This window comes from Mycetocola sp. Y791, from assembly GCF_059445325.1.
In genome coordinates, this window is record NZ_JCAIUC010000004.1 from 341,605 (window position 1) to 534,818 (window position 193,214).

The following is a 193,214-nucleotide window of genomic DNA, read 5'->3' on the forward strand; positions in this document are numbered from 1 at the left end:
TCGACGTTTTCGCAGATCTTCGGCATCGACGTACAGCCGAGTACCGAGACCGCTGATGCTATTTACGACGAGATCCAGGCGGCACTCGACACCGACGACTTCCGGCCACGGGCGCTCTTCTCCCGGTTCAACATCGAGGTGCTCGCGACGACGGACGACCCGATGGATTCGCTCGCACCGCACAGGGCGCTCGCCGCGGACCCGGGCTTCACCGGCAGGGTGCTGCCGACGTTCCGCCCTGACGCGTACCTCAACCCGGCGACGCCAGGCTGGACGGACCGTGTCGCTGCGCTCGCCGAGTGGAACGGATCCGCCGTCGGTAGCTTCGCCGGCTACCTCGACGCGCTCGCTGGCTGCAGGCGATACTTCGTCGAGAACGGCGCGGTGTCTGCTGACCATGGTGTACTCGAACCGCTCACCGTCGACCTCGATACCGCCGAGGCCGGTGCTCTGTTCGAGAAGGGACTCGCCGGAAAATTGACGCCAGCTGAATCCCGGGTGTTCGCGGGCCACATGCTGCTCCAGAGTGCGCGCATGAGCTGTGACGACGGCCTCGTGATGACCGTGCACCCCGGTGTCTACCGCAACCACTCAAGTGAGACGTTCGCGGCGTTCGGCCCCGACACGGGCCACGACATCCCCGTGACGACAACCTACGTCGAGAACCTGCGTCCCCTGCTCGAAAAGTACGGCAACAACGCCGACTTCCACCTGGTTCTGTTCAGCGTCGATGAGACCGTCTACTCCCGCGAGGTCGCCCCACTCGCCGGTTTCTATCCGAGCGTCTACATCGGTGCACCGTGGTGGTTCCTCGACGCCCCGGACTCCGTGCTCCGCTTCCGTTCGGCGGTGACCGAGACCGCCGGCTTCTATCGCAGCTCAGGGTTCATTGACGACACCCGCGCCTTCCTCTCCATCCCCGCCCGGCACGACATGGCACGCAGACTCGACTCGGCATTCCTCGCCCGCCTCGTGCGCGAGGGCCGGATCGACGAAGCGACAGCGGGTCGGATTATCGTCGACCTCGTCGACTCACTGCCTCGAAAGGTCTTCAAACTGTGACGAACGCTCAAGCTCCACGCCTCACGCGCGCCTCCCTCGGCCTTGAAACCGGACGAGCGGATGCCGCACCCCGCGTTCGCATCGTTCACATGGGCCTCGGCGCATTCTCCCGCGCACACCAGGCCTGGTACACCGACGTCTCCGATCCGGCAGGGGAATGGGGGATCGCCGCCTTCACCGGCCGAAGCCGAACGGCGGCCGACGAGCTCGCGCCGCAGGACGGGCTATACACACTCATCGAACGCTCCGCCGAAAAGGACACCGCGATGACGGTCTCGAGCATCGTCGAGGCTCATGATGGTGCAGACCTGGATCGATTCGTCGAACTGGTTGCCGCGCCGGAGACCGCACTGGTCACGCTCACGGTGACCGAGGCCGGTTACCGCCTCACCTCCGACGGTCGGCCGAACCGTGACGACGCTGCGGTTCAGGATGACATCGACTGGCTGACAGCGGCGCTGTCTGGCGCGTTGCCGTCCTCATATGACGACGGCCCTGTCACAACCCTGGGCCGGCTCCTGCTCGGCCTGCATGCGCGGCGCGTCGCCGGGGGAGGGCCGATCGCCATCGTCCCCTGCGACAACATGCCAGACAACGGATCGTTCGTGAGACAGGGCGTGCTCGCTCTCGCCGAACTCGTCGACACGGCGACCGCCGAGTGGATCGCGAAGGACGTGTCGTTCGTCTCGACCTCGGTCGATCGGATCACCCCGAAAACCACCCCGCGAGATCTCGAGACAGCGACGACCCTGACCGGCTTCCGTGACAACGCTCCTGTTGTCACCGAACCGTTCAGGGACTGGGTCCTCTCCGGCGGATTTCCGGCCGGCCGCCCCGACTGGGAAAAGGCGGGCGCGCGTTTTGTCGAGAACATCGAGCCGTTCGAGAGACGTAAACTCTGGCTGCTCAACGGGGCGCACAGCCTGCTTGCGTACGCGGGCAGGTTGCGTGGCCATGAGACCGTCGCATCGGCCGTCGCCGACCCCGAGTGTCGTGCCTGGGTGATCGAGTTCTGGGACGAGGCGACCGAGCACCTCGGCGACGGTCTCGATCTCGACGCCTACCGTTCCGCGCTCCTTGACCGCTTCGAGAACGCCCGCATTGAACACCGGCTGGCTCAGATCGGCACGGACGGCGTCACGAAACTCCGGGTGCGAGCCGCCCCGATCATCCTTGCGGAGAGGGCAGCGGGTCGGAGTGGTCATGCGGCTATCCGTGCTGTGGGAACCTGGGTGGCGCTTGTGCTCTCAGGCGCGGATCTCCCGGACGCGTCGTCGGCCGATGTCACCGCGGCGCTCGGCTCAGACGGTGACGCGCTCGCCGAGCTGGTGCGCGTCATCGACCAGCGGCTTGTGGACGATGCTGCGGTGCTCGACGGCATCCGTTCCGTCGCCGAACAGGCAGTTCCGACGCGCTCCTGACCCGACAAATCCGCCGATATGCACACTTGCGCCACGATGCTTGGCAACCGCTTGCCAATTGGCGGTAATCGTGCTTGACTTGTCGTCATCACGGTTTCAGGAACCATCACCTGCAGCACACATTTCTCGCAAGGATGCGGTCCGCAACGGCGCGCAAAGGAGGGCATCATGTCGGCATCGTTCGCTCGTGAACCCGGCCGCCGTGTCCGTCTTCCGTGCTGTGACCCGGCGCGTATCTCGCGCCCCAATTCTCGGCAACCTCACCACCATGGCGAGCACCAGAAACGGTGAGGTTGCCGATACTCACGAACGGGCACTGAAGGCACGTGCCCCCCTCGCAGTCGGATCATTGGACGCGCAGTAACAACTGCCCGTCGGGTAAAGGAGCCCCATGACATCCACGACCACCCCGCCACCCACACCGGTCTCACACGCTTCGCCGGCAACGGGCGCGCTGTCGAAGATCAGCATCATCGGCTATGGCGCTGGAGACGCCGCGAACAACCTGGCGTTCACGACAGCCACGATGTTCCTCCTGATCTACTACACGGATGTCGCGGGGATCTCCGCCGCCGCTGCAGGAACGCTGCTGCTCGTTGTGCGCATCTTCGATGCATTTGCCGACCTTTTCGCCGGCCGAATCGTCGACCGCACCTACAGCAAGCGGTTCGGCAAGTTCCGTCCGTTTCTCATGTTCGGGTCGGTTCCGCTCCTCCTGCTCAGTGTCGCGACCTTCTCTATTCCACAAATTGGTGAGACCGGCGTTCTCGTCTACGCGTACCTCACATACGCGGCTCTGGGACTGGCGTACAGCCTCGTCAACATCCCATACGGCTCGCTTGCCGGTGCGATGACTCAGGACCCCGGGGAGAGGACCAAGCTGGCGAGCGCTCGAACCGTCGGAGCCATGATCGTCGGCGCAGCGCTCGGTATCTTCGTCGCACCGTTGATCACCCCTGAAAACGACCTGCAGTCGATTTTCACCTTCATGACGCTCGGCTTCGTTGTCGTCGGCACCGCCCTCTACTTCTTCACGGCGTTTACGGCAAGGGAGCGTGTGAAGCGCGATGTGCCCCACGTCACGATGAAGCAGAGCTTCGCGATTCTTCGCAACAACAAGCCGCTCGTGCTCCTCTGCATCAGTTCATTCGTCTTCCTCACCGGCATGCTCGCTCTCAGCACCGTGCAGCTGTACTACCTGCGCGACGTGCTCAACGCCCTGCCCCTCTACGCACTCTTCTCGGTCATCCAGCTCGTCATGGTCTTCGGCCTCGCCGGATTCGTGCCGAAGATCGTCCGCGTCTTCGGCAAGCGCACCGCGTACATGACCGGCGGCGCTGTCATGGGCGTCGGCGGAGTGATCGTCTTCCTCGCGCCGCCGAGCATGGTCTGGCTCGGTTTCTCCGGACTCGTCGTCTGCCAGCTCGGAATCGTCCTCGTCAACATGCTGGTGTGGGCACTCGAGGCCGACACTGTCGAGTACGGCGAGTGGAAGACCGGCGTTCGCGCGGAGGGCATCGTCTACGCACTGTTTTCATTCACCAGGAAGGCGGGCCAGGCGGTCGGCGGGGCACTCGCCGCATACGCCCTGGCCTGGGGTGGGTACGTCGCAAACGCGGCCGCCCAGTCAGAACAGGCTGTGTGGGGCATCCGCGCCGGAGCCGGACTCATCCCGGTTGTCGCGAGCATCATCGCCATCGCCATTATGTACTTCTACCCGCTGACCGACGCGAAGCATAAAGAAATCGTTGCCGAGATCGCCGAGCGCCGTGACCGGCACGGTGCGGCAACTCCGATCGACCCCTCGCTGTCAACAGCCGCGTTCACAGTGAACCGCGGCCAGCACACGACGCCACCCACCGACTGACCACCACCGATACGCTCGGCGTAGATCCGTTCGCCGTCGCAACGCAGAAGGAAATCAATGAAGATCGAAAAAGCCGACGTCATCGTCACAAGTCCTGACCGCAACTTCGTCACGCTCAAGCTCACGACAGAGGACGGGGTCACCGGCCTGGGTGACGCGACACTCAACGGTCGCGAACTCGCCGTTGTCTCGTACCTGACCGAGCATGTCGTGCCTCTCCTCATCGGCCGCGAAGCCCACAACATCGAGGACACCTGGCAGTTCCTCTACCGCAGTGCGTACTGGCGCCGCGGGCCGGTCACCATGGCGGCCATCGCCGCTGTCGACGTCGCGCTGTGGGACATCAAGGCGAAGGTCGCCGGGATGCCGCTGTACCAGCTGCTCGGCGGCGCATCGCGCACGGGGCTGATGGCATACGGCCACGCCTCGGGCAAGACCCTCCCCGAACTCTTCGACAGCGTGCGCGAGCACCAGGAGCAGGGCTACAAATCGATCCGGATCCAGACAGGGGTCCCCGGGCTGAAGTCGATCTACGGCATCGCGTCAAACGCGACATTCGAGGCGAACAAGGGCGTCCGCTACGACCACGAGCCGGCCCAGCGCGGCGCGCTGCCCAACGAGGAGGACTGGGACACCCGCAGCTACCTGCGGCACGTTCCGACAGTGTTCGAGGCCGTGCGCAACGAGTTCGGCCCGGAGATCCCGCTGCTCCACGACGGCCACCACCGGATGACGCCCATCCAGGCCGCGACGCTGGGGAAGTCGCTCGAGCCGTACGACCTGTTCTGGCTCGAGGACTGCACGCCGGCCGAGAACCCCGAGGCCCTGCGCCTCGTGCGCCAGCACACCACGACACCGCTTGCGATCGGTGAGATCTTCAACACTGTCTGGGACTACCAGCAGATCATCCGGGAACAGCTCATCGACTACGTGCGCAGCGCTGTCACCCACACCGGTGGAATTTCGCACCTCAAGAAGGTCCTCGATTATGCGGCGCAGTACCAGATCAAGTCGGGCATGCACGGGCCGACGGACATCTCGCCCGTCGGGATGGCCGCGGCCATGCACCTCGGCATGTCGATTCACAACTTCGGTATCCAGGAGTACATGCAGCACGGTGAGAAGACCAACAGTGTCTTTGAGCAGTCATTCACCTGGAACGACGGAATGCTGCACCCGGGCAATAAGCCGGGCATCGGGGTGGAACTCAACGTCGACGAGGCAGGCAAGTACCCCTACGAAACCGCATACCTGCCGTACAACCGTCTCGCCGACGGTACAGTTCACGACTGGTAGACGGTAGATTCGGCAAATGTCAGAGCAGACCACGCCCCACTTGCAGATCATTGTGATGGGGGTGTCCGGATCGGGAAAGAGCACGATCGGCGCCCTCATCGCCGGTGCCCTCGGGGTGCCGTTCGTCGACGGAGATGCCCTGCACCCGCAGTCGAACATCGAGAAGATGGCTGCCGGGCATCCTCTCGACGATTCCGATCGCTGGCCGTGGCTCGCCCTGGTTGGTCGGACGCTGGCCGATGCCGGCGGCGCCGGCGGGATGGTCATCGCCTGCTCCGCGCTGCGGCGCGCGTACCGCGAGGCGATTCTCGAGAGCGCGCCACAGGCGAGGTTCGTCCACCTGGACGGCAGCCGTGACGTGCTCGCCTCCCGGATCGAGGGCAGGAGCGGACACTTCATGCCGCCGAGCCTGCTCGACTCGCAGTTCGCGATCCTGGAACCGCTCGCCGACGACGAGCCGGGCATCGTCGTCGACATCGACAGGCCGGTCGCGGCCATCGTCGATGATGCCGTCACGAGGATCCGGGCGGGAGAGGGCGTCCGGGAGGGCGAGGAGGCGCGAGCGGACGAGGGCGCGGCTGGCGCCTGACGCAGCGGGGCGCCCGACGGATGCTGTAGACTGGGCGACTGAACTTCGGCGAGGGATGCTGTGCGCTTACGGGCACTGCGGCATCCGTTATCGACGCGGTGGGCAAGGCACTTACTTTTCTTACCCAAGAACTGGCTTTTCCTCACGCTGACATGCGTTCGAGTTGAACCGAGGCCGGTCCGCCGCCCTCGCACCAGACCCACGGAGCATAGCTCCGGTAAGCGAAGAGCTGTAAGGCTCACCAAAGGAGAATCACCATGGCTGACGACAACAAAGTAGTCGCAGAAACCCGCACCAAGTTCGGCAAGGGTGCTGCCCGCAAGCTCCGCGCTTCAGGCAAGATCCCCGCCGTCATGTTCGGCCGCGGCACCGAGCCGAAGCACCTGGCCCTCCCGGCGCACCAGATCGGCCTCATCATCCGCAAGTCGAACGCGCTCCTCGAGCTCGACATCGACGGCGTCGAGAGCCTGGCCCTCGTCAAGGACGTCCAGAAGGACCCCGTGCTCCGCATCATCGAGCACCTCGACCTCATCGTCGTCATCAAGGGCGAGAAGGTTGTCGTCGACATCCCCGTCCACATCGAAGGCGAGCCTGCACCGGGCTCGGCTATCAACCGCGACGCGACCACCCTGTCGATCGAGGCTGAGGCGACACACATCCCCGAGCACCTCGTCGTGTCGATCGAGGGCCTCGAGGTCGGCGCTCAGATCCTCGCGAAGGACGTCACGCTGCCGAGCGGTTCCAGCCTGCTCAGCGACCCCGACCTGCTCGTCGTTGCCATCGCAGAGCCTGAAGAGACCGAAGAAGAGGCCGAGGCTGCAGCAGAAGCCGAAGCCGAAGGCGAGTCCGCCGCCGAGTAACCTCGGTCGATAGCCTGACGAGCCTGCCGGTGCGCGATTTTCGAATTGTGGACCGGCAGGTTCGTCGCCTTAACGAGGGCACAGACTCGCTGTCGAAGGAAGGATTCACCGATGTGGTGGAACAGGAAGAGGGAGCCGATCGTGGCTGAGAACACCTGGCTGGTCGTCGGACTCGGCAACCCGGGCCCGGCCTACGCAGGCAACCGCCACAACGTCGGTCAGATGGTCGTCGATGAACTGGCCACGAGAATCGGCACCAAATTCACCAGGCACAAGACGCCGGCGGTCGTCGCCGAAGGGTTCCTCGCCCCTGGCGGACCGAAGCTCATCCTCGCCAAACCCAACAGCTACATGAACCTCTCCGGCGGCCCCGTTGCCGCGCTCCTCAAGTTCTACTCCCTCGACCCGTCGCAGCTCATCGTCGTGCACGACGAACTCGACATTCCGTTCGACACCCTCAAGCTCAAGTCCGGCGGTGGACACGGCGGCCACAACGGCCTCCGCGACATCGCCAAAGCCGCAGGCACCCCCGACTTCATTCGTGTTCGCGTGGGCATCGGCAGGCCACCCGGCCGTCAGGACCCGGCGGACTTCGTGCTCAAGGACTTCGGCGCGTCCGAGCGTGCCGCCCTTGGGACACTCCTGTCCGATGCCGCAGACGCCGTCGAACTCATTGCCACAGACGGCCTCGCCGCTGCCCAGCTGAAGGTGCACTCGCCGGCGTGAGGCACCCGGCGGCTCGGCGTGCTGTCAGTGAGCGCGCGTAGACTGATCCGGTGATCCTTTCGGGCTTAATCGCAGCACTTTCGCGCGCCTCCACCTTTGACAACGCACTTTCCTACGCGACCCGTGACGCCGATTTCTCGGTCACCGACGGGTTACGCGCGCCCCTGCTCGCCGGTCTCATCGATGCCAGGAGAAAGTCCGAACGACCGGCATCCCTGTTTGTCGTCACCCCGACCGGTCGTGACTCCGAGTTGCTTCGGGCGGCCATCGGCGATGTTGTTCCGGATGCCACGATCGTCGACTTCCCGGCGTGGGAGACACTCCCGCACGAGCGGCTGAGCCCGAGCGCCGAGATCGTCGGCAAACGGCTCGCTGCCTTGCGCACCATGAAGCTGTGGCAGGGCGACACCCCGCTCGTCGTCGTCGCGTCGGTACGCGCGGCTCTCCAGCCCGTCGCCGACAACCTCACCGACATCGCACCAATCGAGCTGATCGCGGGTTCCCGGGGCCACGACCTCGCAGCGCTCGCTGTGCAACTGGTCGATCTCGCTTACGTTCGGGTCGACATGGTGTCCCGCCGGGGTGAGTTCGCGGTGCGCGGCGGCATCCTCGACGTGTTCCCCGCGACAGCGCAGCACCCCTATCGAGTGGAGTTCTTCGGCGACGAGGTGGAGCAGATCCGGGAATTCTCGGTCGCGGACCAGCGGTCGACTCCCGAGGTCATCGAGCGCATCGAGCTGCCGCCGAGCCGCGAACTGCTTCTCTCCGACTCGGTGCGCCAACGCGCCAGGGAAATGCAGCACGAGTTCCCGAGCATGTCCGGAATGCTCGAGAAGATCGCCAACGGCATCCCCGTCGAAGGGATGGAGTCCCTGGCGCCCGCCCTCCTCGACCGGCTCGTCCCGGTCAGCCACTATTTCCCCGCGGGCACCGCGGTCGCCGTGATCTCACCCGAACGCGTCGCGTCTCGTGCGATCAGCCTGGCCGAGACCAACCGGGAGTTCCTCGCCGCCGCGTGGAGCGCAGCAACGGCGGGAGCGCAGGCGCCCATCGACCTCGCGAGCGGCGAGTTCATCACCCTCGGCGACCTGAGGGACGCCACGAAGTTCACGAGGCCGGGCGAGCCAGCATCTGACCATCCCTGGTGGACGTTCAGCACCTTCCAGCAGGGCCCTGGCGACGTGCTGCCCGAAGAGCGTGAGCTGGACGAACTGCTCACCGTGCGGGTCGAGGCCGAGACCGTCCCCAGTTTCTCCGGCAACGTGGACGGAGCGATCGCCCACGTGGCCGAGCGGCTGCGCGAAGGTTGGACGGTCGCCATCACGGCGCGGGGTGTCGGGCTGGTCGAGCGCGCCGTCGACGTGCTCGCCGAGCACGAGGTCGCCGCCCGCCGGGTGGACGAGTTCCCCGAGTCCCCTGAGCCCGGAGTCGCGTATCTGCTGCAGGCGACGACCGAGTCCGGCTTCGAGCTTCCCGAGATCAAACTCGCGCTGCTCGGTGAGAACGAGTTCTATGGGCGCACCATCGGCTACGACTCGCGGCAGGTCAAGAAGCTCGCATCGAGGCGCAAGAACGTCGTCGACCCGCTGCAACTCAAAGCGGGGGACTACGTCGTCCACCAGACACACGGCATCGGCAAGTTCGTCGAACTCACCCAGCGTGAGGTGTCAAGCGGCGGACGCAACGCGACCAAGACCCGCCGCGAATACCTGACGATCGAGTACGCGCCGTCCAAGCGCGGGTACCCGGGCGACAAGCTGCTCGTGCCAACCGACCAGCTCGACCTGCTCAGCCGCTACGTCGGCGGTGAAGCACCGCAACTGTCGAAGATGGGCGGGAGCGACTGGTCCCAGGCCAAGGGCCGTGCCCGCAAGGCGGTCCGCGACATTGCCGTCGACCTCGTCAAGCTGTACTCGGCGCGCATGGCGTCGAAGGGATTCGCGTTCAGCCCGGACACCCCGTGGCAGCGCGAACTCGAGGAGGCCTTCCCGTTCGCGGAGACGCCAGACCAGCTGACCACCATCGACGAGGTCAAGGCCGACATGGAGCGGCCCATCCCGATGGACCGGTTGCTGTCGGGCGACGTCGGCTTCGGAAAGACCGAGGTCGCAATTCGCGCGGCATTCAAAGCGGTCCAGGACGGCAAACAGGTCGCGATGCTCGTGCCGACGACCCTGCTCGTCAAGCAGCACTTCGAGACATTCTCCGAGCGATTCGCCGGGTTCCCCGTGCATCTCCGGGCACTCAGCCGGTTCCAGACCGCCAAGGAAGCCAAGGAAACGCGTGATGGTCTTGAGCGTGGAACCGTCGACGTCGTCATCGGGACCCACCGGTTGCTCAGCGAGGGCATGAAGTTCAAGGACCTTGGCCTCGTCATCATCGACGAGGAGCAGCGGTTCGGCGTCGAGCACAAAGACGCACTCAAGAAGCTCAAGAAGAACGTCGACATTCTCGCCATGAGCGCGACCCCGATTCCGCGCACCCTCGAAATGGCGGTCACCGGCATCCGCGAAATGTCGACGCTCGCCACGCCGCCGGAGGAACGGCATCCGATTCTCAGCTTTGTCGGTCCGTACAGCGACAAGCAGGTCGGAGCCGCCATCCGCCGGGAGCTGCTGCGGGAAGGCCAGGTCTTCTTCGTGCACAACCGGGTATCGAGCATCAACAGGATCGCTGCTCAACTCGCCGAGATCGTGCCGGAAGCCCGCATCGCCGTCGCTCACGGCCAGTTGTCTGAGGCGACACTCGAGCGCGTCGTGGTCGACTTCTGGGAGCGCAAGTTCGATGTGCTCGTCTGCACGACCATCATCGAGACCGGTCTCGACATCCAGAACGCCAACACCATCATCATCGACCGTGCCGACAAGTACGGGCTCAGCCAGCTGCACCAGCTCCGTGGCCGGGTCGGCCGCGGACGCGAGCGTGCGTATGCCTACTTCCTTTACGACGAGAACAAGCCGCTGTCGGAGACCGCTCTCGACCGGCTCTCGACCATCGCGGCGAACAACGAACTCGGCAGCGGAATCCAGGTCGCCATGAAAGACCTCGAGATCCGCGGAGCGGGTAACCTGCTCGGAGGCGAGCAGGCGGGGCACATCGCCGGCGTCGGATTCGATCTGTATCTCCGGATGATCGGGGAGGCCGTAAGCGAGTTCCGCGGCGACGTGGCCGAGGGGCAGACCGAGCTTCGGCTTGAGCTGCCCGTCGACGCCCACATTCCCGAGGACTACGTCGACAGCGAGCGGCTGCGGCTCGAGGCGTATCAAAAGCTGTCGGCCGCGAGCGCGCCCGCCGCGGCGGACGACCAGATCGCCCTCGTCATCGACGAGCTGACCGACAGGTACGGCGAGCCTCCGGCGCAGGTACAAAACCTCATCGCCGTGTCGCGCCTGCGCCAGCGTGCCCAGCGCGCCGGACTCAGCGAGCTCGTTGCGATGGGATCGAACCTTCGGGCAGCGCCGGCGAACCTGCCCGATTCGCTGCAGGCACGTCTCAGGCGGATGTATCCGGGTGGCAAGTACCTCGCCCAGGCCAACGCCCTGATCGTGCCGATGCCAGACAAGCACGGCGAGAAGCTCGGCGACGCTGAGCTGATCGCCTGGGTCACGCAGTTCCTCGACGCACTCTTCCCCGTCGCCGATGCGTCGAAGAACGGCGTTGCGACACAGGATGCCGCGGCGACAGCCTGATCGATCACGGTCAGCGAACCAGCAATTTCAGGCACGGATCAGTAGTCTGGCTTTGAGTAGCCAACGGAGGTTCTACATGGCATTTTCAGTCGCGAACGCGAGGGTCCTGGTCACCGGCGGTGCGTCGGGAATGGGCAGGCTGTACGCGGAAAGAGCCATCCGCGAGGGCGCCGGATCGGTCACCCTCTGGGACATCGATGCGCTCGCCCTCGACACAACCGCGAGCGAGCTTTCCGGCTACGGCACGCTGGTGCACACCAGGGTGGTCGACGTCTCAAAGCTCGACGATGTCCGGGATGCCGCACGTCACGAACTTGGGGCGGGCCGGGTACCCGACGTGCTCATCAACAACGCAGGAATCGTGCGGGGAAACGACTATTTCTGGAACACCGACCCGGAGCGCGACACCGAAGCGACGATGCGCATCAACGCGCTCGCCCCGATGCACGTCACGAGGGAGTTCCTGCCGGCGATGATCACCGAGGCCGCGCGTGAGAAGCGCATTCTCAACGTCGCATCCGCAGCGGGAACACTGTCCAACCCGCGAATGAGCGTGTACGCGGCCTCGAAGTGGGCGCTGATCGGCTGGAGCGACTCCGTGCGCCTCGAGCTCGAGCGCTCCGGAAACCGCCACGTCAAAATCACGACCTTCTGCCCGTCCTACGTTGCCACCGGCATGTTCGCGGGGGCTCGTGGCCCCCTGATGACGCCTGTCCTGCTGCCGGACGTCGCGGTCTCCCGGGCCTGGCAGGCAATGCTCTCCGGCAAGCCGTTCCGGCTGACGCCGTGGACGGTGTCGCTCGCGCGCGGCCTCAAGGGCGTCCTTCCGACCGCGGTCTGGGACCAGGTCGCAGACCGGGTGTTCCACGTGTACTCGAGCATGGACGCATTCACCGGTCACGCCGCGACCCCGGCTACCGCCACCACAACAGCGAAGGAGTCGAGGGCGTGACGCTGACCGAGGCCACCGCATCCGTTTACCGCACAGAGATCCAGACGACCGTCGGGGATCTCCGCCGAACCTTCGACAGCGGGACAACGAAGCCGCTGGCCTGGCGCGTACAGCAACTCCGCGCACTGCGGCGCATGCTCGTCGAGCGGGGGACAGAGCTCGAGGACGCACTCGGTGCCGACCTGGCAAAGAACCCGACCGAGGCCCAGCTGGCCGAACTCGGACTCGTGATCGGTGAGATCGATTACACCCTCCGTCACCTGCGGTCATGGCTTCGGCCCTCACGGGTGACGGTTCCGGTGAGCGTCGCCCCGGCGTTCGCGAAGGTGATCCGGGAACCCCTCGGAGTCGTTCTCGTCATCGGACCGTGGAACTATCCGGTACAGCTCACACTCGTCCCGCTGATCGGCGCACTCGCCGCGGGCAACGCCGTACTCGTGAAGCCGAGTGAACTCGCTCCGGCGACATCGGCGCTGCTGGCCGAACTTCTTCCGCGGTACGTCGATCCGTCCGCTGTCAGGGTCGTCGAGGGCGGGGTGGACGAGACCACCGAACTGCTCAGGGAGAAGTTCGACCACATCTTCTACACCGGAAACGGGCAGGTGGGGCGTATCGTGGCGCGCGCCGCCGCGGAGCACCTCACCCCGGTCACCCTCGAGCTCGGCGGTAAATCGCCGGTGTTCGTCGACGACGACGCCGACCTGGCCGGAGCGGCACGACGGATCGTCTACGGCAAGATGCTCAACGCCGGTCAGACCTGCGTTGCCCCCGACTATCTGCTGGCGACGAAGGCAACGGCCGCCGCGCTTCTGCCCCACCTGAAGAACGCGATCACCGAGTTCTATGGAACCCGGCCCGAGGAGAGTGTCGATCTCGGCCGAATCGTCAACGGCCGCCACTTCGAGCGCCTCGCCGCTCTGATCGCCGACCGTCCGATCGCCATTGGCGGTGACGTCGACACTCAGTCGCGGTACATAGCGCCAACCGTGGTCGACGGTGTCACGGCGGATGACGCGCTGATGACCGACGAGATCTTCGGCCCCATCCTTCCGATCGTGCACGTCTCCGGTGTCAGCGAGGCAATCGCCTTCATCACCGGGCGCGACAAGCCGCTCGCGCTGTACGTCTTCACCGGGCGCAAGTCGGTCGAACGCCGGTTCCTCAGGGAGACCTCGTCTGGTGCTGTCGGCCTGAACATCCCCGCCGCGCACCTCCTCGTCCCGCGGCTCCCGTTCGGTGGCGTCGGCCCGAGCGGCAGCGGGCGCTACCACGGCAAGTATTCCATCGACACGTTCAGCCACCAGAAGGCCGTGCTCTCGAAGCCGTTGAAGCCGGACACCCTCAGGCTCATCTACCCGCCGTTCACAGACCTGCGCGATCTGCTTGTCCGCACAGTGGTCGCGCGAACCGGACGCTCCCGCCGGTGACCGTCGACAGGGACGCAGCGGGGGGTCACACGCCGGAGGCGCCCGACGGTGACGGATCTGTTGCGCAGATGGCCGCGCTCGCCGCGTCGATGAGCACCGTGCTCGACCGGTGTGTGTGGAGCCAGTCGATGACCCACGAGTCGCTCGTGACCTACCTCGTCGAGGAGAGTTACGAGCTCATCGACGCCGTCGAAGCCGGTGGCAGGGACGATCTGCTCGAAGAGCTCGGCGATGTCCTCCTGCAAGTGGTCTTCCACGCCGAGATCGCGCGTCGCACGCCCGGGGAGGAATTCAGCCTCGACGACGTTGCCCGTGTCGCGAACGAGAAAATGGTTCGCAGGCATCCGCATGTCTTCGGCGACGAAGTCGCCCTCACCGTTGACGACGTCTACCGGGTCTGGCGTGCCGCGAAAGCGCGCGAGAAAGCGAAGCGGACGAGCATCCTCGAGGGCATACCCCAGTCGATGCCGGCGCTCGCGCTCGCGGACAAGGTGCTCGGACGCGCGAAGCAGGCCGGGCTGCGCCCGCGGCAAACGGATGCCGTCGAATCGCCTGTTTTTGACGACGAACGAGAACTCGGTGAGCTGCTGTTGTCGATAGCGTCGCGTGCGCAGGAGCAGGGCCTCGACCCTGAGCGCGCCCTGCGCGCGACCTTGCGTGACGTGCAGGATGACCTTCAGCGGGCTGGAGCTGGGAAACCCGCCACGATGGACTCGCCCGACAGCAGGATGCCCGACGCCGACTGACGCCCCGGCTGACTCTGGGACAGCGCTCAGCTGTGCGGCGGGCCACGGCTTCGGTGCATGCCAGAATTGATGCATGGCTCCTGGCGTAACTCCTCCCCGCGGCATGAGGGATTTCCTCCCGGCAGAGAAGGCGCGGCGAGAACACGCACTCGGCGTCATCCGCCGGGTGTATTCGAACTTCGGTTTCGACGAGATCGAGACGCCGGTTGTCGAGGACTATGCGCGGCTGCACTCCGGCCTCGGCGGCGACAACGAGAAACTGGCCTTCAACGTACAGAAGCGCGGCCTCACGCCGGACGACCTGGCCCAGGCCGTGGACACAGGGGACCTGTCGTCGTTGACCGACCTCGGACTTCGCTTCGACCTCACCGTGCCGCTGGCCCGCTTCTACGCGACGCACCGCGCGGAGCTGCCCCCGGTGTTCCGGTCGATCCAGATCGCTCCGGTGTGGCGGGCGGAACGCCCGCAGAAGGGCCGCTACCGCCAGTTCGTGCAGTGCGACATCGACATCATCGGAGAGGCCGGTCCGCTCGCCGAGATCGAGCTGCTCACCGCAACCGCAGCTGCGCTCCGCGAGCTCGGGCTGACGGGCTGCCGCGTGCGCATCAACGACAGGCGACTGCTCACCGGCATGCTCGACGTGTTCGGTTTTGAGTCCGACGAGCGGTCACAGGTGCTCATCACCATCGACAAGCTCGACAAGGTCGGCGTCGGGGGAGTGCTCGAGGAACTGCGAAGCCGCGGCGCGACATCCGCCGCCGTTGACGCACTCGAGCTCTTCCTCACCCGGGTCGCCCCCGAGAACCCCGGGCCATTCGGCGAAGCGCAGATCCGTGCCCAGCTGCCCGACGCCATCGACGACGCGGTCATCGCTGAACTGGCGTCCATCGGCGTCGCAGCCGAGCAGGCCGACGCGGCCGCGACCGGCCGCGAGGTTGGGGACGCACCGTTCGTCGTCTTCGACCCGTTCCTGGTGCGCGGCATGGGGTACTACACCGGCCCGATTTTCGAGATCGAGCACCCGGAACTGGGCTACTCACTCGGTGGCGGAGGGCGTTACGACGGCATGATCGGCCGCTTCCTCGGCTCCGACGTTCCGGCTACCGGGTTTTCCATTGGTTTCGAGCGAATTGTGGACCTCATCGAGCTGCCAGAGGCATCCGCCGCTGATTCGCTCGTCCTCGTCTACGAGAAGTCGGTTCCGCCGGTGCGGCTCGTCTCGTTGAAGGCCGAACTGGTGGGCGAGGGGCGCCGGGTACGGCTTGAGCCGCGCGTCAAGAATCTCAAGGCATTGCTCGCCCGGGTCGAGACCGCGGGATTCAGCTCGTTCGCCTTCGTCACCGAGCAAACGGCGTCCGTCAGCGATCTGGAGATCAAGCCGCTGGGCTGACACCGAGGAAACGAAGAGGCCGCCGGCCCGGGTGTATCCGGTCCGGCGGCCTCTCTTCGTGTGGCTTACGCCTCCTGCTGGTTGGCAGCGATCATCCGGCGGATGATGAGCGCCGCAGCACCGAGGGCGAGGATCGAGAGGAGCACGATCCAGATCAGCGGTGAACCCACGAGGTTGGCGAGGCTGAATGTCGCGGCCCCGCTGTGCAGCTCGGCGCTGCCATCGTCGATCTGCGTGTTGCCTGCGGCGAGGGATGCTGCTCCGTCGGCGAGGGTTCCCGTGCCGTCGTTGAGCGTCACTGCCCCGTCCGCCAGCTTCGACGTGCCGTCGGCGAGGCTGGTGGACCCCGCCGACAGTGCCGCCAGGCCCGTGTTGAGCGTGGCGGACCCGGTGGCGAGTGCGTCTGTGCCCGTCGACAGGGTCGCAGCGCCCGTTGCCAGCTTGTCGTTGCCCGCGGAGAGCGTGGATGCACCGGTCTGCAGGGCCGCGAGTCCCACATTGAGGGTTGTTGCGCCGGTGAAGAGCTTGTTCACGCCGGCGGAGAGCGATGCCGCCCCCGCAGAGAGCGTGACGCTTCCGTCGCGGAGCTTGACCATTCCGGGGAGGACTTCGTTGTTGATGCCCGCGTTGAGCACATCAGCGCCCGCGGTCAGAGCCGGGAGGTTGGTCGCGTAGAGCAGCCCGCCGGACTCGAGGCCCGCCGTTGGAGCTGTTGTTCCGAGACCGGCTGCGACCTGCGCAGAGCCGGCAGCGAGCGTGGGGAGGTTTCCCTTCGAGAGCAGTCCGCCGGGGAAGCCCTTCGGGTCCGGATTCCCGTTGGGGAGGAGGTCAGGTCCCTTATCGCTGAGCCCGTCCCGAATCTGTGCGGCACCGGCGCTGAGCGCGGGAAGGTTCTTCTCGTAGAGAAGCCCGCCGTCAGGCAGGGTCTCCTCGATCGGCGCTGTTGCTCCAAGGCCGCCCGCGATCTGCGTGATGCCCGCGGTCAGAGCTGGAATGTTCGCCTGGTAGAGCAGGCCGCCGTCGGGGAGAGCGCCGGGGATCGGTGCTGTAGTCCCCAGACCGGTAGCGATATTGGAGGCTCCCGTCACGAGAGCGGGGAACTTGTCTGCCTCGAGTACCGTGTTCAAGCCTGACTTGACTTGTCCGGCACCGGTCTCGATCTTTCGAGCGGACTCGGCGTAGGCGTTCAGAGTCGCCTTGAGGTCAGGGTCAGTTTGACCGAGCGCGAGCGTTTCCAGGGAAGACGCCAAAGTCCCGAGATTGGTGTGGACGTTTGTTGCGCCAAGCGACAGCGAATCGAGGTTCGTTTTCACGTCGCCGAGGCCCGTGGCGACGTCCGTGGCGCCGGCGCTCAGCTTGGTAACGCCCGCCTGGACCTTCGTTGCCCCTTGCGCAGCCTGCGCGGCACCCGGCGCGAGGCGGCCTTCAATTGCGAGCTTGATCTTGTCGACCCCGGCGGAAACCTGCGCCGCGCCCGGTGACAATCTCGTTTCGATGGCGGTCTTCACGCTTGACACGCCGCCGGCGACCTGGGTCGCACCCGGGTGGAGCTTCGCCTCGATAGCGTCCTTGATCTTCGCGGCGCCCGCGGAGAGCTGGGTCGCGCCAGGGGCCACCTTGGTGGACAGCCCGTTGTAGAGGGCCTGCGCGCCGGCGTTCAGTGACGTGGAGCCATCGGCGACCTGGCTGGCACCGCCGGATGCGGTTGCGGTTCCTGCGGCGAGTGTCTTACCACCGTCTGCGGCCTTGGTTGCTCCGGTCGAGAGCTTCGCGGCACCGTCAGCCGCCGTCGTCGCGCCATTCGACAGGGTCACGGCGCCATCGGCGGCACTCTGCGCCCCCGTCGCCAGCTTCGCGGCTCCGTCGGCAGCGGTCTGGGCCCCGGTTTCCAGCGTGACAGCGCCGTCAGCAGCGCTCTGCGCGCCCGTTGCGAGCGTCGTCGCTCCGTCATCGAGGTCGCCAGCGCCGTCGGAAAGCTGCGTCGCGCCATCCGCTGCCTTGGACGCTCCTGCTGTCAGCTGCGCGGCCCCGTCGGTGATCTTCTGCGTGAAGTAAAAGAAGAACACGAGGGCGGCAAGCATCAGCGCGGCAAGGACCGCTGTCGAAATCTTCCAGGCAAGCACTGGTGCTTCACCTGACGGGGTTGTTCTGCTCACGAAGGAAACTCCTGTCTGCGGGCGCGCCTCGAAGGCATCGGACAGGGTTCCCGTGTGTAGGGCGGAACTCGAGCTGTCTTCGTTGACGTACCGTCAGTTCGGGTGCCGGAAGAACCGGCGGGGCTGGGCAAGGGCTGTGCAAGGGTCACGCACTGCCAGGCATGGTTTGTGACCGGCTCTCGGGTGGCTCGCATCGACAATGATGCGCGCCCGAGGACGTGGCCCTGGCAGCAGGGCCGAAGCTAACAGTGTTATCGAGGCACGTACATGATGGCGCGTATTTGTTGAGGAACTCTACAAAGCATGCGACAGAGCGCGGTCGTATGTTGTGCACGGCCTGCAATTATGACGCCTATGCATGGGCTGGTCGGCAGCAACAGCCCCCGCCGCGGACGAACGCGCATGGCTAGACTGGCAGCGGGTCAACGTCGCTCCACACAATCCACTGGCACCACCTTGAACAGGAGAAATACTGTGGCACTCATTGAGGCTGTAGGCGCTCGCGAAATTCTTGACTCCCGGGGCAACCCGACCGTCGAGGTCGAAGTTCTGCTTGACGACGGAACCGTCCAGAGGGCGGCTGTCCCGTCCGGCGCGTCCACCGGAGCATTCGAAGCGTACGAATTGCGTGACGGCGACGCAGACCGTTACCAGGGCAAGGGCGTCCTCAAGGCCGTGGACGCTGTCCTCGACGAGATCAGCCCGGCGGTGGAAGGTCTCGAAGCAGATGACCAGCGCCTCCTCGACAAGATCCTGATCGAACTTGACGGCACCGATAACAAGGAGCGCATCGGCGCGAACGCCATCCTCGGTGTCAGCCTCGCCGTGGCGAAGGCTGCAGCGGATGCCGCTGACCTTCCGCTCTACCGTTACCTCGGTGGACCCAACGCGCACGTTCTTCCCGTGCCGCTGCTCAACATCATCAACGGTGGCTCGCACGCCGACAACGACGTTGACATCCAGGAATTCATGATTGTCCCGCTGGGCGCCGAGAGCTTCTCCGAGGGCCTCCGCTGGGGCGTCGAGACCTACCACGCGCTCAAGGCGCTGCTCAAGTCAAAGGGACTCGCAACCGGCCTCGGCGACGAGGGCGGTTTCGCTCCCAACCTGCCGAGCAACCGGGCAGCGCTCGACCTCATCGTCGAAGCGATCACCAACGCCGGCTACACCCCGGGTAAAGACATCGCGCTGGCGCTCGACGTCGCAGCGACCGAGTTCTTCAAGGACGGCTCATACACGTTCGAGGGCAAGCAGCTTTCCGCCCAGGAACTGAGCGCGTACTACTCAGAGCTCGTTGCCGCGTACCCGCTGGTCTCCATCGAAGACCCGCTGGAGGAAGAGGACTGGGAGGGCTACCAGCACCTGACCGCCGAGCTCGGCGACAAGGTCCAGATCGTCGGAGACGACCTCTTCGTCACCAACCCCACGCGCCTCGGCAAGGGCATCGACCTCAAGGTCGGGAACTCCATCCTGGTCAAGGTCAACCAGATCGGTACCCTCACCGAGACGCTCGACGCCGTTGCCCTCGCGCAGCGCTCGAGCTACACGGCGATCCTGTCGCACCGCTCAGGTGAGACCGAGGACACGACGATCGCCGACCTCGCGGTCGCGACGAACGCGGGTCAGATCAAGACCGGTGCGCCTGCTCGTTCGGAGCGCGTTGCTAAGTACAATCAGTTGCTGAGGATCGAAGAAGAGCTGGGTGAGTCGGCGGTCTACGCAGGCCGCAGCGCTTTCCCGCGCTTCACGGCGTAATTTCCGGCACTCCCGGTGGCGCAGTGCGCCGCCGGGAGTGCTCGTTTTTTCAACAGGAACAGTACGACAACGCACACGAAAGGCACCGGAACAGTGGCAAAGCGTCCCAACCCGAGCGGCACTCGTGCCGGTCGTACGGCCCGCGCGCCACAGCCCGGTGTGCCTGTACCCCAGAGCGAAACGGGGAACTGGCTTCGCGGCATCCGTTTTTCAGGGTTCTCCCTCTTGATGATGGGGGTTGTCGTCCTCGGCGTCATCGTCGTCGGGCCCAACCTCAAGGCGTACATCGAACAACGCCAGCAGATTGCGGCTCTCCAGGAATCCGTCGACCAGAACGAGGCCGAGATCGCCGAGATCCGCGACGAGCGCGAGCGCTGGAACGACAGCACCTACGTGATGACCCAGGCGAGGGACCGCCTGTACTACGTCAACCCGGGCGAGATCAGTTTCATTGTGATCAACGACGTCGATGCCGGACTGTTCGGCGACGACGAACCGCAAGTGACCGACAGCCTCACCGAGACCAAGGTGGACTGGGCCCAGTCCATGTTGAGCTCGCTCGTGAGCGCCGGGTACGCGGACGTTGTCTCCGGTTCCGGACAGGGATAATGGAGAGATGACTACTCCGCCTTTCGGGCCCGTTTCGGACGAAGACATCCGGATCGTTTCCGCACAGCTTGGGCGCCAGGCGCGAAACGTCGTCGGAATCGCCGCGCGGTGCGTGTGCGGTGCTCCTACAGTCGTTTCGACCGCGCCGCGACTCGACGACGGCACGCCGTTCCCCACTTTCTACTACCTCAGCCACCCGGCAGCGACCGCTGCAGTGTCGACCCTCGAGGCGACCCAGGTGATGGGCGAGTACAACGAACTGCTCGCGTCGGACGAGGGCGTCCGCGAAGAGTACGCCGCTGCCCATGATGCCTACATCGCCGATCGGGAGAGCATCGCTGTTGTCCCTGAAATCGCCGGGATCTCCGCGGGCGGAATGCCGGTCAGGGTGAAGTGTCTCCACGCGCTCGTCGGGCATGCGCTCGCTGCGGGGCCCGGGGTGAACCCGATCGGAGATCGTGCTCTCGACCGTGCCGAGTGGAGCCCTGACGTCTGCCAGTGCGTCGACTACTCCGTCGAGGTCGCAACCGGAAGGTAATGCTGTGCCGTCGAAGAACCGTGTTCTGCCCGCCGCGCTCGCGGCGCTGTTCGTGTTCGGCTCAGTCACGGCGGGAGTGACGCCCGCTCATGCGGATCCGGTCAGGGACGCCGAATACTGGCTCGCGAACTACGGCGTCACCGAGGCGTGGAATACCACGCGTGGTGCTGGTACCACGATCGCGGTGATCGACACAGGGATCGCGAACGGACCGGCCGAGTTCAACGGTGCGGTTGTCGCCGGGCATGACGCTTCGGGAGTCGGCAGCCCTGACGGTCGTACCCCCGTCGGTGGCGCTGACGAGAACCCACACGGCAGCTGGGTCGCATCACTCGCCGCCGGCCGCGGCAACGGAGAGGGTAACGGTGTCATCGGCACTGCGCCGGAGGCCAACCTCATTTCGATCTCGGTCGGCTTCCAGTCGAGTGGCTCGACAGTCCCGTTCGCGGACCAGATTGCGGATGCCGTTCGATTCGCTGTCGACAATGGCGCTGATGTCATCAACATGTCGTTGACAACGAACACCCTGGACTGGCCAGAAAGCTGGGACGAAGCGTTCAGCTACGCCAATGAGAACAATGTTGTGGTCGTCGCGGCCGCTGGCAACCGGGGGAGCGGTACCGAGCAGATCGGCGCGCCAGCCACCATCCCGGGTGTCCTCGTGGTCGCTGGCGTCGATCCGTCCGGCGCTGCCAGCTGGAACGCGTCAAGCCAGGGAATCACCCTCGCTGTCGCGGCGCCCAGTGAGGAACTCGTCGGGGTCTCGCCCGATGGATCGTACGTGTCCTGGGCGGGAACCAGCGGGGCGTCGCCCATCGTCGCCGGCATCGCCGCTCTCGTGCGTTCCAAGTACCCGGATATGGATGCCGCCAACGTCATCCAGCGGCTGATCGCCACAGCGACGCCGGCGACAGACCAGGGCGACGTGCCCAGCCCGATCTACGGATACGGATACGTCAACGCGGCGCGGGCTGTGACGGCGGAGGTGCAACCGGTGGATGCGAATCCGATGGGCGACCTCGCGGCCTGGATCACGCAGCACCGAAAGGCCGAGGCTGAGCCGCCCGAAATCCCCACCGATAAGGGAAGCGTGCCTGCGCTGCCCCCGATCGAAAAGGTGGCGGACGCACACAATCCGTTCCTGCCCACCACCGAATCCCTGCTGTACGTGAGCATTCCGCTCGCCGTCTTCCTCGGAACTGCTACCCTAGTAGTGCTCGGTGCCATAGGCGCCACCCGGCAATTCAAGCGGGTGGCTCGCAGGTAGTAGCCTGTTTGAGTCCTTGCGACCCTCAGTAGGAGAATTCTCACCGTGCCAAAAATCCTTATCGTCGGCGGCGGCTACGCCGGTTTCTATACAGCGTGGAAGCTCGAGAAGTGGCTTCGCCGCGGCGAAGCAGAGGTCACGGTCGTTGACCCGCTTCCGTACATGACCTACCAGCCGTTCCTTCCCGAGGTCGCCGCTGGTTCCATCGAAGCTCGGCACGCGGTTGTTGCCCAGCGTCGTCACCTCAAGAAGACCACGGTTGTCACCGCGAAGGTGACGAACATCAACCACGCCGAGAAGAAGGCGACCATCACGCCGGCCGTCGGCGAGCCGTGGGAATTCGACTACGACGTCGTTGTCGTGACCGGTGGCGCTGTGTCCCGCACCTTCCCCATCCCCGGAGTGGCCGACCAGGCCATCGGGCTCAAGACCATCGAGGAAGCCGTTGCCATCCGCGACCGCGTTCTCGCCAACTTTGACAAGGCCGCGAGCCTCCCGGCCGGGCCGGAGCGGGCGCGACTGCTCAACTTCGTTGTCGTCGGCGGCGGTTTCGCCGGTATCGAGGTCTTCGCCGAACTGCGTTCGTTCGCCAGCTCGCTGCTGAAGTTCTACCCGCAGCTGTCGTTCGACGATGTCGAGTTCCACCTCATCGAGGCGATGGGCCGCATCATGCCCGAGGTCAGCCTCAAGACCAGCCACTGGGTCCTGAAGAACCTCGCGGAGCGGGGCGCACTCGTCCACCTCGACACCCAGCTTCAGTCCGCTGTCGACGGCAAGATCCAGCTCTCCACCGGCGAGACCTTCGAGTCAGACCTCATCGTCTGGACCGCCGGTGTCATGGCGAACCCGCAGATCGTTCGCAACACCGACCTTCCGATTGAAGAGCGCGGTCGTCTCGTCGTCCGTCCCGACCTCCGCGTCGGTACCGCAGACGACATCATCCCCGATGCATGGGGTGCTGGCGACATCAGCGCCGTTCCTGACCTTTCCGGTGGCGGAGTCGGCGGCTTCTGCGTACCGAACGCTCAGCACGCTGTGCGCCAGGGCAAGCTCATGGCTAAGAACATCGTCGCGGTTCTCCGCGGAGAAGAGCCCAAGGAATACCTGCACAAGAACCTCGGAGCGGTTGCCGGTCTCGGCATCGGAATCGGTGTCTTCCAGTCGGGCAAGATCGCGATCAAGGGCCTGCCTGCCTGGGTTGCCCACCGTGGCTATCACGGACTGGCCATGCCGAGCTGGGAGCGCAAGCTCCGGGTTGTCGGCGGCTGGGTCGCCAACGTCTTCCTCGGCCGCGACATCGTTGGTATCTCCGCTGTGGAGCGGCCACGGGCGGCGTTCGAGGAGTTCGCTTCCCGTCCGAAGCCTGCGGCCAAGCCCGCAGACGAGGCTCCCGTTGTCGCTCCCGCGGCACCTGCGGCCGCAAAGCCTGAGCAGGAAGCCGTAGCGGCGTCCAAGTAAGTTCTCTGTCGAAGAGCCCGATCCGTGTCTGGATCGGGCTCTTCGTGGTTTACCCCTGTTCTCGGCGCACCTGCGCTCCCCATAAGCTGGATGGGTACGCCCCCGTAGTCCAATGGCAGAGACAGGCGACTTAAAATCGCTCCAGTGTGGGTTCGAGTCCCACCGGGGGTACTTATTCACGGCTCTTCGGATCCGCGTGATTCTGTGCTTCTTCGACCGGTGTCTAGGACAGACTCGACTCGTCTGCCCACCTCGTGCCCACATTCGCTTTAGCTCGTGCGTGATTCAAGGCGGTTGCAACAGCGTCCAGGTCGTCGTCGAAGAGGTCTGCGTACGTATCAAGAGTCATGGCCGCAGATGCATAGCCAAGCATGCGTTGGACCGCCTTCACGCTCGCTCCGGAATGGACCTTGATCCGCAGGCGCGTGAGACGTACGCTGACAATCATGACCGTCCGGGTTAGTGACAATCAAGAACGTCCGGGTTAGTAGGGTGTTGCAGCACAGCGTCTGGGCGAGCCTCGTCAGCGATGACGTCCAGGCCCTTCGCGGTTGGCTGCTCCAACTCGGGTTCGCCGAAGACCTTCTGATTCCCGGTGAGCGTGCGGATGCCATTCACCACTGCCAGCTCGACTGGCCCGAGGGCGGGCGGATCCTGCTCTCAAGCACCGGTGAGCGGCCCACACCGTGTCGGCCGGGGACTGCCTCGCTGCACGTTGTGACCGCAGATCCAGACGCGGTGTTGGCTCGCGCAATTTCACTGGACGCGAGAGTCGTGCGCGAGATGGTCGACCAGACCGACTATCCGTCGCGCGACTTCACAGTGGCTGACCCCGACGGCAACCATTGGCCCTTCGCAACGTTCGCAGGCTAGGCCAACACGGCAGGGGCGTCCCCCTTGCGGGCGACAGCGACTATGTCGCGACGAAACGGGAACGGGCCGGCAGACCGAGCTACTCAGACAGGGCATCGACTGCGATACGGGGCCGCCGGTGTGCCCGACGTGCCCACATTCTGCCCACAAACATCGGTGAAGCGAGTGATTGCAGGCTGTCTTCGGAGAGCGAAACGCTGAAAAGTCGGGGTCTGGAGGTGAAGAGGCCGATACTCTTCGCGGTTCCCGGCGGGCTTGAGTCCCACCGGGGGTACTTCTTCAACGCCGTTCACATCCGGGCATCCTCGGCTTTCGGCTCGTCGGTCCATGGCAGACTGCTGGAAATGACGATTACAAGTTCCCCTTGGGTGCACCCCGAGCCCAGCCAATCGCAACTCCACCTCGACGCCGTACCCGAGGACGTCCTGCACGCGTTGGCAGCAGGCGAATCCGCCCCGTTCGATTCCCGCTTCGTGTCGCCGTATCTGGCGGGTCCTGAGTGCCGGAGCCTGTGGCGCATGCGGAGCAAACAGATCGCGGATACTCCGACGGATGCCCCGTGGATTAGCCGATTGATGGTCGACCCTCGTGTCACATCGCCGGTAGGTGTAGCGGGCTTCCACGGCGCACCCGACGAGGCGGGCATGGTGGAGGTCGGCTATCGAGTCGACCCTCTACTGCGTCGACGAGGCTATGCGAGGCGTTCGCTGGAGACGCTGCTTGCTGTTGCGCAGGGTCATCCTGAGGTGCGTACGGTCCGTGCCAGCATCAGTCCGGAGAACACTGCCTCGCGAGCCCTTGTCAGCAGCTACGGGTTCGTTGAGACGGGGGAGCAGTGGGACGAGGAAGACGGACTGGAGATCGTCTTCGAGCTCTCTGCGTCAGCCGCGCGGCCGTCGTAAGAACCGTCCGGTGCGTGTCTACATGGCACGTTCTTGCACGTGGTAGCTGTGCTGGGTTATGTTTGCGGGCTGCCCTCTTCGACCGAAAGGGGTACAGCCGAAGGCTCGGAGAACACCTGATGAAAATCGAGAACAAATCGATCCGGGAGGATGTCAGGTCCCTGGAACTCGTCGGCGGCCCTGAACCACTCCACGTCGAGCTGCGCGACTACGACCCGCTGTGGGCTTCGGACTATCTCACGCATCGTGCAAACATCCTTCAAGCGCTGGCAGGGGAAGACATTGACGTCGAGCACATCGGGTCAACGTCGGTCCCTGGCCTCGCAGCGAAGCCGATCATCGACATCGTCGTCGCGGTCACCGACATCACCGCCGAAGAGAACTATCTCGACCAACTGGTGGCGGCGGGCTACGAGTTGCGCACCCGAGAGCCGGGCCATCGCCTCGTCCGCACCCCCGGTCGTGACGTGCACGTGCACATCTACGAACGGGGCGCCGTCGCGGTATCTGAATATCTACTTCTGCGCGATCACCTCCGGTCTGACGCTGAGGATCGAGCCCTGTACGCCGACGTCAAGCAAAGCCTGATGACCCGGCGGTGGAACGATTCGAATGACTACGCCGCGGCGAAATCCGACGTCATCGCGGCGATCAAGGATCGTGCGAGGGCTGCGCGAGCGTGAGCCCGGAGACCCCAACGGCCCCTCTGTGGGACGGCCACAGCGTCAGCGACGTCCTCGACCGATTGCGCGCGCATCTCGAGATTTCAAGCGACGTCTCCACTTAATCCGGCGGCCCGTGGCCACGTGGGATCCGTGCGCTGACACTGCCGTTAAACGGCGGGCTCGATTATCCTCGGCGATGAGCAGTTCAAGCAAAAACTGGTCTGGCTGAGCGTCGGTCCGGCGAAGCATGCAGCGCATCAATGGAGAGCAACGAGATGAGACCGCTTCGATACTCGATCAACGTCACACTCGATGGCTGCTGCCATCACGAGGCAGGGCTCCCGCCGGATGAGGAGTCGATGCGCTACTGGACCACCGAGATGGAGCGAGCCGATGCCCTGCTGTTCGGCCGGGTGACCTACGAAATGATGGAGTCGGCGTGGCGGAGACCGGCCACGGGCACGTGGCCTGACTGGATGGATTACTGGGAGAAGCCATTCGCCGAGACCATGGACCGGGCGAAGAAGTACGTCGTGTCGAGCACGCTGAGCAGGGTCGATTGGAATGCCGAGCGCGTGCAAGGCGACCTGGCGCAAGCGGTTCAACGGCTCAAGCAGGAGCCAGGCGAGGGCTTGTGGGTCGGTGGCGTGACACTTCCCTTGGCGTTGGCGGATCTGGGGTTGATCGATGAGTACGAGTTCCTGGTGCAGCCGGTCCTTGCCGGCCGCGGCCCGACCCTGCTCGCCGGTCTGCGCGAGCAGATCGAGCTTGAGCTTGTGGATCGCCATGAGTTCCGCTCGGGGGCGGTCGCCCTGCGATATCGACCCCGCGAGTAACCGACCACGCGAGTAATTCGCCCGTCGGGCCGAGACATCCGGCCGCTCAGGGCAGGGTGACAACGACCTTGCCCGTGCCGCTCTCGGCCAGCGTGTGCGCCTCGACGACGTCAGCGAGGGAAAATTCGTGGTCGACGCGGGGCATGTACAACCCGTCTTGCCCGAGCGCGGCTGCGTATCGCAGGAGGGCCGAGTCGTTGCGGGCGTCGATTTTCCTGAGGCCGAGTTGCGCGGCCCCCTGGTCGTCGATGACGGTCACGACCTGCGAGGTGTCGCCGACGATGCTCAGCAGATCCGACAGTGAGTCGGACGGGGCTGAATGCAGGGCTGCGTCCACGCCGTCTGGCGCGAGGGCGGCGACGCGCTCAGCGAGACCCGGGCCATACGTCGTCGGGGTAACACCGAGCGACTCCAGGAACGGATGGTTGCTCTCGCTCCCCGTGCCGATGACGGTGGCGCCGGCGGCGAGGGCGAATGCTGCGGCTGCGCTGCCCACGGCGCCTGAAGCGCCCTCGATGAGGAACGTCTTACCGTTCAGGTCGCCCAAAGCGTCCATAACGCCCGCGGCGGTGGCGGACGCGAGCCCCGCGGCGGCGGCCTGCGCCGTCGACCAACTGTCAGGGACGGCGCTCCAGGCAGTCAGGACCGCAAACTCGGCGGTGGTGTCGCTGACTCCGCCAAGGCCGAACACGACGTCACCGACCTGTGTGCCCGTGACACCCGGACCGATTTCGTCGACGACACCTGCGGCGTCCCTGCCAGGGATCGCGGGCAGGGACAGGGGCAGGAACGGCGCGAGATGACCGGCCCGCAGGAGAACGTCGATGGGATTAACGCTCGTGGCGTGCACTCTGATTCGAACCGAGCCCTCGGCGGCATGAGGTTCCGGCGCGTCCTCGACGGCGAGAACGCTGGGGGCTCCGTGCGAGTGGAAACGGGCAGCGCGCATAGGAGTTCTGCTTTCTGGTGGGAACGATGCAGCAGATACTTGCTGCGGAAAGGAACTCTATACCGGAATTACTTTCCGTGGCAAGCAAAGGTAGTATGTGATCATGTCTGAAGCAGATCACCTCTCTCCCCAGCAGGACCGAACGTGGTCGCTTTTGGTGGGCGTCATGATGTGGTTGCCGGCGGAGCTGGATACCTATCTGGAGCGGTCCGCGCAACTCAGCCACGCTGAGTACGGGGTGCTGCGCTGCTTGTCAGTCAGCGAGGACCGCGAAGTCCACATGAGCCGCCTGGCTGCCACCGCCAGCGTGACACCGTCGCACCTGTCCCGGATCGTCGGCCGGTTGGAGAAACGCAACCTCCTCACCCGCAGCGCGGACCCGGTGGACGCGCGCAAGACCCGTGCACGGTTGACGCAGTCAGGGGCGCGCCTTGTCACCGAGGTGGAGCCCGGATACGCCGCGGAAGTCCGTGCCCGGGTGTTCGAGCTTCTCGAGAACCGGCAGATCGAGCAACTGGAGGACCTCGCCGAAGCGATCCTCACGCCGCTCCGACCGGAGTGCGTGGATTTCCTGCCGCCTCGATCAGCGCGCTCAGAGTCCCGCTAGCTATCCCGCCGGATTCTTGTGAGCCAGTCCGCGACGAGGGCTGAACACAGGTCGCGCTGTTCCAGAAGGATGTTGTGACCTGCGGCATCGAGCGTGGCGAACGACGCACGCGGGTAGTGATCAAGCCGGTTCCAGGCATCCGTATAACCGACCACGTCGTCCTGCCGGCCGGTGATGTGCAACGTGGGCTGGGCGAAGGGTTCGGGGTGGGCGTCTTCGGGTTCGCGGTCGAAAGAGTAGTGTTCCGCAATGCGATCGAGGGCACGATGATCGGCGCCGTCGAGGCCGGGCAAAATGTGCTGCAGGAACGCTCGTGCGTCATCCGTCGATTCGACGACAGCGTCCTCCCGGTACTGGTCCAGCGCTCGACCGAGAAGCGGCACGATGCGGGGGTCCTCTGTCAGCACCGTTCGCGGCGGCACGGTTCGTTCGCCGCGCTGTGCGATGAAGACGCCCGCTATGGTGGCCAGTCCGAGAACCTGCTGCCGGAGTTCGTGAGCGACGTAGCGGGCGATCATCCCGCCGAATGAGTTCCCCAGGATGGCAAACGGCTCATCTCCGACGCGCTCACGGATTTCCTCGGTCACCGCAGCCGCGACATCCCGTGAGCTGCCGATCGCCCCCGCCGGCGACCGGGTTGCGCCGGGGAGATCAAGGTACAGGCGCTGCCACTGTCCGGAGCGCTCGAACGTCGGCTCCAGTGGAAGTAAGGATCGATGATCCAGACCGAATCCGTGGAGGAGCACTACCCGGGTGCCGGTACCTGTCTCATGAGCAAACACGACTCGACACTAGCGGTGAACGCTCGGGTTGCAGCACTCGGAGCCGTCAGAAGGTGAGAAGGACTTTGGTCGCTCGGCGTTCGTCCATCGCCCGGTAGCCCTCGGCCGCGTCTTCAAGCGGGAGCGTGAGATCGAACACTTTTCCCGGGTCGATGCTGCGGTCCCAGATCAGCTGGATGAGGTCGGGAAGGTAGTGGCGAACCGGGGCCGGACCACCGTGCAGATGAACGCTGCTGAAGAACAGTTGTAAGCCGTCGAGCTCGACTCCGTGCGAGACACCGACGTATCCGACGTAGCCTCCCGGGCGCGTACTGTGAATCGCCTGCCACATTGACTCCTGGGTCCCAACCGCCTCTGCCGTGCCATGGGCGCCATAACCTTCGGTGAGTTCCTTGACCCTGGCCGCACCGGCGTCGCCCCGCTCTTCCACGATGTCGGTTGCACCGAAGGCGCTGGCCAGGTTCTGACGGTCGGGATGACGGCTGAACGCAATGATCCGCTCCGCTCCGAGCAGTTTCGCCGCGAGGATCGCCGAAAGGCCAACCGCACCGTCACCGACCACGGCAATGCTCCTGCCAGGTCCGGCACCAGCCGCGGTCGCGGCATACCAACCGGTGCCAAGCACGTCCGACGCGGCCAGCAGCGACGGGATGAGGTCACCGTCCGGCTGGCCAGGGGTGGCGACCAGGGTTCCATCGGCCAGCGGAATGCGCGCGAGTTCGGCCTGGGTGCCGATTGATCCCATCATCACGTTGTGTATGCATCTCGACTGGTACCCGGCCAGGCAGATGTCACAGGTGTTGTCGGATGCCACGAACGAACCGACGACGAAGTCACCGACCCTGACGTTTTTCACGGCCGACCCGATCTGCTCGACGACGCCAACGTATTCGTGCCCCATCGCCTGGGGAGTGGTGAAAAGGGGCTCCTCGCCGCGGTATGGCCAGAGGTCGGAACCGCAGATGCACGTAGCGGACAACCGGATGACTGCGTCGGTTGGCTCAATAATCCGGGGTGGCTCGCGCTCTTCGGTTCGAACATCTCCTGGTCCATACATCATTACGCCACGCATACCGTCTCCTCTGTTCCAACGAGTCGTGGCCTCAGTAAAAGGCGCGACCCGCTCGTGGGGAAGGGCCCTTTGTGAGGTCGATGGGAGCGCGGAGTCCGGCGGCCGCGCCTCGCTGCGTGACACCGTGACACCGCACCACTCGCCTTCCGGATCCGTTGCCGGTAGACCTGTGGGCAGGAGTGTCGACAGATGGGGCGAGGTAATGCGCGGTAACGACGTCGTCGCACTCTTCCAGTCGGTCGCGCAGGCGGGGATCAGCGTGTGGGCTGCAGGGGGCTGGGCGGTCGATGCGGCAGTGGGTCGGCAGACCCGCGAGCACGGCGATCTGGACCTCGCTGTCGATGCCCGCCACCTTCGCGCGCTTCTCTCGCTCCTCACCGGCGAGGGTTTCGTCACGACCGTCGACTGGTTACCCTCACGACTCGGGGTCACCGCAGTCGACGGAAGACGAGTGGACCTGCATCCTGTTGAATTCGCGCCCGACGGCAGCGGGGTCCAGAGGGGGCTCGCGGGCACGAGCTTTGTGTACACCGCGGACGGATTCACGACGGGAACCGTCGAAGGGGTCGCTGTGCCGTGTCTCTCCGTCGAGCAGCAGTTGCGTTTCCGTCAGGGGTACCAGCCGCGACAGGTTGACGTGCACGACTTGAGGATTCTCAACGAGCTGAAATCTGAGCGCTGAATCGCTCGGCGAGCGACACGCGCCCGTTACATTGAGCACATGGAGATCATTTTCGTTGGGATCGTACTGGTAATCGTCGGTACGGCGATCAGCGTCACCGGTTCCTTGCGACGGATAGCGGATGCGACGGAGAAGACGGCAACGGATGTGGAGACACTGCTGTCGGAGTTCCGAAGAGCCGATCAGCGTCGCTGAGGGTTGTGGCCTGGCGTCGGTGCCTAAAGCTCGTCACTGATCCGCCCCCTGCGCACCCGATCGAGAATTCCCGCGACAACCGGGGCCAACGCGAACGGGACGACGCCGAGCGCGGCGATTGCGAACCAGCCGCTGACGTCGGTGACGGTGAGCGTGGCCCATTGCTCGCCGAGCGCCCACTGGGCACACAGTTGAAACATCGCGTGGAACCCGATGGTGGCGAAGACAGTCCCCGTGACGTGGCGCAGGTAGCCCAGCGTCAGTGAGAAGACAAAGAACAGCAGCACGCGGTCGAGAGTCGGCGCCGCACCGACGATGATGCCGGCTACGCAGAACAGTACGGCCTGAACGACGATCGTCAGCGAGATCGGCAGGCGCTCGGACAACACCCGGAACAGGTATCCGCGAAAAATCAACTCTTCGGGAATTGCTTCGTAAAGGATCACGAGCGCCAGAATGACCAGCCCCTGGCCGAGCACCATGAGCGGGGTTCCGGTCACCTCCAGTTGGGCGAGATTGAATCCGACTACGACGGATGTGGCGAGGGCGAACGGGACGAGATAGCTGAGCGCCCCGACCGACAGAGCCCAGAGTGCCCCTTTCCGGTAGCCCAGCTCGTAGTCCGAGGGCTGTGTTCGCTCCCACCGCAACAGCGCGGCGAGTCCTACGACGACCAGGACGAGGGTGAGTCCCGCACGAACGATGTGCGAAAAAAACGAATATTCCGGCCCGAACAGTGCGTCAGCGGCGATCCTGACTGACAGCCAGGCCAGGCACGCCAACAGGAACCCCGCGGTGATCCGCGCCCACCAGGGCCTGGGTGACAGCGTCGGAGGCCTGTCGCTGCCTTCCGCGGAATGGGGCGACAGCGGGGATGCACGCTCGGTGGGCATATTCTCGTATCCTTCGTCGTTGCGCCCATCATGACGGAACAGAAAGGGCCTCGGAAAGGGTTCTTTCCTGGTCGCCACAACACGGGTCGCAGTTGCGCGCCCGTTCAGTCGGGTCTATAACTGGGCACATCGTCACCAAAGTCGCACCCAGCCCGTCTTGTCGGAAGGGATATGGCTATGTCGAACCTGACAATAATCGAACAGTCTCCGGATCCCGAACAAAGCAAACTTGACGGGCGGCGACCTTCGATAGCGGAACGCATCCGCTCCATGGGGCAAGTCAGGGTCGGCGCGTTCCTGCTCCTCGGCGCGACGGTCGCCGCTCTCGCGTGGGCCAACCTCTCACACGGGTCTTACGACGGATTCTGGGACACGCACCTCACGCTGAGCGTCGGGGATCTTCAGCTGGACTTCACGCTTCACGCGCTTGTCAACGACGCCCTGATGGCGATTTTCTTTTTCTCGGTCGGCCTCGAGGTGCGGCGGGAATTCACGATCGGCGAATTGACAACGTGGTCGCGTGCCGTTGTGCCCGTGGTGGCGGCGCTCGCCGGTTTGACGCTGCCGGCGCTCCTGTTCGTGCTGGTGAGCGCGGGATCGGGGTACGAGCAGGCCTGGGGAATCGTGATCTCCACAGACACCGCTTTCCTCGTCGGTGCGCTCGCGCTGATCGGTCCGAAGGCACCGGGACGATTGAGGGTTTTCCTGCTGGCGCTGGCCGTCGTCGACGACATTGGAGCGCTCAGCATCATCGCCCTCGTCTACACGGATAATTTCAACCCGGTGCCGCTCCTGATCGCCGCGGTCGGTCTCACGGCGGTCTACTTCACCAGATACCTGCAGAGTGCCCGCGGCCTCGTCTATGGTTCACTCGCCATCGCCGTGTGGTTGGCGTTCCTCGCTTCGGGCGTGCATCCCACTCTCGCCGGGGTCGCGATCGCGCTCCTGGTGCCGGTGTACCGGCCGGACCGCCGCGAAGTGGAGCACGCGCTTGATCTCGCACGAACCTTCCGGCAGTCACCCAGCTCGGAGTACGCGAGGGCCGCTGCCAACAGCCTGCGCGAGTCGATCTCGATCAACGAGAGACTTCAGTCGAGCACCGCGCCGTACATCGCGTACGTCGTCCTTCCACTCTTCGCCCTGGCGAACGCCGGTGTGCAGCTGAACCCGGAGATCCTTGCTGCAGCTGCCATGTCGCAGGTGACGTGGGGCATCATCATCGGGCTTGTCGTGGGGAAAATGGTCGGCGTCTTCGGTTCGACCGCCCTCATGCGTCTTCTTCGGGTCGGCGAGTTCGGCCCAGGACTGACCCTCGACCGCCTGGCGGGAGGCGGTGCCCTCAGCGGGATCGGTTTTACCATCTCTCTCTTCATCGTCGCCCTCGCGATCGACGACGAGGCCGTGCAAAACGAAGCTCGTGTCGGCGTGCTTACGGCATCCGTTATCGCTTTTATTCTCGGCGCCTTGATTTTCCGGATCTCTGATCGTCTCCACCCGTCGGAAGAGATCGGTCGCACGCTGGTGCGCCCGGTCGACCCCAGGCGTGACCACATCTTCGGTCCCGCAGATGCACCCTTCACGCTGGTCGAGTACGGTGACTTCCAGTGCGGGTTCTGCCTTAAGGCCACGGGCTCAGTTGAAGAGGTGCATCGCGAACTTGAAGGCCGCTTTCGCTACGTATGGCGTCACGCTCCCTTGACCCGTTACCACCCGAACGCCCTGGCTGCGGCGGAAGCGGCCGAGGCGGCCGGGCTGCAGGGGAAGTTCTTCGAGTTTGAGCGGAGCCTGTTCAGCGATCAGGAAAACCAGCTTCCGTCACACATCATCCGGCGTGCCCAGGAGCTCGGCCTGGACGTCGAGCGGTTCGAAAGGGACCTGCGGTCCCCGGCGGTCGCTGCCCGGGTTCGTGACGACATGCTCGACGCCGAGGCGATGGACATTACCGCCGTCCCCACCTTCTTCGTCAACGGTCGTCGCCACACCGGCCCGTACGACGCCCAATCCCTCATCCGGGCCCTCGAGCAGAGCGCTCAGGAACCGCAGCCTGGCTCCCTGGGCTAACCGACCCTGGCCTCTCCAGAAACTGGTATTTGCGACCCGTGCGGACCGGTGGTGCCCGGCGTAGACTCACGCGCACCAGATCGCGAGGAGGCGAGCGTGGACATCGAAGCGGCGGTAGCGGGGCACTACAGTTCGGGCCAGCTCGAGGATGTCATTCTCGAGGCGCTCCGTGAAGCCGGCTTCGATCCCGACCACTTGGATCCCGGTGACCTGTTTCCGGTCGACGAGCTGCACGTCGGGGGCGCCGTAGCGGCGCACGAGCTCGCGGAGGCTGCCGGTATCGCCCGAGGTATGAGCGTGCTCGATGTCGGGTGCGGCATCGGCGGGCCAGCCCGGCTCTTCGCCTCGCAGTTCGGGGCGGAGGTGGTCGGAGTAGATGTCACCGACGAATTCATTCGAACGGCGATCTCGTTGACCGAGCGCTGCGGGCTCGGCGACGCAGTGACCTTCATGACGGCAAGCGCGCTCGCCCTTCCATTCGGGGCGGAGGTCTTCGACCGTGCCACCCTCCTTCACGTTGGGATGAACATCGAGGACAAAGCCCGGCTCTTCGCCGAGGCGTTCCGCGTGCTGAAGCGCGGGGGCGTGTTCGCTGTCTTCGATGTGATGCGCACGAGCGAGGGCGATGTCACCTATCCGCAGCCCTGGGCGTCGGATGCCGCCATCTCGTTCCTCGCGACACCGGTGTCGTACGGCGAATTGGGGGTCGCCGCCGGGTTCAGCGTGGGGGCCAGCCGGGACCGGCGTGAACTCGGCATCGAGTTCCTGACGAAGATGCAGAGGGCCGCAGCCCAGGGCGCGGACGCACCGGGGCCGCCCCGGCTCGGGCTCCCGCTCGTGCTCGGACCGGATGCCGGGAGGCGGGTGGGAAACTTGCTTACCGCCGTGCAGGCTGGTGTGCTCGCGCCGGTGGAGATCCTGTTCAGGAAGTCGTGAACGACGGCTATTTCGCCTGGTCGTAGCTCGAGACCGCAACGACGGTCAGCGCGAAGTTCACCGGAAAGCTGCCGAAGAGGAGACGGCCGGCGTCGTCCGCGGCCGAGGTAACGGCATCCGCAACCGCGTCAGCCAGGTGTGCCGGGCTGTTCACGATCACTTCGTCGTGGAGGAAGAACGCGAGATGAGGCTCGCCCCGTTCGTCGGCGAGTGCCCGAAGACGGATGCGAAGCCCTGCCATCCAGCAAAGCGCCCACTCCGCGGCCGTGCCCTGGGCGACGAAGTTGCGGGTGAACCTGCCCCAGTCTCTCGCCAGCTGCCGGGCGCGCCGCTCGTCGGCCGCGCCGGACTCGGTCCCGGCCGCTGCGCGCTGTGCCGCCCGCCAGTCGGCACCGGGGTGTGGGGAGCTGCGGCCGAGCCACGTGCTCACCTGGTCACCGCGTTCGCCGGACCGGGCGGCCTGTTCCACCAGTCCGATCGCCAGCGGATAGGCCCGCATGAGCTTCGGCATCAACCGCGCGCTCTCGCCCGTGGTCGCGCCGTAGAGCGCACCGAGCATCGCGAGCTTCGCATTCGCCCTCGTGTCGACGACCCCGGCGTCGACGAGTCCCTGGTAGAGGTCCCCTTGGCGGCCAGCCGCAGCCATCTTCTCGTCGCGCGACATCGCGGCGATGATTCGCGGTTCCAGTTGCGCGGCATCCGCAACCACGAGGGTCCACCCCGCGTCGGCCATCACCGCGCCGCGGACCTGTGCCGGCAGCTGCAGTGCACCGCCGCCCCGGGTCGCCCAGCGGCCTGTAACGACACCGCCGACCACGTACTCGGGGTGGAACCGTCCATTCCGCACCCAGGTGTCCATCCACGCCCATCCGTTGGCGGAGTTCAACCGTGAGAGCTTCTTGTATTCGAGCAGGGGTTCGACGACCGGATGCTTCTGCGAGCGAAGTTCCCATTTACTCGTGCTCGTGACCGAAAGACCCGCACGTTTGAGGGCGCGCAGGAGGTCCTGCTGCGAGTCGGGGTTGAGCCCGGGGGATTCCAGGAGCGCACGGATGGTGTCGGAGAGAGCCTCGAGCTTCTCAGGGCGCCCACCAAACAGAGGCCGGGGTCCGAGGAGTTCCGTCAGCGCCCGGTCGTGGACATCGGCACGCCACGGCAACCCCCGTGCCCTCATCTCCTCTGCAATCAGTGCGCCGCTCGATTCCGCGGCGAGGAGGAGCTGCAGCCTGGCCGCCGCTGCCGGCTCGGTCTCGGCTATGACATCGAGGGTCGCACGCTGGAGCGCGTACTCCGCCACAGCGTCGCGACCCCTCGAATCCCCGGGCTCGTCTGACGCGTCGGCGAGGTCGGTCATGTCGTCAAAGAGCGTTGTTCCGACGGCGACCTGTTCGGCCGGTGAGTCGTCCCACGCATTGAGTGCTGCCCGGGCGAGGCCGGTATCGCGCGCCGCCTCGGCACGGCGGAGGATGCCGTGACACAACCGGAGGTCGTGGCAGCGCTCAACGGTGATCCCCGCATTCAGCAGCACCGGATACCAGAGCGCGGTATCCTCCCACACCCAGCGGGGCCGGCTCTTTTCTCGCCGCGCAACTTCGGGAATGAACTCGTCGCGGGATAACGTCACTCCGCTCACCGTTGTACCCGACGAATCGAGTTCGGTGAGGGTCACCCGGCCGGTGGGGGACCCGCCGAGCACGATGAACATGATCTCATTCTGCCGGTACCCGCCGACGCCGATCGCCAGAGGGCGTTCAGGCGCGCGAGAGGGTCAACCGGCGGAGAGATTCGGTGTGACGACCCGTCGCCACAGCCAGAGCGAGATTCCGACGGCCCCGAAGGTGAGGAGAACGACGAGGACAGCGATTGCCGCGACCTGCTCCTGCCATGCATCGAGCGTCGGACTGAGGAACGCGAAAAGCACGGTGAACACAACGAGGGCACTCGTGAACCAGGCTGGCCGCGACCAGTTGAGGACGGCCCGGCCACTCAAATCGCCAAGCGGAACCATCATGATCGCCGCCGAACCGAGGGCTGTCATCGCAACGATGTTGACCAGTTCAGCTGCGAACGAGCCCGCGAAACCAACGGGTGTTCCGATCAGTGTGGTTGCCAGCCAGGCCACGAGACCGATCGCGAAAACCGCACCGATCCGGGCGAGGCCCAGCTGTCCGCGGTCCCGGCGGCTTCCGTTCTGCAACCCGACGACGAACAGCAGGCCGAACAGGAACGCTGGCTGGAGTTCGGCCACCCTGGAAACCAGAGCGAGAGCGGCGACGACCGGAAACGCGAGCAGCGACAGTCGCTGGGAGGGACTGCCGAGCCGGCGCCAGGCGGCAAATCGGATGGGGACCCAGGTGGCAGCAGCGTTGACGATGACCAGTGCCACCACGGATGCAACGAACACACGAAGGTAGACCGGCTGCCCATCTACGGGGCGGGCAAAGAGCACGATTGCGCCGGCAACGCTGAGAGCAACGATGGTTCTGACCCTGGCGCCCGGCGATCCCAGGAGGGGATCGGGATCGTCGTGGGTTGGCGTGCGGTTTCGTCCGGTGAGCGGAGCTCGGGCCGCGCCGTTCGCGCGCGGCCGCCCTTTCGTCAGCGTCGTCGCGAGCATGCGCGCGGGAACCAGCAGGAGGCCGATGGCCAGGATGGCGAGGAGAACGGCGCGGAGCCACGTGAGGTCGGTTCCCGGTCCGATCGCGCTCTTCACCGCTGTTGTGAATGGCGTCTTGTCTGCCCACAGTCCTTCGGGCGCTGGCGGCTGGGCAGGAATTGCGCCGGATTCAGTCGGCGCAGCGGATGGGACGGGCACCACCGGTGCGGGCGCCGGGCTCTCGGCGGGCGCGGTTGCCGGCGGACGCGAAGTCGATGGCGTCGACGCCGCTTGCCCGAATGAGATTTTCAGCGGAGGCGACCCGACGCCCGTGTTCGATGCGGCATCGCGTTGGTATGCCGTGATTGTCGCGTTCCCCGCAGGCATCGCCGCGCCAGTGCAACTCCACTGCCCGGCAGACACGAGCACGTCGGCGCAGAGCACGATATCGGCTCCGGATGCCGTCACCGCGAACACTGTGACTGTCGCCCCGGTTTCGCCGGTACCCGCGTACGCGGCCGGGCCGGCGGGAAGAGTTGCACCCGCCTCCGGCGTGGTTATTACGGGAGCGGGGGGTGGATCACGATCGAGCGTGACTCGCACCGGCTCGCTCGCCGCAGACCCGCCGGGGCCGCTGAACGGGGTGGACTGGGTAGCGCTCAGCCGCAGCACGCCGCTGGGGATCTCCGCCGGAAGCATGTATGCCCAGCTCCCGCCGCTCGACACTGGGGCTGTCCAGGATCGTCCGTCCGAAGTGCGCAGCGTCACCGTCGCTCCCGGGTAGCCCGACCCCTCGAGTAATCCACTCGAGAGCTCCGAGCTGCGGGAGTTGATGGTCGGAGGCAGGAGTACCCGAATCGGCGTGCTCGATGTCGACGGTTCGAATCCGGCCTGGAGCTGGACCGCCGTCAGCCTCACCGCCGGGCCCTGCGGGATCGAGGCCACGGTGCACGAGAAAGTCGTCGAATCGTCGGCGCGAACGATGCAGACGGGGTTGCCGCTGTCGCCGGCGTGCAGCTGGATCGTCGATCCGGCGGCTTTGGTGCCAGACACCGTAAACGGGACGGAGTCGATGAACTGACCGTCAACCGGAGAGATGAGTGTGACCGGGGCTGCAACGGGCGGCGGGGAGGGGGCGGGCGGCGCCGGCTCCGCGAACGCGGGCGCCGGGCCAAGGGCGGCGAAGAGCGAAAGGGTGAGCGAGGCGACGATCGTCGCAACGAGTCGCGCGCGTCCCGACCCGGGGGATCGCGGAAGCCGCCCTGTCGACAACGCCGACGAGCCCCCCGGTTGCTGTGTTGCTGAAAAGATCCCCACCTTCCTCCCATTTGAAGCCGATTGACCCAACAAGTCAACAGCGCCACACCCAGTTGGAGGGCCTTTCTCAGATTGTGCGGCATCCGATTCGCCGGGGTCGGCATACTGGGTATGACGGGGAGGATTCAGATGGCCATAACACTCTCTGCCAACGGGCGCGCAGAGAGCTCGCCCGCCCCCTGGCTCACCCCCGAACTGTTCTGGCCGGAAATCGACGCCGCGACGAGATCGATCGAGACTCCGTTGGGCGTGCTCCACCTTGGCGCGCTTCGGTTCAACGCCCACGACATGGTCCGCCGGGCAGGCGGAAAGCCGATCAGGGTGGCCACCAAATCCGTTCGCGTCCGTTCGGTCATTGATTCACTGCTGGCGACTGACGGGTATCGCGGTGTGCTCGCTTTTACCCTTCCAGAGGCGATCTGGCTCGCGGATGACATAGATGATGTCGTTGTCGGGTATCCGACCACGGATAGACAGGCCCTCGGCCGACTCGCGTCCGATGAGAAGCTCGCTGCCCGGATCACGCTCATGGTGGACTCCGTCGATCAACTGGACTTCATCGATGCCTGCATTCCCCCGAACGCGCGCGCTCGCATCCGGGTGTGCATCGAGTTCGATGTCGCGTGGCGGACGGCGGGTCCGCTCGGCACCATCGGGGTTCTGCGATCGCCGATCTGCACCGCCGCCGACGCTGAGCGTTTCGCGCGGGTCATCGTTCGCCGACCGGGATTCGAACTCGTCGGGATGATGGCGTACGAAGCGCAGATAGCCGGACTTGTCGACGACGTACCATCGCGGAATGCCCGCTCTGCGGGAATGCGGTGGCTGAAACAGCGGTCGATCGGTGAGCTCACCGAGCGTCGTGCCGACGCCGTCGCGGCGGTCCGCCGCGTTGCCGACCTCGAGTTCGTCAACGGGGGAGGGACCGGCTCGCTGGAATCGACGAGTGCCGACGATTCGGTGACGGAGATCGCGGCGGGGTCCGGACTGTTCGGTGGCCATCTCTTTGACGACTACAGAAACTTCAACCCAGCGCCGGCCGCGAGCTTTGCGTTGTCGGTCGTGCGGAAACCGAGGGAAGACACGGTGACGCTGCTCGGAGGGGGATGGGCGGCCTCCGGCCCGCCTGGGCGCGATCGCCTCCCGCGACCCGTCTGGCCCGAAGGGCTCAGTATGCTCCCGCGGGAGATGGCGGGTGAGGTCCAGACGCCGTTGGTCGGGCGCCGAGCGGCAGCGCTGCACCCCGGCGACCGGGTCTGGTTCCGGCACACTAAATCCGGCGAGCTGAGTGAGCACCTCAATTCCTTCTCCGTCGTCGACGGCGGTCGGATCATCGACACGCTGCCCACCTATCGGGGCGAGGGGAAGGCCTTTCTGTGACGGCAACCGGAGCCATGTGGCACAACTGGGCGCGGACCGAGAAGGTCGTGCCGCTACGAGTGGAGCGGCCGAGGACGACGGCGGCCCTGCAGCGCGCCGTCCGCGCCGCAGCGGGCAGCGGGATTCCCATCAAGGCGGTCGGGGCCGGGCATTCCTTCACGGGAATAGCAGTAGCCCCCGGCATCCAGCTCGAACTTGAGGACCTGAGCGGGTTGAGCGGAGAGCCGACGGGCGACGGGCTCGTCACCTTCCTGGCCGGTACGCGACTGCACGACATCCCTCGGCTGCTCGCGCCGTACGGACTGGCGATGGAGAACCTCGGTGACATTGCTGCGCAGAGCATCAGCGGTGCAATCTCCACCGGCACGCACGGCACCGGTGCGCGGTTCGGCGGCATCGCCGGCCAGGTGCGCGGGGTGGTTATGGTTACGGCATCCGGTGACCTTCTCGAGATCAACCGCGACTCTCACGCCGACCTGCTTCCCGGCGTTGCACTCGGCCTCGGGGCACTCGGCATGCTCGCCGAGATTACGGTCCAGTGCGTGCCTCGCTTCGTGCTGCACGCTGTCGAGCGACCGGAGCCGCTCGACGACGTGCTTGACACCGTGCTCGACAGGGCCGCGGCCGCCGACCACTTCGAGTTCTACTGGTTTCCGCACACCCGGACGGCGCTGACCAAGACCAACACCCGCATGCCATCCGGGACGCAGGCGAAACCGCTCGGCCGCGTGTCCCGATTCGTGGATGAAACGGTGCTGGCCAACGGCGTCTACCGCGTGACCTGTGCGACTGCTGTCGTCGTGCCTGCCATCATCCCTCGCGTGAATCTCCTGGCGGACAAGCTCACGGGAAACCGGACGTTCACCGATGTGTCCCACCGGGTCTTCACGACCAGGCGGACCGTCAAGTTTCGCGAAATGGAATATGGCATCCCCGCTGAGCTCGTCCCCGCAGCGGTCCGCGATATCGAGGCGCTCATCGAACGCAAGGGATGGCGGATCAGCTTCCCCATCGAGGTGCGATTCGCCGCGGCCGACGAACTATGGCTGTCGACCGCGTACGGCCGCGCGACCGGCTACATCGCCGTGCACAAGTACTACCGCGAGCGCTCGACGGCCTATTTTTCCGCGGTCGAGTCGATCCTCCGTGGCTACGGCGGACGGCCGCACTGGGGAAAGATCCACAGCCAGAATGCCGCCGATCTCGCTGAGAGTTACCCGCACTTCGGTGACTTCCTGGCAGCGCGCGATCGGCTGGACCCGCGCCGGCTGTTCAGCAACCCGTATCTGGAGAGGGTGCTCGGTGCCTGAACGTCCCCGCCGAGGATTTGCCCTGAAAGAGGGCGGATCGTCGGGACCGGGACAGACGGTCACCGGTAGAATAGAGAGACCAGTCGAGTTCGAACCGCTAGCAAACCTTTAGGAGCACACGCATGGAATGGCTCATTCCTGTACTCATCATCGTCGCGCTGGCGGTTATCGTCGGCATTTACTTCTGGGTCACCTACAACTCACTGGTGTCTCTGAACGTGCGCGTTGACGAGGCGTGGAGCGACATCACGGTTCAGCTCAAGCGCCGTGCCGACCTTATCCCCAACCTGATCGAGTCGGTCAAGGGATACGCGGCTCACGAGAAGGCCGTCTTCGAGAATGTGACGCGCGCGAGGGCCGAAACGCTGTCTGCGCAGGGTCCGCACGATGCATCCGCCGCTGAGAACCACATGCAGCAGGCCCTCAAGTCGATCTTTGCCGTGGCCGAGGCCTACCCGCAGTTGCAGGCGAGCCAGAACTACCTGCAGCTTCAGGGTGAGCTGGTCGACACCGAAGACAAGATCCAGGCCTCTCGCCGGTTCTACAACGGTGGCGTTCGCGAACTCAACACGAAGATCAAGGTCTTCCCGAACAACCTCATCGCAAAGAACCTCGGATTCAGCGAACGCGAGTTCTTCGAGGTCACTGACAACGCAGCGATCGCCGAGCCGCCTCGCGTGCAGTTCTAGCGAAGCAAGACTTTATCCTCACAGGGGCTCGGGCGCGGCGGAAGCTGCGCGCTCGAGCCTTTGTTGTATCCACTGACTTTGTCGTATCCGTTGAAAGGACACTGAATGTACAGGGCGATCCGTAAGAACAAGGTGAACACAGTGCTCATCATCCTGTTCTTTCTGCTGATCATCGGCGGACTCGGAGCCCTGGCCGGGTATGTCTACAACAGCCCGAGCATCACGGTACTGACCCTCGTCGGTGCGACGCTGTATGCCGTCTTCCAGTACTTCTTCGCCGCGAGCCAGACCATCGCCATGAGCGGTGGGCGCGAGATCGAGAAGCGGGACAACCCGCGGCTCTACCGGATCGTGGAGAACCTCGCGATCACGACCGGTTCGCCGATGCCGAAGGTCTATCTCATCGATGACCCCGCGCCGAACGCCTTCGCCACCGGTCGCGACCCGGAACATGCGTCGGTAGCCGCCACGACGGGGCTGCTCGAGATTCTCACTGATTCCGAGCTTGAGGGAGTCATGGCCCACGAGCTGGGACACGTGCGCAACTATGACATCAGGGTCTCGATGATCGTCTTCGGTCTCGTGGTTGCCGTTGGTTTTATCGCCGACATGTTCCTTCGCCTCGCGTGGTTTGGCGGGGGCAACCGCAACAACAACTCGGGCGGTAACCCGATCGTGCTGATCTTCGGGCTCGTCGCCATGATCATCGCGCCGTTGCTCGCGAGCCTCGTCCAACTGGCTGTTTCTCGCCAGCGCGAGTACCTCGCCGACGCGACAGCGGCGCTGACGACGCGGCACCCGGATGCCCTCGCGAGCGCGTTGCAGAAGCTCGAGGCGTACGGCAGGCCGATGAGGCGCCAGAACACGTCGATGGCACACCTGTGGATCGCAGACCCGGCAAAGCCGAGCAGGGTTGAGCGCCTGTTCTCGACGCACCCGCCGATTGCGGACCGGGTCGCCCGACTTCGCGAAATCGGCGGCGGTTTCTAACGCCGCTCACAGAAAAAGACGGGACGAGCCTTTCGGCTCGCCCCGTCTTTCGTTTGGTGTTATCGGTTAGTAGACATCCTCGATTTTGACGTCGTCTCCGTCGATGACGATGCTGCCGTTGATCGCCCAGTCGTCCCACGGGTAAACGTAGGTGCCCTGGCCGCCCGGGTAGGACAGTTCGCCCGTTGCTGTTCCGGTGACCTTGCCCTGCTTGGCGGTGAAGTACGCGCCGGACTCATCGACCGTAACCACCGGGTACTTGTCGACCTTGTATGAGAAGGTCGGCTCACCGCTGAAGTCGAAGTAGTACAGGCTGCGAAGGCCGCAGTTCTCCGGGTTCGGAACGGTCTGTGTCGCGCAGGTGTCGAGGTAGGCGTTGACCTGCTCCTGGACCGCGGCGGTCAGTTCCTCGGTCGGCGTGAGCTCGAGGTCGATCGAGTCGTAGGACGCCTTCGAGCCTGTGGCAGCGACGAAGGTCTGCGCCTCGGCCTCGAAGAAGCTGCTCTCCGGAGCCCCGATCTCGTATGCGGCCGGGTAGGCGAGAAGTTCGTAGTTCTTACCGAAGCTGACGTCGGTGCCGTTGACCGACACCATCTCGCCCTCGCTCGTGTAGACGAAGACGGAGGCCAGCAGCGGCTTGTCGATGGTCCACTTGTCGAAGAAGAGACCCTGCTTGCCGTCCTTGCTGAGCTGCACGATTCCGTCATAGGCGGTGCCGTCGACGCTGTAGCTGACCTCGACGTCCGCAGAGTCGCCCCGGGTGCTGACGTCCACAATCTTCGGGTTCTTCATCAGCGCCTTCGACTCCTTGAGGATGTCGTCGGAGAGAAGGGCTGCTGCGTCCTTCTTCACACCGGGATCGACGAGCTTGTTTGCAGTCGATGCCTTGCCCTGGCTGATCGCCGTCAGGTAGCTCTTGACGGTCGCCTCTGGGCCGTACTGGCTCTTGTTCACCATGTTGATCACAACGATCGCGATGACGAGCAGAAGAACCAGTGCGCCGGCGATGGCGCTGAAGAGGATGATCTTCTTCTTCTTCTTGGGGTCAGCCGGTGGGCGAGGGCTGCTCTGGGGGAAGGATCCTCCACCCTGTCCGCCGTACGCACCGGGCTGGGGGAACCCGCCCTGGCCAGCGCCCTGTCCATAGGGTTGCTGCGGTGCGGACGCGTTCGGGTCTCCCTGGCCGTATGGCGGTGTAGCCCCCGCTGGTGTCGATGCCGGCTGCCCCGGAGCCTGGCCGTACGCGTTCTGTGCGTAGTTCTGGCCCTGCGAGTACGCCTGGTCCGAGGGGTTGGCTCCCGTGCCATCCGTTGGCTGCTGTGGCGCATTAGGGGTATTCCCGTTCGGCACCGAGCTGTCGCCCCCGTGAGAATCTGGTGTCTTGTCATCCATGACCATTGGGAAAGTGCTGCCTTTCGTCGGAGTGTGATCGAAGCAAACCTAACACCAGTGCGGATGGCCCCGTGGCCGCTTCAGCCGCGAAAACACGCCAAATTATGGGGAGTTGTCCCCATCTGGCCCGACAGGTACGCGCAGTGCGCTGGCGAGACCCCCAGATAGGGTGCCACGCCCCGTGACGGTGACCTGCTCGGCACCCTGCCAGCGGGCAGTTTCGGTGATCAGCGCGGCCAGGCGGTCAGCGGTGTCTGGCGGTGCGCCGGGTTCGAGCCAGGCCGCTTGAACGCGAAGTGTCTTCGACTGGCGGTCGTTCTTGAGATCGACCCGGGCGGCGATGGTGTCGTCGAGGAGGACAGGAAGCACGTAATAGCCGTGGACGCGCTTGTGCCTGGGGGTGTAGATCTCGATCCGGTAATGGAACCCGAACAGTCGCTCGGCCCGCGGCCGTGCCCAGACCACCGGGTCGAAGGGAGAGAGCAGGGCATCCGCTGAGATCGACCGCGGCCGGCGTGCCGTACTCGCGAGCCAGGCCGGTCGCGGCCGGGCACCGCGCATCCAGCCCGGGACCGTGACGGGGACCAGATCGCCCGCATCCTCGAGTTCGGCGACCGCTGTCTTCGCGTCGGCGAGAGGCAGCCGGAAGTAGTCGGCGATATCGTCCAGGGTTCCGACGCCGTGGGCGGTGGCCCCCTTCCTCACGAGCTCACGGATGGCGTCGCCGCGACTGACGCCACGGTTGAGGATGCTCTGGGGCAGGATTTGTGAGGCGAGCGCGTACCGCCGCTCGAATCCGGATCGGCCGGCCGACACTATCTCGCCCCAGCGGAACAGTGTTTCGAGCCCGATTTTCACGTCGGACCAGCCCCACCACGGACCGGTTCGCCGGTTCGCGTCGTGCTCGATCTCACTCGCCGCGAGCGGCCCCTTATCCGCCAACTCGCAGCGGAGCCACTCGAGGAACGGCCCGTTGGCATTCGCCCAGCTGTCGGGATCTGCCATGCTCCGCTCTCGAAAGGCGTCCATCCGCCAGCGGAACAGGGGCCAGGAATCCACGGGCATCACTGTCGCCTCGTGACCCCAGTACTCGATGTAGCGCCCCGGCCGAAAAGTGAGCCGATCGAGGGCCTGTTTGTCGTACGCACCGAGCCGCGCGAACACCGGAAGGTAGTGGCTGCGTTCGAAGACGTTGACGGAGTCGATCTGGAGAACCTCCGCGCGCTCGATCACGGCGTTCAGCTGGCGCGTGCCGACGGTAGAGGGCTGCGGACGCCCGAACCCCTGTGCGGCGAGAGCGATCCGGCGGGCAAGAGAGGGTGAGAGCGAGTCAGTCATCGGCACGAGGTTAGCGGTTAGCGCAGACAGCTGTCGCATTCTCCACACGGAAAGCCGAGCGGCATAGACTGATCCGGTGGCCAGGTCGACGGAGGAATCGTGGTGGGGGCGAGTGTTCTCACGGGTATCCGGAGCGCCCGCGGAGAGCGTCGCCGAGCCGGTGGCCGAGCGCGTTGCGGACTCTGCCGTTAGTCCCGCCGGCGGGCAGGCAACTGCCCCGCAGGACCAAACGTCGCTGGTCCTGACGGACGCGCTCGATACAGACAACACCGACAATAACGACGTCCCTCGCCCGGTCCGGATAGCAGCCGCATGGGCGTGGCGGTTCCTCGTGATCGCTGCGGCCATCGCTGTGGTTGTCCTCGTCGTCATCCAGCTGCGGCTCATCGTCATTCCACTTTTCATCGCGGTCATCGTCGCGGCCCTGCTCAGCCCGCTCATCACCCTCCTCGTTCGCCATCGGTGGCCACGCGGCCTCGCGATCGCGACGGCTATCCTCGGGGCGATAGCCGTTGTCGGCGGGTTGCTCTGGCTGGCCATCTGGCAGATCACGCGAGATTTCAGCGAGGTACGGACCCGCTCTGTCGAGTCGTTCAACGACCTGCGGACCGCGCTCCTTCAGTCTCCGTTCGGCATCACCGAGACCCAGCTCAACGACCTGATCTCGGATGTCACGCGAAGCGTGCAAGAGGACGGCAGCGCCCTGTGGAGTGGGGCGCTTTCGATCGGTACGACACTCGGCCACGGCGTCGCTGGGTTGTTCCTCGCCCTGTTCTGCCTGCTTTTCGTGCTCATCGACGGCGACGGTATCTGGCGGTGGATCGTACGGCTCGGGCCGAAGAAGGCGAGACCAGCGATCGACGGCGCAGGCCGGGCGGGCTGGTCAACCCTCACGAACTACGCACGGACGCAGATCCTCGTCGCATCGATTGACGCTTTCGGAATCGGTCTCGGCGCAGCGATCCTCGGCGTGCCCCTCGCCATTCCCATCGCCGTGCTTGTCTTCCTCGGCTCGTTCGTCCCGATCGTCGGTGCCGTGATCACCGGGACGATTGCCGCGTTCATCGCGCTCGTCTACAACGGCTGGGTGATCGCGCTCATCATGATCGGCGTGGTCCTCCTGGTGCAGCAGCTCGAGGGGCACGTGCTCCAGCCGCTCCTCATGGGCGCCGCTGTCAAGGTCCACCCACTCGGCGTTGTCCTCGTCGTCGCCGCCGGCAGCTTCCTTGCCGGCATCCCCGGTGCCCTTTTCGCGGTTCCGCTTGCCGCCATGATCAACGTGATGACGCGATACATTTCCTCGGGCGCGTGGCGAATCACCCCTGGCACGCCACTGGTCTTCAGTGATGTGCTCTGGCAGACCGTCCCTGCCGCCCGCCGGATACGCAAACCGCGCGCCGGCCGCGTCCCACTCTCTCCAGCCCCTTCGCCGCACAACACGACACATACAGACAAGGTCGACCCGGATGCCTGAAACCTCCCTCGCTGGTCCAACACTCGAACAGCTGGAGGCGGCCAGGCAGCTCGTCAGCCGGGTCGCCGACCAGACACCGATGGAGAGTTCCCGATACCTCGCTGAGTTGCTCGGGGCTCCGGTCTATCTCAAATGCGAGAACCTCCAGAGGACCGGGTCATACAAGATCCGCGGAGCGTATAACCGGATGGCGCAGCTCTCCGATGAGGAGAAGGCCAGGGGAGTGGTCGCTGCTTCCGCGGGCAACCACGCGCAGGGCGTCGCCTTCGCCGCGCGGGAACTCGGGATCGCCGCGACGATCTTCATGCCCGTTGGGGTTCCACTGCCCAAGCTGCAGGCGACCAAAAGCTACGGGGCCGAGGTCGTCCTCCGGGGCCACACCGTCGCTGAACCGCTGCTCGCTGCGGCCGAATACGCCGTCGAAACCGGCGCGGTCTTCATCCCGCCGTACGACCACATCGACGTCATCACCGGGCAGGGCACGCTCGGCCTCGAAATCTACGACGAAACCCCCGACGTGCAGACGGTGATCGTTCCAATCGGCGGAGGTGGCCTCATCTCCGGCGTCGCCGCTGCGGTCAAGCAGCGCGCTGCGGCCGAGGGCAGGACGGTCCGCGTGATCGGAGTGCAGGCAGCGAACGCCTCTGCCTATCCCGCTTCGCTCGAGGCCGGCTACCCCGTCGACGTGGCAATCATGCCGACCATCGCAGACGGCATCGCCGTCGGCAGACCCGGCATCCTCAACTTCGACCTCATCCGCGAACTCGTCGACGAGATCGTGACGGTCAGCGAAGACGACATGGCCAAGGCCCTGCTCGTGCTTCTCGAACGGGCCAAGCTCGTTGTCGAGCCCGCTGGTGCAGCGGGTGTCGCGGCCATCCTCGCCGGAAAGGTGGCACCGGAGGGACCAACTGTCGTGGTGCTCTCCGGCGGCAACATCGACCCGCTGCTGATGCAGAGCGTCATCAGCCACGGCCTCGCGGCATCCGATCGCTACCTGACGCTTCGGATCCCGCTGCCCGACCGTCCTGGCCAGCTGGCGCGCACTTCCGAGCTCGTGGCACAGGCCAATGCGAACGTCATCGAGGTCCTCCACACGCGCCACGGCCACGGCCTGAAGATCGGCGAGGTTGAACTCGAACTCAGTGTCGAGACCAGGGGGCCCGAGCATCGCGACCTCGTCGTGGAGACGCTCCGCGCCGCGGGATACGACCCGCACATCGTCGAGGACTAAAACGAACAACGCGCCCGGCCGACGAATCGGACGGGCGCGTTGTGATGTCGCTGGCGGCTGGATTCAGCCGGTGTAGGTCTCGACCTTGAGGATCGTGACTGAGATTTCCTTACCATTCGGTGCGGCGTACGTGGTCGATTCACCGATCTTCATGCCGAGGATCGCGCTGCCGAGCGGGCTCTGCTCACTGTAGACATCGACATCGGAGTCCGCGGCGATCTCGCGGTTGCCGAGCAGGAAGACCTCTTCGCCGCCGGCGACGGTCGCCGTGATGACGGTTCCTGATTCGACGACACCGTGGCTCGTCGGCGCTTCGGACACCGTGGCGTCGCGCAGCAGCTGGGTCAGGGTGCGGATTCGCGCCTCCTGCTTGCCCTGCTCATCTTTCGCGGCGTGGTAGCCGCCGTTTTCCTTGAGGTCGCCTTCTTCGCGAGCCGATTCGATCTTCTTGGCGATCTCTTCGCGTCCGACCGACGACAGCTCTGCGAGTTCAGCGGCGAGTCGATCGTAAGCTTCCTGTGTCAGGAAGGTGACCTGCGTCGTCTCTGCAGCCATGGGAAACTCCTCACTAAAAACGGACGCCCTGACGTGTGAGTCAGGGCGAATCATTCACCCGCGTTGCGGGTATCAGGAGAGCTTAGGCCAGCCAACAGCGATAAATCAAACCCGTATTCGCCAGCTCCGTGGTTCTCAACCCCTCGGTGAGGGTCCTGGTCCGCATCTCGGACGGCGGCACTTCGATAATCTTCCAGCCGACGACGGCGAAGCGTTCATTGAGGGCCTGGACGGCGCAGTACGTCGTCGATTCGGGCTCGACTGTCAGCTGGAACGTCACCTCGACCGAGGTGTCGGAGACCACCGAGTGTGCAACGTCCCTGGTCTCCATTGAGGAACCCGCCGCGTCGAGGCTTGCCCACGTGACCCAGGCGACGAGGACGACGGCAAATGCCGCAGCGACAGCGATGCCAAGTCTCTTCTCGCGCTGGTGAGTACCGGGTGATCGGCCGTATCGTTCCGCGAGGACGTCGGGCTCTCGTGAACTGTCCGAAACCATCAATCCTCTTCTGCGCAACCGTTTAGTCTGTAGGTACAAGGATATCGTCTCCCGCGTGACAAACGACCGGGCACGGACCTTGCCATTACCCCACCAACTACAAGAAGCAGGCGACACAGTGACTCTCCGGCTCCTGTCGGTCCATGCCCACCCGGACGACGAGTCCAGCAAGGGTGCCGCGACGACCGCGTACTACCGCTCTCGAGGTGTCGACGTTCTCGTCGTCAGCTGCACAGGGGGCGAGCGTGGCGACATCCTCAACGACGCTCTCCCGGATCGCCCACACGCCGAGCGCGACATCGCGGGACTCCGCCGGCGGGAGATGGCCGAGGCCGCACGAATTCTCGATGTCGAGCATCGCTGGCTCGGCTACGTCGACTCGGGAATGCCCAACGACGACGGAAGCCTGCCGGTGAACTCCTTCGCTTCGGTGCCGCTGGAGATCTCGGCCGAGGCCCTCGTGAGGATCGTTCGACGGTTCAAGCCGCACGTCATGGTGACCTACGACGAAAATGGCGGTTACCCGCATCCCGATCACATTCGCAGCCACCAGATCGCCGTCGCGGCTTTCGAGGCTGCGTCTGACGGCGAGGCATACCCCGACGCCGGTGAGCCCTGGCAGGTATCGAAGCTCTATTACGACCAGGTATTCAACTACCAGCGGTTGAAGGCCAACGCAGACACTCTGCTGTCTGAGGACCCCGAGTCGCCACTCGCCGCGCAACTCGAGGAGATGCTGTCGTGGCGGAAAGACAGGCCCGACCGCGCGACGACGCACGTTCCCGCCGGTGATTTCTTCGAGGTGCGCGATGCGGCGCTCCGGGCCCACGCGAGCCAGGTGGCACCGGATTCGAGTTTCTTCTTTTGGTCGAATGACCTGCAGAGGCGTTCCTGGCCGTTTGAAGACTTTGAGCTGGCCCGAAGCACCGTGCCGACCGACGACAACGAGAGCGACCTGTTCGCCGGAATCGAGGACACTGAATGAATGCCGTTCTGAACGTAATGACGGATGCCGCGTGGCGCCTGGCCACGACGCCGTCACCGTCGCCGTCAGGGGTCGACGCGAACGATGTCACCCCGGGCGTGTGGGGGTTTGTGGTCACGTTCCTCATCGCCGGCGCGGTCGTGGCTCTCATCTTCGACATGCAGCGTCGTGTCCGCCGGGTCAACTACAAGGCGGAGATCGACGAAAGGCTGCAGGAAGAACTCGCAGCGCAGTCCGGCCAGCCGACCGTGCCAGGACAGCCGGCGGCACCCCGCCAGCAGGACGGCCCGATGGACCCCGACGACACGACGGGCGATACCGCGCGCCGCTAGGTCAACCGCTGTCCCGCACGGGCGGTCAGTGCGTCGGGGTCGACACCCCAGCTGCGGAGTTTTCTCCGGAACTGCTGTGCCGCGCCAGCGACGTCTCTGACAGCGGCATCCGCCGCCACGAACCCGTCTGGACGAATCAGGTAGAGGCGGCCGGGTTTCAGCGCGGTGGCGCCGACGGTCGAGAAGGTGTGCAGTTCGAGCGGCAGGAGCCGGGCGAATCGCACGAGGGTCCTGGCATCGGCTGGCCCGTAGCTGTGCACCTGCCAGTCGGCAGACCTGAGCACGCCGAAATTCGATCCCGTCCACGGCAGCCGTCTGCCCAGGACGGCATCCCGCCGACCGCTCGCCGCTCGTCGCTCATTGTCGCTCATCCAGTAGTGGATCCTGATCTGGGAAACGTAACCGAACAGTCGCGACGCCACCGGCAGACGCGGCACCACCCGGGCAATGACGGGAACGATACGTCGCGCGCCGACCCTCCGCAGCAGAACAAGTGGGCCGCTGGCACTCGTCACCGCGCCGAAGACACGATCGGTGGTCGCGGTGAGGTGCTTCGCCACCGGGCGGCGCTCGGCCTCGTAGCGCTCGAGGTAACGTTCATCCGCTGTGCCCGACAGCACATCGACGAGCTTGAGTGCGAGGTTGTGCGCGTCCTGGAGTCCGGTGTTCATGCCCTGCGCGCCGACGGGGGAGTGCACGTGCCCCGCGTCGCCGGCCAGGAACACGGCTCCGTCCCTGAACCTGGCTGCCACCCGGTGGTGCACACGGTACGTCGCAAACCATGTCGATGTTCCGTAGTCGACGCTGAAGACGTCTCGCATTTTTGCGCGGGCAGCGACTTCGGTGACGTCGCTCGAGCCGGTCCGGTCTGCGAGCCGGACGGTTCCCAGGAGCCGGTAGTGGCCCCCGGATGCCATCGGAAACGCGAGGAGGAACGCGTCGGTGCCGAATCGAATGCTCACGGTCTGGTTCCGGAGGCCCGTGACGTCGTGGGCGTCTGCAACGTAGAAGATGTGCTCGTTCGTCACCCCGTCGAACGGGATGCCGCGGAGCCTGCGAACGGCGGATGATCCGCCGTCAGCCCCGACGACGTACCGCGCCCGGATCCGGCTGATCCCCGCGGGGCCAGCGACCGTGGCGACGCAGCCACCAGCCGGGTGGTCTGCGAGAGCGGTGAGTTCGGTGAGCCAGTGCACCGATCCGCCGAATCTCCCCAGGCTTTCGACGAGCGCGCGCTCGGTCTTCGACTGCTCGAGCACGAAGATGCCGGGGAATGGGGTGAGGCCTGTGCCCAGTTGGGCGAGCGGGACAGGTGCGTATGACCGGGACTCAAACCCGGGGGCAATGTGTGTCGCTCTGAACGCATCGGCGAGGATCGCTTCCACCACGCCGAGCTGGTCGTAGATCTCCATGGTTCGCGCCTGTACGCCGAGGGCCCGTGACTCGAGCGTAGGTCCCGCCTTGCCATCGAGAGTGACCACACCGACACCGGACTTCTGCAACCAGTTGGCGAGCATCAGCCCGGTCGGACCGGCACCGACGACGAGGACGTCGGTTTCTTCGTGGTTCGACATCTCATCCACGGGACCATGCTAGGCACAACCGGTTGAGGAGTGCACTGCCAGAATCGGTGGCTAAGCTGTGGCGGGGCGCACGAGCGTCCGCGCAGCGCAACGGAGAAAACATGCCGCTCACCGGAGAATATGCACCGTCGACGTCCGAATTCGCCCGCAAACAGGCCGAGGTCTACGAGCAGTCGGGTGGAACAGAGGGCACGATGCTCCACGGGCGACCTGTCGTGATTCTGACCACCGTCGGGGCGCGCTCGGGAAAGCTCCGGAAGACGGCGCTCATGCGGGTGGAGCACGACGGCGACTACGCGGTCGTCGCCTCCCTCGGTGGTGCGCCGAAGCATCCGGTCTGGTACTTCAACATTCTGGCCCAGCCACACGTGGAACTGCAGGACGGTCCGGAGAAGCACGACTACCTGGCCCGCGAGGTCACCGGGGAGGAGAAGCGCGTGTGGTGGGAACGAGCCGTTGAGGCCTTCCCGAACTATGCCGGCTACCAGGAAAAGACCGACAGGGAGATCCCGGTTTTCGTGCTCGAGCGAATGACGGACGACACCGCGTCCTGACCCGGGCCCGCTGCGCCGGGACCCGCTGCGCCGTACCTTCTGGCGTCAGCCGGCGTTGTAGACGGGGTTTACCGCGAGCAGCATGATGCCGGTCCAGTGGCAGAGGAACGCGAGAACCGTGCAGACGTGGAAGATCTCGTGGAAGCCGAAGTGCCCGGGTACCGGGTTCGGCTTCTTGAGGGCATAGACGATCGCGCCGCCCGTGTAGAGGAGTCCACCGACGATGATGAGTGTCATTGTCACCGGGTTCGCCTCGAAGATGTCGACCAGGAACATCACCGCGGCCCAGCCCAGCGCGATGTAGAGCATGACGTACAGCCAGCGGGGCGCGTGGATCCAGAAGACCCGGAACCCGATGCCGACGAGCGCCCCCGACCACACGAGGATCAGGAGAAGGTTGCCTTTCTCGGGCGGAAGCGCGAGTGTCGCAATCGGTGTGTAGCTGCCGGCTATGAGCAGGAAGATGTTCGCGTGGTCCATGCGCTTGAGCAGGATGCGGGCGCGGGGCGACCAGTTGAGCCGGTGATACAGGGCGCTGATGCCGAAGAGCAGGAATGACGTCAACGCAAACACAGCTGTGCTCAGTTTGGCCGGAGTGCCGTGCGCGAGTGTCACGAGCACGATGCCTGCGATGACGGTGATCGGTGTCGTCGCTGCGTGGATCCAGCCGCGCCACGTCGGTTTGACCTCTGCCTCCGTCGGTACCGAGGCATCGATGACCGGGATGTTTGGCAGGTCAGGTCCACGGGCCTCGTCGGCGCTGACCGCGGCATCTGACGCTGTGTGTGGGTGCCGAAGCGCGTCTGCCGTGTCGGAGACACCGTCGGGGCGCGCGGCCTCTTTGTCGGACATAGAACACAGGATACAAGTCAGTGAGATCGGCCCGTGACGCAAAGTGCACTAACGTAACTGTGTGACGAAGAGTGGGACGAAGCCTGGTTCCGGCTTTCTTTACAACCTGTACCAGAAGCGACTGCGCCGCGGTTTGAACGGTGCGGTGCTGCCGCACCACGTGGCGATGATCATCGACGGCAACCGGCGCTGGGCCAGGCAGCTCGGTTACGAGACCGCAGCGCACGGGCACAGGGCCGGCGCGGCGAAGATGCGCGAGTTCCTCGAGTGGTGCGATGACCTCGGGGTCGAGATGGTCACCCTGTACCTGCTGTCGAGCGATAACCTCACGTCGCGGTCGACCGACGAACTGCACGACCTCGTGGAGATCATCGCGGACCTGGCCGAGGAACTCTCGCACTACCGGGACTGGCGGGTCAAGCACGTCGGATCCACCGATGGACTTCCCGAGCCGCTCGTTGCGACCCTGACCGCGGCCGAGGCCCGCACCGCCAAGAAGGGCGGGCTGCACATCAACCTGGCCGTCGGGTACGGGGGCCGCACCGAGATCGTGGATGCCATGCGAAGCATCGTTGAGGCGCATTCCCGCAAGGGCGGCAACCTGGAGACCCTCGCCGAGCTGTTGACTCCCGATTTGATCGGCCAGCACCTGTACACCGGTGGGCAGCCGGATCCCGACCTCGTGATCCGCACGTCGGGGGAGCAGCGGCTCAGCGATTTCATGCTCTGGCAGAGCGCACACAGTGAGTTCTACTTCGTCGAGGCCCTCGGACCGGACCTCCGGGAAGTGGACTTCCTTCGCGCGGTTCGCGACTACTCCCGACGTCAACGCCGGTACGGCGGGTAAGGATCGCACGTGGCGCCCCTCAGTGATTTTCTCGACGGCTTCGACTCGGAACCCGGATACCTCGACTACGCGAGGGTGGGACCGCTCGCTCGCGCCGTGCAGGCCGAACAACGGATCTCGATCGACGCGCTCGCGCGCGCACGGTTCGGCGGTCTCGACGCCTTCGGCGCGCAGGACGAACGCATGCGCAACGCCGTCGCCTCGCTCACCGGATTCGAGCCATCCCACATCGTTGCGCAGCCGAATACCAGCATGGGTCTCATGCACACGATGTTCGGCATGACCGGCGGTGTCCTTGTCTCGCCGGCAGACTTCCCCAGCGTGACTTTCGCCGCGGTTCGCGCGGCCGAATCGATGCACGTCCTCACCCCGACGTGGCTCGAGACCGACGGTGGCCGGGTGACGCCGCACGCAATCAAGGAACAGCTGACGCCGAGCATCACAGCTGTCGCGGTGAGCCTCGTCGACCCGCGTACCGGCTACCTCGCGGATATCGACGGCATCCGCCAGGTGATCGGCGACCGCCTTCTCGTGGTTGATGCCATCCAGGGCTTCACCGTGGTCGACGCGCCGTTCGAGGTTGCCGACGTTGTGGTGTCCGGTGGGCAGAAATGGGCGAGGGCGGGGTGGGGCACCGGCTTCCTCGCGCTCAGCGACAGCGCACTCGAGCACCTCGTTCCCGTGATGAGCGGATACACCGGCACAGACGAAGACCTGCCGTGGGACTCGGTGCCGCCGCCGAGCTCCGGCGCCGGCGCCTACTCGGTGACCAACCCGGATCCGGCCGCGCAGGCGAGGTTCGCCGCTTCTCTCGAGCAGGTGGCATCCGTTGGTGTCTCCGCGATCTCGGATGCCGTGTCGCAGCGGGTCAGCGAGGTGATCGAGATCGCCGACGAGTTCGGGATCGCCATCGCGTCGTCGCGTGCCGAGAACGAACGCGCGGGCATCGTGGTCCTCGACCCTCCCGATGACCAGGTGAGTCTTCTCGTCGCCTCCCTGCACAACCACGGCGTGACGGCGACGGCTCGCCAGAACCGGATCCGGCTGTCGATCCACGCCGGGACGAGCGATGACACCCTCGGAATGCTGCGCGACTCGCTCGTCTCGTATCAAACGGCTGTCGCGTACTGAGCCCGGGGCATCCCGAACTGGGGGAATTGTTTACCTGCCCGCAATCCAGGCTCTGCGTGTCGCGTTGTTCAGGGCAGTCGGGCAGTCGTAACGTCTCAGTTATCAGGTACCGCACCTGATCGAGACGGCCACATAAGTTCGACTCGAAATCCGTTGTGTGGCTGCTCGTCTGAGAAAACCGGACTCGATGTCCGGCTGGGAGTGGCTATGACCGCGACACGAACCTCAGCACCATCACAGCGACAGGAAAGAGAAGACCCCAGCACACGTCCACACGATTCCACCTCACAGACCGAGCGTACCTATGTCCTGGATACCTCGGTTTTGTTGTCTGATCCAAAGGCGTTCTTCCGGTTTGCCGAACACGCCGTCGTCATTCCCGTCGTCGTGATCTCCGAACTCGAGGGAAAGCGGCACGACCCCGAGATCGGGTATTTCGCCAGGCAGGCCCTCCGGATCCTCGACGAACTGCGGATCGAACACGAGCGGCTCGATTTCCCGGTTCCCGTCGGTGAGGGCGGATCGCTCCGGGTGGAACTCAACCACTCGAACCAGGGTGTTCTGCCAAGCGGACTGCAACTCGGCGATAACGACTCGCGGATCCTCGCGGTGGCGCTCAACCTGGCCAATGACGGGCTCGCGGTCACCGTTGTGTCGAAGGATCTCCCGCTCCGGGTGAAGGCCGCCTCCATCGGCCTCAGCGCCGAGGAGTACCTCGCGGAGCAGGCCGTCGACTCCGGTTGGACAGGGATGGCGGACCTCCGGATCTCACCTGAGGCGATGAGCGACCTGTACGAGAAAGAGGTGGGCGAGTCTGCCGCCGTCGAGGGGCTTCCGCTCAACACCGGGCTCGTCATTCACTCCGACCGCGGCTCAGCGCTCGGGAGGGTCGTCGGGAAGCGAGAATTCAAGCTCGTTCGAGGCGACAGGGACGTCTTCGGTCTTCACGGGAGGAGCGCGGAGCAGAGACTCGCCATCGACATGCTCCTCGATCCTGAGGTGGGCATTGTGTCGCTCGGAGGTCGAGCGGGGACGGGGAAGTCTGCTCTCGCCCTCTGTGCGGGCCTTGAGGCTGTGCTCGAGCGTCAGCAGCACCGGAAGATCATGGTGTTCCGTCCGCTGTACGCGGTCGGTGGTCAGGAGCTGGGCTACCTGCCGGGCGACCAGGGCGACAAGATGAGCCCGTGGGGTCAGGCCGTCTTCGACACCCTCGGTTCGGTGGTGTCGCAAAACGTGCTGGACGAGGTGATCGAACGCGACCTCCTCGAGGTCCTGCCGCTCACCCACATCCGTGGCCGGTCGCTGCACGACGCCTATGTGATCGTCGACGAGGCGCAGTCACTTGAGCGCAACGTTCTCCTGACCGTGCTCTCCCGGATCGGACAGAACTCGCGCGTGATCCTGACCCACGATGTTGCTCAGCGCGACAACCTGCGGGTCGGTCGGCACGACGGCGTTGCATCGGTGATCGAGGCGCTCAAGGGTCACGACCTGTTTGCGCACATCACGCTCACGAGGTCAGAGCGCAGCTCCATCGCCGCTCTCGTGACCGAACTCCTGGAGGGAAACGAACTGGCCTGAGCCCCGGCAGCCGGGCTGTGGATAACCCGCAGGGGGATGCCGCAGCCCGGCTAGCGTTGCGCCATGAGTCTGGCCAGGATCCGGAGCCTGCGGTCGCCGGTGCGCGAGTGGGCGGCGCGTGCGCCCGTCGCCGTCCTCCTTGCGCTGCTCACGGTGCTGGCTGTCGGCATCCGCCCGCTCTCTTTCGGTGTGCTGGCGCTCGCCGTCGCCACAGGCGAGCTGGTGCGGATCGATGTCGCTGAGCATCGATTGCCCAACCGGATTGTTCTCCCGCTGTACCCGGTGGTCCTGCTGGCGGTCGCAGCGGAGTGGGCGGCCGGAGGAGCGGGGCCGCTGACCGCACTCGCCTCGGGCGCGGGGGTGTTCGGGTTCCTTCTCCTGCTCTCGATTGCCGGCGGGATGGGGATGGGCGACGTGAAACTCGGTGGCGTCATCGGCCTGTGTCTCGGCGGCCTCGGTGCCGAGTGGGCGGTCGGCGGACTCGTGTGCGCGTTCCTGTTCGGTTCGATCGGCGGGGTCATCGCCCTGATGGCGCCGGGACGGGCCGGACCGCGTGGGCACATGCGACTGGCATTCGGGCCCTTCCTCCTCGCCGGCTTCTGGCTGGCTGTCGTCGCCTTCGGGCTTGTGGCCGAACCGGGCGGCGGGTAGTCAACCCCAGACGTGTTGTTGCCCGTGCACCTAGTCTGGGGGAATGGAACAACGCATTCTCGGACGAACCGGCCGCCCCGTCTCGATCGTCGGCCTCGGTACCTGGCAACTCGGATCCGACTGGGGCGAGGTGTCGGAGGCCGACGCGCTCGCCGTGCTGGACGCCTCCGTTGAGGCGGGAGTGACGTTCTTCGACACCGCCGACGTCTACGGCGACGGCAGGAGCGAGACGGTCATCGGCCGGTTCCTCGCGGCGAACCCCGGCGTCGGCGTCACGGTCGCCACCAAGATGGGCAGGCGCGAGGAACAGGACCCCGCCAGCTTCACGCTGGCGAAGTTCCGCGAGTGGACGGACCGTTCCCGCAAGAACCTCGGTGTCGACCGGCTCGATCTCGTGCAGCTGCACTGCCCGCCGTCGGTTGTTCTCTCGACCGACGCCGTGTACGACGCTCTCGACACGCTCGTCGAGGACGGCGTCATTGCCAACTACGGCGTGAGTGTTGAAACCACCGATGAAGCCCTCACAGCGATTGCTCGCCCCGGGACGGCATCCGTTCAAATCATTTTCAACGCCTTCCGTCTCAAGCCGCTTGACCGCGTTCTTCCGGCGGCTCGCGAGGCCGGTGTGGGCATCATCGCGCGTGTGCCGCTGGCCTCTGGCCTGCTGAGCGGGAGGTACACGGCAGAAACCCAGTTCGCCGAGAGCGACCACCGCAACTACAACCGCGACGGCAGCGCGTTCGATGTTGGCGAGACGTTCTCCGGAGTCGACTTCGCCACCGGCGTGCGCGCAGCGACCGAGCTGTCGGCGTTCGTCCCCGAAGGGTTGACGCCCGCACAGGCGGCAATCGCGTGGGTCACGCAGCAGGACGGTGTTTCGACGGTGATTCCCGGTGCCAGGTCGATTGCCCAGGCGACCTCGAACGCGAAGGCAGGCACGACCGGACCGCTGCCGCAGGAGTACCTCGACGCGGTCCGCTCCATCTACGACGCTGACTTCCGCGCGGCCATCCACGACCGCTGGTAGCGGGCGCGGCCAGCCGCGCATAACAAGCCGCGCACAACGAGCCGCATCAACAGAAAAGCCGGCCGAGAGGGGATCCCTCCGGCCGGCTTTTCTGTTCTCGGAACTAGCCCGGGTGGGTCATCGACAACAGGTCGAGGGCTGAGTCCAGCTGCTCCTCGGTGATGTCTCCACGCTCGACAAAGCCGAGCGCGACGACGGCCTCGCGTACGGTGACGCCCTCGGCGACGGAGTACTTGGCGATCTTCGCGGCCTTTTCGTAGCCGATGATCTTGTTCAGCGGCGTGACGATCGACGGCGACATTCCCGCGAGTTCCGCGGCCCGCTCGATGTTCGCCTCGAGACCGTCGATGGTCTTGTCGGCGAGCACACGGCTCGCGTTGGTGAGGAGCCGAATCGACTCGAGCAGCGCGGTTCCCATCACGGGGATCTGCACGTTGAGCTCGAACGAGCCCGATGCGCCGCTCCACGCGATGGTTGCGTCGTTTCCGATGACCCGCGATGCGACCATGAGCACAGCCTCGGGGATCACCGGGTTGACCTTGCCAGGCATGATCGATGAGCCCGGCTGGAGGTCGGGAATGTTGAGTTCGCCGAGACCGGTGTTGGGGCCCGAGCCCATCCAGCGCAGGTCGTTGCAGATCTTGGTGATGCTCACGGCGATGGTGCGGAGGGCACCGGATGCCTCGACGAGGCCGTCGCGGTTCGCCTGCGCTTCGAAGTGGTCGGCTGCCTCGGTGATCGGCAGTTCGGTGTCATCGACGAGCAACTGGATGACGAGCTGCGGGAAGCCGGCCGGTGTGTTGATTCCCGTGCCGACCGCCGTGCCGCCGAGCGGAACTTCAGCGACCCGGGGGAGCGCGGTACGGATGCGCTCGATGCCGAGCCGGATCTGACGGGCGTACCCGCCGAACTCCTGGCCGAGGGTGACCGGCGTCGCGTCCATGAGGTGCGTGCGGCCGGATTTGACGGCGCTCTTCCACAGCTCGGCCTTCGCTTCGAGGGCAACGGCGAGGTGGTCGAGCGCGGGGATGAGGTCATCGATGAGAGCGCTCGTGACGGCGATGTGTACCGAGGTCGGGAAGACGTCGTTCGACGACTGCGAGCAGTTCACGTGGTCGTTGGGGTGAACCGGCGATCCGAGTCGGGTTGAAGCGAGGCTCGCGAGGACCTCGTTCATGTTCATGTTCGACGAGGTGCCGGAGCCCGTCTGGTAGACGTCGATCGGGAACTGGTCGTCGTGGGTGCCGGCGATGACCTCGTCAGCAGCGCTGCCGATGGCATCCGCGATGGCGGCATCGAGCACGCCGAGTCGCGCGTTTGCTGCCGCAGCCGCCTTCTTGATCCGGGCGAGGGCCGCGATCTGGGTCGACTCCAGTCCGGAGCCAGAGATCGGGAAGTTCTCGACGGCGCGCTGGGTCTGGGCACCGTACAGTGCAGATCGAGGTACGCGAACCTCACCCATCGTGTCGTGTTCGATGCGGTACTCGGTTGTATCTGACACGGTCAGTCTCCTCGTGGTTGTGACGCTACTTTGCGTCGATGTCGGTGGTTGAGATGTTGCCGATGATGATGTCGGGAACGGCAGTGCCCTCGAGCAGTTTGTAATTCGCGCCGACGATGCCGAGAACGCCACTGGCGACCGCGTCACTAATCATCTCAGAGCGCTCGAGCAGCTCGGCAACCGTGTCCCTGAGGTGTTCGCGGCCTACTTCACTCGCGTCGACCTCGGCGGGGTTCACTCCGTTGCCGCCGGTGACGCGCTTGACAGCGGGGACGATCTGGCGGATCAGGTTGTAGATGTGGTGGGGGAGCGGCGGGGCGTCCGACGCGATCGAGTCGATGGCGGCGCGAACGGCACCGCACTCGTCGTGTCCGAGGACAACGATGAGCGGAACACCGAGCACGCCGACGGCGTACTCGATGGAGCCGACGACCGAGTCAGAGATGACCTGTCCGGCGTTGCGCACGACGAAGAGGTCACCGAGGCCCTTGTCGAAGATGATCTCTGCCGCCAGGCGCGAGTCGGAGCAGCCGAAGAGCACGACGTCCGGCGTCTGTGCGTGCGCGAGGGACTCGCGGCGTTCGACGTCCTGGCGCGGATGCAGCGGCTCACCGGCAACGAAGCGCGCGTTGCCGCGCATCATGACTTCCCAGGCTTTCGTAGGTCGCGTTGTGGGCATCAGCGGTCTCCTGACTCGAGGTTGGCGGTGACATCACCGGAGATGGCTTCGGCGACGGCCCGGAACTCAGCGTCCGATCCCGTGCCGAAGATGAGGAAGGTGCTGTCGCCCGCGACGGTGGTCAGTGCGTAATGCACGTTGCCGTATCCGTCGGTGTCGTCGCGGTTGTCGTAAACGGTCCACTCGATGCCAGCGATCGACTCTGTCGAGGACGCGAGGGACTGTTTGAGCTGTTGGGCGACCCAGGTCTCGTTGGCGTCAAAACCCTGGGTGATCCCAATGAACTGGTCTGACGGTGAGATCAGCCCGATATTCCAGCTGCGCACCCCGTCGGTCTTGCCGACGTCAGCGCGGTTCGACGTCCAGGAACCGGGCAGGTCGGGATTTGCGAGCGGCTGGGGATATGAGTTCTGTGCTTCCTCGGCGACCGAGTTGTAGTCGACGCTCTCGTACACGGGAGTGTCGGACCGTGGGACGGCGAGCACAATGACGACGACAAGGCCGACGGTGACGAGAAGCGAATAGACGAGATTGTTGACCGTTTTGGCACCGCGGTACTTGCGGGAGTTCTCCGCCTTGCGTGCTGCGGTTTCCTCAGGGGTTTCGGGTCTGCCGAGTTCGGCGACGACCCGAGGGGGACGCTGGCGGCTCATTCTGAGGGGTGCCCCGAAGTGCTTGCGGCAGCCCGTGCTGCGTCGAGGCGCGCCTTGGCGCCAATCAGCCAGTCTTCGCAGCGCTGGGCGAGAGCTTCGCCGCGCTCCCAGAGGGCGAGGGACTGCTCGAGGGTCGATGAACCCTGTTCGAGTTCGGCGACGACGCGCATCAGTTCGTCGCGCGCCTGCTCATAGCTGAGGCTGGAAACCTCGGGGTTTTCTGGCATGAGTCCATCCTAACCGCGGGCTGGAGTGCCCAATTCGAGAGCGCCTTCGCTCGACGCGGCGATGGCTCCGTCGGCGAGGGTGAGGGTGAACCTGGTTCCGGTCGGAGCGTCGGCCGCCGATCGTATGACATGGCCGTCGGGGTCCTGGGCGATCGCGTAGCCACGATCGAGGGTGCGCTGCGGCGACAACGCCTTGAGGTGCGCCTTGAGTTCGGCTGTCGTCCGCGATTCGTGGTCGAGGGCCCGCTCGATGAGTTCGGTGCCGCGGGCCACGTACCTGGTGAGTTCCTGCGCGCGGGCGTCGATGATCCACGACGATGACGACAGCGCCGGACGTGAGCGAATGGCGTCCACCCTCGCGGTTTCGTTGCTGAGGAACCCGGTCAGTCTCATCGTGAGGCGGGTGCGGGCCTGCTGGACCCTGGACAACTCTTCGGTGACGTCGGGGACCACGCGCTTGGCGGCATCCGTTGGGGTCGATGCCCTCAGGTCGGCGACGTCGTCGAACAAGGGACGGTCGGCCTCGTGGCCGATGGCGCTCACGATCGGAGTGGAGCAGGCGGCTGCGGCGCGGACGACGCGTTCGTCGCTGAAGCCGAGGAGGTTCTGGAAGTCGCCGCCGCCGCGAGCCACGATGATGACGTCGACCCTCGGGTCGGTATCGAGCGTCTTCAACGCCGAGACCACCTCTGGCACGGTGCGGTCCCCCTGGACGGCGGCGTGGACCACCCGAAAGTCGACGGCAGGCCAGCGCAGCTGCGCGTTGCGGATGACGTCTTTCTCGGCGTCGGAGTCCTTGCCCGTGATGAGTCCGATGCAGTGGGGCAGGAAGGGAAGGCGCTTCTTGCGGCCGGCGTCGAAGAGCCCCTCGCTCGCCAGTTGTCGTCGAAGCCGCTCCAGGCGTTCGAGCATGTCGCCGAGCCCAACGTGCTTCATCTGGAAGACCTGCATCGTGAGGCTGCCGCCCTTGATCCAGTAGTTGGGCTTGATCAGTGCGATGACGCGGTCGCCGTGTTTCAGATCGTCGGGCAGCTTGGCGCGCACCGACGACCAGACGGTGAAGCTCACCGTCGCGTCACCGTCGACGTCTTTGAGCTTGCCGTAGATGTTTCCGCCCGAGATTCCCCACTGGGAAATCTCGCCCTCGACCCAGACAGTGCCGAGCCTGTCGATGTAGTCACGGATCTTGGAGCTGAGCAGCCCCACCGGCCACGGTTTCTCTGCCGTCGCCGGTTCCGTCGCCATCTATTCGCTCCTCAGCCTCATCCAGCCTCTGCACAGTGCGAGCGGCCTAGAATCGTTACGTGAGTAACGTAACTGTCAGCCTGCCCATGCCGAGGATCCCCGGCGTGCGTTCGAGGCTCAAGGATACCCCGGTCGTCGGACACAAGAGGGTGTTGCTCGCTGCTCCACGCGGCTACTGCGCCGGTGTCGACCGGGCTGTCATCGCTGTCGAGAAGGCGATCGAGCACTACGGCGCTCCGGTCTACGTCCGCAAGCAGATCGTCCACAACGTCCACGTTGTGTCGACGCTCGAGGAGCAGGGCGCGATCTTCGTTGAGGAAGTTGACGAAGTACCCGCTGGAGCCCACATCGTCTTCAGCGCGCACGGCGTCTCACCTGCCGTCGTGAACGCAGCGGCCGACCGCGGCCTCAAAGCCATTGACGCCACCTGCCCGCTCGTGACGAAGGTGCACAGGGAAGCCGTCCGGTTCGCCCGCGACGATTTTGAGATTCTGCTCATCGGTCACGAAGGCCATGAGGAAGTCGAGGGCACAGCGGGCGAGGCACCCGAGCACACGACCCTCGTCGGCAGCCCCGATGAGGCAGACACCGTCCAGGTGCGTGACCCCGACAGGGTTGTCTGGCTGTCACAGACCACGCTGAGCGTCGACGAGACCATGGAGACGGTCCGCCGCCTCCGTGCCCGGTTCCCGAACCTGCAGGATCCGCCCAGCGACGACATTTGCTATGCGACACAGAACCGCCAGGTCGCGATCAAGAAAGTCGCCGAGAACGCCGACCTCGTGATCGTCGTCGGTTCCGCAAACTCGTCGAACTCGGTGCGCCTCGTTGAGGTCGCGCTCGAGTACGGCGCGAAGGCGGCATACCGCGTCGACTACGCCAGCGAGATCCGGCAGGAATGGCTCGACGGAGTCGAAACCGTCGGTGTTACGAGCGGTGCGTCCGTTCCCGAGGTACTCGTCGACGAGGTGCTCGCTGACCTGTCGGGTGCCGGTTACCGCGATGTTGAAGAAGTGAAGACGGCTGAGGAGGACCTCATGTTCTCGCTGCCGAAGGAACTTCGAACGAACCTGAAGGGTGCGCGCGAAGAGCGCGCGCTCGGAGGACGGCGCTGATGAGCGACAACGAACGGCCACGGCCGCAGTTCGGCGAGTACGCGACACCTGAGGCGCAGAGGAACGCGATCAAGGTGCCGCTCGACGACGTCGAGTCGGTCCCCGTCCAGTCGCAGGTGTCTCCCTCGAGCCACATCACTGTTCAGGGCGCGCAGCGTCCTGAGACGTCCCGTCACAACGCCGGGTCCCCGGACGCCGCCTCGCGTGGCGCCGGACGAGACGATACGCGACTCAAGGAAGGCGGACGGGTCGTACCGTCCGCTGGTGACAGGTTCGCGACAATCGCGCTGCTCGGCCTCGGCCTGATCACCGCTTTCATGACCCTGCCGGCGCTGATGAACCTGCCGGCGGCCATCGGCCCGGCCTTCACTCAACTGGGGATTGGCGACTTCACCACGGATGACCTCGCGTTTTCCCTCGGCTGGGGTGCGCTCATCACCCAGGTCGTTGTCTGGGGACTCGCGCTCTGGCTGTCAGTGCGCACCCTCCGCCGCGGAAAGCTCGCGTGGTGGATCCCTCTCGTCGCTGGAGTGATCGCGAACATCGTCGTTATCGCTGCGATCGCTGTGGCGATGAGCGCCGACCCGGCATTCATGGAGTACGTCAACCAGATGAGTGCCGCCGGCTGACGCACGTTCGTCGTTAACTGACGGATGCCCCGACCAGGAGGTCGGGGCATCCGTCAGTTAACAGCGTTATCTGTTTACTGCACTGTCTAGCGGATCGCGTGTCCGGCTGAACCGAGCTGGCGGGTGGCCTCGACCACGCGTGCAGCCATGCCGCTTTCGGCGACCTTGCCCCAGGCGCGCGGGTCGTAGAGCTTCTTGTTGCCCACTTCGCCGTCGATCTTGAGGACGCCGTCGTAGTTCTTGAACATGTAGTCAGCGATCGAGCGGGTGAACGCGTACTGAGTGTCGGTGTCGATGTTCATCTTGACGACACCGTTGGCGACGGCTTCCGCGATTTCGGCATCCGTCGATCCGGATCCACCGTGGAAGACGAGGTCGAGCGGCTTGGCGGCGGTGCCGTACTTCGCGGCGATGCCGTCCTGGATCTCCTTGAGGAGTTCCGGCTTGAGCTTCACGTTGCCTGGCTTGTAGACGCCGTGCACGTTGCCGAAGGTGAGGGCGGCCATGTAGCGGCCCTTGTCGCCGAGGCCGAGCGCTTCAACGGTCGCGATGGCGTCGTCGAGTGTCGTGTAGAGGTGTTCGTTGATGTCGTGGCTGACGCCGTCTTCTTCACCGCCGACGACTCCGATTTCCACCTCGAGGATGGCGTTGATCGCGCGAGTGCGCTTGATCATGTCCTTGGCGATCTCGAGGTTCTCGGTGAGCGGAACTGCCGAGCCGTCCCACATGTGCGACTGGAAGAGGGGGTTGTTGCCCGCCTTCACTTCTTCCTCGGATGCCTCGATGAGCGGCAGGACGAATCCGTCGAGTGCGTCCTTCGGGCAGTGGTCGGTGTGCAGGGCAACGGTGATGGGGTAGTTCTTCGCCACCTCCGTGGCGAACTTCGCGAAAGCGATGGCGCCGGCGGCGCGGTTCTTGACCGTGTGGCCGGCGAAATAGTCGGCTCCACCTGTGGTGACCTGGATGATGCCGTCAGAGCCGGCCTCGGTCAGGCCCTGCAGTACGGCGTTGATGGTCTGCGAGCTGGACACGTTGAACGCGGGAAAGGCGAAGCCTTTCGCCTTGGCGGTGTCGAGCATCTCGGCGTACTGCTCTGGGGTTGCGACGGGCATAACTGCTCCTTGAGAGAGGGGTTGTCTTCGTTGCTAGCTTACTGAGGGTGCGGGGGTCGCGGCAGATCCGGGCTGTCGTCGAGGGGTTTCGCCGCGCTGCTCGGCCAAAAACGGTCGCCCAACCCGACGACTTACCGCCGTTTGAGGCCGAGCAAAGACGGCCGCAGCCACTTCTGTCCGAGCAGCGCACTCGGGGGCGGGCAGCGCTGCACATTTGCGCGGCTGTGCCCCAGTACCGCGCCGATACCAGTCCTCCCGGTTAGGGTGGAAGGGCACACAGCGAGCCCGCCATCGCAACCACCGCCGTTTTCGATAAAGGACCAATGTGACCGAGACAGACACCGCCCCTCTCTTCCACCACCCCGACAGGAACCTCGCCCTCGAGCTGGTTCGCGCGACCGAGGCTGCGGCCATCCGTGCCGTGCCGTACATCGGCCGTGGCGACAAACTCGCCGCGGACGGAGCCGCCGTTGACGCCATGCGCGTGTTCCTGGGCACCGTGAACTTCGACGGCGTCGTCGTCATCGGAGAGGGCGAAAAAGATGAAGCCCCGATGCTCTTCAACGGAGAACGCGTCGGTAACGGCCAGGGACCTGCCTGCGACATCGCCGTTGATCCCATCGACGGTACGAGCCTGACCGCTGCCGGTCGGCAGAACGCACTGTCGGTCATCGCGGTCTCGGACCGGGGCACCATGCTCGACGCGTCGAGCGTGTTCTACATGGACAAGATCGTCACAGGGCCCGAGGGCATCGGTGTCGTCGACATTCGCAAGCCGATCGGTGAAAACCTGCGCGCGCTCGCCAAAGCGAAGGGCAAGGACGTCGGTGACATGACGGTTGCCGTCCTCGACCGGCCGCGACACGCACAGCTCATCGACGAGATCCGCGCGGCTGGCGCCGGAACGCGACTGATGCTCGACGGCGATGTCGCCGGTGGCATCAACGCTGCGCGCTACGAGACCCGCATCGACATGTGTGTCGGCATCGGCGGGAGCCCTGAGGGCATCGTCACGGCGTGTGCGGTGCGTGCGCTCGGTGGGCTGATCCAGGGGATCATGGCCCCGAAAGATGACGTCGAGCGCCAGAAGGGCATCGACGCCGGCCTGAAGATGGACTACGTCTACGAAGCGCACGAGCTCGTGAACAGCGACAACACGTTCTTCGTTGCTACGGGAGTCACCGATGGTGGCCTCGTCGAGGGCGTTCGACGGCTGGGACCGATCATCCGGACTCACAGCGTGGTGCTGCGGTCGAAGTCGGGCACGATCCGGCGGATCACCGCCGACCACCTCGCCGCGAAGTGGCTCGAGGAGGAGTAACCCTTCTGCGCGACGCGCTCTGTACGCGCGCGATTCACTTCATTGCTCACGAAACGCGGTTGCCCTGGGCGGGCAACCGCGTTTTTGTGGCAAACGAACGGATGCTGCGGCATCCGCGGCGGATGAGCGCGGTGCGCGTTTGGTGCGGCATCTCGTCCGTCACGAATGTGGGGGTTGTGGTGCTGAGGTCGGCATCCGCGACGGATGCTCGCGGCTCCGCGTTTGGTGCGGGCATCTCGTCCGTCACGAATGCTGGGGTTGTGGTGCTGAGGTCGGCGTCCGCGACGGATGAACGCGGCTCCGCGTTTGGTGCGGGTTCTCGTCCGTCACGAGTGTTGGGGTTGTGGTGCGGAAGTCGGCATCCGCGACGCATGAGCGCGGTGCGCGTTCGGTGCGGGATCTCGTCCGTCACGAATGTGGGGGTTGTGGTGCGGGAGTCGGCGTCCGCGGCGGATGAGCGCGGCTCCGCGTTTGGTGCGGCATTTCGTCCGTCACGAATGTGGGGGTTGTGGTGCGGGAGTCGGCGTCCGCGACGGATGAGTGCGGCTCCGCGTTTGGTGTGGGTTCTCGTCCGTCGCGAATGTTGGGGTTGTGGTGCGGGAGTCGGCATTGGTGACGGATGAGTGCGGTCCGCGTTTGGTGCGGGTTCTCGTCCGTCACGAGTGTTGGGGTTGTGGTGCGGAGGTCGGCATCCGCGACGGATGAGCGCGGCTCCGCGTTTGGTGCGGGTTCTCGTCCGTCACGAATGTTGGGGTTGTGGTGCGGAAGTCGGCATCCGCGACGGATGAGCGCGGCTCCGCGTTTGGTGCGGGTTCTCGTCCGTCACGAATGTTGGGGTTGTGGTGCTGAGGTCGGCATCCGCGACGGATGAACATTCCGTGGGGTTGTGCCACATTCTGTGGCATACGAGCGGATGCCGCGATGCGGCAACGAAGATCCGCCGCGGCTACTGGCGGTCGGGAGCCTCGGTGAGCGGTGCGTCGGCCGCCCGGTCACGGATGTCTTGCGTGATCCTGCCCTGCTCGAGTTCGAGCTCGCCGAGCAGCTCGAACGCACTGAGGTCGCGCGCCGCGTCTTCCACCTCGGCGAGCGGCGGGATGGTCTTCGACTCATCGAGCACGTTGAGCTTGCGCGCCGACGGCAGCACCTGGCGCTCAAGCGAGCCGACGAACCGGTTGTAGTCATTCACCGTTGCCTTCACCGACCGCCCGAGCTTGTCGATGTGCCCGGCCATCGTGGCGAGCCGCCCGTACAGTTCGCGGCTGAGATCGAACAGCGTCTTCGCTTCTTGCGAGACGACATCCTGCTGCCAGCTGAAGGCAACGGTCTTCAGCACCGACCAGAGTGTGACGGGGGAGGAGAGTGCCACGCGCTTGCTGAACGCGAACTCCATGATCGTGGGGTCGGCCTCGAGCGCACTCGACACAAGCGACTCGCTCGGGATGAACGCGATGACCATCTCGGGGCTCGCGTCGAGCCCGTTCCAGTACGTCTTGCTGCCGAGGGTGACGATGTGGTCGCGCACCGCCTTCACGTGCGCCCGCATCAGTGTGGCGCGACGCGCGAGTTCGGGCTCGGATGCCGTCAGCGGGATGGCGCTCGCCTCGATATATGAACTGAACGGAACCTTCGCGTCCACGGCGATGCTCTTGCCGCCGGGGAGGTAGACAACCATGTCCGGTCGGCCGGCTCCGCTGTCGGAGGTGATGCTCGACTGCACGTCGAAGTCGACCCGCTCCAGCAACCCCGCAGCCTCGACCACACTTCGCAGCTGGGTTTCGCCCCAGACCCCGCGGGTCGAGTTGTTGTTGAGCGCAGATGCCAGCGATTCGGCCGTCGAACGGAGCCGCTCCTCGGACTCGGTGGCACTCCGCAATTGCTGCGCCAACTCGCCGTGCTGCCTGCTGCGCTGCGCCTCGAGTTCGGTGACCTTGTGCTGCATCTCCTGGAGGCTCTCGCGAACCGGTGCGAGTGCCTGCAGCACCCTGCTCTCGGTGCGTGCCCGCTCGGCATCCTCTTCACGCTCACGACGGTGGCGCTCCACGAGATCCTGATATTGCTCGCGCTGGGCGTCGATCCGCTCCTGCAGGGCCGTCGCGCGCGTCTCAGCACGGGCCAGCAACTCGGCAAGCTGGGCGTGGCGCTCAGCCTCTGACGCGTGCACACGGGCCAGTTCTGACTCGTGCCGCGCCTCGGTCACCGGGTCGATCGTTGCCCCTGGCCTGCGGCGGCGGACGAGAACCAGCGTGGCAAGCACGCCGAGTACCGCGCCCAGTAAAACTCCGAGCAGAAGGGTCGCGAGAGGGTCCATGGCTTCAGTGTGACAGCGGCCGCCGACATGGCAGGCAACGCCAGCCGGATTGTCGATACGATCGGAGAATGGCTTCGTGGCGCGTGTATCTGTTCCTCGTGCTCGCGAACCTGTTCTGGTCGGGCAACTACGTTGTCGGCCATCTGCTCGCCGACGGCATCAGCCCCCTGCAACTCACCGCGATCCGCTGGGCGATCGCCGCACCGCTCCTGATCGTGTTCGCGATCCTGATCGAGAAACCCAACTGGCGTGCCGCGCTCCGGGAGTGGCCGATGCACCTCCTGCAGGCCGCCCTCGGCCTCGTCGCCTTCTGCCTGTTCAGCTACGAAGCGCTCGCACACACCACCGCGCTCAACGCCGCCCTCGTCGGCGCGACCAACCCGGTACTGATTGCGGTCGTCGCCGCGCTGCTCGTTCGCGAACGGATGCGCGGCGCAAGCATCCTCGGACTGGTCACCTCCCTGCTCGGTGTGCTGCTGATTCTCACCCACGGCAACCTTCTCGAGGTGTTCACCACCCAGTACAACATCGGCGGGCTGTACATGCTCGGTGCTGTGGCTGTGTGGACCGCATATACGATTCTCGGGCGGACGCTGACAACCGCACCAGTGACATCCGCTGCCGTCCAATCGGTGATGGCCGCAATCGCCCTTGCCCCGATCGCGCTCACTGTGGGCGGACCGATCACACTCGACAGTGCCGGCTGGTGGGGTGTGCTGTACATCGGGGTGTTCCCGTCGGTGCTGAGCCTCATGCTGTGGAACATCTCGGTCAAGAAAATCGGCGCGGGCAGGGCCGGGATCTACCTCAACCTCATGCCCGTCTTCACAGCGATGATGGCGCTCGCGGTGGGTACGCCGATCACGTTCGTTCAGGTGCTCGGCGGTGCCCTCGTCATCGGCGGGGTGTGGCTGACGAGCCGTCCCGCTCGCTCGATTCGTCGCAGCCAGGAACCGGCAACGGATGTCAACGCAGGAGCCTCGGAGGCTGGCCCGGTACGATAGACCCCCGTGGCTCTAACTATCGGTATCGTCGGTCTCCCTAACGTCGGCAAGTCAACCCTTTTCAACGCTCTCACCAAGAACGCGGTTCTCGCGGCAAACTACCCGTTTGCCACGATCGAGCCGAACATCGGAGTGGTGAACCTGCCCGACTCGCGCCTTGATGTGCTCGCCGAGATCTTCGGCAGTGAGCGCATCCTGCCCGCAGCCGTGTCGTTCGTCGACATCGCCGGCATCGTCCGCGGCGCCAGTGAGGGGGAGGGGCTCGGCAACAAGTTCCTCGCCAACATCCGAGAAGCGGATGCCATCGCGCAGGTCATTCGCGCGTTCTCCGATGAAGACGTGGTGCACGTCGACGGCGCGGTGAACCCCGCCGGTGACATGGAGACCATCAACACCGAACTCATCCTCGCCGACCTCGAGACGCTGGAAAAGGCGCAGTCGCGGTTCGAGAAAGAGGTCAAGGGCAAGAAGCTTGACCCGATCGTGCTGACCACGGCGAAGGCAGCCAGGGAGTACCTCGACACCGGCAAGCCGCTGTCGAGCTCGGGTCTCGACCTCGAGCCGATCAAGGAGCTCGGTCTCCTGACGTCCAAGCCGTTCATTTACGTGTTCAACGTCGACGAAGCCGTGTTGCAGGACCAGGCCAAGCTTGACGAGCTCGCCGCTCTGGTGGCTCCCGCCAAGGCGATCTTCCTCGATGCCAAGCTCGAGTCTGAGCTCATCGACCTCGATCCGGAAGACGCTGCAGAGTTGCTTGCGTCGACCGGACAGACCGAGTCGGGCCTGAACCAGCTCGCGCGCATCGGTTTCGACACCCTCGGACTGCAGACCTACCTCACGGCGGGCCCGAAAGAGTCACGTGCGTGGACCATTCCGAAGGGTGCGAAGGCACCCCAGGCGGCCGGCGTCATCCACACGGACTTCGAGCGTGGCTTCATCAAGGCTGAGGTCATCTCATTCGATGACCTCGTTGCCGCTGGCTCGGTTGCCGAGGCTCGCGCCAAGGGCAAGGCCCGCATGGAGGGCAAGGACTACGTCATGGCCGATGGCGACGTGGTGGAGTTCCGCTTCAACGTGTAATCGGGTCCTCTGGAGTCGCTGGCTCGGTTAGCGCGGCGGCATAGTTGCGTATCGAGCGCTGATATTGAGGCAGTGCCGCGATTTGCGCCTCGATGGCTACCCGGAGCGCCTCATCTTTGCGGCCCGCGCTATGAAGCGCCAAGGCCAGCACGACACGAGGTGCCGACCCTGTCGATTCGTGGGTCGGGGCGGCGCTCAAGACGGCGATGGCTTCATCGAGTCGGCCGAGGTTGCGCAGAGTCGATCCATACTGCACCGCGAGTTGAGCGTGCCGAGCTTCATCGAGGGTGAGTTCGAGCGCGCGCTCATACTCCGCGCCTGCCTCAGCTTCGAATCCCATCGAGTCGTACATGCTCGCGAGCTCGAATGCGCTCCGGCCGTCGTGCGCTGGGCACGCGTCAGCCAATTCCCGCATGGCCTTGACCCCTTCATGACGGCTGAGGGAGTCGAATCTGGCCCAGAGATCGGCGACGGAGGATTCCCATTGCTTGAGGTCTGCTGTCATGGAATCTAGTTTGTCAGGCAGCGACCTCACGACGTCGGGACACAACTGGTGGGCATCGCTGGTAGAGGTTGCTCGGTAACGTAACCCGGTGGAGTTCCGCTTCAACGTGTGACTGTCGTCGGATGCTATGACGCCCCGCGAGAAGGATTAGCGCTCCGCCGTATCGAACGCGGCTAAGCGGGCCGGGAGTTACGGTGCGGCAGGTGCTTCAACCGCGGGTGCCGCGACTCGCGACCGTAGTCCCACCGCGATGAGGTGGACCGCGAACCAGATCTCGAACGCGAAGACCGGCAGGGCGCACAGGCCGGCGATCGTGCCTCCCTGCGGGATGGCTCCGAACAGCTGTGCCGTGTTGCTCGCAAGCACGGCGGTGCCACCGACGAGACCGAGCACCGCCAGTGCGCGAGGCACGACGCGCGCGTCCAGAAGTAGCCAGCCCAGGATGAGGGTGTTTACGCTAATGACGAGACCCTGCCCCACGAGGAACGCCGCGGTGTGCATAGCGATGAACGCCTGCGCCTGCGGCGCGCTCGCCGCGGTCCACAGCAGCGCCAGCATCGGCAGGGTGCCCGCAGAGATGACGGTGGCTTCGAGAGCGCGGAGCCCCGCGAAGGTGGCGGCACGCATGGCCCCCACATCGCGCAGCAGTAGCCACAGCAACAGGCCGGTGCCGAGGCATCCTGCGGCGAGGATGAGCTCGAGTGCCACGCCCAGAGCGAGGGCGTCGGCCGAGTACGCGGCGACCGCGGTCACCGACGTGACATGGGTGATCAGGTAGAGGATGCCGGCGGTGCGGGCGTAGGTGCGCGGGTGAGTCGTCATGGCGTGCCGATCGTCGTCGGTGTACGCCGTATACCGACGCGGCATCAGTTTACGTATACGCTGTATACGTGTCAACAACCCGTTCACGGCCTCCTCTGGACCGCACGCGCGTACTCGACGGCGCCGTTGCCGTTGCGGACGAGGTGGGCCTTGAGTCCACGAGCATGCGCCGCCTCGCGGACTCGCTGGGGGTCACCGCGATGGCGCTGTACAAGCACGTCGCAAGCCGCGAGGAGTTGATCGACGGCATGCTGGACCGCCTCGTGGCGAGTATCGAGGTGCCCGCCCCCGGTCTGACCTGGAAACTCGCGTTGCGCGCCCGCATCCGTTCGGCACGGAACGTCCTGTCCGCGCACACGTGGACCCAGGCGGCGATCGAGACGCGGACCAGCGCCAGTCCCACCATCCTCGCCTACATGGACTCCCTCATGGAGATCATGTTCGAGGGCGGATTGTCCGCCGACCTCGTGCACCATGCGATGCACGCCCTGAGTACGAGGATGTGGGGGATCACACGCGATGTGTTGCCCACCCCGAGCGTCCCGGAGGACCCTGACGAGCGGGCTCAGGCGATGGTCGAGTTCGCGGTCGCCTATCCGGCGATCGTTCGCATGGCGACGACCGCGCCGCACGCGGGGGAGAGCTGCGACGAGGATGAGGAGTTCGCGTTCGCGCTCGACATCCTCCTCGACGGTTTCGAGCGCAAACACGAACAGCGGTGGGCGTCCGTTCCCTGACCAGGGCCTCCGTGGCGCTGATTGTCGGTCCAGTCATTCTTTGCGGCCGTCGAGTCCGGGCCAATCTGCTCCAGCCCCGGCGCAATGTCCGGCCGACTGCAGAGGGACCGTTCGAATCCACATGCATGTCGCCTAGCCAGCCGGCGGTGGTACGTCAGCGACGAGAAAAACACGAGCATTGATCGGGGCTCCGTCCTGCCCCATGGTCCTATGGGGAGTTTCCCTTGAGGAACTGATTCACCGCCGCCTCGGTCAGCTCGTCCAGTTGTTCCGCGTCAACGAGCCGGCTGTTGACGAGGGTGGCGAGACCGTTGATCGTGGCATAAAGAACGATTCCGATTTTTTCGTGGGGACCAGCCTGAAGGACGCCACTGTCCTGGCCTTCGTGAATCAGGTCGACAAGGGGTTCGAAGGCTCTCTCCGCGGAGAGTCGGACCCCTGCCTTCTCCGGCTGGTGCTTTGTCGCATTCATCAGGTCCAGGAGCGCCGGGTTCTCCGTCGCAAAGTTAGCGAACGCTGAGGTCGCGCGACTGACCCGGGAGGTGAAGTCGGCGTCTCCGTCCGCGACGGCGTGGCGGATGGCCTCGCCGAGACGACGGAATCCTGACTCTGCCAGCGCATCGAGCAGATCCTGGCGCTCCGGGAAGTGCCGCCGCGGGGCGCCGTGGCTCACTCCCACCTCCCGGGCGAGATCGCGCAGGGAGAGCTGCTCAGCGCCTCGTTCGCGCAGGCTGCGCTCGGCAGCCTCGAGGAGGGCTGCGTGCAGTCCTCCGTGATGGTACCGGCGCTGTTCTGTCTGCTCGCTCATGGGACCACGATAACCGGGGGCCGTAGGCATTGACAACATTAGTAGTCGGTGCCTACATTGGGGTCCATGACAGTTCAGGACGGTGCACTGTGGTGACTACGACGGCAGAGGAGCTGATCGTCGTCTCCGGTGCCTCGACAGGGATCGGGGCTGCCACCGCCCGCGAGCTCGCTTCTCGTGGTTACCACGTCCTCGCCGGGGTCAGGCGAGACGAAGACGCTGACGCGATCCGGGCTGAGCGTATCGAGCCTGTGATGCTGGACATCACCGTTGCCGAACACGTCGACGCGCTCGCCGCCCGAATCGCCCTCGATCCTCAGAGGCGACTGCTGCGTGCGCTGATTAACAACGCCGGGATCGAGATCAACGCTCCTATCGAGGTTCTCCCACTCGACCTGTGGCGGGAGCAGTTTGAGGTCAACCTCTTCGGACACATCCGGGTTATCCAGGCGTTGCTGCCCGCGCTGCGGCACAGTCGGGGCCGCGTGGTAAACATCAGTTCTGTCGGCGCGGAGGCCACTCTGCCCATCTACGGCGCGTATGCCGGCTCCAAGGCCGCGTTGGAGTCCGCCAGCGATGCCTTGCGCCGGGAAGTGGGTTCGCAGGGCATCCAGGTCGTGATCGTCCAATCCGGCGGCGTGAAGACCCCGATGGCTGCCAAGAGCGGGCCGCTCTCTCTCAAACTCGCTGAGGGGATGAACATCGAGCACACACGCCTCTATGGTCGCTTGATCTCTTCGACCGTGAGCTTTCAGTCCTCGTTTCTGCAGCGGGCGATTACGGCCGACCAGGCCGCGAAGAAGATCACGAAGATCACCACCACCAAGCGTCCTCGCACCCGATACAGCCTTGGCCCGGATGCTGCCTTCACACTGCCAATGGCGCGGTTCCTGCCTGCACGCCTCATGGATCGAGTCGTCCCGCGATAGCTCCTGCACTACCCAGAAGATCCCCTTTCACGCACGACCCTCATTTGTTCACCTCACCGTCTAGGCTTTCGAAGCATGACGAGCCAGATGGATGTGCCGACCGCATGAGCTTTCACTCGTTTCACCTCGCGCACATGCCGCCGCTGGCTGCAATCCGAGTGCTGCTGCGGGCACCCAAGGCCAACGGCCTTCGTCACATCGAAGTGCTCGCCGGCATGAAGTTGGGGGCCGCAGTGGTTTCCCCGCGCCGGATGCAATTGCGGCGAGTAGCTGTTTTCGCCGAGTGGGAGGACGAGGCGGCACTCGTCGACTTTCTCGCCGGGCACCCATTTGGCCGGCAGTTGGACAAGGGCTGGCACGTCAGGCTTGAGTTCTTGCGCCGATGGGGTCACATTCGCGAGCTGGACGGGCTGCCGGAGATGACGGAACGAGCGAATCTCGATGAGCCGGTCGTCGCCGTTACCCTGGCCCGGATGCGGCTGCCCGAGTTGGCACGATTCATCCACTGGGGCCGCCCCGTCGAGCGTCAGGTCCGGGACCATCCCGAAGTGACGCTCGCGCTGGCGGGCATCCGTTTGCCGCGGACGGTTTCAACGTTCTCGATCTGGACCAGCGCCCGAGCGATGACGGGGATGGTGTTCGGCCGCGAGGATGGTGAAGGTGCGCGCCGCCATGCTGAGGCGATGACCGAACGCGACCGTCGGAACTTCCACCACGAATTTACGACGCTGCGTTTTCGGCCGCTGTCCGAGCACGGGGCGTGGGACGCCCGGGCTCACTGGGTGCCGCGGCCCGCGGAGGTCGCGTAGCGAGGAAAGGCATCCGATAGCGTGTGGCCCTGGCGATTTTCGAACACCTGATGCGTTCGGTATGTTTGCGCCATGACACCAGAGGAACACCGCTTCAATGCTCTCGTCCTGATGTTCGCCAACCTCCAGCGCCTGATGGTTTTTCACAATGCCATCGCGGTCAGTGAAGGCAGGGAAATTGATTCCCACCTGAGGGAAGAGCTGACGTCCCGGCTCGACCTGGTTGGTGATGCGCTGCGGCGCTCGAGTGAAAACGCCGCGGTAAGCGACGCTGATGTGGATGCCGTCCAACCGGTTGTGGACTATCTCCAGCGGGAAATTCGTGCATACTTCGAGACCAAGCTGGACGGAGACCTTGGCGCGCAGGCCGCCCTCGGTGCGGGGGTCGTGTACGCGGCCTCCTACCTCAACGACGGCACCGTGCAGATGGGGCAGGTGTTCGATCGTCCGCACTGGGTCGACCGGGAGATGCAGAGCAAGCCGATGCTCATAGCCTTGCGAAATCGAGCGGACGCCGCGGTCGCTTCAGCAACACAAGGCGAGGTCTCTGCCGAGGTCCGCGGAGACATCGACTACCACGTGCGTGTCGCTCTCGGCGATCGTCAGCTCGTCCTGGCGCAGGTCGACGGATTGCCGACGATGTTGCAGGGGCGCGACGCCCGCGAGAACGTCGGGGCCTGAGCAGCGAGATGCCCATTTTCGATCATCTCGGCGTCACCGTGAACGACGTGCCTCGTGCGGCGACGCAGTTCGATCCCATCCTGTCGGCGCTCGGTTTCACCCGGACCGACGCTGACGAATCTGTGTCGTGGTACGCCGACGGCGAGACGGAGTTCATTCTGATGCCGGCTCGGGATCCCGGTACGGGGCCGCACCGCCACGGGCGGGTCGGCTGGCAGCACCTGGCATTCGCCGTCGACTCACGCGGGGACGTTGACCGCATGCATCGGATCGCGACGGATGCCGGATGGACGGTCGTGCGGGACCCGAAGGAATACCCCCGGTTCACCGACCGCTACTACGCCTCGTTTCTCGAGGACGACAACGGCATCCGGATCGAGTTCATGCACAACCCGCCGCGCGAGAGCGACTGATGGCCTCCGCGATGGCATTCCTAGGGGATGGATCGCTGGGGAGTAAGCGTGGTGGGTTCCGGTTCGACACCCCCGAGACACGTTGCACATGACGAGGTTCGCCGACAGATCACCCGCCTCGGTGTGGCAGCCCGACCAGTACCGCGGCCAGAGGTCGTTGGACGTTGTTGCAACCCAGCTCGCGGATCGAGGGCTAACTCCGTCGGCGCAACGTCGCGTCTTGCAGGACTGGATTGATTTCTTCGCGAACGAACGAACGCGGATACGACGACTCAGCCTGAGTTCGCGAGTGCCGCAGCCCCTTTTGGACTCTCTGGCCGGCCAGCCACAACTGGAAGCGCTGGACATCAAGTGGGGCAGCTATTCGGATCTTTCGGCGGTGGCCGGTCTGCCGAACTTGAGGCGGCTGACGCTCGGGGGCGCCCGATCGGTCACCGACCTGACGCCGCTCGCACCGCTTTCGAAACTCCGGACGCTCGTGGTCGACGGCGCTTTCCTCGTAACGGACCTGACCCCGCTGAGTTCGCTCGGAACCCTCCGGGAACTGGTCTACGGGAACTGCTCTCTCGGTTCCGATAAGACCGTAGAGGTGCGGGACTTTGTCTGGATTCGGCCAATGACAAATCTGAGAACGCTGCAGATGCCGGGATCGAGGCTCTCCGGGACGGACCTGTCGGACCTGTTGACACTGCCCAAGCTGTCACAACTCAACCTTCCACTGAGGCGGGCCTACAAGAAGCAGGTCTTCGAGTTCGCCTCCCGCAGCAAGGCCTTTGCGGGGCTCGCGCGCGCTTACGACGAATATGACGAGATGCGAACTGGCTAACCCGTGTGAGACGAACTACGGAAATACGAGGTTCTGGTGCCCGTCGATGAGCTCACGCACAATGTCGAGGTGACCGGCGTGCACGGACGTCTCGTTGAGAACTCGGAAGACGACCGCGCGCCCGTCCGCCAATTCAGGAGCATCGAAGATGCTGGTGGGCGGCGTCCACGCCGGAGGGGCATCCAGGTCGACGCGTGCGAGGACCTCGTCGCTTCGAGCGATCTGCCGTTTATAGATGTCGATCGCCTCTGCGCCGGTCATCGGGTCGGACGCCCAGCCGTCGTGCAAATCCTCAATGGCTCGCCAGTCGCCACCCAGTACCGCCGATATCCAGAACATCTCATCGTCGAAAGTGAGGTGATTGAGAAGTCGGGTGATCGTCCAGCCTGAGGGAACAACCGAGCGATGCATCTCGTCCTCGGTCAGGCCGCTGACGGCCCGGAGAACGTGGTCCCGCTCACCCTCGAGCTGAGCGATCAGCTGTGCGTCGCTCACTGCTTTTGGGTGGTGAAGGATGGTTTGAGAAGAGGAGCAGTCACGCCGCCAGCATATCCACGCCACTCATCGGCCAACAGGGTGAGGTGAAGGCCGCACCCAGTTCGGGGCAGTTCCACCGGACGCGGCTTGGGCGCCAATACGATCACCCTATGCCCCGATTTCTTGTTGTGCTCGAAGGAACGAGCGCCGGTCGAGTCCGCCTGCGGCTGTCTGCCGGAGGGATGTTGTGAAGCGGCTCCTGCTCGTTGCCATCGCCGCCGCGGTGGCTGCCGCGCTGACCGGGTGTGTCACGCTGTTCCTGCCCAACGAATCGGAATCTGCGCCTGAGCTTCGGGAACCCCAAACCCCCGCCGGCGAACCGGAAGACTGGGTGATCGTATTCTACGAATCCGGCTCCGACGACGAGGCGCTGGCTGCCATGGATGCTCTTTTGGACACGGAGTTGGCGGCCGACGAGGCGCTCGTTGCAGATGGCCTGGGCTGGATAGACGGCAATGAATTCGGGCAGGGATCTTATGACCTCTATTTCATCGGGTACGACCACGATGAGATGTGGGCTGTTCTCGAACCGATTCTGGCCACCGCACCAGTGAAGTGGACGCGAGTGGAATTTTGGGACGACCTCGACGGTTCGGCAACAGCGGAACTGACCCAGTGAGCAGGAAGGGTCCAGCGCCGGAAAAAGTCCTTATCCTCCGTCCGCTTGGCATCACGCGTGTGCTGAACGCCGCCGTCCCTCTCATTGTGGTGATCCCATTCGCTGTTTTGTCTGAGTTGCCGATCACGCAGCGGGCACTTCTGTTCTCTCCCCTTCTGGTTCTCGCGGCGGTCTTGTCGATTCGATTCTGGCGTCTCTCGGTCACCCTCTACCCGGATCGTGCCGTGGTGCGGGGGTATCTGTGGAGTCGGACCGTGAGGCGTGACCGGGTGACGGAGGTATCAGACTTCGCCTGGCTGGCGTGGACGACTGCAGCCGGACGGCGGCGGCGGACCCCGCTTGCCGCGCTGTGGGTCAACGGCTCGGCGCTACCGCGATACGCGAAACACGCCGCCAAGTGCCTTCAGCGCGCCCAGATGTGGGCGCGCTAGTCGCAGCTGACGGAGGTGAGCTCGGCGTAGTCCCCGTCCGTTGGCGTGGCATCCACAAGAATGGAGGTCACCCGTTCGATCGTGGCGGTTTGTGTGATTTCGCGCTGCGGTTCGGCGTACATGTCGTCCCAGATTCCGACGGTGACCGTCGCCGTCGTGCAATCCGGTTGCGTGACCAACAGCCATTCCCAGCAGTACTCGTTGCCGCATTCCGCTCCGCCCTCCTCGACGTAGACCACGTCCACACCGTCGACGGTCCACACCTCGGAGAGCACGGTGGCGGGTCGGTCGCCCAGAACGCCGGATTGCGCGACCGCGTCCACGACCAGGGGGACGGCGAAAATAATGCCCTGGACCATCATCAGGATGAGCAGTATTACCGTCGCTGTCCACTCGCCAGCGACGAGCCAGCGGGGTGGCTTCATTGCCGCTAGCCGTTGTGTGGTCGGCGCCGTGAGCGGTGCCGGGTAACCGGGATACCACGGTCCACCCGGATTGGTCGGTCCGGTCGGGTATGCCGGAACGGCGGGGTCTACTGCGAACGGATGCGGGGAGAACGGATGCTGGACGGGAACGGGCCGCGTATCGTGCCCGTCGTCGGCGGAGTGCTCGGTGTTCACTGAACGCTCTGCGCGCGCGGCAGTCGTCCGACTGGAGGGTGCAACTGGGGCATAGCCACAGAGTATTGACCGGTAGGCGTGCGCACTCCACCCACTTCGGGGCCGGTCGCCCTGGGCGAGGCTGCACATGCAAGATCAGGCGCTGGCCCTCAGAGAGCCGCGCTCTTTCCCGCCCACGGGTCGTAATCGACCTCGAGTTCTGCCTGTTCCGGGCGTGCGCCCTCAGGCACATGCTGCAGGTTCACGCGGATCCGATACCAGAGCGAACTCGAGCCCCGCATCCCGTCGACGAGAACATCGGCCGGTTCGAGGAGCTTGACGACGTCGGGATGCTTTGACTTCCACCGCTCGAGTCCCTCCAGGGCCTCCGGCTTCGTCTTGGCACGGGCTACCTCCACGAGGGGCATCGTTGAGGTGCGCCGGCCCGATCCGTCCGACGCTCTCGGTGGTTTCTCGGCCGGGCCCAGTTCTTTTGCCAGGGCGAGCAGGCCGTCGAGACTGCCTGCGGCGTCATCGATTCCGGATGCCGCATCGCCACGGTCCGCGAACCGCTTCAGTACCGAGCGCACGGTGAAGTGCTCCGGGCGGCATCCGGGCACTTCGTCCCAGTCCAGCGGTGTCGACACCCGGGCGTCGGGCAGCGCCCGGACCGAGTACGCCGATGCGACCGTGCGGTCCTTCGCGTTCTGGTTGAAGTCGACGAAGACGCTCTCGCCACGCTCTTCCTTCCACCACTTCGCGGTTGCGAGTCCCGGCGCCCGTCGCTCGACCTCGCGCGCCAGAGTTTCAGCCGCGAGCCGTACCTGGCGGTAGTCCCACCGCGGTTCGATGCGGGCGTAGATATGGATGCCGCGGGAACCGGATGTCTTCGCCCAGCCAACGAGGCCGTAGTCGCTGAGCACCTCCCTCGCGATCATCGCAACGTCGACGATCTGTCGCCAGTCGACTCCGGGCATGGGGTCAAGATCGACCCGCAGTTCGTCGGGATGATCGAGGTCCTCGGCGCGAACCGGGTGCGGATTGAGGTCGATGCAGCCGAGGTTCACCACCCAGGCGAGTGCAGCGGCATCCCGAACGACGACTTCCTCTGCCGAATTGCCCGATGCGTACTGCAGGGTGGCGGTTTCGATCCACTCGGGACGTTTCTCCGGTGCGCGCTTCTGGAAGAACGCCTCCTGGTCGATGCCCTTCACGAAGCGTTTGAGAACCATGGGCCGCCCGGCGACACCGCGAAGCGCACCATCGGCGACCGCCAGGTAGTACTTCACCAGCTCGAGTTTGGTGATGCCGGGCTCGGGAAAAACCATCTTGTCAGGATGCGAAACATGCACCTCGCGTCCGTCGATCTCCAGCACCTCTGCCTGGCTCGCCTGTGCGCTCACGCACTCACCATAAACCTGCGGGTCGGTGCGCGTCTGCCCCTCGAGGCATCGACGCGAGGCTCTAAACCCGCGCCGCGAGATGCCCCAACCGACCCGTCAGAGAGCTGGGGGAGGCTCTGCCGCCATATAACAAATTGGCGGCTCGTCGAATCGCTGGTCATGCTCCACCTCGTATTGGCATTCGCCGCAACCATCAGTCGGGGTCGCGCCGAATGCTCCTCCCCAATGCTCGCGCCAGTCGTGGTGGCACACCGGGCAGGTTCCGTAGAAGCTGACCCTGTCGCGTTCGATCGCCCGCCTTTGCTCCAGCCAGGCGTGTACGAGCTTCGGCACCCGGAACGATGGGAAAAGTGGCATCACGAGTGCGCGCTCGTGTCAGATACCGGCTCACTCATGGGACGGAAACCCGCGCACAATGTCCGGCGAGAACGCCGTGACGAGCTGCCGGCTCAGCTTCTTGCCCCTCTTCCACTCGGTTGGGTCACACTCGGTACTTCGTCCCCAACGGTCAAGGAGCACCACACAGCCACACTCTCGATGCCCCACCAGAACGATGTCGCCATGTTCGATCGACGTCAGTCGGTTTCCTTCTCGCCGGAGGATATGGGTGTCGGTGACCCACACTTCGTCCTTCGACGCCTTCGCGCGCCAGGGTTCATGCCCCGCCCGCAACGCCCGGTGGCGTTGCACGCTCTCGCGGTCCTTGTGCCTGGTCCAGATCCTCTGGCGGTCAAGCGGCAGCTTCAGTTCTCTACGCAGCTTCGCGGGAAGGTGGGCATCTTCATGGACCGCAACAAGAAGGGTCGGGATGCTCTTTTTCAGAGCATGGGTCAGCATCCCTGAGGTCAACGTTTCACCGATTGTGAGCGTCTCCGCGGGAGTGACAGTGCGGCGGAGCAAGAGACCGTCGATCGCCAGATCGTCCAGATAGAGACTCCCACCCGCCGAGTCAGCGCCGACGTTGGAGGCAATGACCGAGCGGGCTGAGTTCGTTGCCTGAGCGCTGAAGCCGCTCTCGGCCACGTCCTTTATTGCGCGCACGCCGGCGCGAAGCGCGGCAACGAGGTTCCGGTCGAGAGGGTCCAAAACGAGGTCCAACTGCGAGGAATCGTCGTCGATTCGTGTCGTGAAATGGTCCACGGAGTAGATCAGGCCCTTGGCCTGACGGAGCCGGATAAATAATTCATCACTCAACGCAGCGCTGAGAAACGCTTGTAGCTCGATCGGCACGACGAGCGAGAACGCCACGCCTGCTTTGCCCGAGGTCACCAGGCGCGGTGTCTCACGTGCCGACGGCACCGGTGCGTGGACTACCGCTGGCCCCGACGGAAGTCGGACGTCAAGGGCGGCAGGCACTTCACCGGTGAACGACAGTGCAGCGTTTTCCCGTGTGAGCCAGTGTTGTGCCCACTCGATCACCTCGGTTCTCGACAGCGCCCCGGTTGTTGGTGCACCGAGAGCGGCGGCTCCGAGGCCCCGGACTCCGAACCGGTTAGCCAGCAGGCCCGGCGAGATGAAACGAAATGCGTACGGCCTCTCCGCCTCAATGATGTCCTTCTCGAGCTCGAGGTCCTCGGCTGTGACGCGCTGCACGTTCGCGATCGCGGATGCCACCGTATTGAGGAAGTGCGCGACGGCATCGGCTGTGCCCGTCGCGAAGAACTCGACCGAGTCCTCTTTCACGGTGCCTCCGTGGGCATCGGGCACCGGCTGGGTCAGGCGAAGAACGACGTGTTCCACAAGATGGGTGACCCCGGCCATGGTCGGAGGTTCATCTCTCATTCCGACTCCGAAAGTCAGCGTTCCTGTCGCGACGCCCTCGCGACAGAGCGAGTAGGTGGCCACGCCGTTGTGGGAGGAGGTGGTCACCGGAGTCATAGGGGGAGTCTGGCAGAGCAGTCGCCGCGGACAGGGTGTTCACGGCCGGTTTATCTTCGCACTACTGCCCCGAGTTGTAGGGGCAGCGGACGTGACGCGGCAACGGTCCGTCTAGCCGGGATGACCCGGAAGGTGCATCGCCGCGAGACGCTCGGGGTCACGCAGCGAGATGATATCGACGATGCGATCCCCGACAACGGTGCATCCCATGACGCCGATCGGCATGCCGGTTGTGCTCCACGCGACCATGCCCGGATCGCCATTGACGAGCACACGATGTCCCCGTCCTCTCGCGCGCGCTCTGCGCTGTGCAATGGCTGCCACAGCAGTCGCTCCCACCAGCACCTCCACACCATGCGCCGTGTGCGTGCGCCAGGTCACATCCGGATCGAGCACGCGCAGCAGCCGCTCGAAGTCCCCGTCCCTGGCCGCCGCGAGGAATGCGTCGACCACCGACCGCTCGCGCCGTCTCTGCTCGGCTGGACGCGAGGAGCCCTGTACTTTCTGGCGAGCCCGGCTGGCGAGCATCTTGCTCGCGTTCGCGGACTTCCCAATGATCGGGCCGATCTCCTCGAAGGTCACAGCGAACATGTCGTGCAGCACAAACGCCAGTCGCTCGGCAGGGCTGAGAGTATCGAGCACAACGAGCAGTGCCAGACCCACCGATTCCGCGATCGCCGCTTCGTCCTCGGGTGCGCCGTGGCTGTCGTCTGTGACGAGCAACTCCGGCACCTGATCGTCATATGCCACCTCGCGCCTGGCCTTGCGTGAGCGAAGTATGTCGATACAGACCCGGCCGACGACCGTGGTGAGCCAACCGGCGAGGTTGTCGATCGTTGTCGCGTCCTGGCGGGACAGCTTCAGCCACGCCTCCTGGACCGCGTCCTCGGCATCCGCCCGCGAACCGAGCATCCGAGAGGCGACAGCAATCAGGCGGCCGCGCTGTTCGTCGAATGCCCGCGCAATGACCTCGTCGGAATCGGATGCCGCCATGGTGTTACCTTCCTCCCTCGAGTGCCGTCATAGGTAATGACGGCCCGCGACGGGTCGAGGTAACGACAGGGAGAATAATCATGAACCTCGCTCTGTGGATCACCGCCGGGTTGCTAGCCGCTGTATTTCTCCTCGCAGGCGCCAACAAGGTGTTCATCCCTTACGAGAAACTGGTCAGGTTTCCCGGTGCCGGATGGGCCAATGACTTCAGTGCCCGGTTCGTCAAGGGACTGGGAACCCTCGAGATACTGGGTGCCATCGGTCTCATTCTGCCCGCGTTAGTCGGAATCGCACCGGTCCTGGTGCCGATGGCGGCCGCCGGTCTGGCGGTCATCATGGCCGGTGCAACGGTCGTGAGCTTCCGCCGCGGCGAGATGCTGCACGCTGCGTTGGATTTGATCTACCTCGCGCTGGCCCTGTTCGTTGCGTGGGGCCGATTCGGTCCCGAGCCTTTCGGATGATTGGCGGTGCGGCGGCGTCACCGGCTCACCATAAACCCGAGGGCCGGTGCGCGTCAGCCCCCGTGCTCAGTCTGCTCACTGACACGAAAAAGTGTGGCGCACAACCGTTGCTGATCAATAGGATCTCCCGCATGTACATCGTGCTCTCGGCCCTCACGTTCCTGCTCGTGATTGCAGCCCTTGTCGACGTCATCACGCGGCAGGACTGGCAGGTGAAGCACATGCCCAAGATGGTCTGGGTGCTGCTCGTCATCTTCCTTCCCCTGATCGGCAGCGTCCTGTGGTTTCTCATCGGCCGTGAATACGACGGGAGCCAGAACATCATCGACCGGCCGGTGCGGCGCGCGCGACCGCAGCGAGCGTCACAGGCACCGACTGATGTCCAAGGGCCCGGGTACAGTGCACGCTCGCGGACGACGGAGGAGCAGCTCGCGGACCTCGAGCGCGAGATCGAGTTTTACGAGAAGCAGGCGCGCCTTCAACAGCTGAAGGCCGAGACCGAGCGCCGCCGTGAGCCAGACGGAGTGAACTGAACCCCGCGTGATGCGCGCAGGCGCTGAGTGGCGCTAGTGTCATGCAAATGTACGAACGTGACCACGTGGCATCCCTCCTGAATACTGAAGAGCGTCTCTCTGCGCCTGCGACCTCGCCTGTGAGGGGCGACAAGTGAGCTTCGACCACAGGCGGGCGACCGCCAGACTCATGGTCATCGACGTCGATGGCTCGCCGCTCAGGGACGCGGATATCGTGCTGGAGCAACGCAGTCACGAGTTCGCGTTCGGCAACATCGGGTTTGATTTCATCCCGCTGGCCAACGAGGAGAGCGAAACTCCCTCCCGCCGCGATGGGTTCGCGAGCGCGTCGACCGAAGGCCTCGCCGGATTAGCCGATCTCTGGCTTGACGTCTTCAACACGGCGACGCTTCCGTTCTACTGGCGAATCTTCGAGCCGGTCGAGGGGGAACCGGACACCCAGCGACTCCGCGCCGCTGCTGCCTGGTTCGCCGAACGCGGGGTCACCGTGAAGGGGCATCCGCTCACCTGGCACACGCTCGCGCCGGAGTGGCTGGGAGGCAGGACGGAGAACGAGATCGAGGCGCTCCAGCGAGGCCGGATCCAACGGGACGTCGCCGACTTCGCAGGACTCATCGATACGTGGGATGCCATCAACGAGGTGGTGATCATGCCCGAGTTCACCGCGGAGGAGAACGGTATTTCTCGACTCGCGAAGAAGATCGGGAGGGTGCCGATCGTCCGGCTCGCTTTCGAGGAGGCGCGACAGACCAACCCATCGGCGACGCTGATTCTCAACGACTTCGATCTGTCGCCCGCCTATGAGCGCCTCATTGAAGATGTCCTGGATGCCGGCATCCGCGTCGACGCGATCGGCCTCCAGACGCACATGCACCAGGGCTATTGGGGAGAGGGAACCATGCTCAGGATGGTCGATCGGTTTGCCCGCTTCGGGCTGCCGCTCCACCTGACCGAAACCACCCTCGTCTCGGGCCACACCATGCCGCCGGAGATTGTCGACCTCAACGATTACCAGATCGCGTCGTGGCCATCGACGCCGGAGGGAGAGGCCCGTCAGGCCGATGAGATCGAGCGGCACTACCGCTCCCTCGTCGGGCACCCGGCGGTGCAGGCAATCACCTACTGGGGGATCACCGATGACGGTGCCTGGCTCGGTGCCCCCGCTGGGCTCGTGCGATCGGACGGCACACCGAAGCCCTCCTACGATGCGCTCAAATCGCTCATCAAGGGGGAGTGGTGGCTGTCGAGAACCGAGGTCCGGACGGACAATCACGGAACCGTGCCGCTGTCGGGGTTCTTCGGTGAATACACGGTGCAGGCGAAGGGGAAAACCGCGACTGTCTCGCTCGCTTCAGGCGTCGACGAGGCAGTGGCACGGCTGGCCTGACGCTGTGCCGGCCTGGCCTAACGCTGGCCTGCTTAACGCGGGCCTGACGCGGCGCTGGCCGCAGCGGCCAGCGCCGTCACGCATCTAGGCGACCGCGGTAGCCTCATCGGTTGCACCCGGGGTGGTCGGCTCCGCCGCGGAATCCGGCGCGAGGGCCTTGTGCAGCGCTGCCTCTGCCTCTTCTACACCGATCTCGAGCGAGAGAGCGATCTCGGTGACGAGCGGGCCCTGCGCGTGACGCAGGAGCTCGCGCTCAGCGAGGGAGAGGCCACGGTCGTCGCTGCGCCTGGTCAGGTCACGGACGACCCCGGCAATGGTCAGGATGTCACCGGCCTTGAGCTTTTCCTGGTTGTCTTTCATCCGGCGCGACCACTTGTCTTCCTCGTCGATCGTCGGTGCCCGGAGGACGTCGAACAGGGCCTTCGTCTCATCGGGACTCAGAACGGCGCGAATACCGACCTGTTCGGCGCTCGCAACGGGAACGCTCACGGACAGCTTGGAATCGTGGACCTCGAGCTTGAGGTATTGAACCTCGTTGCCCTTGACGGTCCTGGAGAATATCGAGGTGATTGTGGCGGGACCATGGTGCGGGTAGACAACGATCTGGCCTTCGGAAAACTGCATGGGATGTACCTCCGGGTGCGCATGAGCGCCTTACTCAACCTCGCGCGAAGCAGGAACCGAAGTTCGTACGACACCCGACAGTCGACCCAATTCCCGGCGGGCGATGCAGTCGTTCGCCGGATTCCATGGGCGCGCGGGCAGGCAATTCCACAGGGGCGGATCTGCCTGGCACCGCGAGCTTGGCTGAGTCAATTATCTCACAGAGGGCCGACATCTACCTGAGTGAGCGGGCCGAGCGGGGGTGCGGCAGATGTCCTGGCGACGTCAGCGGAGCATCCGTCGCATGACGATTCGGGGGATTCCACCCGACACGGACCGGGTGTCAGCGACCCAGGAGAACCCCGCCTGTTCGAACATGGCCCTGGTGCCCACGAACGCCATGGTCTGGTCTACTCGCTCGCCGTGGTTGTCGACCGGATACCCTTCGACAGCCGGCGCACCCTGGCCACGGGCGTAGTCCACGGCCCCCTCGATGAGGGCGGCGGTGATGCCTCTCTTGCGGTAGCCGGGACGAACCCGCATGCACCAGAGCGACCACACCGGCAACTCGTCGACGTGGGGAATCCTGCGGGAGTGTTCGATCGGGTGCAGCTCCCTCCGTGGAGCAATGCCTGCCCAGGCAACGACGTCATCGCCGAGGTACGCGAGCACACCGGGTGCGAGATCGCGGGCGCACAGTTCGCGGACTTTGTCGGCTCGGTCGGTGCCGACCAGCGTCCGGTTCTCGGCGGATGACAATCGCCAGGACAGGCACCAGCACACCGACGACGAGGGATTCTTCGGACCGAGCATCGTCGCCATGTCGTCAAACGAGTGCGCCGGCTTCACGGTGATGCCGTCCGTGTGGGCGGCGTTCGCTACCTTGTCCTCCACGACCATCACCTCCGCGTGAGTTGCCCCGTGGGTCCCATCGTGACATCGGGCCGGTACCGCCGGAAGGGGCAACGGGACCGGTGTCACGATGCACAGCCGGTGATCACCCTGCTTTGGTACCCTCGACGAAGGCCGCCAACACGGCCCCGGACGAGGGATCAGTACCCGGAACGCGACAAGACTGGCCAGAAACGAACAGTCATGTTGTGGGTAGTGCTCATCCTGTCCGGTGTCCTCGAGGCCGTCTGGGCAACCGCCCTGGGCAAGTCGGAGGGCTTCACGAAGCTCTGGCCGACCGTCATTTTCGGTGCGGCTCTCGCGCTCAGCATGGCGGGACTCGCCTGGTCGATGCGCGGCATCCCCATCGGTACCGCGTATGCGGTCTGGGTGGGCATCGGTGCCGCGCTCACCGTGGCCTGGTCGATGATCACCGGCGACACGAGCATCTCGTGGATCAAGATCGCCCTGCTGGTCGGTCTCATCGGTTGTGTCGTCGGACTCAAGCTGGTGGACGACACACATTAGCCGCCGGTTCTCCTCGGCTACGGTAGGAGAACACATGCGTTCAATGCCGGGTGGGCCTTGTGCGATATTTCACCCGGAAGGAACGCAGGCATGAGCCTCATTCGACTGAACGACGTCACCGTCCGCTTCGACCAGATGCAGGTGCTGCGCGAGGCGTTCTTCCGTCTTGAATCCGGTGATCGGGTCGGCCTGATCGGCCGTAACGGTTCGGGAAAATCGACCCTGATCAAGCTGGTGCTGGGTCAGGTGTCAGCGGATGCCGGAACGGTCGCTGTCGAAGACGGCATCCGTTTTGGTTATTTCTCGCAGTTCTCGGAACTCGATGGAAGCGCGACGATCACCGAGGTGCTCAACGATGTCTTCGTCGATATTCGCGCGGTGGAAGCCGAGCTTGCGTCGATCGATGCGGCAATCGCTGCCGATCCCACCGCTGACCTGGATCCGCTGATCTCACGCCAGGGTGAACTTTTCGAGGAGATGGACCGCCTCGACGGGTGGGACTACACGCGGCGAATCGACGAGGCACTCACCAGGCTCGGTTTCGAGGACGCTCACCGCGTGTGCCCGATTGACAGCCTCTCCGGTGGATGGCGCAACCGCGCGGCGCTCGCCAAGCTCATTCTCGAGCGACCCGATGTGCTGCTTCTCGACGAGCCCACCAACTTCCTCGACGTTGCCGGTGTCGAGTGGCTCGAGGCCTGGTTCCGTGATTTCAAGGGCGCGGCGATCATCGTCTCCCACGATCGCAAATTCCTCGACTCGGTTGTCACCCGGATCGTTGAGCTCGAAAACTTCCACCTGCACGAGTACCCGGGCAACTTCGCTGAGTACGTGGTGCAGAAGCAGTTCCGGTTGAAGACCCTCGAGGCGCAGTTCGTGCATGAATCCGAGCTGCTCGCGTTCGAAGCTGAGGGCATCGCCGATCGACGCGAGGCCGCGAAGGCAGCGAGCAGGGGACTCGACAAGAAGCTCTCAGGGATCAAGAAATCCCGTGCGCCGCGGCCGGTGGACCAGATCATCACGGAGATCTACGGCGGGCTGCACGTCAAGGATGTGCTGTGCCGCGTGACGGGGCTCTCGAAGTCGTACGGCGAGAAAGTGCTGTTCAACGATCTGACGTTCGAGTTGAGGCGCGGCAACCGGGTCGTGGTGCACGGCTCGAACGGAAGCGGTAAGTCGACGCTTCTCCGTGTGCTCACCGGCGAGGAAAAAGCTGATTCGGGCGAGGCTGTGTGGGCGAAGGGTGCCGGGGTTGTCTCGTACAACCAGATGCTTGCCGACCTCGACGATGACGACACGATCACCCACGCGGTCAATGCCGCACCGGGGAGCCTCGCGTTTGCCGCGACCCGGAAGTCGGTCGGTCGTTTCCTCGCGATGTTCCAGTTCTCCGAGGCCGACCTCAAGCAGCGGATCGGAAACCTCTCCGGCGGTCAGCGGGCCCGCGTGGCGATGGCGCAGTGCCTGTTGTCCGGTGCGTCGGTGCTCATCCTCGATGAGCCGACAAACCACCTCGACATGGCAAGCACCCAGGTTATGGAGCGGGCCCTGGTGCACTTTCCCGGTGCTGTCATCGTCGTCAGCCACGATCGTTTCTTCAGCGACAAGGTCGCCAACCGCAAGATCGTGTTCGGCAGTGAGGGTGCCGAGGCGGGCGAGCTTGAGGTCCGCGCGGCGTAGGTCGGGTAGGTCGGCCCTCTGGGGTGTTCGGGGTGACGGCGTCTGCGGTCGGAGATACCGTTTCTTCATGGTGACAGGCGTCGAGGTGGGGTGTTGAGCAAGATGAACCCGTTGGACTCGCATTGCGCGGTCGCGGTTTCAGCCGGAGAGGTGTGCGACCGTCCCGTTGACGCGGATGCTCCGGTGAACCTCTGCGCGCACCACCTTCTCGTGGCGTACGAGTGGGTCGCTCGTGATGTGGGCGTGACCGACACTCTCGAGTCGCCGTGCCTCGCGTGCGGCTCGCGGCTGGGCGTCCGTTATCCCTCCGGCTGGCTTTGCGCTGTTTGTGAGTGGAAGGTCGGCGAGATCCCTGATTCGGATGCCGTGCGGGCTCGGGTGGACGTTGTCTACTACCTGCGGTTCGGGGACCGCATCAAGATCGGCACCTCGTCGAACCCGCGGAGCCGGCTGGCGAACATCGTTCACGACGAACTGCTCGCGTTCGAACCGGGTGGTCGTCTGCTTGAGCAGGCGAGGCACGCGCAGTTCGCGAGCCACCGGCTGCACCGCAGTGAGTGGTTCAGTGTGCACGAGGCGTTGCTGCGCCACATCCGCGTCGTGAATACCGGGGTCGACGATCCCTGGCAGACCTACAAGCGCTGGGTGAGCGAGCAGGTCGCGCTGCACGGGTAGCGGCTACTGCGCTGGGCGACCGGGTCGGTGTGTTTGCGGCGTTCACTGCGGGCGGCATCCGTCATCGAGGTCAGTAGCGGGTGCGTCGCATTGTCACGAACACCCGTGCTGCGGCGGGTTGGCCGATCACGATCCCGGCGAAGACGAGGACGATGCCGAACAGCTGCGGCAGCGCGAAGACTTCGGCGCCGAGTGCTGCGCCGAGCAATACTCCGGTGACGGGGTTGAGCAGTCCGATCAGGCCGACAGTTCCGGCGCTGAGGTGGCGAAGACCGGTGAACCATGCCACGTAAGCGAGTGCCGTGGCGACGAGGGTGAGGTAGAGAAAGCCGAGAATCGCCGGTGGATTGAGCTGCGGAGGGCCGCCCTCGACGAGAAGTGCGATCGGGAGGATGACGAGTCCGCCCGCGATGAGCTGCCAGGCCGTGAGCGACAGGACGTTGACACCTGCGCTCCACTTCTTGGTGAGCATGAAGCCGAACGATGACAGCACCATCGCGCACACAGAGGCGAGGACGCCGAGAGCATTGGGGGAGGCCTCACCCGTGCCCAGCATGAGGAAGACGCCACCGATTCCTATGCCGGCGCCGAGGAGCGCGAGCGCGCGTGGGCGTTCGGACAGCATCGGCCAGGCGAGCAGCATCATGACGGCGGGGGATGTCGCCATCAGCGTCGACGCGATCCCTGACGGCAGCAGTTGCGCGGCTGCGTAGATCAGCGCGAAAAACGCGCCGATATTGAGGGTGCCGAGCACGAGCGATTTCCACCACCACGACCCGGTGGGCAGAGTGCGGGTGAGGGCCAGTAGGAGGATGCCGGCGGGGAGAGCGCGAAGGACGGCGCCGAACAGTGGTGATTCGGCTGGCAGCAGGTGCTGCGTGACGACGTAGGTGGAGCCCCACGCCACCGGCGCAATCGCCGCGATGAGAACCCAGCGTAGATTGCCTTCCATGGAAGACAATGTACCTTACAAGGAAGATATAGTGAAGAGATGAGCGATCATCCGGACCACGTCGACAAAATTCAGGCGGAATGGCGGCGGGCGCGTCCGGATCTTGACGTGTCGCCGCAGGGAGTGATTGGGCGACTGCACAGGCTCGGCGGCTTTCTCACGGATGAACTCGTTGGGGTCTATCGCAAGCACGGTTTGGGCGAAGGCGACTTCGATGTGCTGGCTACGCTGCGGCGTGCGGGCGAGCCGTTTGAGCGGACGCCGGGGGAGTTGTCGGCGTCAACGATGGTTACGACCGGGGCGATGACCAAGCGAGTTGATCGGCTGGCGGAGGCCGGGCTGGTGACCAGGCGCAAGAGTGACGTCGACGGGCGAGGTCGAGTTGTGGCGCTCACCGAAAAAGGTCGGGTGCTTATCGACGAGGCGTTCACCGATCACGTGGCGAATGAGCACCGACTGCTTGAGGCGCTGACCGAGCAGGAACAGGATCTGTTGCGGGGCCTGTTGTCCAAGTGGTTGCGTGAATTTGAGTCGGGGGATTCGAGCGGCCGCTGAGCGGTTCCCATGCGGGGCGTTGCGTGTGCGGGAATCTGCACCGCCTCACCGGGTCGTTCGATGTGTACGTTCGGGAGGTCGGTTTCGCCATCTCCGCGTGCCATTTTCTTACTGGAAGTATGGTTTGCGGCGGATCCATTCGGCGATGGTGACCTTGGGTTTGCCGTTCACCATCGTGACCGTGAAAACCCCGGTGTCGACCATCCGATGGTGGAACCAGCAGAACAAGACTCCGTTATCGAGATGGGTGGGCCCGCCTTCGGAGTGCGGGATGATGTGGTGGGCTTCGCAGCCGGTGGCCGGGATCTGACAGTCCGGCATCGCGCAGGTCGCTCCGTCGCGGGCGATCATTCCCATTCGCTGGGTCCGGTTGAACCCGCGCTGGTCGTTGCCGAGGGCGACAACCGTGCCGTCGGGGTCGATGAACACCGGGATGATGCTCGCATCACACAGAATCTGCGTGATCGTTGACGCCGCCACCGGGCTGTTCACTCCCACGATCTGGCCGGTACCGGACTTCGAGTCGATCACGTCCGCGTTCACGGTGACAACCACGGTGGGTGCCGCACCCGTGACCGATGGTGTGTCGGTGGAGCGGGCGAGGGCGTCGATCATCGCGGCGAACACGTCAGCGCGTTGCTGCCCCGCGGTCCGGCGGGCCCGGATGGGTTCGTCCGGCGCCTGATCACCTGCCTCGCCGGCCGATGCCTCGGCGGGGTCGGTTGTCTCGTATCGGTCCGCGGTTTTCGGGCTCAGCACCGCATCCAGCAGGGCGTGGAGTTTCGCTCCGACATCGACGGTGACCTGCCCACCGAACTTCACCAACCCGTCCTTCGCGGCACGGGCGATCCAGAAATCGCGTTTCTGGAACGCTTTGTCGGTCAGGGGTTCAATCCCGTCTTCGTCCAACCGGTCACGCCACTGCCGAGCCTGAATCCCCACCAAATCGGCCGACATGGGTAACCCGTCGCGCCAGCCGGCACCGACCGCCTCACTGACCAGGGTGCGCTCGGCAATAGTCAGGTGTTCCACCTCGGCACGAGGTGCGGCGAGGGACAGCTCCCGGGTGATCGCTTCGGCGGTTTCCACCCCGATCAGGCCCTGCCGGAACGCCTCCCCGACCACCGGAAACAACGGCGGTAACGGAAACCCAGCGTCAGTGAGCCTCCGGCAGGTGCGCTGTCCCACCCGGATCAACCGTGACGCGGCCGCCGAGGACACCCCGGTGATCACCTCGATCAGATGCGACGGACGCTGATAGTTGTGTTTCACCGCCAACCCGTCGTTGCCGCGGGTGGGGTCGGACCGGTCAGCGACCTCGGCACTCAACGCGGCAAGGACCGCCTCACCGGCACGCACCACCCCGGCGACCTGACCCAGCTGCGTCAACAGCTGTTCCCCGGTCAACCGGTCGAGGTGGTCCAGGTCAAGAACATCAACCACCTGACCCAGGTGCGTGAGCAACCCGGTGAGCGCACTCTCCCCCTCCGGCACCGATGCCGGCGGAAAGTCGCTCACCGCGAGACTCATGACACCCGCACACCCCCACCAGTTAAGGCGAGGACATAATGCATGGCCACAGCGGAGTTCGCCGCACTGGAACGGGTGCGGATCGGGCTGCTAACCGGGATATTCATAACCTCAGTACACACCCAACCACTGACATTGAAACTGCCACACTGGGGGTCTCACACCGGCACCATCCCGGGCGTTCGAACGCGACCCTGTGAGGGTGCGGATCGGGCTGTTGACCGGGATGTTCATGACTTCAGTACACACCCAACCACTGACATTGACGTTGACCCAGCCCAGAGCGATGGCCGCCCCGCCGGCACCTTCTTTGGCGTCTGGGATCAGGGGCTGTGGGGGTTTTGGGGAGGAGAATCGTCGTGGTGGAGCACAGCAGGTGGTTGGGTGCCCGGTTATTCCTCCCGGAGCTCCGCTGACGCCTGCGCTCGGCTGGTGCCTGCGCTGGGCTGGCAGCTGCCGCTGCTTCGGCTGCACCGCAACCGACGCCCAACTGCGCTGGAGAGTCCCGTTGGGCAATCTCTGCGGGACGTGCGGGGTCCGAGTCCCGTCCGCCGTGTTTCGGGAGGAGGATCGTGGGGGCGGGGCGTAATAGGGGGCTCGGTGCCCGGTTTTTCCTCCCGGAGCTTCACTGACGCCCCGGGACCCGGTTAGTGCCTCCGCTCGGCTGCCGTCTCTGCCCGGCTGCCGCCTCGGTGCCCGGCTGCGGCCTCTGCTCGGCTGCGCCTCCGCTCGGCTGTGCCTCCGCTCGGCTGCCGTCTCTGCTCGGCTGCGCCTCTGCTCGGCTGCAGCTGCCGCAGTGGCGGTGTTTCGGGAGGAGAATCGTGGGGGCGAAGCGCAATAGGTGGCTCGGTGCCCGGTTGTTCCTCCCGGGGCTTCGCTGACGCTGCCTCGGGTGCACCTCCGCCGCCCCGGCTGGCACGCCTACCGCGTCGCTGCGAGAATGGACACATGACCGGCACTCTCAACATCACCGGCGACGCCAACGCCGACGCCCTCCTCTCGAACGACCCGCTCGCGCTCCTGATCGGAATGCTCCTCGACCAGCAGGTCCCCATGGAGAGCGCATTCGCCGGACCTCTCAAAATCAGCGAGCGACTCGGCTCCTTCGACGCAGCATCCATTGCCGGTGCGGACCCGGATGCCTTCAGCGAGCTGTTCAAGACACCTCCCGCCGTTCACCGCTATCCCGCCAGCATGGCTACCCGGGTTCAGGCGCTGTGCCAGGCCATCATCGACGACTGGGATGGCGACGCCTCTTCGATCTGGACTAGGGATTCCCCGACCGGCGCTGAGGTTTACCGCAGGCTCAAGGCACTGCCGGGTTTCGGCGACCAGAAGGCCCGGATCTTCGTCGCCCTCCTCGGCAAGCAGTATGGCTTCGACGGCGAAGGATGGCGCGAGGCCGCCGGTGCCTACGGTGAGGATGGCAGCACCCGCTCGGTGGCCGACATCGTGGATGCCGACTCCCTCACGAAGGTGCGCGAAACGAAACGCCTGGCGAAGGCCGCGGCAAAGCGGAAATAGCGCGAGCGGTCGCTACCCGAGCGACTCCACGTGGGCCGAGATCGTCTCAAAGACCCGGGACTGGGCGTCAAGTGATGCCCGCCAGCCGGCCTTCACGGTGAGGGAGTGGTTCGCTCCCGGAATCGTGACAAGAACCGCTTGACCGGCGGGAACAGCATCCGGCACCCACATCTCATCCGCGTCGCCACCGATCGCGAGGTGAGAACTCGGCGCCCCGGCAAGCGCATCCCGCACCACGTCGCTGGTGAGCACCGGCGTCAGCCAGACCCCGGGAACTCCCTCCCGCAGAGCCCACGGCAGCGCGAAGCTGCCGAACGACTTCGCGACGATGAGCCGCCGAGAGGCGGGCGGTGCTGAGTTGAACGCGGTGGTGACCGCTTCCTCCACGAAGGACACCGGGTCCGCCGCCGCATCGACGTTCCACTCGACGCCCTGCACATGCCAGCCACGCTCGGAGAGCATCTGCGCACACCAGTACAGCAGCGGCCCCTGGATCGTGTAGCCCACCCCCGGCAGCAACACAGCGACCGGCGCGTCGGCCACATCCGCCCTGGCAAGCGCGCGTGACCGAATCATGTGAGCACTCCCTCGAGAAAGTCAGCGACGGATGCCGTCACCAGCGCGGCAACATCCCGCGCCTTCAGCGGCGACGAGGCGAGTACCTTCATGCTGTGGTCTGCACCGGGAATCGGCACGACCCGAATCGAGCCGCTGCTACCGACCTCGCGTTCAACGTCGCTCGCCGTACCGAAGGTGTCGCGGTCACCCTGCAACACCAGAGTGGGGGCCGACGGCAGCAGCAGTTCATCCAGTCGCGTCTTCTCCGGCTTTCCAGGCGGGTGCAGCGGGAAGGCCAGGCACACGACAGCGGCAGCGCCCAGATCGTCGGCGGTCCGGCAGGCCACACGTGCTCCGGCGCTTCGCCCACCAACCACCAGCGGAAGCCCGGCGGCCAACTCGGCAACGGCGGGCGCTGTCTCCCGCCACGCGATATCGAGCGTCGCCGGGCGCGGGGCAAGCTTCTTCCCGGCGACACGCCATGGTTGCTCGTAGCGCACCACGGTGAAGCCATGATCGGGCAAATGGTCGGCCACCGCGGCGAGATCGAGGGCGCCGATCCCGCCGCCGGCACCGTGACCCAGCCAGACAACGGCTCGAGGCTGCGCTGCCTCGCTGACCGTCAATCTGCCAGGGCCGAGCGAGGTGGGGACGTCGATGATCATGGAGGACTCCGCCCGCTCTATGCCGCAAGAGGATCGTGCTTCGCGGCAGCGCGGCGGTTCCGCCACGCGCGCCATGCGCCGGTGGACCACAGCGCCCAGATCACGAGCAGCGGCTGGAACAGCAGACGGATGCCGCGGCTGAGATCGTCGTTGAGGCCGAATGAGTCGGTGCCCGTGGTGAACTGCGAGATGTTGCCAGGGAAGATCGCCACAAAGAATGCCGCCACGATCCAGCCAACGGGCACCCGCCAGCGCCAGAGCAGGAGAAGAGACAGCCCGAGCACGATCTCGACGATGCCGGATGCCACGACCACGAAGTCGACATCGATGGGCAGCCAGGTGGGAACCTGCGCCTGGAACGCATCCCTCGCGACGGTGAGGTGGCCGACGCCGGCGGTCAGCAGGAACAGGCCCAGGATGACCTGCGCGACCGTCGCTGCGAGCGACGTGCGTCGGACGGGCGTGGGTGTTTCCGCGTGAGTCATCTCTTCAGCCTAACCCCGGATACGTGCAGACACTGCATGAATTTGGAATCCGCTACATTTTCGCGGGGTACGGGCGTCCCTCAGCGGCAGCCGGGCGTAACCCAGCGGAACTTAGCGTGGTTCAGCGGGACTGGCGTCGCTTGCCCGGACGGGGCTGGCCCTTCACGGCGGGCGTCCGGCCCTTGCCCTTCGACGCCTTTGCCTTGCCGCCGGCGGGCTGTGGTTTGTTCTGCACCGATGCCGCTGTCGCCGCGAGCTTCTTCTGCTGGTCTGCGAGGAGCTCGGCTCCAGCGGGGGTGAGCGTCGTGGTCGACGCGTTCATGTCGAACAGGGGAGTGCCCAGTTCGTTCTCCAGTTCACGGACCGAGGCGATGAGCGTCGACCGCGGAATGTTGAGGTGCTTCGCTGCGTGCGCAAAGTGAAGTTCTTCGGCAGCGGCCACAAAACGGCGAAGCGCGATGGTATCCATGTTCTCAATTCTTGTCGGGCGTGAGAAACACGCCCAGGTGCCAAGGGTACGCGTGTTCACCTGCTCCAGCCTCATCGGAGCGCCGGTGCTGGCCCAGCGACCGGCGCTCCACGATGGCTAGGGCGACCGGCGCTCCACGATGGCTAGGGCGCAGGCGCGCCACCCTCGGTGGGCTCCGGCGTCGGAAGGATGTTGTCGCTCCCGGTCTCGGCGCTTGCCGAGCGTTCGCCGGTCAGAGTGGTTGGTTCCTCATCGCGGCTGCTGGTCGCCGACGATGGCTCTGCACTCTTTTTCGCCGTCAGCTCGTCGTCACGGTTGCCTGTCGTATCGCTGCTGTCTGTTGTCATGCCTTCACGGTATGCGGCGCGATCGATGACGCTCAAGGGCTTGCATTTGACGTCGAGCACCCGTATTCGGGCGCTCGACAACCTCAGCCGGACTCAGTCGACCTGGAACTTGAAACCGCGATGAGACCCGACAAATCCGAGCCGCTCATAGAACCGGTGGGCGTCGGTTCTCGCGTTGTCGGAAGTGAGCTGAACTAGCCCGGCGTCGAGTGCGGGAGCCGCGGTACCGGTCACCCATCGCATCATGGCGCCGCCAACACCGCTCGAGCGAGACCCGCTTCCGACCCGCACCGCCTCGACCAGCAACCGGGTTGCACCGCGCCTGGCCATGCCGGGCACCCTGGTGAGCTGCATCGTCGCGATGACAGTGTCGTCCGGATCGACGGCAACGATGACCTCGTTCGAGGAATCATCGATCAACTCGCCGAGTGCGCCCGCGTACGCGGCGGCATCCGTTTCGTCGGCTCGATCTCCGCGTCCCGCGCTGATCGGATCGTCAGCGAGGAGAGCCATCAACCCTCCCAGGTCTTCCCGCGTCGCGCGGCGAAGGGTTACCGGCAGGCCGGTATCGAGAGCGGCGGGGAGAGGCAGTTTCGCGAGCACACGCTCAGTGTCCCACGGGGTGACGGGGGCGCACCCCTCTGGAGCCGCGGGTTGCGGCGTCGACCGAGCACTCGCTCAGCCCCTGACCACCGCTGGGACTAGAAGTCGCCGGAATCCGAGTCGATGGCCTTCGGGTAGATGCGCCCCGGCGGCTTCCTCGGTGCCGAGCGCTGTGCCCGGCTCTCACGGTAGGGCTGACCATCGGTGGGGTTCGCCGCCGGCAGCCAGTTCTTGAGGATGGCGAGCTCGGGAGCCACGATCTCCTCGTTGCTGAGGTCATAGTTCTCGTCGACCGGACGAGCCTTCTTTTTGCCGAATCTCCGACCCGGCTCCTGTGGCTTCTCCATGGCCTCACCGTACGCTCCGGCCCACCCTTGTCAAGAGACCCTCGGCGATTCCACGGCTGCCACCGAGCCAGCTCCGATGCGCGTGACCGATCGAACGGATGCCACCACAGCGTGCGCCACCTCCTCGAGTTGCCCGGCCGTGATCGATGCCGGAAACGTGAAGCGCACCGCGGTGTGCGCGACCTCTGCCGACACTCCAAGCGCTGTCAGGACGTGCGACGGTTCGTCGCTGCCCGCGGCACACGCCGAACCACTCGATGACACGAACCCGTGCCGTTCCAGTTCGAGAAGCACCGCCTCTCCGCTGGTGCCGGGGAAGCAGAACGATGCGTGGCCGGGCAGGCGTTGCACGGGGTGCCCCGTCGGCACAGCAGCCGGGACGAGTGCGCGAACGCGAGACGTGAACTCCGAGCGCAGCGCTGCCAGCCGCGCCGCGGCATCCGTGCTCTCGTCCTCGGCCAGTTCGAGAGCCGTCGCGAGCCCGACGGCACCCGCCACATTCTCGGTGCCCGAGCGCCTCGACCGCTCCTGGCCACCACCGTGGACAAGCGGCTCGATGGGCAGCCGGCCTCGCAGGGTCACCACGCCGACGCCTTTCGGTGCGCCGATTTTGTGACCGGAGAGCGACAGCGCATCCACGCCGAGGGCGGGAACCGACAGGTCGAGCCAGCCCGCAGCCTGAACCGCATCGGTGTGAAAGGGGATGCCCCGGGTCGCGGCGACGGCACTGAGCGCCGCGATGTCCTGGATCGTGCCGATCTCGTTATTGGCGTACATCACCGAGACGAGTGTCGTGTCGTCGCGCAGCACACCCTCGAGCGCCTCGGGCGTCACGATGCCGTCGGGGGAGAGCGGCGCGAATGACACAGTGAAGCCGTGCAGTCGACGGAGGTAATCCACCGATTCGAGTACGGCCTCATGTTCGATCGCCGTCGTGACGAGATGCCTGCCGCGCGGGTTGCCGAGCGCGATGCCCTTGACCGCGAGGTTGTCGGCCTCGGTCCCGCCGGAGGTGAACACGACCTCGCTCGCACGGACGCCGAGAACCGCCGCGACCCGGCTTCGCGCATCGGCGAGCGCCATTGCCGCGCGCTCGCCGACGGTGTGCACACTGGATGGGTTGCCAAACTCGGCGGTGAGGTACGGCCACATGGCCTCGAGTACCTCCCGGCGCACCGGTGTCGTCGCCGCGTTATCGAGGTACAGCATCGGGATCCGCCGAGAGTGCGACGTCGAGGCCAAGATCGAGCGAGCGGATGCTGTGGGTCAGCGCACCCGACGAGATCACGTCGACCCCGGTGCGGGCGATCTCGCCCACGGTGTCGATGGTCACGTTTCCCGACGCCTCGATGATCGCGCGACCGGCGACGAGGGCGACACCCTCCCGCAGTTCGTCGAGGCTGAAGTTGTCGAGCATGATCGTGTCGACACCGGCGGCGAGTACCGGTTCGATTTGATCGAGGCGGTCGACCTCCACCTCGAGGTGGGTCGTGTGCGACAGGCGGGAACGAACGTCGAGGAGAGCATCGGTGACGGAGATGCCGCCCGCCGTGAGGACCGCGAGGTGGTTGTCCTTTGCCATCACGGCGTCGGAGAGCGAGAAGCGATGGTTGAAACCACCGCCGGAGCGGACGGCGTGGCGCTCGAACGCGCGAAGGCCCGGTGTCGTCTTCCGGGTGTCGACGATGCGCGCCTTCGTGCCCGCAACCTGCTGGACATACCGTGCCGTCTGCGTCGCGATTCCTGACATCCGTTGCACGAAGTTGAGGGCGATGCGCTCGGCCTGCAGCACGCCGCGCGCGGGACCGGTGACGGATGCCAGGACGTCGCCCGCCTCGAACGGCTCGCCATCGGCCAGCAGCAGGTCGACGGCGATGGCGGGCTCGGTGAGGCGAAACGCCGCCGCGAACACGGCACCGCCGCTGAACACCCCGGGCTCTCGGGCGACGAGCCGCGCTGTCGCCGATGCCGTCGCCGGAATGAGAGTCTCGCTCGTGAGGTCGCCCCACGGGGCGTCCTCGTCGAGGGCGAGCGCGACGACACGGTCGATGTGTTGCTGGGTCAGCATGGGAGGGCCTCTCGGGAGTGTTCGGAAACTGGAGAACGGGTCGTAGCGGCATCCGTCAGCAGGATGGGCGCGGCCTGGCCGGGGTCGGTGGCCGGACAGTCCGTGCGGGTATGGGCGCCGCGGGACTCGGTGCGGGCCAGCGCAGCGGTGACGAGCGCTCGACCGAGGGCGAGCAGGTTGCGGTCTTCGAGGTCGTGCTCGGTGACATTCGGGAGGTCGAGCATGCTCCAGCCCTCGAGGATCTGCGAGGCTAGCTCGAGACCGGCGGTCGACCGGTTCAGCCCGGCGCTCGCCCACAGCAGCCGTTGCAGGGCACCCCGGGAGAACGGCGGCACCTCGCCGGGAGCGCCCTCGGCGGGCGAGCCCGTGTCAACTCGGGGGCGCAGCTCGGACGCCGTGCGCACTCCGTCGAAGTGCGCGGCGAGGGAGAGGTCGCCTGTTACCGCTGACGCCGCCCGACGCCCGAACACCGCACCCTCGAGCAGAGAGTTCGACGCCAGTCGGTTGGCGCCGTGAACACCGGTGCGGGCAACCTCGCCGATGGCGAACAGGCCGGGGATCGACGTGCGGCCGTCGAGGTCGGTGGCGATACCGCCCATCCAGTAGTGGGCAGCGGGCGCAACGGGAACGGACTTGCGAGACCAGTCGATGCCGGCGGCTCGCACGGCGGCATTGATGCCCGGGAATCGTGCCGCCAGGTAGTCGGCACCGAGCGCCGTCGCGTCCAGCTCGACCGGTTGGCCTTCCTGTCGTGCCATTGTCGCTGCGATGCCCCTCGCGACGACATCACGCGGCGCGAGCTCGGCGGCGGGGTGGATGCCCGGCATGAACCGGGTGCCTGTCGCATCGCGGAGTACCGCCCCGTCACCTCGCACCGCCTCTGAGATGAGGAAGTTGGCCGCCGTGACGAGGGCCGTCGGGTGGAACTGGTAGAACTCGAGGTCCGCGAGCACGGCACCGGCCCGAAGCGCGGCGGCCGCTCCGTCACCCGTGGCACCCGACGGGTTGGTCGTGTATGGGTACAGCTGGCCGGCGCCGCCCGTCGCCAGGAGCACCGCGTCGGCGTCGAGCCGGAACCGGATGCCGTCGGCATCCTGCAGGTCGACGCCGCTGACCCGGCCGTCCTCCAGCACGAGGTCCCGGAGGAAGGCGCGCTCGAGCACGGTGACGGAGCTGGCCCTAAGGCGATCGACGAGAGCCGCTTCAATCACGGCACCTGTGGCGTCACCGCCGGCGTGCAGGACCCGCGGGTAGGAGTGGGCGGCCTCGCGGCCCTTCGCGAGCTCGCCCTCGTGCCTGTCGAACGCCACCCCGAGCGCGACGAGTTCATGAATGCGCGCGGGGCCTTCCGAGCAGAGCACGGCGACGGCTTCCGCGTCGCACAGTCCCGCCCCCGCGGCCAGGGTGTCGGCAATATGTGCGTTCACGCTGTCGTCGTCGAACATTACGCCCGCGATGCCGCCCTGGGCGAAGCGGGTGTTGCTCATACCCAGAGCACCCTTGGTGATCAGGGTGACGGAGTGTTCGGCGCTCGCCGTGAGCGCGGCTGTGAGGCCGGCGATTCCGGACCCGACGACGATCACCCGCTTCACGATCAGCCTCCCGTGTGCGCTGGAGGCTTCGCCGCGAGCATCCGCTCGAGGGCGAGGCGAGCGGGTTCGGCGACGTCGTCCGACACGGTGATCCGGTTGAGCACGACCCCCTCGAGGAGCGAGTCGAGGACCCACGCGAGGTAGCCCGGGTGGATGCGGTACATCGTCGAGCAGGGGCAGACGACCGGGTCGAGGCAGAAGATCGTGTGCTCGGGGTGTTCAGCCGCAAGCCGCTGCACCAGGTTGATCTCCGTGCCGATCGCGAACGTGGAACCGGGGGGTGCCGCCTCGATCGCCTTGCGGATGTAGTCGGTCGAGCCGTATTCGTCGGCCGCGTCGACAACGGGCATCGGGCACTCCGGGTGCACGATCACGCGAACACCGGGGTGCTCGACGCGGGCCCGTTCGATCTGCTCGACGGTGAAGCGCTTGTGCACCGAGCAGAAGCCGTGCCAGAGGATGACCTGGGCAGCCTGGAGCGCGAGCGCGTCGTTGCCGCCGAACGGCTTGTTCGGGTTCCACATCGGCATCCGCTCGAGCGGAACGCCCATCGCCTTTGCCGTGTTGCGCCCGAGGTGCTGGTCGGGGAAGAACAGCACGCGCTGGCCGCGTTCGAACGCCCACTCGAGCACGGTTTCCGCGTTCGAGGAGGTGCAGACGATACCGCCGTTGCGGCCACAGAATCCCTTGAGCGCAGCCGAGGAATTCATGTAGGTGACGGGGATCACGGGGACTCGCCCCGAGGCATCCGGCTCGGTGCCGTAGAGCTCGGTGAGCTCCTCCCAGCATTCCTCGACCTGGTCGATGTTCGCCATGTCGGCCATCGAGCAGCCGGCGGCGAGGTTGGGCAGGATGACCGACTGTGACGGGGTCGAGAGCAGGTCTGCCGTCTCGGCCATGAAGTGCACGCCGCAGAACACGATGGCCTCTGCGTCCGTACGGGCCTTCGCCGCGTTCGCGAGTTGGAACGAGTCGCCGACGTAGTCGGCGTACGCGACGACCTCGTCACGCTGGTAGAAGTGGCCGAGAATGACGAGCTTCGACCCCAGCGTCTCTTTGGCCGAGCGGATGCGACGGTCCAGTTCCTCGGTGGATGCCTCGCGGTAGAACGCGGGCAGTTCACCCTGGCGCGGTGAACCGACGGGAATCAGGTCGCCCATCGATGAACCCGGACCATAACCCGGCGGCCGGGAGTCGAACAGCCAGGGTTTCTGGACGAGGTCGGGGCTGCACGCGGCGCCGGGCGCAGTTCCGGCGGCGATCTCGATGAGCGTGCTGTCGACCGAGGCGGTGAGGGTCATGATGCTCCCTGTGAGCGGTCGGTACGCGAGCGGCCGAGGGGCCCGTTGGTCTCCACTGTTGCCGCGTATCGATAGAGGCGGGCGGGGCGATGCCGGCCTCCTGTCCGAAGCTGCTCGGTCGGTACCACCTGCCCGGAGCCCTCGATCTGGCGCCGGAAGTTGGCCGCGTCAAGTGACTTCTGCAGCACGGCCTCGTGGACCTCGCGCAGTTCGGACAGGGTGAAGGTGTCGCCGAGGAACGCGGAGGCGATGTGGCTGTACTCGAGCTTGTTGCGGAGCCGCCACAGCGCATACTCCACGATGAGGCTGTGGTCGAAGGCGAGTTCGGGCACCGAATCAGCCTCGAACCAGCGAACGTTCTCGGTCTCGACGGCGATGTCGGCCTCATCGGAACGCACCAGGGCCCAGTAGACGATTGAGACGACGCGCTCGCCGGGGGAGCGGTCTGTGTTGCCGAACGCGTAGAGCTGCTCGAGGTACTGCGGGGTCAGCAGCGTCGTTTCAGCGAGGGTACGTGCCGCGGACTCCGCCAGGTCCTCGTCGGGCTCGAGAGGTCCGCCCGGGAGAGCCCACATACCGACGAACGGATCACGGATGCGCCGCACGAGGGGGAGCCACACGGTCATGCGGCCATCGACCGGTGATGGCCGAAGCGCAAAGATCACCGTCGAAACGGCGACGTGGACGGGCGCTGCGTGTGCGGCCATCACGAATCCTTCCAGTTAAAGTCACCATGACTATAACTAGACCCATCTTAGTGTCAACGTGACCCGAACTGAATAAAAATATCCGCCAGATTTTCTCTGGGATGCCGAGCACTCTGAGTGCGCCTCACTGTAGGCTGGGCGAAAATCGAATATCGGGCCGCACACGCGATGCGGGAGAGCCGGGCTTGCCCGGCACCGAAGGAGCAAGCCTCCCTGCCAATCTCTCAGGTCTCTGTACCGCATCGAACTGGCCACTCTGGAAAGCGAACGCCTGGCGTTCCGCCGACGGTGAAAGCCGCCAGCCGTGATCGACGGCTGCGCGAGCGAAACTCTCAGGCCCATGACAGAGAGGGAGTTCCTCAGGCACCTTGAGTGCCGCAGCCGCTTTTTGCGATCGTCGCCCCGGCGACACCTGGAGAACTCGTGTCAGACCCCGCACCAGAACGCACCAGCCCGCTCGCCGCGGTCCATTCCGAGCTCGGAGCGAGCTTCACCGATTTCGCTGGCTGGCAGATGCCGGTGCGCTACACCAGCGATCTCGCGGAGCACGCGGCGGTCCGGAACGCCGCAGGCATCTTCGATCTCTCCCACATGGCCGAGATCCTCGTGTACGGACGGGACGCCGGCCGATTCCTCGACTTCGCCCTCGCCGGACGGCTGTCGTCGATCGACGTCCTGCAGGCGAAGTACAGCCTCCTGCTCACCGAGGCGGGCGGCATCCTCGACGACGTCGTGGTTTACCGGCTCGGTGACACGACGTATCTCGTGGTCGCCAACGCGGGCAACCGGGATGCCGCTGCCGCCGCGCTGTCGGAGCGGGCGTCCGGGTTCGACGTCACCGTCGACGACCAGAGCGACGACTACGCGTTGATCGCCGTCCAGGGCCCGAACTCGCGGACGATCCTCGAGCAGACGACAGGCTTCAGTGAGCTCGGTGTCCCTCTCGATGAACTCCGCTACTACCGGGCGACCGACGGGTTTTTCAATGGCGTTCCGCTCGTCATCGCGCGGACCGGCTACACCGGCGAGGACGGGTTCGAGCTTTACCTCAGGGCCGATGCGGCCGTGCTGCTGTGGCGCGCTCTCGAAGAAGCGGGCGAAGCACACGGACTCGTCCCTGCCGGGCTCGCGAGCCGCGACACGTTGCGCCTGGAAGCGGGGATGCCGCTGTACGGCCACGAACTCGGCACTGAGACGTTCCCCGTACAGGCCGCTCTCGGCCGGGTGGTCGCACTCTCCAAAGAGGGCGACTTCGTCGGTCGGGCGGCTGTCGAGGCCGGGCCGGCGGACGACGCCCGTGTGCTCGTCGGGCTGACCGCGGCGGGCAGGCGTGCCGGTCGTGCCGGCTACCCGGTGGTTTCCGGCGATTCCGTGGTCGGAACCGTAACGAGCGGTGCGCTGTCACCGACGCTGGGGCATCCGATCATGATGGCGTACGTGGACCCGGCCGCGTCGACGCCCGGCACCGAACTCGCCGTCGACGTTCGAGGCACACGAATTCCCGCAACTGTCACCACACTGCCGTTCTATCGGAGAGAGAAGTAAGCCATGTCGGACAAGACCACACTGAAGTACACCCCGGAGCACGAATGGCTCGAGATCGACGGTGACATTGCGACCGTCGGGATCACTGACTTCGCCGCAGACAAGCTCGGCGATGTCGTCTTCGTCGAACTCCCCGCCGTCGACAGCACGCTCGCGTCGGGAACCGTCGTCGGCGAGATCGAGTCGACCAAGTCGGTCGGCGAGCTCTTCGCGCCGGTCAACGGTTCGGTGGTCGACGCGAACGCCGCCGTCATCGACGACCCGGCACTCGTCAACAGCGATCCGTTCGGCGATGGCTGGCTCATCCGGGTGCGTTTCACCGAGCTGCCGTCGAACCTGCTCAGCTGGGACGAGTACTCAGCGCTGGTCGGTGAGTGATGCGCGAGCTGTTCTCTGAGCGTCACATCGGAACGGATGCCGCTGCGCAGGCGAGCATGCTGGCATCCGTCGGCTACGACACGGTCGACGCGCTCGTCGAGGCGGCACTGCCGGAGTCCATCCACGTCGCCGACCTGGCGAGTTCGTCGATCCCCGCCGCGGCCACGGAACGCGAAGCGCTCGCCGAACTGCGCGAGCTCGCCGACTCGAATACGGTGCGGACCTCGATGATCGGGCTCGGTTACTACGGCACTCTCACGCCGGCCGTGATCAAGCGCAATGTGCTCGAGAATCCGTCCTGGTACACGGCGTACACGCCGTACCAGCCGGAGATTTCGCAGGGCCGACTCGAAGCTCTGATCAACTTCCAGACCATGGTCACCGACCTCACCGGCCTCGACACCGCCAACGCGTCGATGCTCGACGAGGGGACCGCTGTCGTCGAGGGCATGCTGCTCGCGCGGCGGGCCTCGAAGCTCACCTCGACGGTGTTCGTGGTCGACGCCGATGCCTTCCCGCAGACCAAGGCTCTCCTCGCGAGCCGGGCCGAGGCGGTCGGCATCGACCTCGTCGAGCGCGACCTTGCCGGCGGCGCCGCGCTGCCCGAGGCCGCATTCGGTGTTTTCGTGCAGTACCCGGGTGCATCAGGACGTGTCTGGAACCCGGCATCCGTTCTCGCATCGATCAGGGAGAAAGGCGGCCTCTCCGTGGTCGCGGCCGACCTGCTCGCCCTCGCGCTGCTCACCGCGCCCGGTGAACTCGGTGCGGACATCGCGGTGGGCACCTCCCAGCGCTTCGGCGTGCCGATGGGCTTTGGCGGCCCGCACGCGGGCTACATGGCTGTGCGCAAGGGGCTCGAACGGCAGCTGCCCGGTCGGCTCGTCGGGGTCAGCCAGGATGCCGCCGGTCACCCGGCCTACCGGCTCACGCTGCAGACGCGCGAACAGCACATCCGCCGTGAGAAGGCGACGTCGAACATCTGCACGGCACAGGTGCTCCTCGCCGTGATGGCCTCGATGTACGCCGTCTATCACGGGCCGGTCGGCATCCGTCGGATCGCCGCAGAGACCGCTCGTCGGGCGGACGCCCTCGCCGCGGTTCTCACGAGCTACGGCCTCACGCTCGCGAGCGAGTCATTCTTCGACACCCTGCGCGTGCACGTGCCGGGCGAGGCTGCGACGATCATCGAGCGCGCTCGTGAGCTCGGCATCAACCTGCACCTCGTCGATGACGCAACTGTGGGGATCTCGGTCGATGAGACGACGACGGATGCCGATCTCCGGGCTGTCGTCGTCGCGTTCGGGTTCTCTCGTGACGAGCGCATTACCGCTCCGGGTGACGCCGAGTCCACGCGGCTGCCGGAGGAGCTGCGGCGCTCGAGTGAGTACCTCACCCACCCGGTGTTCAACACTCACCACTCCGAGACCGCCATGATGCGGTACCTCAAGCAGCTGGCCGACCGCGACTACGCGCTCGACCGCGGCATGATCCCGCTCGGCTCGTGCACGATGAAGCTCAACGCCGCGACCGAGATGGAGGCCATTACCTGGCCCGAATTCGCCGGGCTGCACCCGTTCGCCCCCGAGGCGGACGTGCTCGGCTACCTCGGCCTGATCGAACAGCTCGAGAGCTGGCTGGCCGAGGTCACCGGATACGACTCCGTGTCGCTCCAGCCGAACGCGGGCAGCCAGGGCGAGCTGGCCGGGCTCCTCGCCATCCGCGCCTACCACCGGGCGAACGGTGATCTGAACCGCACCACCTGCCTGATTCCGTCCAGCGCACACGGCACGAACGCGGCATCCGCGGTGCTAGCCGGCATGAAGGTCGTCGTCGTTGCCTGCGACGACATGGGCAACGTCGACCTCGACGACCTGCGGGCGAAGGTCGAGGAGCACGCCGACGACCTCGCCGCGCTCATGATCACGTACCCGTCGACGCACGGCGTGTACGAGCACGAGATCACCGCGATCACCCAGGCCGTGCACGACGCCGGCGGCCAGGTCTACGTCGACGGCGCCAACCTCAACGCGCTGCTCGGATACGCCAGGTTCGGTGACTTCGGCGGGGACGTCTCGCACCTCAACCTGCACAAGACGTTCTGCATCCCGCACGGTGGGGGTGGCCCCGGTGTCGGTCCCGTCGCGGCGAAGGCGCACCTCGCGCCGTTCCTGCCCGGCCACCCGATGGCGCAGCGCGACGACCACGGTGCATACACCCACGCCGGTGGGCCGGTCTCGGCGGCGCCGTACGGCAGCCCGAGCATCCTTCCGATCTCGTGGGCATACGTCCGCATGATGGGCGCGGAGGGGCTCAAGCAGGCGACAGGCGCAGCCGTGCTCGCTGCGAACTACATCGCCGTGCGCCTCCGTGAGCACTTCCCGGTGCTCTACACCGGAGACAACGGACTGGTCGCGCACGAGTGCATCCTCGACCTGCGCCCGCTCCGCGAGGCAACAGGTGTGACCGTCGACGACGTCGCCAAGCGACTCATCGACTACGGCTTCCACGCACCGACGATGTCGTTCCCGGTCGCCGGCACCCTCATGGTGGAACCGACCGAGAGCGAAGACCTCATCGAGATCGACCGGTTCATCGACGCGATGATCGCGATCAAGGCCGAAGCGGATGCCGTCGGCGCGGGAACGTGGCCGGCAAACGACAACCCGCTCGTGCACGCGCCGCACACGGCGCAGTCCGTCATCGAGGGGGAGTGGGAGCACGCCTACTCCCGCGAGCAGGCCGTGTACCCGGTGAAGTCGCTCGTGCGAACCAAGTACTGGCCACCGGTGCGTCGCGTCGACAACGCGTACGGCGACCGCAACCTCGTCTGCGCCTGCCCGCCACCCGAGGCGTTCGAGTAGCAGCACGCGGCGCAGGCAATCGCACGTTTAGCAGGACGATCTCTCAACTTTCGTCCTGATAACAGTGCGATTTCCTGTTAATCGGGTCATGGGTAACGGGGCTTGCGAGCCCCGGGCAAGCGGGCGGGGTGAGCATTTTCTCCTCAGCTCAAACAATGGGAGGAAGGCGCGGGGCGCTGGGTGGGGCAAGGATCGACACCGCGTTTTTGCCCCGCCCCTTCCTCCCATAACTCGGCACCCCGAAAACGCTCACCCCGCCAGCCCAGATAAGGACAAAGGCCCCAGACAAGGACCAAGTGTCAGCTTTCGTCCTTGTCTGGGCGCTATTTCCTTCTCTCAGGGTCTCGCCCCGGGCCGCGGGCGGGGTGGGCATTTTCTCCTCAGCTCAAACAATGGGAGGAAGGGACGGGGCCATGGGTGTGACTCGGATTGACACCGCGTTCTTGCCCCGCCCCTTCCTCCCATAACTCGGCACCCCGAAAACGCTCACCCCGCCCGCCCAGACAAGGACAAAAGCCCCAGACAAGGACCAAGTGTCAGCTTTCGTCCTTGTCTGGGCGCTATTTCCTTATCTCGGGCGGGAGGGGGTCCGGGCGGGGAGGATGTTTTCGGGGTGCGAGTTATGACGACGAACGCCCCCGGAGTGCCCGGCCCTGAACGCCAAGACGAGCGAACCCGCAACCACCGAGATGGTTGCGGGTCGCCGTTTCGTTGAGAGATTTCCTTGGCAGGGGCTGCCGCCGTTCGTGAGGCTTCGCCTCACGGAGCTGAGGAGAAAACATTCTCCCCGCCCTCAACCCGAGTCGGGCTACCGACCTAGTGCGACGATGCCTTCTCCGCACCGTGTCCGGTGAGAGAGCGCACCTCCATCTCGGCTGCGATCCGCGGGTCTTCCTTGACCTTCGAGGTGACCGTACCCAGCCAGCCCAGCAGGAAGCCGAGCGGGATCGACACGATTCCCGGGTTGTTCAGCGGGAACCAGGAGAAGTCCACGTCCTTGAACATCGAGGTCTCCGCGCCCGAAATGACCGGCGAGAAGATGATCAGGATCAACGCCGATGCGAGCCCGCCGTACATGCTCCACAGCGCACCACGGGTGGTGAACTTACGCCAGAACAGCGAGTACAGGATGGTGGGCAGGTTCGCGCTCGCCGCGATGGCGAACGCGAGGGCGACCAGGAACGCGATGTTCTGTCCCTGAACGCCGATTCCGCCGGCGATGGCCAGCAGACCGATTGCCACGACGGTGATCCGAGCCACCTTCACCTCGCCGTTCGGGGGAACGGCACCCTTCTTGATCACGTTCGCGTACACGTCGTGAGCGAACGACGTTGCCGCGGTGATGGTGAGCCCCGCGACGACGGCGAGGATCGTCGCGAAAGCAACGGCGGAGATGATGCCGAGCAGAATCGACCCGCCCAGCTCGAACGCGAGCAGCGGTGCAGCCGAGTTCACTCCACCGGGGGCGGCGAGGATCCGCTCCGCGCCAACGAGGTACGCGGCGCCGTAGCCGAGCACGAGGGTGAACAGGTAGAACAGGCCGATGAGCCAGATGGCCCACACCACACTGCGACGGGCTTCCTTCGCCGTTGGCACCGTGTAGAACCGCATCAGCACGTGGGGGAGTCCAGCGGTACCGAGCACGAGCGCGAGCGCGAGCGACACGAAGTCGAGGCGAGACGTTCCGGTCGCGCCGTACTGGGCGCCCGGGTTGAGGATGTCCTCGCCCGCGACGGCGACCGCCTGCCCAAGGAGGGCTGACAGGTTGAAGCCGTTGAGCGCGAGCACCCAGACGGTCATCACTCCAGCGCCGGCGATGAGGAGCACAGCCTTGATGATCTGCACCCAGGTGGTTCCCTTCATGCCGCCGATGAGCACGTAGGCGATCATGATGATGCCGACGACGGCGATGACAACGGACTGGCCGAGTCGATCGTTGACACCGAGGAGCAGCGACACGAGTCCACCGGCGCCCGCCATCTGCGCGAGCAGGTAGAAGAAGCACACGGCAAGCGTCGCGGTCGCTGCCGCGAGCCGGACCGGGCGTTCCTTCAGGCGGAAGGAGAGGACATCCGCCATCGTGAACTTGCCCGTGTTCCGAAGGAGCTCAGCGACGAGGAGGAGGGCAACGAGCCACGCCACCAGGAAGCCGATGGAGTAAAGGAAGCCGTCATAACCGTTGACGGCGATGGCGCCGCAGATGCCGAGGAACGACGCAGCGGACAGGTAGTCGCCCGCGATTGCCGTTCCGTTCTGACCGCCGCTGAATGAACGTCCGGCGGCATAGAAGTCGTTCGCCGTCTTGTTCGAGCGCGATGCCCGGATGACGATGATGAGCGTCACGACGACGAACGCCGCGAAGATGGAGATGTTCAGGATCGGATCACCAACAGTTTTCATGCTCGCTCAGCCTCCTCGAGCTCGTTGCGGAATTTCTCTGCGGCCGGGTCGAGTTTGCGGTTGGCAAACGAGACATACCAGGTGGTGATCGCGAAGGTCGTCACGAACTGGCTGAGTCCGAGGATCAGACCGATGTTGATGTTTCCGATGACCTTCGTCGCCATGAACTCGTGCGCGTAGTCCGCCAGCAGAACGTAGGCGAAGTACCAGAGCAGGAACGCAACGGCCAGGGGGAAGACGAAGCTCCTGTGCGTGCGTTTGTGAGCGATGAAGTCCGGTGACTCTTCTATCGCGATGTAGTCGATAGCCGTTCCTGGGGTGTGGGTACCCGTGTCGTCGTGTGGCATGGTCCTCCTCAAGTTCGCGCATCGTCGCGCGGCGCACCACCCTGTGCGCTGGGGACACACTAGTGGTTTGTTGTGTGGCCAAACAAGAGGTGAGATCGCTTACCGAGACACCGCGAAAAACTCGGGGAACAGCGCGACCGCCAGGGGATAGCCGACGAACGACGCGACATCGAGCAGCAGGTGGGCGATGACGAGTGGCATCACCCTGCCCCATCTCCGGTAGCACCAGCCGAAGACGATGCCCATCGCGACGTTGCCGAAGAACGGCCCGACGCCCTGATAAAGGTGATAGCTGCCGCGGAGGAGCGAGGTCGACAGGATGATGGTCCAGTCAGACCAGCCTCGCTCCTTCAGTCGTGTGAACAGGTAGCCGATCACGAGGACCTCTTCGACGAGCGCGGCGCGAAGAGCGGAAAAAATGAGGATCGGCACCGTCCACCAGTGCGTGTCGAGGGGAGAGGTCTCTATCCCCACGGTGATTCCCACGAATCGGCCGATGAGATAAAACGCAATGCCCGGGATGCCGATGGCGAGAAAGAGGACGACGCCGCGCCGAAGGTCACGACCGGGCTCGGTGAACGTGAGGCCGATTCGCGCCGCTCCACTCGCGGATGCGGTCCAGAGCAAGTACAGGGCGAGAGCGACGACGAAAAGTTCGAAAAAGATCCCGAGGAACTGGTACGTGAAATCCAGCCACTCCCGCTCATTGAGCGAAGGATTGAGGCTTGCGCTCTGTTCGGACAGGGGGACGTCTGACGTCAATCGCGCTGTCAGCGACACAAGCGAGTAGACGGCGGATGCGCCGACGGAGAGACCGAGAACTATGGCGATTTCCCACCACGCGCGCCTGGCCGGGGTTGTCACCATCGCATCTCCCTACCGTCCCTGAGGCCATCCTTGCCGAAGAATTGCGCAGAAGACGCCTTTGGAGCAGAAAATGTGCGAATTCGCCAATAATTCGCAGATCACGTTTCCGGTAAGTAACGATTCACCCGACAAATTTGCAGATGGGCGCACCGCTACCTATGGTTCTTGTATCCAGCACCGCAGTCGGGGCACAAAACTGTCTGCCGTGCGCACTCGCACAGGAGGAAAATTGAAAAGATCACGCGTAGGCCTTAGCGCCGTCGCGCTGTTGTCTGTAGGCGCCCTGGCGCTCACGGGCTGCAGCAGCAGCGGTGGCTCGACTGAGAAGTCGTCCGGGGCCGACACTGACGCAATCATCACCACAAACGGCAGCGAGCCGCAGATGTCCCTGCTCCCCGCCAACACCACCGAAACCGGTGGCGGCAAGATCATGACCTCGATCTTCGCCGGACTCGTCTCGTACGACGCCGAAGGCGCCATCGAGAACGAGGTTGCCGAATCCATCGAGTCTGACGACGCCACCAACTGGACTGTCACGCTCAAGGACGGTTGGAAGTTCACCAACGACGAAGAAGTCACATCAGAGTCGTTCGTCGACGCCTGGAACTATGCGGCGCTGTACGACAACGCACAGGGTGCTTCGTACTTCTTCGACAACATCGTCGGTTTCAGCGACCTGCAGAACGCGGTCGATGACCCCAGCGGTGCGGTTGACGAAGACGGCAACGCAATCCAGGTCGGCGCTCCACTCGCCGAGGAAATGTCCGGACTCAAGGTTGTCGACGACAAGACGTTCACCGTCGAACTCGCGATTCCTGAGGCCGACTGGCCGCTCCGTCTCGGTTACACGGCATTCATGCCGCTGCCGAGCGCAGCGTTCGAGGACATGGAAGCCTTCGGCGAGAACCCGATCGGCAATGGCCCGTACATGCTCGACGGCGAAGGCGCCTGGGTTCACGAGGAAAAGATCAACCTCGTCACCAACCCGGACTACGACGGCGTTCGCAAGCCGGCCAACGGCGGCCTTGAGATCATCTTCTACGCCACGCAGGATGCCGCATACGCGGACGTTCTCGCGGGTAACCTCGATGTTCTCGACGCCATCCCGGACTCGGCATTCGAGAGCTACGAGAGCGACTTCGGCGACCGTGCTGTGAACCAGGCTGCCGCGATCTTCCAGGGCTTCAACATGCCGTACTACCTCGAGCACTGGAGCGGCGAAGAAGGCAAGCTCCGTCGTGCCGCCATCTCGATGGCAATCAACCGCGAAGAGATCACCGACGTGATCTTCCAGGGAACTCGCACCCCGGCAACCGACTTCACCTCCCCGGTGATCGACGGCTGGACCGACGACCTCGAGGGCGCTGACGTACTCGACTACAACCCCGACGAAGCCAAGAAGCTGTGGGCAGAGGCTGACGCTATCGCACCATACGGCGACACCGTCTTCGACATCGCATACAACTCTGACGGTGGCCACCAGGGCTGGGTCGACGCTGTGACCAACAGCATCGCGAACACCCTCGGCATCACCGCACAGGGCAAGCCGTACCCGACGTTCGCAGCAGCGATCGACGACCGCGACAACGACAAGCTGACCGGTGGAACACGCGCCGGATGGCAGGCCGACTACCCGTCGCTGTACAACTTCCTCGCTCCGCTGTACCAGACCGGTGCCGGATCGAACTACGAGGACTACTCGAGCGAAGAGTTCGACAACCTCCTCAAGGAAGGCGCGAGCGCTGCCAACGTTGAAGACGCAACCGCGAAGTACCAGGAAGCACAGGAAGTCCTGCTCAAGGACCTCCCGGCCATCCCGCTGTGGTACTCCAACGTGACCGGTGTCTCGGCTGACACCGTCGAGAACGTGGTGTTCGGTTGGGACTCCGTCCCGCTGTACCACGACATCACCAAGGGCTAGTCTCACCGAGCCCAGACCGCACAAGTGAAATGTCCGGGGCGAATTCGCCCCGGACATTTCATTGACTAGAATCAACCAGTGATTGTGACATTCATGTACGTTCGACCCGGCGAAATAACCTGATGCTCTGGTACACAGGTAAACGCATTCTTCAGATGATCCCCGTGTTCTTCGGGGCAACTTTCCTCATCTACTTCATGGTCTTCTCCCTTCCGGGCGATCCCATTGCTGCGCTCTTCGGGGACCGCCCACCTGCGCCGAGCGTCATTGCGCAGATCCGGGCCGAGTACAACCTCGACAAGCCCTTCATCGTGCAGTACTTCCTGTACATCGCCGGGCTCTTCCAGGGTGACCTCGGAACCACGTACTCTGGCCGCCCCGTCGCCGACGTGATGGCATCCGCCTTCCCCGTCACCGCACGCCTCGCCCTCCTCGCGCTCGTATTCGAAGCGTTCGCCGGTATCCTCGTCGGCCTCATCGCCGGCCTGCGCAAGGGCAAGTGGTTCGATACCAGCGCACTCGTTGTGAGCCTTCTGCTCATCTCCGTGCCGACCTTCGTCGTCGGCTTCGTTGCGCAGTATGTCTTCGGGATCGAGCTGGGCTGGTTCCGGCCGACGGTGTCCGGAGATGCGCCGTGGAGCGAACTCGTCCTCCCCGCCCTTGTTCTCGCGTCGGTGTCGTTCGCCTACATCGTCAGGCTCACCCGCGCGAGCGTTGCAGATAACCTCAACGCCGACTTCGTCCGAACGGCGACAGCGAAAGGGCTCTCGCGTCGTCGGGTCGTCACGGTGCACGTTCTGCGCAACTCGCTTGTTCCCGTTGTCACCTACCTCGGCGTTGACCTCGGTTCGCTCATGGTCGGCGCGATCGTCACGGAGGGCATCTTCAACATCAACGGTGTCGGTGGAACCGTCTACCGGGCGATCACCCTCGGCGAGGGACCGACAGTTGTGTCGTTCATCGCTGTCATGGTGATCATCTTCGTGGTCGCCAACCTGCTCGTCGACCTGCTCTACGCGGCACTTGACCCAAGGATTCGCTATGCAAAATAAGAAATACGCTTCACAGGGTCATTACGTCGCGCCGCTCGAGGAAACCCCCGTTGCAGCGATCGACAAACTGGACGAGTCACAGAAAGCACGCAGCACGTGGGCGGATGCCTGGGAGTCGATGCGTCGTCGACCGACGTTCTGGATCTCGGCAGTCCTCATTTTCATCATCGCCGTCGTCGCGCTGTTCCCCGGCCTGTTCACCTCGGTCGCACCGAACGCGAACTGCCTGCTCGCCAACAGCAACGGTGGCCCCGAGGCAGGACACCCGTTTGGGTTCACCCGCCAGGGCTGTGACGTCTACTCCAGGGTCATCTTCGGCACGCAGGCATCCGTCACGGTCGGCCTGCTCGCAACCCTCCTCGTCACCTTCGTCGGCATCGTCATCGGTTCCCTCGCCGGGTTCTACGGTGGAATCCTCGACTCGCTCGTCTCGCGTCTTGGCGACATTTTCTTTGCGATCCCGACCGTTCTCGGCGCGATCGTCCTGATGAGCGTCCTCCCGAACCGCACACCGATCACCGTCGCACTCGTGCTCGCAATCTTCGCCTGGCCGCAGGTTGCCCGCATCATGCGCGGCGCTGTGCTCAGCGCGAAAAACTCCGACTACGTCATGGCGTCGATCGCCCTCGGTGTGTCGAAGTTCAAGATCCTCCTCCGCCACGTCATCCCGAACGCGATCGCCCCCGTGATCGTGATCGCGACGGTGTCGCTCGGTACGTTCATCGTCGCCGAGTCCACCCTGTCGTTCCTCGGTATCGGTCTCCCGCCGAGCGTGATGTCGTGGGGCAATGACATCGGCCAGGCGCGGACATCGATCCGCACCAGCCCGCAGACGTTGCTCTACCCCGCAGCGGCACTCTCACTCACCGTGCTCTCGTTCCTCATGCTCGGCGATGTCGTCCGTGATGCACTCGACCCGAAGGCGAGGGCACGTCGATGAGCCAGCCAGTAACGGATGCCGTGGCCTCGCCGCGCGATTCATCCACCGAACCGCTTCTCCAGATCCGCGACCTCGAGGTCGGATTCCAGACACAGCGAGGCATCGTCCCCGCTGTGCGTGGCGTCGACCTCACCCTCTACGCCGGGCAGACGCTCGCCATCGTCGGGGAGTCCGGTTCGGGCAAGTCGACGACCGCGCAGTCGATCATCGATCTTCTGCCAGGAACCGGAAAGGTCACCGGAGGACAGATCCTGTTCGAGGGACGGGACCTGACAACGCTCTCGCCCCGCGAGATCCAGGACGTTCGGGGAAACCTGATCGGTTACGTCCCGCAGGACCCGATGTCGAACCTCAACCCGGTTTGGAGCATCGGATTCCAGGTCGAGGAAGCCATCAAGGCGAACAACATCGCCCAGGGCAAGGACGCGCGCCTGCGCACCATCCAGGTCCTCCAGGAGGCCGGGCTGAGCGACGCGGGTGACCGCCTCAAGCAGTTCCCGCACCAGTTCTCCGGTGGTATGCGTCAGCGCGTGCTGATCGGAATCGGTCTCTCCAGTCGCCCGAAGCTGCTCATCGCCGACGAGCCGACGAGTGCGCTCGACGTCACGGTTCAGCGTCAGATCCTCGATCACCTCGGGACCCTCACGCGTGACTACGGCACGAGCGTGCTGTTCATCACCCACGACCTCGGCCTCGCAGCCGAACGTGCCGAGCAGCTCGTCGTGATGTACCAGGGCAAGGTTGTCGAGTCCGGGCCGTCGCAGGAGATCCTCGCGAACCCGCAGCACCCGTACACCCAGCGCCTCGTCGCAGCGGCTCCGAGCCTCGCGTCCCGTCGCATCCAGGCCGTCAAGCAGCACGAGGTTGCCGAGACCGAGATCTTCTCGGAGGGCGCTATCGACACGACGCTCCTCGAGCGTGCGGCCGAACGTGAGAACGCGGCACCGGCCAGGGACCTCATCTCGCTTCGCAACGTGTCCAAGGTGTACCGGATTCGGAAGCAGGGATTCCGTCACGATGAGCTGAAAGCCGTCAACGACGTTTCCTTCGGTATCCAGAAGGGCACGACGACAGCCCTGGTAGGGGAGTCCGGCTCTGGCAAGTCGACCGTCGCCAAGCTCCTGCTTCAGCTCGAGTCGATCACGAGCGGTGAGATTGAATTCGACGGTCAGGATGTCGCTGGCCTCCGTGGCGCTGAACTGCTGAAGTTCCGCCGTCGCGTTCAGCCGGTCTTCCAGGACCCGTACGGCTCGCTCGACCCGCAGTACAGCGTCGGCAACACCATCGCCGAACCGCTCCTCGCCCACAAGGTGGGAACGGCACGCGAACGCCAGATGCGGGTGCTTGAACTGCTCGACCAGGTGTCGCTCCCGGCCTCAACCCGCTACCGCTACCCGAGTGAACTCTCGGGTGGACAGCGACAGCGCATCGCGATCGCCAGGGCACTCGCGCTCAAGCCGGACGTCCTGGTGCTCGACGAGGCGGTGTCGGCGCTCGACGTTCTCGTCCAGGGTCAGATCCTCAACCTCCTCACCGAGCTGCAGACCGAGCTTGGCCTGACCTACCTCTTCATCACACACGACCTCGCGGTCGTGCGGCTCGTTGCGGACAACGTGTGCGTGATGAGGAAGGGGCAGATCATCGAGTCGGCGACGACCGATGAGGTCTTCGACAGCCCGCGTGAGGTGTACACGCAGGAGCTGCTCGCTGCGATCCCCGGAGGCAACTTCGAGTTCGGCCGCTAAGCGGACTGTTCAAGGAAGCACCGGCGCGACAGGCGCGGCAACTACGGTTGGCGGACCTGTGGCTCCGGTGCTTCTTTGCGTGAACCTGAGATCAGTCCCAGCGAGCTGAGGGCTCTGTGCAGTAAGATAATCTGTTGGGTCGGATTCTGGCTCGCATCTGTACATTTCCCGTCGCGCTCATACTCTCGCGACATCTCTTCTTGTAAGGAATTTTTTCATGGCGCTTGCTTCGCGCGACGACCTCCGAAACGTAGCCATTGTCGCTCACGTTGACCACGGCAAGACGACGCTGGTTGACGCCATGCTCCGTCAGACGGACTCATTCGCCGAACACGCGCACCTCGAAGAGCGCGCCATGGACTCGAACGAACTCGAGCGTGAAAAAGGCATCACGATCCTCGCGAAGAACACCGCGGTGTCGTACAAGGGCAAGCACGCCACGAACGGACCGATCACGATCAACGTGATCGACACCCCCGGCCACGCCGACTTCGGTGGAGAGGTCGAGCGCGGCCTGTCCATGGTCGACGGTGTCGTCCTGCTCGTCGACGCGAGTGAGGGCCCGCTGCCGCAGACCCGCTTCGTGCTCCGTAAGGCACTCGAAGCAAAGCTTCCCGTCATCCTCCTGGTCAACAAGACCGACCGTCCCGACGCGCGCATCGATGAGGTCGTCGCCGAAAGCCAGGACCTCCTCCTCGGCCTCGCGAGCGACATGGCCGACGACGTTCCCGACCTCGACCTCGACGCCGTCCTCGACGTGCCCGTTGTCTACGCATCAGGCCGTAACGGAGCTGCGAGCTGGAACAAGCCCGAGAACGGCACTCTGCCGGACAACGATGACCTCGAGCCGCTGTTCGATGCCATCATCAAGCACATCCCAGCTCCCGTCTACGACGACGAGCACCCCCTCCAGGCTCACGTCACCAACCTTGACGCGTCCCCGTTCCTCGGTCGTCTCGCTCTGCTGCGCATCTTCCAGGGCACGATCAAGAAGGGCGAGACCGTCGCCTGGGTCAAGTACGACGGATCCATCCACAACGTGCGCGTCACCGAGCTCTTCATCACCAAGGCTCTCGACCGTTACCCCGCCGAGAGCGCTGGCCCAGGCGACATCGTCGTGGTCGCCGGATTCCCCGACATCACCATCGGTGAGACCCTCGCCGACCCCAACGATGTCCGCCCGCTCCCGACGATCACCGTCGACGAGCCGGCCATCTCGATGACCATCGGTACCAACACCTCGCCGCTCGTCGGCAAGGTCAAGGGACACAAGCTCACCGCACGCATGGTGAAGGACCGTCTCGACCGCGAACTCGTCGGTAACGTCTCGCTTCGCGTGCTCGACATCGGCGCACCGGACAAGTGGGAGGTGCAGGGCCGAGGCGAACTCGCCCTGTCGATCCTCGTCGAGCAGATGCGTCGTGAGGGCTTCGAACTCACCGTCGGCAAGCCGCAGGTTGTCACCAAAAAGGTCGACGGCAAGACCCACGAGCCGTACGAGCACCTCACCATCGACGTCCCCGAGGAATACCTCGGCGCAATCACCCAGCTCCTGGCTGCGCGCAAGGGCCGCATGGACAACATGGCGAACCACGGAACCGGATGGGTCCGTATGGAATTCATCGTTCCGTCGCGTGGTCTCATCGGCTTCCGCACGGAGTTCATGACGCTCACCCGCGGCACCGGAATCGCCAACGCGATCTCGCACGGTTACGACGAGTGGGCCGGCCCCATCGTCACCCGTAACAACGGTTCGATCGTTGCCGACCGTTCGGGTGTTGTCACGCCGTTCGCCATCATCGCCCTCCAGGAGCGGATGACGTTCTTCGTCAACCCGACCGAAGAGGTCTACGAGGGCATGGTCATCGGCGAGAACTCGCGCAACGATGACATGGACGTCAACATCACCAAGGAAAAGAAGCTGACGAACATGCGCCAGTCGACCTCGGACACGTTCGAGTCGATGACGCCGTCGCGCCAGCTGTCGCTCGAGGAGTGCCTCGAGTTCGCCCGTGAAGACGAGTGCGTCGAGGTCACTCCGGCCATCGTCCGCATCCGCAAGGTCGAGCTCGACGCCAACGCCCGCGCCCGCAACACGAGCCGCCTGAAGAAGCAGAACGAGTAACAGAAGTCAGTTCACACGAAGCGCCCGGGATCAGTGATCCCGGGCGCTTCGTTCGTCCCGCTACTCTGGATCCCATGTCCTGTACCCGATTGCTGGCTTCCCGGGTCGAGTTCGGGCCGTTTGTCACTGGTCGGTCACAGGGATGAGCCGGCAAGCGCCCCGAACGCCGGAGCAGCTTGCCGCACGCCAGGGCGTTGCTGTCGGTGTCGCCACCGCGGCATATGGAGTCTCATTCGGTGCCCTGGCGGTTGCCGCCGGCCTCGACATCTGGCAAGCCTCGGTGCTCAGCCTCTTCATGTTCACCGGCGGATCGCAGTTCGCTCTCGTCGGCGTCCTCGCGTCGGGCGGAATCGCATCAGCTCCCGCCGCCATTGCCAGCGCCGTGTTGCTTGGCTCCAGGAACACGGCGTACGGCATGCGGATGAAACCGGTCGTCGGCCGTGGCTGGCCCCGTGACATCGCCGCGGCGTGGTTGACCATCGACGAGTCGGTGGCGGTTGCCCTGGCCCAGAAGACCGCCACCGCGAGTCGCACGGGGTTCTGGGTGACCGGCCTTGTTGTTTACCTCGGCTGGAACCTCACCACCTTCGCTGGCGCCCTCGTCGGTGACCTGCTCGGAGACACCCGCGCGTACGGACTCGATGCCGCCGCTGCTGCGGCGTTCCTCGGCCTGCTGTGGCCTCGCCTCCACAGGAAGCAGGCGCTCGTCGTCGCCGGGGGAGCGATGGTGGTCGCTGCGGTCCTCCTGCCGTTTGCTCCGGGCGGTGTGCCCGTCATCGCCGCCGCGCTGGTCGCGGTCGTGGTCGGTGTCACCAACTGGTTCGGGAGCCGGGACGGGGCAGGTACCTCGTGACCCTCTGGAACGTCATATTGCTCGCGTCGATCGCGTGCGTCGCGCTGAAGCTCGCGGGTTACGCTGTGCCGGCGCACTGGCTGGAGAAACCGGTGCCGTCACGGATCGCCGAACTCCTCACCGTCGCGCTCCTGGCCGCTCTCATCGTCGTGCAGACCGTCGGCGATGGAGTCGGCGTTGTCCTTGACGCTCGAGTCCCGGCTCTCGGCGTCGCTGCGGTGCTCTACGGGCTCAGGGTGCCGTTTCTCATCGTCGTGATCGTTGCGGCTGCTGTTGCCGCCCTGCTCCGGGCGCTGACCGGCCTGGCGTGACCCCCGCGGGCGGGCGAGCGATCGCCACCGCGGCGCCGTCACCAGCACGGAGCACTGAGCACTGAGCACCGAGCACTGAGCACCGAGCACTCAAGCGGGCTGGGTACACTTGGCCGGTGAGCGGATATAACGGCGGACTGGGCAGCAACAACGAACTGGCGGGCAACGGTCCGGCGGGCAACGGTCCGGCGGGCAGCGGTCCGGTGGGCAACGGCCAGGCCAACGCTGAACCGACGAGCCCAGAGCCGGGTGCCCGCTCCGCGGCAGGGCTGCAGCCGACCAGCGGACGCAATCGAGCGGTCAGTTGTGTCCTCGGTTTCATCGTCGGCGCGGTCTTCGGCGCTGTCGGTACAGTCCAGCACCAGGCGACGCTCGCCCTCGGTTCCTTTAACTTTCCCCTCGGCCTGATCCTCTCCCTCGTGGGCGTGCTCGCGCTTCTGGTGGGCTTGCGCCTGCTCATCGGCGACCGCCTCGTTGTTCTCCTGGCTGCCGTTGGCGTCGTTGGCATGATCGCGCTGCTCTCGGTGCAAAGCCCCGGCGGCTCCGTGCTGATCCCACAGGGGCTGGCCGGACTGGTCTGGACCATCGGGCCGGTGCTCATCGCGACGGTCGTCGTTGCGTGGCCGCGGCTGCCCGAACGGCCCCGGTCGCCATCGGTCACGGTGGGTGAGGCGTAGACTTGACTGAGCCGTCTTTCGAAGGGACTGACCAACTGTGACCTATGTCATCGCCCTCCCGTGCGTGGATGTCAAAGACCGAGCGTGCATCGATGAGTGCCCCGTGGACTGCATCTACGAGGGTGAGCGTTCGCTCTATATCCACCCGGACGAGTGCGTCGACTGCGGAGCCTGCGAGCCCGTGTGCCCCGTCGAGGCCATCTACTACGAGGATGACCTGCCCGAGGAATGGGCCGACTACTACAAGGCGAACGTCGAATTCTTCACCGAGGTCGGTTCGCCCGGCGGAGCGGCCAAGGTCGGGGTCATCAAGTACGACCACCCGGTCATTTCTGCCCTGCCGCCGCAGGCCGGCGTCTGAGGCGTGGCGCTCTCACCGCTTCCCGATTACCCGTGGGATGCCATGGTGCCGTTTGCCACTCGCGCGCGCCAACATCCTGACGGAATCGTCGACCTCTCGATAGGTTCGCCCGTCGACCCCACTCCCGAGGTCGTGCGGGTCGCCCTGTCCGAGGCGACAGACGCACACGCGTACCCGACAACAGCCGGAACCCCGGCTCTCGCCGAAGCCATCGTCGACTGGTTCGCCAGGCGACGGTCGGTACCCGACCTTCGCTCGGCGAATGTCCTTCCCACCATTGGTTCGAAGGAACTCGTCGCACTCCTGCCGTTCATGCTCGGCATCGGGGAGGGCGACACGATCGTGCATCCGCGGGCCGCCTACCCCACCTACGCCATCGGAGCGGCGATGTGCGGGGCCAGCGCTGTGGCATCCGATGATCCGGCCGAATGGCCGGAAGGCACGAAGCTGATCTGGCTTAACTCGCCGGGCAACCCCGACGGAAACGTGCTCGACATTGACTTCCTTCGCGTTGCCGTCGCTCGAGCACGCGAACTCGGCGCACTCATCGTGAACGACGAGTGCTACGCCGAACTCGGCTGGAGCGGTCAGTGGGCAACCGTACCGGTTCCGTCCATCCTTGACCCGCGGGTCACCGGAGGAAGCGTAGACGGCGTCCTCGCCATCTACTCGCTCAGCAAACAGTCCAACATGGCCGGGTATCGTGCCGCGTTCGCCGGAGGCTGCGCCGCCACGATTGCACGGCTGACCACGGTTCGGAAACACGCGGGACTGATGGTGCCAGCGCCGTTACAGGAGGCGATGATCGCCGCCCTGGGCGACGATGAGCACGTTGCCGAGCAGAAGGCGCGCTACGCCGGGCGGCGGGCCGTGCTCCTGCCCGCGCTCGAGGGCGCCGGGTTCCGTCTCGATTGTTCCGAAGCCGGGCTTTACCTGTGGATGACCGAGGGCAGGGACGCCTGGGAGTCGATCGGGAGGCTCGCTGACCTCGGCATCCTCGCCGGTCCAGGTACGTTTTACGGTGAGTTCTCGCCCGAGCACGTCAGGCTGTCGCTCACGGCCACAGACGAGAGGATTGCCGCTGCGGCGCTGCGACTCTCCCGCGACGGCGTTGGAGCTTAGCTCCAAGAGGTCAAGCCGGTCGTTGGCGGATGCGGTAGTTGGCCGGTCAGCCGATTAGGCTGTATCCGGACCCGTCGCCGCGGCCACACATTCGCGGGGCAGGAACGCCGCACAATCACCTGGAACAACCAGTACAAGGAGGCGCCGTGGGCGACGTCGAGCAGGAGTCAAGCGCAGTGACAGAGAAAGCTACCCTGACCTACCCGGGCGGAACCGCAGAGTTTCCGATCCTGAAATCGAGTCAGGGCGCATCCAGCCTTGACGTCTCAACGCTGACGCGCCAATCGGGCCTGACGACACTGGACTACGGGTTCGTGAACACGGCGGCAACGAAGTCGTCGATCACGTACATTGACGGCGACGCCGGCATCCTCCGCTACCGCGGATATCCCATCGAACAGCTCGCCGCATCCTCCACCTACCTCGAGGTCGCGTGGCTGCTCATCTACGGCGAGATGCCGACGGCCGACCAGCTCGCTGAGTTCGACGAGAAGATCCGACGCCACACACTGCTGCACGAAGACCTCAAGCACTTCTTCTCGGCCCTGCCGCACACGGCACACCCCATGGCCGTCATTTCGAGCGCGCTCTCCGCTCTCTCCACCTACTACGAGTCCGCTGCGGACCCCAGCGACCCCGAACAGGTTGAGCTCACCACGATCCGCCTGCTCGCGAAGCTCCCTGTCATCGCGGGCTACGCACACAAGAAGGCGACAGGCCAGGCGTTCCTCTACCCGGACAACAGCCTGAGTTTTGTCGACAACTTCCTGCGGCTCAACTTCGGCAACATGGCCGAGCCGTACGAGATCGACCCCGTGCTGTCGAAGGCGCTGGACCGACTGCTGATTCTCCACGCCGACCACGAGCAGAACGCGTCGACCTCGACCGTGCGGCTCGTCGGTTCGACCGGTGCCAACCTCTACGCGTCGGTCTCGGCTGGCATCAACGCCCTGTCCGGACCGCTGCACGGCGGTGCCAACGAGGCGGTCCTCGAGATGCTCGGTCGCATTCGTGACTCGGGCGAGGGCGTCGCGAAGTTCGTCGAGCGCGTCAAGAACAAGGAAGAGGGTGTCAAGCTCATGGGCTTCGGGCACCGCGTCTACAAGAACTACGACCCGCGCGCGAAGATCGTCAAGGAGAGCGCGGACGAAGTTCTCGCTCAGCTCGGCGTCAGCGACCCACTGCTCGACCTCGCGAAGGAACTCGAGCAGATCGCCCTCGAGGACGATTACTTCAAGGAACGCCGCCTGTACCCGAACGTCGACTTCTACACCGGCGTCATCTACAAGGCGATGGGCTTCCCGACCCGGATGTTCACCGTGCTGTTCGCGATCGGACGCCTTCCCGGCTGGGTGGCGCACTGGCGCGAGATGAACGAGGACCCGCAGACCAAGATTGGCCGCCCGCAGCAGCTGTACACGGGTTCGGCCGCTCGCGACCTCCCGCAGCGCTAACCGAGGCCACCCGCTGGCACAGAAAAACCCCCACCAACATGAGTCGGTGGGGGTTTTCTGTGCGCCAGGGGGCGCCCGCGTCTACGGTGTGAGCCTCAGGATGTTCGTCGCACCGCTGCTGACGGCATCCGGGGTGTACGCCCATGCCCGTGTCTTGTTCTCCTGCCAGAGCGCGGTCTGGTCGACGTAGGTCGGTGCGAAGGCGTGCCCGGATGCTCCGCCGAGGTTGATCCACGTCGACGAGTCGAAGTCAGCCAGGTCGACGACCTGACGCATGGACGGTACCCAGTCGACGGTGTAGCCGTCCGGGGCGTACCAGCCGACAGCGTTCACCACTGACGAACCACCGGCGAGCTCATACGGTCCGCGGTTGAACAGCCACTCGATCGGCGCGATCCCGGATTCGCCAAAGCTCGCGTTGCGGATGGTCAACGTGTGGAGTTCGCCCCAGGTCCAGTCCTCCGGGTTGTCGCCCATCAGGTCCTCGGCCTCGGTCCATGCGGCGCTGAGAGCGTGAGTGATCGCCTCGTCGCGCCCGGTGACGTTGTCGTCGGCTGAGACCCACCAGGCCGACTGGGGGTCGTCGAGGAGGCCGCTCACGATCTGGAACCACTGGCCGCCTCCCGAGGCAGGAAGCGCTTCAGGCAGTTTGGGTGAGAAGGTGTCCTCGAGCAGCGTGCGCCAGAAGATGTTGAAGTACGCACTCTCCGCGCTGTCAGCGTCGTCGGCGAAGTCCCAGTCGGCGAGCAGCGCAGCACCCTTTTTGGCGTTACCCGACGGGGTCAGGTCGGCCAGATACGGAGCAAACGTCTCGCCGACCGCGTTGTGGTTGTCCGCCTGGATCTCGCTCATCGTTGCCGCGGTGAATTTGGTGCCAGCGTCGATGTCCGTTCGGATGCGGTCGGTGATGCGGTCTGCCCGGTACCCGGCATCCCAGTCCCTGGTGATGAGGTACGGGTAGCTGGAGTCCACCACGGCGTTGTTGGCGGTGACGATGTACCCGGACTCGGGGTTGTACTGGGTGGGCAGGGCCTCGAACGGAATGTAGCTCTTCCAGCCCGATGCACTCGTCCAGCCTGGCTGCGGCACAGTACCGTCACCCGCTGAGCGGACCGGAATCAGTCCAGGTGCCTGGTAGCCGATGTTGCCATCGACGTCGGCGTACACGAGGTTCTGCGACGGCACTTCGAACAGCCTCGCTCCCTCACGGAAGCTGGCCCAGTCGGTCGCCTGGTTCACGGCGAAAATAGCGCGGGGCGTCTGGCCGGGAGTCAGTGCTGTCCACTGCAGGGAGAGCTCGTATGATCCCTCCGGCAGGCCGCTCGATGCGGGATAGTCGGCGGCGATGCTCGAGAAGTCACCGGTGATCCCCGTCACGAGCGGACCGCGTTCCGTTGAGCGGATCGTAATCGGAACGTCCTCGCCCCCGGCGACCTTCACCACCTCCTCGCGGACGGTGAGCGGGCGGAGGACGCCGTCGAGTTCATAGTTCGCTTCCGCGACCTTCTCGATATAGAGGTCGGCGGTGTCAGGCCCGAGATTCGTGAACCCCCACGCAACCCTCGCGTTGTGGCCGATGATGATTCCCGGCATTCCCGAGAAGCTGAATCCGGCAACGTCGAACGGGCACTCGGCCGAGACCACTGAGCAGCGCAATCCCATCTGGTACCAGACCGAAGGAAGCGACGGGCCGAGGTGAGGGTCGTTCGCGAGCAGCGGTTTGCCCGACTCCGTCAGGCTTCCGGCGATGACCCACGAATTGGAGCCGATGTCGCTGCCTGCCCTGCCGAGAAGTGCTGGCATCCCCGCAACGACGTCGCGGAGCGCGAGGAGTGCGTCGACGGATGCCTCATGTTCGGTGGAGGTGTCCTCGGCAGCTTCGCCGAACGGCGTCGCCATTGCGGAGAGCACGGTCGGGTTCGTCTCGTACGGGTAGTCGGGGTACAGAGTGGACAGCTGCTCGGGTGAGACGCTCGTGGCCAGGATCGCCCGGTCGATCTCATCCTCGAGATTGGAGCGGAGGTCCCACGCCATGGCTTTCAGCCAGGCAACGGAGTCGGCCGGCGTCCACTTCTCCGGCTCGTACCCCGGGTTCTGCAGGCCGAGGACGGCGTACTCGAGGGAGAGCGCTGCACCCTCACGCTGGGCCAGGTAGGCGTTCACTCCGTCGGCGTAGGCCTGGTACCAGCTGAGCGTGAGCGGGTCGAGCAGTTCGACCTCCTGTTCCGCAACAGCGCGCCAGCCGAGGGTACGGACGAAGGTGTCTGTTTCGACCTGTGCCTCACCGAACAGTTCAGCAAGGCGACCGCTCGTGACGTGCCGGCGGAAGTCCATCTCCCAGAACCTGTCCTGCGCGTGCACGAACCCCTGCGCCGCGAACAGGTCGGTCGCGCTCTCCGCTTCGATGACGGGGATGCCGGCGTCGTCGCGGTACACGGTGACGTTCGCGTCGAGTCCAGCGACGGCAAGCTCACCGTCGAGCTGGGGGAATGAGCGCTGCACGGTGAGGACCGCGAGTCCGCCGGCGACGAGGATCAGGACGACGAGACCGCCAATGATGCTCATCAGAACTGTAAACAAGCGCGATCGGCGGCCTCTTGGCGTCCTGGGAACCACGTCACTCCTTCGTGAAACTGCGGGGTTGTGCCGCCCGGTGTCAGGCGTGCAACGCGTCGTTGAGTTGGATTCCCGCTCCTGTGCGGTTCAACACCTCGACAGCCCCCGTGAGGGAGTTGCGTCTGAAGAGCAAGTTTGGCATGCCGGACAGTTCCACAGCCTTCACCACGACCGGTGCGTCGTCGGCGTTTTTGTCTCCGACAACGACGACCTTCGTCCCCGCAGTGACATAGAGCCCCGCTTCGACGACCGAGTCGTCTCCGATGGAAATACCGATTCCCGAGTTAGCGCCGAGGAGCGCACGTTCGCCGATCGAGACCCGCTGGGTTCCGCCGCCAGACAGCGTTCCCATGATCGACGCGCCTCCGCCGATGTCGGACCCGTTGCCGACGACAACTCCTTGCGAGATGCGCCCCTCGACCATCGACGCGCCGAGGGTACCGGCGTTGAAGTTCACGAAGCCCTCGTGCATGACCGTTGTTCCCGGTGCGAGGTGCGCTCCGAGGCGGACCCGCGATGCGTCAGCGATCCGCACCTTGGGCGGGGTGACGTAGTCCAGCATGCGTGGGAACTTGTCGATGCCGGTTGCCGAGATGCCCGCGCGGGAAAGCGCCGGCCGGATCTCGTCGAAATCCGCGGGGTTTACCGGGCCAGCGTTGGTCCAGACCACAATCGGCAGGTGGCTGAAGATTCCGTCGAGGTTGATCGAATTGGGCGTCACCAGAAGGTGGGAGAGCAGGTGCAGCCGGAGATAGGCATCCGAGGTGTCCTGGGGCGCAGCCTTGAGCTCGATCTGGACCGTCACGATGTCAATGCGCACGCGCCGACGCTCGTCGGTGCCGGCCAGGGCCTCAATCGGTGCCGGGACGATCCAGCGTTCCCGGTTGGCCGGGATCGGACCGAGCTGAGGTTCCGGATACCAGGTGTCCAGGACCGTGCCGTCGGAGGCCACAGTGGCGAGGCCGTAGCCCCAGGCGTGCGTTGCGGTGAGTGCGGAGTCCGTCATGCCTCAAGGCTAGCGAACCGCCGGGTTTCCCGACGCCCGTGTGACGCGACCGTAGACTGATCGCATGCCGGACTCGCCAGTGCCATCGCCTGCCATCGATCTCTCCGCGTCGAGCGTCGACATCACCCGAACTATCTGTGACATCGAGTCGGTCTCCGGCAACGAAGCGCCCCTTGCGGATGCCATCGAGCGCGCGCTGGCCGACTGCAGTCACCTCGAGATCATCCGAGTGGGCAATACCGTTGTCGCGCGGACGACCGGTGGCAAGTCGAAGCGGGCCATCATCGCCGGCCACATCGATACCGTGCCGGTCAACGCCAACCTCCCGACCCGGTTTGAGACGATCGACGGCAGGGACTACCTGTGGGGTCGTGGCACCGCCGACATGAAGAGCGGTGTCGCCGTTCAGTTGAAGCTCGCGGCTGAGCTGACGGACCCCGCCATCGACGTGACCTGGATGTGGTACGACGGCGAAGAGGTCGAGAGCGACAAAAATGGCCTCGGCATTCTCGCCGCGTCTCGACCTGACCTTTTCGAGGGCGACTTTGCCATTCTCGGTGAGCCGACCCGGAGCGATATCGAGGGCGGATGCAACGGCACGGTGCGCATCGACGTTGTCACTCGCGGACGCCGGGCACACTCCGCGAGGAGCTGGGTGGGGGAGAACGCGATCCACCGGGCCGCGCAGGTACTGAATATCCTTGCGGCCTATTTGCCGGCATCCGTTGAGGTCGATGGCCTCGTCTACCGTGAGGGACTCAACGCCGTCGGAATCTCGGGCGGCATCGCCGGGAACGTGATTCCCGATGAGTGCCGGGTGCACATCAACTACCGTTTTGCCCCGAACCTGACGGCGGGCGAAGCGGTCAGCCACCTCCGTCAGCTGTTCGGCGGATTCGAGATCGAGGTCGTCGACGCCGCTGATGGCGCGAGGCCGGGTCTCGATGCGCCGCTCGCACAGGAATTCATGAGGGCCGTCGGCGGTACAGCGCTCCCGAAATACGGCTGGACCGACGTCGCCCGGTTCTCGGCCCTCGGCATCCCCGCCGTGAACTATGGCCCTGGGGACCCGCTCACCGCGCATGCCGATGACGAACGTGTCGCACTCGATGAGATCGTCGCGTGCGAGAACGGGCTGCGTACGTGGCTGACCGGTGCGGCCGCCTGAGCTCTGGCGCCGGCTGCGCTGGTGGGGGCGTGTCCTCGCCATCGCTGCAGCAGGGCGGCTGATTTCGACAGCGATCCTCGTCTGGTTCGCGAAGCTCCAGCCTGCCAACGCCTGGACGGGTCCGTCGCCCGCGTACGCCGACTTCGCCTCGCTCTGGGATGGCCGGTGGTACCAGATCGTTGCTCTCTCCGGGTATCCGGCAGAGTTGCCGGTCGACGCTGACGGTCACGTCGCAGAGAACGCGTGGGCGTTCATGCCCGTGTATCCCGCGGTCGTGCGGCTCGTCATGGGGCTTACCGGACTGGGCTGGGCGCCAGCGGCTGTACTTGTGTCCGTGCTCGCGATCTTCGCTGCGACGCTGGTCTTTTATCGGTTGATGCGACTCGTTCTCGACGAATCGACCGCCCTGTTCAGCGTGGTGCTGTTTTCGGTTGCCCCACTCTCGCCCATTCTTCAGGTCGCGTACGCGGAATCGTTGCACGTGTTGCTGCTCGCGGCCGCGCTCTACCTCGTTCTCACCCGTCGTTATCTCCCGGCTGCGGGGGTGATCGCCGTGATGTGTTTCACGCGCCCGTCCGGACTTGCGTTCTCACTCTTCCTCGTCCTTCACGTCCTGGTGCGCTGGTTCCGGCGCCGTACGACGGGGGAGAGTCTCCCGGACCTCGTACCACCCGCGGCGCTCGCTGTGTTGAGCGGAGTTCTCGGTCTGGCCTGGCCCGCTATCGCGTGGGCGGTCACCGGGTCGATCACCGCATACACCGACACTGAGCTCGCGTGGCGGAGCGCGTACATCGGTCACGGCCACCTGGTGCCGTTCGCGCCGTGGTTCCAGGGACTCGGCTGGTGGGCCACCAACGGGCTCGGTCTTCCAGACTCGCCCTGGTGGGGGGTCCTGGGTGTGACGGTGCTCGTCGTACTCGCGGTGCTCGGACTCCTCTCGCCACCGGCACGGAAGCTCGGTATCGATCTCCGGCTCTGGCTTGCGAGCTACCTCATCTACCTCTTCGCCGTGTTCTTCCCGCAGTCGAGCACCTTCAGGCTCCTCGTACCGCTGTTTCCGGCCGCGGGTGCGTTCGCCGTTCCACGCTCGCGTGTGTACCGGGTGGGTCTTGTTCTCGCCTCGATCGCGGGCCAGATCGGGTGGGTACTCATCGCGTGGCGCGTCGACGGTTACGACTGGACTCCGCCGTGATCTGGTGTCCCCAGTTTGGGTGAGTCTGCGGGCCGATTTCGTTCGTTCACAGCGGGTAGCGGATAATAGGAGGACAAAGCAACGAAAGGGGAGCCGAATGGCCGCGATGAAGCCGAGGACTGGCGACGGACCAATGGAGGCCGTGAAGGAGGGTCGGCTGATCATCGTGCGGGTTCCGCTCGAAGGCGGTGGGCGCCTGGTTGTGTCAGTCAACGACGCCGAAGCCAGGGAACTTCACGACGCGCTGGCTGGGGTTGTTGCAGTCAGCTAGACCGATTTTAACTACGAGGCGCGGATGTGCGTGGTCATCGACCACCGGCATCCGCGCCTCGTCCTGTTAACGCCTTGTCCTGTTAAGGGGTACGCCCGCTCATGATGCGGCTCACTTCGGTCAGTGCGCCGTCACGCTGGCGGATGCCTAGGCGAGCTTGGTGATCTGGAGCAGACCGTCGCCGACGGGGGAGAGCGCACTCACAACGGCGCTCGATGACGCGATCTCCTGCACGAGGGTGCGGAACGCGCTGGTAACGTCGTCGCGCTGGGCCGGGTCAGCGACCCTGCCCTTCCAGAGCGCGTGGGGGACAAGGACGGTGCCGCCGGCCCTGGCGAGGCGAAGTCCGTGCTCGACGTTCTCGATCACCTGCGTTGGGTCGGCGTCGACGAAGACGATGTCGTAGGAGTTCTCGTTCATCCGCGTGAGCACGTCGAGGGACCTGCCGGTGATCAGGCGAACCCGGTTCGGTGCGACCCGGGCATCGGCAAACGTCTGGCGGGCATAGCCCTGGTGCTCGGCCTCTGAGTCGATGGTCGTGAGGACGCTCCTCTTCGACGGTGACAGCAGCCACAACCCTGAGACGCCGGAACCGGTGCCGATCTCGACGACGTTGACGGCGGCTGTGGTCGCGGCGATAACGGCGGCCTGCGCTCCCATGGCCGGTGAGATCGGTTCGATGCCGAGCTCAAGAGACTGTGCGCGGGCCTTCTGGATCGAATCGGACTCGGTGACGATGTAGTCGGCGTATTTCCAGTTCGAATCTTGTTCTGACACTTCAGCTCCCGGTGGTGGTTCGCCCAAGAGTAGCGGAGCCGTGTCGTGCGTTTTGTCAGGCGCGGCGCGATAGTCTGAACTCGTGTTCTTCGGCCTCACTTTCGAGAAGCTCCTCATCATCGGGGTGATCGCTGTCTTCCTGCTCGGACCCGAGCGCCTCCCGACGTATGCAGCACAGCTCGCGAGGCTCATCCGGTCGCTGCGCGACATGGCCCAAGGGGCCAAGGAACGCATGCGTGAGGAGATGGGGCCCGAGTTCGACGAGGTCGACTGGAAGAAACTCGACCCGCGTCAATACGACCCGCGCCGCATCATCCGCGAGGCGCTGCTCGACGACTCTCCGCCTGAACCCGTTATCGCCCCGCCGAGTTTCGATAAGACCGCTGCTGTTCCCACTGACGACGACGATCTCGTGTGGCAGAAGCCTCGAAAACCCCGCCCGTCCGATCGGCAGCAGCAGATCCTCGAGGGCAACGCCGTGGCCGCGCCACCGTTCGACCTCGAAGCAACCTGACGCGAAGAATCGGCAGGTCACGGCATCCCGCACGCCGATCTCACGAAACTGTAGAGAGCATCGCGGGTCGCGTCGTCGACCGGGAAGCTGTAGCGCCCATCGGTGCCGTCGATAGTGACCGCCAGGACGAGCACCGTTCCGATCTTGTCTTCGGCAACGGCGTGCGGGTCGCAGCGCGCCGGCCGGATCGGCAGCACTGCGGACTGAGGGGCTGATGCTCCGCTGACGGCCAGGGAGAGCGGCCAGCCTTCCGATCCGTCCGCTGGGGCGAGCAGCGGCGTTGACGCGACCGACGAGAACCGGATCGTTCCCTCTTCGCCCGTCGGTGTAACCAGCAGTGTGAGCCTGGCGACAGCATCCGGCCCTGTGCCGTCGATATTGAGCGGGCCCGTGACAGAGACTGTGGCGATCCGCTCGACGGCGGCTGACACGCAACCGGTCTGATGCAGCCGCTGGAGTGTGTCGAGCCGATCGAGGGGGGTCGTGACGATGGCGGGCCCCGCGCCGAACTCCACCGCGAGCGAGGGGCCCGGTGGGTCTGCCGTCCCTGTCGCACAATTCGCTGCTGGCACCGCCGTGCGGAGGTCCACCGTACGGCCCGCCGCGATTGTGGTTCCTGACCAGCGCGCCGGTTCGGCGAACCCTTGCCAGGTGAGGACGGCGTCGTCGACCGTGATGCTCTCGGCACCGCCGTTGACGACGCGGAGGACGAGGGTGCCGCTCGAGTAATCGGTTCGGCCCTGCATCACCTCGAAGCTGAGGTCATCAGCGGTGTCCGTCGGCGGCGTTGAACAGCCCGCCAGAAACACGAGCGAAGCGGCGAGTCCCGCAAGGACACCCCGCCGCACAGCACCCGCCGATCAGGCCGGGGCCAGCCCGAGCCGCCGGCCGGCGAGACCGCGTCCGCGGGCAAGCAACTGGTCGGCGATCGAACGGATGGCGACGCTCGCCGGGTCGTCGGGGTGCGCCAGGACAACCGGTACCCCGGTGTCGCCACCCGACCGGAGCGGAACGCTCAGCGGAACACTCGCGAGCAGGGGCACGTCGGGGGCGTCGGGCGTTGCGCTCAGCCTACGGGCGAGTTCAGCGCCGCCACCGGAGCCGAAGAGTGAGAGGACGCTGCCGTCAGGCTGCACGAGCCCAGCCATGTTTTCGATGACCCCGATGACCTTCTGACCGGTCTGCCTCGCCACGATTCCGCTGCGCTCGGCGACGTCGGCCGCTGCCGGCTGCGGGGTGGTGACGACGAGGACCTCGGCGTTCGGCAGCAGCTGGCCGAGCGAAATCGCCACGTCGCCCGTTCCCGGTGGAAGGTCGAGGAGGAGGACATCGAGGTCGCCGAAGTACACGTCGGTGAGGAACTGGCTGATCGTGCGGTGCAGCATTGGGCCGCGCCAGGCAACGGCCTGTGTCGCTTGTCCGTCCGCCTTGCCGAGGAACATGCCGATCGAAATCACCTTCACGCCGTACCCGATCGGAGGCAGGATCATGTCACCCACCTGCGTCGGTGTTCTGAGCGAGGTTCCGTCAGCCGTGGCATCCGTCAGTCCCAGGAGGCCCGGGATCGAGAATCCGTGGACGTCAGCGTCGACGATGCCGACGCTCAGGCCCCTCGCGGCGAGCTCGGCGGCGAGGTTCGCGGTGACGGTCGACTTGCCGACGCCACCCTTTCCGCTCGTCACGGCGTAAACCTTGGTGAGCGTGCCGGGGCCGAACGGCATCACCCGCGCGGCCTTCGGGCCGCGGAGCGACTCGGTGAGCGCGCGTCGTTCCTCCGGCGTCATCACGCCGACGGCGATGTTCGCACTCGTGACGCCCGGCACCCGGGAGACCGCTGCCGTGACATCGCGTTCAATCGCTGTGGCCGCGGGGCAACCGACGATCGTCAGTTTGATGGCGACGGATGCTGCCCCGTCTGCGGAAACCGCAATGTCACCGACCATGCCCAGTTCGGTGATCGGCCTGCGAATTTCCGGGTCGATCACCGTGGCGAGTTCGTCGGCGATGCGGCGTTCGAGGTCAGTTCCTGGCATCGTCCTTGTCCTTCTCGAGTTCTTCGAGAAGCGACCGGAGTTCCTGGCGGATGAAGTCCTTCGATGCCATGTCCTTCATCGCGAGTCGCAGGGCCACGACCTCACGGGCGAGGTACTCGGTGTCGTTGAGGTTGCGTTCGGCGCGCTGTCGGTCCTGTTCGATCTGTACCCGGTCACGGTCGTCCTGGCGGTTCTGGGCGAGGAGGATCAGCGGGGCAGCGTACGAGGCCTGAAGCGAAAGGATGAGCGTGAGTGCGGTGAAGCCGAGGGCTGCCGAGTCGAACCGGAAGTCCTCGGGACCCCAGGTGTTGTACGCGATCCAGGCGAGACAGAACACGGTGAGGCCAGCGAGGAACCCCGGGGTACCCATGGCGCGGGCGACCCACTCGGTGAACCGGCCGAATCTGTCGCTCGACTCGCGTCCCCGGCCGGGGAGCATGGACGGACGGAGGCCCTTGGGGGCGTCAAGGCGCACGTCGTTCCTGCGGATCTTAGCCATGAGTCGCCCTCCTTCCCTGTGGTTTGTGCGTGATCACCGGTTCGTCGTTCTGACTTCGCCAGTCTTCGGGCAACAGGTAGTCGAGGACATCGTCAATTGTCACCACCCCGACGAGTCTGTGTGTGTCATCGACGACGGGAACCGACACGAGGTCATAACTGGCCAGGATCCGGGAGACTTCGGCCGCCGAAGCCTTCGCCGTCACTGGGTCGAGGCTCTGGTCCATGATCGTGCCGAGGCGTTCATGCGGCGGATAACGCAGCATCCGCTGGAAGTGCACGATGCCGAGGTATCTGCCGGTCGGCGGTTCGTACGGCGGGAGAGTCACGCAGACCGCCGCACCGAGTGCAGGCGGGAGTTCGGGGCGCCGAATGAGGGCGAGGGCCTCAGCGACCGTGGAATCGGCGGAGAGGATGACGGGTTCCGTGGTCATGAGCCCGCCGGCGGTGTCAGGGGCGAACGCGAGGAGCATACGCACGTCCTCGGCCTCCTCGGGCTCCATCAACTCGAGCAGGTGTTCACCGCGATCGAGGGGAAGCTGTGCGATGAGGTCGGCGGCGTCGTCCGGCTGCATCTGGTCGAGGACGTGCGCGGCGCGGCCATCGCCGAGCTCGGTCAGGATGGCGACCTGGTCGGTCTCCGGCATCTCTTCGAGCGCGTCGGCGAGCCTGTCGTCCGGGAGTTCTTCGACGACCTCGATCATCCGGTCCTGCGGCAGGTCGAGCAGGGTGTTGGCGAGGTCAGCGGGCTTCAGGTCTGAGTAGGTTGCGATGAGCTGCTCGGCTGACTGGCCCTCGGGTCCGGACTGCTTCTCCCGGATCTCCCGCCAGGTTGCGAACGTCGTGGTTCCCTTAGCGAAGGGAGAGGGTGACAGCTTGGGGCGCCTGACGAAGTACTGGCTTACCGCCCACGCGCCTGGTCCGACCTCTTCGATGGCGATGTCCTCGATGGTCGCTTCACCGGATCCGTCGACGAACTCGACCTTGCGGCCCAGGAGCTCGGCGATCACTCGCACCTCGCCGCCCCGCTGTTCGAACCGGCGCACGTTGATGAGACCCGTTGTGATGATCTGGCCAGCGGCAATCGAGGTGACCCGGCCGATCGACACAAAGACACGTCGTTTGCCGGGGATCTCGACGATGAGACCGACCACACGCGGCGGATCGCTCTTGCGGTACACGACGAGCACATCACGCACCTTGCCCACGCGGTCACCCGCTGGGTCGAAGACTGTGCAGCCGGCAAGCCGGGCGACGAAAACTCTCGATCCACTCACCCCTCTAACTTAGTGCCGTTCCCTGTACGGGGGTGGGGGTGAACGTCCGGGGCTGCGGTTCACGGGCGCCGGTGTGAGAATGGAGGGGTGAGCAATCAGCAGCAGCGCCGAGGCGCAGACCGGTACCCGTTCGAGTCGATGATTCCGCGCGGTGAAACCGTCGCCAGTTTCGAGAGCTACAGGGAAGCGCAGAACGCCGTCGACGTCCTCGCCCAGGCGGATTTCCCCGTCAAGCAGGTGTCGATCGTCGGTGATGGACTCAAGAGCGTCGAGCGAGTGACCGGCCGTCTCAGCTACGGGCGTACCGCTGGCGCTGGCGCACTGAGCGGCGCGTGGCTCGGTCTGTTCTTCGGGCTCCTGCTCATCATCATCAACCCGGCCGCTGACCTCACCTTCGTCGGTGCCGCTGTGCTCATCGGTGCCGCCTTCGGCATGATGTTCTCGGTTGTGTCGTACGCGCTCAACAGGAGACGCCGCGACTTCACCTCGATCATGCAGGTCATCGCGACGAGCTACACAGTGACCGTGGATCCCGAACTGGCGAACCGTGCACGTAACCTGCTCGAGAGCGCACCGACCAAGCAGTAGCTCTCCGCTTCAGGTTCTCCGCACGACAGGGCCGAACGAGAAAGCCCCGCCTCAATCGAGGCGGGGCTTTCTCATTCGCGACCGTGCGGCGAGCCGGGTTGGCGCAGGTCGCCGTCTCAGGCGTTGAGGCCCGCGATCCAGTCCTCGACCTCGTCCGCCGTGCGCGGGATCGCCGCTGAGAGGTTCTCCGCGCCGGTCGCCGTGACGAGGATGTCGTCTTCGATCCGAACGCCGATCCCGCGGAACTCTTCGGGAACGCTGAGGTCGTCGGGCTGGAAGTAGAGCCCGGGCTCGATCGTGAAGACCATGCCTTCCTTGAGCTCACCGTCGTGATACATCTCACGGCGTGCGGCAGCACAGTCGTGAACGTCGAGGCCCAGGTGATGACTGGTTCCGTGCACCATGTAGCGACGGTGGAACTGCTTGTTCGCCTCGAGCGATTCTTCGGCGGTGCCGGGGAGCATGCCCCATGCCGCGGTGTGCCTGGCGATAACCTTCATGGCCTCGGCGTGGACATCCCGAAAGAGGATGCCGGGGCGCACGATGGCGAACGCAGCGTCTGCGGCTTCGCGGACGGCTTCGTAGACCGCCCGCTGTACCTCGGTAAACCGGCCGTTGGACGGGAGGGTGCGGGTGATGTCGGCGGTGTAGAGCGTGTCGACTTCGACGCCAGCGTCAACGAGCATGAGGTCCCCGGGAACCACGGGGCCGTCGTTGCGCGTCCAGTGCAGAATGCACGCGTGAGGGCCAGAAGCGGCAATTGTGTCGTAACCGACGGCGTTTCCGTCGAGGCGAGCCCTCGTGTAGAAGACGCCCTCCACGACCCGCTCGCCGCGCTCGGACGCCGTAATCCTCGGGAAGTCAGCGATCACGTCGCTGAAGCCACGCGCTGTCGCGTCGACCGCGAGCCTGATCTGCTCGATCTCGAAAGCGTCTTTGACGAGGCGCAGTTCGGAGAGGAACGTTGTCAGTTCGGCGTCCTCTTCAACCGTGAGGTCGGCATCCGTCACCTGGAAGCTGTCGATGGGGGCGGTGGCGATGCCGAGATCGGCGGCGACCTGCGCGAGTGACGGGCGTGGCCCGATCCAGAATTCGCCGATGGCGGGATTCGCGTAGAACTCGTTCGACGAGCGGTCGGCACGCTCGCGGAAGTACAGGGTGGCCTCGTGGCCGTTGCCGGCGGGTTCGAGGACCAGGACGGAATCCGGTTCGCTGTCGGCGCCCCAGCCGGTGAGGTGCACAAAGGCCGAGTGAGCGCGGAACGGGTAGTCGGTGTCGTTTGAGCGCTGTTTGAGCGAACCGGCCGGAACGACGACGCGCTTGCCGACGAAGGCCGCCGAGACGAGCTCCCGGCGCTTCGCCGCGAACGGCGCCTGTGCCCGGGGCTCAGGGAGAACATCGACACGGTCAGCCCAGTTCGATCCGATGTAGTCCTGGAACTCCGTGGAAGCCGGCGTTGTGGAGCGGTTGGAGGTGCCTCGAGGCTCTTCGCTCGTGGTCTCTTCGCTTGCCGGGGCAACGACGGTGGGGGACTGGATCGTTTCGCTTGCGTTCTGCATCCCTCTATTGTCCACCCCTTCGCTGGGAAGGACGAGAAGCGGCAATGCTCTCGTCAGCCGCGGGGGCTGAGTTGGACGATCACCGGCCGGTGGTCGCTGCCGGTGCCGTCCTCTTCGGTGGCAACGCGCATTCCAGTGACGGTCCAGTCGGGTGTGGCCATGACGTGGTCTATCGGGGCACCGAGAAGGGCGGGGATGCTGCTCGGCCAGGTGCCCAAGGCACCGTTGCCCGACTGTGTGCCCGCGTCGATACAGTTGCCGAGGGCCGCGCCGTCAGCCGTGCCGAGCCCGGCCATGTTGTCGAGTGTCGCGTTGAAGTCGCCGGCCATGATCACGTTGCCCGATGCGCACTGGGCGGCGAGCCAGTTGAGGTCGTCGCGCCAGTTGTCCATCTGCCCGTCGATGGGTGCCACGGCGTGTGCCGCGACGATCGTCGGGCCGTCACCGTCGATCGGTTCGACGATGACCGTCGGCAGCACCTTCGTGTTCTCGTTGCGTTCGGCGTTACTCGTGACCTTCATGTAATCGCCGAGGTGAGGGCTGACGAGCACGGTCGTCGATCGCGCGGGCGAAATCTGGTCGAACCATTCGGTGTGCACCCACATCGGCCGGCCAGCGTCACGCATGGCCTCGGCGATCTCGATGCCCGTTTCCTGGGTTGTCTCCGGCAGCGAGATCACGTCGGCATTGGATTCGACGGCCAGGCGGGCGACGGCGGCGGAACCCGGAGCATCACCGAGCGTGTTCCAGCTGAGTACGGTGATGGACTCCGGAGTCTTACCGGCGAAGTCTGTGTTGCCGAAGCCGCGATCGGCGAGGATAAAGCCGTTGGCGGCCACGAAGATGACAAGGAGCGCCGCGATGGTTCCGGCGAAGGCGCGCATCGGCTTCGCGACGGCGAGAAGGGCGAACACGATGATCGCGACGGCAGACATGGCGGTCACGAGTGAGCGCATGCTCGTCACCTGGGCGAGGATCCAGGTCCTCTGAAGATTGAACAGTTCGGGCCAGCTGACAATGAGCAGGAGAACAGCAATCGCGATGGTCACAATCGCGCCGAGAAACTTGAGCATTATCCAGCCACATTACCCACATCGGACTGTGAGAGGACTCCGCGTCAGTGGCGTGTTCTCCCGAGCCATAAGCTGGGACTATGTCAGGGGAGATGTTGTTCCGTGGGCCGAGTGACCTGCACACCCACTCGCGGGTGTCGGACGGCACCGAGTCGCCGTCGCAGCTCGTGCGTGAAGCGGCCGCCTCCGGCCTCGGAGCGGTCGCCCTCACCGACCACGATTCAACGGCCGGGTGGCACGAGGCTGCGGGCGAGGCGCGGAAGCAGAACATCACGTTCATCCCCGGCATGGAGTTCAGCACCCGGGTTGGCTACAAGAGCGTTCACCTGCTCGCTTACCTGTTCGACCCAACGTCCGCCGAGCTCGTCGCCGAGACGGCGCGCATCCGTGAGTCGAGGCTCAAGCGCGCGGAATCCATAGTCCGCCGCATCGGGGCCGACTATGCGCTCAACTGGGACGACGTGCTCGCCCAGACGACCCCGGGGGCAACGGTCGGTCGACCACACATCGCTGACGCTCTCGTTGCCCGTGGGCACGTGCCGACCCGCAGCGAGGCGTTCACCGGCATCCTTCACCCCCGAAACGGCTATTACCTGCCGCACTACGCGCCCGATCCGCTCCGCGCCGTCACGCTCGTGCGCCAGGCGGGAGGGGTTCCCGTCATCGCTCATCCCGCTACGCGGGGTCGTGATGCCATGATCGACGAGGCCCAGCTGAGCACGCTCGTCGACGCTGGCTTGTTCGGGCTCGAACTGGAGCATCGCGAGAACACCGTGGATGGCAAGATCCGGTTGCGGGAACTCGCTGCCAAATTCGGACTCGTGCTCACGGGGTCCAGCGACTACCACGGTGCCGGAAAACCCAATCGCCTCGGTGAGAACACGACACCGGATGCCGTCGTGCAGGCCATCATCGACGAGGGCACAGGCTCACAACCGGTCTACCCGGTCGGCAGCGACGAGAAGCTCCCCGGCTGACGCCCGCTGGCTGCCGCCTCCCGCCGGTGTCTGTCGCTTCGGGAGGAGGATCGGGTGAGCCGGACAGCTATCGGCGACGCGGCCCCGGATATACCTCCCGAAACGACGGTGGAATGGCCGGCGGGCGCACAGGGGATGGGTGGTGCTTCGGGCGGAGGATCGGGTGGGCCGGACAGCTATCGGCCACGGGCCCCCGGATGTACCTCCCGAAACGGCTGTGGAGACGCTCGGGTTGGGGGACAGTCAGCCGCGTCCGCCCGGGGAGCCGGCCGTCGCGCCAGTCGAGCTCGGCTGCGACTCGCCGGGTCTTCCGGAGTTGCGGCACCCCGGATGCGCCCGCCCTCCCGCCGGTGTCTGTCGCCTCGGGAGGAGGATCGGGTGGGCCGACCAGCTATCGGCCACGGGCCCCCGGATGTACCTCCCGAAACGACGGTTGAGACGCTCGGGGCGGGGGACTGGCCACCGCGTCCGACCGGGGAGCCGGCCGTCGCCCAGTCGAGCTCGGCTGCGACTCGCTGGGTCTTCCGGAGTTGCGGCACCCCGGAAGCGCCCGCCCTCCCGCTGGTGTCTGTCGCGTCGGGAGGAAGATCGGGTGGGCCGGACAGCTATCGGCCACGGGCCCCCGGATGTACCTCCCGAAACGGTGGAGGCGCCCGGCGGGCACGACGACGAGAGGCCCGCCCGACATAAGTCGGACGGGCCTCTCGGGGAGTAGCGCTACTCCGGGCGGTTGGTGCGGCGACGCGTGCGCGTGCGACGGCGCGGCGCACTGTTGCCGTCGTGGTGCTCAGGGCCCTGGCCGTCGTGGGTGCCAGCGGCAACGACGGGGGCGTCGGTTGCACCACCACCACCACCAGCAGCAGCCGCAGGAGCCGCAGTCCGGGTACGACCGCGTCCGCCGCGGGAGTCGCGCGAACCGCCCTCACGGGGAGCACGGTTCGACGAATCACGCGAGCCGGTCTCACGCGGGCCGCGCGGCGGTGCTGCCACGAGCGTCGACGGACGCAGGCGGCCCTTGGTGCCGGCGGGGATGTCGAGGTCTTCGAACAGGTGCGGGCTCGACGAGTAAGTCTCGGTCGGTTCCGGCTGGCCGAAGTCCAGCGCCTTGTTGATGAGCGCCCACTTGTGCAGGTCGTCCCAGTCGACGAACGTCACGGCGATACCGGTCTTACCGGCGCGGCCGGTGCGACCGACGCGGTGCAGGTACGTCTTCTCGTCTTCGGGGATGGTGTGGTTGATCACGTGGGTGACGTCGTTGACGTCGATTCCGCGCGCCGCGACATCCGTTGCAATCAGAACGTCCTTCTTGCCAGCCTTGAACGCGGCCATCGCGCGCTCACGCTGCTCCTGGCCGAGGTCACCGTGCACGGCGGCGGCGTTGAAGCCGCGGTCGTTGAGTTCTTCGACGAGCTTGGCGGCCGCACGCTTGGTGCGGGTGAAGATCACGGTCTTGCCGCGGCCCTCGGCCTGCAGGATGCGGGCGATGACCTCGTCCTTGTCCATGTTGTGGGCGCGGTACACGAGGTGCTTGATGTTGGCCTGCGTGAGGCCCTCATCGGGGTCAGAAGCGCGGATGTGGATCGGCTTCGACATGAAGCGACGCGCGAGGGCGACGATCGGTCCGGGCATCGTTGCCGAGAAGAGCATCGTGTGACGCGTCGGCGGTGTCTTGGAGAAGAGCTTCTCGATGTCGGCGAGGAAGCCGAGGTCGAGCATCTTGTCTGCTTCGTCGAGCACCATTTCGCGGACGTTCGACAGGTCGAGCAGACGCTGGTTGTTGAGGTCGATGAGTCGACCCGGCGTGCCGACGACGACCTGGGCGCCGGCCTTGAGCTGCTCGATCTGGCCCTCGTACGCCTTGCCGCCGTAGATCGAGACGATCTTCGTCGGGCGGTTCGCGGCCGCGAGCTCGATGTCCTCGGTCACCTGCACGCAGAGTTCGCGGGTCGGGACGACGATGAGCGCGACGACGCCGGGTGCCGGGTCATTGCCGATCCGCTGGAGAAGCGGGAGGCCGAAGCCGAAGGTCTTGCCGGTTCCCGTCTTCGCCTGGCCGATGATGTCCTGGCCGTCGAGTGCGAGGGGGATGGTCTGTTCCTGGATGGGGAAGGGCTCGAGAATGCCCTTCGCCGCGAGGGCGTCTGCCATGTCCTGCTCGACGCCGAGATCAGTAAAGTTCACGTTTATAGTTGCCTGTTCATGCATAAAAGCGGTCTACGCCCTGCATGTTGACCCAGGCGTAGGGTCCCGATCCGGTGCCGGGACAGTCCAAGTCTACCGGAGCACCTACACTGGAGCCGTGGTTTCAAGGTTTCGATACTCCCGGCCGCGTGCGCCGCTGCCCCGCCTCCGGTCCCGCACGAGCCATGTTGTGAAGACGAAGGTGGACTTCGCGGAACTCGCGCCTGACACCTCCGGCTACCTCGGCCTCGTTGCCTACCTGCAGCTCGGGTTCTTCCAGTCGATCTCCATGGTCTCCGCGATCAGCGAGCTGGCGGCCAAGGAGACGCTGTCAACGGCGGCCGGTTTCGCGCTCTCCAAGCACCAGGGGCTCGTCGCCGAGATCCGCCGCCGCGGCGAGGACCCGACAGAGGTCATGGCGCCGTACGTCTCTCGAGTCGATGACTTCCTCCTCCTGACGCGCGGGGCATCCGTCAATGAGAATCTGCTGAGCATCTACATCACGCAGGGTTTCCTCGACGATTTCTTCATCAGCCTGTCCGATGGGCTGCCTCACGATGTCGGGGCGAGGTATGCCAGCCTTCTCGGTGCGGACTCAGGAACATCCGGGATTGTCTCGCTGTTGACGGATGCCATCACCGTTGATCCAAAGCGTGCGCACTTTCTTGCAATGTGCGGCAGGCGCCTGCTGGGTGACACCCTCCTGCTCGCGCAGTCTGCTCTCGTTCTCGAGGGGCACAGCGAGTCGGAAGAGGCGCGGATCGAGCCCGTCTTCACCGAGCTCATCGCAACCCACACCCGCAGGATGGACGCGCTCGGCCTTACGGCCTGACCAGGTTACGGCCTGACCAGGTCGTCGATCGAGGCGAGCGGCGTGATCTCCCGCGTCCGGCGCCACTGCCGAGTGGGGTCGCCGCCAAGCGGGCACCAACGAACACTGGCCGGACGCTTTCGCGCCCGGCCAGTGAGTGTCGTCTTTTGCTGGGTGTCAGCCGCCGAGCGCCACGAGGCGCTCCCGGTCTGATTCGGCGCGCACCCGCCCGATCATGAACGCGGATGCGACGGAGACGATGGCAGCGACAGCGAGGGTCGCGACCCAGATCCATCCGCCGTCCCACGCCCAGCCGAGCCAGGTCAGCCCGAGCCAGACGACTCCGGCGGTGATTCCCCCGATCGCTGGGACGAGCGCGACACCGTGCGTGTCACGCCGGGGCATGACATACCGCGCTCCGATCCCGATGGCGATGCCGAAGAGCATCACGAAGAGCAGCTCCATGGCCGGTTATCCGACGAAACCGATGCGGCGGGTTTCCTCGCTGCCGATTTCAACGTAGGCGAGGCCAGCGGTGGGCACAATGTACATCTTGCCCTTGTCGTCGCCGACGGTGAAGAAGCTCTTGCCCGAGTCGAGGGCATCAGCGACGAGCTTCTCGATCTCGGCTGTTGACTGGGACGACTCAAAGCTGAGTTCGCGACCGCTGTTGGTGATACCGATACGGATTTCCACTTGGCAGACCCTTTCGTTGCGTTACGCCCAACATTACGGCAGTTGATCAGCCGCCCGGGCCGGGACGCACTCGCCGAGAGCGAACAGTGCGGCGCTCCGCCGGGGGGATGTCCGGGGTCGGTTATAGCGTGGATTTCGTGGCCATCAGAGGATTCCAGATCGAGCGCGCTGAGCGCAGCGAGAGCGGGGATCTCTCTCTCGACGCGACGCAGCGGGCTGTTCTGGCGCTGGGTGACGCCACGTCAGCGGCGGTGTCCGGTGCGCCAGGGAGCGGCAAGACGACCACGATCGTTGAACTCGTGGCCGACCGTATTCTCAACCGTCAGTACGCTCCGGCTGAGGTGCTCGTCCTCGCCCCGAACCGGCGCGCAGCCGCGCGACTTCGCGACCGTCTTGCCCTGCGGGTCGGAGTACCGACCCCCGGTCCTCTTGCGCGCACCCTGAGCTCGATCGCCTTCCAGATCGTCGCGGCCCGAGCTGCTCTCGAGGGGAACGAACCGCCTCGCTTACTCACCGGCGCCGAGCAGGACACGGTGATCGCCGAGTTGCTCGCCGGGCATGAACTCGACGGGACAGGTCCGCTGTGGCCCGATCCGCTCGTTGCCGAGGTTCGCAGGCTGAAGGGTTTTCGTACCGAGTTGCGAGAACTCATGATGCGCAGCGTCGAGGGTGGGCTCCGCCCTCGCGATCTCGACGCACTCGGTACGAGACATGACCGCCCTGAGTGGTCTGCGGCCGCGAGGTTCATCGACGAATACGAACGCGTCATCGACAGTTTCGGCACCGGGTATCTCGACTCGTCAGAGCTCGTCGCCCAGGCGACGGCAGAACTCGACCGCGGGTTCGGGCTCGATGGCGTTCGGCTCGTTGTCGTCGATGACCTTCAGGAGCAGGGGTCTGCCGCTCTCGCATTCCTCGGGGTGCTCGCGCGACGCGGCGTCTCGATTGTTGCCTTCGGTGATCCGGATGTCGCGGCGACGACGTTCCGCGGTTCGGATCCGGCGGCGCTCGGGTCGCTTGGCCGCACGCTCGGCGTGCCCGTCGCGTCGCTTCGGCTCGGAACCGTCTACCGCCACGGGGCTGCGCTTCGCACTGTGGTGCAGCAGATCACCGGCCGGGTCGGTGCAGCGGGTACCGTCGGTCACCGGGCGGCCGGAGCGGCCGTGACCGAGGGCTCCGACATCGATGAGGCCGTCATTACTCCCGTGCTCCGGATCGAGGCCTCGTCGCCGGCCACGGAACACCAGGCGATCGCCCGGGTTCTCAGGGAACATCACCTGTTCGGCGACATCCCCTGGAAGAGGATGGCGATTATCGTGCGATCGGGAGCGTCGATCGCGCAACTGTCCCGTTCGCTCGCGCTCGCCGAGGTGCCGACGGCGACGCCGGCTGGCGGCAGGAACATTCGTTCCGAGTTCGCCTCCGGCCAGCTCATCGACGCTGTGGCGCTTGCCGTCGGTCGTATGGAACCCGCCATCGAGCTCTTGACACGTCTGATCACCGGGCCGCTGTGCGGGCTCGACCCTGTGGCGCTGCGACGGGTACGACTCGCGCTTCGCCACGAAGAGATCGCCGGGGGCGGCAACCGGTCCGGTGACGAACTCCTTCTCGACGCCCTCGCCCAACCCGGTCGGTTCGCGACGATCGACTCAGCTGCCGCCCGTCAGGTCGGTCGCTTCGCGACGACTCTCGCCGAGGCGACGTCGGCGGGCGTCGCGGGAGCGAGCGTCGAAGAGCTCCTCTGGATGTTCTGGGAGAGAAGCGGACTGGCATCCGCCTGGTCTGCGCAGGCCCTCGGATCCGGGTTCGCCGCCGACGAGGCGAATCGCCACCTCGACAGCGTGATGGCGCTCTTCACCGCTGCAAAGCGGTTTGTGGAGCGCAACCCGACAGAACCCGCCGGCCGGTTCATCGATGAAATATTGGCCTCCGAAGTCCCGGAGGACTCGCTCACGCCGCAGGCCGCGAGCGACGCGGTCCTCATCGGCACGCCGAGCGGCGTCGTCGGTGCGGAGTTCGACATCGTCGTCCTCGCCGGATTGCAGGACGGCGCATGGCCCAACCCACAGGTCAGGGGAACCCTTCTCTACCCGCAGCAGCTCAGCCAGGTCGTCGCTGGACTCCCGGTCGCCGACCTCGACGCACGCGCCGAGGTGCTCTCGGACGAACTCCGCATGTTTGCCCTGGCGGTCTCACGCGCACGTCACCAGGTCGTCTTCAGCGCGACGGTGAACGACGACGAACAACCGTCCCCGTTCCTGCGGTTCCCCGCGATCCGAAACGCCGAGTTGCGCACCGCCGCCGACCAGCGGCATCCGTTATCGCTTCGCGGCACGGTGGGCGTTTTGCGCAGGCGGCTCGTGACCACGGGGGATCCTGCGGCCGCTTCGGCACTCGCACGGCTGGCCGCCGAGGGGGTCCCCGGTGCCGACCCGACCCAGTGGTACGGGCTGCTCGACCCGTCGACGACCGAGCCGCTGGTCGACCTCAGCGACCCGGAGGCCCGTGTCTCGGTGTCGCCGTCCAAGCTGGAGACCTTCGAGAAGTCGCCGCTCGCCTGGTTCATCGACACCATGGCGGCGGCACCATCGGGCCTCGCCGCCGGCATCGGCACTGTCGTGCACGCGGCCATGGAACACGCTGGCCACATTCCCACCGCCGAACTCACCCCGGCCGACGTCACGGTCGACGCGCTCTGGGAACAGATCGACGCCCACTGGTCCGAGCTGTACTTCGAATCGCCGTGGCTCGCCGAACGACAGCGGCGCGCCACCCACAAGCTCGTCGAGGGGCTCAGCCAGTACCTCACCGACTTCATCGCCGCCGGCAGTGAGACCGTGAGCGCCGAGGGAACGTTCGCCGTCGAGCTGGGCCAGGTCACGCTGTCCGGCAAGATCGACAGGGTCGAACGGATGCCGAACGGCGACGTCGTCATCGTCGACCTCAAGACCGGCAAGACAGCGCCGACGAAAGCCCAGGTGGCACTTAATCCGCAACTCGGCGGGTACCAGCTCGCCCTCGCTGCGAACGCCATTGACGGCACGAGCTCCGAGGATTCCTCCGGCGGTGCTGCGCTGCTGTACGTCTCGGGCGGAGCACGGGGCAAGAACTACAAGGTGCTGGGTCAGGACGCAATGACTGACGAACAACGCACAGAGTTCGCCGAGCGTGTGGTGCAGGCCGGTCGGGGTATGGCGGCAGCCGAGTTCCTCGGCGTGCACGATCTCGACGAACGCGACCCGAAAGCAGGATTCATGTACCGCATCCACCTCGTCGCGGCGGTGTCCGCGTGAGTGACCTGGAGATGGCCGAACCCCGGTACTCGGCGCGCGACATCGCCACCCTGCTGGGACTGCCGCAGCCGACGGACGAGCAGGTCGCCGTCATCGAGGCCCCGCTCGCCCCAGCCCTCGTTGTCGCGGGCGCCGGCAGCGGCAAAACCGAGACCATGGCCAACCGGATCGTCTGGCTCCTCGCCAATGGCTACCTGAGGGTCCCCGAAATCCTCGGCCTCACATTCACGCGCAAGGCCGCCGGTGAGCTGGCGACCCGAGTCCGGGAGCGGATCGGGCAGCTCCAGGATGCCATCGCCGACGACGAGAACGCCCAGGACATCGACGTTCTCGAGGCGCCGTCGATCGCGACATACAACTCGTTCGCCAGCAGCCTGTTTCGTGAGTATGCGCGCCTCATCGGCCGCGAACCCGACCAGACAGTCATCACGGAGGCCTCGGCGTGGCGACTCGCTCGCGGTCTCGTGGTCGCGAGCACCGACGACCGCCTTCCGGCCATCGAGAAGAGCGTCGACCAGCTCACCGCCGCCGTTATTTCGCTGAGTCATGCCCTGAGCGACAACGATGCAGCGGGCGAAGCGGATGCCGTTCGGCGGTTCTCCGAAGAATTCCACGATCTCATCACCCTCGACATCCACGACGGCAGTCGTTCCAAGAAGACCCCCTTCACGTCGGTCGTCGATGCCGTCCGCGACGTGGACGCCCTGGGCGTCCTGCTCGAACTGGCCGGCAGGTTCGCCGAGGAGAAGGAGCGCAGGGGCTTCATGGAGTTCAGCGACCAGGTCTCGCTCGCCCTCGAGATCTGCCGCCGCGTGCCCCGCGTGATCGACGAGTACCGCTCCCGGTTCAAAGTCGTGATCCTCGACGAATACCAGGACACCGCCGTCGTGCAGACCGGCCTGCTCGCCCTGTTGTTCTCCGGGCACCCCGTCATGGCGGTCGGTGACCCGAACCAGTCGATCTATGGCTGGCGGGGCGCGTCGAGCGCGAACCTCGCCCGGTTCGCCGAGGACTTCGGGGGCAGCGATGGGGCTGGCACGTTCGCCCTGTCGACGAGCTGGCGGAACTCAGCCCGCGTGCTCGATGCGGCGAACGCCATAGTGGCTCCGCTCCCGGTCTCGGCATCGGTGCCCGTTTCGCGGCTCACCTCTCCGCCCTGGGCTGGCGACGGCGACGTTCGGGTGGTCTTCCCCGAGACCGTCACAGACGAAGCCGATGTCGTCGCGGGCTGGCTCGCCACCGAACTTTCCCGGCCAGCGGGCAACGGATCACGCCGCACGGCGGCGCTCCTCTGCCGCTCGCTCAAGAACGTCGCGGTGTTCACCGAGGCGCTTGCCCGTCACAAGGTCCCGTTCCACATCCTCGGTGTCGCCGGGCTGCTCGAACAGCCGGTCATCGTGGATCTGGTCTGTGCGCTCCGCGTGCTCCACGACCCGACGGCGGGCAGTGAACTGATTCGTCTGCTCACCGGTGCGCGCTGGCGGATCGGTGCCCGAGACATCCAGGCTCTGAGCTCGCTCGCCCGCTGGCTCGCCGATCGCGATCTGTCGCAGCAGCCCATCCCGGCCGAGGTGAAGCAGAAGCTGTTCGAATCCGCGGCATCCGACGATGGAAAATCGATCGTCGACGCACTCGACTTCTTGCAGAACGCCCCGACCGGCCACAAGGCTTTGCAGCAGTTCAGTGAGACAGGCCTCGAACGGATGCGAGCGGCTGCCCGCCAGCTGACGGCGCTTCGCCGTCGCTCGGGACTCGACCTCTACGACCTCGTCAACCTCGTGGTGCAGGAGTTCCTGCTCGACGTCGAGGTGGCCGCCAACGCGCACGCGCCACTGGGCCAGCCGAGCCTGGACGAGTTCACCGACCAGATTTCGTCGTACCTCTCGGTCGATGAGAACGGCTCGCTCGGGTCGTTCCTGTCGTGGCTTGCCGACGCCGAGCAGCGTGAGAACCTCAGTCCCCGTGCCGAGGATCCCGAGCCGGGGACCGTGCAGATTCTCACCATTCACGGCTCGAAGGGGCTGGAGTGGGACAGCGTTGTCGTGCCGCGCATGGTTCACGGCGAGTTGCCATCGCCGCTTCGGAGCAAGCGCGGCTGGACGGCTTTCGGCGAGCTTCCCTTCGAATTCCGGGGCGACCGGCACGAGCTTCCTGTCTTTGCATGGCGTGGCGCTGCTACCCAGGCCGACGTCGACGACGCGTACGTGACGTTCGGCGCAGAACTCGAGGCCCGAAACGACGCCGAGCAACGACGACTGGCCTACGTTGCCGTCACTCGCGCGAAAGATGCCCTCCTCGTTACCGGATCATTCTGGGCAACCCAGAAGCAGCCCCGCGGTCCAGGTTCTTTCCTCCGTGAGATTGTCGGCGCCGTCCCCTCGAGCTGCGATGACCTCCCGGAGAGCCCGCAGGCGGAGGAGAATCCACTGGCGGCCGACGAGAAGTTCGAGATCTGGCCGCTGAATCCGCTCGGCAATCGAGCCGATGCCGTTCACGCTGCCGCAGCATCCGTCATCGAGGCGAACCCGGCAGCCGACACCGCCTGGTCGGGAGACATCGACCTGCTGCTCGCCGAACGGAACCGCCGGATGCACGCCGAGGAGTTCGTGCCGATTCCCGACCGCGTTCCTGCCTCACGCTTCAAGGACTACGTGACGGATGCCGCCGGCCTCGCCGCCCGAATGCGCCGCCCGCTCCCCGAAAAGCCGTACCGCCAGACCCGGCTCGGAACCCTCTTCCACAGCTGGGTTGAGCAGCGGTCGGGAATCGCCGGCGGGCAGGAGAGCCTCGATTCGGATCCGTTCGAGTTGGACCTCGACCCGGATTCGACGACCGGGTCGGCCCGGGGCACACTGATGCCGATCGAGCAGCAGGAACGGGAGGCTCTCGAGGTGCTGCAGCGCACCTTCGAGAGGTCGGAGTGGGCGGACCTCGCTCCCATCGACGTGGAACGCGAGATCAACTTCGTGCTGGAGGGCCAGATCATCATCTGCAAGCTCGACGCGGTGTACGAACGCGACGGCAGGTTCCAGATCGTCGACTGGAAGACGGGTCGCGCGCCGAAGACTGCCGCCGAGCTCGACGACCGCCAGTTCCAGCTCGCGCTGTACCGGCAGGCCTATGCCGAGTGGAAAGACGTCGACCCTGAACTCATCGACGCCGTGTTCTACTACGTCGCTGACGACCTGGTCCTGAGGCCGGAGAACCTCTACTCGGCCGAAGAGCTCGGTCGACGCTGGGTCAGCGGAGTGATCTCGCCCGATTCCGCAGCCTCGAGCGCCGCGAAGTCCAGCTCGGCGGTGTAGCCGTCACCGGTTGTGCCAGTTGCTGGAGTGCCGGTTGCTGGTGAGCCGGATGCCGTCTGGTCGCGTGCGGCAGCGTTCGCCTCGGTAGCGGCCGCGCGGGCTTTCTCGACAGCGGCGAGGTCGATCGGACCGGTCTCGATGGCATCCGTGTTGTTTGTTCCGTCGTTCTCGTCGCGGTTACCGTCTGCGTCGTCCTCGGCCAGCGCTGCCTCGAACTGGGACCGGTCGTAGCTGTCCGTTTCCATGGCGAAGCCGTGCGCCTGCGCGGCAGACGTGGTCTGCGGGGTGCGCGAGAGCATCTCTTCGACGTCGGCAACGGCCATGATCGGGCCGGTCTGGGGTGACAGCGGATGCATCAGGTCGCCGAGCACGTGATCGACAAGACCGTCGAGGAGCGCCACGGCATCGTCGATGACCTGCTGGTCCTTCGTGTCGACGCCGTGCAGCAGCCAGCGCGCAAGTTCGAGCTCGGCGTGAAGCATCGATCGCTGGCTGATCAGTCGGTCCGGATGCCGTGCGGCGCTCAGCCGGTAGGCGGCGAGGACGCTGTCAGCGGCTTCACCCGCTCCGCTCAGCCAGTGCAGGTCCCGCGCCGGGTCGCCCACGCGCAGCGAACCCCAGCCGATGATCCCGGTGACGATCGGGCCGACGTTGTGGTCGGTGATGACGAACGATTCTGCGCTCAGGGAGCCATTGATGACCGCCGGCTGGAACTGCCACAGCGCCTCGTCGGCGGCGGCGTCGGTCCAGCGCTGCTTCACCGCGGCGGGGAGCAACCGCGTTGCCGCGGCGCGCTCGATGACGTTGCGGGCTTCGGTGCGGCAATCGGCTGCGGTCAGCGACGGCAGCCCGACCTCGGCCACAAACGAGCCAGGGAGAGAGTGGATGGCGGCGATCGCAGCGCCGATCGACGTTGCGACTCCATCGCCGGCGGGAATGTGCTCGGCGGGCACGCCGTACCCCGGCAGGTAGTCGTAGACGACGGCGCGGGTTCCGCGAACGGATGTCTGACCGACGACGGTGGGGACCTCGAACGGCAGCCGGCTCCGGATTCCGGCGGTCATCGCCTGGAGAGCGATGAGTTCGACCGACTGGTCACTCGCCGATTGCTCGTTGGCGGGCACCCGGACGACGAGTTCCCTGTCGTCGCTCGTGCGGAGGAGTGCGGAGTCGAAGTCGCCGGTCTGGCCGTGACCGAACGGGCCGCTGCCGACGAGCTGCAGGTCCGCGACAGCTGAAGTTGCCAACGCGGCTAGAGTTAGATGCGATCTGGCCATGGCATCTAGGTTAGGTCGCTAAACGGGCTGGCAGCCACACGCCACGCCCTTCTGAACCGGAGTGTATGTCGTTGATTCCTGGCGCGCTAGCTAACCTGCCCCTTGCGCCAAGCGCTGTCGACCGCGACGCTGACGCGCGAGAGCTGGCAGAGATCTTCACAGACCTCGCGGCAGACCCGGCAACACGAACGCTCGTTCTGTGGCGTGGCCGCCTGGTTCTCGACGGTGATGCCGTGCGGCTCTCTCCCGCCGACATCGTGACCGGAGAGTCGACGCTCGTCTATCTCGGCAGGACCATCGCCGATTCGCCCTCGGTGTCAGCCGGTACGCGGGTGGTGCTGGTCATCGCCACCGACGACGTTGCACGTGAGATCGAACCGGACGAGGAGAAGTGGGTGACGTTCCGCACGGCCGCCCCGCTGGTCGGCGAGCCGTACTCGAGCCTGGTGACCGAGGCAGCCGCACTGTCGAACTGGCACCTCAGCTCATCGTTCTGCCCCCGCTGCGGGTCGGCGACCGATCCTGAAAGCGCCGGGTGGGCCCGCCGCTGCGTGTCGTGCAACAACCAGATCTTCCCCCGCACAGACCCCGCCGTCATCGTCCTCGTCCTCGACGACGATGACCGGCTCCTGCTTGGCTCGAACATTCTCTGGCCGGAGGGGCGATACTCGTTGCTCGCGGGGTTCGTCGAAGCGGGCGAGTCGCTTGAACAGGCCGTCGTCCGGGAGATTTTCGAGGAGGCAGGCGTTCGTGTCGACAGCCCGCGGTACCTCGGCTCGCAGGCCTGGCCGTTCCCACGCTCGATCATGCTCGGGTTTTCTGCCCGCGTCGCGCCGGGGCAGAACCCGGCTGAAATCGAACCAGACGGGCTCGAGATCGTCGACCTGCGCTGGTTGAGTCGCGCCGAGCTCCGCGCCGAAGCCGGAACTCTGCTGCTTCCCGGCTCCACCTCCATTGCCCGCGCACTCATCGAGCACTGGCTTACCGCCGACGGCGGGCCGAGCCTCGACGAGGCGGCGAAGAGTACGACTGCGCACGACACGGAGAACTCGCGATGACGGCATCCGTTACCGAACCAGCGGCATTACTCGCAGGACTCGACGATGACCAGCGAGTCGCGGCGGAGGCCCTCAGGGGACCCGTCTGCATCCTGGCCGGTGCCGGGACGGGAAAGACACGGGCCATCACGCACCGAATCGCCTACGGCGTCGCGACGGGAACATACGCGGCGAACCGGGTGATGGCACTGACCTTCACCAACCGTGCCGCGGCCGAACTCCGGGGGAGGCTTCGCAACCTCGGCGCCGGTTCGGTGCACGCGCGTACCTTCCACGCTGCGGCGCTCAGCCAGCTCAACTACTTCTGGCCGCACACGGTCGGGGGGACGATGCCGGCCCTCATCAACAGCAAGGGGCGCATGCTCGGTCACGCTGCTGAGCGTCTCCGGCTCAAGCTCGACACGGCCACCCTGCGCGACATTGCCGCGGAGGTCGAGTGGCGCAAGGTGTCCGGTTTGAGCATCGAGCAGTACGCCGCCGCCGGCCGACCGAGCCCGCAGGCGCTCACCGTTGAGCAGGTTGCAGACATGCAGCAGGCGTATGAGGACCTCAAGGATGAACGCAAACAACTCGACTTCGAGGACGTCCTGCTCGCCTGCGCCGGGATGATCGAAACCGAACCGGCCGTCGCCATGCAGGTGCACGAGCAGTATCGGTTTTTCGTTGTCGACGAGTACCAGGACGTGTCACCGCTCCAGCAACAACTGCTCGACCTCTGGATCGGCAACCGCAACGATGTGTGTGTCGTCGGCGACGCGAGCCAGACCATCTACTCGTTCGCGGGGGCAAAGAGCGATTACCTCCTTGACTTCCCCGCACGGCACGCGGATGCCACTGTCGTGCGCCTCGAACACAACTACCGGTCGACCCCGCAGATCGTCGATACCGCGAACCGGCTGATGCGGGGGAGGACCGGAGCGCTCACCCTGCAGGCCGACCGATCCGGCGAGGCCCAGCCCGCGCCAGAGGTGACGGCGTACCCGCACGACCACGCGGAAGCACGCGCGATCGCGCAGTCGGTGCTCCAGCAGATCGCGTCCGGCGTGAAACCTGAGAACATCGCCATCCTCTATCGGATCAACGTGCAGTCCGCCGCGATCGAAACAGCGCTCGGCGATGTCGGGGTGCCGTACCTGCTGCGGGGGAGCAAACGCTTCTTCGACCTGCCCGAGGTGCGCCAGGCGATCCTGACCCTGCGTGGAGCGTCGGTCTCGGTCACGGGCGAACCGCTGTTCAAGTCGGTGTCGGATGTGCTGCGCTCCCTCGGCTGGACCCAGAAAGCCCCGGAGACCGCCGGGGCCGTCCGTGACAAGTGGGAGTCGCTCAACGCGATCATGGGACTCGTCGACACGATGCCGCCGGGAACCACATTCCGCGAATTCACCGATGAACTGCTTGAGCGGCAGGCCGGTCAGCACGAACCGACGGTCTCAGCGGTGACGCTCGCCACCCTGCACTCCGCCAAGGGGCTGGAATGGGATGTCGTTTACCTTCCCGGCCTCAGCGAGGGCCTCGTTCCGATCAGTTACGCGAAGACGTTCGAGCAGATCGACGAGGAACGCCGACTGCTTTACGTGGGGATTACCCGAGCCCGCTCGCGGCTCTTTCTGTCGTGGGGAGAACAGCCCGGTCGTGGCTCGCAGCCACGTGAGCGGTCCCGATTCCTGACAGAGATCGGCATCCGCAATGCGGGTGTTGCCGGTGCCAGGCGCGGCGCCCCGACTGCGAGCGCGCGTCGAAGCTGAGCGTCGCTGACGCGAGGTCGTTCACGCGGCCGTTCAGTCGTGACTCGGTGACTCGAGCGGCGAGCCCGGCAACCACGCTGATGAGTGGTTCGCGTTCGGACGTCGTTGCCTGCCCGAGCAGTTGCGAGGCGATGGCCGGCCAGGCCGGATCTCGCTCGGCTGTGTCCCTGGCGAGACAGTGCAGGCACGGACCGGTTCCCGGTTCCACGAGTGGGCCGACGCGCACCCCGGTGTCGGTGTAGACGACGGCCAGGTGGGGGATGTCGCGGCTCAACCACCGGACATACCGGCGGGGGTCGATGACGTGATGGGCGATGATGATGGCGAGACCCGGGCTTTGCGAGTCCCCGGAACCCAGCCCGGGAATCCCTGTCGCCGTCAGAAGGGACGCAATCCGCTCGGCGGTCGGTCCAGCGCCTTCCACAATCCAGCTCGCTTCAGTCGGTGGGACGGATTCGGGCACGAGCGCTGGGCCAATCTGGCTGACCAGGCTGAATACCTCGCTCTCCTCGATGCCGAGCCGGACGGCCAGCCTGTCAAGCTCCGAGCGGCTGATACCGGCCATCAGGGCGCCGATCAGCCGTTCGGTCGGTCCGCTGACGTGCTCCAGCGTCACGACGGGAGTCTCTGCACCGATCTGGAGTGACAGCTGGTCGCGCCAGACCAGCGGATATCGCGGGTCGAGTCTGAGCACCATGCACGCCATCATGCCGGAGCCGGTGATTACGCCGGAGAGTTATCCACAGTGCTGGCCGGGTGCGCGAGAGCGCGTCGGGTCAAACGTGCGGCGGGGTCTCGCCGTCCGCAGTGCCGGAGCCGTCTTCCTCGCCCCGCAGGAGGTCCTGGAGCGCCGTGTCGAACTCGTCGGGCTCGGGCGCATCGCCACGCGCGCTGGCCTCGAGTCGCTGGATGAGCGCCGTCGGGTCGTCGATGTCTTCCGCGGAGGGGATGAGGTCGGGGTGAGACCAGAGCGAATCGCGCTGTTCGTTGCCGACGGCATCCGTGATTTTCTGCCACATCGCGGCAGCCTCCCGCAGCCGGCGTGGCCTCAATTCGAGGCCGACGAGGGTTGAGAAGGCGGATTCCGCCGGACCGCCCGTCGCTCGGCGGCGCTTGACGGTTTCCGCGACGGCATCGGACTTGGGGAGGCGGGCTGTGGCAGCGCCGGTGACGACGTCGACCCAGCCCTCCACGAGCGCGAGGATCGTCTCGAGCCTGGCGAGGGTGACCAGCTGGGCCTCGGTCTTCGGCGGGATGAGCGAACCGTCGACCATCGCCTGCCTGAGTTCCTCGGGGTTGGCGGGGTCGAAGCTGTCTGCGAGGCCCTCGAGCCGGTCAGTGTCGATCCGGATGCCGCGAGCGAACTCCGTGATTGAGGTGATGAGGTGCAGGCGCAGCCACCGCGCGTGCCGGAACAGGCGAGCGTGCGCGAGTTCGCGGACGGCCAGGTAGATCTGCACCTGGTCGTCGGGGATGTCGAGGCCCTCACCGAACGCTGAGACGCTCTGGGGGAGCAGCGCCGCCTGGTTGTCGTCGAGGAGAGGGATGCCGATGTCTCCGCCAGACACAACCTCGGTCGAGAGCTGGCCGACGACCTGGCCCAGTTGCATGGCGAAGAGCGCTCCACCGATGCTTCGAAGCAGGCTGCTCGCGCCCTGGACCATTCCCTGCATTTCCTCCGGCGCCTGTTCGCTGAGAACCCGGGTCAGCGCGTCGGAGATGCTGGTTGCGACAGGCTCGGCGAGCTGGGTCCAAACCGGCATCGTTGCCCGAACCCATTCTCCGCGCGTCATGAGCCCTGGGACGTTGGTGAGTTCGGTGATCTGGGTGACGTCATCGAGCCACAGCGCTGCGATGTGGAAGGCCTGGTCGAGCTGTGCCCTCTGCTCAGGTGAGGTGGGCACGGCGCTCGCCGTGGCGATCTGCACCGCCTGGTCTGTCGCCACCTGCCAGTTGATGCCACCATCGGACGCGCCGCGCATGGCGTTCTGCAACTGGGCGAGCATCGCCTGGATGCTCGCTGGATCGGCGGGCAGACCGGCAGCTCCGGCGAGTTGGCTCGGGTCGACTCCGCCCTTTCCCGACAGGAAATCCCGCAGCATGTCGCGGAATTCGTCTTCGGGATTGTTGTCAGGTACGTCGGGCACTGAGGCCACCTTTCAGACATCGTGCGGTTGCTCGATCTACGCTAGTGCGTGAACCTCTGAGTTTCGCGTGGCTTCGGCTTGCCGGTGTCCGCCCGCCGCGAACAGCACGAAAGGCCGCAGTGACCCTCTATCTCCCCTCGACGCCTGAACCGGACGAGCAATACCAGGCGACCGAAATCGAACTCGAACGCCAGGAACGCGCCCAGAAACGGTCGCAGCGGGGCTGGCTGGCACTCGGGCTGTCATTCGTGATCCTGCTCGCGCTCGCGCTCTGGCCGAGCTCGTATGTCATTCAGCAGCCCGGCCCGGTATTCAACACACTTGGCACCGTGGAGATCGACGACAAGAAAGTGCCGATGATCACGGTCGATGGCGCGGAGACCTTCGAGACGAGCGGAGCTCTCGATATGCTCACCGTTCAGGCGGTCGGCAATCCTGAGCAACGACCGAACTGGTTCGAAATCACCCTCGCGTGGTTCAACCCGAGCAAGACAGTTGTTCCCCTCGAGTCGGTCTTCCCCGTCGGCGAAACCACCGAGGAGCGCGACGCGCAGAACGCAGCGCTGATGGTCGATTCGCAGCAGGACGCTGTTGCCGCTGCGCTCACCGAGCTCGGATACGAGTTTCCCGCACAGCTCACCGTCGGCCAGATCGCTGACGGTGCCCCGGCCGAGGGTGCACTCAAGGTGGAGGACGAGATCATGGGCGTCAACGGGGTGCCGGTGACCGACCTCGCCTCGCTCCGGGAGGCCATCGCCGACAACGGCACAGAGCAGGCCGCGACGTTCGACATCGTGCGTGCCGGGGTCCCGATGACGATCTCGATCACACCGACGCCGGCAACTGCGGCCGACGGCACAGAAACCGGCGTCATCGGAATCGCAACCAAAATGGTCTACGACTTCCCGATCGACGTGACAATCCAACTCGATAACGTCGGCGGCCCGAGCGCCGGCATGATGTTCGCGCTGGGAATCGTGGACAAGCTCACCGAGGGTGAGCTCAATGGAGGTGCGGATGTCGCTGGCACCGGGACCATCGACGCCCAGGGTGCTGTCGGCGCCATCGGAGGCATCCGCCAGAAACTGTTCGGGGCGAAAGACGCGGGGGCTGAATACTTCCTCGCTCCTGAGGCCAACTGCAACGAGGTCGTCGGGCATGTGCCCGACGGACTGAGCGTCTTCAGCGTCGCGACCCTCGACGACGCCGTCACCGTTCTTGAGGCGATCGCCGACGAATCTGGACTTGAGATGCTCGCTACCTGTGAGTGAGCGGTGACCGCTGGCCCGCGGGGTCAGAGCGGCTGATCTCCCCAATAGAATGAAAGTCCGTCCGAGTATTGACAGAGGCCAAAATTGACTTCCGCTACATCCGCAAATTCCACAGCACCGAATAAGACACGAGCACCGCTGGCGATCACGGCGGCTGTAGTCGGCGCCCTCGTGGTGGCGTTCTTCATCTTCGCGGGTCTTTACTCTGATTTCCTGTGGTTCCAGCAGGTTGGCTTCACCAACGTGCTCACCACTCAGTGGTTCGCCTCCGCGATCATGTTCGTCGTCGGCTTCCTGGGCATGGCAGTGCCCGTCTACGTCGCGATCCAGCTCGCCTACCGGCTCCGCCCCGTCTACGCGAAGCTCTCGAGCCAGCTCGACCGATACCAGGAGCTCGTCGAGCCGCTTCGCCGCGCCGCGACCTACGGCATCCCCGCGCTGCTCGGCCTCTTCGCAGGCTTCTCGGCGGCGACCCGCTGGGAGACCGTGTGGATCTGGTTCAACCGCACACCGGCAGGAACCGTTGATCCGCAGTTCGGCCTCGACGTGTCGTTCTACATGTTCGAGCTTCCGTTCTACCGCGGCCTCGTCGGATTTGCATCGGCCGTCATCCTCATCGCGACCCTCCTCACCGTCGCCGTCTGCTACCTCTACGGTTCGATCCACGCGACGGGTCGCGAGTTGCGCATCTCGAAGGCCGCCCGAATCCAGATCGCGGTTCTCGCCGGGCTGTACCTCGCCCTGCAGGCCGTCTCCATCTGGCTCGACCAGTACGCGACGCTCAACCAGACCGGTGACCTCATCACGGGCGCGAACTACACCGACGACAACGCGACGATCCCCGGCCGCGTGATCCTCGCCGGGATTGCCGCGCTGGTCGCCCTCTTCTTCTTTGTCACGGCCTTCATCGGCCGCTGGCGTCTTCCGATCGTCGGAACGGCGCTCCTGCTCGTTGCCGGACTTCTCGTCGGAACCGCATACCCGTGGGTGGTGCAGCGCTTCCAGGTCGACCCGAACGCCAAGAGCCTCGAGCAGCCGTATATTCAGCGCAACATCGACCTCACTCGTGAGGCCTACGACGTCAAGGACGTCGAGGAGATCCCCTTCAACGCGAAGACCGACACGACGGCCGGTGCGCTCCGCGCGGATGCCGAGACAACGGCATCCATTCGTATCATCGACCCCGCGCTCGTCAGCCCGTCGATTTCGCAGCTCGAGCGATTCAAGAACTACTACGCGTTCTCCGAAGACCTCGACGTCGACCGCTACTCCATCAATGGCGAGAGCCAGGACACGGTCATCGCGCTTCGTGAACTGAGGCAGGACGCCGAAGACAACTGGGTCAACAACACGCTCGTGTACACCCACGGTTACGGTCTCGTCGCCGCGTACGGAAACCAGCGTTCCGTCGACGGTCAGCCGGTCTTCCTCGAGTCGGGTATCCCGACCACAGGGGCGCTCGGCGACTTCGAGCCGCGGATCTACTTCGGCGAGGCCTCTCCCGAGTACTCGATCGTCGGCGGGCCCAAGGACGCGACCCCCATTGAGCTCGACTACCCGTCAGGTGAAGAGGGAAACTCGGAAACCTACAACACCTTCGACGGTGACGGTGGGCCGAAGCTCGACAGTGTGCTCAACAAGCTGGTCTACGCGCTCAAGTTCCAGTCTGAGCAGATCTTCCTGTCGGATGCCGTCACCAACGAGTCGCAGATCATGTACGACCGTGACCCGTCGACGCGTGTGCAGAAGGTCGCTCCGTACCTGACGCTCGACTCCGACCCGTACCCGAGCGTCGTGGACGGTCGGGTGGTCTGGATCGTGGACGGTTACACCACGTCTGATGCTTACCCGTACTCACGGACGGTGGGACTGTCGACGGCGATCGCTGACAGCGAGAACAACGACCAGCGGTTCGCGCTCGACAACATCAACTACATCCGGAACTCCGTCAAGGCAACAGTCGACGCGTATGACGGCTCGGTCACTCTCTACGCCTGGGACACCGAGGACCCGATCCTCAAGACCTGGCAGAAGATCTACCCGTCGTCACTCCAGCCGATCTCCGAGATGAGCGGCGACCTGATGAGTCACGTGCGTTACCCGGCCGACCTGTTCAAGGTCCAGCGGTCCATCCTCGGCCAGTACCACGTGACCGACGCGGGCAAGTTCTACTCCAAGACCGACGCATGGTCGACTCCCGTCGACCCGCAGTCGGAGGCCGCGGAGAACCTTCTCCAGCCGCCGTACTACCTGACCCTGCAGATGCCGGGTCAGGAAGCTCCGACCTTTTCGCTCTACTCCACCTTCGTTCCGCGAGGAACCGGTGACAGCGCGTCGAGCGTCCTGACCGGCTACCTGGCTGTGGACGCTGACGCTGGAGCCGACGACGGAACGATCGGCGACGACTACGGCAAGATGAGGCTGCTGACGCTTCCGAAGGAAGTGACAGTGCCGGGTCCGGGTCAGGTGCAGAACGCGTTCAATACCGATCCCGAGGTCTCCTCGCTCATCAACCTGCTCAAGCAGGGACAGTCGAAGGTCCTCAACGGTAACCTGCTGACCCTTCCTGTCGGAGGTGGCCTGCTCTACGTGCAGCCGGTCTATGTGCAGTCGACCGGTGAAACAAGCTACCCGCTGCTCCAGAAGGTCCTCGTTGCCTTCGGTGATCAGATCGCGTTCGAGAACACTCTCGATGAGGCGCTCGACTCGCTGTTCGGTGGTGACTCCGGTGCAACCGCCGGTGACACGAATACGCCTCCGACCGACGACCCGATCGTTCCTGAACCGGATGCCGGTGGCGAGGCGAGTCCTGACACTGACGCGGGTGACGGCGGTACCGGTGGAACCGAGACCGGTGACCCCGCAACCGACGCCGAAATCAAGGCAGCACTCGAAGAGGCCAGGACCGCAATGGCGGAGCGCGACGCCGCTCTCCAGGCCGGAGACTGGACCGCGTACGGCGAAGCCGACAAGCGGCTCTCTGAGGCTCTGGCACGGGCGATCACGCTGATCGGCTAGCGAGGCCTGACGTGTGGGGTGATGACCGATAGCGGTCATCACCCCACCTTTAGTTAACGAGAGACGACAGCTCCCGTCCCTGCGGCGCTCGATTCGCGCGGCAGGAAGACCCGTGATAGAGTAATTTCTTGTGCCGCGGGGTGGAGCAGTTCGGTAGCTCGCTGGGCTCATAACCCAGAGGTCGTAGGTTCAAATCCTGCCCCCGCAACAATAAAGGCCCGGAATCGAAAGATTCCGGGCCTTTTGCTTTGCCTTCTGCGGTGCCTTCACGCGGATCCGAAACGGTGGCTCCGGCCCTCGGTCAGGGGGCGGCCGATCCCATGCTAAGGTTGATTCTTGTGCCGCGGGGTGGAGCAGTTCGGTAGCTCGCTGGGCTCATAACCCAGAGGTCGTAGGTTCAAATCCTGCCCCCGCAACAATAAAGGCCCGGAATCGAGAGATTCCGGGCCTTTTGCTTTCCCCTCTGTGCTGTCAGGACGCTGTGTTGTCAGGACGCCGTGTTGGGCTGACGTCGCTTGTTGCGTGAAGCTGTTTGTCGCTTTGGCGCTGTACGCCGGCGTGGCTCGCTGTGGGCGCCGCGGGTGCGTGTGTCGGTCAGGCAGGCAGGGGGTGCGGGGTCACGCGGGGGAGTGCCAGCGGAAAACCTGCGCAGCGCCTCGGCGCGAGGAATGCCCTGAGGCCGACAGGGATCGCCGCACCGCCTCCGGGTGGTCCGGTCCGTTTTCAGGGTCCTGGTGCGGCACTGAAGGACGGGGTCCGCCCGTCGTCGGTCGGACTCGCATGCCTGGACAGCGGCATCCGGCTGAACCGGGCATACGGCCCGCTGGGCGGCCCGTATGTCTGGACAGCGGCATCCGGGCGAACCGGGCATCCCCACGATTCGGCATCGGTGGCCGGTCTGTCCTGCGTCCCGTTGAGTGGGGGGAGAGACAGACAGGGTGCCACGGCGAAAGTGGCGTACCGCGATGGCATGCCTGACGGTGCGCCAGACGGCGTACCTGAATGGCGTGCTGAAGCTTTGTACCCGAAGGGCACGCCTCAGCGACGCGCCTCAGCGGTGTGCTTAGACGACGACGCCCTTTTCGCGGAGGAACGGAGCCGGGTTCGTGTGCTCACCGTCGACGTTCACCTTGAGGTCAAGGTGGCATCCGCTGACAACGCCCGTCGCTCCAACCTCAGCGATGACGTCACCACCGGCAACCGTGTCACCGACCGCGACGGAGTAGGAACCGCTCAACAGGTGACCGTAGATGGTTTCGGTACCGTCGCCGTGATCGATGATGACGCGGTTGCCGTAGGCACCGGCATTGCCGACGAAAGTCACGCGACCGGCGGCGGTCGCTTTGATCGGTGTTCCGCAGGCGCCGGCGAAGTCCATTCCTTCGTGGAAGGAGTTGGAGCATCCGACGCTGTTGCAAATGAGGCCGCGCGGGCCGTACTTCGACGTGATCACTCCGGGAAGCGGACGCCACCAGCCGCTCGCAGAAGGAGCGAGGTACGCGGCAAGCGCCGTCGCGTTATCGAAGATGTACGTGCTTGACGCGTAGGCGGCGTCGAGTTCTTCTTCGCTCGTAGCGGAGTACCCGTCACGCTCGAGTTCTGCGAGGGTGACGTCGCCGCTCACCGTGAGGGACTGGCCCTTCACCGCGCTGCTCATGATCTGCTCGTTGGCGTCAGCAACGGCACCGTCGGAGGGGGCGAACGCGTATGCGGGAAGAGCAACCGTGGCGAGAAGACCCGGAATCGCGAGGGCCACGATGCTCGTCGAGCGCAACGAGCTCCAGCGGCTCTTCCGTTCGGCGGGAAGCAGGCTTTCTGTGTCGCGCGCGACTGACGCGGCCGCGACAGTTGAGTTGATGGCTGCATCAGCGGACAACCGACGTGCGGTGGCACGGGGCGCGTGCGCGGACGTTGGTGGTGCGATGAAAGCTGCGGCGAGGAAGGCCGAGGTGTCGTTGGCCAGCACGGGAGGCTCGATGCGCTGTTCCGCCTGTGCCTCCTGGCTGGTCGCTGCGCCAGCGGTTACGGTTTCTGCCGAATCCGCCCAGGCCGGCGTCGGCAGAACGATTTCGTCGATTTCGACGGGCTGCGCTTCGGCATCAGGTGCAACGGCGGGTGGGAAGATCGTAGTGGACTCGGCCGTGGTGGACGCTTCGGCGCGGTCGATGGTCGGCATAGCCGTGCGGTTGCGGCGGCGGCGAAGAAGGGGCGCCTCTTCGGCGTGCGCGAGCGAGGTGGCGACGGCTTGCTCGGCAAGGAGCGTTGCTTCTGCCTGAAGCGCTGCCTGCATCCTGAGGCTGCGACGGCTGGGGAGCTGCTCACCTGCGGTGACGGGAGGGGACTGCTGCTCGGTGCCTCGAGGGGTCGACTGGACGTTCGAAGGCTGGGGGGCAGCAGTATTCGCCAAAGTGTTTTTCTCCGGGCCTCAGGAACAATTACGGGTGATTGCGTCGTCATTCAACGTAGATCGGGTTTATCCAGACGAGGAGACGATGTGAGGCGCCTCGCGTGGAATCCTTTGGCGCTGAAGAGGCCGGTGGACATCCCAAGGTTACGCTAAATTACTGGGCATTGCATCTTAAATGCCAGATTTATAACAGGTTTATAACGTGAATAATTAGCAAATAAAACGTATTCGACACGAAAAGCAGCAAGAACGTGTACGGGATCGGCGAATTGCGCAACGAATCGTGCGACGAACGAAGGCTGGACTCAGGAAAACTGAATCAGGCGTCCAGCTCGGCTCAACTGCCGTTTGCGCGCACCGGCGGCATCTTGTCTGCCTCTGCCTCGCTCACGAGGTGCAAGCCGCGTGGGCCGAAGGATGAATCAGCGAGGACCTCGAGCCAATGACGGTTGAGCTGAGGAGGCTTGCTGCCTACGAACCTGAACTGGAGAGGGATAGCGGGGGAGACCCAAACCGAAACGCGGCCGGATCCGTCTTCGGGACGGTGCTCCCAGCTGACAAAGAAGCCCTCCTGGCGGCGGAGCTTTGAGCCGATAACGATTTTGAGGTGAGCAAGGGCGCGGTCATCGATTTCATATTCCGTGCCATCGCCGTAGACGAGGTATCCCATGGGATCATTCTGCACGACAGGGCAGGCATTGTCCGCATCCGGGACGAATCGGTTCTCGATGTCTATGCTGGGCGCATGACCGAGCACGCTCCGATAGGTATTGCCGTTGCCCAGTTCAGCCCCGGTGCTGATGTGGACGCAAATCTCCTGGACATCCGGGTGCTCGCCGAGCGCGCCGCGGAGCGCGGGGCCGACGTCGTCGTGTTCCCGGAGTATTCCAGTGCTTTCATCAACCCCCTGGGCCCCGAGCTTGTCGCGCGGGCGGAGCCCCTCGACGGGGTGTTCGTCGAGACGCTGGCCGGGGTCGCGCAGGACCTCGGAATTCACCTGGTCGCGGGCATGGTGGAGCGCACGGGTGACGCCAGCCGATTCTCCAACACGGTTATCGCGGTCTCCCCGCAGTCCGAACTCGTCGCCAGTTACCGCAAACAACACCTCTACGACGCTTTTGGGCAGACCGAGAGCGACTACGTTGTCGCCGGTGATCTGTCGGATCCCGAGACGTTCACTGTCGGCGGTCTCCGGACGGGAATCCAAACCTGTTATGACATCCGATTTCCCGAAGTGACCCGGCGCATTGTTGACGCCGGGGCAGACGTCGTGCTGGTTCCCGCTGAGTGGGTACGCGGACCGCTTAAAGAACACCACTGGAAGACACTCATTACCGCGAGAGCGATCGAGAATACCGTGTACGTCGCTGGTGCAGACCACACGCCCCCCATCGGGGTCGGCAACAGCATGATCGTGGATCCCGCCGGCATTCAGGTCGCTGGCATCGGCGTGGAGACCGATGTTGCCGTGGCTTTCGCGTCGGCGACCCGTGTCGCCGACGTCCGGGAGTCCAATCCCGCTCTTGAATTGCGGCGGTTCCGCGTCGTCCCTCGCACCTGAGTGGAACCGACGGTCAACGGCCGAGTCGAGCCAGTTGGGCTGCGGCCCGTTCGAGCACGTCGACCTTCTTGCAAAAGGCGAATCTCACGAGCGACGCATAGTCGGCGAGGTGCTCCGCGCTCACGAACGCCGCGAGTGGAACAGCGACAACACCGGCGAGGTCAGGGAGGCGGCGACAGAATTCCGTTGCATCCTCGAATCCCAGCTCGGCGGCATCCGCGACGATGAAGTACGAGCCGTCGGGCTTCGACAGTGCGAATCCGGCCGCGTCGAGACCGGATGCCAGGAGGTCGCGTTTGTATCGGAGGCCGTCGGCGACCGCGGCGAAGTAGTCATCGCCCAGCCGGAGTCCCGCCGCTATGGCCGGTTGGAACGGCGCGCCGTTCACATAGGTGAGGAACTGCTTGACGGTCGTAATCGCGGTGATGAGGGCCGCTGGCCCGACCGCCCAGCCGATTTTCCACCCGGTTGTATTGAAGGTCTTACCGCCGGAGGAAATCGTGATCGTCCGGTCCCACGCCCCGGGCAGGCTGGCGACGGGCACGTGCTCGACGCCGAAGGTGAGGTGTTCGTAGACCTCGTCGGTGACCAGTATCGCGTCGTGCTGGTGCGCGAGCTCCACGAGAAGCTCGAGCGTCTCGCGGGAGAGCACTGAGCCGGTTGGGTTGTGGGGGTTGTTGATGAGGATGATCCGCGTCCGGTCGGTGACCGCCCGGCGCAATTCCTCATGGTCTGGCTGAAAGTCAGGCCAGCGCAACTGCACCGTGGTGTGCCTTGCGCGCCCGAGCGCGATGAGGCCGCCGTACGCGTCATAGAAGGGCTCGAACGTGAGAACTTCGTCGCCGGCATCGGTGAGGGCGAGGATCGTTGCTGCCAGTGCCTCGGTGGCGCCCGCGGTGACGAGAACGTCGGTGTCAGGGTCGGAGGGGATGCCGTAGAAACGCTGCTGATGCTCAGAGATCGCCGCGCGGAGCTCGGATGTGCCGCGGCCGGGCGGGTACTGGTTCATTCCGTCGCTGATCGCGCGGTGTGCTGCATCGAGGACCTCACGCGGACCGTCCTCATCCGGGAATCCCTGCCCCAGATTGATGGCGCCCGTTGAGGAAGCGAGCGCGCTCATTTCAGCGAAGATGGTCGCGGCAATCGAGCCGTCTGGCCGGAGCAGTCCGGCGCCTTCCGCTGTCCGCTGCCAGGAGCCGTGCACAGTCATCCGTATCCTTTCGCGAGTCGACATTCGTTGTCACTCGCCTTCCTAGGCTATCCGGCCGGAGACCAGAGCCTGTGGATAACTCCCACAGGATCAGGTCGATTTGCTCTACCGTGACTGCATGGAACGCGGCGGGCGACACCGGATGCCGATGCTCGTGCGCGCGGTCGCTGCCGGTGTCGTGGTTGTGAGTGCGGCGGTGCCCCTCGTTGCCTGTGCCCAGCCAGCACCGCAGCCCACCCCCACTCCGACCGCCATCTTCGCGAGTGAGGAAGAGGCGCTCGCCGCTGCGACTGACACTTACGCGAAATACTCGGCGGCGCTCGACGGTGTGTACGCAGCCGGGGGTGTGGATACCGCAGCGCTGGAACCGTTGGTAACGGAGGAATACTGGTCGGCGATTCGTGACGACAGAACGTTAGTCGACCGCGGGTGGCGGACCGTCGGTACCTCCAGCTTTGACTCAATCGCCATTGTGGATTCGCATCTGGCAGCACCACCGTTCGACCTCGTCGCAACGTTGTGCAAAGACGTCACGTCGGTCCGCATTGTTGATGGCAGCGGCGCAGACGTCACCCCCTCTACACGGCGCGATCGGTACCCCTTAACGGTGACGTTCCGCTCCCATCCGGAGGACCAGACGAGTTGGCTAGTGGCTGAGAGCGACCCGGGAGCGGGGGAAGAGTCGTGTTAGCAAAGTCTGTGGGGGTGGCAATCCTCCTACTTCTCGGCGCTTCTGTCCCGCATATTGCGCCGAGTTCGGTGGTTGCGGGATCGTGTTCAGAGGTTGCTCAAGATCTTGACCTCTGCACCGGCGGCAGCCTGGAGAATGGCGAAGCCATCATCCGGGGCGACCAGGGCAACGGCGGTGGGGGAGGTGGCGGCGGAAACGGTGGCGGCGATGATACCGATGGCCGCGCGGATGACAACGGTAACGCGGATGGATCCGACGGCCCGGGAGGGATCGACCGCAACGTGCAGTGTGTCTCGGGCGAGCTGTGTCTCCCCGACGTCGTGACCATCAGCGACCTCGCTCGGTTCCGTCCCGCAGCTCCTGCACTCACGATGGAGCCTGACGGCTGGCTCCTGATCGGCCTTCCCGCCAATTTCATCGCCGATACGAATCGCCACATCCAACCGGGTGTGCTCTTCGACGTTCCGATTGAGGTTCGGTTCACACCAGTGAGTTATTCCTGGTCGTGGGGAGACGGTTCTCGTTCGCGAACAAGTGTGCCCGGTTCGACGTGGGCCGAGCTCGGACTGCCGGAGTTTTCGCCGACGGCCACGAGTCACGTCTTTGCTGACACCGGCGTTTACGCCGTCACGGTCACGGTGGCGTTTGCCGTGGAGTACCGGGCGGCGGGATCGTCGTGGATAGGGATTGATGGCACGCTGTCATCGCCTGCGGTCACCATCGCGGCGCTCGCGGGCGATGCCAAGACCGTCCTCGTGGACAAAGAGTGCAACAGGAACCCCGCTGGCCCCGGCTGCTGACGACTGCGAGGACATCCGGACCCGTCGGGCCCTCGACAGGTCGGACCCTCGACAGGACGAAGGTCCCGGGCCCGATTAGGGCAGAGTAGGTAGTCTCTGGGTATGTGAGGTCCCGCTCCGTGGCAGTTCTTCGCGGGCTTTTGATGTCCCAGCCCACCCATGGCCCGCTCACAGGCAGCGTGAATGAAACGCACAGCTCCGACCGGGATGCTGATTGTGCTTTGGAAGGAGCGCCACCATGACCGACCACTCTCAGGACTCGAGTCCAGACGGAGACCAGCAGCGTCCCTCTGCGCAGAACCCCGATGCCGCTAGCCGGGCGCACGAGGGCACGCCCCCCGCCCCGCGCCTGCCACAGCCGGCAGCCGGGCAGGGATCGACCGACGGCGGATCGATCGGGCAGAACCCTGACCGGGCAACGCCGCCTGAGGGTTCTCCCACCGCGGCCGCCGCTCACGATTTCGGTGCATCGCCCACGCAATACCCGGGCCACGACCGCACCTCGCCCCAGAATGCCACGGCGCCAACGGGGGCACAGCGCCCCACCGGCAACCAGTACCCGGGCTCTTCAGCCGGAAACGGTTATGACGGCACGTCGCACTTCGCTGGCAACGCGTACCCGACACACGCCGATCCCGCGAGCGCCGCTTACGGCCCGAACGGATACGCGCCGGGGTCGCACCCGCAACCGCCTGCTCCTCGCGAAAAGCGTCGGTCGAACGTGGGGCTCCTGGTCGCCGGTCTCGCGGTTGGAGCGCTCGTTGGCGGCGCTGCCGGTGCGGGTACGTCAGCCCTGATCATGTCCAACCAGTCGGGCACGGTCAGTCCGAACGCCACGGGGTCAGAGAACATCACCATCAATGACACGTCGGATGTCTCGCTCGTGTCAGCCATCGCGGCCAAGGCGTCCCCGAGCGTTGTCACGCTTTCTGTCGAGGGCAGCCAGAGTGCGGGGAGCGGCTCAGGAATCATCCTGAGCGAGGACGGTTACGTTCTGACCAACAACCACGTCGTCACTCTCGATGGGCAGCTCAGCGACCCGGCGATCCAGGTGACCAGCAACGACGGCAAGCTCTACGACGCAACGGTGGTCGGCACGGATCCCGCGTACGACCTCGCTGTCATTCAGCTCGAGGACGTGTCCGGGCTGACTCCGATCGAATTCGCCGACTCGAACAAGCTCAACGTGGGTGACCTTGCTGTTGCAATTGGCGCGCCGCTCGGTCTCGCTGGCTCCGTCACCGACGGGATCATCAGCGCCCTGAACCGAAGCATTACCGTTGCCTCGTCCGCTGTTCCTGAAGAGGGTTCCAACGGGGACGACACCGAACAGGACCCGTACGACGTGTGGGGCTTCGACATCCCGGGCCAGACCCCAGAGTCGGCCCCCAGCGAGCAGGCGGTTATCTCCCTTTCGGTCATCCAGACGGATGCCGCGATCAACCCCGGTAACTCCGGTGGTGCGCTCGTGGATGCTGAGGCGAAGCTCATCGGTGTCAATGTCGCCATCGCAACCGCAGGCTCCGATTCGAGCCAGGGCGGCAGCATCGGTGTCGGGTTCGCCATCCCATCGAACGTCGCGAAGCGCGTCGCGGAGGAGATCATCGAAGACGGTGAAGCGACTCACGGGCTTCTCGGTGCCACCGTCGGAGATGCGGCCAGTGCCGAAGGCAGCCCGGTCGTCGGCGCATTGATCAACGAAGTGACTCCCGGTGGCGCCGCCGAAGAGGCAGGCCTCGCGTCGGGAGACATTGTGACCAACTTCAACGGGTATCCGATCACGGGGGCTACGGACCTGACCGCACAGGTCCGGGCGCTCGCAGCCGGCGACGAAGCCGAGGTCACGTATGTGCGCAACGGCGACACAAGGACGGCAACGGTCACGCTCGGGCAACTGGTCCTCTAGGCCGAGAACGAATCACCCAGCCGACAACGGACCAGGCGCCCGTGAGCTTCTGCTCACGGGCGCTTGCTCTGCGGGCGTCGCGCTGTCACCGCGCGTGTGTCTCGCAGGAGACCCCCAAATCCTCACTGGTAGGCTCAAGCCGACCAATTCAGCGAGTGGAGACCATGACTGAGAACTCATCAGTTGGCGGAACCGCCGAACTCGTCGGTGTTTCATACGTCATGCCGGTTCTCAACGATGTCACCCACGTCACGGCAGCGGTTACCAGTCTGCTCCAGCAGGACTACCAGGGGCCGTTTGAGATTGCCATTGCTGTCGGCCCGAGTATCGACGGCACCAACGAGCTTGTCGATGAGCTTTCCCGCGCAGATCCCCGGATCCGTGTAATTCCGAACCCCGCCGGCTCGACTCCCGCCGGACTGAACATCGCCATCCGCGCGACTACGTACCCCGTGGTCGTCAGGGTGGACGCCCACTCGGTGCTTCCTCCGGATTATGCCCGACTCGCTGTAGAGGCGATTGCGCGCACCGGGGCCGACAACGTTGGCGGCATCATGGACGCCCAAGGGACGACCCCGTTCGAGCGTGCTGTGGCGCGCGCGTACGGCAGCAAGGTCGGACTGGGCGGGACGCCCCATCATGTCGGCGGAGCCGAAGGGCCAGCCGACACGGTGTACCTCGGCGTATTCCGTCGGGAGCCGCTGGAACGGGTGGGCATGTTCGACGAACGTATCAAGCGCGGCCAGGACTGGGAACTCAATCGCCGCCTGCGGCAAGCGGGGGGCGTGGTCTGGTTCACTCCCGAACTCAGGGTCACCTATCGGCCCCGGCCGCGACTATCGGCACTGGCCCGGCAATTCTTCTCGACGGGCATGTGGCGTGGCGAACTCACGAGGCGGTTCCCGAGCAAGAACACCCTCCGCTACTTCGCGCCGCCCGTCATGGTTCTTGGCGTGGGCATCGGCGTCGTGCTGGGAATCATCGGACTGGTGCAGGTGGCGATGGGCGGTCCCGCCATTCTCACGCTGGGCTGGGCGATCCCCGCCCTCTATCTTCTCCTCGTCATTGGCGCGACGGTTACGGTGGCCAGACGCGACGGCGTGAGAACGCAGCTGTGGTTTCTCGTAGTGTTGCCCTGTATTCATTTCTGCTGGGGAGTCGGCTTCGTGCTCGGCTTCCTCTCGCTGGCGAGCAACATCTCAGCGTTGAAGAACGAAAGAACCGGAGGTTCGAGTGTCGGAAGCGTCGGCTGAACGCCCCCTCAAACCACGCTCGATTTCGGAACTGCGGGACGTCGCCCAGCCGCCCGAGGTGCGGGGGCGGCGCAACGCGGAGCACTGGACGGCATCGCTCTACCTGCGCGATATCTCGCCTTACCTGACCTGGCTGCTGCTCAGGACGCGGATTTCTGCGAACGGGGTCACCGGCCTCATGATTCTCACCGGGTGGAGTGTCGCGGGTGCCCTGCTCATCCCCGGGATCTGGGGTGCGCTTCTCGGGCTGGTCCTCGGCCAGCTGCAGATGCTCGTGGACTGCAGCGATGGTGAAGTCGCCCGGTGGCGTCGCACGTCTTCTCCTGCAGGTGCATTTCTCGACGCCGTCGGTCACTATTCAACCGAGTCACTCATTCCGCTGGCCCTGGCCATCCGCGCCGCTGGATACCCGTTCGACGCTCCCGCGGATTACCTGTACACGACGCTCGGAGCCCTCCTCGCGCTCGTCATCGTGCTCAACAAGGCCCTCAACGACATGGTCAGGGTCGCCCGGGCGAACTACGGTGCGGCAAAGCTCACGTACAGCGAAAGTGAATCAGCTCCGAGCGGGGGAGCGCTCGCGGTTGCCCGCAAGATTGCGAAGTTCCTGCCGTTCCACCGGATCTTCCACTCGGTCGAACTCACAATGGTGATCTTCGCGGCCGCCGTCGTCGGACTGTTCGTCGGTGAGGTCGTCGCCATGCGCTGGGTGCTGGTGATTCTGCTCGGTGTGGGTCTCGTCACACTGTTCGGGCACTTCGTCGCGATCATGTCGTCAAAGCGTGTCCGTGCCTGACGCAGCGAACCAGCCGACCGTCGGTGTCGTGATCCTCACCCAGGGGACGCGTCCCGATGACCTGGCCCGTGGCATCCGCAGCGTCGAGGCGCAGCTGGGTGTCGATCTCGACATCGTCGTCGTCGGGAACGGCTGGCAGCCGATCGGGCTGCCCGACGGTGTGCGCGGCCTCGGCCTCACCGAGAACCTCGGCATTCCCGCCGGCCGCAACCGGGGTGCTGCCGCGGTCGGCGGCGACTACATCTTCTTCCTCGACGACGACGCGTCGATTCCGGATGCCGGTTTCCTTGCCGCGTGCATCGACCTCGTGAAACAGCAGCCCGACATCGGGCTGGTGCAGCCGCGGCTCGACGACCCCACCGGCATCCCGTCGCCCCGACGGTGGATTCCGCGCATTCGCAAAGGTGACCCGCGGCATCCGAGCAATATCTTCTCCTGCCTTGAAGCCGCCGTATTCCTGCGTCGGCCGGTCTTCGATGCCGCTGGCGGCTGGGCCGACGAGTTCTTTTACGCTCATGAGGGCATCGAGCTGGCGTGGCGGGTGTGGGACCAGGGAAAACGTGCGTGGTATGCCGGCGACCTCGAGGCGAATCACCCGGTGGTCGAGCCAACGCGTCACACCGAGTACTACCGGCTGAACGCACGCAACAGGGTGTGGCTGGCGCGGCGTAATCTGCCGCTCGTGCTCGTTCCGGTCTACGTCGCGACCTGGACCGGGATCCAGTTACTGCGCTGGTGGAAGAAGCCCGCTGCGTTGAAAGCGTGGTTTGGCGGCTGGCGTGAGGGCTGGCGCGCGTACCCGGGTGAGCGGCGCCCTTTGCGGTGGCGCACGGTTGTGCGGATGACCCGCGCTGGACGGCCGCCTGTCATCTAGTTGGGTACCCTTGAAGGCATGGGTGTACTCGGCGACGCGCGCAAAGCCGTCAAGATGGGCAGGAACCTTCTGGCCAACAGACGTGCCAGGGGTGAACTGTCGCAACGCCTCGCGAAGCTGCCTCCGCTTCAGCCGGGCAGGTACAAGATTGCCGTCTATTTCGCCGACGGCGAGGTGAACATGTACCAGATCCGCCAGTGGTACAAACCGCTGGAGGAACTGGCCCGCACCTGGCCGGTCGTCGTGCTGAGCCGGGGAGCAACAGCGGCCACGAAGCTCTTCGAGGAGTCGCCGCTGCCCGTCGCGTACGTCCGGACGGTCGCCTCCCTCGAGCAGACGCTCGCGGAACAGGACATCCGCATCGTGTTCTACGTCAACCAGAACGCCAAGAACTTCCAGATGTTCCGTTACGGACAGCGCTGGCACGTTTTCATCAACCACGGTGAGAGCGACAAGATGTACATGACCACGAACCAGTTCAAGGCGTATGACTACAGCTTTGTCGCCGGTGATGCCGCGCTTGCCCGCCTCGAGAAAGTGCTCTGGGATTACGACTTCGACAAGCGCGCAATCAAGATCGGGCGCCCACAGGCCGATCACTACTCCGGCGAGCTCCCGTACACCCCCGACGAACGCACAGTGGTGCTCTACGCGCCGACCTGGGAAGGCGACCGCCGGTCGGCCGCCTACGGGTCGATCGCCAGCCACGGCGTCGCTCTGGTCCGCGCGCTCCTGGCGACGGGCAAGCACCGTGTCATCTACCGACCGCACCCGCGAAGCGGTGTCGTCGAGCATTCATACGCTGCCGCCAACCGCGAGATCATCGGTATGCTCGCCGCGGCGAACGCCTCTGACCCGACGGCCGGGCACGTACACGACACGGGTTCCGAGCTCGGCTGGCAGCTGGCGTCGGCCGATGTTGCAATCGTCGACATCTCGGCAATGGTGTACGACAGGCTGGCCAGTGGCAAGCCGCTCATGATCACACGGCCGGTCGACCCGGAAGCGAAGATCGACCTCGGCGGCTATCTCTCAGCGTGCGAGTGGCTGGACGCCGGTGAAGCCCCGAACATTGTCCAGCACACCGACAGGCTGCTCCATGATCCGGATGCCGTCGGTCGGCTCGCGGAGTGGGTCGAGAGGTACTTTGGAGATACAACCCCGGGGGCAGCGACCGCCCGCTTCCACGCGGCAGTGCAGACCCTTATGGAGCGGTGGGACTACTTCGCCGCCCTTCATGCATCGGACGAAGAGCAGCAGATTTCCGCGCCTCCGGCTCCGGTATCCGCGACCAGGGCGGAACAGAGCGAGGTCCCAGCGGAGGGAACGGGCGAGGACGACGACGAGGGCTGAGGCAAGCGACGGTCAGTCGGGCCGTTCGGCCGAGCGGCTGGCCTTCGGCTGACGCGACCGCGTCGGCATCCGCTCGCGCAGCGCTCGAACCGTTGTTGACACACGTCCTGGCCCTTGCCTGGCTTCGAGCTCGAGCGGCAGCACAAGCGGGGCAGGGCCGAAAGCGCTTCTCGACGCCTCAACCACCTGTTTGCCCGCGAGGTGGTTTCCGATGCCGCCGATGGCCGCACCAATCCCGAACGGCATCGCCTTGCCGACCAGCGAAGAACCCTGATTCCGTGCGAAGTGCTTCAGGAAGCGTCGTTTCAATTCGTCTGCGACGGGGCCCATAACGGCCTGTGGAACGTTCGAGGCGACCAGCTGACCCCAGTACTTCGTGCGCGGCGGCCCACCTCTCAGCGCCTGCCCGGTGAACTGCTTGACGAGGTCGGTGCCCGACTTTCCGAGCATGAGCGTCATCACCAGCGCGCGGGAGCGCACCGGGTCGTCCAGGGCGATTCCGTGCACCTCGGCGATCGACTGGGCGAAGAGGGCTGTGGTTTCGAGGAACCCGACGGTTTCAGCGCCGGAGAGCGCGATCGTGATTCCGGTGCCGAATCCTGGCACCATTGCCGTGGCGCCGACGGCCGCGCCCCCGGATGTGATGGCCGCCAGGTACCGCTTTTCGAGAACGCGGATGAGTTGCTCCGGAGTGGCTCCAGGGTACTGGCGGCGGACAGCACGAACGTGCGCAACGACCACGGGCCGTTGTACTGACAGGGTCTTGTCGATGCCGCGCAGCCAGAGCGGCCCCCTGGCGGGATCCATCGGTGTCGGTGCGGTGAAAGCGTCGTCGACGATCCGGACCCGTTCAGACTGTGTACTCATGGAACCCCCAAATGACGCGTGGCGCAGGACTTCAAGCTTAGGTTCGTACGCTGGGAGAGTGTCGGGCTTGACGACGGGCTCGTCAGCTGTGGTACTGGGCGTTATACCTGTCGAGGACCTCGTTGATCGGGCCGTCGAGAATCAGCTTGCCCTTGTCGAGGTAAAGGCCGCGGGTGCAGAAGCGCCGCAGATCCTTCTCGTTGTGGGACACGAAGAAGAGCGTGCGCCCACCGGCGAGCAGTTCTTCAATGCGCCGGTAACACTTCTCCCTGAACCCGCGGTCACCGACAGCCAGGACCTCGTCGACCAGAATGATCGGTTCTTCGAGCATGGAGATGACGCTGAATGCGATCCGAACCTTCATCCCGCTCGACAGGTGTTTGTAGGGGGTGTCGATGAAGTCGCTGATCTCGGCAAACTCGATGATGTCGTCGAATCGCGCTTCGATCTCACGCTTGGTCATACCGTGCAGACCGGCGGTGAGAAAGACGTTGTCGCGAACAGTGAGGTCGTTGACGAAGCCTCCCGTGATCTCGATGAGAGGAGCGACGCCGCCCGACACCCTGACCTGGCCCTCGTCGGGGAGGACGACTCCGGCGACGAGCTTCAGCAGTGTGGATTTGCCCTGGCCGTTCCGGCCGACCACGCCGATCGCCTCGCCCGGCATGACGTCGAAGCTCACATTGCGGAACGCCCAGAATTCGCCCGGGCGCGATCGTCGCGTGTTACCTGAGAACAGATCCTTGAAATTACGGCGACCACCGCGATTGCGGCGGAATCGGATGCCGGCGTCGACGACGCTGATGACTGGGGCTTCTCCCGGCATCACAGCTCCTTCAGGACAGTGCGTTCGGAGCGCTTGAATACCCACAGCCCGACGAACAGGAAGAGGACGCTCATAATTGCGGAGACAACCACCGGGTACCAGTCGAGTTGCTGGGGGAAGAACGCGGAGCGATACAACGAGAAGATGCCTCCGAGCGGGTTGAACGCGGCGAACGGCTGCAGTTCGGCCGGGAGGTCTCCGAAGCCGTAGACAATTGGCGATGCGTAGAAAAGGAAGCGGAGGACGAGCTTTACGGCCCGCTCCAGATCCCTGAAGAACACGACCAGTGGGGCGACGATCAGGCAGACGCCCACGGTGAGGGTGGCCTGGATCAGAATCGCGAGCGGGAACAAGAGTACGTCCCAGCTGAGTGCGGCCCCCGTGAAGAACGCGAACGCCGCGAGGACGGGAAGAGCGGCGACGTACTCGATCCCTTTGGACAGCACGAGCCGGTTTACCCAGATGGTGCGGGGAATCGACGTGGAGCGCACGAGTTTCGCCTCACGGATGAAGGCCCGGGTGCTGTCTGAGACGGCGCCGTTGAACCACATCCAGGGGAGGAGCCCGGCAAGGAGGAAGACGATGTACGGGTCTTCACCCACCGATCCACCCCGGCCGAATACCACCACAAAAACGAAGTAGTAAATGAACGCCATGACCAGCGGGTCGAGGATGGACCACACGTAGCCGAGAGCGCTCGTCGAGTAACGCACGCGGAGATCCCGCTTCGTGAGAAGCCAGAGGGCGTTGCGGTATCGGGTGAGGTACGACCGCTGTGTGCGGTGCGCGCCGGGATCAAAACTCACAGGCACAAACATATCCGCAAACGAAGACCGGCACGGTCAGTGACGCGTGCCGGTCGTTCGAACGATGGTGATCAGACGTAGAGGTTCGCTCGCTCGAGGTCTTCTGCGAAGTCAACTTCGACGGCGTAAAGGTCGGAGATGTCGACAGGCTCAACAAGCATCCGGTCCTGCGCGATTGCGAGCTCGATTCCGCGCTCGAAGTAGTCCTGGTCGTCGACACGAGCCAGCTGGCGGAGCAGGTTGGCCTTGTCGTCGCGGGAGACGTAGTTGATGCCTACTGCCTCGCCGAGCCCGCCCTTGACGGTCTTGGAGAGTTCCTTGATGTAGCCCTCGGCGCTCGTTGTGTACTTGACCTCTTCGTCGGACACCTTTGACGTGTTGACGGTGACGAATGACTGGTCGCGCGCTATCATCACTGCCGCACGATCCAGAACGGCGGGGTCGAAGACGACGTCACCGTTCATCCACAGCACGCCACCAGGCTGCGACGAGTTCAGTGCACGCATGAGGCTCTTCGAGGTGTTGGTCTGGTCGTACTGCTCGTTGAAGACGAACGAGGCGTCCGGGAAAGCTTCGATGATGTGCTCGAGTTTGTAGCCGACAACGATCGTCACCTTGACGTTCTTTCCGAACGCGTGGTGGATGTTGTCGAACTGCTGCTGCATGATGGTGCGGCCGTCGCTCAACTCGGTGAGTGGCTTCGGAAGTGAACGGCCGAGTCGGCTTCCCATACCTGCTGCCAGAATGACTACCTGGGTGGTCACGAGATTCTCCTCAAGATTGATTCACGTTGTCCGGCCGCCGTCTGTGGCGAAATTTACGCGGAGTTAACCTGAAAGTAGATGAAACGACACCCCGTTATGCCTTTGCCTACGTTAGCGCGGCACCTCTACTGGGGCCAGCATCAGGACGACCGTTGTTGTCGTATCGTAATAAGGCACTCGGCGTATTGACAGGTTCGGTTGTCACGCAAAATGCCGTCGGCCTCGAAACGGGCACGGCCAAAGGGTAGGTTGGATCAGTGACTATTGTGCCGCCCGCTTCCCCCGACGACACACCAGAAGACTCCATGAATGATTCACGGATCGATAGCTCGCAGAGCGCGTTCGGCGGCAGCCGGACAGGGTCCGAAAAGGACCAGAATCTCGACAGCGAACTCGCGCCGGCGGCAGAGTCACCCGCCAAGCCGAAGGCCGCAGCGAAGCCCCGAACCGCGTCGGCGAGGAAGAAGCCAGTCAAGCGAACACCGGAGCCCGCTTCAGCGGCAACCGCTGAGGGAACGGCCGTTCCCGGTGTTGAGGATGGCGAGGGTACTCAACCCGAGAGCGCCGGGCCAGTGGCGAAGAAGGCCGCTCCCCGCACCCCCCAGACCAGAACGCCGCGGGTATCCAGCACGAAGGCCCAGACCGCTGCTGCTGGCGGTGCAGGTGACGATGGGCCGGATGATTCGTCAGCTGTGATCCCCTCGGCGACCGAAGTCGCGCCAGCGCCAAAGAAGAGCGCACCACGATCGACGCAAGCCAGGAAGAAGCCTGCCAGGCCCACCGCGGCAACCACAGGAGAGACACCAGGCTCTGGGGTCGCACCGGTCGCACCGGTTGCTCCGTTGTCCACCGGCGGTGACGCCGACGCAACGCCGGCAGTTCCGAAGAGAAAGCCCCCGGTGAAGAGGGCTGCCACGTCGGCGCCGAAGGGGAAATCCGCCGGAGCGAAAACAGGGACGGCCCGAAGTCAGGCTGCTGCTGCCGTGGCAAAGTCGCCCTCTGGCATCGTCCAGCACGTCGCTCCGGGGTCTCAGGAGATTCCCCCGGCGCCGCCTCTTCCCGTCCTTCCTCCGGTTCCTCCCATGCCGCCGCTGCCGTCGGAGGTTGTCACTCCGGCTGTCACGAATGACAGGGATGGCAGGGGGAGTGTCGACGAAGATCACGCAGCAGCGCCCGGTACCGCAGCAGCGCCCGAAATCTCCGAGGTCGCGGACACGTTGACTGCGCCCGTGACCTCCGACGCCGTGGAGACGTCGACAACGCCTGTGAGCGACATGCCCGCCGACGAGGCCGCCAGGCCGCCGCGCGCTCCAGACCAGCTGCCCCCGCTTCCTCGGATGTCCGCGGAAGAGGCTGCGCTCCGCTTTGAATCCATGCCGGATGCCGCAGAGCAGGCCACAGGGCTGGAGGATCACGAGCCCCTGAAGTTTGTGTGGAGCAAGCGCTGGCCGTTCCTCACCCTCGTCCCGGCTGACGCCACGGTGACGGATACGAAGGCCCCGACCGACACGGCAAAGGAGACGGACAGCGTTGCCATCGCCGGTGTTGCCAACGACGGTGTGACGAACGAGAGCGTCACCAACGACGGCGTCGCCAGCGACAGCGTCGCCAACGACCGAGCTGCGTCCGAGGCTGACGAAGCCCCGGCTGCCGCTCAGGATGACCTCGGTGGCAGCGCCGAACCCACGGTGGACGACTGGTTCGATTTCGGCGCCGACACCGACACCGACGATCACGATGACGTCGAGCGCACCGACATCCGCGATCACGACGAACAGCCCGACGCTGGTGATCACGACGAACAGCCCGTGGCCGTCGATAACCGCCCGGCAGACGACACCGACGCGCCATCGGCTGATCCCGCGTGGGCGGACGCCTCGTGGACGGACGCCGCGTGGACCGGGACAGCGTGGGATGACACCGACTCGGCCGATTCGGATGTACCGACCTCAAGCAATCCCATCGGTGATGACGTGACCATCGAGCTCCTGACGACCGACGACACCGAGACTGAGGTGTTCGCCGCAGAGGCGTCAACGGCTGTTCTCCCGGCACCGGATTCCGCAACTGAGCTGCTTCAGCCGCTGGCCGACTCCACACCGCTTCCGCTCGTCGACCGGGGAGTGGGAACGGGCGAGCCCGTTGCCCTGGCGGATGCGCGCGCCGGTGCTCCGGCGCCGTCCGAATCGCCCGTCGTCCTGAGCATCCGGAATCTCTCGCGCAGCTTCGGTGACACGATCGCCGTCGACGGTATCGATCTCGATGTACGCCGCGGCTCTTTCTACGGAATCGTGGGTCCCAACGGCGCGGGCAAGACCACGACGCTGTCGATGGTCACCGGTTTGCTTCGCCCGGATTCCGGGAACATCACGGTGAACGGCATCGACGTGTGGCAGGACCCGGCGAAGGCGAAGAAAGCGATCGGGGTGCTGCCCGACCGCCTGCGCCTGTTCGACCGGCTCACGGGAGCCCAGCTGCTCTACTACTCCGGAGTGCTCCGCGGCCTCGACGGCGCCACAGTGCGGGCGCGTGTCAAAGACCTCGCATCCGCCTTCGGCCTCGAAGACGCGCTCCATCGTCTGGTGACCGACTACTCAGCGGGAATGACGAAGAAGGTGGCCCTGGCATCCGCCATGATTCACTCGCCACGCCTGCTGGTTCTCGATGAGCCTTTCGAATCGGTCGACCCGGTCTCGTCAGCGAACGTCATCGAAATTCTGCAGGGATACGTGGCCAACGGTGGCACTGTCGTGCTCTCCAGCCACGGAATGGACCTCATCCAGAGGGTGTGCGACCATGTCGCGATCATCGTGAACGGCCAGGTGCTCGATGCGGGTGCTGTCGACGACGTCCGGGGTGGCGGAACGCTCGAAGAGCGGTTCGTTGAACTGGCAGGCGGACGAAAGGCCGCAGAAGGTATGGAATGGTTGCACAGCTTCTCCGACTAAGGCTTCAGTTGCTGGGCAACCTGTTCCGGCAGAGTCCCAGGCGGGCGGCGGTGATCATCCTCGCGATCATCGCCGGGTTTGCGCTCCTCTATCTGCTTGGCGCAACGCTCGTGGCGCTTCGGTTCTCTCCCGACGAGTTCACGCGGAACCTCCTTGTCTTCCTGGGTTCGTTCGTGATCCTCGGATTTGTCCTGTTCCCCATGATCTTCGGGGTCGAAGATGACATGGACCCGCGGTCATTCGCGTTGTTCGGCGTTCGCGACCGCTCACTGTCCACGGGCCTGCTCGTTGCCGCGCTCGCGAGTGTGCCCTCGATCGCGCTTGTGCTGGTTGTCCTCGTCCTGAGTCTCACGACAGCCGTCAGCGGATCTCGCGGGTTCCTGCCGGTTCTCCTCGCGCTTCTGTCAGCCGTGCTCGCTGTCGCCACCTGTGTGATCGGTGCCCGTGTCACGACCGCGGCTGCCTCGCTCCTTCTGGCATCCCGCCGGTCAAAGGAACTCTCGAGCCTGATCGGAATCGTGCTGCTCGTGCTGCTCGCGCCTGCTGCGATTCTGCTCTCCAGCGTGAACTGGGGCAGAGACGGTGCCGCGGTGCTCGGCAGCGCCGCCGATGTCATCAGCTGGACACCGTTCGGGGCTGTCTGGTCATTCCCGGGGGATGCCGCCCTCGGTGACGGTGGCGTCGCTTTCCTCAAACTCCTGATCGCTGTGGCGACCGCCGCAGCCTTGTGGTTCGTCTGGGACCGGCTCGTGTCGTACTTGCTCGTGACTCCCGGCCGCGAGATTGCGGCCACATCGAGCGGCCGGATGGGGTGGTTCGACCTGATGCCAGCGCGGCCCGGTGCTGTCGTTGCCGCGCGCAGTATGACCTATTGGGCCCGCGACCCCCGGTACCTGATGTCGGTCGTGATCATCCCGATCGTTCCTTTCGTGATGATGGTGCCATTCCTCGTCGTCGGCGTTCCGATCGAGCCGCTGGCGCTGCTGCCGCTCCCGGTCATGGCGATCTTCCTCGGCTGGTCCGTGCACAACGATCTCGCCTTCGACTCAACGGCAGTGTGGCTGCATTTCGCCTCGGGAGTGCGGGGCTACGCCGACAGGCTCGGGCGACTTTTCCCGATCGCGCTCATCGGTATTCCGCTTGTCGTCATCGGCTCCATGGTCAGCATTCAGTTCTACGGCGACTGGGTGGTTCTGCCGTCGATGATCGGGGTCTCGTCCGCTCTCTTCCTCGGCGGGCTCGGATTGTCGAGTTTCATCTCTGCGCGTTTTCCCTATCCCGTGGCGCTGCCGGGCGACAGCCCGTTCCAGCAGCCCCAGACGTCGAGCCCGGCTGGCGGTTTCTCCCAGGCCGCTGGACTCATCGGGTCTGCCCTCGTGGCGGCCCCGGCCGGAGTTCTCGCCTGGCTGGGCTTCACCGATGACCCCTCGTGGCATGTGCTTGCACTCTGGGCGGGAGTGGGCCTCGGCATCCTCACGCTGGTTCTCGGCGTGTGGGCCGGCGGGCGGGTCTTCGACCGTCGCGGCCCTGAGATCATGGCTTTCGCCGTCAGCCACTAGGCAGCGTTTCCCGCGTACAATTGGAGCATGATTGACGCACGCGTGAGCATCGCAGATCCTGGATCCCGGCCGGACGCCGGCGGCACTTCAGTCCTCGACCGTGAACTTGAAGAACTCCTCAACAGCGAGGGTGTTGAACCCGGCGACCACGAGCGTTTCTCGCACTACGTGAAGAAAGACAAGATCCTCCAGTCGGCCATCAGCGGCAAGCCCGTGAAGGCGCTCTGCGGCAAAAAGTGGACGCCAGGACGCGACCCGGAGAAGTTCCCCGTCTGCCCGACCTGCAAGGACATCTACGAAAAGATGAAGTCCGAGTAGACGCTGGCGCGTTACTTCGCGAACCGCGTCGGCAGGGCGGGATCCCCGCGACCCAGCCGCGCGGCATCCGCCGGAAGCTCCGTGAGGATGCGTGCCCTGTGTTCCCGCGCCAGTGCCGTCCCAGCTGGACCGGTGTACCGCTCGTCGATGTCGCCACCGCTCGCCAGCTGAACGAGCAGCGGACGTTCCAGGTCATTCGTGGCGTCTGCCGTTTCGGGCCCGTCACCGACATAGATGAGTTCCTCGACAGCGACCCGGGCGTCGTTCAGCCGACGAACGGGGAACTTCCTCCCACCCACCCCGACCTTGCCCTCGGACGTCTTGGCGACGGATACCCAGTCACCGTCGCGGTTCTTCCGGGCGACGAGCTTGTAGACCATGCCTGCGGCAGGAGAACCCGACCCAGTGACGACTGACGTGCCGACCCCATAGGAATCCACCGGCACGGCCGCGAGGGCGGCGATGGCGTGCTCGTCGAGGTCGTTGGTGACGGTGATCTTCGTCCGGGTTGCGCCAAGAGCGTCCAGTTGCTCGCGGACCTCGAGAACCAGGGTGGGGAGGTCACCCGAATCCAGCCGGACAGCGCCGAGTTCCGGGCCCGCAACTTTTACCGCCGTGCTGATGCCCTGCTCCACGTCGTAGGTGTCGACGAGGAGCGTCGTCCCCGGGCCGGACGCAGCGATCTGTGCGCGGAACGCCTCCTCCTCGGTTTCGTGCAGGAGGGAGAAGGCGTGTGCCGCGGTCCCCATGGTCGGGATGCCCCAGGTGCGGCCAGCTTCCAGGTTGCTCGTCGCATCGAACCCGGCGATGTACGCGGCACGGGCGGCCGCCACCGCGGAGTGCTCGTTCGCGCGCCGCGAGCCCATCTCGGCCACCGGCCTGCCGTGGGCCGCGGTCACCATGCGCGTTGCGGCGTTCGCGACCGCCGTGTCGTAGTTGAGGACGCTGAGGATGAGAGTTTCAAGGAGGACCCCCTCCGCGAACGTCGACTCGACGGTAAGGATGGGGGAGTTCGGGAAGTACGCCTCGCCCTCGCGATACCCCCAGATGTCGCCGGAGAACCTGTAGTTGCTCAACCAGTCCAGCGTGCGGGGCGATACAACGTTGTTCTCCCTCAACCAGCTGAGTTCCGCGTCGCCGAAACGGAAGTCGCGGATCAGCTCGAGGAGTCGACCGGTCCCCGCGACGATGCCGTAGCGCCTGGCGCCGGGCAACCGGCGTCCGAACACTTCGAAGATGCACTCCGTGTCCGCGGTGCCGTGCGCGAGCGCGGCATCGACCATCGTCAGTTCGTAACGGTCGGTGAAGAGGGCTGTTGAGGTTTCCGATGACGTCGAGTGGCTCACCCCGCCAGCCTATCGATGGCGTCCGGCATCCGGTGCCCGCTTGCGCCTGCCGGATTACGGCCGTATGGAGCGGGTAGGCTGGAACCCGTGAATGATGCGCCAATCGGAATATTCGACTCCGGAGTCGGCGGGCTGACAGTCGCTCGTGCGATCCAGGACCAGCTGCCCAACGAAGAAATCCTCTACGTCGGCGATACCGCGCACTCGCCATACGGCCCGAAGCCCATCGCCGACGTCAGGCGGTTCTCGCTCGAGGTACTGGACGACCTCGTGGCACAGGGCGTCAAGATGATCGTCATTGCCTGCAATACGGCGTCGGCAGCCATGCTGAGAGACGCTCGGGAGCGATATTCCGTCCCCGTGATCGAAGTCATCCAGCCGGCTGTCCGTCGCGCAGTGGCGAGCACCAGGAATGGGCGTGTCGGCGTGATCGGTACCGAGGGAACCATCAACTCTCGGGCGTATGAAGATGCGTTCGCGGCGGCGCCCGAACTGCAACTGTTCACGGCAGCGTGCCCGCGGTTTGTTGAATTCGTTGAAGCCGGGATCACGACGGGTCCCGAGGTGCTCGCGACAGCACAGGAATACCTCCGTCCGCTCGTCTCGGCGGACGTCGACACCGTCGTCCTCGGATGTACCCACTATCCGTTCCTCAAGGGCGCCATTTCCTACGTCATGGGCCCGGGCGTGACGCTCGTCTCAAGCGATACCGAGACCGCAAACGATGTGTACCGTGTGCTGGTCTCCGGTGACCTCGAACGCACGAGTCCTCGGCCGCCAGCGCACCACTACGAAGCCACCGGGCCGAGCGAGGCCGAGTTCCTCGAGCTCGCGCATCGTCTGATCGGTCGGGAGATCTCCCACGTCGACCTGGTCCAGACCGGTGTCATCGATCTCGCAGCGCTCAGGGCATTCGGTTCTTAGCCAGTCTTCCCCCATCCGCCGATCGTCGGCGCTTTTCTCAGGAGTACCCGTGACAGACACCATCCGCAAAGACGGCCGCACCAACACCCAGTTGCGGGAGGTGACAATTGAGCGCGGCTGGAGTGACCAGGCCGAGGGCAGCGCGCTCATCTCGTTCGGAAAGACGAAGGTTCTTTGCACGGCATCCTTCACCAACGGCGTACCCCGCTGGCTCGCAGGCAAGGGTAAGGGATGGGTGACCGCTGAGTACTCGATGCTTCCCCGGTCGACGAACAGCCGTATGGACAGGGAATCGGTCAAGGGCAGGATCGGTGGCCGGACCCACGAAATCTCCCGCCTCATCGGGCGGAGCCTTCGCGCGGTCATCGACACGAAGGCCCTCGGCGAGAACACCATAGTCATCGACTGCGATGTGCTTCAGGCCGACGGCGGTACACGCACGGCAGCCATCACCGGCGCGTATGTCGCTCTCGCCGACGCGATCGAGTGGGCTCGTGAGAAGAAGTTCATCGGACAGAAGGCGACTCCACTCATCGACAGTGTCGCCGCGGTGTCGGTCGGCATCATCGACGGGGAACCGATGCTCGATCTCGCATATGTTGAGGACGTGCGTGCCGAAACCGACATGAACGTTGTTGTGACCGGACGCGGTCTGTTTGTCGAGGTTCAGGGCACCGCGGAGGGCGCACCGTTCGATCGCCGGGAGCTTGACGCTCTGCTGGACCTGGCCGTCGGAGGCGCTGCGGATCTCACCGCTCTTCAGGTGCAGTCCCTCGCTCGGAGCGCCGAGTGACGATCGAGGTCGTGCTGGCAACTCACAACCAGCACAAGGTCGAGGAGTTCCAGCGGATCCTGAGCGCGGCGATGCCCGAGATCACCGTTCTCGCCTACGACGGCCCTGAACCCGTCGAGGACGGCGTGACCTTCAGCGAGAACGCACTGATCAAGGCACGCACCGCGGCGGCGCACACCGGCCGCATCGCCATGGCCGACGACAGCGGCATCTCCGTCGACGTTCTCGGCGGCGCGCCCGGGATCTTCTCGGCACGGTGGTCCGGGCCGGGGCACGACGACAAAGACAACCTGAACCTGTTGCTCGCGCAACTGTCAGACATCGCTCCTGAGCACCGCGGGGCCGAGTTCCACTGCCACATCGCGCTCGTCGTTCCAGAGAATCAGGACCGCGCCGGGTTCGAGCACGTGTCGGTCGGAGTATGGCCCGGGACGCTGGCAACCGAGGCCAGTGGCGAAAACGGGTTCGGCTACGATCCGATCTTCATCCCCGCGGGCTACGACGTGTCGTCAGCCGAGCTCCCGCCAGAGACGAAGAACGAAATCAGCCATCGGGCGAGGGCCTTCGCCGATCTCATCCCCACCCTGCAATCCGTTGCATCCGCCTGAGTCCCGAAACCTGAATCGCTGCAGCCTGAATCGACGGGGCGAGAGCGGGCGGGGGCAGTGACTGGTCGACCGGGACGCACCGCAATGAGAATGGCCATCGTTAGCATCAAGCGCGGCGGTATGGCGGATGGATCGCGCGCGGCTTAGCGTTGAGGTATGGCCCATGACCACGCCCCACGCGATGTCCATCGCTCTCGGTTGCTCATCGTCATCGCGATCGTCACTGTCGTGCTTGTCGCGGAGGTCATCGGCGGCATCCTGACCGGATCGCTTGCCCTGCTCGCCGACGCGGGACACATGCTGAGCGACCTCACCGGGCTTCTCATCGCGCTCATCGCGCTGAGCATCGCTGCCCGGCCGGCCAGCGAGCGGCACACCTATGGCTACCGCCGCACCGAGGTTCTTGGCGCGCTGCTCAACGGACTACTGCTCGTCGTGGTCGCCGTCGGAATCGGGTTCCAGGGCATCCAGCGCCTGATCGACCCGAGCGGGATCGAGATCCTCGCCGTGCCCATGCTCGTCGTGGCCGCCATCGGTCTCGTCGCGAACGCGATCTCGATGATGGTTCTTCGCAGCGGCGCGAAGGAATCCCTCAACATGCGGGGTGCGTATCTCGAGGTGTTCGGCGACCTGCTCGGGTCGGTTGGTGTTCTTATCGCCGGAATCATCATCCTGTTCACCGGGCTGGTGCAGGTGGATGCCATTGCGTCGCTGCTGATTGCCGCTGGCATCCTTCCCCGCGCGTGGGTCCTTCTCCGGGACGTGTGGCGGGTGCTCAACGAATCGACTCCGTCAGACACCGACGTGCAGCAGATCCGCGACCACATCAGGGGCGCGCCAGGCGTGGTCGATGTGCACGACGTCCACGTCTGGTCGATCACCTCGGGCGAACCGGTATTCACGGCCCACGTCGTCGTCGATTCTGACGTGTTCAGCGAGGGGAGAACCGGAGAGATGCTCGACACGCTGTCGGAGTGCCTGAGCGGCCACTTCGACGTTGAGCACTCCACCTTCCAGCTCGAGCCGGCGAAACACGCCGGCCACGAGCATCCGCAGCACCCCTAGGGAAGATCGGGCTTCTTGTTGAAGGTCTCCGGGTCAAGCACGAGCCGGGCGGCTTCCTCAGCGTCGGTGAGACCATCGGGTCCCGCGGCCATTTCACGCTTCGCCTTGCGGCTCGACTGCACGTAGTGCCAGACCGTCGGGATCAGGGTGATCACGACGGCGCCGATCAGGATGACGTCGATGTATTCCTGGACGAAGGTGGCGACCGGCGGGATGTAGCCAAGAAGGTAACCGAAGTAAGTGAGTCCGACGCCCCAGATGATGGCGCCAACGAAGTTGTAGAACGAGTACTTCTTGTAGTCCATGTGGCCGACGCCGGCAGCGACAGGGGCAAAGGTGCGAATGATCGGGACGAAACGAGCGAGGATCACCGCGAGTCCACCGAACCGGGTGAAGAACGCGTTGGTGCGCTGGACGTTCTTCACACTGAAGAGGCCTGATTCCTTGCGCTCGAAGATCCGGGGACCCGCCTTATGGCCGATCAGGTATCCGACTTCACCGCCGAGGAACGCCGCGAAGCCGATGGCGAGCGCCACCCACCAGATGTCGAGCTCGAGTCCCTGCGTCGTGGCGGAGTGCATGCCGTGGAAGGTAAGCAGCCCGGTGATGACGAGCAGGGTATCGCCGGGAAGGAGGAAGCCGATGAGAAGGCCAGTCTCGGCGAAGACGATGAAGCACACAACGACGAGGGCCCATGGCCCGGCCGCGCTGATGATGCTCTCGGGGTCAAGCCAGGGAATGAGTCCTGTCGAAATCATGGCGGCTACTACTCCGTAGGTCGTGCTCGTCGATGGTCAGTGGCTTACGCCACGTGTTTCCGTGCGGAAGGTGGGACTTGAACCCACACGCTCGAAAGCACAGGAACCTAAATCCTGCGTGTCTGCCAATTTCACCACTCCCGCTGGCCCGTCAAGTCTAGGGGGAAGCGGGCGCTCGTGAACCGGATTCGTCGCAGTCGCGGATGATGCGACCTCGTGAGCGAAAAGGGGCCTGTGGATAACTCCAGCAGGGTTTTCCGGCTTTCGTGCAGAATTCCTCCATGTCGTCGCCGGCGCAGATCATCACGGACCGCGTTCGCGAGCGCGTGCGTCGCGACGGTGCAGACCTCTCGACGTCAACCGGTTTGGCGCAGAGTTACGTTCGTGACGAGGTGCGCCGATACAGCGAACGAGCGCTGGGCGGGACACTTCCGCTCATCGCCGATGAAGCTGCGACCGAACGCCAGGTGGTCGCGTCACTCACCGGCTTCGGGCCGCTGCAGGAGTACCTCGACGACCCGGGCGTCGAGGAGATCTGGATCAATTCACCGACGCGGATCTTTGTCGCGCGCGATGGCGTTTCCGAACTGACGAATACCGTCCTCACCGAGGCGGGGGTGCGGGACCTTGTGGAACGGATGCTGCAATCCACGGGTCGGCGAGTCGACCTCAGTTCCCCGTTCGTTGACGCGTCACTCCCGGACGGTTCCCGCCTGCACGTGGTGATCCCCGACGTGACTCGGAGACACATGTCCGTCAACATCCGGAAGTTTCGCCGCAGCGTTCGCGATCTGGGGCAGCTCGTTGCGCTTGGGTCGCTGAGTGCGCAAGCGGCTGAGTTCCTGCGGGCGTCGGTGCTTGCGGGCCAGAACATCCTGGTGTCTGGGGCGACCCAGGCGGGGAAGACGACACTTCTCGGCGCTCTGCTCGGCACCGCGCCGGCACGCGAGCGGATTGTCACGGTCGAGGAAACTTTCGAACTCGATCTGTCCGCACAGGATTTGGTTGCGATGCAGTGCCGGCAGTCGAACCTCGAGGGCTCGGGCGAGATCACTCTGCGGAGGCTCATCAAGGAGGCGCTGAGGATGCGGCCCGACCGGCTCATCGTCGGTGAGGTGCGTGAAGCGGAGAGTCTTGACCTGCTCATCGCGCTCAACAGCGGTTTGCCCGGGATGTGCTCGATTCACGCTAATTCGGGACGCGACGCGCTCGTGAAGCTGTCCACGCTTCCGCTCCTCGCGGGGCGGAACATCGATTCGTCGTTTGTTCTGCCGACGGTGGCGTCCTGCATCGATGTGGTGGTGCACCTCGAGATTGATCGCAGTGGGCTCCGGCGGGTGAGGGAGATCCTCACGGTCACCGGGGTCGTCACCGGTCCGGTGATCGAGACAAGCCGGCTGTTCGCGGTGCGCGACGGGCTTCTCGAGCCGACCGGGAGTTACCCGACCAGAACCGGAAAATTCGAGGCGGCTGGCATCGATCCTCTGCCCATCCTGCGGAGGGGGTTCGTGTGACGCTGCTGCTGGGTTGTCTCCTTGCCGCGGGCGTGGTGCTGACCGCATCACCCTGGCTCTTCCCGCGGGGAACAGCGCGCTCCGAACACCGACCGCGGCGGACAGGCAGGTTGCGGACCGCACTGTCGGCGGCCGGGTTTGGCTCGGTTCCCATCGGCGTATTCCTGACGCTGTCCGCCCTCACCGGTGTTCTCTTCGCCGCTGTCGCTTCTGCCCTCACCGGAGTCATCGCCCTCGCCGTGAGCGCCGCAGTCCTCGGAGGAGCGGTTCCTGTGCTGCTGGTTCGGTGGCGGGCACGCACGAACCGACTGGCGCACCGTGCACTCTGGCCGGATGTCGTCGACCACCTGATCGGTTCGGTCAGGTCCGGACTCGCGCTGCCCGACGCCGTCGCATCCCTCGCTCACACGGGGCCAGAGGCCCTGCGCGCAGATTTCGTGTCGTTTGAGCGGGACTACCGCAGCACAGGATCATTCGGCGGCAGCCTCGACCGTCTGAAGGATGCTCTGGCAGATCCGGTTCCGGATCGCATCATCGAGACATTGCGCATGGCTCGCGAGGTCGGTGGCGCCGACCTCACCACGGTGCTGCGGAGCCTGTCCGCTTATCTTCGGACCGACAACGCCATCCGCTCGGAGGTAGAAGCACGACAGTCCTGGATCAAGAGCGCCGCCAAACTCGGTGTCGCCGCGCCGTGGTTGATCCTGCTTTTGCTGTCCACCAGGCCAGAGGCATCCCTCGCATATAACTCTCCGGGCGGATCAGTGCTCATCGTGGTCGGCGCGGCGGTGTCAGTTATCGCATACAGGGTGATGCTCGCGCTCGGGCGGCTGCCGCAGGAGAAGCGGTGGTTCACGTGAGCGCGTCTGCGGCATGGGGGCTTGTCTTCGGTGTGACCCTCGGGCTCGGGCTGTGGTCGGTCGTTGCGATGCTGCCGAGGTTCGGGGGTCCAACGCTGGCAGACCGGGTGGCCCCGTACCTCGTCGACGTGTCCGAGGGCGCGCGGCAGTACAGCGAGAAGCGGTTCACGGACCCGCTACCTATTGTCGGCAGGTTGCTCAGTCCCGTCCTGCGCCGCCTCACCGCGATCCTTGCCGCGGTGCTTGGAGGCAACGTCGCCCTGCAACGCAACCTCGATCGTGCAGGCTCCGACAGGCAGGTACAGCGGTTTCGGATGGAGCAGGTGCTGTGGGGTCTGGCCGGCACCGGTGTTGGTGTCGTCTTCGCTGGCATCGGGAGCGGCAGCCACCTTGTGCCTTTTCCCGTCGTCGTCGCACTCCCGATCGTCTGCGGCATCTCCGGGCTTGTTCTCCGTGACGCGACCCTCACCCGGCAGGCGACCGCCCGGGTGAGCCGTATCGCGGCAGAGTTGCCGACGGTTCTCGAGTTCCTCAGTTTGAGCCTGTCGGCGGGGGAAGGGATTCTCGACGCACTGCGGCGGATGAGCGCCATCGGATCGGGCGAACTGAGCCAGGAGTTTCGAGCGGTCGTCACAGCGGTCAACACGGGGATACCGCTGGCAGCCGCTCTGACGGAGGTCGCTCGTCGCACCGATCTCCCCGCGCTCACGCGCTGCGTTGAGCAACTCGTCGCTGCGCTCGAACGGGGATCGCCTCTCGCGGAGGTGCTCCGCGCCCAGGCGCAGGACGCACGAGACGAGGCGAAGAGGGAATTGCTTGAGGTCGCGGGGAAGAAAGAGGTGGCCATGCTTGTGCCTCTGGTTTTTCTCATCCTCCCGCTCTCGATTCTCTTCGCGATTTTCCCCGGAATCTTCGTCCTTCAGGCCGGTTTCTAAGTCGCGGACACGACGAACACGCACACCACGAACACAAGAAGGAGGATCCTCATGAAAACACTGCGACGCCTTCGCCAGTCAGCGACAGGCCAACTCGCCGATGACCAGGGTGACGTGCCCGGCTGGGTCTTGATCACCCTCGTGAATGGTGCCTGATCTCACCTACTCGTTCACGTAGTTCTCAATCGCCGGCAGAACAACGTCGGAGAGGGTTTCGTTTCGGCGCTTGGCTTTCGCAATCGCTGCCTTCCCGAGA

The 193,214-nt window shown here is 65.2% G+C and carries 177 protein-coding genes, 4 tRNA genes, 1 pseudogene and 3 riboswitches (1 of these 185 running past the window's edge); of the genes and pseudogenes, 108 read left to right on the forward strand and 74 right to left on the reverse strand.

Translation table 11 applies throughout. The annotated features are described in order from the left end of the window. The 12 genes from uxaC to hisS all read left to right on the forward strand — a co-directional run. On the forward strand, positions 1 to 1,062 hold the 3' portion of the coding sequence (uxaC, locus tag AC1C2N_RS14690; protein ID WP_495434384.1) for a glucuronate isomerase. It extends 351 nt beyond the left edge of the window; the window shows 1,062 of its 1,413 coding nt (coding positions 352-1,413); its start codon lies beyond the left edge, outside the window; the stop codon is at positions 1,060 to 1,062. Beyond that, positions 1,059 to 2,483, forward strand: coding sequence for a mannitol dehydrogenase family protein (locus AC1C2N_RS14695; RefSeq protein ID WP_495434385.1), 1,425 nt, complete (start codon positions 1,059 to 1,061; stop codon positions 2,481 to 2,483). The genes uxaC and AC1C2N_RS14695 overlap by 4 nt, the downstream gene beginning before the upstream one ends. 391 nt (positions 2,484 to 2,874) lie before the next feature. After that, positions 2,875 to 4,350: a glucuronide transporter gene (gene uidB / locus AC1C2N_RS14700; protein WP_495434386.1), complete on the forward strand. Its 1,476-nt coding sequence runs from the start codon at positions 2,875 to 2,877 to the stop codon at positions 4,348 to 4,350. A 57-nt stretch (positions 4,351 to 4,407) separates the two neighbouring features. After that, positions 4,408 to 5,646, forward strand: coding sequence for a D-mannonate dehydratase ManD (manD, locus tag AC1C2N_RS14705; RefSeq protein WP_483404682.1), 1,239 nt, complete (start codon positions 4,408 to 4,410; stop codon positions 5,644 to 5,646). Between the two features lie 16 nt (positions 5,647 to 5,662). Next, positions 5,663 to 6,235 (forward strand): gluconokinase, encoded by a 573-nt coding sequence (locus tag AC1C2N_RS14710; RefSeq protein ID WP_495434387.1) that lies wholly within the window; start codon positions 5,663 to 5,665, stop codon positions 6,233 to 6,235. 257 nt (positions 6,236 to 6,492) lie between these two features. Beyond that, positions 6,493 to 7,095: a 50S ribosomal protein L25/general stress protein Ctc gene (locus AC1C2N_RS14715; protein WP_495434388.1), complete on the forward strand. Its 603-nt coding sequence runs from the start codon at positions 6,493 to 6,495 to the stop codon at positions 7,093 to 7,095. Between the two features lie 111 nt (positions 7,096 to 7,206). Beyond that, complete coding sequence (gene pth / locus AC1C2N_RS14720; protein WP_483404679.1) at positions 7,207 to 7,821, forward strand: aminoacyl-tRNA hydrolase; 615 nt, start codon at positions 7,207 to 7,209, stop codon at positions 7,819 to 7,821. Positions 7,822 to 7,871: 50 nt separating this feature from the next. Continuing rightward, on the forward strand, positions 7,872 to 11,510 hold the full coding sequence (mfd, locus tag AC1C2N_RS14725) for a transcription-repair coupling factor (RefSeq protein WP_483404678.1): 3,639 nt from the start codon (positions 7,872 to 7,874) through the stop codon (positions 11,508 to 11,510). A 76-nt stretch (positions 11,511 to 11,586) separates the two neighbouring features. Beyond that, a complete protein-coding gene (locus AC1C2N_RS14730) occupies positions 11,587 to 12,462 on the forward strand; it encodes an SDR family NAD(P)-dependent oxidoreductase (protein ID WP_495434389.1) in 876 nt (291 codons plus the stop codon). Beyond that, positions 12,459 to 13,889, forward strand: a complete 1,431-nt coding sequence (locus AC1C2N_RS14735; RefSeq protein ID WP_495434390.1) for an aldehyde dehydrogenase family protein — start codon at positions 12,459 to 12,461, stop codon at positions 13,887 to 13,889. Before AC1C2N_RS14730 ends, AC1C2N_RS14735 begins: the two co-directional genes overlap by 4 nt. Continuing rightward, positions 13,886 to 14,635 (forward strand): nucleoside triphosphate pyrophosphohydrolase, encoded by a 750-nt coding sequence (locus AC1C2N_RS14740; protein WP_495434391.1) that lies wholly within the window; start codon positions 13,886 to 13,888, stop codon positions 14,633 to 14,635. The genes AC1C2N_RS14735 and AC1C2N_RS14740 overlap by 4 nt, the downstream gene beginning before the upstream one ends. Before the next feature lie 73 nt (positions 14,636 to 14,708). Continuing rightward, entirely contained in the window at positions 14,709 to 16,025 is a 1,317-nt protein-coding gene (hisS, locus tag AC1C2N_RS14745) for a histidine--tRNA ligase (RefSeq protein ID WP_495434392.1), read from the forward strand. 65 nt (positions 16,026 to 16,090) lie between these two features. On the opposite strand, the gene AC1C2N_RS14750 is transcribed toward hisS, so the two are convergent. Further along, positions 16,091 to 18,181 carry a hypothetical protein gene (locus AC1C2N_RS14750; RefSeq protein WP_495434393.1) on the reverse strand — a complete coding sequence of 697 codons (2,091 nt, stop codon included), beginning with the start codon at positions 18,179 to 18,181 and terminating at the stop codon, positions 16,091 to 16,093. A 474-nt stretch (positions 18,182 to 18,655) separates the two neighbouring features. Here AC1C2N_RS14750 and eno point away from each other — a divergent pair, with 474 nt between their 5' ends. From eno to AC1C2N_RS14780, 6 genes are all read left to right on the forward strand, one after another. Next, entirely contained in the window at positions 18,656 to 19,936 is a 1,281-nt protein-coding gene (gene eno / locus AC1C2N_RS14755) for a phosphopyruvate hydratase (protein ID WP_483404672.1), read from the forward strand. Positions 19,937 to 20,029: 93 nt separating this feature from the next. Further along, a complete protein-coding gene (locus AC1C2N_RS14760; RefSeq protein WP_495434394.1) occupies positions 20,030 to 20,545 on the forward strand; it encodes an FtsB family cell division protein in 516 nt (171 codons plus the stop codon). A gap of 7 nt (positions 20,546 to 20,552) precedes the next feature. After that, positions 20,553 to 21,083, forward strand: coding sequence for a DUF501 domain-containing protein (locus AC1C2N_RS14765; RefSeq protein WP_483404670.1), 531 nt, complete (start codon positions 20,553 to 20,555; stop codon positions 21,081 to 21,083). A 4-nt stretch (positions 21,084 to 21,087) separates the two neighbouring features. Continuing rightward, on the forward strand, positions 21,088 to 22,350 hold the full coding sequence (locus AC1C2N_RS14770; RefSeq protein WP_495434395.1) for a S8 family serine peptidase: 1,263 nt from the start codon (positions 21,088 to 21,090) through the stop codon (positions 22,348 to 22,350). 45 nt (positions 22,351 to 22,395) lie between these two features. Continuing rightward, positions 22,396 to 23,808 carry an NAD(P)/FAD-dependent oxidoreductase gene (locus AC1C2N_RS14775; RefSeq protein WP_483404668.1) on the forward strand — a complete coding sequence of 471 codons (1,413 nt, stop codon included), beginning with the start codon at positions 22,396 to 22,398 and terminating at the stop codon, positions 23,806 to 23,808. Positions 23,809 to 23,906: 98 nt separating this feature from the next. Continuing rightward, positions 23,907 to 23,979: transfer RNA gene (locus tag AC1C2N_RS14780), tRNA-Leu, on the forward strand. A gap of 52 nt (positions 23,980 to 24,031) precedes the next feature. Here AC1C2N_RS14780 and AC1C2N_RS14785 read toward each other — a convergent pair. Next, a pseudogene (locus AC1C2N_RS14785) lies at positions 24,032 to 24,214 on the reverse strand (site-specific integrase); the annotation flags it as partial. A gap of 86 nt (positions 24,215 to 24,300) precedes the next feature. Here AC1C2N_RS14785 and AC1C2N_RS14790 point away from each other — a divergent pair. From AC1C2N_RS14790 to AC1C2N_RS14805, 4 genes are all read left to right on the forward strand, one after another. Beyond that, positions 24,301 to 24,681 carry a VOC family protein gene (locus AC1C2N_RS14790; RefSeq protein WP_495434396.1) on the forward strand — a complete coding sequence of 127 codons (381 nt, stop codon included), beginning with the start codon at positions 24,301 to 24,303 and terminating at the stop codon, positions 24,679 to 24,681. 344 nt (positions 24,682 to 25,025) lie between these two features. Then, positions 25,026 to 25,583, forward strand: a complete 558-nt coding sequence (locus AC1C2N_RS14795; protein ID WP_495434397.1) for a GNAT family N-acetyltransferase — start codon at positions 25,026 to 25,028, stop codon at positions 25,581 to 25,583. A gap of 119 nt (positions 25,584 to 25,702) precedes the next feature. Then, positions 25,703 to 26,266 (forward strand): GrpB family protein, encoded by a 564-nt coding sequence (locus AC1C2N_RS14800; RefSeq protein WP_495434398.1) that lies wholly within the window; start codon positions 25,703 to 25,705, stop codon positions 26,264 to 26,266. Between the two features lie 257 nt (positions 26,267 to 26,523). Further along, positions 26,524 to 27,084 (forward strand): dihydrofolate reductase family protein, encoded by a 561-nt coding sequence (locus tag AC1C2N_RS14805; RefSeq protein ID WP_495434399.1) that lies wholly within the window; start codon positions 26,524 to 26,526, stop codon positions 27,082 to 27,084. Between the two features lie 46 nt (positions 27,085 to 27,130). Here AC1C2N_RS14805 and AC1C2N_RS14810 read toward each other — a convergent pair whose 3' ends face one another. Beyond that, entirely contained in the window at positions 27,131 to 28,033 is a 903-nt protein-coding gene (locus AC1C2N_RS14810) for an NADP-dependent oxidoreductase (protein WP_495434400.1), read from the reverse strand. 103 nt (positions 28,034 to 28,136) lie between these two features. Between AC1C2N_RS14810 and AC1C2N_RS14815 the strand changes: the two genes are divergently transcribed. Further along, positions 28,137 to 28,640 (forward strand): MarR family winged helix-turn-helix transcriptional regulator, encoded by a 504-nt coding sequence (locus AC1C2N_RS14815; RefSeq protein WP_495434401.1) that lies wholly within the window; start codon positions 28,137 to 28,139, stop codon positions 28,638 to 28,640. Here AC1C2N_RS14815 and AC1C2N_RS14820 read toward each other — a convergent pair. After that, positions 28,637 to 29,422 (reverse strand): alpha/beta fold hydrolase, encoded by a 786-nt coding sequence (locus tag AC1C2N_RS14820; RefSeq protein ID WP_495434402.1) that lies wholly within the window; start codon positions 29,420 to 29,422, stop codon positions 28,637 to 28,639. The genes AC1C2N_RS14815 and AC1C2N_RS14820 overlap by 4 nt on opposite strands. A 46-nt stretch (positions 29,423 to 29,468) precedes the next feature. After that, positions 29,469 to 30,494, reverse strand: coding sequence for a zinc-dependent alcohol dehydrogenase family protein (locus AC1C2N_RS14825; RefSeq protein ID WP_495434403.1), 1,026 nt, complete (start codon positions 30,492 to 30,494; stop codon positions 29,469 to 29,471). A gap of 202 nt (positions 30,495 to 30,696) precedes the next feature. Here AC1C2N_RS14825 and AC1C2N_RS14830 point away from each other — a divergent pair, with 202 nt between their 5' ends. Next, positions 30,697 to 31,176: a nucleotidyltransferase domain-containing protein gene (locus AC1C2N_RS14830; protein ID WP_495434404.1), complete on the forward strand. Its 480-nt coding sequence runs from the start codon at positions 30,697 to 30,699 to the stop codon at positions 31,174 to 31,176. A 39-nt stretch (positions 31,177 to 31,215) separates the two neighbouring features. Further along, the gene (locus AC1C2N_RS14835; RefSeq protein ID WP_495434405.1) at positions 31,216 to 31,371 is read left to right on the forward strand and encodes a hypothetical protein; all 156 of its coding nucleotides are present in this window, start codon (positions 31,216 to 31,218) and stop codon (positions 31,369 to 31,371) included. Positions 31,372 to 31,394: 23 nt separating this feature from the next. Here AC1C2N_RS14835 and AC1C2N_RS14840 read toward each other — a convergent pair whose 3' ends face one another. Then, positions 31,395 to 32,264, reverse strand: a complete 870-nt coding sequence (locus AC1C2N_RS14840; protein ID WP_495434406.1) for a CPBP family intramembrane glutamic endopeptidase — start codon at positions 32,262 to 32,264, stop codon at positions 31,395 to 31,397. A gap of 177 nt (positions 32,265 to 32,441) precedes the next feature. Here AC1C2N_RS14840 and nhaA point away from each other — a divergent pair, with 177 nt between their 5' ends. After that, on the forward strand, positions 32,442 to 34,325 hold the full coding sequence (gene nhaA / locus AC1C2N_RS14845) for a Na+/H+ antiporter NhaA (RefSeq protein WP_495434407.1): 1,884 nt from the start codon (positions 32,442 to 32,444) through the stop codon (positions 34,323 to 34,325). Positions 34,326 to 34,421: 96 nt separating this feature from the next. Beyond that, positions 34,422 to 35,261 carry a class I SAM-dependent methyltransferase gene (locus AC1C2N_RS14850; RefSeq protein ID WP_495434408.1) on the forward strand — a complete coding sequence of 280 codons (840 nt, stop codon included), beginning with the start codon at positions 34,422 to 34,424 and terminating at the stop codon, positions 35,259 to 35,261. 7 nt (positions 35,262 to 35,268) lie between these two features. Here the strand turns inward: AC1C2N_RS14850 and AC1C2N_RS14855 are convergent, their stop codons facing one another. Beyond that, the gene (locus AC1C2N_RS14855; RefSeq protein WP_495434409.1) at positions 35,269 to 36,966 is read right to left on the reverse strand and encodes a bifunctional 3'-5' exonuclease/DNA polymerase; all 1,698 of its coding nucleotides are present in this window, start codon (positions 36,964 to 36,966) and stop codon (positions 35,269 to 35,271) included. A 63-nt stretch (positions 36,967 to 37,029) separates the two neighbouring features. Beyond that, positions 37,030 to 39,174, reverse strand: coding sequence for a hypothetical protein (locus tag AC1C2N_RS14860; RefSeq protein ID WP_495434410.1), 2,145 nt, complete (start codon positions 39,172 to 39,174; stop codon positions 37,030 to 37,032). A gap of 129 nt (positions 39,175 to 39,303) precedes the next feature. On the opposite strand from AC1C2N_RS14860, the gene AC1C2N_RS14865 reads away from it, so the two are divergent. The 4 genes from AC1C2N_RS14865 (at position 39,304) to AC1C2N_RS14880 (ending at position 43,543) form a co-directional block, all read left to right on the forward strand. After that, positions 39,304 to 40,554, forward strand: a complete 1,251-nt coding sequence (locus AC1C2N_RS14865; protein WP_495434411.1) for an amino acid deaminase/aldolase — start codon at positions 39,304 to 39,306, stop codon at positions 40,552 to 40,554. Next, positions 40,551 to 41,864, forward strand: coding sequence for a D-arabinono-1,4-lactone oxidase (locus tag AC1C2N_RS14870; protein ID WP_495434412.1), 1,314 nt, complete (start codon positions 40,551 to 40,553; stop codon positions 41,862 to 41,864). Before AC1C2N_RS14865 ends, AC1C2N_RS14870 begins: the two co-directional genes overlap by 4 nt. Before the next feature lie 122 nt (positions 41,865 to 41,986). Further along, positions 41,987 to 42,553, forward strand: a complete 567-nt coding sequence (locus AC1C2N_RS14875) for a LemA family protein (RefSeq protein ID WP_108391541.1) — start codon at positions 41,987 to 41,989, stop codon at positions 42,551 to 42,553. 105 nt (positions 42,554 to 42,658) lie between these two features. After that, positions 42,659 to 43,543, forward strand: coding sequence for a M48 family metallopeptidase (locus tag AC1C2N_RS14880; RefSeq protein WP_483404652.1), 885 nt, complete (start codon positions 42,659 to 42,661; stop codon positions 43,541 to 43,543). A gap of 66 nt (positions 43,544 to 43,609) precedes the next feature. Here the strand turns inward: AC1C2N_RS14880 and AC1C2N_RS14885 are convergent, their stop codons facing one another. Continuing rightward, the gene (locus AC1C2N_RS14885) at positions 43,610 to 44,935 is read right to left on the reverse strand and encodes a hypothetical protein (protein WP_495434413.1); all 1,326 of its coding nucleotides are present in this window, start codon (positions 44,933 to 44,935) and stop codon (positions 43,610 to 43,612) included. 102 nt (positions 44,936 to 45,037) lie between these two features. After that, on the reverse strand, positions 45,038 to 46,273 hold the full coding sequence (locus AC1C2N_RS14890) for a winged helix-turn-helix domain-containing protein (protein WP_495434414.1): 1,236 nt from the start codon (positions 46,271 to 46,273) through the stop codon (positions 45,038 to 45,040). A gap of 76 nt (positions 46,274 to 46,349) precedes the next feature. Between AC1C2N_RS14890 and AC1C2N_RS14895 the strand changes: the two genes are divergently transcribed. Both AC1C2N_RS14895 and ilvA read left to right on the forward strand, forming a co-directional pair. Then, the gene (locus AC1C2N_RS14895; protein ID WP_495434415.1) at positions 46,350 to 47,747 is read left to right on the forward strand and encodes an AI-2E family transporter; all 1,398 of its coding nucleotides are present in this window, start codon (positions 46,350 to 46,352) and stop codon (positions 47,745 to 47,747) included. Further along, complete coding sequence (gene ilvA / locus AC1C2N_RS14900; RefSeq protein WP_495434416.1) at positions 47,740 to 48,981, forward strand: threonine ammonia-lyase; 1,242 nt, start codon at positions 47,740 to 47,742, stop codon at positions 48,979 to 48,981. The genes AC1C2N_RS14895 and ilvA overlap by 8 nt, the downstream gene beginning before the upstream one ends. Positions 48,982 to 49,044: 63 nt before the next feature. Here the strand turns inward: ilvA and greA are convergent, their stop codons facing one another. Then, the gene (gene greA / locus AC1C2N_RS14905) at positions 49,045 to 49,536 is read right to left on the reverse strand and encodes a transcription elongation factor GreA (RefSeq protein ID WP_108391536.1); all 492 of its coding nucleotides are present in this window, start codon (positions 49,534 to 49,536) and stop codon (positions 49,045 to 49,047) included. Between the two features lie 82 nt (positions 49,537 to 49,618). After that, on the reverse strand, positions 49,619 to 50,035 hold the full coding sequence (locus tag AC1C2N_RS14910; RefSeq protein ID WP_483404647.1) for a DUF4307 domain-containing protein: 417 nt from the start codon (positions 50,033 to 50,035) through the stop codon (positions 49,619 to 49,621). A 118-nt stretch (positions 50,036 to 50,153) separates the two neighbouring features. Here AC1C2N_RS14910 and mca point away from each other — a divergent pair, with 118 nt between their 5' ends. Continuing rightward, positions 50,154 to 51,020 carry a mycothiol conjugate amidase Mca gene (mca, locus tag AC1C2N_RS14915; protein WP_483404646.1) on the forward strand — a complete coding sequence of 289 codons (867 nt, stop codon included), beginning with the start codon at positions 50,154 to 50,156 and terminating at the stop codon, positions 51,018 to 51,020. Further along, entirely contained in the window at positions 51,017 to 51,352 is a 336-nt protein-coding gene (locus AC1C2N_RS14920; RefSeq protein WP_483404645.1) for a hypothetical protein, read from the forward strand. The genes mca and AC1C2N_RS14920 overlap by 4 nt, the downstream gene beginning before the upstream one ends. Here the strand turns inward: AC1C2N_RS14920 and AC1C2N_RS14925 are convergent. After that, positions 51,349 to 52,926 (reverse strand): FAD-dependent monooxygenase, encoded by a 1,578-nt coding sequence (locus AC1C2N_RS14925; protein WP_483404978.1) that lies wholly within the window; start codon positions 52,924 to 52,926, stop codon positions 51,349 to 51,351. The two genes, AC1C2N_RS14920 and AC1C2N_RS14925, sit on opposite strands and share 4 nt — an antisense overlap. Positions 52,927 to 53,036: 110 nt before the next feature. Between AC1C2N_RS14925 and AC1C2N_RS14930 the strand changes: the two genes are divergently transcribed. Next, positions 53,037 to 53,489, forward strand: coding sequence for a nitroreductase family deazaflavin-dependent oxidoreductase (locus tag AC1C2N_RS14930; protein WP_495434417.1), 453 nt, complete (start codon positions 53,037 to 53,039; stop codon positions 53,487 to 53,489). 45 nt (positions 53,490 to 53,534) lie between these two features. Here the strand turns inward: AC1C2N_RS14930 and trhA are convergent, their stop codons facing one another. After that, entirely contained in the window at positions 53,535 to 54,341 is an 807-nt protein-coding gene (gene trhA / locus AC1C2N_RS14935) for a PAQR family membrane homeostasis protein TrhA (protein WP_483404643.1), read from the reverse strand. Positions 54,342 to 54,402: 61 nt separating this feature from the next. Between trhA and AC1C2N_RS14940 the strand changes: the two genes are divergently transcribed. From AC1C2N_RS14940 to AC1C2N_RS14960, 5 genes are all read left to right on the forward strand, one after another. Beyond that, on the forward strand, positions 54,403 to 55,188 hold the full coding sequence (locus AC1C2N_RS14940) for an isoprenyl transferase (RefSeq protein WP_483404642.1): 786 nt from the start codon (positions 54,403 to 54,405) through the stop codon (positions 55,186 to 55,188). Positions 55,189 to 55,197: 9 nt separating this feature from the next. Further along, positions 55,198 to 56,319: an aminotransferase class V-fold PLP-dependent enzyme gene (locus tag AC1C2N_RS14945; RefSeq protein WP_495434418.1), complete on the forward strand. Its 1,122-nt coding sequence runs from the start codon at positions 55,198 to 55,200 to the stop codon at positions 56,317 to 56,319. Between the two features lie 207 nt (positions 56,320 to 56,526). Continuing rightward, entirely contained in the window at positions 56,527 to 57,900 is a 1,374-nt protein-coding gene (gene phoH2, locus AC1C2N_RS14950) for an RNA 5'-3' helicase PhoH2 (RefSeq protein WP_483404640.1), read from the forward strand. Between the two features lie 63 nt (positions 57,901 to 57,963). Beyond that, entirely contained in the window at positions 57,964 to 58,551 is a 588-nt protein-coding gene (locus AC1C2N_RS14955) for a prepilin peptidase (RefSeq protein ID WP_483404639.1), read from the forward strand. A gap of 43 nt (positions 58,552 to 58,594) precedes the next feature. After that, on the forward strand, positions 58,595 to 59,578 hold the full coding sequence (locus tag AC1C2N_RS14960) for an aldo/keto reductase (RefSeq protein WP_495434419.1): 984 nt from the start codon (positions 58,595 to 58,597) through the stop codon (positions 59,576 to 59,578). Between the two features lie 103 nt (positions 59,579 to 59,681). Here the strand turns inward: AC1C2N_RS14960 and AC1C2N_RS14965 are convergent, their stop codons facing one another. The 5 genes from AC1C2N_RS14965 to xseA are packed head-to-tail and all read right to left on the reverse strand — an operon-like array spanning position 59,682 to position 63,883. Continuing rightward, entirely contained in the window at positions 59,682 to 61,079 is a 1,398-nt protein-coding gene (locus tag AC1C2N_RS14965; RefSeq protein WP_483404637.1) for a class II fumarate hydratase, read from the reverse strand. A 25-nt stretch (positions 61,080 to 61,104) separates the two neighbouring features. After that, on the reverse strand, positions 61,105 to 61,758 hold the full coding sequence (locus AC1C2N_RS14970) for a carbonic anhydrase (RefSeq protein ID WP_483404636.1): 654 nt from the start codon (positions 61,756 to 61,758) through the stop codon (positions 61,105 to 61,107). Further along, on the reverse strand, positions 61,758 to 62,411 hold the full coding sequence (locus AC1C2N_RS14975; RefSeq protein ID WP_483404635.1) for a DUF4245 domain-containing protein: 654 nt from the start codon (positions 62,409 to 62,411) through the stop codon (positions 61,758 to 61,760). The genes AC1C2N_RS14970 and AC1C2N_RS14975 overlap by 1 nt, the downstream gene beginning before the upstream one ends. After that, the gene (locus AC1C2N_RS14980) at positions 62,408 to 62,638 is read right to left on the reverse strand and encodes an exodeoxyribonuclease VII small subunit (protein ID WP_483404634.1); all 231 of its coding nucleotides are present in this window, start codon (positions 62,636 to 62,638) and stop codon (positions 62,408 to 62,410) included. Before AC1C2N_RS14980 ends, AC1C2N_RS14975 begins: the two co-directional genes overlap by 4 nt. 9 nt (positions 62,639 to 62,647) lie before the next feature. After that, on the reverse strand, positions 62,648 to 63,883 hold the full coding sequence (gene xseA / locus AC1C2N_RS14985) for an exodeoxyribonuclease VII large subunit (RefSeq protein ID WP_495434420.1): 1,236 nt from the start codon (positions 63,881 to 63,883) through the stop codon (positions 62,648 to 62,650). Between the two features lie 86 nt (positions 63,884 to 63,969). On the opposite strand from xseA, the gene AC1C2N_RS14990 reads away from it, so the two are divergent. Both AC1C2N_RS14990 and AC1C2N_RS14995 read left to right on the forward strand, forming a co-directional pair. Then, positions 63,970 to 64,998: a 4-hydroxy-3-methylbut-2-enyl diphosphate reductase gene (locus AC1C2N_RS14990; RefSeq protein WP_483404977.1), complete on the forward strand. Its 1,029-nt coding sequence runs from the start codon at positions 63,970 to 63,972 to the stop codon at positions 64,996 to 64,998. After that, the gene (locus AC1C2N_RS14995; protein ID WP_495434421.1) at positions 64,998 to 65,627 is read left to right on the forward strand and encodes a DUF6264 family protein; all 630 of its coding nucleotides are present in this window, start codon (positions 64,998 to 65,000) and stop codon (positions 65,625 to 65,627) included. Before AC1C2N_RS14990 ends, AC1C2N_RS14995 begins: the two co-directional genes overlap by 1 nt. 86 nt (positions 65,628 to 65,713) lie before the next feature. Here the strand turns inward: AC1C2N_RS14995 and fbaA are convergent, their stop codons facing one another. Then, positions 65,714 to 66,739: a class II fructose-bisphosphate aldolase gene (gene fbaA / locus AC1C2N_RS15000; protein WP_483404631.1), complete on the reverse strand. Its 1,026-nt coding sequence runs from the start codon at positions 66,737 to 66,739 to the stop codon at positions 65,714 to 65,716. A gap of 325 nt (positions 66,740 to 67,064) precedes the next feature. Between fbaA and glpX the strand changes: the two genes are divergently transcribed. Then, positions 67,065 to 68,060 carry a class II fructose-bisphosphatase gene (glpX, locus tag AC1C2N_RS15005; protein ID WP_483404630.1) on the forward strand — a complete coding sequence of 332 codons (996 nt, stop codon included), beginning with the start codon at positions 67,065 to 67,067 and terminating at the stop codon, positions 68,058 to 68,060. A gap of 46 nt (positions 68,061 to 68,106) precedes the next feature. Here the strand turns inward: glpX and AC1C2N_RS15010 are convergent, their stop codons facing one another. Together AC1C2N_RS15010 and AC1C2N_RS15015 are read right to left on the reverse strand one after the other, a co-directional pair. Next, positions 68,107 to 68,472, reverse strand: coding sequence for a hypothetical protein (locus AC1C2N_RS15010; protein WP_495434422.1), 366 nt, complete (start codon positions 68,470 to 68,472; stop codon positions 68,107 to 68,109). 534 nt (positions 68,473 to 69,006) lie between these two features. Beyond that, positions 69,007 to 70,371 (reverse strand): DNA recombination protein RmuC, encoded by a 1,365-nt coding sequence (locus AC1C2N_RS15015; protein WP_495434423.1) that lies wholly within the window; start codon positions 70,369 to 70,371, stop codon positions 69,007 to 69,009. Positions 70,372 to 70,439: 68 nt separating this feature from the next. Here AC1C2N_RS15015 and AC1C2N_RS15020 point away from each other — a divergent pair, with 68 nt between their 5' ends. Together AC1C2N_RS15020 and ychF are read left to right on the forward strand one after the other, a co-directional pair. After that, positions 70,440 to 71,375: a DMT family transporter gene (locus tag AC1C2N_RS15020; protein ID WP_495434424.1), complete on the forward strand. Its 936-nt coding sequence runs from the start codon at positions 70,440 to 70,442 to the stop codon at positions 71,373 to 71,375. Between the two features lie 6 nt (positions 71,376 to 71,381). Continuing rightward, positions 71,382 to 72,455 (forward strand): redox-regulated ATPase YchF, encoded by a 1,074-nt coding sequence (gene ychF / locus AC1C2N_RS15025; RefSeq protein ID WP_483404627.1) that lies wholly within the window; start codon positions 71,382 to 71,384, stop codon positions 72,453 to 72,455. Here ychF and AC1C2N_RS15030 read toward each other — a convergent pair. Together AC1C2N_RS15030 and AC1C2N_RS15035 are read right to left on the reverse strand one after the other, a co-directional pair. After that, positions 72,445 to 72,960, reverse strand: a complete 516-nt coding sequence (locus AC1C2N_RS15030) for a tetratricopeptide repeat protein (protein WP_483404626.1) — start codon at positions 72,958 to 72,960, stop codon at positions 72,445 to 72,447. The two genes, ychF and AC1C2N_RS15030, sit on opposite strands and share 11 nt — an antisense overlap. A gap of 189 nt (positions 72,961 to 73,149) precedes the next feature. After that, positions 73,150 to 73,827, reverse strand: a complete 678-nt coding sequence (locus AC1C2N_RS15035) for a DUF4386 domain-containing protein (RefSeq protein WP_483404625.1) — start codon at positions 73,825 to 73,827, stop codon at positions 73,150 to 73,152. A 23-nt stretch (positions 73,828 to 73,850) separates the two neighbouring features. Here AC1C2N_RS15035 and AC1C2N_RS15040 point away from each other — a divergent pair, with 23 nt between their 5' ends. Beyond that, positions 73,851 to 74,519 (forward strand): TetR/AcrR family transcriptional regulator C-terminal domain-containing protein, encoded by a 669-nt coding sequence (locus AC1C2N_RS15040; protein ID WP_483404624.1) that lies wholly within the window; start codon positions 73,851 to 73,853, stop codon positions 74,517 to 74,519. Between the two features lie 208 nt (positions 74,520 to 74,727). Here the strand turns inward: AC1C2N_RS15040 and AC1C2N_RS15045 are convergent, their stop codons facing one another. Next, entirely contained in the window at positions 74,728 to 75,327 is a 600-nt protein-coding gene (locus AC1C2N_RS15045; protein WP_483404623.1) for a TetR/AcrR family transcriptional regulator, read from the reverse strand. A 92-nt stretch (positions 75,328 to 75,419) separates the two neighbouring features. Here AC1C2N_RS15045 and AC1C2N_RS15050 point away from each other — a divergent pair, with 92 nt between their 5' ends. From AC1C2N_RS15050 to AC1C2N_RS15070, 5 genes are all read left to right on the forward strand, one after another. Beyond that, positions 75,420 to 76,256 (forward strand): SDR family NAD(P)-dependent oxidoreductase, encoded by an 837-nt coding sequence (locus AC1C2N_RS15050; RefSeq protein WP_483404622.1) that lies wholly within the window; start codon positions 75,420 to 75,422, stop codon positions 76,254 to 76,256. Between the two features lie 104 nt (positions 76,257 to 76,360). After that, on the forward strand, positions 76,361 to 77,065 hold the full coding sequence (locus tag AC1C2N_RS15055) for a hypothetical protein (RefSeq protein ID WP_483404621.1): 705 nt from the start codon (positions 76,361 to 76,363) through the stop codon (positions 77,063 to 77,065). 111 nt (positions 77,066 to 77,176) lie between these two features. Next, a complete protein-coding gene (locus AC1C2N_RS15060; RefSeq protein ID WP_495434425.1) occupies positions 77,177 to 77,746 on the forward strand; it encodes a hypothetical protein in 570 nt (189 codons plus the stop codon). An 8-nt stretch (positions 77,747 to 77,754) separates the two neighbouring features. Continuing rightward, positions 77,755 to 78,159, forward strand: coding sequence for a VOC family protein (locus AC1C2N_RS15065; RefSeq protein WP_495434426.1), 405 nt, complete (start codon positions 77,755 to 77,757; stop codon positions 78,157 to 78,159). Positions 78,160 to 78,463: 304 nt separating this feature from the next. Continuing rightward, the gene (locus AC1C2N_RS15070) at positions 78,464 to 78,985 is read left to right on the forward strand and encodes a leucine-rich repeat domain-containing protein (RefSeq protein WP_483404618.1); all 522 of its coding nucleotides are present in this window, start codon (positions 78,464 to 78,466) and stop codon (positions 78,983 to 78,985) included. Positions 78,986 to 79,000: 15 nt separating this feature from the next. Here the strand turns inward: AC1C2N_RS15070 and AC1C2N_RS15075 are convergent, their stop codons facing one another. After that, positions 79,001 to 79,480, reverse strand: coding sequence for a mycothiol transferase (locus AC1C2N_RS15075; RefSeq protein ID WP_495434427.1), 480 nt, complete (start codon positions 79,478 to 79,480; stop codon positions 79,001 to 79,003). 229 nt (positions 79,481 to 79,709) lie between these two features. On the opposite strand from AC1C2N_RS15075, the gene AC1C2N_RS15080 reads away from it, so the two are divergent. Further along, on the forward strand, positions 79,710 to 80,141 hold the full coding sequence (locus AC1C2N_RS15080) for a hypothetical protein (protein ID WP_495434428.1): 432 nt from the start codon (positions 79,710 to 79,712) through the stop codon (positions 80,139 to 80,141). Between the two features lie 427 nt (positions 80,142 to 80,568). Here AC1C2N_RS15080 and AC1C2N_RS15085 read toward each other — a convergent pair whose 3' ends face one another. The 4 genes from AC1C2N_RS15085 to AC1C2N_RS15100 all read right to left on the reverse strand — a co-directional run bounded on the left by AC1C2N_RS15085 (position 80,569) and on the right by AC1C2N_RS15100 (position 85,445). Next, positions 80,569 to 81,192 (reverse strand): hypothetical protein, encoded by a 624-nt coding sequence (locus AC1C2N_RS15085; RefSeq protein WP_495434429.1) that lies wholly within the window; start codon positions 81,190 to 81,192, stop codon positions 80,569 to 80,571. Between the two features lie 149 nt (positions 81,193 to 81,341). After that, entirely contained in the window at positions 81,342 to 82,574 is a 1,233-nt protein-coding gene (gene ligD / locus AC1C2N_RS15090; protein WP_495434430.1) for a non-homologous end-joining DNA ligase, read from the reverse strand. 387 nt (positions 82,575 to 82,961) lie between these two features. Continuing rightward, the gene (locus AC1C2N_RS15095; protein WP_495434431.1) at positions 82,962 to 84,452 is read right to left on the reverse strand and encodes a peptidase M16 family protein; all 1,491 of its coding nucleotides are present in this window, start codon (positions 84,450 to 84,452) and stop codon (positions 82,962 to 82,964) included. Between the two features lie 111 nt (positions 84,453 to 84,563). After that, positions 84,564 to 85,445, reverse strand: coding sequence for a sigma-70 family RNA polymerase sigma factor (locus AC1C2N_RS15100; RefSeq protein WP_483404611.1), 882 nt, complete (start codon positions 85,443 to 85,445; stop codon positions 84,564 to 84,566). Positions 85,446 to 85,525: 80 nt separating this feature from the next. Here AC1C2N_RS15100 and AC1C2N_RS15105 point away from each other — a divergent pair, with 80 nt between their 5' ends. The 3 genes from AC1C2N_RS15105 to AC1C2N_RS15115 all read left to right on the forward strand — a co-directional run bounded on the left by AC1C2N_RS15105 (position 85,526) and on the right by AC1C2N_RS15115 (position 87,826). Then, on the forward strand, positions 85,526 to 85,906 hold the full coding sequence (locus AC1C2N_RS15105) for a DoxX family protein (RefSeq protein ID WP_483404610.1): 381 nt from the start codon (positions 85,526 to 85,528) through the stop codon (positions 85,904 to 85,906). Between the two features lie 131 nt (positions 85,907 to 86,037). Continuing rightward, on the forward strand, positions 86,038 to 86,439 hold the full coding sequence (locus AC1C2N_RS15110) for a PLD nuclease N-terminal domain-containing protein (protein WP_483404609.1): 402 nt from the start codon (positions 86,038 to 86,040) through the stop codon (positions 86,437 to 86,439). A gap of 133 nt (positions 86,440 to 86,572) precedes the next feature. Continuing rightward, positions 86,573 to 87,826, forward strand: a complete 1,254-nt coding sequence (locus AC1C2N_RS15115) for an endo-1,4-beta-xylanase (RefSeq protein WP_495434433.1) — start codon at positions 86,573 to 86,575, stop codon at positions 87,824 to 87,826. 84 nt (positions 87,827 to 87,910) lie between these two features. Here the strand turns inward: AC1C2N_RS15115 and AC1C2N_RS15120 are convergent, their stop codons facing one another. Together AC1C2N_RS15120 and AC1C2N_RS15125 are read right to left on the reverse strand one after the other, a co-directional pair. Further along, positions 87,911 to 88,450 carry a CarD family transcriptional regulator gene (locus AC1C2N_RS15120; RefSeq protein WP_483404607.1) on the reverse strand — a complete coding sequence of 180 codons (540 nt, stop codon included), beginning with the start codon at positions 88,448 to 88,450 and terminating at the stop codon, positions 87,911 to 87,913. Positions 88,451 to 88,714: 264 nt separating this feature from the next. Further along, the gene (locus tag AC1C2N_RS15125) at positions 88,715 to 89,251 is read right to left on the reverse strand and encodes a GNAT family N-acetyltransferase (protein WP_483404976.1); all 537 of its coding nucleotides are present in this window, start codon (positions 89,249 to 89,251) and stop codon (positions 88,715 to 88,717) included. Between the two features lie 197 nt (positions 89,252 to 89,448). After that, positions 89,449 to 89,513: riboswitch (guanidine-III (ykkC-III) riboswitch) on the forward strand. 11 nt (positions 89,514 to 89,524) lie between these two features. Between AC1C2N_RS15125 and AC1C2N_RS15130 the strand changes: the two genes are divergently transcribed. The 3 genes from AC1C2N_RS15130 to AC1C2N_RS15140 all read left to right on the forward strand — a co-directional run bounded on the left by AC1C2N_RS15130 (position 89,525) and on the right by AC1C2N_RS15140 (position 92,203). Then, complete coding sequence (locus tag AC1C2N_RS15130; protein WP_108391497.1) at positions 89,525 to 89,848, forward strand: DMT family transporter; 324 nt, start codon at positions 89,525 to 89,527, stop codon at positions 89,846 to 89,848. A gap of 90 nt (positions 89,849 to 89,938) precedes the next feature. Beyond that, positions 89,939 to 91,528 carry an ABC-F family ATP-binding cassette domain-containing protein gene (locus tag AC1C2N_RS15135; protein WP_495434434.1) on the forward strand — a complete coding sequence of 530 codons (1,590 nt, stop codon included), beginning with the start codon at positions 89,939 to 89,941 and terminating at the stop codon, positions 91,526 to 91,528. A 150-nt stretch (positions 91,529 to 91,678) separates the two neighbouring features. Then, entirely contained in the window at positions 91,679 to 92,203 is a 525-nt protein-coding gene (locus AC1C2N_RS15140) for a GIY-YIG nuclease family protein (RefSeq protein WP_483404605.1), read from the forward strand. Positions 92,204 to 92,273: 70 nt separating this feature from the next. Here the strand turns inward: AC1C2N_RS15140 and AC1C2N_RS15145 are convergent, their stop codons facing one another. Further along, complete coding sequence (locus AC1C2N_RS15145) at positions 92,274 to 93,155, reverse strand: EamA family transporter (protein WP_495434435.1); 882 nt, start codon at positions 93,153 to 93,155, stop codon at positions 92,274 to 92,276. A gap of 39 nt (positions 93,156 to 93,194) precedes the next feature. On the opposite strand from AC1C2N_RS15145, the gene AC1C2N_RS15150 reads away from it, so the two are divergent. Next, positions 93,195 to 93,710: a MarR family winged helix-turn-helix transcriptional regulator gene (locus AC1C2N_RS15150; RefSeq protein WP_495434436.1), complete on the forward strand. Its 516-nt coding sequence runs from the start codon at positions 93,195 to 93,197 to the stop codon at positions 93,708 to 93,710. A gap of 108 nt (positions 93,711 to 93,818) precedes the next feature. On the opposite strand, the gene AC1C2N_RS15155 is transcribed toward AC1C2N_RS15150, so the two are convergent. Next, a complete protein-coding gene (locus tag AC1C2N_RS15155) occupies positions 93,819 to 95,228 on the reverse strand; it encodes an HNH endonuclease signature motif containing protein (protein WP_495434437.1) in 1,410 nt (469 codons plus the stop codon). Between the two features lie 960 nt (positions 95,229 to 96,188). On the opposite strand from AC1C2N_RS15155, the gene AC1C2N_RS15160 reads away from it, so the two are divergent. Further along, the gene (locus AC1C2N_RS15160) at positions 96,189 to 96,764 is read left to right on the forward strand and encodes an HhH-GPD-type base excision DNA repair protein (RefSeq protein ID WP_495434438.1); all 576 of its coding nucleotides are present in this window, start codon (positions 96,189 to 96,191) and stop codon (positions 96,762 to 96,764) included. A gap of 12 nt (positions 96,765 to 96,776) precedes the next feature. On the opposite strand, the gene AC1C2N_RS15165 is transcribed toward AC1C2N_RS15160, so the two are convergent. The 12 genes from AC1C2N_RS15165 to AC1C2N_RS15220 all read right to left on the reverse strand — a co-directional run bounded on the left by AC1C2N_RS15165 (position 96,777) and on the right by AC1C2N_RS15220 (position 105,906). Further along, positions 96,777 to 97,340: an alpha/beta hydrolase gene (locus tag AC1C2N_RS15165; protein WP_495434439.1), complete on the reverse strand. Its 564-nt coding sequence runs from the start codon at positions 97,338 to 97,340 to the stop codon at positions 96,777 to 96,779. Continuing rightward, the gene (locus tag AC1C2N_RS15170; RefSeq protein WP_495434440.1) at positions 97,337 to 97,987 is read right to left on the reverse strand and encodes an alpha/beta hydrolase family protein; all 651 of its coding nucleotides are present in this window, start codon (positions 97,985 to 97,987) and stop codon (positions 97,337 to 97,339) included. Before AC1C2N_RS15170 ends, AC1C2N_RS15165 begins: the two co-directional genes overlap by 4 nt. Positions 97,988 to 98,004: 17 nt before the next feature. Continuing rightward, the gene (locus AC1C2N_RS15175) at positions 98,005 to 98,472 is read right to left on the reverse strand and encodes a DoxX family protein (RefSeq protein ID WP_495434441.1); all 468 of its coding nucleotides are present in this window, start codon (positions 98,470 to 98,472) and stop codon (positions 98,005 to 98,007) included. A gap of 121 nt (positions 98,473 to 98,593) precedes the next feature. Further along, positions 98,594 to 98,941 carry a LysR family transcriptional regulator gene (locus AC1C2N_RS15180; RefSeq protein WP_495434442.1) on the reverse strand — a complete coding sequence of 116 codons (348 nt, stop codon included), beginning with the start codon at positions 98,939 to 98,941 and terminating at the stop codon, positions 98,594 to 98,596. 143 nt (positions 98,942 to 99,084) lie between these two features. After that, positions 99,085 to 99,288 (reverse strand): hypothetical protein, encoded by a 204-nt coding sequence (locus AC1C2N_RS15185; protein WP_495434443.1) that lies wholly within the window; start codon positions 99,286 to 99,288, stop codon positions 99,085 to 99,087. A 93-nt stretch (positions 99,289 to 99,381) separates the two neighbouring features. Continuing rightward, positions 99,382 to 99,891 (reverse strand): GNAT family N-acetyltransferase, encoded by a 510-nt coding sequence (locus tag AC1C2N_RS15190; RefSeq protein ID WP_495434444.1) that lies wholly within the window; start codon positions 99,889 to 99,891, stop codon positions 99,382 to 99,384. 98 nt (positions 99,892 to 99,989) lie between these two features. Next, positions 99,990 to 100,238: a hypothetical protein gene (locus AC1C2N_RS15195; protein WP_483404596.1), complete on the reverse strand. Its 249-nt coding sequence runs from the start codon at positions 100,236 to 100,238 to the stop codon at positions 99,990 to 99,992. Between the two features lie 30 nt (positions 100,239 to 100,268). Beyond that, positions 100,269 to 101,447 (reverse strand): cysteine desulfurase family protein, encoded by a 1,179-nt coding sequence (locus AC1C2N_RS15200; RefSeq protein ID WP_495434445.1) that lies wholly within the window; start codon positions 101,445 to 101,447, stop codon positions 100,269 to 100,271. Beyond that, positions 101,431 to 102,306, reverse strand: coding sequence for a carboxylating nicotinate-nucleotide diphosphorylase (nadC, locus tag AC1C2N_RS15205; RefSeq protein ID WP_495434446.1), 876 nt, complete (start codon positions 102,304 to 102,306; stop codon positions 101,431 to 101,433). The genes AC1C2N_RS15200 and nadC overlap by 17 nt, the downstream gene beginning before the upstream one ends. Next, entirely contained in the window at positions 102,300 to 103,898 is a 1,599-nt protein-coding gene (nadB, locus tag AC1C2N_RS15210) for an L-aspartate oxidase (protein ID WP_495434447.1), read from the reverse strand. Before nadB ends, nadC begins: the two co-directional genes overlap by 7 nt. 2 nt (positions 103,899 to 103,900) lie before the next feature. After that, positions 103,901 to 105,199 carry a quinolinate synthase NadA gene (gene nadA / locus AC1C2N_RS15215; protein ID WP_495434448.1) on the reverse strand — a complete coding sequence of 433 codons (1,299 nt, stop codon included), beginning with the start codon at positions 105,197 to 105,199 and terminating at the stop codon, positions 103,901 to 103,903. Further along, entirely contained in the window at positions 105,196 to 105,906 is a 711-nt protein-coding gene (locus tag AC1C2N_RS15220) for an NUDIX hydrolase (protein ID WP_495434449.1), read from the reverse strand. The genes nadA and AC1C2N_RS15220 overlap by 4 nt, the downstream gene beginning before the upstream one ends. Positions 105,907 to 106,067: 161 nt before the next feature. Beyond that, positions 106,068 to 106,156, forward strand: a riboswitch (glycine riboswitch). Between the two features lies 1 nt (position 106,157). After that, a riboswitch (glycine riboswitch) is annotated at positions 106,158 to 106,260 on the forward strand. A gap of 69 nt (positions 106,261 to 106,329) precedes the next feature. On the opposite strand from AC1C2N_RS15220, the gene gcvT reads away from it, so the two are divergent. The 3 genes from gcvT to gcvP are packed head-to-tail and all read left to right on the forward strand — an operon-like array spanning position 106,330 to position 110,690. Next, positions 106,330 to 107,451, forward strand: a complete 1,122-nt coding sequence (gene gcvT, locus AC1C2N_RS15225; protein ID WP_495434450.1) for a glycine cleavage system aminomethyltransferase GcvT — start codon at positions 106,330 to 106,332, stop codon at positions 107,449 to 107,451. Between the two features lie 3 nt (positions 107,452 to 107,454). Then, the gene (gene gcvH, locus AC1C2N_RS15230; RefSeq protein WP_483404589.1) at positions 107,455 to 107,829 is read left to right on the forward strand and encodes a glycine cleavage system protein GcvH; all 375 of its coding nucleotides are present in this window, start codon (positions 107,455 to 107,457) and stop codon (positions 107,827 to 107,829) included. Next, a complete protein-coding gene (gcvP, locus tag AC1C2N_RS15235) occupies positions 107,829 to 110,690 on the forward strand; it encodes an aminomethyl-transferring glycine dehydrogenase (protein ID WP_495434451.1) in 2,862 nt (953 codons plus the stop codon). Before gcvH ends, gcvP begins: the two co-directional genes overlap by 1 nt. An 816-nt stretch (positions 110,691 to 111,506) precedes the next feature. On the opposite strand, the gene AC1C2N_RS15240 is transcribed toward gcvP, so the two are convergent. The 3 genes from AC1C2N_RS15240 to AC1C2N_RS15250 form a co-directional block, all read right to left on the reverse strand. Then, positions 111,507 to 113,090 (reverse strand): monocarboxylic acid transporter, encoded by a 1,584-nt coding sequence (locus AC1C2N_RS15240; protein WP_483404587.1) that lies wholly within the window; start codon positions 113,088 to 113,090, stop codon positions 111,507 to 111,509. After that, positions 113,087 to 113,437 (reverse strand): DUF485 domain-containing protein, encoded by a 351-nt coding sequence (locus tag AC1C2N_RS15245; RefSeq protein WP_108391473.1) that lies wholly within the window; start codon positions 113,435 to 113,437, stop codon positions 113,087 to 113,089. Before AC1C2N_RS15245 ends, AC1C2N_RS15240 begins: the two co-directional genes overlap by 4 nt. Before the next feature lie 99 nt (positions 113,438 to 113,536). Further along, complete coding sequence (locus AC1C2N_RS15250; RefSeq protein ID WP_483404585.1) at positions 113,537 to 114,304, reverse strand: CPBP family intramembrane glutamic endopeptidase; 768 nt, start codon at positions 114,302 to 114,304, stop codon at positions 113,537 to 113,539. A 229-nt stretch (positions 114,305 to 114,533) separates the two neighbouring features. Here AC1C2N_RS15250 and AC1C2N_RS15255 point away from each other — a divergent pair, with 229 nt between their 5' ends. The 11 genes from AC1C2N_RS15255 to AC1C2N_RS15305 all read left to right on the forward strand — a co-directional run bounded on the left by AC1C2N_RS15255 (position 114,534) and on the right by AC1C2N_RS15305 (position 126,865). Continuing rightward, positions 114,534 to 116,225: a peptide ABC transporter substrate-binding protein gene (locus tag AC1C2N_RS15255; RefSeq protein ID WP_495434452.1), complete on the forward strand. Its 1,692-nt coding sequence runs from the start codon at positions 114,534 to 114,536 to the stop codon at positions 116,223 to 116,225. Positions 116,226 to 116,347: 122 nt separating this feature from the next. After that, positions 116,348 to 117,277, forward strand: coding sequence for an ABC transporter permease (locus tag AC1C2N_RS15260; RefSeq protein WP_483404583.1), 930 nt, complete (start codon positions 116,348 to 116,350; stop codon positions 117,275 to 117,277). Then, positions 117,267 to 118,217, forward strand: coding sequence for an ABC transporter permease (locus AC1C2N_RS15265; RefSeq protein WP_483404582.1), 951 nt, complete (start codon positions 117,267 to 117,269; stop codon positions 118,215 to 118,217). The genes AC1C2N_RS15260 and AC1C2N_RS15265 overlap by 11 nt, the downstream gene beginning before the upstream one ends. Then, the gene (locus AC1C2N_RS15270) at positions 118,214 to 119,962 is read left to right on the forward strand and encodes a dipeptide ABC transporter ATP-binding protein (RefSeq protein ID WP_483404581.1); all 1,749 of its coding nucleotides are present in this window, start codon (positions 118,214 to 118,216) and stop codon (positions 119,960 to 119,962) included. Before AC1C2N_RS15265 ends, AC1C2N_RS15270 begins: the two co-directional genes overlap by 4 nt. A 217-nt stretch (positions 119,963 to 120,179) precedes the next feature. Continuing rightward, positions 120,180 to 122,087, forward strand: a complete 1,908-nt coding sequence (typA, locus tag AC1C2N_RS15275; RefSeq protein WP_483404580.1) for a translational GTPase TypA — start codon at positions 120,180 to 120,182, stop codon at positions 122,085 to 122,087. Positions 122,088 to 122,229: 142 nt separating this feature from the next. Then, the gene (locus AC1C2N_RS15280) at positions 122,230 to 122,940 is read left to right on the forward strand and encodes an AzlC family ABC transporter permease (RefSeq protein ID WP_495434454.1); all 711 of its coding nucleotides are present in this window, start codon (positions 122,230 to 122,232) and stop codon (positions 122,938 to 122,940) included. Continuing rightward, positions 122,937 to 123,251: an AzlD domain-containing protein gene (locus tag AC1C2N_RS15285; RefSeq protein WP_495434455.1), complete on the forward strand. Its 315-nt coding sequence runs from the start codon at positions 122,937 to 122,939 to the stop codon at positions 123,249 to 123,251. Before AC1C2N_RS15280 ends, AC1C2N_RS15285 begins: the two co-directional genes overlap by 4 nt. Before the next feature lie 116 nt (positions 123,252 to 123,367). Then, on the forward strand, positions 123,368 to 123,928 hold the full coding sequence (locus AC1C2N_RS15290; protein WP_495434456.1) for a hypothetical protein: 561 nt from the start codon (positions 123,368 to 123,370) through the stop codon (positions 123,926 to 123,928). A 37-nt stretch (positions 123,929 to 123,965) separates the two neighbouring features. Further along, the gene (gene fdxA / locus AC1C2N_RS15295) at positions 123,966 to 124,289 is read left to right on the forward strand and encodes a ferredoxin (protein ID WP_108391464.1); all 324 of its coding nucleotides are present in this window, start codon (positions 123,966 to 123,968) and stop codon (positions 124,287 to 124,289) included. Between the two features lie 3 nt (positions 124,290 to 124,292). Then, positions 124,293 to 125,411 (forward strand): succinyldiaminopimelate transaminase, encoded by a 1,119-nt coding sequence (gene dapC, locus AC1C2N_RS15300; protein WP_495434457.1) that lies wholly within the window; start codon positions 124,293 to 124,295, stop codon positions 125,409 to 125,411. 146 nt (positions 125,412 to 125,557) lie between these two features. Next, entirely contained in the window at positions 125,558 to 126,865 is a 1,308-nt protein-coding gene (locus tag AC1C2N_RS15305; protein ID WP_483404575.1) for a citrate synthase, read from the forward strand. An 81-nt stretch (positions 126,866 to 126,946) separates the two neighbouring features. On the opposite strand, the gene AC1C2N_RS15310 is transcribed toward AC1C2N_RS15305, so the two are convergent. Beyond that, entirely contained in the window at positions 126,947 to 129,430 is a 2,484-nt protein-coding gene (locus tag AC1C2N_RS15310) for a penicillin acylase family protein (RefSeq protein WP_495434458.1), read from the reverse strand. Positions 129,431 to 129,521: 91 nt separating this feature from the next. Then, complete coding sequence (gene dapD, locus AC1C2N_RS15315) at positions 129,522 to 130,487, reverse strand: 2,3,4,5-tetrahydropyridine-2,6-dicarboxylate N-succinyltransferase (RefSeq protein WP_483404573.1); 966 nt, start codon at positions 130,485 to 130,487, stop codon at positions 129,522 to 129,524. A 64-nt stretch (positions 130,488 to 130,551) separates the two neighbouring features. Between dapD and dapE the strand changes: the two genes are divergently transcribed. The 3 genes from dapE to AC1C2N_RS15330 all read left to right on the forward strand — a co-directional run bounded on the left by dapE (position 130,552) and on the right by AC1C2N_RS15330 (position 133,118). Next, positions 130,552 to 131,655 carry a succinyl-diaminopimelate desuccinylase gene (dapE, locus tag AC1C2N_RS15320; RefSeq protein ID WP_495434459.1) on the forward strand — a complete coding sequence of 368 codons (1,104 nt, stop codon included), beginning with the start codon at positions 130,552 to 130,554 and terminating at the stop codon, positions 131,653 to 131,655. Then, on the forward strand, positions 131,642 to 132,847 hold the full coding sequence (locus AC1C2N_RS15325; protein ID WP_483404571.1) for a putative hexosyltransferase: 1,206 nt from the start codon (positions 131,642 to 131,644) through the stop codon (positions 132,845 to 132,847). The genes dapE and AC1C2N_RS15325 overlap by 14 nt, the downstream gene beginning before the upstream one ends. A 97-nt stretch (positions 132,848 to 132,944) precedes the next feature. Next, positions 132,945 to 133,118 carry a DUF3117 domain-containing protein gene (locus tag AC1C2N_RS15330; protein WP_108391459.1) on the forward strand — a complete coding sequence of 58 codons (174 nt, stop codon included), beginning with the start codon at positions 132,945 to 132,947 and terminating at the stop codon, positions 133,116 to 133,118. Positions 133,119 to 133,265: 147 nt separating this feature from the next. On the opposite strand, the gene AC1C2N_RS15335 is transcribed toward AC1C2N_RS15330, so the two are convergent. Continuing rightward, positions 133,266 to 133,895, reverse strand: a complete 630-nt coding sequence (locus AC1C2N_RS15335; protein WP_108391458.1) for an O-methyltransferase — start codon at positions 133,893 to 133,895, stop codon at positions 133,266 to 133,268. A gap of 82 nt (positions 133,896 to 133,977) precedes the next feature. On the opposite strand from AC1C2N_RS15335, the gene AC1C2N_RS15340 reads away from it, so the two are divergent. Continuing rightward, complete coding sequence (locus AC1C2N_RS15340; protein ID WP_483404570.1) at positions 133,978 to 134,409, forward strand: twin-arginine translocase TatA/TatE family subunit; 432 nt, start codon at positions 133,978 to 133,980, stop codon at positions 134,407 to 134,409. 17 nt (positions 134,410 to 134,426) lie between these two features. Here the strand turns inward: AC1C2N_RS15340 and AC1C2N_RS15345 are convergent, their stop codons facing one another. Genes AC1C2N_RS15345 through AC1C2N_RS15360 form a run of 4 tightly spaced genes read right to left on the reverse strand, consistent with a single transcriptional unit; the run spans position 134,427 to position 138,217 of the window. After that, complete coding sequence (locus AC1C2N_RS15345; RefSeq protein WP_483404569.1) at positions 134,427 to 135,257, reverse strand: hypothetical protein; 831 nt, start codon at positions 135,255 to 135,257, stop codon at positions 134,427 to 134,429. A 12-nt stretch (positions 135,258 to 135,269) separates the two neighbouring features. After that, a complete protein-coding gene (locus AC1C2N_RS15350; RefSeq protein WP_495434460.1) occupies positions 135,270 to 136,442 on the reverse strand; it encodes an Mrp/NBP35 family ATP-binding protein in 1,173 nt (390 codons plus the stop codon). Continuing rightward, the gene (locus AC1C2N_RS15355; RefSeq protein WP_108962171.1) at positions 136,429 to 136,941 is read right to left on the reverse strand and encodes a DUF1003 domain-containing protein; all 513 of its coding nucleotides are present in this window, start codon (positions 136,939 to 136,941) and stop codon (positions 136,429 to 136,431) included. Before AC1C2N_RS15355 ends, AC1C2N_RS15350 begins: the two co-directional genes overlap by 14 nt. After that, positions 136,934 to 138,217, reverse strand: a complete 1,284-nt coding sequence (locus tag AC1C2N_RS15360; protein ID WP_108391454.1) for a magnesium transporter MgtE N-terminal domain-containing protein — start codon at positions 138,215 to 138,217, stop codon at positions 136,934 to 136,936. Before AC1C2N_RS15360 ends, AC1C2N_RS15355 begins: the two co-directional genes overlap by 8 nt. A gap of 87 nt (positions 138,218 to 138,304) precedes the next feature. Between AC1C2N_RS15360 and AC1C2N_RS15365 the strand changes: the two genes are divergently transcribed. After that, on the forward strand, positions 138,305 to 138,805 hold the full coding sequence (locus tag AC1C2N_RS15365; protein WP_483404567.1) for a YflT domain-containing protein: 501 nt from the start codon (positions 138,305 to 138,307) through the stop codon (positions 138,803 to 138,805). A gap of 116 nt (positions 138,806 to 138,921) precedes the next feature. On the opposite strand, the gene AC1C2N_RS15370 is transcribed toward AC1C2N_RS15365, so the two are convergent. Continuing rightward, positions 138,922 to 140,364: an aminopeptidase P family protein gene (locus tag AC1C2N_RS15370; RefSeq protein WP_495434461.1), complete on the reverse strand. Its 1,443-nt coding sequence runs from the start codon at positions 140,362 to 140,364 to the stop codon at positions 138,922 to 138,924. A gap of 53 nt (positions 140,365 to 140,417) precedes the next feature. After that, positions 140,418 to 141,437, reverse strand: coding sequence for an endonuclease/exonuclease/phosphatase family protein (locus AC1C2N_RS15375; RefSeq protein ID WP_495434462.1), 1,020 nt, complete (start codon positions 141,435 to 141,437; stop codon positions 140,418 to 140,420). An 80-nt stretch (positions 141,438 to 141,517) separates the two neighbouring features. On the opposite strand from AC1C2N_RS15375, the gene AC1C2N_RS15380 reads away from it, so the two are divergent. Beyond that, entirely contained in the window at positions 141,518 to 142,414 is an 897-nt protein-coding gene (locus AC1C2N_RS15380; protein WP_483404564.1) for a PHP domain-containing protein, read from the forward strand. A 717-nt stretch (positions 142,415 to 143,131) separates the two neighbouring features. Here AC1C2N_RS15380 and AC1C2N_RS15385 read toward each other — a convergent pair. Further along, positions 143,132 to 144,562 carry a DEAD/DEAH box helicase gene (locus AC1C2N_RS15385; protein ID WP_495434492.1) on the reverse strand — a complete coding sequence of 477 codons (1,431 nt, stop codon included), beginning with the start codon at positions 144,560 to 144,562 and terminating at the stop codon, positions 143,132 to 143,134. Positions 144,563 to 144,713: 151 nt separating this feature from the next. Between AC1C2N_RS15385 and AC1C2N_RS15390 the strand changes: the two genes are divergently transcribed. Continuing rightward, positions 144,714 to 145,427, forward strand: coding sequence for a ferritin-like fold-containing protein (locus tag AC1C2N_RS15390; protein WP_232528829.1), 714 nt, complete (start codon positions 144,714 to 144,716; stop codon positions 145,425 to 145,427). A gap of 156 nt (positions 145,428 to 145,583) precedes the next feature. Here the strand turns inward: AC1C2N_RS15390 and AC1C2N_RS15395 are convergent, their stop codons facing one another. After that, positions 145,584 to 145,871 carry a hypothetical protein gene (locus tag AC1C2N_RS15395; protein WP_495434463.1) on the reverse strand — a complete coding sequence of 96 codons (288 nt, stop codon included), beginning with the start codon at positions 145,869 to 145,871 and terminating at the stop codon, positions 145,584 to 145,586. A 6-nt stretch (positions 145,872 to 145,877) separates the two neighbouring features. Further along, a complete protein-coding gene (locus tag AC1C2N_RS15400; RefSeq protein WP_495434464.1) occupies positions 145,878 to 146,102 on the reverse strand; it encodes a DUF3107 domain-containing protein in 225 nt (74 codons plus the stop codon). 137 nt (positions 146,103 to 146,239) lie between these two features. Here AC1C2N_RS15400 and AC1C2N_RS15405 point away from each other — a divergent pair, with 137 nt between their 5' ends. Together AC1C2N_RS15405 and AC1C2N_RS15410 are read left to right on the forward strand one after the other, a co-directional pair. Next, positions 146,240 to 149,395: a PD-(D/E)XK nuclease family protein gene (locus AC1C2N_RS15405; protein ID WP_495434465.1), complete on the forward strand. Its 3,156-nt coding sequence runs from the start codon at positions 146,240 to 146,242 to the stop codon at positions 149,393 to 149,395. Then, positions 149,392 to 152,700 carry an ATP-dependent DNA helicase gene (locus tag AC1C2N_RS15410; RefSeq protein ID WP_495434466.1) on the forward strand — a complete coding sequence of 1,103 codons (3,309 nt, stop codon included), beginning with the start codon at positions 149,392 to 149,394 and terminating at the stop codon, positions 152,698 to 152,700. Before AC1C2N_RS15405 ends, AC1C2N_RS15410 begins: the two co-directional genes overlap by 4 nt. Here the strand turns inward: AC1C2N_RS15410 and AC1C2N_RS15415 are convergent. Continuing rightward, positions 152,604 to 153,947: a phosphotransferase gene (locus AC1C2N_RS15415; RefSeq protein ID WP_495434467.1), complete on the reverse strand. Its 1,344-nt coding sequence runs from the start codon at positions 153,945 to 153,947 to the stop codon at positions 152,604 to 152,606. The genes AC1C2N_RS15410 and AC1C2N_RS15415 overlap by 97 nt on opposite strands. Before the next feature lie 95 nt (positions 153,948 to 154,042). Between AC1C2N_RS15415 and nudC the strand changes: the two genes are divergently transcribed. Together nudC and AC1C2N_RS15425 are read left to right on the forward strand one after the other, a co-directional pair. Then, a complete protein-coding gene (gene nudC, locus AC1C2N_RS15420; protein ID WP_495434468.1) occupies positions 154,043 to 155,035 on the forward strand; it encodes an NAD(+) diphosphatase in 993 nt (330 codons plus the stop codon). After that, complete coding sequence (locus AC1C2N_RS15425) at positions 155,032 to 156,780, forward strand: ATP-dependent helicase (RefSeq protein ID WP_483404557.1); 1,749 nt, start codon at positions 155,032 to 155,034, stop codon at positions 156,778 to 156,780. Before nudC ends, AC1C2N_RS15425 begins: the two co-directional genes overlap by 4 nt. Positions 156,781 to 157,556: 776 nt before the next feature. Here the strand turns inward: AC1C2N_RS15425 and AC1C2N_RS15430 are convergent. Further along, a complete protein-coding gene (locus tag AC1C2N_RS15430) occupies positions 157,557 to 158,927 on the reverse strand; it encodes a zinc-dependent metalloprotease (RefSeq protein ID WP_483404556.1) in 1,371 nt (456 codons plus the stop codon). A gap of 176 nt (positions 158,928 to 159,103) precedes the next feature. On the opposite strand from AC1C2N_RS15430, the gene AC1C2N_RS15435 reads away from it, so the two are divergent. The 4 genes from AC1C2N_RS15435 (at position 159,104) to AC1C2N_RS15450 (ending at position 163,632) form a co-directional block, all read left to right on the forward strand. Next, positions 159,104 to 160,198 (forward strand): YlbL family protein, encoded by a 1,095-nt coding sequence (locus tag AC1C2N_RS15435; RefSeq protein WP_495434493.1) that lies wholly within the window; start codon positions 159,104 to 159,106, stop codon positions 160,196 to 160,198. Between the two features lie 84 nt (positions 160,199 to 160,282). After that, entirely contained in the window at positions 160,283 to 163,216 is a 2,934-nt protein-coding gene (locus AC1C2N_RS15440; protein WP_483404555.1) for a UPF0182 family membrane protein, read from the forward strand. 134 nt (positions 163,217 to 163,350) lie between these two features. Beyond that, positions 163,351 to 163,424, forward strand: a tRNA-Met gene (locus tag AC1C2N_RS15445). 134 nt (positions 163,425 to 163,558) lie between these two features. Further along, a tRNA-Met gene (locus AC1C2N_RS15450) sits at positions 163,559 to 163,632 on the forward strand. 647 nt (positions 163,633 to 164,279) lie between these two features. Here the strand turns inward: AC1C2N_RS15450 and AC1C2N_RS15455 are convergent. Both AC1C2N_RS15455 and AC1C2N_RS15460 read right to left on the reverse strand, forming a co-directional pair. Next, the gene (locus AC1C2N_RS15455; protein WP_495434469.1) at positions 164,280 to 165,623 is read right to left on the reverse strand and encodes a M23 family metallopeptidase; all 1,344 of its coding nucleotides are present in this window, start codon (positions 165,621 to 165,623) and stop codon (positions 164,280 to 164,282) included. 337 nt (positions 165,624 to 165,960) lie between these two features. Next, positions 165,961 to 166,293, reverse strand: a complete 333-nt coding sequence (locus AC1C2N_RS15460; protein ID WP_483404553.1) for a DUF7882 family protein — start codon at positions 166,291 to 166,293, stop codon at positions 165,961 to 165,963. Positions 166,294 to 166,368: 75 nt separating this feature from the next. On the opposite strand from AC1C2N_RS15460, the gene AC1C2N_RS15465 reads away from it, so the two are divergent. Beyond that, the gene (locus AC1C2N_RS15465) at positions 166,369 to 167,184 is read left to right on the forward strand and encodes a carbon-nitrogen hydrolase family protein (protein ID WP_495434470.1); all 816 of its coding nucleotides are present in this window, start codon (positions 166,369 to 166,371) and stop codon (positions 167,182 to 167,184) included. Between the two features lie 13 nt (positions 167,185 to 167,197). On the opposite strand, the gene AC1C2N_RS15470 is transcribed toward AC1C2N_RS15465, so the two are convergent. Further along, positions 167,198 to 168,394 (reverse strand): aminotransferase class I/II-fold pyridoxal phosphate-dependent enzyme, encoded by a 1,197-nt coding sequence (locus AC1C2N_RS15470; RefSeq protein WP_495434471.1) that lies wholly within the window; start codon positions 168,392 to 168,394, stop codon positions 167,198 to 167,200. A gap of 118 nt (positions 168,395 to 168,512) precedes the next feature. Here AC1C2N_RS15470 and AC1C2N_RS15475 point away from each other — a divergent pair, with 118 nt between their 5' ends. The 7 genes from AC1C2N_RS15475 (at position 168,513) to AC1C2N_RS15505 (ending at position 176,067) form a co-directional block, all read left to right on the forward strand. Beyond that, positions 168,513 to 169,085: a hypothetical protein gene (locus tag AC1C2N_RS15475; RefSeq protein ID WP_495434472.1), complete on the forward strand. Its 573-nt coding sequence runs from the start codon at positions 168,513 to 168,515 to the stop codon at positions 169,083 to 169,085. A 14-nt stretch (positions 169,086 to 169,099) separates the two neighbouring features. Next, positions 169,100 to 169,885 (forward strand): PKD domain-containing protein, encoded by a 786-nt coding sequence (locus tag AC1C2N_RS15480; protein WP_495434473.1) that lies wholly within the window; start codon positions 169,100 to 169,102, stop codon positions 169,883 to 169,885. A 238-nt stretch (positions 169,886 to 170,123) separates the two neighbouring features. Next, positions 170,124 to 171,791: a S1C family serine protease gene (locus tag AC1C2N_RS15485; RefSeq protein WP_495434474.1), complete on the forward strand. Its 1,668-nt coding sequence runs from the start codon at positions 170,124 to 170,126 to the stop codon at positions 171,789 to 171,791. 164 nt (positions 171,792 to 171,955) lie between these two features. Continuing rightward, positions 171,956 to 173,044, forward strand: coding sequence for a glycosyltransferase family 2 protein (locus AC1C2N_RS15490; RefSeq protein WP_495434475.1), 1,089 nt, complete (start codon positions 171,956 to 171,958; stop codon positions 173,042 to 173,044). Next, positions 173,025 to 173,840 (forward strand): CDP-alcohol phosphatidyltransferase family protein, encoded by an 816-nt coding sequence (locus AC1C2N_RS15495; RefSeq protein WP_495434476.1) that lies wholly within the window; start codon positions 173,025 to 173,027, stop codon positions 173,838 to 173,840. Before AC1C2N_RS15490 ends, AC1C2N_RS15495 begins: the two co-directional genes overlap by 20 nt. Continuing rightward, positions 173,833 to 174,714 (forward strand): glycosyltransferase family 2 protein, encoded by an 882-nt coding sequence (locus tag AC1C2N_RS15500; RefSeq protein ID WP_495434477.1) that lies wholly within the window; start codon positions 173,833 to 173,835, stop codon positions 174,712 to 174,714. The genes AC1C2N_RS15495 and AC1C2N_RS15500 overlap by 8 nt, the downstream gene beginning before the upstream one ends. Positions 174,715 to 174,732: 18 nt before the next feature. Then, positions 174,733 to 176,067, forward strand: coding sequence for a CDP-glycerol glycerophosphotransferase family protein (locus AC1C2N_RS15505; RefSeq protein WP_495434478.1), 1,335 nt, complete (start codon positions 174,733 to 174,735; stop codon positions 176,065 to 176,067). Positions 176,068 to 176,079: 12 nt separating this feature from the next. Here the strand turns inward: AC1C2N_RS15505 and AC1C2N_RS15510 are convergent, their stop codons facing one another. The 5 genes from AC1C2N_RS15510 to AC1C2N_RS15530 all read right to left on the reverse strand — a co-directional run bounded on the left by AC1C2N_RS15510 (position 176,080) and on the right by AC1C2N_RS15530 (position 180,246). Further along, the gene (locus tag AC1C2N_RS15510; RefSeq protein WP_495434479.1) at positions 176,080 to 176,934 is read right to left on the reverse strand and encodes a hypothetical protein; all 855 of its coding nucleotides are present in this window, start codon (positions 176,932 to 176,934) and stop codon (positions 176,080 to 176,082) included. Positions 176,935 to 177,016: 82 nt separating this feature from the next. Beyond that, positions 177,017 to 177,760, reverse strand: coding sequence for an ABC transporter ATP-binding protein (locus AC1C2N_RS15515; RefSeq protein ID WP_483404542.1), 744 nt, complete (start codon positions 177,758 to 177,760; stop codon positions 177,017 to 177,019). Continuing rightward, entirely contained in the window at positions 177,760 to 178,578 is an 819-nt protein-coding gene (locus tag AC1C2N_RS15520) for an ABC transporter permease (RefSeq protein ID WP_495434480.1), read from the reverse strand. Before AC1C2N_RS15520 ends, AC1C2N_RS15515 begins: the two co-directional genes overlap by 1 nt. 59 nt (positions 178,579 to 178,637) lie before the next feature. Continuing rightward, complete coding sequence (locus AC1C2N_RS15525; RefSeq protein WP_495434481.1) at positions 178,638 to 179,330, reverse strand: phosphocholine cytidylyltransferase family protein; 693 nt, start codon at positions 179,328 to 179,330, stop codon at positions 178,638 to 178,640. Positions 179,331 to 179,880: 550 nt separating this feature from the next. Next, positions 179,881 to 180,246: a hypothetical protein gene (locus tag AC1C2N_RS15530; protein ID WP_495434482.1), complete on the reverse strand. Its 366-nt coding sequence runs from the start codon at positions 180,244 to 180,246 to the stop codon at positions 179,881 to 179,883. 1,207 nt (positions 180,247 to 181,453) lie between these two features. Here AC1C2N_RS15530 and AC1C2N_RS15535 point away from each other — a divergent pair. From AC1C2N_RS15535 to AC1C2N_RS15545, 3 genes are read left to right on the forward strand one after another with little or no spacing between them, the layout of a single operon-like run. After that, a complete protein-coding gene (locus tag AC1C2N_RS15535; RefSeq protein WP_495434494.1) occupies positions 181,454 to 182,278 on the forward strand; it encodes an ABC transporter ATP-binding protein in 825 nt (274 codons plus the stop codon). After that, positions 182,254 to 183,837, forward strand: coding sequence for a hypothetical protein (locus AC1C2N_RS15540; protein WP_495434483.1), 1,584 nt, complete (start codon positions 182,254 to 182,256; stop codon positions 183,835 to 183,837). The genes AC1C2N_RS15535 and AC1C2N_RS15540 overlap by 25 nt, the downstream gene beginning before the upstream one ends. Before the next feature lie 27 nt (positions 183,838 to 183,864). Continuing rightward, on the forward strand, positions 183,865 to 184,155 hold the full coding sequence (locus AC1C2N_RS15545) for a DUF3039 domain-containing protein (protein WP_108391427.1): 291 nt from the start codon (positions 183,865 to 183,867) through the stop codon (positions 184,153 to 184,155). A gap of 11 nt (positions 184,156 to 184,166) precedes the next feature. Here the strand turns inward: AC1C2N_RS15545 and AC1C2N_RS15550 are convergent, their stop codons facing one another. Continuing rightward, positions 184,167 to 185,438 (reverse strand): nicotinate phosphoribosyltransferase, encoded by a 1,272-nt coding sequence (locus tag AC1C2N_RS15550; RefSeq protein ID WP_495434495.1) that lies wholly within the window; start codon positions 185,436 to 185,438, stop codon positions 184,167 to 184,169. Between the two features lie 150 nt (positions 185,439 to 185,588). On the opposite strand from AC1C2N_RS15550, the gene murI reads away from it, so the two are divergent. From murI to AC1C2N_RS15570, 4 genes are all read left to right on the forward strand, one after another. Next, positions 185,589 to 186,425, forward strand: coding sequence for a glutamate racemase (gene murI / locus AC1C2N_RS15555; protein WP_495434484.1), 837 nt, complete (start codon positions 185,589 to 185,591; stop codon positions 186,423 to 186,425). 49 nt (positions 186,426 to 186,474) lie between these two features. Beyond that, the gene (gene rph / locus AC1C2N_RS15560) at positions 186,475 to 187,218 is read left to right on the forward strand and encodes a ribonuclease PH (protein ID WP_483404536.1); all 744 of its coding nucleotides are present in this window, start codon (positions 186,475 to 186,477) and stop codon (positions 187,216 to 187,218) included. Next, positions 187,215 to 187,826, forward strand: coding sequence for an RdgB/HAM1 family non-canonical purine NTP pyrophosphatase (rdgB, locus tag AC1C2N_RS15565; RefSeq protein ID WP_483404535.1), 612 nt, complete (start codon positions 187,215 to 187,217; stop codon positions 187,824 to 187,826). Before rph ends, rdgB begins: the two co-directional genes overlap by 4 nt. Before the next feature lie 156 nt (positions 187,827 to 187,982). Then, positions 187,983 to 188,891, forward strand: coding sequence for a cation diffusion facilitator family transporter (locus AC1C2N_RS15570; protein ID WP_495434485.1), 909 nt, complete (start codon positions 187,983 to 187,985; stop codon positions 188,889 to 188,891). Here AC1C2N_RS15570 and AC1C2N_RS15575 read toward each other — a convergent pair. Both AC1C2N_RS15575 and AC1C2N_RS15580 read right to left on the reverse strand, forming a co-directional pair. Beyond that, entirely contained in the window at positions 188,888 to 189,649 is a 762-nt protein-coding gene (locus tag AC1C2N_RS15575) for a DedA family protein (RefSeq protein WP_483404533.1), read from the reverse strand. The two genes, AC1C2N_RS15570 and AC1C2N_RS15575, sit on opposite strands and share 4 nt — an antisense overlap. A gap of 62 nt (positions 189,650 to 189,711) precedes the next feature. Beyond that, positions 189,712 to 189,793 (reverse strand) — tRNA-Leu (locus AC1C2N_RS15580). A 137-nt stretch (positions 189,794 to 189,930) separates the two neighbouring features. On the opposite strand from AC1C2N_RS15580, the gene AC1C2N_RS15585 reads away from it, so the two are divergent. From AC1C2N_RS15585 to AC1C2N_RS15595, 3 genes are all read left to right on the forward strand, one after another. After that, the gene (locus AC1C2N_RS15585) at positions 189,931 to 191,163 is read left to right on the forward strand and encodes a TadA family conjugal transfer-associated ATPase (RefSeq protein ID WP_483404532.1); all 1,233 of its coding nucleotides are present in this window, start codon (positions 189,931 to 189,933) and stop codon (positions 191,161 to 191,163) included. 110 nt (positions 191,164 to 191,273) lie between these two features. Beyond that, positions 191,274 to 192,023 carry a type II secretion system F family protein gene (locus tag AC1C2N_RS15590; RefSeq protein ID WP_495434486.1) on the forward strand — a complete coding sequence of 250 codons (750 nt, stop codon included), beginning with the start codon at positions 191,274 to 191,276 and terminating at the stop codon, positions 192,021 to 192,023. After that, the gene (locus AC1C2N_RS15595) at positions 192,011 to 192,958 is read left to right on the forward strand and encodes a type II secretion system F family protein (protein ID WP_495434487.1); all 948 of its coding nucleotides are present in this window, start codon (positions 192,011 to 192,013) and stop codon (positions 192,956 to 192,958) included. The genes AC1C2N_RS15590 and AC1C2N_RS15595 overlap by 13 nt, the downstream gene beginning before the upstream one ends. Positions 192,959 to 193,214: the final 256 nt, after the last annotated feature.

Coding starts and splice junctions, on each gene's coding strand:
- uidB (WP_495434386.1), top strand. CDS start 2,875: ATGACATCCACGACCACCCCGCCACCCACACCGGTCTCACACGCTTCG.
- manD (WP_483404682.1), top strand. CDS start 4,408: ATGAAGATCGAAAAAGCCGACGTCATCGTCACAAGTCCTGACCGCAAC.
- AC1C2N_RS14710 (WP_495434387.1), top strand. CDS start 5,663: ATGTCAGAGCAGACCACGCCCCACTTGCAGATCATTGTGATGGGGGTG.
- AC1C2N_RS14715 (WP_495434388.1), top strand. CDS start 6,493: ATGGCTGACGACAACAAAGTAGTCGCAGAAACCCGCACCAAGTTCGGC.
- pth (WP_483404679.1), top strand. CDS start 7,207: ATGTGGTGGAACAGGAAGAGGGAGCCGATCGTGGCTGAGAACACCTGG.
- AC1C2N_RS14730 (WP_495434389.1), top strand. CDS start 11,587: ATGGCATTTTCAGTCGCGAACGCGAGGGTCCTGGTCACCGGCGGTGCG.
- hisS (WP_495434392.1), top strand. CDS start 14,709: ATGGCTCCTGGCGTAACTCCTCCCCGCGGCATGAGGGATTTCCTCCCG.
- AC1C2N_RS14765 (WP_483404670.1), top strand. CDS start 20,553: ATGACTACTCCGCCTTTCGGGCCCGTTTCGGACGAAGACATCCGGATC.
- AC1C2N_RS14795 (WP_495434397.1), top strand. CDS start 25,026: ATGACGATTACAAGTTCCCCTTGGGTGCACCCCGAGCCCAGCCAATCG.
- AC1C2N_RS14800 (WP_495434398.1), top strand. CDS start 25,703: ATGAAAATCGAGAACAAATCGATCCGGGAGGATGTCAGGTCCCTGGAA.
- AC1C2N_RS14805 (WP_495434399.1), top strand. CDS start 26,524: ATGAGACCGCTTCGATACTCGATCAACGTCACACTCGATGGCTGCTGC.
- AC1C2N_RS14810 (WP_495434400.1), bottom strand. CDS start 28,033: ATGCGCGCTGCCCGTTTCCACTCGCACGGAGCCCCCAGCGTTCTCGCC.
- AC1C2N_RS14815 (WP_495434401.1), top strand. CDS start 28,137: ATGTCTGAAGCAGATCACCTCTCTCCCCAGCAGGACCGAACGTGGTCG.
- AC1C2N_RS14825 (WP_495434403.1), bottom strand. CDS start 30,494: ATGCGTGGCGTAATGATGTATGGACCAGGAGATGTTCGAACCGAAGAG.
- AC1C2N_RS14830 (WP_495434404.1), top strand. CDS start 30,697: ATGCGCGGTAACGACGTCGTCGCACTCTTCCAGTCGGTCGCGCAGGCG.
- AC1C2N_RS14835 (WP_495434405.1), top strand. CDS start 31,216: ATGGAGATCATTTTCGTTGGGATCGTACTGGTAATCGTCGGTACGGCG.
- AC1C2N_RS14840 (WP_495434406.1), bottom strand. CDS start 32,264: ATGCCCACCGAGCGTGCATCCCCGCTGTCGCCCCATTCCGCGGAAGGC.
- nhaA (WP_495434407.1), top strand. CDS start 32,442: ATGTCGAACCTGACAATAATCGAACAGTCTCCGGATCCCGAACAAAGC.
- AC1C2N_RS14855 (WP_495434409.1), bottom strand. CDS start 36,966: ATGTTCATCGTGCTCGGCGGGTCCCCCACCGGCCGGGTGACCCTCACC.
- AC1C2N_RS14865 (WP_495434411.1), top strand. CDS start 39,304: ATGGCCATAACACTCTCTGCCAACGGGCGCGCAGAGAGCTCGCCCGCC.
- AC1C2N_RS14875 (WP_108391541.1), top strand. CDS start 41,987: ATGGAATGGCTCATTCCTGTACTCATCATCGTCGCGCTGGCGGTTATC.
- AC1C2N_RS14880 (WP_483404652.1), top strand. CDS start 42,659: ATGTACAGGGCGATCCGTAAGAACAAGGTGAACACAGTGCTCATCATC.
- AC1C2N_RS14885 (WP_495434413.1), bottom strand. CDS start 44,935: ATGGATGACAAGACACCAGATTCTCACGGGGGCGACAGCTCGGTGCCG.
- AC1C2N_RS14890 (WP_495434414.1), bottom strand. CDS start 46,273: ATGACTGACTCGCTCTCACCCTCTCTTGCCCGCCGGATCGCTCTCGCC.
- ilvA (WP_495434416.1), top strand. CDS start 47,740: ATGCCTGAAACCTCCCTCGCTGGTCCAACACTCGAACAGCTGGAGGCG.
- greA (WP_108391536.1), bottom strand. CDS start 49,536: ATGGCTGCAGAGACGACGCAGGTCACCTTCCTGACACAGGAAGCTTAC.
- AC1C2N_RS14910 (WP_483404647.1), bottom strand. CDS start 50,035: ATGGTTTCGGACAGTTCACGAGAGCCCGACGTCCTCGCGGAACGATAC.
- AC1C2N_RS14920 (WP_483404645.1), top strand. CDS start 51,017: ATGAATGCCGTTCTGAACGTAATGACGGATGCCGCGTGGCGCCTGGCC.
- AC1C2N_RS14925 (WP_483404978.1), bottom strand. CDS start 52,926: ATGTCGAACCACGAAGAAACCGACGTCCTCGTCGTCGGTGCCGGTCCG.
- AC1C2N_RS14930 (WP_495434417.1), top strand. CDS start 53,037: ATGCCGCTCACCGGAGAATATGCACCGTCGACGTCCGAATTCGCCCGC.
- trhA (WP_483404643.1), bottom strand. CDS start 54,341: ATGTCCGACAAAGAGGCCGCGCGCCCCGACGGTGTCTCCGACACGGCA.
- phoH2 (WP_483404640.1), top strand. CDS start 56,527: ATGACCGCGACACGAACCTCAGCACCATCACAGCGACAGGAAAGAGAA.
- AC1C2N_RS14955 (WP_483404639.1), top strand. CDS start 57,964: ATGAGTCTGGCCAGGATCCGGAGCCTGCGGTCGCCGGTGCGCGAGTGG.
- AC1C2N_RS14960 (WP_495434419.1), top strand. CDS start 58,595: ATGGAACAACGCATTCTCGGACGAACCGGCCGCCCCGTCTCGATCGTC.
- AC1C2N_RS14970 (WP_483404636.1), bottom strand. CDS start 61,758: ATGCCCACAACGCGACCTACGAAAGCCTGGGAAGTCATGATGCGCGGC.
- AC1C2N_RS14975 (WP_483404635.1), bottom strand. CDS start 62,411: ATGAGCCGCCAGCGTCCCCCTCGGGTCGTCGCCGAACTCGGCAGACCC.
- AC1C2N_RS14980 (WP_483404634.1), bottom strand. CDS start 62,638: ATGCCAGAAAACCCCGAGGTTTCCAGCCTCAGCTATGAGCAGGCGCGC.
- xseA (WP_495434420.1), bottom strand. CDS start 63,883: ATGGCGACGGAACCGGCGACGGCAGAGAAACCGTGGCCGGTGGGGCTG.
- AC1C2N_RS14990 (WP_483404977.1), top strand. CDS start 63,970: ATGCCGAGGATCCCCGGCGTGCGTTCGAGGCTCAAGGATACCCCGGTC.
- AC1C2N_RS14995 (WP_495434421.1), top strand. CDS start 64,998: ATGAGCGACAACGAACGGCCACGGCCGCAGTTCGGCGAGTACGCGACA.
- fbaA (WP_483404631.1), bottom strand. CDS start 66,739: ATGCCCGTCGCAACCCCAGAGCAGTACGCCGAGATGCTCGACACCGCC.
- AC1C2N_RS15015 (WP_495434423.1), bottom strand. CDS start 70,371: ATGGACCCTCTCGCGACCCTTCTGCTCGGAGTTTTACTGGGCGCGGTA.
- AC1C2N_RS15020 (WP_495434424.1), top strand. CDS start 70,440: ATGGCTTCGTGGCGCGTGTATCTGTTCCTCGTGCTCGCGAACCTGTTC.
- AC1C2N_RS15030 (WP_483404626.1), bottom strand. CDS start 72,960: ATGACAGCAGACCTCAAGCAATGGGAATCCTCCGTCGCCGATCTCTGG.
- AC1C2N_RS15035 (WP_483404625.1), bottom strand. CDS start 73,827: ATGCCGCGTCGGTATACGGCGTACACCGACGACGATCGGCACGCCATG.
- AC1C2N_RS15045 (WP_483404623.1), bottom strand. CDS start 75,327: ATGAGCGAGCAGACAGAACAGCGCCGGTACCATCACGGAGGACTGCAC.
- AC1C2N_RS15055 (WP_483404621.1), top strand. CDS start 76,361: ATGAGCTTTCACTCGTTTCACCTCGCGCACATGCCGCCGCTGGCTGCA.
- AC1C2N_RS15060 (WP_495434425.1), top strand. CDS start 77,177: ATGTTCGCCAACCTCCAGCGCCTGATGGTTTTTCACAATGCCATCGCG.
- AC1C2N_RS15065 (WP_495434426.1), top strand. CDS start 77,755: ATGCCCATTTTCGATCATCTCGGCGTCACCGTGAACGACGTGCCTCGT.
- AC1C2N_RS15095 (WP_495434431.1), bottom strand. CDS start 84,452: ATGACTCCGGTGACCACCTCCTCCCACAACGGCGTGGCCACCTACTCG.
- AC1C2N_RS15100 (WP_483404611.1), bottom strand. CDS start 85,445: ATGGCGGCATCCGATTCCGACGAGGTCATTGCGCGGGCATTCGACGAA.
- AC1C2N_RS15105 (WP_483404610.1), top strand. CDS start 85,526: ATGAACCTCGCTCTGTGGATCACCGCCGGGTTGCTAGCCGCTGTATTT.
- AC1C2N_RS15110 (WP_483404609.1), top strand. CDS start 86,038: ATGTACATCGTGCTCTCGGCCCTCACGTTCCTGCTCGTGATTGCAGCC.
- AC1C2N_RS15120 (WP_483404607.1), bottom strand. CDS start 88,450: ATGCAGTTTTCCGAAGGCCAGATCGTTGTCTACCCGCACCATGGTCCC.
- AC1C2N_RS15125 (WP_483404976.1), bottom strand. CDS start 89,251: ATGGCGACGATGCTCGGTCCGAAGAATCCCTCGTCGTCGGTGTGCTGG.
- AC1C2N_RS15130 (WP_108391497.1), top strand. CDS start 89,525: ATGTTGTGGGTAGTGCTCATCCTGTCCGGTGTCCTCGAGGCCGTCTGG.
- AC1C2N_RS15135 (WP_495434434.1), top strand. CDS start 89,939: ATGAGCCTCATTCGACTGAACGACGTCACCGTCCGCTTCGACCAGATG.
- AC1C2N_RS15145 (WP_495434435.1), bottom strand. CDS start 93,155: ATGGAAGGCAATCTACGCTGGGTTCTCATCGCGGCGATTGCGCCGGTG.
- AC1C2N_RS15150 (WP_495434436.1), top strand. CDS start 93,195: ATGAGCGATCATCCGGACCACGTCGACAAAATTCAGGCGGAATGGCGG.
- AC1C2N_RS15160 (WP_495434438.1), top strand. CDS start 96,189: ATGACCGGCACTCTCAACATCACCGGCGACGCCAACGCCGACGCCCTC.
- AC1C2N_RS15165 (WP_495434439.1), bottom strand. CDS start 97,340: ATGATTCGGTCACGCGCGCTTGCCAGGGCGGATGTGGCCGACGCGCCG.
- AC1C2N_RS15170 (WP_495434440.1), bottom strand. CDS start 97,987: ATGATCATCGACGTCCCCACCTCGCTCGGCCCTGGCAGATTGACGGTC.
- AC1C2N_RS15175 (WP_495434441.1), bottom strand. CDS start 98,472: ATGACTCACGCGGAAACACCCACGCCCGTCCGACGCACGTCGCTCGCA.
- AC1C2N_RS15180 (WP_495434442.1), bottom strand. CDS start 98,941: ATGGATACCATCGCGCTTCGCCGTTTTGTGGCCGCTGCCGAAGAACTT.
- AC1C2N_RS15185 (WP_495434443.1), bottom strand. CDS start 99,288: ATGACAACAGACAGCAGCGATACGACAGGCAACCGTGACGACGAGCTG.
- AC1C2N_RS15195 (WP_483404596.1), bottom strand. CDS start 100,238: ATGGAGAAGCCACAGGAGCCGGGTCGGAGATTCGGCAAAAAGAAGGCT.
- AC1C2N_RS15200 (WP_495434445.1), bottom strand. CDS start 101,447: ATGCTGTACCTCGATAACGCGGCGACGACACCGGTGCGCCGGGAGGTA.
- nadC (WP_495434446.1), bottom strand. CDS start 102,306: ATGCTGACCCAGCAACACATCGACCGTGTCGTCGCGCTCGCCCTCGAC.
- nadA (WP_495434448.1), bottom strand. CDS start 105,199: ATGACCCTCACCGCCTCGGTCGACAGCACGCTCATCGAGATCGCCGCC.
- AC1C2N_RS15220 (WP_495434449.1), bottom strand. CDS start 105,906: ATGGCCGCACACGCAGCGCCCGTCCACGTCGCCGTTTCGACGGTGATC.
- gcvH (WP_483404589.1), top strand. CDS start 107,455: ATGTCGGACAAGACCACACTGAAGTACACCCCGGAGCACGAATGGCTC.
- gcvP (WP_495434451.1), top strand. CDS start 107,829: ATGCGCGAGCTGTTCTCTGAGCGTCACATCGGAACGGATGCCGCTGCG.
- AC1C2N_RS15240 (WP_483404587.1), bottom strand. CDS start 113,090: ATGAAAACTGTTGGTGATCCGATCCTGAACATCTCCATCTTCGCGGCG.
- AC1C2N_RS15245 (WP_108391473.1), bottom strand. CDS start 113,437: ATGCCACACGACGACACGGGTACCCACACCCCAGGAACGGCTATCGAC.
- AC1C2N_RS15250 (WP_483404585.1), bottom strand. CDS start 114,304: ATGGTGACAACCCCGGCCAGGCGCGCGTGGTGGGAAATCGCCATAGTT.
- AC1C2N_RS15260 (WP_483404583.1), top strand. CDS start 116,348: ATGCTCTGGTACACAGGTAAACGCATTCTTCAGATGATCCCCGTGTTC.
- AC1C2N_RS15265 (WP_483404582.1), top strand. CDS start 117,267: ATGCAAAATAAGAAATACGCTTCACAGGGTCATTACGTCGCGCCGCTC.
- AC1C2N_RS15270 (WP_483404581.1), top strand. CDS start 118,214: ATGAGCCAGCCAGTAACGGATGCCGTGGCCTCGCCGCGCGATTCATCC.
- typA (WP_483404580.1), top strand. CDS start 120,180: ATGGCGCTTGCTTCGCGCGACGACCTCCGAAACGTAGCCATTGTCGCT.
- AC1C2N_RS15280 (WP_495434454.1), top strand. CDS start 122,230: ATGAGCCGGCAAGCGCCCCGAACGCCGGAGCAGCTTGCCGCACGCCAG.
- AC1C2N_RS15310 (WP_495434458.1), bottom strand. CDS start 129,430: ATGAGCATCATTGGCGGTCTCGTCGTCCTGATCCTCGTCGCCGGCGGA.
- dapD (WP_483404573.1), bottom strand. CDS start 130,487: ATGACGGACTCCGCACTCACCGCAACGCACGCCTGGGGCTACGGCCTC.
- dapE (WP_495434459.1), top strand. CDS start 130,552: ATGCCGGACTCGCCAGTGCCATCGCCTGCCATCGATCTCTCCGCGTCG.
- AC1C2N_RS15330 (WP_108391459.1), top strand. CDS start 132,945: ATGGCCGCGATGAAGCCGAGGACTGGCGACGGACCAATGGAGGCCGTG.
- AC1C2N_RS15350 (WP_495434460.1), bottom strand. CDS start 136,442: ATGCCAGGAACTGACCTCGAACGCCGCATCGCCGACGAACTCGCCACG.
- AC1C2N_RS15355 (WP_108962171.1), bottom strand. CDS start 136,941: ATGGCTAAGATCCGCAGGAACGACGTGCGCCTTGACGCCCCCAAGGGC.
- AC1C2N_RS15370 (WP_495434461.1), bottom strand. CDS start 140,364: ATGCAGAACGCAAGCGAAACGATCCAGTCCCCCACCGTCGTTGCCCCG.
- AC1C2N_RS15375 (WP_495434462.1), bottom strand. CDS start 141,437: ATGCTCAAGTTTCTCGGCGCGATTGTGACCATCGCGATTGCTGTTCTC.
- AC1C2N_RS15380 (WP_483404564.1), top strand. CDS start 141,518: ATGTCAGGGGAGATGTTGTTCCGTGGGCCGAGTGACCTGCACACCCAC.
- AC1C2N_RS15385 (WP_495434492.1), bottom strand. CDS start 144,562: ATGGCAGACGCCCTCGCGGCGAAGGGCATTCTCGAGCCCTTCCCCATC.
- AC1C2N_RS15395 (WP_495434463.1), bottom strand. CDS start 145,871: ATGGAGCTGCTCTTCGTGATGCTCTTCGGCATCGCCATCGGGATCGGA.
- nudC (WP_495434468.1), top strand. CDS start 154,043: ATGTCGTTGATTCCTGGCGCGCTAGCTAACCTGCCCCTTGCGCCAAGC.
- AC1C2N_RS15425 (WP_483404557.1), top strand. CDS start 155,032: ATGACGGCATCCGTTACCGAACCAGCGGCATTACTCGCAGGACTCGAC.
- AC1C2N_RS15460 (WP_483404553.1), bottom strand. CDS start 166,293: ATGGGATACCTCGTCTACGGCGATGGCACGGAATATGAAATCGATGAC.
- AC1C2N_RS15465 (WP_495434470.1), top strand. CDS start 166,369: ATGACCGAGCACGCTCCGATAGGTATTGCCGTTGCCCAGTTCAGCCCC.
- AC1C2N_RS15470 (WP_495434471.1), bottom strand. CDS start 168,394: ATGACTGTGCACGGCTCCTGGCAGCGGACAGCGGAAGGCGCCGGACTG.
- AC1C2N_RS15475 (WP_495434472.1), top strand. CDS start 168,513: ATGGAACGCGGCGGGCGACACCGGATGCCGATGCTCGTGCGCGCGGTC.
- AC1C2N_RS15485 (WP_495434474.1), top strand. CDS start 170,124: ATGACCGACCACTCTCAGGACTCGAGTCCAGACGGAGACCAGCAGCGT.
- AC1C2N_RS15490 (WP_495434475.1), top strand. CDS start 171,956: ATGACTGAGAACTCATCAGTTGGCGGAACCGCCGAACTCGTCGGTGTT.
- AC1C2N_RS15505 (WP_495434478.1), top strand. CDS start 174,733: ATGGGTGTACTCGGCGACGCGCGCAAAGCCGTCAAGATGGGCAGGAAC.
- AC1C2N_RS15510 (WP_495434479.1), bottom strand. CDS start 176,934: ATGAGTACACAGTCTGAACGGGTCCGGATCGTCGACGACGCTTTCACC.
- AC1C2N_RS15515 (WP_483404542.1), bottom strand. CDS start 177,760: ATGCCGGGAGAAGCCCCAGTCATCAGCGTCGTCGACGCCGGCATCCGA.
- AC1C2N_RS15520 (WP_495434480.1), bottom strand. CDS start 178,578: ATGTTTGTGCCTGTGAGTTTTGATCCCGGCGCGCACCGCACACAGCGG.
- AC1C2N_RS15540 (WP_495434483.1), top strand. CDS start 182,254: ATGGTTGCACAGCTTCTCCGACTAAGGCTTCAGTTGCTGGGCAACCTG.
- AC1C2N_RS15545 (WP_108391427.1), top strand. CDS start 183,865: ATGATTGACGCACGCGTGAGCATCGCAGATCCTGGATCCCGGCCGGAC.
- AC1C2N_RS15550 (WP_495434495.1), bottom strand. CDS start 185,438: ATGGTCGATGCCGCGCTCGCGCACGGCACCGCGGACACGGAGTGCATC.
- AC1C2N_RS15570 (WP_495434485.1), top strand. CDS start 187,983: ATGGCCCATGACCACGCCCCACGCGATGTCCATCGCTCTCGGTTGCTC.
- AC1C2N_RS15575 (WP_483404533.1), bottom strand. CDS start 189,649: ATGATTTCGACAGGACTCATTCCCTGGCTTGACCCCGAGAGCATCATC.
- AC1C2N_RS15585 (WP_483404532.1), top strand. CDS start 189,931: ATGTCGTCGCCGGCGCAGATCATCACGGACCGCGTTCGCGAGCGCGTG.